The organism is Actinomadura luzonensis (genome assembly GCF_022664455.2).
GTDB classification, from domain to species: domain Bacteria; phylum Actinomycetota; class Actinomycetes; order Streptosporangiales; family Streptosporangiaceae; genus Nonomuraea; species Nonomuraea luzonensis.
Genome location: NZ_JAKRKC020000001.1, coordinates 3670017 through 3891669 on the forward strand (window position 1 = coordinate 3670017; position 221653 = coordinate 3891669).

205 protein-coding genes and 2 pseudogenes (2 of these 207 only partly in view) are annotated in these 221653 nt (G+C 75.4%); 107 read left to right on the forward strand and 100 right to left on the reverse strand.

Annotated elements, in window-relative coordinates; genetic code table 11:
• Positions 1-167, reverse strand: partial view of an alpha/beta fold hydrolase gene (locus MF672_RS18000; RefSeq protein WP_242382471.1) — the 5' portion only. 1372 nt of this gene lie to the left of the window's left edge; only the first 167 of its 1539 coding nucleotides appear in the window; it begins with the start codon at positions 165-167; its stop codon lies off the left edge, out of view.
• Between the two features lie 137 nt (positions 168-304).
• Between MF672_RS18000 and MF672_RS18005 the strand changes: the two genes are divergently transcribed.
• Positions 305-1027, forward strand: coding sequence for a class I SAM-dependent DNA methyltransferase (locus MF672_RS18005; RefSeq protein ID WP_242382470.1), 723 nt, complete (start codon positions 305-307; stop codon positions 1025-1027).
• Positions 1028-1142: 115 nt separating this feature from the next.
• On the opposite strand, the gene MF672_RS18010 is transcribed toward MF672_RS18005, so the two are convergent.
• Complete coding sequence (locus MF672_RS18010; protein WP_247815285.1) at positions 1143-2381, reverse strand: PucR family transcriptional regulator; 1239 nt, start codon at positions 2379-2381, stop codon at positions 1143-1145.
• 106 nt (positions 2382-2487) lie between these two features.
• Here MF672_RS18010 and MF672_RS18015 point away from each other — a divergent pair, with 106 nt between their 5' ends.
• The 8 genes from MF672_RS18015 (at position 2488) to MF672_RS18050 (ending at position 11727) form a co-directional block, all read left to right on the forward strand.
• Positions 2488-4023, forward strand: a complete 1536-nt coding sequence (locus MF672_RS18015) for a flavin-containing monooxygenase (protein ID WP_242383911.1) — start codon at positions 2488-2490, stop codon at positions 4021-4023.
• A gap of 33 nt (positions 4024-4056) precedes the next feature.
• Entirely contained in the window at positions 4057-4566 is a 510-nt protein-coding gene (locus MF672_RS18020; protein WP_242383910.1) for a PadR family transcriptional regulator, read from the forward strand.
• The gene (locus MF672_RS18025) at positions 4563-5255 is read left to right on the forward strand and encodes an ABC transporter ATP-binding protein (protein ID WP_242383909.1); all 693 of its coding nucleotides are present in this window, start codon (positions 4563-4565) and stop codon (positions 5253-5255) included. Before MF672_RS18020 ends, MF672_RS18025 begins: the two co-directional genes overlap by 4 nt.
• On the forward strand, positions 5252-7753 hold the full coding sequence (locus MF672_RS18030; RefSeq protein WP_247815286.1) for an FtsX-like permease family protein: 2502 nt from the start codon (positions 5252-5254) through the stop codon (positions 7751-7753). Before MF672_RS18025 ends, MF672_RS18030 begins: the two co-directional genes overlap by 4 nt.
• A gap of 186 nt (positions 7754-7939) precedes the next feature.
• Positions 7940-10303 (forward strand): sensor histidine kinase, encoded by a 2364-nt coding sequence (locus MF672_RS18035; protein WP_242383869.1) that lies wholly within the window; start codon positions 7940-7942, stop codon positions 10301-10303.
• Entirely contained in the window at positions 10300-10752 is a 453-nt protein-coding gene (locus MF672_RS18040) for a roadblock/LC7 domain-containing protein (protein WP_407654731.1), read from the forward strand. Before MF672_RS18035 ends, MF672_RS18040 begins: the two co-directional genes overlap by 4 nt.
• Positions 10749-11150: a DUF742 domain-containing protein gene (locus MF672_RS18045; RefSeq protein WP_242383868.1), complete on the forward strand. Its 402-nt coding sequence runs from the start codon at positions 10749-10751 to the stop codon at positions 11148-11150. The genes MF672_RS18040 and MF672_RS18045 overlap by 4 nt, the downstream gene beginning before the upstream one ends.
• Positions 11131-11727: a GTP-binding protein gene (locus MF672_RS18050; RefSeq protein ID WP_242383867.1), complete on the forward strand. Its 597-nt coding sequence runs from the start codon at positions 11131-11133 to the stop codon at positions 11725-11727. Before MF672_RS18045 ends, MF672_RS18050 begins: the two co-directional genes overlap by 20 nt.
• Before the next feature lie 27 nt (positions 11728-11754).
• Here MF672_RS18050 and MF672_RS18055 read toward each other — a convergent pair whose 3' ends face one another.
• The 5 genes from MF672_RS18055 to MF672_RS18075 form a co-directional block, all read right to left on the reverse strand.
• Positions 11755-12765, reverse strand: coding sequence for a DUF1838 family protein (locus MF672_RS18055; RefSeq protein ID WP_247815287.1), 1011 nt, complete (start codon positions 12763-12765; stop codon positions 11755-11757).
• 135 nt (positions 12766-12900) lie between these two features.
• The gene (katG, locus tag MF672_RS18060; protein ID WP_242381998.1) at positions 12901-15177 is read right to left on the reverse strand and encodes a catalase/peroxidase HPI; all 2277 of its coding nucleotides are present in this window, start codon (positions 15175-15177) and stop codon (positions 12901-12903) included.
• Positions 15178-15199: 22 nt separating this feature from the next.
• Positions 15200-15628, reverse strand: a complete 429-nt coding sequence (locus tag MF672_RS18065) for a Fur family transcriptional regulator (protein ID WP_302893229.1) — start codon at positions 15626-15628, stop codon at positions 15200-15202.
• 84 nt (positions 15629-15712) lie between these two features.
• Positions 15713-16714 (reverse strand): hypothetical protein, encoded by a 1002-nt coding sequence (locus MF672_RS18070; RefSeq protein WP_242381996.1) that lies wholly within the window; start codon positions 16712-16714, stop codon positions 15713-15715.
• Between the two features lie 82 nt (positions 16715-16796).
• Positions 16797-17171, reverse strand: a complete 375-nt coding sequence (locus tag MF672_RS18075) for a cupin (RefSeq protein WP_242381995.1) — start codon at positions 17169-17171, stop codon at positions 16797-16799.
• Between the two features lie 204 nt (positions 17172-17375).
• Between MF672_RS18075 and MF672_RS18080 the strand changes: the two genes are divergently transcribed.
• The 4 genes from MF672_RS18080 to MF672_RS18095 all read left to right on the forward strand — a co-directional run bounded on the left by MF672_RS18080 (position 17376) and on the right by MF672_RS18095 (position 20619).
• The gene (locus MF672_RS18080) at positions 17376-18170 is read left to right on the forward strand and encodes a hypothetical protein (protein ID WP_247815288.1); all 795 of its coding nucleotides are present in this window, start codon (positions 17376-17378) and stop codon (positions 18168-18170) included.
• Positions 18170-18562 carry a GntR family transcriptional regulator gene (locus MF672_RS18085; RefSeq protein WP_242381999.1) on the forward strand — a complete coding sequence of 131 codons (393 nt, stop codon included), beginning with the start codon at positions 18170-18172 and terminating at the stop codon, positions 18560-18562. The genes MF672_RS18080 and MF672_RS18085 overlap by 1 nt, the downstream gene beginning before the upstream one ends.
• A gap of 18 nt (positions 18563-18580) precedes the next feature.
• Positions 18581-19069, forward strand: a complete 489-nt coding sequence (locus MF672_RS18090; RefSeq protein WP_242381994.1) for a MarR family winged helix-turn-helix transcriptional regulator — start codon at positions 18581-18583, stop codon at positions 19067-19069.
• Positions 19070-19140: 71 nt separating this feature from the next.
• A complete protein-coding gene (locus tag MF672_RS18095) occupies positions 19141-20619 on the forward strand; it encodes an MFS transporter (protein ID WP_242381993.1) in 1479 nt (492 codons plus the stop codon).
• Here MF672_RS18095 and MF672_RS18100 read toward each other — a convergent pair.
• Positions 20589-21527 (reverse strand): alpha/beta hydrolase, encoded by a 939-nt coding sequence (locus tag MF672_RS18100; protein ID WP_242381992.1) that lies wholly within the window; start codon positions 21525-21527, stop codon positions 20589-20591. The two genes, MF672_RS18095 and MF672_RS18100, sit on opposite strands and share 31 nt — an antisense overlap.
• A 135-nt stretch (positions 21528-21662) precedes the next feature.
• Between MF672_RS18100 and MF672_RS18105 the strand changes: the two genes are divergently transcribed.
• Both MF672_RS18105 and MF672_RS18110 read left to right on the forward strand, forming a co-directional pair.
• Positions 21663-22100 carry a pyridoxamine 5'-phosphate oxidase family protein gene (locus MF672_RS18105; protein ID WP_242381991.1) on the forward strand — a complete coding sequence of 146 codons (438 nt, stop codon included), beginning with the start codon at positions 21663-21665 and terminating at the stop codon, positions 22098-22100.
• Between the two features lie 30 nt (positions 22101-22130).
• Complete coding sequence (locus tag MF672_RS18110) at positions 22131-22670, forward strand: LOG family protein (protein WP_242381990.1); 540 nt, start codon at positions 22131-22133, stop codon at positions 22668-22670.
• A gap of 10 nt (positions 22671-22680) precedes the next feature.
• Here the strand turns inward: MF672_RS18110 and MF672_RS18115 are convergent, their stop codons facing one another.
• Complete coding sequence (locus MF672_RS18115) at positions 22681-23589, reverse strand: aldo/keto reductase (protein ID WP_242381989.1); 909 nt, start codon at positions 23587-23589, stop codon at positions 22681-22683.
• 203 nt (positions 23590-23792) lie between these two features.
• On the opposite strand from MF672_RS18115, the gene MF672_RS18120 reads away from it, so the two are divergent.
• Positions 23793-24239, forward strand: a complete 447-nt coding sequence (locus MF672_RS18120) for a DUF4383 domain-containing protein (protein ID WP_242381988.1) — start codon at positions 23793-23795, stop codon at positions 24237-24239.
• Between the two features lie 36 nt (positions 24240-24275).
• Here MF672_RS18120 and MF672_RS18125 read toward each other — a convergent pair whose 3' ends face one another.
• Positions 24276-25031 (reverse strand): ZIP family metal transporter, encoded by a 756-nt coding sequence (locus tag MF672_RS18125; protein WP_242381987.1) that lies wholly within the window; start codon positions 25029-25031, stop codon positions 24276-24278.
• 143 nt (positions 25032-25174) lie between these two features.
• Between MF672_RS18125 and MF672_RS18130 the strand changes: the two genes are divergently transcribed.
• Positions 25175-25636 carry a four-helix bundle copper-binding protein gene (locus MF672_RS18130; RefSeq protein WP_242381986.1) on the forward strand — a complete coding sequence of 154 codons (462 nt, stop codon included), beginning with the start codon at positions 25175-25177 and terminating at the stop codon, positions 25634-25636.
• A gap of 90 nt (positions 25637-25726) precedes the next feature.
• Positions 25727-26425 carry a TetR/AcrR family transcriptional regulator gene (locus tag MF672_RS18135; RefSeq protein ID WP_247815289.1) on the forward strand — a complete coding sequence of 233 codons (699 nt, stop codon included), beginning with the start codon at positions 25727-25729 and terminating at the stop codon, positions 26423-26425.
• Positions 26426-26510: 85 nt separating this feature from the next.
• Here MF672_RS18135 and MF672_RS18140 read toward each other — a convergent pair whose 3' ends face one another.
• A complete protein-coding gene (locus MF672_RS18140) occupies positions 26511-26912 on the reverse strand; it encodes a hypothetical protein (RefSeq protein WP_242381984.1) in 402 nt (133 codons plus the stop codon).
• Between the two features lie 241 nt (positions 26913-27153).
• Between MF672_RS18140 and MF672_RS18145 the strand changes: the two genes are divergently transcribed.
• The 7 genes from MF672_RS18145 to MF672_RS18175 all read left to right on the forward strand — a co-directional run bounded on the left by MF672_RS18145 (position 27154) and on the right by MF672_RS18175 (position 45338).
• Positions 27154-28785 (forward strand): RecQ family ATP-dependent DNA helicase, encoded by a 1632-nt coding sequence (locus tag MF672_RS18145; protein WP_242381983.1) that lies wholly within the window; start codon positions 27154-27156, stop codon positions 28783-28785.
• Positions 28786-28962: 177 nt separating this feature from the next.
• The gene (locus tag MF672_RS18150) at positions 28963-30024 is read left to right on the forward strand and encodes an ATP-binding protein (RefSeq protein WP_242381982.1); all 1062 of its coding nucleotides are present in this window, start codon (positions 28963-28965) and stop codon (positions 30022-30024) included.
• A gap of 177 nt (positions 30025-30201) precedes the next feature.
• Positions 30202-31689 carry a class I adenylate-forming enzyme family protein gene (locus MF672_RS18155; protein WP_242381981.1) on the forward strand — a complete coding sequence of 496 codons (1488 nt, stop codon included), beginning with the start codon at positions 30202-30204 and terminating at the stop codon, positions 31687-31689.
• Positions 31686-38057, forward strand: coding sequence for a non-ribosomal peptide synthetase (locus tag MF672_RS18160; RefSeq protein ID WP_247815290.1), 6372 nt, complete (start codon positions 31686-31688; stop codon positions 38055-38057). Before MF672_RS18155 ends, MF672_RS18160 begins: the two co-directional genes overlap by 4 nt.
• On the forward strand, positions 38054-43696 hold the full coding sequence (locus tag MF672_RS18165) for a non-ribosomal peptide synthetase/MFS transporter (RefSeq protein ID WP_247815291.1): 5643 nt from the start codon (positions 38054-38056) through the stop codon (positions 43694-43696). Before MF672_RS18160 ends, MF672_RS18165 begins: the two co-directional genes overlap by 4 nt.
• A complete protein-coding gene (locus MF672_RS18170) occupies positions 43693-43956 on the forward strand; it encodes an acyl carrier protein (protein ID WP_242382348.1) in 264 nt (87 codons plus the stop codon). Before MF672_RS18165 ends, MF672_RS18170 begins: the two co-directional genes overlap by 4 nt.
• Positions 43953-45338 carry a condensation domain-containing protein gene (locus MF672_RS18175; RefSeq protein WP_242382349.1) on the forward strand — a complete coding sequence of 462 codons (1386 nt, stop codon included), beginning with the start codon at positions 43953-43955 and terminating at the stop codon, positions 45336-45338. Before MF672_RS18170 ends, MF672_RS18175 begins: the two co-directional genes overlap by 4 nt.
• Before the next feature lie 6 nt (positions 45339-45344).
• On the opposite strand, the gene MF672_RS18180 is transcribed toward MF672_RS18175, so the two are convergent.
• The 6 genes from MF672_RS18180 to MF672_RS18205 all read right to left on the reverse strand — a co-directional run bounded on the left by MF672_RS18180 (position 45345) and on the right by MF672_RS18205 (position 49654).
• Positions 45345-46349, reverse strand: coding sequence for a zinc-binding dehydrogenase (locus MF672_RS18180; RefSeq protein WP_242382353.1), 1005 nt, complete (start codon positions 46347-46349; stop codon positions 45345-45347).
• Between the two features lie 108 nt (positions 46350-46457).
• Positions 46458-47438, reverse strand: coding sequence for a DUF2804 domain-containing protein (locus tag MF672_RS18185; protein ID WP_242382350.1), 981 nt, complete (start codon positions 47436-47438; stop codon positions 46458-46460).
• A 12-nt stretch (positions 47439-47450) separates the two neighbouring features.
• On the reverse strand, positions 47451-48020 hold the full coding sequence (locus tag MF672_RS18190; RefSeq protein ID WP_242382351.1) for a hypothetical protein: 570 nt from the start codon (positions 48018-48020) through the stop codon (positions 47451-47453).
• Between the two features lie 119 nt (positions 48021-48139).
• On the reverse strand, positions 48140-48439 hold the full coding sequence (locus tag MF672_RS18195) for a prolyl oligopeptidase family serine peptidase (RefSeq protein WP_308210533.1): 300 nt from the start codon (positions 48437-48439) through the stop codon (positions 48140-48142).
• On the reverse strand, positions 48370-49032 hold the full coding sequence (locus MF672_RS18200) for an alpha/beta hydrolase fold domain-containing protein (protein ID WP_247815293.1): 663 nt from the start codon (positions 49030-49032) through the stop codon (positions 48370-48372). Before MF672_RS18200 ends, MF672_RS18195 begins: the two co-directional genes overlap by 70 nt.
• A 61-nt stretch (positions 49033-49093) precedes the next feature.
• A complete protein-coding gene (locus tag MF672_RS18205; protein WP_242382908.1) occupies positions 49094-49654 on the reverse strand; it encodes a quercetin 2,3-dioxygenase in 561 nt (186 codons plus the stop codon).
• 141 nt (positions 49655-49795) lie between these two features.
• Between MF672_RS18205 and MF672_RS18210 the strand changes: the two genes are divergently transcribed.
• Positions 49796-50755, forward strand: coding sequence for a helix-turn-helix transcriptional regulator (locus MF672_RS18210; RefSeq protein ID WP_242382910.1), 960 nt, complete (start codon positions 49796-49798; stop codon positions 50753-50755).
• Here MF672_RS18210 and MF672_RS18215 read toward each other — a convergent pair.
• A complete protein-coding gene (locus MF672_RS18215) occupies positions 50716-51291 on the reverse strand; it encodes a TetR/AcrR family transcriptional regulator (RefSeq protein ID WP_242382912.1) in 576 nt (191 codons plus the stop codon). The two genes, MF672_RS18210 and MF672_RS18215, sit on opposite strands and share 40 nt — an antisense overlap.
• 107 nt (positions 51292-51398) lie before the next feature.
• On the opposite strand from MF672_RS18215, the gene MF672_RS18220 reads away from it, so the two are divergent.
• The gene (locus MF672_RS18220) at positions 51399-51869 is read left to right on the forward strand and encodes a hypothetical protein (protein WP_242382914.1); all 471 of its coding nucleotides are present in this window, start codon (positions 51399-51401) and stop codon (positions 51867-51869) included.
• 43 nt (positions 51870-51912) lie between these two features.
• On the opposite strand, the gene MF672_RS18225 is transcribed toward MF672_RS18220, so the two are convergent.
• A complete protein-coding gene (locus MF672_RS18225) occupies positions 51913-52785 on the reverse strand; it encodes an alpha/beta fold hydrolase (protein WP_242382915.1) in 873 nt (290 codons plus the stop codon).
• Positions 52786-52863: 78 nt separating this feature from the next.
• Complete coding sequence (locus tag MF672_RS18230) at positions 52864-53658, reverse strand: aminotransferase class IV family protein (protein ID WP_242382917.1); 795 nt, start codon at positions 53656-53658, stop codon at positions 52864-52866.
• A gap of 167 nt (positions 53659-53825) precedes the next feature.
• Between MF672_RS18230 and MF672_RS18235 the strand changes: the two genes are divergently transcribed.
• A complete protein-coding gene (locus MF672_RS18235; RefSeq protein ID WP_242382919.1) occupies positions 53826-54536 on the forward strand; it encodes a DUF4097 family beta strand repeat-containing protein in 711 nt (236 codons plus the stop codon).
• A gap of 30 nt (positions 54537-54566) precedes the next feature.
• Here the strand turns inward: MF672_RS18235 and MF672_RS18240 are convergent, their stop codons facing one another.
• Positions 54567-55298 (reverse strand): family 43 glycosylhydrolase, encoded by a 732-nt coding sequence (locus MF672_RS18240; RefSeq protein WP_302893230.1) that lies wholly within the window; start codon positions 55296-55298, stop codon positions 54567-54569.
• Here MF672_RS18240 and MF672_RS18245 point away from each other — a divergent pair.
• Positions 55197-55505 (forward strand): hypothetical protein, encoded by a 309-nt coding sequence (locus MF672_RS18245; protein WP_242382923.1) that lies wholly within the window; start codon positions 55197-55199, stop codon positions 55503-55505. The two genes, MF672_RS18240 and MF672_RS18245, sit on opposite strands and share 102 nt — an antisense overlap.
• A 361-nt stretch (positions 55506-55866) precedes the next feature.
• Here MF672_RS18245 and MF672_RS18250 read toward each other — a convergent pair whose 3' ends face one another.
• A complete protein-coding gene (locus tag MF672_RS18250) occupies positions 55867-56364 on the reverse strand; it encodes a GNAT family N-acetyltransferase (RefSeq protein ID WP_242382925.1) in 498 nt (165 codons plus the stop codon).
• A gap of 82 nt (positions 56365-56446) precedes the next feature.
• Here MF672_RS18250 and MF672_RS18255 point away from each other — a divergent pair, with 82 nt between their 5' ends.
• Both MF672_RS18255 and MF672_RS18260 read left to right on the forward strand, forming a co-directional pair.
• Positions 56447-57187, forward strand: coding sequence for a class I SAM-dependent DNA methyltransferase (locus tag MF672_RS18255; RefSeq protein ID WP_242382927.1), 741 nt, complete (start codon positions 56447-56449; stop codon positions 57185-57187).
• Positions 57187-58239 carry a glycosyltransferase family 2 protein gene (locus MF672_RS18260; RefSeq protein WP_247815294.1) on the forward strand — a complete coding sequence of 351 codons (1053 nt, stop codon included), beginning with the start codon at positions 57187-57189 and terminating at the stop codon, positions 58237-58239. Before MF672_RS18255 ends, MF672_RS18260 begins: the two co-directional genes overlap by 1 nt.
• Here the strand turns inward: MF672_RS18260 and MF672_RS18265 are convergent.
• On the reverse strand, positions 58200-58424 hold the full coding sequence (locus MF672_RS18265) for a CDGSH iron-sulfur domain-containing protein (RefSeq protein ID WP_242382930.1): 225 nt from the start codon (positions 58422-58424) through the stop codon (positions 58200-58202). The genes MF672_RS18260 and MF672_RS18265 overlap by 40 nt on opposite strands.
• 169 nt (positions 58425-58593) lie before the next feature.
• On the opposite strand from MF672_RS18265, the gene MF672_RS18270 reads away from it, so the two are divergent.
• The gene (locus MF672_RS18270; protein ID WP_247815295.1) at positions 58594-60408 is read left to right on the forward strand and encodes a DJ-1/PfpI family protein; all 1815 of its coding nucleotides are present in this window, start codon (positions 58594-58596) and stop codon (positions 60406-60408) included.
• Positions 60409-60417: 9 nt separating this feature from the next.
• Here the strand turns inward: MF672_RS18270 and MF672_RS18275 are convergent, their stop codons facing one another.
• Positions 60418-60753 (reverse strand): GNAT family N-acetyltransferase, encoded by a 336-nt coding sequence (locus tag MF672_RS18275; protein WP_242384179.1) that lies wholly within the window; start codon positions 60751-60753, stop codon positions 60418-60420.
• 144 nt (positions 60754-60897) lie between these two features.
• On the opposite strand from MF672_RS18275, the gene MF672_RS18280 reads away from it, so the two are divergent.
• Positions 60898-61257: an STAS domain-containing protein gene (locus MF672_RS18280; RefSeq protein WP_242384180.1), complete on the forward strand. Its 360-nt coding sequence runs from the start codon at positions 60898-60900 to the stop codon at positions 61255-61257.
• Positions 61258-61367: 110 nt separating this feature from the next.
• Positions 61368-61766 (forward strand): STAS domain-containing protein, encoded by a 399-nt coding sequence (locus MF672_RS18285; protein ID WP_242384181.1) that lies wholly within the window; start codon positions 61368-61370, stop codon positions 61764-61766.
• An 89-nt stretch (positions 61767-61855) separates the two neighbouring features.
• Here the strand turns inward: MF672_RS18285 and MF672_RS18290 are convergent, their stop codons facing one another.
• Together MF672_RS18290 and ccsA are read right to left on the reverse strand one after the other, a co-directional pair.
• Positions 61856-62608 (reverse strand): cytochrome c-type biogenesis CcmF C-terminal domain-containing protein, encoded by a 753-nt coding sequence (locus tag MF672_RS18290; RefSeq protein ID WP_247815296.1) that lies wholly within the window; start codon positions 62606-62608, stop codon positions 61856-61858.
• Between the two features lie 328 nt (positions 62609-62936).
• Positions 62937-63881, reverse strand: a pseudogene (gene ccsA / locus MF672_RS52175) (cytochrome c biogenesis protein CcsA); the annotation flags it as partial.
• Positions 63882-63991: 110 nt separating this feature from the next.
• Here ccsA and MF672_RS18295 point away from each other — a divergent pair.
• Positions 63992-64171, forward strand: coding sequence for a hypothetical protein (locus MF672_RS18295; RefSeq protein WP_242384169.1), 180 nt, complete (start codon positions 63992-63994; stop codon positions 64169-64171).
• Between the two features lie 10 nt (positions 64172-64181).
• Here MF672_RS18295 and MF672_RS18300 read toward each other — a convergent pair whose 3' ends face one another.
• The 5 genes from MF672_RS18300 to MF672_RS18320 are packed head-to-tail and all read right to left on the reverse strand — an operon-like array spanning position 64182 to position 69873.
• Positions 64182-64325: a hypothetical protein gene (locus MF672_RS18300; protein ID WP_242384168.1), complete on the reverse strand. Its 144-nt coding sequence runs from the start codon at positions 64323-64325 to the stop codon at positions 64182-64184.
• Between the two features lie 30 nt (positions 64326-64355).
• Positions 64356-65342: an NrfD/PsrC family molybdoenzyme membrane anchor subunit gene (gene nrfD / locus MF672_RS18305; RefSeq protein WP_247815494.1), complete on the reverse strand. Its 987-nt coding sequence runs from the start codon at positions 65340-65342 to the stop codon at positions 64356-64358.
• A gap of 50 nt (positions 65343-65392) precedes the next feature.
• Entirely contained in the window at positions 65393-66223 is an 831-nt protein-coding gene (locus MF672_RS18310; protein ID WP_242383434.1) for a 4Fe-4S dicluster domain-containing protein, read from the reverse strand.
• 3 nt (positions 66224-66226) lie between these two features.
• Complete coding sequence (fdh, locus tag MF672_RS18315; protein WP_242383433.1) at positions 66227-69460, reverse strand: formate dehydrogenase; 3234 nt, start codon at positions 69458-69460, stop codon at positions 66227-66229.
• Complete coding sequence (locus MF672_RS18320) at positions 69457-69873, reverse strand: helix-turn-helix domain-containing protein (RefSeq protein WP_242383432.1); 417 nt, start codon at positions 69871-69873, stop codon at positions 69457-69459. The genes fdh and MF672_RS18320 overlap by 4 nt, the downstream gene beginning before the upstream one ends.
• Before the next feature lie 92 nt (positions 69874-69965).
• On the opposite strand from MF672_RS18320, the gene MF672_RS18325 reads away from it, so the two are divergent.
• Positions 69966-70910, forward strand: coding sequence for a TauD/TfdA dioxygenase family protein (locus tag MF672_RS18325; RefSeq protein ID WP_242383431.1), 945 nt, complete (start codon positions 69966-69968; stop codon positions 70908-70910).
• A gap of 30 nt (positions 70911-70940) precedes the next feature.
• On the opposite strand, the gene MF672_RS18330 is transcribed toward MF672_RS18325, so the two are convergent.
• Positions 70941-71504 carry a hemerythrin domain-containing protein gene (locus MF672_RS18330; protein WP_242383430.1) on the reverse strand — a complete coding sequence of 188 codons (564 nt, stop codon included), beginning with the start codon at positions 71502-71504 and terminating at the stop codon, positions 70941-70943.
• Positions 71505-71721: 217 nt separating this feature from the next.
• Between MF672_RS18330 and MF672_RS18335 the strand changes: the two genes are divergently transcribed.
• On the forward strand, positions 71722-72135 hold the full coding sequence (locus tag MF672_RS18335; RefSeq protein WP_242383429.1) for a hypothetical protein: 414 nt from the start codon (positions 71722-71724) through the stop codon (positions 72133-72135).
• Between the two features lie 67 nt (positions 72136-72202).
• Here the strand turns inward: MF672_RS18335 and MF672_RS18340 are convergent, their stop codons facing one another.
• On the reverse strand, positions 72203-73204 hold the full coding sequence (locus tag MF672_RS18340) for a hypothetical protein (RefSeq protein WP_242383428.1): 1002 nt from the start codon (positions 73202-73204) through the stop codon (positions 72203-72205).
• Positions 73205-73372: 168 nt separating this feature from the next.
• Between MF672_RS18340 and MF672_RS18345 the strand changes: the two genes are divergently transcribed.
• Together MF672_RS18345 and MF672_RS18350 are read left to right on the forward strand one after the other, a co-directional pair.
• The gene (locus MF672_RS18345) at positions 73373-74374 is read left to right on the forward strand and encodes an ArsR/SmtB family transcription factor (protein WP_247815297.1); all 1002 of its coding nucleotides are present in this window, start codon (positions 73373-73375) and stop codon (positions 74372-74374) included.
• 51 nt (positions 74375-74425) lie between these two features.
• Positions 74426-75595, forward strand: a complete 1170-nt coding sequence (locus MF672_RS18350) for an acyl-CoA dehydrogenase family protein (protein ID WP_242383160.1) — start codon at positions 74426-74428, stop codon at positions 75593-75595.
• A 29-nt stretch (positions 75596-75624) separates the two neighbouring features.
• On the opposite strand, the gene MF672_RS18355 is transcribed toward MF672_RS18350, so the two are convergent.
• Positions 75625-77574: a glycoside hydrolase family 71 protein gene (locus MF672_RS18355; RefSeq protein WP_242383158.1), complete on the reverse strand. Its 1950-nt coding sequence runs from the start codon at positions 77572-77574 to the stop codon at positions 75625-75627.
• A gap of 204 nt (positions 77575-77778) precedes the next feature.
• Here MF672_RS18355 and MF672_RS18360 point away from each other — a divergent pair, with 204 nt between their 5' ends.
• Entirely contained in the window at positions 77779-78894 is a 1116-nt protein-coding gene (locus MF672_RS18360) for a helix-turn-helix transcriptional regulator (protein WP_242383156.1), read from the forward strand.
• A 70-nt stretch (positions 78895-78964) separates the two neighbouring features.
• On the opposite strand, the gene lanL is transcribed toward MF672_RS18360, so the two are convergent.
• Both lanL and MF672_RS18370 read right to left on the reverse strand, forming a co-directional pair.
• On the reverse strand, positions 78965-81577 hold the full coding sequence (lanL, locus tag MF672_RS18365) for a class IV lanthionine synthetase LanL (RefSeq protein WP_242383154.1): 2613 nt from the start codon (positions 81575-81577) through the stop codon (positions 78965-78967).
• Between the two features lie 95 nt (positions 81578-81672).
• The gene (locus MF672_RS18370; protein WP_242383152.1) at positions 81673-81843 is read right to left on the reverse strand and encodes a hypothetical protein; all 171 of its coding nucleotides are present in this window, start codon (positions 81841-81843) and stop codon (positions 81673-81675) included.
• Positions 81844-82118: 275 nt separating this feature from the next.
• On the opposite strand from MF672_RS18370, the gene MF672_RS18375 reads away from it, so the two are divergent.
• Positions 82119-84077 (forward strand): ABC transporter ATP-binding protein, encoded by a 1959-nt coding sequence (locus MF672_RS18375; RefSeq protein WP_242383150.1) that lies wholly within the window; start codon positions 82119-82121, stop codon positions 84075-84077.
• Positions 84074-85084 (forward strand): peroxiredoxin family protein, encoded by a 1011-nt coding sequence (locus MF672_RS18380; protein ID WP_247815298.1) that lies wholly within the window; start codon positions 84074-84076, stop codon positions 85082-85084. The genes MF672_RS18375 and MF672_RS18380 overlap by 4 nt, the downstream gene beginning before the upstream one ends.
• 17 nt (positions 85085-85101) lie before the next feature.
• Here the strand turns inward: MF672_RS18380 and MF672_RS18385 are convergent, their stop codons facing one another.
• Positions 85102-85473, reverse strand: a complete 372-nt coding sequence (locus MF672_RS18385; RefSeq protein WP_242381715.1) for a barstar family protein — start codon at positions 85471-85473, stop codon at positions 85102-85104.
• 10 nt (positions 85474-85483) lie between these two features.
• The gene (locus MF672_RS18390; RefSeq protein ID WP_242381714.1) at positions 85484-85786 is read right to left on the reverse strand and encodes a ribonuclease domain-containing protein; all 303 of its coding nucleotides are present in this window, start codon (positions 85784-85786) and stop codon (positions 85484-85486) included.
• 198 nt (positions 85787-85984) lie between these two features.
• Between MF672_RS18390 and MF672_RS18395 the strand changes: the two genes are divergently transcribed.
• The 7 genes from MF672_RS18395 to dgoD are packed head-to-tail and all read left to right on the forward strand — an operon-like array spanning position 85985 to position 93592.
• On the forward strand, positions 85985-87325 hold the full coding sequence (locus MF672_RS18395; RefSeq protein WP_242381713.1) for an ABC transporter substrate-binding protein: 1341 nt from the start codon (positions 85985-85987) through the stop codon (positions 87323-87325).
• 2 nt (positions 87326-87327) lie between these two features.
• Complete coding sequence (locus tag MF672_RS18400; protein ID WP_242381712.1) at positions 87328-88287, forward strand: carbohydrate ABC transporter permease; 960 nt, start codon at positions 87328-87330, stop codon at positions 88285-88287.
• 5 nt (positions 88288-88292) lie between these two features.
• On the forward strand, positions 88293-89120 hold the full coding sequence (locus tag MF672_RS18405) for a carbohydrate ABC transporter permease (RefSeq protein WP_242381711.1): 828 nt from the start codon (positions 88293-88295) through the stop codon (positions 89118-89120).
• Complete coding sequence (locus MF672_RS18410) at positions 89117-91039, forward strand: beta-galactosidase (RefSeq protein ID WP_247815299.1); 1923 nt, start codon at positions 89117-89119, stop codon at positions 91037-91039. Before MF672_RS18405 ends, MF672_RS18410 begins: the two co-directional genes overlap by 4 nt.
• A complete protein-coding gene (locus tag MF672_RS18415; RefSeq protein ID WP_242381709.1) occupies positions 91036-91770 on the forward strand; it encodes an SDR family NAD(P)-dependent oxidoreductase in 735 nt (244 codons plus the stop codon). The genes MF672_RS18410 and MF672_RS18415 overlap by 4 nt, the downstream gene beginning before the upstream one ends.
• A complete protein-coding gene (locus MF672_RS18420; RefSeq protein WP_242381708.1) occupies positions 91767-92450 on the forward strand; it encodes a FadR/GntR family transcriptional regulator in 684 nt (227 codons plus the stop codon). Before MF672_RS18415 ends, MF672_RS18420 begins: the two co-directional genes overlap by 4 nt.
• The gene (dgoD, locus tag MF672_RS18425; protein ID WP_242381707.1) at positions 92447-93592 is read left to right on the forward strand and encodes a galactonate dehydratase; all 1146 of its coding nucleotides are present in this window, start codon (positions 92447-92449) and stop codon (positions 93590-93592) included. The genes MF672_RS18420 and dgoD overlap by 4 nt, the downstream gene beginning before the upstream one ends.
• 13 nt (positions 93593-93605) lie before the next feature.
• Here the strand turns inward: dgoD and malQ are convergent, their stop codons facing one another.
• The 3 genes from malQ to MF672_RS18440 all read right to left on the reverse strand — a co-directional run bounded on the left by malQ (position 93606) and on the right by MF672_RS18440 (position 97930).
• Positions 93606-95312, reverse strand: a complete 1707-nt coding sequence (gene malQ, locus MF672_RS18430) for a 4-alpha-glucanotransferase (RefSeq protein WP_247815495.1) — start codon at positions 95310-95312, stop codon at positions 93606-93608.
• 183 nt (positions 95313-95495) lie between these two features.
• Positions 95496-97298 carry a malto-oligosyltrehalose trehalohydrolase gene (treZ, locus tag MF672_RS18435; RefSeq protein ID WP_247815300.1) on the reverse strand — a complete coding sequence of 601 codons (1803 nt, stop codon included), beginning with the start codon at positions 97296-97298 and terminating at the stop codon, positions 95496-95498.
• Between the two features lie 116 nt (positions 97299-97414).
• Positions 97415-97930 (reverse strand): XdhC family protein, encoded by a 516-nt coding sequence (locus MF672_RS18440; protein ID WP_242381704.1) that lies wholly within the window; start codon positions 97928-97930, stop codon positions 97415-97417.
• A 145-nt stretch (positions 97931-98075) separates the two neighbouring features.
• Here MF672_RS18440 and MF672_RS18445 point away from each other — a divergent pair, with 145 nt between their 5' ends.
• Both MF672_RS18445 and MF672_RS18450 read left to right on the forward strand, forming a co-directional pair.
• Entirely contained in the window at positions 98076-99335 is a 1260-nt protein-coding gene (locus MF672_RS18445) for an AI-2E family transporter (RefSeq protein WP_242381703.1), read from the forward strand.
• A gap of 73 nt (positions 99336-99408) precedes the next feature.
• Positions 99409-99657 (forward strand): hypothetical protein, encoded by a 249-nt coding sequence (locus tag MF672_RS18450; RefSeq protein ID WP_242381702.1) that lies wholly within the window; start codon positions 99409-99411, stop codon positions 99655-99657.
• Positions 99658-100045: 388 nt separating this feature from the next.
• On the opposite strand, the gene MF672_RS18455 is transcribed toward MF672_RS18450, so the two are convergent.
• The 7 genes from MF672_RS18455 to MF672_RS18485 form a co-directional block, all read right to left on the reverse strand.
• Positions 100046-101323, reverse strand: coding sequence for a SagB/ThcOx family dehydrogenase (locus MF672_RS18455; RefSeq protein WP_242381701.1), 1278 nt, complete (start codon positions 101321-101323; stop codon positions 100046-100048).
• On the reverse strand, positions 101320-102402 hold the full coding sequence (locus MF672_RS18460) for a S8 family serine peptidase (RefSeq protein ID WP_242381700.1): 1083 nt from the start codon (positions 102400-102402) through the stop codon (positions 101320-101322). The genes MF672_RS18455 and MF672_RS18460 overlap by 4 nt, the downstream gene beginning before the upstream one ends.
• Positions 102403-102422: 20 nt before the next feature.
• Positions 102423-102620, reverse strand: coding sequence for a hypothetical protein (locus MF672_RS18465; RefSeq protein ID WP_242381699.1), 198 nt, complete (start codon positions 102618-102620; stop codon positions 102423-102425).
• 11 nt (positions 102621-102631) lie between these two features.
• Positions 102632-104518, reverse strand: coding sequence for a PatA/PatG family cyanobactin maturation protease (locus MF672_RS18470; protein ID WP_242381698.1), 1887 nt, complete (start codon positions 104516-104518; stop codon positions 102632-102634).
• 93 nt (positions 104519-104611) lie between these two features.
• Positions 104612-104752 carry a hypothetical protein gene (locus tag MF672_RS18475; RefSeq protein ID WP_242381697.1) on the reverse strand — a complete coding sequence of 47 codons (141 nt, stop codon included), beginning with the start codon at positions 104750-104752 and terminating at the stop codon, positions 104612-104614.
• 122 nt (positions 104753-104874) lie between these two features.
• Complete coding sequence (locus tag MF672_RS18480; RefSeq protein WP_242381696.1) at positions 104875-106278, reverse strand: MFS transporter; 1404 nt, start codon at positions 106276-106278, stop codon at positions 104875-104877.
• Entirely contained in the window at positions 106275-107672 is a 1398-nt protein-coding gene (locus tag MF672_RS18485; RefSeq protein ID WP_247815301.1) for an FAD-dependent oxidoreductase, read from the reverse strand. Before MF672_RS18485 ends, MF672_RS18480 begins: the two co-directional genes overlap by 4 nt.
• Before the next feature lie 180 nt (positions 107673-107852).
• On the opposite strand from MF672_RS18485, the gene MF672_RS18490 reads away from it, so the two are divergent.
• On the forward strand, positions 107853-108905 hold the full coding sequence (locus MF672_RS18490; RefSeq protein ID WP_242384117.1) for an alcohol dehydrogenase catalytic domain-containing protein: 1053 nt from the start codon (positions 107853-107855) through the stop codon (positions 108903-108905).
• Here the strand turns inward: MF672_RS18490 and MF672_RS18495 are convergent.
• The 5 genes from MF672_RS18495 to MF672_RS18515 all read right to left on the reverse strand — a co-directional run bounded on the left by MF672_RS18495 (position 108880) and on the right by MF672_RS18515 (position 113030).
• Positions 108880-109578, reverse strand: a complete 699-nt coding sequence (locus MF672_RS18495) for a DUF1275 family protein (protein WP_247815302.1) — start codon at positions 109576-109578, stop codon at positions 108880-108882. The genes MF672_RS18490 and MF672_RS18495 overlap by 26 nt on opposite strands.
• A gap of 94 nt (positions 109579-109672) precedes the next feature.
• Complete coding sequence (locus MF672_RS18500; RefSeq protein ID WP_242380992.1) at positions 109673-110161, reverse strand: GNAT family N-acetyltransferase; 489 nt, start codon at positions 110159-110161, stop codon at positions 109673-109675.
• Between the two features lie 24 nt (positions 110162-110185).
• Complete coding sequence (locus MF672_RS18505; protein ID WP_242380991.1) at positions 110186-111367, reverse strand: NAD(P)/FAD-dependent oxidoreductase; 1182 nt, start codon at positions 111365-111367, stop codon at positions 110186-110188.
• 81 nt (positions 111368-111448) lie between these two features.
• Positions 111449-112396 (reverse strand): RNA polymerase sigma-70 factor, encoded by a 948-nt coding sequence (locus MF672_RS18510; protein ID WP_242380990.1) that lies wholly within the window; start codon positions 112394-112396, stop codon positions 111449-111451.
• A 49-nt stretch (positions 112397-112445) separates the two neighbouring features.
• Positions 112446-113030 carry a TetR/AcrR family transcriptional regulator gene (locus MF672_RS18515; RefSeq protein ID WP_242380989.1) on the reverse strand — a complete coding sequence of 195 codons (585 nt, stop codon included), beginning with the start codon at positions 113028-113030 and terminating at the stop codon, positions 112446-112448.
• 121 nt (positions 113031-113151) lie between these two features.
• On the opposite strand from MF672_RS18515, the gene MF672_RS18520 reads away from it, so the two are divergent.
• The 3 genes from MF672_RS18520 (at position 113152) to MF672_RS18530 (ending at position 116867) form a co-directional block, all read left to right on the forward strand.
• A complete protein-coding gene (locus MF672_RS18520; RefSeq protein ID WP_507161372.1) occupies positions 113152-114735 on the forward strand; it encodes an MDR family MFS transporter in 1584 nt (527 codons plus the stop codon).
• A gap of 315 nt (positions 114736-115050) precedes the next feature.
• The gene (gene xynA / locus MF672_RS18525) at positions 115051-116055 is read left to right on the forward strand and encodes an endo-1,4-beta-xylanase XynA (protein WP_242380988.1); all 1005 of its coding nucleotides are present in this window, start codon (positions 115051-115053) and stop codon (positions 116053-116055) included.
• A 77-nt stretch (positions 116056-116132) separates the two neighbouring features.
• Positions 116133-116867 (forward strand): MBL fold metallo-hydrolase, encoded by a 735-nt coding sequence (locus MF672_RS18530; RefSeq protein ID WP_242380987.1) that lies wholly within the window; start codon positions 116133-116135, stop codon positions 116865-116867.
• A 38-nt stretch (positions 116868-116905) separates the two neighbouring features.
• Here MF672_RS18530 and MF672_RS18535 read toward each other — a convergent pair whose 3' ends face one another.
• Positions 116906-117718 carry a hotdog domain-containing protein gene (locus MF672_RS18535; protein ID WP_242380986.1) on the reverse strand — a complete coding sequence of 271 codons (813 nt, stop codon included), beginning with the start codon at positions 117716-117718 and terminating at the stop codon, positions 116906-116908.
• Positions 117719-117728: 10 nt separating this feature from the next.
• A complete protein-coding gene (locus MF672_RS18540) occupies positions 117729-118550 on the reverse strand; it encodes an MBL fold metallo-hydrolase (protein ID WP_242380985.1) in 822 nt (273 codons plus the stop codon).
• A 182-nt stretch (positions 118551-118732) separates the two neighbouring features.
• Here MF672_RS18540 and MF672_RS18545 point away from each other — a divergent pair, with 182 nt between their 5' ends.
• Positions 118733-118978 carry a hypothetical protein gene (locus tag MF672_RS18545; protein ID WP_242380984.1) on the forward strand — a complete coding sequence of 82 codons (246 nt, stop codon included), beginning with the start codon at positions 118733-118735 and terminating at the stop codon, positions 118976-118978.
• 65 nt (positions 118979-119043) lie between these two features.
• Here the strand turns inward: MF672_RS18545 and MF672_RS18550 are convergent, their stop codons facing one another.
• The 4 genes from MF672_RS18550 to MF672_RS51410 all read right to left on the reverse strand — a co-directional run bounded on the left by MF672_RS18550 (position 119044) and on the right by MF672_RS51410 (position 120701).
• Positions 119044-119199 carry a hypothetical protein gene (locus tag MF672_RS18550; protein ID WP_242380983.1) on the reverse strand — a complete coding sequence of 52 codons (156 nt, stop codon included), beginning with the start codon at positions 119197-119199 and terminating at the stop codon, positions 119044-119046.
• 160 nt (positions 119200-119359) lie between these two features.
• Positions 119360-119752 (reverse strand): DUF2267 domain-containing protein, encoded by a 393-nt coding sequence (locus MF672_RS18555; RefSeq protein ID WP_242380982.1) that lies wholly within the window; start codon positions 119750-119752, stop codon positions 119360-119362.
• Positions 119753-119818: 66 nt separating this feature from the next.
• Positions 119819-120223, reverse strand: a complete 405-nt coding sequence (locus tag MF672_RS18560) for an STAS domain-containing protein (protein ID WP_242380981.1) — start codon at positions 120221-120223, stop codon at positions 119819-119821.
• A 118-nt stretch (positions 120224-120341) separates the two neighbouring features.
• Positions 120342-120701: a MarR family transcriptional regulator gene (locus tag MF672_RS51410; RefSeq protein ID WP_302893231.1), complete on the reverse strand. Its 360-nt coding sequence runs from the start codon at positions 120699-120701 to the stop codon at positions 120342-120344.
• 262 nt (positions 120702-120963) lie between these two features.
• On the opposite strand from MF672_RS51410, the gene MF672_RS18570 reads away from it, so the two are divergent.
• Positions 120964-125433: a SpoIIE family protein phosphatase gene (locus MF672_RS18570; RefSeq protein WP_242380980.1), complete on the forward strand. Its 4470-nt coding sequence runs from the start codon at positions 120964-120966 to the stop codon at positions 125431-125433.
• The gene (locus tag MF672_RS18575; protein WP_242380979.1) at positions 125430-125846 is read left to right on the forward strand and encodes an STAS domain-containing protein; all 417 of its coding nucleotides are present in this window, start codon (positions 125430-125432) and stop codon (positions 125844-125846) included. The genes MF672_RS18570 and MF672_RS18575 overlap by 4 nt, the downstream gene beginning before the upstream one ends.
• Before the next feature lie 27 nt (positions 125847-125873).
• On the opposite strand, the gene MF672_RS18580 is transcribed toward MF672_RS18575, so the two are convergent.
• The 5 genes from MF672_RS18580 to MF672_RS18600 all read right to left on the reverse strand — a co-directional run bounded on the left by MF672_RS18580 (position 125874) and on the right by MF672_RS18600 (position 129174).
• Entirely contained in the window at positions 125874-126272 is a 399-nt protein-coding gene (locus MF672_RS18580; protein ID WP_242380978.1) for an ATP-binding protein, read from the reverse strand.
• A 110-nt stretch (positions 126273-126382) separates the two neighbouring features.
• Positions 126383-126742: an STAS domain-containing protein gene (locus MF672_RS18585; protein WP_242380977.1), complete on the reverse strand. Its 360-nt coding sequence runs from the start codon at positions 126740-126742 to the stop codon at positions 126383-126385.
• 109 nt (positions 126743-126851) lie between these two features.
• Positions 126852-127532, reverse strand: coding sequence for a TetR family transcriptional regulator (locus MF672_RS18590; protein WP_242380976.1), 681 nt, complete (start codon positions 127530-127532; stop codon positions 126852-126854).
• A gap of 63 nt (positions 127533-127595) precedes the next feature.
• The gene (locus tag MF672_RS18595; protein WP_242380975.1) at positions 127596-128816 is read right to left on the reverse strand and encodes a cytochrome P450; all 1221 of its coding nucleotides are present in this window, start codon (positions 128814-128816) and stop codon (positions 127596-127598) included.
• Positions 128817-128907: 91 nt separating this feature from the next.
• Complete coding sequence (locus MF672_RS18600; RefSeq protein WP_242380974.1) at positions 128908-129174, reverse strand: MoaD/ThiS family protein; 267 nt, start codon at positions 129172-129174, stop codon at positions 128908-128910.
• A gap of 112 nt (positions 129175-129286) precedes the next feature.
• Here MF672_RS18600 and MF672_RS18605 point away from each other — a divergent pair, with 112 nt between their 5' ends.
• Positions 129287-130597, forward strand: a complete 1311-nt coding sequence (locus MF672_RS18605) for a sensor histidine kinase (RefSeq protein WP_242380973.1) — start codon at positions 129287-129289, stop codon at positions 130595-130597.
• A 103-nt stretch (positions 130598-130700) separates the two neighbouring features.
• On the opposite strand, the gene MF672_RS18610 is transcribed toward MF672_RS18605, so the two are convergent.
• Positions 130701-131390, reverse strand: a complete 690-nt coding sequence (locus MF672_RS18610) for a response regulator transcription factor (protein ID WP_242380972.1) — start codon at positions 131388-131390, stop codon at positions 130701-130703.
• A 177-nt stretch (positions 131391-131567) separates the two neighbouring features.
• Between MF672_RS18610 and MF672_RS18615 the strand changes: the two genes are divergently transcribed.
• Positions 131568-133244 carry a glycosyltransferase family 4 protein gene (locus tag MF672_RS18615; protein WP_242380971.1) on the forward strand — a complete coding sequence of 559 codons (1677 nt, stop codon included), beginning with the start codon at positions 131568-131570 and terminating at the stop codon, positions 133242-133244.
• Here the strand turns inward: MF672_RS18615 and MF672_RS18620 are convergent.
• The 4 genes from MF672_RS18620 to MF672_RS18635 all read right to left on the reverse strand — a co-directional run bounded on the left by MF672_RS18620 (position 133219) and on the right by MF672_RS18635 (position 137618).
• Positions 133219-133824 carry a TetR/AcrR family transcriptional regulator gene (locus MF672_RS18620; protein ID WP_242380970.1) on the reverse strand — a complete coding sequence of 202 codons (606 nt, stop codon included), beginning with the start codon at positions 133822-133824 and terminating at the stop codon, positions 133219-133221. The two genes, MF672_RS18615 and MF672_RS18620, sit on opposite strands and share 26 nt — an antisense overlap.
• A gap of 39 nt (positions 133825-133863) precedes the next feature.
• Positions 133864-134832 carry an SLAC1 family transporter gene (locus MF672_RS18625; RefSeq protein ID WP_242380969.1) on the reverse strand — a complete coding sequence of 323 codons (969 nt, stop codon included), beginning with the start codon at positions 134830-134832 and terminating at the stop codon, positions 133864-133866.
• Between the two features lie 241 nt (positions 134833-135073).
• Positions 135074-136411, reverse strand: coding sequence for a glycosyltransferase family 9 protein (locus MF672_RS18630; protein ID WP_242380968.1), 1338 nt, complete (start codon positions 136409-136411; stop codon positions 135074-135076).
• Positions 136404-137618, reverse strand: a complete 1215-nt coding sequence (locus tag MF672_RS18635) for a glycosyltransferase (RefSeq protein WP_242380967.1) — start codon at positions 137616-137618, stop codon at positions 136404-136406. The genes MF672_RS18630 and MF672_RS18635 overlap by 8 nt, the downstream gene beginning before the upstream one ends.
• A 181-nt stretch (positions 137619-137799) precedes the next feature.
• Here MF672_RS18635 and MF672_RS18640 point away from each other — a divergent pair, with 181 nt between their 5' ends.
• Positions 137800-138783 carry a cation diffusion facilitator family transporter gene (locus MF672_RS18640; protein WP_242380966.1) on the forward strand — a complete coding sequence of 328 codons (984 nt, stop codon included), beginning with the start codon at positions 137800-137802 and terminating at the stop codon, positions 138781-138783.
• Here the strand turns inward: MF672_RS18640 and MF672_RS18645 are convergent.
• The 3 genes from MF672_RS18645 to MF672_RS18655 form a co-directional block, all read right to left on the reverse strand.
• Entirely contained in the window at positions 138776-139867 is a 1092-nt protein-coding gene (locus MF672_RS18645) for a bifunctional WXG100 family type VII secretion target/C40 family peptidase (RefSeq protein ID WP_242380965.1), read from the reverse strand. The two genes, MF672_RS18640 and MF672_RS18645, sit on opposite strands and share 8 nt — an antisense overlap.
• Positions 139867-140163 carry a hypothetical protein gene (locus MF672_RS18650; protein ID WP_242380964.1) on the reverse strand — a complete coding sequence of 99 codons (297 nt, stop codon included), beginning with the start codon at positions 140161-140163 and terminating at the stop codon, positions 139867-139869. Before MF672_RS18650 ends, MF672_RS18645 begins: the two co-directional genes overlap by 1 nt.
• Positions 140164-140275: 112 nt before the next feature.
• A complete protein-coding gene (locus MF672_RS18655) occupies positions 140276-141217 on the reverse strand; it encodes a GAF domain-containing protein (RefSeq protein WP_247815303.1) in 942 nt (313 codons plus the stop codon).
• A 121-nt stretch (positions 141218-141338) separates the two neighbouring features.
• On the opposite strand from MF672_RS18655, the gene MF672_RS18660 reads away from it, so the two are divergent.
• From MF672_RS18660 to MF672_RS18670, 3 genes are all read left to right on the forward strand, one after another.
• Complete coding sequence (locus MF672_RS18660; RefSeq protein WP_242383902.1) at positions 141339-141977, forward strand: HNH endonuclease family protein; 639 nt, start codon at positions 141339-141341, stop codon at positions 141975-141977.
• A gap of 80 nt (positions 141978-142057) precedes the next feature.
• Positions 142058-142816: a hypothetical protein gene (locus MF672_RS18665; RefSeq protein ID WP_242383903.1), complete on the forward strand. Its 759-nt coding sequence runs from the start codon at positions 142058-142060 to the stop codon at positions 142814-142816.
• Between the two features lie 40 nt (positions 142817-142856).
• The gene (locus MF672_RS18670; RefSeq protein ID WP_242383904.1) at positions 142857-143237 is read left to right on the forward strand and encodes a VOC family protein; all 381 of its coding nucleotides are present in this window, start codon (positions 142857-142859) and stop codon (positions 143235-143237) included.
• Between the two features lie 2 nt (positions 143238-143239).
• Here the strand turns inward: MF672_RS18670 and MF672_RS18675 are convergent, their stop codons facing one another.
• The 5 genes and pseudogenes from MF672_RS18675 to MF672_RS18690 form a co-directional block, all read right to left on the reverse strand.
• On the reverse strand, positions 143240-144088 hold the full coding sequence (locus MF672_RS18675) for a fluoride efflux transporter FluC (protein WP_247815304.1): 849 nt from the start codon (positions 144086-144088) through the stop codon (positions 143240-143242).
• Positions 144089-144201: 113 nt separating this feature from the next.
• The gene (locus MF672_RS18680) at positions 144202-145653 is read right to left on the reverse strand and encodes a cytochrome P450 (RefSeq protein ID WP_242383907.1); all 1452 of its coding nucleotides are present in this window, start codon (positions 145651-145653) and stop codon (positions 144202-144204) included.
• A 35-nt stretch (positions 145654-145688) separates the two neighbouring features.
• A complete protein-coding gene (locus MF672_RS18685; RefSeq protein ID WP_247815305.1) occupies positions 145689-146252 on the reverse strand; it encodes a GMC oxidoreductase in 564 nt (187 codons plus the stop codon).
• A 109-nt stretch (positions 146253-146361) separates the two neighbouring features.
• Positions 146362-146481: pseudogene (locus MF672_RS52180) on the reverse strand (GMC family oxidoreductase N-terminal domain-containing protein); the annotation flags it as partial.
• A complete protein-coding gene (locus MF672_RS18690) occupies positions 146442-147137 on the reverse strand; it encodes a GMC family oxidoreductase N-terminal domain-containing protein (RefSeq protein WP_247815306.1) in 696 nt (231 codons plus the stop codon). The pseudogene MF672_RS52180 and the gene MF672_RS18690, both read right to left, overlap by 40 nt.
• Before the next feature lie 108 nt (positions 147138-147245).
• Between MF672_RS18690 and argG the strand changes: the two genes are divergently transcribed.
• Complete coding sequence (argG, locus tag MF672_RS18695) at positions 147246-148694, forward strand: argininosuccinate synthase (protein ID WP_242382062.1); 1449 nt, start codon at positions 147246-147248, stop codon at positions 148692-148694.
• An 87-nt stretch (positions 148695-148781) separates the two neighbouring features.
• On the opposite strand, the gene MF672_RS18700 is transcribed toward argG, so the two are convergent.
• Positions 148782-149978, reverse strand: coding sequence for a PucR family transcriptional regulator (locus tag MF672_RS18700; RefSeq protein WP_242382061.1), 1197 nt, complete (start codon positions 149976-149978; stop codon positions 148782-148784).
• A gap of 200 nt (positions 149979-150178) precedes the next feature.
• Here MF672_RS18700 and MF672_RS18705 point away from each other — a divergent pair, with 200 nt between their 5' ends.
• From MF672_RS18705 to MF672_RS18750, 10 genes are read left to right on the forward strand one after another with little or no spacing between them, the layout of a single operon-like run.
• Positions 150179-150958, forward strand: a complete 780-nt coding sequence (locus MF672_RS18705; RefSeq protein ID WP_242382060.1) for an ABC transporter ATP-binding protein — start codon at positions 150179-150181, stop codon at positions 150956-150958.
• A gap of 53 nt (positions 150959-151011) precedes the next feature.
• The gene (locus tag MF672_RS18710) at positions 151012-151782 is read left to right on the forward strand and encodes an ABC transporter ATP-binding protein (protein WP_242382059.1); all 771 of its coding nucleotides are present in this window, start codon (positions 151012-151014) and stop codon (positions 151780-151782) included.
• Entirely contained in the window at positions 151779-152669 is an 891-nt protein-coding gene (locus MF672_RS18715; protein WP_242382058.1) for a branched-chain amino acid ABC transporter permease, read from the forward strand. Before MF672_RS18710 ends, MF672_RS18715 begins: the two co-directional genes overlap by 4 nt.
• Positions 152662-153777: a branched-chain amino acid ABC transporter permease gene (locus MF672_RS18720; RefSeq protein ID WP_242382057.1), complete on the forward strand. Its 1116-nt coding sequence runs from the start codon at positions 152662-152664 to the stop codon at positions 153775-153777. Before MF672_RS18715 ends, MF672_RS18720 begins: the two co-directional genes overlap by 8 nt.
• Positions 153767-155047 (forward strand): ABC transporter substrate-binding protein, encoded by a 1281-nt coding sequence (locus MF672_RS18725; protein WP_242382056.1) that lies wholly within the window; start codon positions 153767-153769, stop codon positions 155045-155047. The genes MF672_RS18720 and MF672_RS18725 overlap by 11 nt, the downstream gene beginning before the upstream one ends.
• An 18-nt stretch (positions 155048-155065) precedes the next feature.
• Positions 155066-155827: an ABC transporter ATP-binding protein gene (locus MF672_RS18730; RefSeq protein ID WP_242382055.1), complete on the forward strand. Its 762-nt coding sequence runs from the start codon at positions 155066-155068 to the stop codon at positions 155825-155827.
• A complete protein-coding gene (locus tag MF672_RS18735; protein ID WP_242382054.1) occupies positions 155824-156570 on the forward strand; it encodes an ABC transporter ATP-binding protein in 747 nt (248 codons plus the stop codon). Before MF672_RS18730 ends, MF672_RS18735 begins: the two co-directional genes overlap by 4 nt.
• A gap of 4 nt (positions 156571-156574) precedes the next feature.
• Entirely contained in the window at positions 156575-157432 is an 858-nt protein-coding gene (locus MF672_RS18740; RefSeq protein WP_242382053.1) for a branched-chain amino acid ABC transporter permease, read from the forward strand.
• The gene (locus tag MF672_RS18745) at positions 157429-158499 is read left to right on the forward strand and encodes a branched-chain amino acid ABC transporter permease (protein ID WP_242382052.1); all 1071 of its coding nucleotides are present in this window, start codon (positions 157429-157431) and stop codon (positions 158497-158499) included. Before MF672_RS18740 ends, MF672_RS18745 begins: the two co-directional genes overlap by 4 nt.
• Positions 158496-159743 (forward strand): ABC transporter substrate-binding protein, encoded by a 1248-nt coding sequence (locus tag MF672_RS18750; protein WP_242382051.1) that lies wholly within the window; start codon positions 158496-158498, stop codon positions 159741-159743. The genes MF672_RS18745 and MF672_RS18750 overlap by 4 nt, the downstream gene beginning before the upstream one ends.
• A gap of 7 nt (positions 159744-159750) precedes the next feature.
• Here MF672_RS18750 and MF672_RS18755 read toward each other — a convergent pair whose 3' ends face one another.
• Entirely contained in the window at positions 159751-161118 is a 1368-nt protein-coding gene (locus tag MF672_RS18755) for a S28 family serine protease (protein WP_242382050.1), read from the reverse strand.
• 206 nt (positions 161119-161324) lie between these two features.
• On the opposite strand from MF672_RS18755, the gene MF672_RS18760 reads away from it, so the two are divergent.
• Positions 161325-161585, forward strand: coding sequence for a hypothetical protein (locus MF672_RS18760; RefSeq protein WP_242382049.1), 261 nt, complete (start codon positions 161325-161327; stop codon positions 161583-161585).
• Positions 161586-161631: 46 nt separating this feature from the next.
• Here the strand turns inward: MF672_RS18760 and MF672_RS18765 are convergent, their stop codons facing one another.
• Both MF672_RS18765 and MF672_RS18770 read right to left on the reverse strand, forming a co-directional pair.
• Complete coding sequence (locus MF672_RS18765; RefSeq protein ID WP_242382048.1) at positions 161632-162801, reverse strand: zinc-dependent alcohol dehydrogenase; 1170 nt, start codon at positions 162799-162801, stop codon at positions 161632-161634.
• Positions 162798-163688 carry an SRPBCC family protein gene (locus tag MF672_RS18770; RefSeq protein ID WP_242382047.1) on the reverse strand — a complete coding sequence of 297 codons (891 nt, stop codon included), beginning with the start codon at positions 163686-163688 and terminating at the stop codon, positions 162798-162800. The genes MF672_RS18765 and MF672_RS18770 overlap by 4 nt, the downstream gene beginning before the upstream one ends.
• A gap of 263 nt (positions 163689-163951) precedes the next feature.
• On the opposite strand from MF672_RS18770, the gene MF672_RS18775 reads away from it, so the two are divergent.
• The 4 genes from MF672_RS18775 (at position 163952) to MF672_RS18790 (ending at position 167647) form a co-directional block, all read left to right on the forward strand.
• Entirely contained in the window at positions 163952-164749 is a 798-nt protein-coding gene (locus MF672_RS18775; protein ID WP_242382046.1) for a DUF1838 family protein, read from the forward strand.
• A gap of 71 nt (positions 164750-164820) precedes the next feature.
• Positions 164821-166200, forward strand: coding sequence for an aldehyde dehydrogenase family protein (locus tag MF672_RS18780; RefSeq protein ID WP_247815307.1), 1380 nt, complete (start codon positions 164821-164823; stop codon positions 166198-166200).
• Between the two features lie 3 nt (positions 166201-166203).
• Positions 166204-166641: a hypothetical protein gene (locus tag MF672_RS18785; RefSeq protein WP_242383396.1), complete on the forward strand. Its 438-nt coding sequence runs from the start codon at positions 166204-166206 to the stop codon at positions 166639-166641.
• Between the two features lies 1 nt (position 166642).
• Positions 166643-167647, forward strand: coding sequence for a nitrilase-related carbon-nitrogen hydrolase (locus MF672_RS18790; protein WP_242383395.1), 1005 nt, complete (start codon positions 166643-166645; stop codon positions 167645-167647).
• A gap of 11 nt (positions 167648-167658) precedes the next feature.
• Here the strand turns inward: MF672_RS18790 and MF672_RS18795 are convergent, their stop codons facing one another.
• From MF672_RS18795 to MF672_RS18810, 4 genes are read right to left on the reverse strand one after another with little or no spacing between them, the layout of a single operon-like run.
• The gene (locus MF672_RS18795; protein WP_247815308.1) at positions 167659-168513 is read right to left on the reverse strand and encodes an ABC transporter permease; all 855 of its coding nucleotides are present in this window, start codon (positions 168511-168513) and stop codon (positions 167659-167661) included.
• On the reverse strand, positions 168510-169328 hold the full coding sequence (locus MF672_RS18800; protein WP_242383393.1) for an ABC transporter permease: 819 nt from the start codon (positions 169326-169328) through the stop codon (positions 168510-168512). Before MF672_RS18800 ends, MF672_RS18795 begins: the two co-directional genes overlap by 4 nt.
• A complete protein-coding gene (locus MF672_RS18805) occupies positions 169325-170308 on the reverse strand; it encodes an ABC transporter substrate-binding protein (protein ID WP_242383392.1) in 984 nt (327 codons plus the stop codon). The genes MF672_RS18800 and MF672_RS18805 overlap by 4 nt, the downstream gene beginning before the upstream one ends.
• Positions 170309-170331: 23 nt before the next feature.
• A complete protein-coding gene (locus tag MF672_RS18810; RefSeq protein WP_242383391.1) occupies positions 170332-171318 on the reverse strand; it encodes an ABC transporter substrate-binding protein in 987 nt (328 codons plus the stop codon).
• Positions 171319-171625: 307 nt separating this feature from the next.
• Between MF672_RS18810 and MF672_RS18815 the strand changes: the two genes are divergently transcribed.
• The gene (locus MF672_RS18815) at positions 171626-174868 is read left to right on the forward strand and encodes a sensor histidine kinase (protein ID WP_247815309.1); all 3243 of its coding nucleotides are present in this window, start codon (positions 171626-171628) and stop codon (positions 174866-174868) included.
• Between the two features lie 82 nt (positions 174869-174950).
• Here MF672_RS18815 and MF672_RS18820 read toward each other — a convergent pair whose 3' ends face one another.
• The gene (locus MF672_RS18820) at positions 174951-175319 is read right to left on the reverse strand and encodes a hypothetical protein (RefSeq protein ID WP_242380673.1); all 369 of its coding nucleotides are present in this window, start codon (positions 175317-175319) and stop codon (positions 174951-174953) included.
• 111 nt (positions 175320-175430) lie between these two features.
• Here MF672_RS18820 and MF672_RS18825 point away from each other — a divergent pair, with 111 nt between their 5' ends.
• The 7 genes from MF672_RS18825 (at position 175431) to MF672_RS18855 (ending at position 186654) form a co-directional block, all read left to right on the forward strand.
• Positions 175431-176279, forward strand: coding sequence for an FRG domain-containing protein (locus MF672_RS18825; protein WP_247815310.1), 849 nt, complete (start codon positions 175431-175433; stop codon positions 176277-176279).
• A gap of 165 nt (positions 176280-176444) precedes the next feature.
• Entirely contained in the window at positions 176445-178007 is a 1563-nt protein-coding gene (locus MF672_RS18830) for an AMP-binding protein (RefSeq protein ID WP_242380676.1), read from the forward strand.
• Positions 178008-178181: 174 nt separating this feature from the next.
• A complete protein-coding gene (locus MF672_RS18835; RefSeq protein WP_242380678.1) occupies positions 178182-179069 on the forward strand; it encodes a sulfotransferase family protein in 888 nt (295 codons plus the stop codon).
• A complete protein-coding gene (locus tag MF672_RS18840; protein WP_242380679.1) occupies positions 179066-180244 on the forward strand; it encodes a glycosyltransferase family 4 protein in 1179 nt (392 codons plus the stop codon). Before MF672_RS18835 ends, MF672_RS18840 begins: the two co-directional genes overlap by 4 nt.
• 96 nt (positions 180245-180340) lie before the next feature.
• Entirely contained in the window at positions 180341-181735 is a 1395-nt protein-coding gene (locus MF672_RS18845; protein WP_242380680.1) for an amino acid permease, read from the forward strand.
• An 81-nt stretch (positions 181736-181816) separates the two neighbouring features.
• Positions 181817-184597, forward strand: a complete 2781-nt coding sequence (locus tag MF672_RS18850; RefSeq protein WP_242380681.1) for an ATP-binding protein — start codon at positions 181817-181819, stop codon at positions 184595-184597.
• Entirely contained in the window at positions 184594-186654 is a 2061-nt protein-coding gene (locus MF672_RS18855; RefSeq protein ID WP_242380682.1) for an ATP-binding protein, read from the forward strand. Before MF672_RS18850 ends, MF672_RS18855 begins: the two co-directional genes overlap by 4 nt.
• Here the strand turns inward: MF672_RS18855 and MF672_RS18860 are convergent.
• The 4 genes from MF672_RS18860 to MF672_RS18875 are packed head-to-tail and all read right to left on the reverse strand — an operon-like array spanning position 186633 to position 193088.
• On the reverse strand, positions 186633-190067 hold the full coding sequence (locus tag MF672_RS18860; RefSeq protein ID WP_242380683.1) for a hypothetical protein: 3435 nt from the start codon (positions 190065-190067) through the stop codon (positions 186633-186635). The two genes, MF672_RS18855 and MF672_RS18860, sit on opposite strands and share 22 nt — an antisense overlap.
• On the reverse strand, positions 190064-190876 hold the full coding sequence (locus tag MF672_RS18865; protein ID WP_242380684.1) for a carbohydrate ABC transporter permease: 813 nt from the start codon (positions 190874-190876) through the stop codon (positions 190064-190066). The genes MF672_RS18860 and MF672_RS18865 overlap by 4 nt, the downstream gene beginning before the upstream one ends.
• Positions 190876-191787 (reverse strand): carbohydrate ABC transporter permease, encoded by a 912-nt coding sequence (locus tag MF672_RS18870; protein WP_242380685.1) that lies wholly within the window; start codon positions 191785-191787, stop codon positions 190876-190878. The genes MF672_RS18865 and MF672_RS18870 overlap by 1 nt, the downstream gene beginning before the upstream one ends.
• Positions 191784-193088, reverse strand: a complete 1305-nt coding sequence (locus MF672_RS18875; RefSeq protein WP_242380686.1) for an extracellular solute-binding protein — start codon at positions 193086-193088, stop codon at positions 191784-191786. Before MF672_RS18875 ends, MF672_RS18870 begins: the two co-directional genes overlap by 4 nt.
• 190 nt (positions 193089-193278) lie before the next feature.
• On the opposite strand from MF672_RS18875, the gene MF672_RS18880 reads away from it, so the two are divergent.
• The 6 genes from MF672_RS18880 (at position 193279) to MF672_RS18905 (ending at position 200063) form a co-directional block, all read left to right on the forward strand.
• Entirely contained in the window at positions 193279-194016 is a 738-nt protein-coding gene (locus MF672_RS18880; RefSeq protein ID WP_242380687.1) for a DeoR/GlpR family DNA-binding transcription regulator, read from the forward strand.
• Between the two features lie 113 nt (positions 194017-194129).
• Entirely contained in the window at positions 194130-195710 is a 1581-nt protein-coding gene (locus MF672_RS18885) for an alkaline phosphatase D family protein (RefSeq protein WP_242380688.1), read from the forward strand.
• A gap of 15 nt (positions 195711-195725) precedes the next feature.
• Complete coding sequence (locus MF672_RS51415) at positions 195726-196673, forward strand: discoidin domain-containing protein (protein WP_302893232.1); 948 nt, start codon at positions 195726-195728, stop codon at positions 196671-196673.
• A 17-nt stretch (positions 196674-196690) separates the two neighbouring features.
• Positions 196691-198118 carry an L-fucose/L-arabinose isomerase family protein gene (locus MF672_RS18895; protein WP_242380689.1) on the forward strand — a complete coding sequence of 476 codons (1428 nt, stop codon included), beginning with the start codon at positions 196691-196693 and terminating at the stop codon, positions 198116-198118.
• Positions 198119-198207: 89 nt separating this feature from the next.
• The gene (locus MF672_RS18900) at positions 198208-199350 is read left to right on the forward strand and encodes a sensor histidine kinase (protein ID WP_242380690.1); all 1143 of its coding nucleotides are present in this window, start codon (positions 198208-198210) and stop codon (positions 199348-199350) included.
• A 68-nt stretch (positions 199351-199418) separates the two neighbouring features.
• Positions 199419-200063 (forward strand): response regulator, encoded by a 645-nt coding sequence (locus MF672_RS18905; RefSeq protein WP_302893299.1) that lies wholly within the window; start codon positions 199419-199421, stop codon positions 200061-200063.
• On the opposite strand, the gene MF672_RS18910 is transcribed toward MF672_RS18905, so the two are convergent.
• Positions 200053-200745, reverse strand: a complete 693-nt coding sequence (locus MF672_RS18910; RefSeq protein WP_242380691.1) for a DUF2306 domain-containing protein — start codon at positions 200743-200745, stop codon at positions 200053-200055. The two genes, MF672_RS18905 and MF672_RS18910, sit on opposite strands and share 11 nt — an antisense overlap.
• A gap of 163 nt (positions 200746-200908) precedes the next feature.
• On the opposite strand from MF672_RS18910, the gene MF672_RS18915 reads away from it, so the two are divergent.
• A complete protein-coding gene (locus MF672_RS18915) occupies positions 200909-201898 on the forward strand; it encodes an NAD(P)-dependent alcohol dehydrogenase (protein ID WP_242380692.1) in 990 nt (329 codons plus the stop codon).
• 72 nt (positions 201899-201970) lie between these two features.
• Positions 201971-202777 (forward strand): peptidoglycan recognition protein family protein, encoded by an 807-nt coding sequence (locus MF672_RS18920; RefSeq protein WP_242380693.1) that lies wholly within the window; start codon positions 201971-201973, stop codon positions 202775-202777.
• Between the two features lie 19 nt (positions 202778-202796).
• On the opposite strand, the gene MF672_RS18925 is transcribed toward MF672_RS18920, so the two are convergent.
• Together MF672_RS18925 and MF672_RS18930 are read right to left on the reverse strand one after the other, a co-directional pair.
• Complete coding sequence (locus tag MF672_RS18925) at positions 202797-204728, reverse strand: S41 family peptidase (RefSeq protein WP_242380694.1); 1932 nt, start codon at positions 204726-204728, stop codon at positions 202797-202799.
• A gap of 146 nt (positions 204729-204874) precedes the next feature.
• Complete coding sequence (locus MF672_RS18930) at positions 204875-205453, reverse strand: TetR/AcrR family transcriptional regulator (RefSeq protein WP_242380695.1); 579 nt, start codon at positions 205451-205453, stop codon at positions 204875-204877.
• A gap of 114 nt (positions 205454-205567) precedes the next feature.
• Between MF672_RS18930 and MF672_RS18935 the strand changes: the two genes are divergently transcribed.
• The gene (locus MF672_RS18935) at positions 205568-206218 is read left to right on the forward strand and encodes a class I SAM-dependent methyltransferase (RefSeq protein ID WP_242380696.1); all 651 of its coding nucleotides are present in this window, start codon (positions 205568-205570) and stop codon (positions 206216-206218) included.
• 6 nt (positions 206219-206224) lie between these two features.
• Here MF672_RS18935 and MF672_RS18940 read toward each other — a convergent pair whose 3' ends face one another.
• On the reverse strand, positions 206225-207895 hold the full coding sequence (locus tag MF672_RS18940) for an alpha/beta hydrolase (RefSeq protein ID WP_247815311.1): 1671 nt from the start codon (positions 207893-207895) through the stop codon (positions 206225-206227).
• Positions 207896-208200: 305 nt separating this feature from the next.
• Here MF672_RS18940 and MF672_RS18945 point away from each other — a divergent pair, with 305 nt between their 5' ends.
• Positions 208201-208653 (forward strand): hypothetical protein, encoded by a 453-nt coding sequence (locus MF672_RS18945; RefSeq protein WP_247815312.1) that lies wholly within the window; start codon positions 208201-208203, stop codon positions 208651-208653.
• 55 nt (positions 208654-208708) lie between these two features.
• Here MF672_RS18945 and MF672_RS18950 read toward each other — a convergent pair whose 3' ends face one another.
• A complete protein-coding gene (locus MF672_RS18950) occupies positions 208709-209269 on the reverse strand; it encodes a TetR family transcriptional regulator (RefSeq protein ID WP_242384052.1) in 561 nt (186 codons plus the stop codon).
• Between the two features lie 88 nt (positions 209270-209357).
• Between MF672_RS18950 and MF672_RS18955 the strand changes: the two genes are divergently transcribed.
• The 3 genes from MF672_RS18955 to MF672_RS18965 all read left to right on the forward strand — a co-directional run bounded on the left by MF672_RS18955 (position 209358) and on the right by MF672_RS18965 (position 211571).
• A complete protein-coding gene (locus tag MF672_RS18955; RefSeq protein ID WP_242384053.1) occupies positions 209358-210107 on the forward strand; it encodes an SDR family NAD(P)-dependent oxidoreductase in 750 nt (249 codons plus the stop codon).
• Positions 210108-210198: 91 nt separating this feature from the next.
• On the forward strand, positions 210199-210399 hold the full coding sequence (locus MF672_RS18960; RefSeq protein ID WP_242384054.1) for a ferredoxin: 201 nt from the start codon (positions 210199-210201) through the stop codon (positions 210397-210399).
• Positions 210396-211571, forward strand: a complete 1176-nt coding sequence (locus tag MF672_RS18965; protein WP_247815313.1) for an NAD(P)/FAD-dependent oxidoreductase — start codon at positions 210396-210398, stop codon at positions 211569-211571. The genes MF672_RS18960 and MF672_RS18965 overlap by 4 nt, the downstream gene beginning before the upstream one ends.
• 53 nt (positions 211572-211624) lie before the next feature.
• Here MF672_RS18965 and MF672_RS18970 read toward each other — a convergent pair whose 3' ends face one another.
• Positions 211625-213076 (reverse strand): MFS transporter, encoded by a 1452-nt coding sequence (locus tag MF672_RS18970; protein WP_242381597.1) that lies wholly within the window; start codon positions 213074-213076, stop codon positions 211625-211627.
• Positions 213077-213182: 106 nt separating this feature from the next.
• Between MF672_RS18970 and MF672_RS18975 the strand changes: the two genes are divergently transcribed.
• Positions 213183-213608 carry a MarR family winged helix-turn-helix transcriptional regulator gene (locus MF672_RS18975; protein ID WP_242381596.1) on the forward strand — a complete coding sequence of 142 codons (426 nt, stop codon included), beginning with the start codon at positions 213183-213185 and terminating at the stop codon, positions 213606-213608.
• 28 nt (positions 213609-213636) lie between these two features.
• Here MF672_RS18975 and MF672_RS18980 read toward each other — a convergent pair whose 3' ends face one another.
• On the reverse strand, positions 213637-214542 hold the full coding sequence (locus tag MF672_RS18980; RefSeq protein ID WP_242381595.1) for an aldo/keto reductase: 906 nt from the start codon (positions 214540-214542) through the stop codon (positions 213637-213639).
• A gap of 92 nt (positions 214543-214634) precedes the next feature.
• Here MF672_RS18980 and MF672_RS18985 point away from each other — a divergent pair, with 92 nt between their 5' ends.
• From MF672_RS18985 to MF672_RS18995, 3 genes are all read left to right on the forward strand, one after another.
• Positions 214635-215273 (forward strand): TetR/AcrR family transcriptional regulator, encoded by a 639-nt coding sequence (locus MF672_RS18985; protein WP_242381594.1) that lies wholly within the window; start codon positions 214635-214637, stop codon positions 215271-215273.
• A 178-nt stretch (positions 215274-215451) separates the two neighbouring features.
• Complete coding sequence (locus MF672_RS18990) at positions 215452-216441, forward strand: GlxA family transcriptional regulator (protein ID WP_242381593.1); 990 nt, start codon at positions 215452-215454, stop codon at positions 216439-216441.
• Positions 216442-216528: 87 nt separating this feature from the next.
• A complete protein-coding gene (locus MF672_RS18995) occupies positions 216529-217131 on the forward strand; it encodes an isochorismatase family protein (protein ID WP_242381592.1) in 603 nt (200 codons plus the stop codon).
• 58 nt (positions 217132-217189) lie between these two features.
• Here MF672_RS18995 and MF672_RS19000 read toward each other — a convergent pair whose 3' ends face one another.
• The gene (locus tag MF672_RS19000; protein ID WP_242381591.1) at positions 217190-219130 is read right to left on the reverse strand and encodes a serine/threonine-protein kinase; all 1941 of its coding nucleotides are present in this window, start codon (positions 219128-219130) and stop codon (positions 217190-217192) included.
• Between the two features lie 178 nt (positions 219131-219308).
• On the opposite strand from MF672_RS19000, the gene MF672_RS19005 reads away from it, so the two are divergent.
• Positions 219309-219536, forward strand: a complete 228-nt coding sequence (locus MF672_RS19005) for a hypothetical protein (RefSeq protein WP_242381590.1) — start codon at positions 219309-219311, stop codon at positions 219534-219536.
• Between the two features lie 36 nt (positions 219537-219572).
• Here the strand turns inward: MF672_RS19005 and MF672_RS19010 are convergent, their stop codons facing one another.
• Positions 219573-220007 (reverse strand): nuclear transport factor 2 family protein, encoded by a 435-nt coding sequence (locus MF672_RS19010; RefSeq protein WP_242381589.1) that lies wholly within the window; start codon positions 220005-220007, stop codon positions 219573-219575.
• 83 nt (positions 220008-220090) lie between these two features.
• On the opposite strand from MF672_RS19010, the gene MF672_RS19015 reads away from it, so the two are divergent.
• A complete protein-coding gene (locus MF672_RS19015) occupies positions 220091-220471 on the forward strand; it encodes a winged helix-turn-helix transcriptional regulator (RefSeq protein ID WP_242381588.1) in 381 nt (126 codons plus the stop codon).
• Between the two features lie 72 nt (positions 220472-220543).
• On the opposite strand, the gene MF672_RS19020 is transcribed toward MF672_RS19015, so the two are convergent.
• On the reverse strand, positions 220544-221653 hold the 3' portion of the coding sequence (locus tag MF672_RS19020; protein ID WP_242381587.1) for an SRPBCC family protein. The gene runs 84 nt beyond the window's last position; 1110 of the gene's 1194 nt are visible here — the last part of the coding sequence; the start codon falls outside the window, past its right edge — the gene reads right to left on this strand; it ends in the stop codon at positions 220544-220546.

The window sequence follows — 221653 nt, forward strand, 5'->3', positions numbered from 1 at the left end:
AGCGTGCCGCACTCGGCGCTGGGCTCCTCCTCGCAGGGCGCCCAGGTGATGCCGCCCTGCGGGGTGGCCGCCGCTGCGGACGCCGCTGCGGCGCCCGCCGGCGGGACGGGGAGTAAGGCCGCCAGCGCCAGGACGGCGGTGGCGAGCAGGGGTGTTCTCTTCCGCAAATCGCTCCGATCCTCGAATGACAGGTCCGGCCCGGACGCGGGGCGCACGGGCCAACGTCGATCATGGGGCATGCGGGCGCGCCTGTGGTCCGGAATGGGGAAGTTCGCCCGGTAACGCGGGGCGGTAGCCTGGGCGGATGTTCTCGCCCAGGGGGCCGTCGCTGCCCGAGCTGGTGACCCAGGCGCTCTCCTCGGTCGAGCGCGGCTACGACCTGCTCGCCCCGAAGTTCGAGCACACGCCCTTCCGCACCCCGGACGCCGTCCTCGACGCGACCGCCGCCGCCCTGCGCCCGCTCGGGCCGTTCGGGCGGGGGCTGGACGTGTGCTGCGGCACCGGCGCGGGCCTGCGCGTCCTCGGGCCGCTGTGCCGGGAGCGGGTGACCGGCGTCGACTTCAGCGGCGGCATGCTGGCGCGGGCGCGGGCGGCGCATCCGGAGGCCGACTGGGTGCGGGCCGACGTCCGCGCCCTGCCCGCCGGCGAGCGCTTCACCGGGGCCTTCGACCTGGCGGTCAGCTTCGGGGCGCTCGGCCACTTCCTGCCCGCCGAGCGGCCGGCGCTCTTCGCCGGGGTGCGCCGGGCGCTGCGGCCCGGCGGCCTGTTCGCCTTCCCGGTCGCCGCGCCCCCGCCGGTCGGATCGCTCCCCTACTGGGCGCTGCTCGGCTTCGACACGGCCATGCGGCTGCGCAACGCGGTGTGGCGGCCGCCCTTCGTCATGTACTACGGCACCTGCCCGCTGAGCGCGGTCCGCGCCGAGCTGGGGGCGGCGGGGTTCGGCGTGACGGTCGTCCCGCTGGCGGAGCTGGGGCGGCGCGAGGACGGCGCGGCGCGCTGCGGCCTCGTCCTGGCCCGCCGTCCCTAGGGCGGCCTCGTCCTGGCCCGCCGTCTCCGCGGCGGCCTCGTCCTGGCCCGCCGTCTCCGCGGCGGCCTCGTCCTGGCCCGCCGTCTCCACGGCGGCCGCACCCGGGGTGCGGGCGTCACGGCCGGCCGGCCGGGTCGCCGCGCCAGCGCAGCACCTCCAGGGCGGCCCCGACCTCGACCGTGTGCCGGGCGAGCGGGCGCGGCAGCAGGCGTTCGGCGCGGGCCAGCCGGCGCAGCAGCGTGTTGCGGTGGGCGAACAGCCGGGCGGCGGCCCGGGTGGCGTTGCACTGCTCGGCGATGAAGACGCGCAGCGCCTCGACGACCTCGGGCGGCGCGCCCTCCAGGTCGCCGAGGACCCGCCTGACGAAGCGGCCGGCGCTTCCCGGGTCGGCGGTGAGCAGCGCGACCAGCTCGACCTCGTCGTGGGTGGCGAGCCGGGACGGCGAGGTGAGCCGGGCGAGCAGCTGCTGGGTGGTGAGCGCGTCGAGGTGGCTGCGGCGGAAGCCGTCCACGCCGGGCGCGGTGGGGCCGAGCGCGACGCGGACGGCCAGCAGCTCGTCGAGGGCGGCCCGCACCTGCCCGAGGTCCGGCCGGCCGTGCACCCACACCCACCGGGTGGCGGCGCCGGCCAGCACGCTCAGCGGGCGGGCCTGGCCGGCGGCCTCGGCCAGCGCGTCGGCGGCGCGGTCGAGCCCGCGCAGGTCGGCGCCGGGGTCGTCGGTCCAGACGATCGCGGCGGTGTGCGGCGGGCGCAGCGCGTGGCCGAGCCGGCTCTCGGCGCGCTGCCGGGTGATCGGGGCCCCTTCGAGCAGCAGGGCGACGGTCTCGCGGCGTTCGGCGTGGCTGCCGCGGGTGAGCTCGTCGCGTTCGGCGCGCATCCGGGCGGAGATCGCGGTGACGGTGTCGTCGACGAAGGCGGCGATGGAGCGCAGGGACACGTCCAGCAGCTCGCGCAGCTCGCCGGGGTCGCTGGTGAGGGTGCAGGCGAGCTGCGTCCACAGCCGGATCGCGACGCTCTCGCCGGCCCGGTAGGCGTCCAGGGCGGACTCGTCCAGGCCGCGCCGGACGATGTCGCGGGCGGCGGCGAGCGCCGGCTCGGTGTCGTTGGCCGGGACGGGCGCGCCCGGCGCGCGGACGTTGGCGGCCGCCCACACCAGCAGGTTGGCGCGGTTGATGCGGCGGGTGCCGGCGGCGAGCACCGGGTCGGCGGCGATCTGCCGGCGGGCCGCGCCGGTCAGGGTGGCCGCGTCGAGCTCGGCCAGCCACGCGGCGGGCGGGGTGAGCGCCAGCTCGGCGCCCCGCCGGATCAGCTCACGCACCCGGGGGGACGGCGGCGGCCAGGGCTGGTGGTGCATATCGTCACCCTAGAGCCTCGAATGTGGTGCGGATCGTGCTTCCGGCCGGCGGCCGCCGCGCCGCAGGATGGAGCTGGTCCGCCGTCACAGCCTGGAGCCGCCGCCCATGTCCGCTGAGCCGCCCGCCGTCGAGCCGCCCGCCGCCGAGCCGCCCGCCGCCGAGCCGCCCGCCGCCGAGCACCTGGACGTCCTGGTCGTGGGGGCCGGGATCTCGGGGATCGGCGCCGCCCGCTACCTGAAGGTGATGGCGCCGGGCAAGAGCTTCGCGGTGCTGGAGGCGCGCGAGGCGTCCGGCGGGACGTGGGACCTGTTCCGCTACCCGGGCATCCGCTCCGACTCCGACCTGCACACCTTCGGGTACGCGTTCAAGCCGTGGCGCGACGAGCAGTCCATCGCCGACGCGCCGCGGATCCTCGCCTACCTGCGCGAGACGGTGGCGGAGAACGGCCTGGAGCCGCACATCCGCTACCGCCACAAGGTGCTCGGCGCGTCCTGGTCGGGCGAGCGGGCGTCGTGGACCGTCGAGGTGGAGCGCACCGGCACCGGCGAGCGGTTCACGCTCACCGCCGGGTGGATCTTCTGCGCCGGCGGCTACTACCGCTACGACGAGGGGTTCACCCCGGACTTCCGGGGCCGCGAACGGTTCGCCGGCCCGGTCGTGCACCCGCAGGACTGGCCCGCGGACCTGGAGTACGCGGGCAGGCGGGTGGCGGTGATCGGCAGCGGCGCCACCGCGGTCACGCTGGTGCCGGCGATGGCGGCCGAGGCCGCGCACGTGACGATGGTGCAGCGCACGCCGACGTACGTCATGCCGGTGCCGCGGAAGGACGCGCTCGCCAACGCGCTGAAGAGGTACCTCGGCGAGGAACGCGGCCACGCGCTCACCCGGCGCAAGAACATCGCCCAGCAGCGGCTGGTCTGGAGCCTGTGCCGGCGCTACCCGAAGGCGGCGCGGCGGCTGATCCGGCGGGCCAACGTCCGGCGGCTGCCGCCAGGCTACCCGGTGGACGAGCACTTCAACCCGCCGTACGACCCGTGGGACCAGCGGCTGTGCGCGGCGCCCGACGGCGACCTGTTCCGCGCCGTCCGGGAGGGCCGGGCGAGCGTGGTCACCGGCCGGATCGCCACCTTCACCGAGCGGGGGCTGCTGCTGGAGTCGGGCCGCGAGCTGGAGGCGGACCTGATCGTCACCGCCACCGGGCTGAACGTGCAGGCGCTCGGCGGCCTGCGCCTCACCGTGGACGGCGAGCCGGTGCGGCTGTCCGGCACGGTCGCCTACAAGGGCATGATGTTGTCCGGCGTGCCGAACCTCGCCTACGCGATCGGCTACACCAACTCCTCCTGGACGCTGAAGATCGACCTGCTGTGCGAGCATTTCTGCCGGCTGCTGGCGTACATGGACGCGCACGGCCACGACACCTGCCGGCCCGAGCCCGCCGACCCGGACATGCCGACGCGGCCGTTCCTCGACTTCGGCGCCGGCTACGTCCGGCGGGCCGTCGCCTCCCTGCCCCGCCAGGGGGACCGGGCGCCGTGGCTGACCTCGACGAGCTACCGCGACGACGTCAGGCTGCTGCGCGCCGCCGGCGTGGCCGGCCCCGAACTGCGCTTCACGACGAGCCGGAGCGGCCCGGCGACTTGAGTAACGCATACTGCGTATGCATACTTAGTACTCATGTCGGTCAGACACGGCCTGCTCGCCCTCCTCAGCGGCGGGCCCCGGCACGGCTACCAGCTCAAGGTCGAGTTCGAGGCGTCGACCGGGGCCATCTGGCCGCTCAACATCGGCCAGGTCTACACGACGCTGTCCCGGCTGGAGCGTGACGGCCTGGTCGCGCCGGGCGCGACGGACGAGCAGGGCCGGGTCGCCTACTCGATCACCGAGGCCGGCCAGGAGGAGCTGGCCCGCTGGTTCGGCACCCCCGTCGCCGACTCCGACCGGCCGCGCGACGAGCTGGTCATCAAGCTGGCCATGGCCGTCGCCGCCAGGAAGACCGACGTCGCCGAGGTGATCCAGCGGCAGCGCACGGCGACCATGCGCACCCTGCAGCAGCTCACCAGGGCCAAGCGGGCCGCCGCCGACGGCGCGGCGCAGCGGCTGGTGCTCGATTCGATGATCTTCCGGGCCGAGGCCGAACAGCGCTGGCTGGACCACTGCGAGGCCGTTCTCAGGGAGGAACCATGACAGTCGTACGGCTGACCGAGGTGACCAGGGTGCACGGCGAGGGGGCGGCGGCCGTGCACGCCCTGCGCGGGGTCAGCCTGGCGGTCGAGGCGGGCGAGCTGGTCGCCGTCATGGGCCCGTCCGGGTCCGGCAAGTCGACCCTGCTCAACCTCGCCGGCGGGCTGGACCGGCCCACGTCCGGCACGGTGCGGCTCGGCGAGCACGACCTCGCCGCCGTGCGCGACCTCGCGGCCTTACGCCGCCGCGAGGTCGGCTACGTCTTCCAGGACCTCAACCTGATCCCGTCGCTGACGGCCGCCGAGAACGTCATGCTGCCGCGCGAGCTGGACGGCGTGCGCTCGCGCACCGCCCGCGAGGAGGCGATGGCGGCCCTCGCCGAGATCGACGTGGCCGACCTGGCCGGCCGCTTCCCCGAGGAGCTGTCGGGCGGTCAGCGCCAGCGGGTCGCGATCGCCCGCGCCCTGGTGGGCGAGCGGCGCCTGCTGCTGGCCGACGAGCCGACCGGCGCCCTCGACACGCGCGCCGGCGACGAGATCCTGCAGGTGCTGCGCACGCGCTGCGACGCCGGGGCGGCGGTCCTGCTGGTCACCCACGAGCCGCGCTACGCCGCCTGGGCCGACCGGGTGGTCTTCCTGCGCGACGGGACGATCGCCGACGCCACGGACACGCCGCTGGCGAGCGCCCGATGAGCGCCGCCCGCGCCGCGCTCCGCCTGGCCCGCCGCGACGCCTGGCGGTCCCGGGGCCGCAGCGTCCTCGTCATGGTGCTGATCGGCCTGCCCGTCCTGGTGTTCACGGGGCTGCTCACCCTGGTCCAGACCATGGACGTGACGCGGGGCGAGGGCCTGGCGGCCGCGCTCGGCGCCGCCGGCGCCCGCCTCGTCCAGGCGCCCGCGGGCACCACGATCCAGCAGCGGCCGGACGGGACGAGCTGGAGCACCGGCGACGGCCGGCCCGCTGCCGAGGCCGCCCCCGAGCTGGGGGCGGCCGGCGTGGCGGCCCTGCTCGGGCCGGGCGCCCGGCTGATCCCGTACAGCACCGGCACGCTCCGGCTGAGCACCGGCCAGGCCGAGGCGGTGGAGACCGACCTGCGCGACCCCCTCACCCGCGGGATGCTGACGCTGCGCGAGGGCAGGCTCCCCGCGCCCGGCGAGGTCGCGGTGACGCCCGCGCTCGGCCTGCGCCCCGGCGACCTCGTGCGGCCGTCCGGCGCGGCGCCGCTGCGGGTGACGGGCGTCGTCGAGCACCCGAACCGGCCCGCGCTGCGCGCGGTCGCCGGCCCCGAGCTGCCGCAGCTCCAGGCGGAGGACTTCTGGTCCCCCGGACTGTCCGGCCGCGGCTGGCTCGCAGGCACCGCGACGCCGGTGACCTGGACCCAGGTGGCCGCGCTGAACCGGGCGGGCCTGCACGTCACCTCCCGCGCCATGTTCCTGTCCGCGCCGGGCCCCTCCCCCGGCGGCGTCCGGCAGGCGGTCGCGCTCGGGACGATGGCGGTCATGGCGGTGCTGGAGACCGCGCTGCTGGCCGGGCCCGCCTTCGCGGTGGGGCTCCGGCGGCGGCGTGAGGAGCTGGCGCTGATCGCGGCGCAGGGCGGCTCGGCCGGGCACCTGCGGACGATCGTCCTGGCCGGCGGGCTGCTGCTCGGCGGCGCCGCCACCCTCGTGGCGACGGCGCTCGGCGTCGCGGCCGGCCTGCTGGGCGCCCAGGTCGTGGCGCGCTGGGCCGGGCAGTCCGGGCAGGTCGGCCCGCCGGACGTGCCGTGGCCGCCGGTCCTGGGCGTCGCGGCGCTGGGCCTGCTCGCCGGGATCGCGGCGGCGCTGGTGCCCGCCGTGCAGGCGGCGGCAGGACCCGCGGCCGTGCTGGCCGGCCGCCCGCCCGCGACGCGCGAGCGGGCCGGGTGGCCGCTGGCCGGAGCCGCGCTGGTGCTGGCCGGGCTGGCGGCGACCGTGGCCGCGCGCCGCCAGCCGGACCCGGTGTGGGTGTGGGCCGCCGCGGCGCTGACCATGATCGGGCTGGTGGCGGTGATCCCGTGGCTGGTCGGCGTCACGGGCCGGCCGGCCGGGCGGCTGCGGCTCCCGCTGCGGGTGTCGGTCCGCGACGCGGTCCGCCACCGGTCCCGTACGGCGAGCGCCGTCGCGGCCGTCACGGCGGTCACCGCCGCGGTCGTCGCGGTGGGCATCGGCGCCTGGAGCGACCACGTGGACCGCCGCGACGCCTACACCTCGGCCCGCCCGGCCGGCCTGCTCGCGATCTGGGGCGGCACCATGGACGACGCGACCTGGAGCCGGCTGCGCGCCGAGGCGGCCCGCCGGCTGCCCGGCGTGCCGCTGGCCGCCGGGTACCAGCCGCGGGACGCCCAGGGCCACCGCTACGCGCTGCGGTACACCGTGCGCTGGAACGGCACCAGGACCCGCCGCACGGCGGCCGTCGGCGGCCAGGACCTGCTCGCGCTCCTGCAGGGCCGCCACGATGCGCGGGCGGCGGCGGCGCTGGCGAGCGGCAAGGCCGTGGTGTTCGACCCGGCGGCGGTGCGCGGCGGCATGCTCAGGCTGCGGGCCGGCTCCACGGGCGGCCCGCCGCGCACGCTCGACGTGCCCGCCGTGGTGGCCGCCCCCGCCGGCGAGCACCAGGGCGGCGCGCTGCTGCCGCGCGCCCTGGTCGAGCGGGCCGGCTTCGTCACGGCGGAGCGCCAGCTCTACGCCATGCACCGGCTGCCCGCCGGTTCGGCGCTGCCGCGCGACCTGGCCCGGGTGACCCCGCGCGTCACGGTCGCGCAGGAGGAGGGCTACCGCAACCTGCCCGACCCGGGCCTGTGGGCCTGGCTCGCCGGCTGCCTCGTCCTCGTCGTGGGCGGCACCCTCGCCGCCACCCGGCTCGCGGCCGCCGACATGGCGCCGGAGCGCGCGACGATGACGGCCGTCGGCGCCCCGGCCGGCGTGATGCGGCTCGTCGTGGCCGGTCAGGCGCTCTACATCTCGGGGCTCGGCGCGCTGGTGGGGCTGGCCGCCGGGGCGGTGACGGGCGTGGCGCTGAGCCGGCCGATGACGAGCCACGGCTCCGGGGACCCGGCCACCGTCGCCGTGCCGTGGCCGTTCCTGCTCGCCGTGGTCGTGGGGCTGCCCGTGCTGGCCGCCGCGGCGGCGCTGGTCACCCGGACCGGGCCGGCCCTCGCCCGCCGGACCCCGTGAGCCGCCGCTCCCGGCACTGAATCCGACTAGACGCCGCTTGAGTGGACAGAACGCCAGGACGGAACCGGACACCAGCAACAGGGGTCTACCGGCTCAACAGCCGTATGGCTACGATCGGGCACCGATCGTCCGTGCGGCGGTCTTTCGCGACAGCGTTCACCGACCGGCGAGGAGAGTGTCCTGCACGTGGCTGGATGGGGCAAGGGCCGGCGCCGGCGGACGGCCGAGGGAGCCGGTGACGGGTCGCGGCGGGCGGGCGGCGTCCGCCGGCTGCCGTTACGTACCGTGCTGCTCATCGTCGTGATCGTGCCGAGCGTGACCTTCACCCCGCTGCTGGCGTCCGGCATGCGCCAGCTCGCCGGCCAGTGGCAGGAGGAGAAGGCCCAGCTGGAGCTGGCCACCACCACGGTGGGCCGGCCCGCGGCCGGCCTGTTCTTCGCCCTCGACCAGGAGCGCAGGCTCACCGCCAAGGCGCAGGCGAGCCCCGGTGCCGCCGCCCGCGACAAGCTCGCCGGGCAGCGCGCCGCCACCGACCGGGCGGTGCAAGCCTTCCCCACTGCCGACGACCTGGACCTGACCGACGCGCAGCCGGGCCTGGCCGCCGCGCTGCGCCGCGCCGAACGCGACCTCGGCCTCCTCGACCAGCAGCGCCGCGCGGTGGACGCGGGCTGGTCCAGCCCCCAGCAGACGTTCGACTACTACAGCGGCGTCCTGGAGACGGACCTCGGCGTGCTGACCGCCCTCAGCCACACCGGCGAGAGCCAGGTCAACATCGGGGCGCAGCCCCTGGTGGACCTCCTGTGGATCATCGACCTGCTGGGCCGCGAGGACGCCCTGCTGACCCGCGGCTGGGACACCGGCCGGCTGACCAGGAACGAGTACGCCCTGGTCACCGAGGCCCTCGGCACCCGCAACCACCTCATGCACGCCCGGGTGCTGCCCGCGCTCACCGGCCAGGAGACGAGGTACGCGACGATCACCGGCGGCGAGGCGTGGCGCACGATGACCGCCGTGGAGGGACGGCTGGCCACGGCCGCGAGCGGCTCCGGGCGCGACCAGGTGCGGCTCGGCGACGACGGCGCGGCCTGGCGGTCGTCGGTGGCGTCCGTCACCGCGCAGCTGCGGCAGCTCGCCGGCCTGCGCTTCGCCTACGTCAGCCGGGTCGGCCACGACCACGCCGACATGATCTTCACGGTGTTCGTCAGCATCTCGACCGTGGGCCTGCTCGCCCTGGCCCTGGTGATCCTCACGAGCTGGCGCGTCACCGCCGTCCTCCGGCGGCGCATCCTGCGCCTGCGCCAGGAGGCGCAGGAGCTCCAGGAGCGGCTGCCCGACGTGGTGGCCCGGCTGGAGCGCGGCGAGGACGTCGACGCCGACGCGGAGGTGCGCGCGATCGAGCCGACCGGCGACGAGCTGGGCGAGCTCGGCCAGGCGCTCAACGTGGCCCGCCGCAGCGCCGTGCGCACCGCCGTGCGGCAGGCCGAGCAGCACCGCGGCTTCCAGCGCATGCTCCAGCGGATCGCCCGCCGCACCCAGATCCTCATCGGCCTGCAGCTGAAGAAGCTGGACGAGCTGGAGCGCAAGCACGAGGACCCGGCGGTGCTGGAGGGCCTGTTCGACCTCGACCATCTCACCGCGCGGCTGCGCCGCTACGAGGAGAACCTGGTCATCCTGGGCGGCGGGCAGCCGCAGCGCCGCTGGCGCAACCCGGTGCGGCTGCTCGACGTGCTGCGGGCCGCGCAGAGCGAGGTGCAGGACTACCGGCGCATCTCCATCGAGGTCGAGGGCGAGTACTGGATCGCCGAGCGCGCCGTGGGCCCGATGATCCACGTGCTGGCCGAGCTGATGGAGAACGCCACCACCTTCTCCAAGCCGCTCACCCCCGTCGAGGTGCGCAGCACGCCGGTCAGCAAGGGCGTCGCCGTGGAGATCGAGGACCGCGGCCTCGGCATGGAGCCCGAGCAGTACGCCGCCGTCAACGCCCTGCTGCAGGCGCCGCCGCAGCTCGACGTGATGACCCACGCCGACGACGTGCGGCTCGGCCTGTACGTGGTCGCCCGGCTCGCCGCCGGCCTGGGCCTGCAGGTCGAGCTGCGCCCGTCGGCCTTCGGCGGCACCCGCGTGATCGTGCTGCTGCCCGAGACGATGGTGGTGGACCGCCCGCGCACGGCCGAGCCGGACCCGCCCGAGGAGGACCGCCCGCGTGCGGGCGCGCTGCCCACCCGCACGAGAGGACACGCCCTGGCGACCGTCGCGGCGCCCGCGCCGGCCGCGCCGTCCCCGGCGGCCGCGCCGGAGCGGGAGAACGGCGGGCCCCGGCCGCTCCCCCAGCGGGTGCGCCAGGCCAGCCTGGCCGAGGAGCTGAAGGCCCCGGCCGAGACCCCCGGCGACCAGGAGGAGTGGGCCGCCGGCGACCGGCCCAGCCGTTCCAGCGCCGTCATCGGCGCCTTCCAGCGGCAGTCCCGCTTGCGCCGTACCGGCGAGGAGGCCTTCCCGGCCCCGCCGGGCGGCTCCCCCGACCCCATGCCCCCGACCACGGAAGACCGATGATGACGCAGCGCACCACCGCCACCAACAGAGACCTGGACTGGCTGCTGGACGGTCTGGTCGATCGCGTCCCCGGCACCCGGCACGCCGTCGTGCTGTCCGACGACGGCCTGGTGATCAGCCGGTCCCGCACCATCCCGCGCGCCGACGCCGAGCGCCTGGCCGCGATCGCCACCGGCCAGCAGAGCCTGGCGCGCGGCGCCGGGCACCTGTTCAGCGGCGGGCCGGTCCACCAGATCATCATCGAGATGGCCGACGTGTGGCTGTTCATCACCGCCGCCGGCCGGGGCACCCACCTGGCCGTGCTGGCCTCGCAGGAGGTGGACGCGGAGCTCATGAGCGTCGCGATGCACACCCTGATCCAGCAGGTCGGGCAGAAGCTCGGCACCGACGCCCGCGCTCCCGAGGACCGCGAGTTCGGCGGCCACCTCGATATAGGGGGCCACGGATGAGACATTGGACGGAGGGGTTCGCCGACGACGGCGCCGACGAGCCCCTTGTCCGTCCTTACACGATCACCGGCGGGCGCACCGCTCCCGAGCGGCACGACCTGGCGCTCATCACCGTGGTGACCACGGTCGCCGCGCCCGACGAGGAGGCCGGGCCCGCGCACCGGCGCAGCACCCAGCCCGAGCACCGCAGCATCCTCGCGCTGTGCCGGCGGCCCCTGGCGGTGGCCGAGATCGCCTCCGCGCTGAACCTCCCGGTCTCGGTGACCAAGATCCTCATCGGTGACCTGATCGACGCGGGCCGGCTGCGGACCCGGGCGCCGCTGGCCTTCGCCCAGCGCGGCGCTCTCCCCGACATAGCGATACTCAAGGCGGTGCGGGATGGCTTACGAGAGCTCTGACCACGACGAGGCTCCCTTGGCCGTGAAGATCCTGATCGCCGGCGGGTTCGGCGTCGGGAAGACGACCATGGTCGGCGCGGTGAGCGAGGTGGCCCCGCTGCGCACCGAGGAGTACCTGACCCACGCCAGCGTCGGCGTGGACGACCTGGAGGGCCTGAACGGCAAGTCGACCACCACCGTCGCGCTGGACTTCGGCCGCATCACGGTCAACGACCACCTGGTGCTCTACCTGTTCGGCACCCCCGGCCAGGAGCGGTTCTGGTTCATGTGGAACGACCTGGTCAACGGGGCGCTCGGCGCGGTCGTCCTGGTCGACACCCGGCGCCTGGAGGTGAGCTTCGCCTCGATCGACTTCTTCGAGAGCCGCGGCGTGCCGTTCATCGTCGGCGTCAACTGCTTCGACGGCGTACGCGACCGCACCCGCGAGGAGATCCGCCGGGCGCTCGACCTCGACCCGCAGGTGCCGCTGGTGTTGTGCGACGCCCGCGACCGCAGGGAGGGGCGCGATGTGCTGCTGGCGCTGATCGACCACCTGATGGCGGTGCGGACGGCCGCCGCACCGCGCCCCGCGGACTGAGCGCCCGGCGCCGGCCGGGCGGGGCCGCTAAGCGCGGCCGTTGGCGGCGCACCAGGCCGCCCAGGTGGTGGCGCCCTTGCCGAGCTGCTTGTTGTAGAACGACGTCCAGGAGTTCTCGCTCGGCCCGGGCGCGGCCGGGGCGGCCTTGTACAGCGGGTAGCGGGCCTCGACCTCGGCCCGCAGCCACGGCTCGACCTTGGCGTAGGAGTCCAGCGACCAGCTCCGGGCGTGGTAGGTGAGCTGGCCGCGCACGTCCGTCTCCGGCAGGCACATGAACGGCGCCCACGGGCTGGTCCGCGCCCAGCTGATCTTCGTCTTCATCGCGCCGGCCGGGACGCCGGGCCCGGTGCGGGCGGCCACCTCGCGCCGGTCGACGGAGAAGTCGAACATCTCCTGCGCGGCGTACACGCCGCCGACCAGGCCGAAACGCTCGCCGAGCGTGGCGCCCAGGTTGGTGCGGACCGGGATGTCGCTGGTCCACACCGTCTCGTCGTGGAGCTGCTGCAGCGGCGGCCCCACGTAGGAGGAGGTGATCGGGAACGGGCCGAAGTTCACCGTGTCGTTGTTGATCGGGACGACCGGGTACGTCCTGCCGTCGACCGGGTTCTTCCACTCGCGCAGCACCCGGTGCGGGTCCGCCGGGTCGGTGTAGAAGACGATCTCCCGGGAGAGCTGGTAGAGCTGGTTGGTGTCGGGCGCCCGGTACAGGCGCCGGATGTTGTAGCCCTCGAGGTTGAACAGCTTCTGGCCGTGCCGCAGCGCCGGGTCCAGGCTGTTGCCCTCGACGTTGGCGTACACCGCGCCGGAGATCCGGAACACCATGTCCTTGCCGTCCGGACGCCCGAACGTCTGCAGCGACAGCTTCGCGCTCTTGTCGGTGACGGTCGCGTAGACCGGGCCGGGCAAGGTGGCGGCCGCGGGCTCCTGGCGCGGCGCCGCCGCGGGCTCCTGGCGCGGCGCCGCCGCGGCGGGCACGTTGGTGGCGGCCAGGAGCAGGGCGATCGGAGCCAGCAGCCCGGTGAAACCTTTTCTGATCACGGTCGGCCTTTCCTGCCGGGAAGGGGGGCGAGCAGCGCCATATTGTGATCATGCCGCGCGACGGGTTGTCCAGCCCGCGCACGGGCGGGCCCGGCCGATCGCGGTGATCGGCCGGGCCCGGCAGGTGGGACAGGGTCAGACGAGGTCGAACCGGTCGAGCTCCATGACCTTGGTCCAGGCCGCGACGAAGTCGGCCACGAACTTCTCGCGGGCGTCGTCACTGGCGTACACCTCGGCGAGGGCGCGCAGCTGCGAGTTGGAGCCGAAGATGAGGTCGACCGCGGTGGCGGTCCACTTCACCTCGTCCGTGGCGACGTCGCGGATCTCGTACACGTGCTCCTCGGACTCCGACGCCTTCCACCGGGTGCCCGGCGAGAGCAGGTTGGCGAAGAAGTCGTTGGTGAGCACGCCCGGGCGGTCGGTCAGGACGCCGTGCCGCGCGCCGCCGACGTTGGCCCCGAGGGAGCGCAGGCCGCCGACGAGGACGGTCATCTCCGGCGCGGTCAGGTTGAGCATGTAGGCGCGGTCGATCAGCAGCACCTCCGGCTGCGTCTTCTCGCCCTGGCGCAGGTAGTTGCGGAACCCGTCGGCGCGCGGCTCGAGCACCCGGAAGGACTCGACGTCGGTCTGCTCCTGGGTGGCGTCGGTGCGTCCCGGGTGGAACGGCACCGTCACCTCGACGCCGGCCTCGCGGGCGGCCTGCTCGACGGCGGCCGAGCCGGCCAGCACGATCAGGTCGGCGAGCGAGATCTTCGCGCCGCCGGCCTCGTTGAACTCGTCCCGGATGCTCTCCAGGACCTTCAGGACCGACGCGAGCTGCTCGGGCTGGTTGACCTCCCAGTTGCGCTGCGGCTCCAGCCGGATGCGGGCGCCGTTGGCGCCGCCGCGCTTGTCGGTGGAGCGGAAGCTCGCGGCCGAGGCCCACGCGGTGGAGACGAGCTGGGCGGTCGTGAGGCCGGACTCCAGCACCTTCGCCTTGAGCGCGGCGACGTCGGCCTCGCCCACCAGCGGGTGGTCGACGGCCGGCACCGGGTCCTGCCAGAGCTGGGGCTCGGGCACCCACGGGCCGAGGAAGCGGCTGACCGGGCCCATGTCGCGGTGCAGCAGCTTGTACCAGGCCTTGGCGAAGGCCAGCGCGAACTCGTCCGGGTTCTCCAGGAAGCGGCGGGAGATCTTGTTGTACTCCGGGTCGACGCGCAGCGACAGGTCGGTCGTCAGCATCGTCGGCTTGTGCTTCTTGTTCGGGTCGTACGGGTCCGGGATGATCGCCTCGGCGTCCTTGGCGACCCACTGCTTGGCGCCGCCGGGGCTCGTGGTGAGCTCCCACTCGTAGCCGAAGAGGATCTCGAAGAAGCGGTTGCTCCACTGCGTCGGCCGGTCGGTCCAGGTCACCTCGAGGCCGCTGGTGATCGTGTCGGCGCCCTTGCCGGTGCCGTGCGTGCTCAGCCAGCCGAGGCCCTGCGCCTCCAGCGGCGCGCCCTCGGGCTCGGGGCCCACGTGGTCGTCGGCGACGCCGGCGCCGTGGGTCTTGCCGAAGGTGTGGCCGCCGGCGATGAGGGCGACGGTCTCCTCGTCGTTCATCGCCATCCGGGCGAAGGTCTCGCGGATGAAGTGCGCCGCCGCGGCCGGGTCCGCGTTGCCGCGGGGGCCCTCCGGGTTGACGTAGATGAGGCCCATCTCGGTCGCGCCGACTTCCGGCACCATCTCGTTGTCGGAGACGTAGCGCTCGTCGCCGAGCCAGGCGTCCTCGGGGCCCCAGAAGATCTCCTCGGGCTCCCAGACGTCCTGGCGGCCGAAGCCGAAGCCGAAGGTCTTGAAGCCCATCGACTCCAGGGCGACGTTGCCGGCGAGCACGAGCAGGTCGGCCCAGGAGATCTTCTGGCCGTACTTCTGCTTGACCGGCCACAGCAGGCGGCGGGCCTTGTCCAGGTTGGCGTTGTCGGGCCAGCTGTTGAGCGGGGCGAAGCGCTGGCCGCCGTCGCCCGCGCCGCCGCGGCCGTCGTGGATGCGGTAGGTGCCGGCGGCGTGCCAGCTCATCCGGATCATGAGGCCGCCGTAGTGCCCGAAGTCGGCCGGCCACCAGTCCTGGGACGTGGTGAGCACCTGGATGATGTCCTGCTTGAGCGCCTCGACGTCGAGCTTCTGGAACTCCTTGGCGTAGTCGAAGCCGGGGCCCAGCGGGTCGCTCTTGGAGGAGTGGGCGCGCAGCACCGACAGGTCGAGCTGGTTCGGCCACCAGTCGCGGTTCGTCCGGGGACGGCCGCCGGCCCTGGGGGACGGCGAGTCGATCGCCGGGTTCTCGCTCTCGCTGCCGTGCGCTGTCACGGAGTCATGCGCGACCGGGCAGCCGGCCGCGGCCTTCTGGTCCACGCCCTGCGCGCTGGCGGGGGCGTTGTCCTGGGTGTCGCTCATTATTTCCTTCCGAACTGCCGGATCACGGGGTAGGGCGTCTGCTCGCGCAGTCGGGGCAGGTGCCCCAGTAGGTCACCTCCGCCTCCTCCACCAGGAAGCCCTGGTCGTCGGAGGCGGTGAGGCAGGGGGCGTGGCCGACGGCGCAGTCGACGTCCGCGATCGCGCCGCACGAACGGCACACGACATGATGGTGGTTGTCGCCCACCCGCGTCTCGTAGCGGGCGGGGGCGCCGGCCGGCTCGATGCGACGCACCAGACCGGCGTTGGTCAGAGCACGCAGCACGTCGTACACCGCCTGGTGAGAGACCCTGGGGAGGTCGGCCCGGACCAGGGAGATCACCGTGTCGGTGTCGACGTGCGGGTGCTCGTGCAGTGCCGCGAGCACTGCCAACCGCGGACGGGTCACGCGCAGCGAGGCCCCTCGCAACTGTGCCTCGAAGTCGGACGCCATGCCGACCAACATATCTCCCTAATCTGGAACAGTTCAAGTTTTCCGCCCGGCGAGCCGCGCCGGCGGCGTCCGGTCCCGCTCGGATCAGAACGTGATGAACCCGTACAAGGCGAGGTGGTTCGACTTCGTGCCGCTCACCGTGTGGCCGATGCCGGACGGCTGCACCTCGCCCTTGACGAACAAGTAGTCGATCTTGCGGGTGCCCATGGTCGCCTCCGTGCCGTACCCGGTCATGCCGGAACCGGACAGGGTGGAGGCGGCGATGCCGGTGCGGTTGGCGTCCACGCCGATCACCCGGACGGCGGAGGCGTTCATCAGGGCCGTGGCGTCGGCGCCGACATGGATGCCGGAGCCCGCGACGCCCGTGTAGCCGTCGCCCGCGCAGGCGTTCGCGCCGTTCTGCTCCGGCAGGTGCAGGGTGGCGGCGAAGACCGCCGTGCCCGTCGCCCTGATCGTGAACCTGGCCGCGATGGCGCTGGTGCGCTTCCACTTGTAGGCGTAGGCGCTGCCGTCGTCGTTGCTGGGCGGCTTGTACAGGGTGCAGCCGGCGCCGCCGGCGTACGCGGTGCCGGGCTTGAGCCAGCCCGCGCTCCAGTACTTCGAGACGTCGCCGGCGGCGAGGGCCAGGGTCCTGGTGTTGTAGACGAGGGCGTTGGTCTGCTTCTTCTTCAGGTCGCCGAGCGCCTGGTCGCTGCAGTGGTGGCTGCCGCCCCAAGGCTCGGGGTCGGCCCAGGCCACGACCACCCCGTACGTGCCGGCGGGGTAGCCGAACCTGGCGGCGAGCTGGTCGGCGTAGGCGGTGGCCTGGCCGGCGCCGCGTACCTGCTGGAGGATCAGCAGGTCGGGCGGGCGCACGCCGGAGGTGCCGGTCCGGCCGTCGTCGTCCACGAGCATGGACGCCAGGTGGTCGGGGCCGGAGACCCGGGTGCAGGTGCCGTCGGCGTTGTTGCGCACCAGGTTCTCGATGTTGTTGCTGTAGACCCGCAGGACCCGGTCCGCGGCCGCCGCCGGGGGCTCGTGCGCGATCAGGGCGGTGGCGACGAGGACGGCGGCCATGGCGGCGCGTGCTGAAGACGTGAGCGACATGGCCGCAGCGTAACGATCTACGCGCCGCCGCCGCTCGCCTGACGCCGTTCTCGCCTGGCCCCGCCCCGGGCGGTCGTCGTGGTCAGCGCACCCGCTCCAGGCGGCCGTCGCCGGGCAGGGTGACCGCCAGGACGTCGCTGGGGATGTCCAGGGCGATGCGGTGCCAGCGGCCGCGCGGGACGATGGCGGCGGTCCCGGCCGTCAGCCTGATCTCCTCCTCCGGCTCCCCCGGCCGCTCCGGGCGCAGGTAGAGGCGGATCTTGCCGACCAGGCAGGAGACGATCTTCTCGGCGTCCGGATGCGCCTGCCAGTGGTCGGCGCGCACGTCGTCGCCGGTCTTGGCGTGGACGGCCTGCAGCCGCCAGCCGTCCTGGGCGGGCTCCCTCCCGGTGGAGATCTCGCCGCCGCGGCGCAGGTGGATGGAGGAGCCGAACAGCTCGAGCGGTTTGACGGTCATGCGGGCGGCCTTTCTCCGTGGGGCAGGGACGGTGTCGATGGTGCCGCTCCTGGGCCGCCGCGTCGTCGGCCGCGGGAAGACTCCTGCGATCACCGCCCCGGGCGTAGCGGACGGGCGACGTACGACGGCCGGAGTAGCCGGTTGACTTTGTCGCAGGCTCTGTCGCATTCTATTGAGACAATCCTTGCGACAAAAGGGAGCGTCATGGACGGATCGGGAAAGGACCCGCGGCCGGGCGAGCTGCGCGCCGCGCGGAGCTGGCTGGCCAGGCACGGCCTCGGCGACACGCCGCCCACGCCGCTGCTGGCCGCGCGGCTGGCCGCCAGGTGGCGGGCGCGCGTCGTCGAGCAGGTCCTGCTGGCCTTACTGATCATGACGGCGGCGGCGGTGTACGCGTTCGGCGTGTTGTCCGGGCCGGGCGGGTCAGGGCCGCTCGTCCTGCTGGGCGGGCTGGTCGTGGCGCTGCTGGCGGCGCGCTGGCAGGTGGAGGCGTGGGTGCGCCGGGTGGACCGGCGGGCCGGGGCGGCGCTGGCGCGGCGGGCCGCGCACCCGGTGCAGCTCGGCTGGCGGGCCCTGCTCGGCCGGCCGCACGCCGCCTGCGCGGCGGGGATCCACGCGGCGGCGCTGGCCCTCGCGGCGGGGGCGTTCGCGACCGGCGACACCGCGGTCCGGCGTGCGGCGGCCGTGCTGCTGGTCGCCCTGGCCGGGGCCGCGGCCGCCGCCGTCCTCCAGCTCCGCGACCTGCTGAGGCGGCCGGTGGTGGCCGAGGACGAGGTCTCGCTGACCGCCGACGTGATCATGCGGATCGAGGACGCGCGGGAGAGCATGTCGCCGGGCGTCGTGTGGTCGCTGCCGGTGATCCTGCTGCTGGGGCCGACCTTCGGCTGGTGGAGCGCCGTCTCGGTCGGCCTGGTGCCGCTCGGGCTGGCCGCCGTCGCCCTGGTCCAGCTGAGGGCGCCGAGCACGGCGGCGATGGCCCGGCGGATCGTGGCGCCATGATGATCGTCATCGACGCGGCCTCGCCGGTGCCCCCGTTCGAGCAGCTCCGGGCCCAGCTCGCGGGGCGGATCCAGGACCGCACGCTGGCCGTCGGCGCCCGGCTGCCGACCATCCGGCGGCTCGCCGCCGACCTGGGGCTGGCCGTCAACACCGTGGGGCGGGCCTACCGGGAGCTGGAGGAGGCCGGGCTGATCGAGACGCGGGGGCGGGCGGGGTCGTTCGTGACGGCGGCCGGTGAGCAGGCGCGGGAGCGGGCCCGGCAGGCCGCCGCCGCGTACGCCGCCACCGTCGCCGCCCTGGGGCTCGGCGCGGACGAGGCGCTGCGCATCGCCGAGGCCGCCCTGGCCGCGGCCACACATCGTCCGGTCGCGGATAATCCGCAGCGGGACTGAGTAGGTAGGCTGGAAGGCATGACCGCCATGGCACCCGCCCGCACCGAGACCGACCTGTCCTTCCTGCTCGACCACACCAGCCACGTGCTCCGCTCACGGATGGCGGCGGCGCTCGGCGAGATCGGCCTGACCGCGCGCATGCACTGCGTGCTCGTCCACGCGCTGGAGGAGGAGCGGACGCAGATCCAGCTCGCCGAGCTCGGCGACATGGACAAGACCACGATGGTGGTCACCGTGGACGCCCTGGAGAAGGCCGGGTACGCCGAGCGCCGCCCGTCCAGCACCGACCGGCGGGCGCGCATCATCGCGGTCACCGACGAGGGCGCGGCGGTGGCCCGGCGCAGCCAGGAGATCGTGGACGGCGTGCACCGCGCGGCCCTGGAGTCGCTGCCCGACGACGAGCGCGAGGTCCTGGTCCGCGCCCTGAACCGGCTGGTCAGCGGGCACCTGGCCACCCCCGCCGAGGGCCCGCAGCAGACCAGGCGAGCCCGGGAGCGCGCAAAGTAGGCCCGTAAGGGATCGTCTATTACGGAACTATCTGCTACGGTCTCTCTTGTCGACCTCAGACAGGAGAGACCATGTCGAACGTGCTCGGCTCGCGCTGGACGGCCTTGGGTGTGCTGTCCGCGACGGGACTGATGACCATTCTGGACGGCAGCATCGTGACGGTCGCGATGCCGGCCATCCAGCAGGACCTGGGCTTCTCGCCCGCCGCCCTGAGCTGGATCGTCAACGCCTACCTGATCCCCTTCGGCGGGCTGCTGCTGCTGGCCGGCCGGCTCGGCGACCTGATCGGGCGGCGGCGGCTGTTCCTGGCCGGCAACGTGATCTTCACCGCCGCGTCCCTGCTGGCCGGCGCGGCCGGCAGCCCCGGGACGCTCATCGCGGCCCGCTTCCTCCAGGGTGTGGGCAGCGCGCTGGCCAGCGCGGTGGTGCTGGGCATCCTGGTGACGCTGTTCGCCGAGCCGGCCGAGCGCGGCAAGGCCATCGCGATCTTCAGCTTCACCGGGGCCGCCGGTGCCTCGATCGGGCAGGTGCTCGGCGGCGTGCTCACCGACGCGCTGGACTGGCCGTGGATCTTCCTCATCAACGTGCCGATCGGCGTGCTCACCGTCGCGCTCGCGCTGCGCGTGCTGCCCGCCGACCGTGGCGCGGGACTGCGGGCCGGCGCGGACGTCCTCGGCGCGGCGCTGGTCACCTCCGGCCTCATGCTGGGCATCTACTCCGTGGTCAAGGTCGAGGAGCACGGCTGGCTGTCGGCCCACACGCTCGGGCTCGGCGCGCTGTCGCTGGCCCTGCTGGGCGCGTTCACGGCGCGGCAGGCCACGGCCAGGACCCCGCTCATGCCGCTGCGCGTCCTGCGCTCGCGCAACGTCGCCGGGGCCAACCTCGCGCAGATGCTGGCCCTGTCCGGGATGTTCGCCTTCCAGGTGCTGGTCGCGCTCTACATGCAGCGGGTCCTCGGCTACGGGGCGCTGGAGACCGGGCTCGCGATGTTGCCGGCCGCGGTCGGCATCGGCTCGGTCTCGCTGTTCGTCTCCGCCCGGCTCGCGGCGCGTCTCGGGGCCCGCGTCGTGCTGGTGGCCGGGCTCGCGATGCTGGTCGCGGCGATGGTGCTGCTGTCGCGGGTGCCGGTCGAGGCCTCGTACGCCGCCCACCTGCTGCCTCCCATGCTGCTGATCTCGGGCGGCGGGCTGGTGCTGCCCGCGCTGGCCACGCTCGGCATGTCCGGGGCGCGGGAGAGCGACGCGGGGCTGGCCTCCGGGCTGTTCAACACCACCCAGCAGGTGGGCATGGCGATCGGCGTCGCGGTGCTGTCCACGCTGGCGGCCGGGCGTACCGGGGAGCTGCTGACCGGCGGGGCGACGCAGGCGGCGGCGCTGACCGGCGGCTACCGGCTGGCGTTCGGCGTCGCGGCGGGGCTGCTGGTGGCGGCGCTGGCCGTCGCGGTCGTGGTGCCGCGCCGCCCCGCCGGGACGCCCCCCGAGACGCCCGCCGAGACGCCCGCCGAGACGCCCGCCGAGGCTCAGTCCGCCGCGAGCGCGGCGGCGAAGTAGGCGAGCGAGGCGTCGACCTCCTCGAAGGCCGGGGTCCGGTTGAGGTGCCCGTGCGGCATGCCGCGCGCGAGGTACGTGCTCACCGGCACCCCGGCCTCGCGCATCTGGCGCTCCAGCAGCTCGCCGGAGGCGCGCAGGTCGTCGTACTCGGACAGCACGATGTGCGTGGGGGGCAGGCCGTCGAGGCGGGCCGCGCCGGGCAGCGCGTCGGGCGGCAGGTCGCTGATCCGGCCGACGTAGGTGCGGACCATCCCCTCGATGTCGGCGGGATGGAAGCGCATGAACGGGGGCAGCTCGCGCATCTCGGCGGCCAGCTCGTCGCCGAGCGCCGGGTTCGGGTAGTGCGCGAACGGATAGGCGAGCAACAGCAGGTCGGCCGCCCGGCCGCCCTGGCCGGCGCGGTCGCGGGCGCGGAGGGCGGTGGCCAGGGCGAGGGCCGCTCCGGCGCTGGCCCCGCCCAGCCCGGCCCTGGCGCCGGGCGCGGCCCGCTCGGTCAGCCACCGCCAGGCGGCGTCCACGTCGTCGATGGGCACCGGGTGGCGCACCCCGTCCTGGGCGAGCCGGTAACCGGCCGACACGACGAACGCGCCGCTGCGCGCGGCCAGCTCGGCGGCCACGACGTGGGCCTCGGCCGTGTCGAGGTCGCCGTGGGCGAACCCGCCGCCGTGCGCCCACAGCAGCGCCGTCCCGGAGGTGGCTCCGGCGCGGTAGGTGCGGACGGGGACCGGGCCGTGCGGCCCCTCGACGGCGAGGTCCTCGACGGTGACGCCGGCCGGCACGGACCACGGGGCCGGCTCGCGGACGAACTCGGCGAACAGGCGCTGCGCCTCCGGGTCGGCGGCGAGCCCTTCGCGGGTCAGGCCGCGCAGCGGCTCCAGCTTCTTGGCGAGATCGGGATGGAACGGCATGGACCCTCTTCTATCGCGCCCGCCCCGGCCGCCCGCGGGCGGGGCCACGGCGGCCCGGCGGGCGAGGGCTGAACCCGGCGCAACAAGGGACTTTGGTCCCTACCGGCCCCGCCTCACCTGCAGCAAGGTGACCCTGTGCCGTACCCATCGACCCAGCCCCCGCCCGTCAGCCGCCGCCTGTCCCGGCCGGAGGGCCTGCGCCTGCTCGGCAACGTGACCTTCGGCAGGATCGTGTTCATCAGCCGCGCCCTGCCGGGCATCCAGCTGGTCAGCCACGTGATGGACGGCGAGGACCTGCTCGTCGGCCTGCCCGGTGACTGCGAGGTCGTCAAGCTGCTCACCCAGCTCTCGCCGGTCGTCTACGAGGCCGACGTGCTGGACACGGCGACGCGGCACGGCTGGAGCATCGTCCTGACCGGGCGGGCCGGGCTGGTGGAGGACGACGAGGAGATCGCCCGCGCCCTGCGGCGGCTGCGGCCGTGGCCGGGCGAGGAGATCAGCGTGGTCGTCCGGATCCACCCGGAGCTGGTCACCGGCACCCGCATCGAGGACGCCACCGCGGCCGCCCGCTGAGCCACGCCCGGCGGTCCTAGGGTGTTGCGCATGAACATCTGCGTCTTCCTCTCCGCCGCCGACCTCGCCGACACCTACACCCGCCCCGCCCGCGAGTTCGCCGAGCTGATCGGCAAGGGCGGCCACACGCTGGTGTGGGGCGGCTCGGACGTCGGCCTCATGAAGGTCATGGCGGACGGCGTGCACGCCGCCGGCGGCCGGCTGATGGGCGTGTCGGTGCGTTTCCTCGTGCACAAGGCGCGCCGCGGCGTGGACGACATGGTGGTCGCCGCCGACCTCGCCGAGCGCAAGCGGCTGCTGCTGGAGAAGGCCGACGCCGTGGTCATCATGGTGGGCGGCACCGGGACGCTGGACGAGGCCACCGAGATCCTGGAGCTGAAGAAGCACGGCCACACCGACAAGCCGGTCGTGCTGCTGAACACGGCCGGCTTCTACGACGGGCTGAAGCAGCAGTTCCAGCGCATGGAGGACGAGGGCTTCCTGCCGCGGCCGCTCGCCGAGCTGATGTTCTTCGCCGAGGAGCCGGTGGGCGCGATGGCGTACCTGGAGGAGTCGCTCGGCGTGCGGTGAGCGGCCGGGCTCAGCCGAGGGAGGCGATCTCCTCGGGGGTGAGGCGGAGCGCGCCGGCGGCGACGTTCTCGGCGAGGTGGGCGGGGTCGCCGGTGCCCGGGATGGCCAGGACGTGCGGCCCCAGGCTCAGCGTCCAGGCCAGCCGGACCTGCGCCGGGGTCGCCCCGCGGGCGCGGGCGACGGCGAGCACGGCCGCGTCCTCGGCGGCCGGCGCGCCCGCCTCCCGGCCGGCGCCGGCGATCGCGAAGAACGGCACGTACGCGATCCCCTGCTCGCCGCAGGCCCGCAGCAGCTCCCGCTCGGCGGCGGGGGCGCCGACGCCGAACGCGTTCTGCACGCACGCGACCGGCGCGATGGCGCGCGCCTCGGCCAGCTGCGCGGCGGTGACGTTGGAGAGCCCGAGGTGGCGGACGAGCCCGGCGTCGCGCAGGGCCGCCAGGGCGGCGAAGTGCTCGCCGACCGGCTCGGCCCCGCGGCTCGGCGGGACGCGGAGGTTGACCAGGTCGAGGTGGTCGCGGCCGAGCTGGCGCAGGTTCTCCTCGACCTGGCCGCGGAGCTGCGCGGGCTCGGCCCACCACCACGCGCCGGACGGGTCGCGGCCGGGCCAGACCTTGGTGGCGATCACCAGGTCGTCCGGGTAGGGGGTGAGCGCCCGGTTGATCAGCTCGTTGGCCGACAGGAGGGGCGAGAAGTAGAAAACGGCGGTGTCGATGTGGTTGACGCCGAGCTCGACGGCGCGCCGCAGCACGGCGACGGAGCGGTCGCGGTCGGCCCCGCCGCCCCGGCCGCCGCCCGCGCCGAAGGCGGCGCGGCCGGTGAGGCGCATCGCGCCGAAGCCGAGACGGTTGACGGGCAGGTCGCCGCCGAGCTTCCAGGTGCCCGCGGCGGCGGCCGGCGTGTTCTGATGGTGTGTGGACATGAAAAAAGCCTCCGCGGCGGCGGGCACGAAGCCCGGCGGGCCGAGAAGGCTCAACGTCTGATTCCAGTCTAGCAGGCGGCCGGACCGCGCGGCCCGGACATCACGATTCCCTTTCCGCTTCGGCGTTTCGTGACGGGAGAGGGACTGCCCGCGCGCGGGCGGGGTAGACGCGGGACCCTTACCGGACGTCGAAGGAGACTCCCATGGACAGTCCGCGCACCGCGGCGGGACGCACCCCCGTGCAACTCGCCGCCTTCGTCGTCGGAGCGGTGTTCCTGCTGGTCGGCATTCTCGGCTTCATCCCCGGCATCACCACCCACTACGACGACCTCGGCTTCGCCGGGCACGAGTCCGGCGCGCTGCTGCTCAACGTGTTCCAGGTCTCGATCCTGCACAACGTCGTGCACCTGCTGTTCGGCGTCGCCGGCCTCGTGCTGGCCAGGACGTGGTCCGGCGCCCGCAACTTCCTCATCGGCGGCGGCGTGATCTACCTGCTGCTGTGGATCTACGGCCTGCTGGTCGGGCACGACTCGCCGGCCAACTTCGTCCCGCTCAACAACGCCGACAACTGGCTGCACCTGCTGCTGGGCGTCGGGATGGTCGCGCTCGGGTTCCTGCTGGCCCGGCGGCGCACCACCGCGGTCCGCTGACCGCCGCCTGGCCGGGCGGCGCCCGTCCCCCGAGCCCTACCCGGCCAGGCGCTCCACCGCGAAGGCCACGAGGAAGCCGACGGTGGTGATGAGGCCGGTGAGGATGTGGGCGTCCTCGAACGCCTCGGGGATCATCGTGTCGGCGACCATCGCGAGGATCGCCCCGGCCGCGACGCCCATGATGGCGGCGGTGGCGGCCGGCGAGGCCGACTCCATGGTGAGATTGCCGAGCAACGCGGCCAGCCCGCTGGCCAGGGCGATGCCGCCCCAGATGCCGAAGACGTAGCCCGGGCCGCGGCCGGCCCGCTTCATGCCGGCGGCGCTGGACAGGCCCTCGGGGACGTTCGAGATGAAGACCGCGGCGACCACGGCGATCCCGACGTCGCCGCCGCCGAGCAGCGACAGGCCGAGCACCACCGACTCGGGCACGCCGTCGAGCAGCGCGCCGACGGCGATGGCCGCGCCACTGCCCTGGACGTCGGCCTCGCTCGGCTGCTGGCCGCCCGAGCGTTTGCGGTGCCGGGCGCCGCGCCGGGCCAGCAGCGCGTTGGCCGCCACGTACGCGCACGCCCCGCCGAGGAACCCGGCCGCCGTCGCGGCCAGCCCCCCGCTGCGCTCGGCCTCGTCCAGCAGCTCGAAGGACAGCGCCGCGATCAGGACGCCCGCGCCGAACGCCATGATCGCGGCGATCAGGCGGGGCGGCACCGGCCGGAACCAGGCGATCGCGGCCCCGATGAGCAGCGCGCCCCCGGCCAGCGCCCCCCAGAGCCCGGCCTGCACCCACACCGGCATCGCCCCACCTCCCCTACCGACGGATCCTCCGATCCTCGCACCTCGCCGGCGCGGACCGGACGATCGGGCCCGCCGCCGCATGCCGGCCGGTGTGCGGGTAGGCGCAGACGGGTGCGCAACCGACGGACGGCGAGGAGGCCGCCATGACCTACACGCAGCAGATGCTGGACGCCTACCCGGGCGAGATCAACCTGGACCGCAAGCACCTGGCGGCGGTCATCGACGCGCTGACGGCGTGCGCGCAGACCTGCACGGCCTGCGCGGACGCCTGCCTGTCCGAGCGGGCCGAGGACCTGCCGATGCTCACCCGCTGCATCCGCGACGACCTGGACTGCGCGGCGATCTGCGCGACCACGGCGGCGGTGCTGTCCCGGCACACCGGGTACGCCGCCGCGCTCACCCGCGCCCAGGTGCAGGCCGCGATCCAGGCCACGAAGACCTGCGGCGACTCCTGCGGCGAGCACGCCGACCGGCACGAGCACTGCCGGATCTGCGCGCGGGTCTGCCGCGAGACCCACGACGCGCTCAACGCCCTGCTGCCCGCCCTGCGGCCGGCTTCGGGCGAGGAGCCGCCGTCCCAGGCGGCGCCGCAGCAGCGCGGCTGACCAGGGGCGGCGCCGGCCGGGGACCGCGCCGGCCGGGGCGCGGCGCTGCACGAGGTGAAACGATGCGGTCGCTGTAGGATCGGTGCCGCCATGACGGAGGAGCCGGGGCGCAGGGAGCGCAAGAAGCAGCGGACGCGCGAGGCGCTGGTCGCCGCGGCGGTGCGGCTGTTCGAGGAGCGCGGGTACGAGGAGACGACGGTCGCCGAGATCGCCGAGGCGGCCGACGTCTCCGCCCGCACGTTCTTCCTGCACTTCCCGGCCAAGGAGGACGTGCTGCTCGCCGGCGTCCGGGTGCGGGTGGAGGCCGGGCTGCGCGTCCTCGCCCGGCCGCGGCCCGGGGAGACGGCGGGCGAGGTGCTGGCCCGGGCGGTCGAGGAGATGATCGCCGACGCCCTGACCGAGGCGACCGGGCCAGAGGTGAGCGAGCCGGGAGCGGGCTGGCCGGGAGCGGGCTGGCCGGGAGCGGGCGGGGCTGGGGGGATGGCGGGGTGGCGGGTGCGGCTGGTCGCGTCGTCGGCCGCCGTGCAGGCCCGGCTGCTCCAGCGGCTGCTCGGGGCGCACGCCGAGCTGGCGGGGGCGCTGCGCCGGGCCTTCCCCGGGGAGCTGGACGAGGTGGACGCCGCCGCGCTGGTGGGCGCGGCGATGGGGCCGTCGGCGCGGCCGCGGTCACGAGCCTGCGCCGGGGCGACGACCCCGGGCGGCTGCGCGAGGCGATGCGCCGCGCCGCCGCCCTCGCCGTCCACGACCCCCGCTGAGCCCCTTCTGAGTCCCCCTCCGAGCCCCCGCTGAGCCCCCGCTGAGCTCCCTCGGAGCCCCCGCTGAGCCCCTTCTGAGCCCCTTCTGAGCCTCGCGCCGCCGTTCGCGGGCGGGCGGGTCAGACGAGGCGGAGGTGCCGGCGGGGGGCGGGCGGCAGGGGCAGGTCCGGGAGCAGGAAGTCCTGGAGGGTGACGTCCGTGGCGAGCAGCGCCTCGTGGGCGCTGGCGCACACCTGGGACGGCGACATGCGGCTCTCGGCGACCAGCCGCCTGACGTCGTCCATCACCTCGCCGGCCGCGGCGATGAGCAGCCGGCCGCCGCGCGCGGCGAGCAGGTCGTCCATGGCGGCGAGCCCCCGGCGGGCGGCGGAGTCGCAGCAGCGCAGGTCGGCGGCGGCCAGCACGACGAAGCGCACGTGCAGCGGGCGCAGCAGCTCCCGCAGCAGCGGCCAGGTACGGGCGGTCAGCGTGCCGGACACGATGACCACGACGGTGGTGGCGGTGGCGGGAAGGAGACGCACGGAAAAGTTCATCGCCCACCCTCTCGGCGGCGCGCGGGGCGGTCCCTCCGCGGCGTGCGCGATGTCACGTCCTTCCCTTTTCCCCGCCAGGCCGATCGGCTAACCCGGACATGGAGGACGGCGCCCTGGGCAGGGTGAACGGTCCGCCGCGCGAGCCGCGCGGTCGCGGGCCGGGCGAGAGGGCCGGAAAGGGCCGAAAGGGCCGCAGGAACCGAGGGAGCCGAGAGGGCCGAGGGGGCACATGAGCGGGGCGAGGGCGGAGTGCGAGCGGGTCGCGCGGGAGGCGCTGGGCCTGGAGGAGCTGCGGCCGGGTCAGCTCGCCGCCATGACGGCGCTGGCCGAGGGCCGCGACACGCTGGCGGTGATGCCGACCGGCAGCGGCAAGTCGGCCATCTACCAGGTGCCCGCGCTGCTGCTGAAGGGCCCGACGCTGGTGGTGTCGCCGCTGATCGCCCTGCAGCGCGACCAGGTCGAGGCGCTGCGCGAGCACGACGAGGAGGCCGCCAGCCTGGACGCCCGCACCTCGGCCAGGCAGCGCACGGCCACGTTCGAGGCGTTGCGGGCCCGGGAGACGGAGTTCCTGTTCTGCGCGCCCGAGCAGCTCGCCCGGCCCGACGTGATCCGCGAGCTGAAGGCCGCCGCCCCGTCGCTGATGGTCGTGGACGAGGCCCACTGCGTCTCGTCGTGGGGGCACGACTTCCGCCCCGACTACCTGCGGCTCGGCTCGGTGGCCGAGGCGCTGGGCCGCCCGGTGATCGCCGCGCTCACCGCGACCGCCGCCCCGCCGGTGCGGGCGGAGATCGTCGAGCGGCTGGGCATGCGCGACCGGGTGGAGATCGTGCAGGGGTTCGACCGGCCGAACATCTCGCTGGAGGTCCGGCGCGTGCTGGACGACCCGGCCCAGGAGATCGTCGCCGCGGTGGCCGGTCAGGAGCGGCCCGGCATCGTGTACACCACCACGCGCCGCAGGACCGGGCAGCTCAGCGACCTGCTGAACGAGGCGGGCGTGCGGGCGGCGGCCTACCACGCCGGGATGCGCCGGGCGGAGCGGGACGAGGTGCACGACCGGTTCATGGACGGCGGCCTGGAGGTCGTCGTGGCGACGAACGCGTTCGGGATGGGGATCGACAAGCCGGACGTGCGGTTCGTCTGTCACGCGGAGGTGCCGGGGTCGCCGGACGCGTACTACCAGGAGATCGGCCGGGCCGGGCGCGACGGCGAGCCGGCCGCCGCGACGCTGTTCTACCGGCAGGAGGACCTGGGGTTGCAGCGCTACTTCGCCGGCGGCGTGCCGGACGCGGAGACGCTGGCCGGCGTCGCGGCCGCGGTGGCGGCGGCCGGGCCGGGCGCGGGACGCAAGGAGCTGCGGGAGCGCACGGGCCTGTCGCCGCGCCGCCTGACCGGCCTGCTCGACCTGCTGGAACGGGTCGGCGCGGTCCGGCTCGGCACCAGGCGCGCCGAGCCGGTCCCCGGCGGGCCCGCGCCGGAGGAGGCGGCGGAGCTGGCCCGCGAGCTGGCCGAGCGGCGGCGCGAGGTGGAGCGCACCCGCCTGGAGATGATGCGCCGCTACGCCGAGACGGAGGACTGCCGCCGCCGCTTCCTGCTCGGCTACTTCGGCGAGCACCTGCCGGAGCCGTGCGGCAACTGCGACACCTGCCGGGCGGGCACGGCGGCGGCGCCGGCCGGGCCGGCGGACGGCCCGTTCCCGCTGCACGCCCGCGTGGAGCACCGCGCGTGGGGCCCCGGCCAGGTGATCCAGCGCGGCGAGGACCGGCTGACGGTCCTGTTCGAGGAGGCGGGCTACCGCGAGCTCGCGCTCGACGCGGTGCTGGAGCAGGATCTCCTGACGCGGGCGGACGAGGACGAGCGGTAGCGCGGAAGGTCGCCGCCGGACGGAGGTGACAGCGGGGCCTGGCGGGGAATCGAAGCAGCAGAACGTGACATACCGGCTTCCCCGGCCGGGCGAGCTCGCGGAGACTGGTAAGGCGGGCACGTGTGGCGGCGGCGCCCGCCGGGCGGCTTTCCGCGGCCCCTTCACGGAGGTGAGAGCGTGCGGCCGGACGACGGTTTCCGGCACCTTCTGGTGCCGTACGACGCCGAGCGTGACCTGCTCGGCACCGTCGTGCCGTACCTGCGCGCCGGCCAGGCCGCCGGGCACGCCGTGGTGCTGCTGTGCCGCGACCGGCTCAACCGCTCGCTGGCGCGAAGGCTGGACGCGCCCGTGGAGTGGCTGGACCGGGAGTCGGTCTTCACCCGCCCGGCCGCCGCCGCGGCGGCCTACCGCCACCTGGCCATGCGCCGCCTCGGCGACGGCGCCCGCCGGGTGCTGGTGGCCGGGGAGGCGGGGTTCGACGGCGGCCAGGAGCGCGGGGCCGTGTTCGAGGCGATCGCGGACGTCGTCCTGTCGGCGCTGCCGGTGGACGCCCTCTGCCTGTACGACGGCGGCGTGCCGCCCGGCGCGGTCCGTACCCATCCGCTGGTGCTCACCGGGGACGGCGCCGCGCCCAACCCGCGTTACGCCGGCCCGGCGGAGGTGCTGCGCGAGGTGGCGGGGCTGCGCGGCGACCTGTCCGTGGCCGGGCCCCCGGCCCACGAGTCGGGGGCCCTGTACCGGATCGGCGACGTGGCGGACATGCGCCGCCGGCTGCGGGCCTGGCTGGCCACGTTGCCGGCCCCGGTCGCCGTGCGCAGCGACTTCGTGGCGGCGGTGGGCGAGGTGGCCGCCAACGCGCTGCGGCACGGCCGGCCTCCGGTGCTGCTGCGGGTGTGGGTGCGCCCCGACCGGCTGGTGTGCACGGTCGTCGACCAGGGCCACGGGTTCGACGACCCGCTGACGGGGCTGCCGCCGCACGGCGACCCGTGGCGGCCGGGCGGCGGCCTGTGGCTGGTGCGCCAGGTGTGCGACGAGTTCGACACCGGCCGTACCGAGGAGGGGTTCGTGGTCCGGCTGGCGGCCCGGTCGGGGCCACTGGACCATTCGCGGCTGATCCAGGGGGCGCGGGCCCGCGCGGAGAACGCGAGCGCCCGCGCGCACCGCGCGCAGTCGCGCGTGGACCGGCTGCAGCGGCATCTGGAGGCCGGCGGCGGCGCCGGGAAGCCCGGCGACCGCTGACACGCGGACACGTCACCCGGCCTCGAAACTTTCGGCTCACTTTCTTAAATTTTCTCTGGTGCACGGCTGCCCCGATTGCCTATCCTGCCGCTACGGAAGCGCCCCAACGGGGTCGCGACAGGGGTGACGTCCGGTGGTGAGGTTAGTCATGCCGTCGAAACATTTCGGTTACGCGCAGTGGTGAAGGGAGACGCCACGCTCACGCTGCCCGGCCTTCTCTCGCTCCGCGCGCGGCAGGAGGCCGGGCGCACCGCCGTCGAGGTGGCCGGGGTGGGGGCGCTGACATTCGGGGAGTGGGAGGCGCGCTCGGCCGCGCTCGCCCGGGCGCTGGCCCGGCGGGGGCTGCGGCCCGGGGGACGGGTCGGGCTGCTGTACGGCGAGCGGGACTGGATCGACTACGCCGTGGCCTGGGCAGGGGTGCTGCGGGCCGGCGGCGTGGCGGTGCCCCTGTCGGACCGGCTGGCGGCGGCCGAGGTGCGGCACGCCTTCACGGACTGCTCGGTGGAGGCCGTCCTGCACGGCGACGGGCTCCAACCGCCGGACGCCGGCGGCTGGCGGGCGACCCTCGCCGGCCTGCCCCTGGACGGCGGCGACGCTCCCCTGCCCGAGGCGCGCCCCGGCGACCTGGCGCAGATCATCTACACCTCCGGCACCACGGGCCGGGCCAAGGGGGTCGGCGCGACGCACGCCAACCTGGCCTACGGCGCCGACCCCGGCCCGCGCCGCCGCAAGCTGGCCCACTCGCGGCACTTCCTGCACGCCTTCCCGATCGGCAGCAACGCCGGGCAGACCATGCTCGTCAACGCCCTCGACGCCCGCCCGGCGGCGCTCACCCTCCCCCGCTTCACGCCGGGCCGCTTCGCCCGGGTCGCCGAGTCCTACCGGGCGGGGACGTTGTTCGTGGTGCCGGCCATGGCGATCGAGCTGCTCGGCGCGCGGGTGCACGAGCGCCACGACCTGAGCTGCGTGCGGCTGCTCGGCTCCACCGCGGCCGCGCTGCCGCCCGCCGTCGCGGCCGGCCTGGCCGAGGCGTTCCCGAAGGCGACGATCGTCAACTACTACACCTCGACCGAGGCGGCGCCCGCCCAGACCGTGATGATCGTCGACCCGGCCCGGCCCGACTCCGTCGGGCGGCCCGCGTCCGGCGGCGACCTGCGGATCCTGCGCCAGGACGGCTCGCCGGCCGGGCCCGGCGAGCAGGGCGAGGTGTGGCTCCGCTCCCCCGCGGGCCCGCGCGCCTACTACGGCGACCGGCGGCTGAGCGGCGAGGTGTTCCGCGACGGCTGGGTGCGCATGGGCGACATCGGCTACCTCGACCGGGACGGCTACCTCCACCTGGTGGACCGGGAGGGCGACGTCATCAAGTCCGGCGCGTTCAAGGTGTCCACGCTGCAGGTGGAGGCGGCCCTGCACGAGCACCCGGCGGTCGCCGAGGCCGCCGTGGTCGGGCTGCCGCACCCGGTGCTCGGCCGGGTGCCGGCGGCGGCCGTCGTCGTGCGGCAGCCGGTCACCGCCGCCGGCCTGCGGACGTTCCTGCTGGACCGGCTCGCCCGGCACGAGCTGCCCGCCCGGCTGCTGTTCGTGCCCGAGCTGCCGCGCAACCACCTCGGCAAAGTGGTCAAGCCCCGCCTTCTCGACCTGCTCGCACAGGAAGATCGCTCATGACGCAGCACCACCGGCAGGAAACCGCGCCGGCCCCGCACGCCCCGGTCCCGTACACCCAGGCCGTCCGCCTCACGGACGCGCCGGCCTCGTTCGCGCAGGAGGGGATGTGGGTCGCCGAGCAGTCGGCGGCGGGCCCGGCCTACCACCTGCCGCTGGCCCTGTGGTTCGACGGCCCGCTCGACGTGGACGCGCTGCTGTCCGCGTGCGCCGCCGTGGTCGCCCGGCACCCGGTGCTGGCGACGACCGTCCGCGACGGCGCGGGCGGGCTGCGGCAGGCCGCGGCCGAGGAGCCGTCCGTGACGCTCGCCGGCCCGCCCGGTGACGCGCCCGGCGCGCTGGAGCGGCTGGTGCGGGAGGAGGTGGCCCGGCCGTTCGACCTGGAGGAGGGGCCGCTGGCCCGCTTCACGCTGGCGCCCGTGGGGGCGGGGCGGCACCTGCTGCTGTTCGTCGCCCATCACCTGGTCTTCGACGGCCTGTCCAAGGACATCCTGGTACGGGACCTGGCCCGCTTCTACGCGACCGGCACGCGGGGCCCGGTCGCGCCGCTGCCGTTCGCCGAGGCGGCCGCCGCGGAGCGGGCGCGCGCCGAGGCCGCGTTGCCGGACGCGCGCGCGTTCTGGGCCGGGCGCTGGACGGAGCCGGCCGGGCCGGCGCTGCCCGGCCTGCGGCCCACCGCCCACCGGTACGGCCCCGGCGCGCAGCTCGGCGGCGACGTCGAGCAGGAGCTGGGCGCGTGCGCGGCGGCGGTGGCGCGGGAGACGGGCGCGACGACGTTCGAGGTGCTGCTGGCGGCCGTGCACGCGCTGCTGTTCCGCTACCGGGGCCCGGACGGCGCGGACGCGCCCACCGTGGTGGGGATCGACGTGACCACGCGCGACGCGGCCCGCGCCGGGCACGTCGGGCCGTTCGTCAACGAGCTGCCCGTCTTCGCCCGGCCGTCCGCCGGGCTGGCGTTCCGGGAGCTGGTGCGGCAGGTCAGGGCCGAGGCGCGGGAGGCGTACCGGTTCCGGGAGGTGCCGGTCGCGCGGGCGCTCGGCCTGCCGCGCGGCGCGGTCGTGCCGGTCACGGTCAGCTACCGCAGGGGGGCGCCGGAGCCGGAGTGGCCGGGCCTGGACGTCACGGTGGACCGGATGATGTTCGGCGGCGGCGTGCGCAACCCGCTGCACCTGCAGTTCGCCGACGGGCCCGGCGGGCTGGCCTGGTGCCTGCGCCACGACCCGGCGGCGGTGGACGGCGACCTCGCCGCCCGCTTCGCCGCCGGGCTGCGGACCCTGCTGAGGCACGCCGCCCGCGACCCCGGGACGCGGCTGGGCGCGCTGGAGGTGATGGGCGCTGCCGAGCGGCGGCGGCTGCTGACCGGGTGGAACGACACGGCGGCGCCGTACCCGGCGGAGACGACGCTGCCCGCGCTCTTCGCCGCCCAGGTGCGGGCGCGGCCGGACGCGGTCGCCGTCACCGACGGGGACCGCTCGCTCACCTACGCCGAGCTGGACGCCGCCGCGGGCCGGCTCGCCGGGCGGCTGCGCGCGGCCGGGGTGGGGCGCGGCGACCTGGTGGCCGTGCACGTGCGGCGCTCGGCGGCGCTGCCGGTCTGCCTGCTGGCGGTGCTGCGGGCGGGGGCCGCGTACCTGCCGCTCGACCCGGACCACCCGGCCGGGCGGCTGGCCATGATCGCCGAGGACGCCCGTCCCCGGCTGATCCTGTCGGAGGAGCCGCCGCCGGCCGGCCTCCCTGGGCCGGTGCTGCTGGTGGGAGCGGAGTCCGGGACGGCGCCGGCGGACGTCGGGGCGCGGCCCGGCGACCTGGCGTACGTGATCTACACCTCGGGTTCGACCGGGCGCCCGAAGGGCGTGGAGGTGGAGCACCGCAGCCTGGCGAACCTGCTGCTGGCGATGCGCGACCGCCTCGGGTCCGGGCCGGCGGACGTGTGGCTGGCGCTGACGTCGCCCGCCTTCGACATCTCCGCCCTGGAGCTGTACCTTCCGCTGGCCGTCGGGGGCCGGATGGTCGTCGCTCCGCCCGGGGCCGTGCGGGCGCCCGCCGCGGTGGCCGCGCTGGCCGCCGCGCAAGGGGTGACGCACGTGCAGGCGACGCCGTCGGTGTGGCGGCTGCTGCTGCCCGGCGGGCTCGGCGGGGTGACGGCGCTGGCCGGCGGCGAGGCGCTGCCGCCGGCGTTGGCGGCCGAGCTGCGGGCGCGCTGCCCCCGGGTGGTGAACGTGTACGGGCCGACGGAGACGACGATCTGGAGCACGTACGCGGAGGTGGGTACAGCGGCCGGCGGGGATGACGGCGGGGAGGACGGCGGGGAGGACGCCGCCGTGACCATCGGGCGGCCGCTCGCCAACACCCGGGTGTACCTGCTCGACGACGCACTCCGCCCGGTCCCGCAGGGCGTCGCGGGTGAGCTGTGCATCGCCGGGGACGGGGTGGCGCGGGGCTACCGGGGCCGTCCCGCGCTCACCGCCGACCGGTTCGTGCCGGACCCGTTCGGCCCGCCCGGGTCGCGCCTGTACCGCACCGGCGACCTGGCCCGGTGGCGGCCGGACGGGACGCTCGCGTTCCTGGGCCGCCGCGACGGGCAGCTCAAGCTGCTCGGTCACCGCGTCGAGCCGGGCGAGATCGAGGCCCGCCTGCGTGAGCACCCCGGCGTCGCGGAGGCCGCCGTGGCGCTGCGCGGCGAGCGGCTGGTCGCCTGGCTGGTGCCCGCGCCGGGGGCGGCGCCCGAGCCGGCCGCGCTGGCCGCCCACCTGGCCGGGACGCTGCCCGCGCCGCTGCTGCCGGCCGCGTACGTCGCCGTGGACGCCCTCCCGCTGAACCCGGTCGGCAAGCTGGACCGCGCCGCCCTGCCCGACCCGCCGCGCCGCTCCCCCGGCCCCGCCGCCGCTGCCCCGGCCGCCCCCGTCCCGGCGGCTCGTGACGCGGATCTGGCCGAGGAGGTGCGGCGGATCTGGCGCGAGGTGCTGGAACTGGCCGAGGACGACGAGATCGGGCCGGACGACGACCTGTTCGACCTCGGCGGCCACTCGCTCACCATCGCCCAGATCACCGCCAGGATCAGGGAGCGGATGGGCGTCGAGGTGTCCTTGGACGCCTTCTTCGACGACCCCACCGTCGAGGGCGTGGCGGCCGAGATCGCCCGGCTGCGCGACGCGCCCCGCGAGCAGCCCGGCGAGCAGCCCGGCGACGGCGTCCGGCCCCGCCCGGCCGGGACGGCCCCGCCGCTGTCGTACGCGCAGGAGCGCCTGTGGTTCCTGCATCGCCTCGACCCGGCCGACGCCTCCTACAACATGTACCTGGTGCTGCGGCTCGGCGGGCCGCTCGACGTCCCCGCCCTCCTCGGGGCGCTGGAGGCGGTGGTGGCGCGGCACGAGAGCCTGCGCACGTCGTTCGGGGACGTGGACGGCGAGCCGGTCGCGCTCGTGCACCCGCCGGGGCCCGTCGCCGTCGAGCGGATCGACCTGGGCGGCGCGCCCGACCCGGCCGAGCGGGCCAGGCGGCTGGTGGCCGAGCGCGTCAACGCGCCCTTCGACCTCGCCGCCGCGCCGCCGCTGCGGATGTCCCTGCTCACCCTGGGCGGCGACGACCACGTGCTGTGCTTCGTGCTGCACCACGTCATCGCCGACGGGGCCTCGCTCGGCGTGTTGTTCGACGACCTGTTCGCGCTCTACCTGGCCCGGGTGGAGGGGCGGGAGCCGGCGCTGCCGCCGCTGCCGGTCCAGTACGGCGACGTCGCGCTGTGGCAGCGCGAGCGCGACTCCGGCGCGGCGGCCGAGGAGTCCCTCGCCTACTGGCGGGACCGCCTGGCCGACCCGCCCGCGCTGGAGCTGCCCCCCGACCTGCCCGGCGGGGGCCGGCCGGAGGGCGCCTTCCATCCCTTCCGCGTCCCGGACCGGGTGGTGTCCCGGCTGGAGCGGCTGGCGCAGGAGCAGGGGGCGTCGCTGTTCATGGTGCTGGCGGCGGCGTACCAGGTGCTGCTGGCCCGGCACACCGGACGGACGGACGTGCTGGTCGGCACCCCGTGGGCGGCCCGCGACCGGGTCGAGCTGGAGCCGGTGATCGGCTACCTGACCGACACGCTCGTGCTGCGCGGCGACCTCGCGGGCGACCCGGCCTTCCGCGACCTGCTCACGGCCACCCGGCGCGCGGTGCTGGAGGCGCACGCGCACCGGACGGTGCCGTTCGAGCGGCTGGTCGGCGAGCTGGGCGTGCCGCGCGACCTGCGGCGCAACCCGCTGCTGTCCACCATGGTCATCCTGCACAGCCAGGCCGGCGACGGCACCCCGCCGGAGCGGATGGGCGAGCTGCGGGTGCGGCTGTTCGACGGCGGGTACCGGCAGGCCAAGTTCGACCTGGCGCTGGAGACCTGGCGCGACGAGCAGGGGCTGCGGGCCGTCCTCGGCTACGACGCCGCCCGGTACGCGGCGGCCACGGCCGAAGGGCTGGCGGCGCGGTTCGCGGTGCTGCTGGAGGGCGTCGCCGAGGACCCGGACCGGCCGCTGTCGCGGCTGCCGCTGCTGACCGGCGCCGACGAGGCCGCGCTGGCGTGGGGCGAGGCCGAGCCGGCCGGGCCCGCCGAGCCGGTCCCCGCGCTGTTCGAGCGGGCCGTGGCCGCCGACCCGGCGGCGACGGCGCTGGTGTGCGGCGCCGAACGGGTCAGCTACGGCGAGCTGGACCGGCGGGTGGCGCTGCTGGCGGCGGCGCTGCGGCGGCGCGGCGTGGCCGACGGGAGCGTGGTCGGCGTGTGCCTGGGCCGCTCGGCCGAGGCGATCGTGGCGCTGCTCGCCGTGTGGCGGGCCGGCGGCGCGTACCTGCCGCTGGACCCGGAGCACCCGGACGAGCGGCTGGCCTTCCTCCTCGCCGACAGCGGCGCCCGGCTGGTCGTGACCGACCCGGCGCTGGCCAGGCGGCTGCCGCCGGACGTGGCGGTGCTGGTGCCGTCGGAGCGGTCGGGCAGCGGCGACGACCGGTGGCTCGGCGGCTGGGCCTCTGCCGGGCCCGGCGACCCCGCGTACGTGATCTACACCTCCGGCTCCACCGGGCGGCCGAAGGGCGTGCTGGTCGAGCACGGGGCGCTGGCCGCGCGGGTGGCGTGGATGCGGCAGGCGTACGGGCTGCACCCCGGCGACCGGGTGGTCCAGTTCGCCTCGCTGAGCTTCGACGCGCACGCCGAGGAGCTGTACCCGGCGCTGGCGGCGGGGGCGTCGGTGCTGCTGCTGCCCGGCGGCGCGGCGACCCTGCCGGACGAGCTGCGCACCCCCGCCGGGCGGGAGGTCACCGTGCTGGACCTGCCCACCGCCTACTGGCACCGGCTGACCGAGGCGCTCGGCGACGTCACCTGGCCGGAGCCGCTGCGGCTGGTCGTCCTCGGCGGCGAGCAGGCGCGGGAGGCCGCCGTGGCGCGCTGGCGCGACCGGTTCGGCGACCGGGTGCGGCTGGTCAACACCTACGGGCCGACCGAGGCCACGGTCATCGCCACGGCGGCGACGCTCGGCGCGTCCGACGCCGTCCGCCGGCCGCCCATCGGCCGGCCCATCTCGGGGACGACGGCGCGCGTCCTCGGCCCGTACGGCGAGCCGGTGCCGCCCGGCTTCCCCGGCGAGCTGTGCCTCGGCGGGGCGGGGCTGGCCCGCGGCTACCTCAACCGGCCCGCCCTGACCGCCGACCGGTTCGGGCCGGACCCGTGGGGGCCGCCCGGCGCGCGCCTCTACCGGACGGGGGACCGGGTGCGGTGGCGGGCGGACGGGACGCTGGAGTTCCTGGGCCGGCTCGACGGCCAGGTGAAGGTGCGCGGCTTCCGCGTGGAGCCGGGCGAGGTGGAGACGGCGCTGCTGGCCCGGCCCGGGGTGCGGCAGGCAGCCGTCGCCGCGCACGGCGAGCGCCTGGTCGCCTACGTCGCCGGGGACGCCGCCCCGGACGAGCTGCGCCGCGCGCTGGCCGCGTCCCTGCCCGCGCACCTGGTGCCGTCAGCGTGGGTGCGGCTGGACACGCTGCCGCTGACGGTCGCCGGCAAGGTCGACACGGCGGCGCTGCCGCCGCCCGAGCCCGAACCGGCCGCCCGGCACGTGCCGCCCCGCACCGACGCCGAGGAGCTGGTGGCCGGGGTGTGGGCGCGGGTCCTCGGGCTGGACGGCGAGCGCGTCGGGGCGCTGGACGACTTCTTCGCGCTCGGCGGGCACTCGCTGCTGGCGACGCGGGTGGCGGCGCTCCTGGGGAACGCGGTCGAGGTGGAGGTGCCGATCCGTACCGTCTTCGACCGGCCCACCGTGGCGGGGCTGGCCGAGGCGGTGGAGGAGCTGCTGATCGAGCAGCTCGCGGGGCTGTCCGACGCGGAGGCGGCCCGGCTGCTCGACGCGGAGGCCCAACGATGACCACCACCGACCCCACCCCGTCGTCCCCCGAGCAGCCGTCCGAGGTGGCGGGGGTGCTGTCGGAGGCGAAGCGGGCGTTGCTCGCGCGGCGGCTGCGGCAGGGCGCGGCGGTGGCGGCCACCGCACCGGAGGGCACGCCGGAGGACGCGGCCGGCGGCCGGCACGGGGACGCGGCCGGGAGCGGGCAGGGGGCCGGAGGCACGCCCGGGGGCGGGCCGGGGGTGCGCCGGGTGGTGCCGGTGCGGGCGGCAGGGGAACTGCCGTTGTCGCACGCGCAGGAGCGGTTGTGGTTCCTGGAGCAGTTCGCGCCGGGCACCGCCCAGCTCACCATCCCGATCCGGGTACGCCTGCGCGGCCCCCTGGACGCCGACCGGCTGGCGGCGGCGCTCGCCGCCACGGCGGCCGGGCACGACGCCCTGCGCATGCGCTTCCCCGCCACCGGCGACGGCCGCCCCCGGGTGACGGTGGCGGAGGCGGCTACCGGGGAGGCGGCCGGGGAAGAGGTGCTGCCGCTGACGGTACGGGAGGCGGCCGGCGAGGACGCCGCCCGCGCCCTGGTGGAGGAGTTCCTGGCGGCCCCGTTCGACCTGGCGGCGGGCCCGGTGGCGCGGGCGCTGCTGGTGCGGCTCGGCCCCGCCGACCACGTCCTGACGATCGCGATCCACCACATAGCGGCTGACGGCTGGTCGGCGGACCTGCTGCTGCGCGAGCTGTACGCCCGCTACGACGGGACCGTCCCGCCCCCGCCCGAGGTCTCCTACGCCGACTACGCGGCCTGGCAGCGCGCCCGCCCCCTGGCGGCGCGGGACCTGGAGTTCTGGCGCGACCGGCTGGCCGGGCTGGAGCCCCTGGACCTGCCGACCGACCGGCCCCGCCCGCCGGAGCGCACCTACTCCGGCGCGGCCTGCGCCTTCGAGCTGCCCGAGGAGGCGGCGGCGGGCCTGGCGCGGCTGGCCCGCGAGCACCGGGCGACCCCGTACATGGTGCTGCTGGCCGCGTTCGCGGCGCTGCTGGGCCGTTACGCGGGCGCGTCCGACGTGGCCGTGGGCTCGCCCGTGGCCGGGCGGCCCGCGCCCGAGCTGGACCGGGTGGTCGGCTGCTTCGTCAACATGCTGACGATGCGGGTGGACCTGTCGGGCGACCCGTCGTTCGCGGAGCTGCTGGAGCGGGCGCGGGCGGTCACGCTGGACGCCCTGGCCCATCAGGACCTGCCGTTCGAGCAGCTCGTCGCGGAGCTGGACCTGCCGCGCGAGGTGTCCAGGCCGCCGCTGTTCGAGGTGCTGCTGGCGGTGCAGAACTACCGCGACGGCGACCTCGTCCCGCCCGCCGGGCTGAGCGCCGCCGACTTCCCGGTGAGCTCCTGGTCCACCCGCTACGACCTGGAGCTGTACGCCGGCGACGGTCGCGGCGGCCTGCTGGTGCACAACACGGACCTGTTCGACCGGGAGACCGCCGAGCGGCTGACCGGGCACCTGGGCACGCTGCTGGCGCGAGCCGCCGCCCGGCCGGACCTGCCGCTGTCCCGCCTCGACCTGATGACCGACGGCGAGCGCCGCCTGGTCCTGGAGACGTGGAACGACACGGCCACCGCCTACCCCGGCCCGGCCACGCTGCACGGCCGCTTCGAGGCCCAGGCCGCCCGCACCCCGGACGCGCTCGCCGTGCGCTGCGAGGGGCGCTCGCTGACGTACGCGGAGCTGGACGCGGCGGCGGACCGGATCGCCCGCACCCTGCGCCGCCACGGCGTGCGGCCCGGCTCGGTGGTCGCGGTGTGCGCGGAGCGCTCGCCCGAGCTGCTGCCCGGCCTGCTGGGCGTGCTGAAGGCGGGCGCCGCCTACCTGCCGGTGGACCCGGAGTACCCGGCGGAGCGGGTGGCGTTCATGCTGGCCGACGCCGCCCCGGCGGCGCTGCTCACGCAGCGCGGGCTCCGCGCCGAGCTGCCGCCGTCGGCCGCGCTCGTCCTCGACCTGGACGACCCGGACGCCTGGACCGGCGGCGACGACGCGCCGCTGCCGCAGGCCGGCCCCGGCGACGTGGCGTACGTCATCTACACCTCGGGCTCCACCGGCCGCCCGAAGGGCGTGCCGAACACCCACGGCGGCATCGCCAACCGCCTGGACTGGATGCAGGAGCGCTTCGGGCTGGACGCGGCCGACGTCGTGCTGCAGAAGACGCCGCTCAGCTTCGACGTGTCGGTGTGGGAGCTGTTCTGGCCGCTGCGCTGCGGCGCCCGGCTGACGCTGGCCGCGCCGGGCGGGCACCGGGACGCGGCCTACCTGCGGGAGCTGATCGCCGCGGAGGGCGTCACCACCGCGCACTTCGTGCCGTCGATGCTGGCCGTCTTCCTCGCCGAGGACGGCGCGGCCGGGTGCGGGTCGCTGCGGCGGGTGATCTGCTCCGGCGAGGAGCTGCCCGCCGACCTGGCCCGCCGCTGCCTGGCCGCGCTGCCCGCCGCCGAGCTGCACAACCTGTACGGGCCGACCGAGGCGGCGGTGGACGTCTCCGCCTGGCACTGCACCCCGGACGCGCTGGCCGGCCTGGCCCGGGTGCCGATCGGCGGCCCGATCGCCAACACCGCCCTGTACGTGCTGGACGCCGCGCTCCGGCCGGCCCCGGTCGGGGTGCCGGGCGAGCTGCACATCGGCGGCGCGGGGCTGGCCACCGGCTACCTGAACCGGCCCGCGCTGACCGCCGAGCGGTTCGTGCCCGACCCGTACGGGCCGCCGGGCGCGCGCCTGTACCGGACCGGCGACCTGGCCCGGTGGCGGCCGGACGGCACGCTGGAGTTCCTGGGCCGCCTGGACGACCAGGTCAAGCTGCGCGGCCTGCGGATCGAGCCGGGCGAGATCGAGGCGGCCCTGCGCGCGCTGCCCGCCGTCCGCGACGCCGCGGTGATCGTCCGCGAGGACCGGCTGGTCGCCTACGTCACGCCAGGGGAGGCGGAGCCGGACCGGTCCGCCGGGCCGGACCACGCCGCGCTGCGGGCCGCGTTGAAGCGCACCCTGCCCGACCACATGGTGCCGGCCGCCTTCGTCACGCTGGACGCGCTGCCGCTCGGCCCCAGCGGCAAGCTGGACCGCCGCCGCCTGCCCGCCCCGGTCGCCGCCCGCGACGCCGGGGTGGCGCTGGTCGCCCCCGCCACCCCCACCGAGTCGGCGCTGGCCGCGATCTGGCGCGACCTGCTGGGCCTGGACGCCGTGGGCGTGCACGACGACTTCTTCGACCTGGGCGGCCACTCGCTGCTGGCCACGCAGGTGGTGGCCCGGCTGCGCCGGGACAGCGGCCTCGCGGTCGCCGTCATGGACGTCTTCAAGCATCGCACGATCCGCGAGCTGGCCGCGCTCGCCGACACGCCCGCCGAGCGGCGCGGTCCGCGCGCCCTGCTGCACCGGCTCACCCCCGCCTCGCGGCGGGCGCCGGAGCTGACCTACGTCTGCGTGCCGTACGGCGGCGGCAGCGCGGTCGTCTACCAGCCGCTCGCCGACGCCCTGCCGGACTCCGCCGCCCTGTGGTCGGTGGCGATCCCGGGGCACGACGTGGGCGTGGAGGAGGAGCGGCTGCCGTTCGAGGAGCTGGCGGCGGCGTGTGTGGCCGAGATCCTGGAGAAGGTGGCCGGCCCGATCGTGCTGTACGGGCACTGCGGCGTCGGCTCGGCCCTGGCCGTCGAGCTGGCCCGCCGCCTGGAGGCCGCCGGGCGGGAGCCGGCCGCCGTCTACATCGGCGGGATCTTCCCCTTCGCCCGGCCGCGCGGCGCGCTGCTGTCGCGGCTGACGAAGCTGGCGGAGGGCGAGCGGCTGCGCGGCGACCAGCGTTACGTCAACTGGCTCATCTCGATGGGCCTGGACATGGGCGAGGTGGACCCGGGGCAGGCCCGCAGGATCGTGCGCAACATGCGGCGCGACTCGCGCGAGGCCGAGGAGTTCTACACGCGGCTGCTGGAGTCCGGCGCGGAGCGGCTGCGCGCGCCGGTGATCACCGTGGCCGGCACCGAGGACCCGGCCACGGACTACTACCAGGAGCGCTACCGGGAGTGGCACTTCCTCACGCCGGTGTCGGCCGTGGTCGTGCTGGCCGAGGCGGGGCACTTCTTCCTCAAGTACCGGGCGCGGGAGCTGGCCGGGATCGTCACCACCGTGCACCGGGAGCTGGAGGCGCCCGTGACGGGCCGCCGGGACGGCGCCACCTGGTGGCTGCACGGCGTGTCGCGCGCCGGCGAGGCGCCCCCGCCCGCCGGGCCCCGGCCGGGCCTGGCCCGCTTCCTGACCGTGGCGGCGAGCCAGCTCGTGTCGGCGACGGGGTCGGCGCTGACCGAGTTCGCGGTGCCGCTGTGGATCTACACCACGACGGGGTCGGTGGCGCAGTTCGCGCTCATGGCGGTCGCCGGGCTGGTGCCGGGGCTGCTGGCCGCGCCGGTCGCCGGGGCGGTGATCGACCGCGCGGACCGGCGGCGGGTGATGCTGGCGGGCGACGCGGCGGCGCTGGCGATCCAGCTCGCGTTCGGCACGCTGCTGTGGACCGGGAACCTGTCGCCGGGACTGATCTACCCGCTGCTCGGCTGCCTGTCGGTGGCGCTGACGTTCCAGCGGATCGCGTACTTCTCGGCCGTGCCGCAGCTCGTGCCCAAGCTGTACCTCGGGCACGCCAACGGGGTGCTGCAGCTCGGCAACGGCACCGCGCAGCTCCTGGTGCCGCTGTTCGCGGTCGGGCTGATGGCGGGCATCGGGCTCGGCGGCATCCTCGTGCTCGACGTCCTGAGCTACGCGGTCGCCGTCGCCGTGCTGCTGGTGGTGCGCTTCCCGCGCACGCTGCCGTGGCGGCGGCGCGAGTCGGTGAAGGACGAGATCCTGGGCGGGCTGCGCTACTCGCTCGGGCACCGCGGGTTCGTCGCGATGTTGCTGTTCTTCGTCGTCATGAACGTCTTCCTCGCGCCGCTGCTGCTGATGTTCTCGCCGCTGGTGCTGTCCTTCGCGGGGCTCGGGGACGTGGGCCGGGTGTCGTTCCTGGCGGGGGCGGGGACGCTGGCCGGCGCGCTGGTCATGACCGTGTGGGGCGGGCCGCGCCGGCTGCGGCTGCGCGGCGTGCTGCTGTGCGCGCTGGCGCTCGGCTTCTGCTGCGCGGTCACCGGCCTGCGGGCCGACCTGGCGGTGATCGCGGCCGGGGCGTGCGGGATGACGGCCTGGGTGACGGTGCTGAACGGCATCTACACCACGATCGTCCAGGTCAAGGTGCCGCAGCGCTTCCACGGGCGGGTGTTCGCGATGAACACCCTCATCGCCTGGTCCACGCTGCCGATCGGGTACGGCCTGGTCGCCCCGTACGCCGCCGCGCTGCTCGACCCGCTGCTGCTGGACGGCGGCCCGCTGGCCCCGACCGTGGGCGCGCTCATCGGCACCGGGCCGGGGCGCGGCATCGGCCTCATGTACGTGCTGTCCGGCCTGGTCATCATGGCGCTCGCGCTGGTCGCGACGCGGGTGCCGGCCCTGGCCCGCTTCGACAGGGAGGTGCCCGACACCGTCGCCGACGACCTGGTCGGCCTGCGCGCGCTGGGCGTCCCCGCCGCTGATCCCCTACCTCCGGGAGTAACCGCCATGGACGCAGCCCCCGCACGCCCCCTCGACCGGGCGGGAGAGCCCCGGTGAGCCTGGAGCGCAGGCTGGCCGAGCTGATCGCCGAGGTCTCCGAGGGCGCGGTCGGCGCCGAGGAGGCCCTGGCCGGCGAGCACAGCCTGTCCGCGCTCGGGCTCACGTCGCTGGCCCGCATCAGGCTCGTGGACGCCATCGAGGACGTCTTCGGCGTGGACGTGGACCTGGGCGCGGGGCCGAGCGCCGAGCTGTCCACCGCCGAGCGCGTCGGCGACCTCGCCGCCGCCGTGGCGGGCCTGCTGGAGCGCGGGTCGTGACCGGCCTGGAGCAGGCCGTGGTGGTGTTCGCGGCGGCCCCGCCGCGGGTGCCGGAGGGGCCGCTGACGTGGGGGCAGCGGCTCATGTGGCGGGCGACGCACCTGATGGGCGGCAGCCGGGCCTTCCTCAACTGCCCGTGGGTGCTGCCGGTCTACGGCCGCCGCGAGCCGGCCGACGTCCTCGGCGGGCTGCGCGCGCTGCTGGAGCGGCACGAGAGCCTGCGCACCACGTTCGTGGCCGGTCCTGAGGGCCCGGTGCAGCGGGTGGCGGCGACCGGCGAGCTGCCGGTGGCGCTGACCGTGCCGGAGCCGGGCGAGAGCGCGCTGCGGGCGGCCGCGCGGGTCGCCGCCGACCTCGGCCGCGTCCCGTTCGACCACGGCCGGGACCTGCCGCTGCGCTGTTCGCTCGTGCTGAAGGACGGCCGGCCGAAGGCGGTCGCGCTCGCCTTCTCCCACCTGGCCGTGGACTACCAGGCGTTGTCGCTGCTGGCCGCCGAGTGGAAGGCGCTGCTGCGCGGCGAGGAGCTGCCGCCGCCCTCCTGGCAGCCGGCCGACCAGGTGGAGCTGGAGCGGTCGCCGGTGTTCCTGGCGCGGTCGGCGCGGTCGCTGGCGTACTGGCGGCCGGTGCTGGAGGAGGTGCCGCTGGAGGTGTTCGACCACGCCCCCGGGGAGCCGGAGGACCCGCGCTTCATCGAGGTCGAGCTGGAGTCGGTGGCGCTGGCGGCCGCGGCGACCGCCCTGGCGGCCCGCTGGACGCTCAGCACCACGAGCGTGCTGCTGGCCGCCTGCGCCGCCGTCCTCGCCACGGCGAGCGGCCGGGAGCGGGCGGTCATGCAGCTCGTGCACGGCAACCGGCGCGACCCCCGCACCCGCGGCCTGGTCGCCACCGTCGGGCAGGACGCGCTGTTCGTCCTGGACCTGGCGGAGCAGGACTTCGCCGCGCTCTGCCGGGCCGCGCACCGCAACGCCCTGACCGCCTACCGCAACGCCTGCTACGACCCCTACGCGATGCAGGCCATGCGCGAGGAGGTCGGCCGCCGGCGCGGCCGGGAGCCGGACCTGGACGCCTTCTTCAACGACCGGCGCGGCACCGGCGAGTGGCCGAGCCTGCCCGCCGCGGCCCCGCCGTCGCGGACGTCGGTGCGCGACGCCTGGCCCGGCGTGCGGTTCAAGGCGTTCTTCACCGTCGGCACCGCCCCCGACACCGGGCAGCTCAGCCTCATCGCCGACACCGCCTACCTCGGGCGGGAGACGGCGCGGGCCATGCTGCTGGCCGTGGAGAGCCTGCTGGTGCGGGCCGTGCGCGAGGACGTGCCGATGGCCGGCGCCGCCCGGCTGTGCGGCATGCCGCGCCCGGGCGGCCTGCCCGCCGCGTCGCGGTGAGCGGGGTCAGGGCACGAGCACGAGCCGGATCGGGTCGCCCTCCTTGCGGGCCAGCCGGTCGAGCGCGGCCGGGGCCTCGGCCAGCGGCAGCACGCCGCTGACCGACGCGCTCAGGTCGAGCCGCCCGCGCCCGGCCAGCGTGACCAGGCGCTGGACGTCCTGCGGCAGGGAGCCGTAGTGGCCGTGCACGGACTGGCGGAAGTAGGCGAGCCCGATGTCGTCGGGGATCGTGACGGGCTGCCCGGCCAGCCCGACGACGACCAGCCGGCCGCCCGGGCCGAGCACCTTCAGCGCCTGCTCGCGCACCGGCGGCACGCCGGCGAAGTCGAGGGCGACGTCCAGCCCGAGGCCGCCGGTGCGGTCCAGCACGGCGTCGCGGAAGGCCGGGTCGGCCGGGTCGATCGCGACGTCGGCGCCGAGCGCGAGCGCCCGTTGCCTGGCGGCGGGCAGCGGGTCGACGGCGATCACCGGGGCCGCGCCGACCAGGCGCAGGAGCTGTACGGCGTGCGCGCCGAGCCCGCCGACGCCCCACACGGCGGCGGCGTCGCCCGCCCGGGTGGCGGCGGTGGAGGTGATGGCCGCCCACGGGGTGGAGACGGCGTCGGGGATGATGCACGCCTGCTCGAACGGCAGGTCGTCGGGGATCGGCACCACGGTCGTGGCGGTGGCCAGGGCGTACTCGGCGTAGCCGCCGTCGTAGTCGACGCCGCGGGTCAGCACCGTGCCGCGCAGGTCGCTCTCCCCCGCCTGGAGCACCACCCGCTGCCCCGGGCTCCAGGCCTCCGCGCCGGGGCCGGCCGCCTCGATCACGCCCGCCACCTCGTGGCCGAGCGTGACCTCGTCACCGGTGAGCCACGCGGGCCGCAGGGTGCCGTCGAGCAGGTGCACGTCGGACAGGCAGACGCCGGCGGCGCGCACCGCGATCCGCACCTGCCCGGGCCCGGGCTCCGGCACCGGCACGCGCTCCATGCGCAGCTCGCGGGTGGGCAGGTGCAGCCGGGCGGCCAGCATGTCGGTCACGGTGGGTCTCTCTTCCTCGGCCGGGCGGGGCCGGGCGCCCCGCCCACCAGGGAGCCTACGGCCGGGACCGGCCGCCGCCCCAGGCAGGCCCGGGGCGTGTCACCAGCGGTTGCGCGCCTCCTCGGCCCAGCCGGTGAGCCCGTCGAGCGCCACCCAGGCGCCGTCGCCGGCCCGGACCCGGCCGCCGAAGGAGCCGAAGCACTGGTGCGTCTCGGAGCCGACGACGCCCAGCTCGGTGCGCGAGACCCGCTCGTGGAACGGCGTGAACTCCACCTCGACGCCGTCGCCGGAGATCCGCCAGGGCTTGAGCCAGTCGGCGCGGTCGTAGGACCACTCCAGCTCCGCCCCGATCTTGTGCAGCCGGCCGTCGAGGAACAGCGCGTTCTCCGTCATGCCGGTGCCGTCGGTCCACTTGCCGCCGAGCTGCACGGCCCGCCCGGGGGCGCTGCCCGCGGCCCAGTTCCACGCGACGGAGTACGGCCACCTGCCGCGCCCGTGGTCGAGCACCGCGAAGGCGTCCTCGCCCACGTCGTGCGTGACGTCGCCGAGCACGAGCCGGCCGCGCACCGGCCGCCCGACGTCCTTGACCGTGTACTGGAAGCGGCGCGGCCCCCACGGGACCACGACGCCCAGCGACTCGTGCCCGTCCGGGAGCGGGATCTCCAGGTCCACGGCGACGCCGGGCGCGGCGGCCCGCAGCCGGGTGCCGCCGGGGTCCTGGTCGATCTCGACGCGGACGCCGCCGCCCGTGGCGCGGGCCCGGCCCGCGCCGCTGACCGGCGGGAACACCGCGCCGCGGGCCAGCGGCACCACGGCGTCGTGGCTGACCTCCGCGCGGGAGGCGCGGTCGAGCACGTAGACGCCGTGGACGCCGGCGTAGTCCAGCGACGACGCCACCACCCCGACGACGTGGGACGGCGTCACGACGCCCCAGTACTCCCAGCGCTTGGCCCGGCCCCAGCCGCGCAGGTTGGCCCGGTGCAGGGGGCGCCTGGTCCAGCCGACGGCCGCCGGGTTGAGGCGGCCGCCGGGCAGGCACAGGTCGACGGGCTCGGTGATCTCCCGCTCGTGCGTCGGCATGGGCCGAATGTACTAGCCCGGGAAGTTCTTCGGGTTGACCGAGCTGGTGCGGGCGTTGCCGCCCCGCACGGGGTTGAGGGTCAGGGTGTAGATCTTGTAGCGGATCTGCGTCGAGGTGCGGACGGTGGAGTAGCGCAGCCGGTCGTCGAAGCGCTGGTACGTGGCCGCGCGGGTGAAGCGGTGCGAGGAGGTGCTGTAGCGGTAGCCGGTGGTGAAGTAGATGCGGTACGTGCCGTCGCGCACGTCCTTGATGCTGGCCGAGGAGTGGGCGCGGACGTAGATGCTGATCGCCTTGGTGCCGCCGCGGACCAGGATGACGACGCCGTCCCTGGACAGGCCGTTCTTGATCTTCAGGACGCCGCGGCCGCCGCTGATGCGGTCGAAGAGGATCGCGCCGTTGCGCGGGCGCGCGGCGGCGGACGAGGCGGCGGCCTGCGGGGCCGCGGCCACAGCGCTGACGGCAGTGGTGCTGACGGTGGTGGTGCTCGCGGTGGCCCCGGCCGGGGTGGCCGCCACCAGGGCGCCGGCCAGCGTGACCGCGGCGATGAGGCCGGTTCGCGACGCCAGAAGCGTGTTCTTCACGCGAACGTCTCCTTTTGAGGGGGGAACATGGTCAAACCAGGCCCACGATAGAGAACCCAGGCGCTCCGGCCCACCTGTTATCGGGTACTCGCCCTCTTTTTCGCGTTTCCGCGGCCGGGTCAGGCTGATGTGGAGGTGACCTCGCGGGCGAAGGCCAGCGAGGCGGCGAAGCACTCCTCGACCACCTGCTCGCCGACGCCGGCCCACAGGTGGTCGGCGTCCGGCACCGGCCGCAGGTCCGCGCGCGCCCCGGCGGCGCGCAGGGCCTCGGCCAGGCGGGCGCTCTGCGCGGCGGGGACGCGGGTGTCGGCGGTGCCGTGCAGGAGCAGGAACGGCGGCGCGTCCGGCGTCACGTGCGCGACGGGGCTGGCCGCGCGGGCCGCCCCGGGGTCCTCGGCGGCGGGGCGGCCCAGCAGCAGGGCCTCGTACGTGCGCCGGGGTCGGCCGGGTCGAGCGGCCCGTCGTGGTCGGCGGCGAGCGCGGCCAGGTCGGTGGGCGGGTACCAGGCGACGCAGCCGCGCACGCCGGGCTCGGTGAGCGCGGCCAGCGCGGCGAGGTGGCCGCCGGCCGACTCGCCCCACACGACGGTGCGGGCGGCGTCCACGGCCAGCTCGCCGGCGCGGGCGCGCAGCCAGCCGAGCGCGGCGCGCACGTCGTCGAGCTGGGCGGGGTACGGGGCCTCGCCGGACAGCCGGTAGGCGGGGCAGGCCACGGCGAACCCGGCCCCGGCCAGCAGGGCGGGCGGCCCCGGACGCCAGTGCCGGAAGCGGGGGCCGAAGTCGCCGCGCAGGCCCCTGCGCCAGCCGCCGCCGTGCAGGAACACCACCAGCGGGGCGGGTCCCGCCGCGCCCGCGGGCAGCCACAGGTCGAGCTCCAGGGGGCGGGTGCCGTCGCGGAGGGCGTACACGGCGCCGCGCAGCAGCCGCGCGCCGGGGCCGTCCGGGTGGGCGGGGGCGGGCAGCGGCAGGGCGGCCGGGTCCGGGGGCGCGGTCAGCTCCGGCAGGGTCGTCATCGTGCTGGTCCTCACGGGTGCGGGGCGGGCGGGTCCGGGACGGCGGGTCCAGGACGGCGGGTCAGGGGCTCGTGTGCCACTGGTGGCCGGGCAGGAAGCGCACGTCGTACCGCTGCGGCACGGTGCCGAACGCGGCGGGCTCGGGCACGACCGGCTCCTTGGGCAGGCCGAGCGCGTCGGTGGGCGCGCCCAGCGACTCGAAGAAGCGCTCGAACGTGCCGCCGGGCCCGGCCGCGACGCCGACGATCAGGCTGTCGTGGCGCTCGATGCGGTAGGCGTGCGGGCAGCCCTTCGGGACGAAGCCGAAGTCGCCGGCCGTCAGCAGCCGCTCGCTCTGCTCGCCCCGCAGGTCCTCGACGAAGACCCGCACGGCGCCCTGGGTGACGTAGAAGACCTCGTAGGTGCCGGGGTGGGCGTGGGCGGGGATGGTCTCGCCCTTGGGGCCCTGGCAGGTGAAGAAGTTGAAGGTGTTCTCGGTCTGCTCGCCGCCCGCGTAGACGGTGAACAGGTCGCCGAACAGGTGGGCGCGGTCGCCCATGCCCTTCTCGACGAAGTACGGGACGCCGGGCTCGGCGGGCAGGTGCGAGCGGGCGCGGTACCGGGTGGCGTACTCGATCGTCACGTGGACCTCCGGACGTCCGGGGAAAGGGGCTGGTCAGGCGGCACGACGACGCTGTCTCACGGTTTTCGGTCACGCTGGCTCCGCCACGTCACACGGTAGCCCCAGGCGAAGCCGGGCAAGCCGTACACTTGGCGACACACCATGAAGAAAAACGGTCACCGGCGGGACGACGTGCCGGAGCTGCCCTACCGGCCCGCGCCGGGCGCGCCGCCCGGCGTCGAGGTGCTGGACCTGCCGCGGCTCGCCGCGCGCCGCCGCGCGCAGGGCGCCGACCCGTACGCGCCGCGGCGGCTCGGCTTCCACGAGCTGATCGCGGTGCACGCGGGCACGGTGCGGTGCGCGGCCGGCTGGAGCGTGCACGAGGTGGGGCCGGGGAGCTGGTTCTGGGTCCGGCCGGGGCAGGTCCACCAGTACCTCGGCGACCTGTCCGCGGCCGAGGCCACGGTGATCCTCTTCCCCACGGGCTTCCTCGACCGCGTGTCGGGCGCGGCGGCCGGCGTGGACCGGCGGGTCCGCCGCGCGCCGCTGACCCCGGCGGGCGCCCAGCGCACGGCCGTGGAGCAGGTGCTGGAGCTGCTGCGCGGCGAGTATGCCCGGCTCGCGGACCTGCCGCTGGAGGCGCACATCGAGGTGATGCGCCACCTGCTGTCGGTCCTGCTGCTGCGCCTGGCGCACCTGCGGGGCGGGACGGCCGGGGAGAGCGCGGGCAACGAGGCGTTCCTGCGGCTGCAGGAGGCGGTGGAGCGCGACTTCGCCCGCACCCACAAGGTGGCGGACTACGCGGCCCGGCTCGGCTACAGCGTGCGCACCCTGACCCGCGCGGCGCACGCGGTGGCCGGGCGCGGAGCCAAGCGCCTCATCGACGACCGGGTGCTGCTGGAGGCCAAGCGGCTGCTGGTGCACACCGACCTGCCGGCGTCGGCGGTGGGCGACCGGGTGGGGTTCGCGCACCCGACGGCGTTCGGGGCGTTCTTCCGGCGGCGCACGGGGATGACGCCGGCGACGTTCCGCGCCGTCACCCGCGGCGCCGCCCCCGACCCGGCCGCCGGCGGGTGGGCCGCTCAGGAGCCGCCGAGCACGGCCAGCGCCTCCTCGACGTAGGAGAGCAGCGGGCGCACCCGCCCGTCGAGGTGCCACTGCTCCAGCGAGCCGAAGTAGACCCCGAACCAGTACGCGCGGGCGGTGACCCGGGCGCGGACGGGCGGCACGCCGGCGGCGGTCAGCAGGTCGGTGAGGCGGCGGCTGCCCTCGTCCAGCCCGGCGTGGACGGCGGCCCGCACCGCGGGCTCCTCCAGCACGTACCGCATGCCGCGCCACGGCTCCGACCGGGGCACCCCGTCCTGGGGCGGCGGGCCGGCGATGGCGGCGACCAGGCGGCGCATCGTGCCGGGCAGGTCGGCGGGGTCGAGGTGCGGCTTCAGCCCGTCGCCGCCGACCGCCGTGTGCGGGTCGGTGGTGAACAGGCCCTCCTTGGTGCCGAAGTAGCGGTAGAAGGTGCGCGGCGAGACGCCGGCGGCCGCGGCGATCCGCTCGACCGTGACCTCGGCGTAGCCGTGCTCGTCGAAGAGGTCCATCGCGGTGGTGATGATGTGGTGCACCGCGGCGAGGCGGTTGCGCTCACGGAGGGTCAGCGCCATCACAGCAGGCTATCACGTCCTGCCATGATGGCAGTATCTGCCACATTGACAGAAGGTGACAGCGGCGGGACGATGGCAGGGAAGCTCACGAGAAGCAGGTGACGGACATGCCCGTCCACGTAATCGCCGCTCATCTGGTGGTCATCACCGCCCCGCTCACGGCCCTGCTGGCGCTCGGCTACGCCTGGCGTCCGGGGATCCGGCGCGCCCTGCGCCTCCCCCTCGTCGCGGCCGGCGTGCTCAACGTGGCGCTCGCGGTCTGGGCCGAGGAGGCGGGCTCCACCCTCTACGAGGCGCTGCGGGCGTCCGCCGCGCGGGCCGGGAAGGACCTGCCGGCGACGGTCCTCGCGCACGCCCACCAGGGCGACGCCCTGACGGCGGTCTCGTTCGCGCTGGCGGTGACCGTGCTCGCGGTGGTCTGGTGGGTGCTCGCGCCCGGCCGGGCGCGCGGCGCGGGGGCGGTCGCCGCCTCCTGCCTGCTGACCGCGGCCGTGGCCGCCGTCTGGTGGTACACCGGGACCACGCTGGTGGCGGGTCTGGAGTCGGTGTGGGCCCAGCACGTCATGTGGCCGTCCTGAGCCCGGCTCCCGGGGCCGGGAACGCCGGCCCCGGAGCGGGCGCTCAGCCCTCCAGCACCTCGCGCAGCCGCGCCGCGAAGCCGTCGGGGTCGCCCGGCATGCCGAACGTGTCGTCCAGGAACCCGCCGTGGTTGCTGGGGAAGGTGACGGGCTCGACGCCGAGCCGGCCCGCGACCGCCACGCCGCCGCGGTGCGCCATCTCGCCCGCCGACTCGGCGCCGACGCCGATCACGATCCGGGTGGACGCGGCGCGCAGCGCGTCGAAGTCGTGCTCGTGGTGGGTGCAGGAGATGAGGTTCTGCCCGAGCAGCGCGTCGTCGCGGGAGCCGTCGTCCTCGGCCGGCAGGCCGAACATGGCCGGGTCGGGGGCCGGGCGGTCGGCGAAGTCGGCCGGGATGTCGCCCTTCAGGCCGACGATCGTGATGAACTGCGCCATCGCCGGGCCGAGCCCGTCCTGCCGGTACGTCCTGCTGATGCCCTGGATCGCGGCCAGCGCCTGCTCGCGGTCCGGCAGCACCTGGGCGGCGGGCGGCTCGTGCGCGACGAGCGTGCGCACCTGCTCCGGGTGCCGGGCCACCAGCACCAGCGCGTTGACCGCGCCGCCGCTGCTGGCGAAGACGTCCACCGGCCCGCCGCCGGCCTCGGCGATCAGCCGGTGCAGGTCGTCGGCGTGCTGCTCGGGCGTGGACTCCTCACCCGGCTCGCCGGTCTTGCGGCTCTCGCCCACGCCGCGCGGGTCGTAGGTGACGATCGTGCGCTCCGGCAGGCGCTCGGCCAGCGCGACGAACCCGGCCGCCCCCATGGGCGAGCCGATCAGCAGCAGCACGGGCCGGCCCGAGGGCTCGGCGGCCTCGCGCACCTCGTAGTGGAGGACCGCGCCGGGCACCTCGAGGGTGTGGGTCTTGAACTCTCGCATTTTTCGCTCCTTCGTCGCTTCCCCTGTATGGACCGGCCGGGCCGCCGGAACTCATCGCCGGCCCGGCGGCCGGGCGGCTCAGGGGCTGACGGGCGGTTCGTCCTGGTAGGCCCGGTGCAACAGCTTCACGAACGACGGGGCCGGGGGCAAGTCGGCGGCCCCGATCCGGTGCACGGGGACTGCGGGCGTCCAGGAGTTCATGACCACGGCGCCGGCCAGGCCGGGCAGGTCGTCGAGGGTGACCTCGCGGTCGAGCTGCGGGACGCCGAGCGCGGCCAGCCGGCGGCGGACGACTCCCATGGTGACGCCGCCCAGCCGCGCGGCCACCGGCCACACGACAGCCGAGCCGTCCCAGAAGGCGAGGTTCCAGATGGTGGCCTCGCTGAGCCGGCCCCGCCGGTCGACGAACGCGGCGTCGTCGAGGCCCTCGGCCGCCGCGCGGCGCAGGTGGTAGGTCTTGGCCGCCTCGCCGGCCTGCTTGACGTGCGGGAGGAACCGCTCGTGCGCGGCGGCCGCGAGCGCCAGCGGGCCCTCGGGAGGAGTGGCGGCCGGTCCGGTGCGCACCAGGACATCCGGCTCGGCGCCGGCGGCGGCGAACCCGGGCGCGTACACGTGGGCCGTCAGCGACAGGTCGGGCGGGCCGGCCGCGACGGCGGCGCGCAGGAAGGACCGCACCCGCTCGTCGGACAGCGTGCGGCCGAACAGCTCGGCCGAGGCGGCGCGCAGCCGTTCCAGGTGCAGGTCGAGGCCGCGCACCCGGCCGTCGCGGACCTGCATGGCGGTGAAGTGGGCGTAGCCGGCGAAGGCGAGCGGCGCGAGGTCGCCGGCGGTCGCCGGGCGGCCGTTGAGGTGGGCGGCCCAGATGGTCGGCATGGCGGATCCCTTTCTTCGCTTGCACACGCATGCTATCGACCTATGCAACGATCTGGGGCGTGGTAGGGCTGGCCCTACCACGCATCGGGGTGACGGCGGCAGTGCCGCGCCGGCGATCCGACCCTAAGGTCGGGATCGTCCGGTCCGTTGAGCCAGAATCGAGCGTCATGACCATGAAGAGGATCACCGTCATCGCGGGCGTGCTGGCCCTGCCGTGCCTCGGGATGGCGACGGGGTGCGGCCTGACCGGCGAGACGAACCACTCCACCGGCGCCTACGAGGTGCCGGATGCCGTGACGGCGCTGCGGGTGACCGCCGACGAGGGCGAGGTCGAGGTGATCGGCTCCGACCGCCGGACCATCGCGGTGACCGAGCGGCTGAGCTGGCGCAAGAACAAGCCGGCGACCAGTCACGAGGTGCGGGACGGCACGCTGGAGCTGAAATTCGACTGCCCGACGACGTTCGGGTTCGGCACGGTCGGCGTCGAGTGCGAGGTGGGCTACCGCGTCGAGGTGCCCAAGGGGCTGCGCGTCGAGGTCAGCTCCGACTCCGGCGACCTCAAGCTGACGGGCCTGTCCGGGGAGCTGCGGGCCCGCACCGACTCGGGGGCGATCGGCGCGGACGGGCTGGCCGGCGGCCGGGTCACGGCCACGACCGACTCGGGGGACGTCACGCTCGCCTTCACCGGCCCTCCTGACGCCGTCACCACCGAATCCGACTCCGGCCGGACCGTCGTCCGCGTGCCCGGCGGCCCGTACGACGTGCGGGCCGAGACCGACTCCGGCGAGAAGAAGATCACGGCCGCCACCAGCGCGTCGGCGCAGCGCCGGATCCGGCTCCGCAGCGACTCCGGCGACCTGGAGGTCGCCACCCCCTGACCCCCGCCCCGCGCGGCCGGGCCGGGGTGGTCAGCCGTTGGGGCGGCGCTGGACGTACAGGCGGTCGCCTTCCGGGCCCGTCCACTCGACCTTGACGACGCCCGCCACCGCCGCGTCGGCGACGCGGGACGGGTCGGCCCAGTAGCCGACGTTGGGGTTGCGGAAGAACGTGGCCCAGAGCTGTCCGCCGCGGTCGCGGAAGAGGTTGTTGTGGCCCGCGCCGACCCCCATCGTCCAGCGCCGCGAGTAGGGGCCCTCGAAGCGGTCGGAGACGGCGACCACCGCGTCGTACTGGTACTGGGCGCGGCCGGCGCCCGCCGGGTCGTAGGCGTGGCGGGTGGCGCCGTCGGCCGCGACGGAGGTGCGGTCCCAGGCGGCGTGCATGAGGTAGTACCTGCCCTCGTGCTTGAAGACGTACGCGCCTTCGAGGTACGGCTCCGGCGTGTACGGCGTCTGCTGGAAGGCGGGCAGGCCGGTCGTGGGGACGATGTCCTCCATGTCGTCCCGGAACCGGGCGTACAGGTTGTTGTGCAGCACCAGCCAGGCGTCGTCGCCCTCGGTGTACATGCTGCCGTCGATGTGGTGGTAGGCGCCGGGCTCGATGAAGGCGGGCCCGCCGATGAACGCAGGAACGAGCCGACCTTGCGGGAGTGGTCGCCCATGCAGGCCACGATGTACCAGCGGCCCCGGAAGTGGTGCACCTCGGGCGCCCAGGCGTTGCCGCGCCTGCCGAAGCGGTCGTCGGTCCAGTGCTCCTGCCACGGCGCGACGACGGTGCGGCCGGGCCGGTTCTCGCCGGCGAACTCCGGCGACCACACCTTGCCCTTCTCGGCGCCGGGCCTGATGCGGGTGGTGTCCGCGAGCCGCCACGGGCCGCGCAGGGACGGCGCCACCCACACGAAGATGCCGTCGTTCCAGGGGGCGGCGGCGTTCAGGCCGGGCACGCGGGTGGTGCCGGTGGCGACGTAGACCGGGCGGCCCCCGACCACGAAGCAGTTGACGTAGGTGTCGCGCATCCAGACCCGGCCCAGCTCCTGGTCGCGGGGGCGCAGTTCGAGCGGGAGGACGAAGGAGTTGTCCTCGCGCGGCCACAGGTCCAGGCGGGTGTCGGCGAGGCCGTACGGCTCGGGCTCCGGCCAGTTCGCCGGGTAACGCCGCCGCGCGGCGTCCGTCGTGGCGGCCCGGGCGGGCGTGGCGGGCAGCGTGGCGGGCAGCGCACTCCCGCTCGCCCGGCACGACCGGAGAACGCGCAGGTCACAACGACCGCGGCCAGCGGCCCGGGACGCCGCACGTCAGTCCGTAACGTTCCGACAACAGAGACGGCGGGCAGTCAGCGCGGCCGGGGCAGCACCATGGTGACCGACGTCCAGCGCCGCTCCCCCACCTCGACGGAGTCGGCGTGGACGGCCTCCTCGCGGAAGCCGAGCCGTTCGTACAGCCGCCTGGCCCCGTGGTTGTGGGCGTACACGCCGAGCGTGACGCGGGCGGCGCCCGGGTCGGCGAAGGCGGCGCCGAGGGCGGCGCGCACCAGCGCCTCGCCGTGCCCGCGCCCCCTGGCCTCGGGCGCGACGAGCACGAGGCCGAGCCGGACCGCCCCGGGCGCGGCGTCGGGACGCAGCATGACGTGGCCGATCGGCCGCCCGCCGGGCCCGTCGGCGACGAGCAGGCGGCGCGCGGGGTCGGCGGCGCGGAAGGCGAGGAGCTGCCCGGCGTCGAACGGCCAGGTGAAGCCGGCTTTCCCGGACCACAGGACGAGCGCGTCGAGACCGTCGATCCAGGAGGCGACCACGGCGGCGTCGGCGGGCTCCAGGGGGCGCAGCGAGATCACCCACGAGATCATACCCGTTTGGGCGTTTTCTGCCTGGGCATTCCGTATCGCCAGGACGCCGCGGCGGAGACGGGGGTGGCCGATGGCGGAGTTCGACGCCTCTTCGTACGGCAGGCACATCGCCGACATCTACGACGAGACGGTACGCGGCCTGCCCACGGACACGGCCGTGGCCTGCCTCGCCCGGCTGGCCGAGGGCGGCCCGGTGCTGGAGTTCGGCATCGGCACGGGACGGCTGGCGCTGCCGCTGGCCGAGCGGGGCCTCGCCGTGGCGGGCGTGGACGGCTCGCCGGACATGGTGGCGGCGCTGCGCGCCAAACCGGGCGGCGACCGCGTCCCGGTGACGGTGGGCGACTTCGCCGAGGTCCGGGCCGGGGAGGCGTTCGCGCTGGTCGTGCTGGCCTTCAACACCGTCTTCGCGCTGCCGTCGCAGGACGCGCAGGTGCGCTGCTTCGCCAACGCCGCCGCGCATCTGCGGCCCGGTGGCCGGTTCGTGGTGGAGGCGTGGGTGCCGGACCCGGGCGCGTTCCGCGACCGGGCCGCGCTGCGGCTGCTGGCGCTCTCGGAGGACGTGGTCACCGCCGAGGCCGCTCTCCTCGCCCCCGCCGAGCAGATGATGTACACGACCAAGATCCGGCTGACCGGCGAGGGGCCGCGCCTGCTGCCCGCCAACCACCGCTACGCCTGGCCCGCCGAGCTCGACCTGATGGGCCGGCTGGCCGGCCTGGAGCGCGAGCACCGCTGGGCCGACTGGGCGGGCACGCCGTTCACCGACGACAGCCGCGCCCACGTGAGCGTGTACCGCCTGCCCGGGGGCGCCTGATGGACCGGCCCCCCGAGCTGGACTACGTCCTGCCGCTGCGCTGGTACGACGACACGGACGACCGCGCCCTGGACGAGCTGACCGGGTACCTGCGCCGCCTGTCCCGCCACGCCCGGATCGTCGTCGTGGACGGCAGCCCGCCCGCCCTGTTCGCCCGCCACGCCCGCCGCTGGCGCGGCCTGGCCGTGCACGTGCCGCCCGACCCGGACGCGGCCTGCGCCAACGGCAAGGTCGCCGGGGTGCTGACCGGGATGCGGCTGGCCCGCGCCGAGCACGTGGTGATCGCCGACGACGACGTCCGCTACGGGCCGGAGGAGCTGGCCGCCGTCCGCCGCCTGCTCGCCCGCGCCGACCTGGTACGGCCGCAGAACCACTTCTCCCCGCTGCCCTGGCACGCCCGCTGGGACACCGCCCGCAGCCTGCTCAACCGCGGCCTCGGCGCCGACTACCCCGGCACGTTCGGCGTGCGCCGCTCGTTCTTCGAGCGGATGGGCGGCTACGACGGCGACGTGCTGTTCGAGAACCTGGAGCTGATCCGCACCGTCCGCGCGCACGGCGGCACCGAGGTGGCCCCGCCCGGCCTGTACGTGCGCCGCCTGCCGCCGGAGGCGTCCCGCTTCTGGTCGCAGCGGGTCCGCCAGGCCTACGACGACCTGGCGCAGCCGGCCCGGCTGGCGCTGTTCCTGTCCGTGCTGCCCGCCGTCGCCGCGGCGCTGCTGCGGCGCAGGCCGGGGCTGGTGGTGGCCGGGGCGGCCGCGGTGACCGCGCTGGCCGAGGCCGGGCGGCGGCGGGCGGGCGGCCGCCGGGTGTTCCCGTGGGACACCTCTCTGTTCGCCCCGCTGTGGGTCCTGGAGCGGGCCACGTGCAGCTGGCTCGCGGTCGCCGCCGCGCTGCGCGGCGGGGTCCCGTACGCCGGGCGGCGGCTCAAGGTGGCCGCGCACTCGGCCCGGCGGCTCAAGGTGGCCGCGCACCAGGCATGGCGGCTCGGAGCGGCCGCCCGCGCGGCGGGCCGTCAGGTCCCGGGCGGCGGGTCGGGCTCGCTGGAGGCCTGAAAACCGATCGCCTTGTGCGAGCCGTCGCAGAACGGCTTGGCCGAGGAGCCCCCGCACCGGCACAGCGCCACGGTGGTCCGGCCGGGGTCGATCGGCTCCCCGTCCTGGGTCAGCAGTTCGAAGGTCCCCCTGATCAGCAGCGGGCCGTCCGCGCAGGGCGTCACCGTCACCACGTCTTCGTCCACCGATGCCCTCTGCCCCACCGGCCCCACGGGAAACGGGCCGCCCCAGCGGAAAGGACGGGCGTCCCACGGATCCGGACCTGCGCGGGACCGGCGGCTTCACTGATCCGCCGCCTGTTTCTAGGTTTTTGGCGTTGACGACAGCACGCCCCCTCGATGTCAGGAGCCAGCGGTGAACGAGTCCCTGCGGCAGATCGGCCGTTTCCTGTGGCATTACGCTGAGATGGCCGTCGCGATGCTCCTCGGCATGGCGCTGCTGGGCCCGCTGTGGTCGGCGGCCCTGCCGGACGCGGTGGCCAGGCTCGACGTGCGCACCCTGACCATGGCCGCCGACATGGCCGCCGGAATGGCGGTGTGGATGCGGGTGCGCCGCCACGGGTGGCCGGCGATCGCCGAGATGGCGGCGGCGATGGTGGCGCCGTTCCTGGTGCTGCTGGTGCCGTACTGGCTGGGCGTGCTGCCGGGGGCGGTGGTGTCCGGGGCGGGGCACGCGCTGATGTTCGTCCTCATGGCGGTGGTCATGCTGCGGCGGCGCGCGGAGTACACGGGGCACCCCGTCCGGGTCCGCGTCCCGGCCAGGGTGGTCAAGGTGGCGGCGCTGGTGCTGGCCACGCTGCTGGTGCCGGGCGCGGTGTCGGCGGTCAGCACGGTCGGCAGGTTCCGCGACCTCTACACCGTGCGCGCCGACGCGCCGGCCGTGCCGCCCTCCACGCGTTCCTCCTCCTACGACCCGGCCAGGCCGACCGTCGCCCTGCTGCTGGGCGGCCGGGGCACCAACGTGGCGGACCTGCTCGGCCCGTTCGAGGTGCTGGAGAGCACCGGCGCGGTCAACGCCTACCTCGTCGCGGCCGGCCCCGGGCTCGCGCCGCTGACCGGCGGCCTGGACGTCGTGCCCGACCTCACCTTCGACGAGCTGGACCGGCTGCTGGCCGGGCACGGCGACCGGCTGGACGCCGTCGTGATCCCCGCCGTGCAGCCGCCCGAGCCGGCCGAGTCGGCGCGGATCGTCTCCTGGCTGCGCCGCCAGTCCGCGGCCGGGGCGGTGACGGTCAGCGTGTGCAACGGCGCGCGCATGCTCGCCACGACCGGCCTGCTGGACGGCCGGCCGGCGACCTCGCACTGGTGGCGGCTCGGCGGCCTCCGCAAGGACTTCCCGCAGGTCGGCTGGACCGCCGGCCACCGCTACGTGGACGACGGGAACGTGCTCACCACGGCCGGCGTGCTGTCCGGCGTCGACGGCGCGCTGCGCCTGGTCGAGCGCCTGGCGGGCGAGGACGCCGCCCGCCTGGCCGCCACGCGGGCGCACTGGCGCCACTACTCCCCCGGCGTCCCCGCGCCGCTGCCGGAGCACGCCCTGGAGCCGCGGGACGTGGTCGTGGCGCTGAACTCCTCCTACCAGACCGGGCCCGCGCGGCTCGGCGTGCCGCTGGTCGACGGGGTCGGCGAGCTGGAGCTGGCCTCGGTGTTCGTCTCCTACACCGAGGAGTCGATGACGAGCAGGACGGTGGCGCTCGGCGACGGGCCGGTCCGGTCGCGGCACGGGCTGACCTTCGTGCCGCGCGCCACGCTCGCCGCCGCCGCGGGCGGCCTGGACCGGCTGCTGGTGCCCGGCGCGGACGCGGCCCGGCGGCACGTGCTGGGCACCGCGCCCTCGCCGGCCACCGGCGGGCTGCGGCCGGAGTACCTGCACGCCCGCGAGGGGTTCCCGTTCGACGCGGTGATGCTGGACGTCGCGGCCACCTACGACCTGCAGACGGCCCGGTGGACGGCGAAGACGCTGGAGTACCCGCTGTCGGACGTACGGGTGACCGGCAGCGCCTGGCCGTGGGGCCCGACGCTGCTCCTGGCGGGGCTGGCGGGGCTGGGCCTCGGGGCCGCACTGGCGGCCCGGGCGCCGGCCCGCCGCCTGCGGGCCGCCCGCCGCCGCGCCCCGGCCGCCGCCGGGACCGGCCGCGAGCAGCCGCCCGCGGAGCTGACCCAGCGCTGAGGCGCGGCCCTACTCCAGGAGCAGGCCCATGTAGTACTCGTCCACCCGCCGCCCGCCGACCTCCAGCGCGGACCTGCGCAGCCCCTCGACCTGGAAGCCGCACGCCAGGTAGAGCCCGAGCGCCGGGCGGTTGTGGCACATGACGGTGAGCTCCAGCCGGGCCAGGCCGGCCTGCCGCGCCTCGGTCACGGCCCGCTCCAGCAGCCGCCGGCCGAGGCCGCGCCCCGCCGACGGGTCGCGCTCGCCCGGCTCCAGCAGCATGAACGCCGACTCGCGGTCCAGCCGGAGCTGGAGGCCGAGCAGGGCCCCGGCGTCGCCGGGCGTGGCGCGGCGGACCTCGATCACGTCCTGGAGCCTGCTCCCGCCGCGCGGGGCTGTCAACGGGGCCGAGGACATCCTTGCACCAGGCAATGGTCTGCTACCGTAGCCCTGGGTGAGCCGGGAAGCCTGGTCGGCATCGCTTCGTCGCGCCCCGCAGAGGATCACGACATGACACCCGAACCCGCCAGGGAGACGCCCGCCCGGGTGCGGCCGTGGTTGTGCGGCACGATCGTCGTCCTCGACCTGGCCGGGACCATGGCGGGGCCGGGCGCGACGCTGCTGCGGCAGGGGCTCGCGACGGCGCTGGCCCGCCGCGACCCCCCGTTCGTCGTCCTGGACGCCACCAGGGCCGGCGCGTTCGACGCCGACGGCCTGGTCCTCATCGCGAGCGCCGGCCGGCACGCCCGCGAGGCGGGCGGGCGGCTGCTGGTCACCGGCTGGCCGGAGTCGGCCGGGCCGCTGGACGGGGCCGAGATCCGGCCCACGCTGGAGGCGGCGCTGACCGAGCTGGCGCGCACGAAGCTCTAGCGATCCACCGCGTTCGTCCCCGATGACCTTATTGCATCGTGCAATGATGAAGGGTACGGCTGCCGCGCACCCGCGCGGCGGCCGGCCACGGCGAGAGACGGAGGAGCGTCATGACGCACCCGGACGCGGGCGAATACGGTTTCTCCTGGATCGTCACCCAGCAGGACGGCGTCGCCGTGCTGAGCGCGACAGGCGACCTGGACCTGGCCTCGGCCGCCGAGTTCCGCCGCGGCCTGTCGGAGGCCACGAGCGGCGGCCGGCCGCCGCTCGTGGTGGCCGACCTCGGCGGAGTCGAGTTCTGCGACTCCTCCGGGCTCAACGCGCTGATCCAGGCCGCGAACGCGGTGGAGGCCGCGGGCGGGCGGCTGGTGCTCAGCGGGCTGCGGCCCCGGGTGGCCCGGCTGCTGCGCGTGACGGGGCTGGACCGGCGCTTCCACGCGGCCGACGACGTCGCGGCGGCCGCGTCCGTGGCGACCGGCTCGGGCGAGGCCAGGACGTCCTGCGCCTGACCCCGCCCCGACCGGCCCGACCGACCGGCCCGACCGGCCCGCCCTAACCGGCCCATCCGACCGGCCCGCGCGGGTCAGGCCCGCGCGGGTCAGGCGGCGGCCGCCCGCCGGGGCGGGGCACGGACGCCGCCCGGGCGGCGGGGTGCGCGGCCGGCCGCGCCCGGCGAGCAGGGCGAGGCCGCCCAGCCGATGATCGCGCCGCTCGCCCAAAGCAGGCTCATGAGCGGGTTCACCGCCACCCGCAGCAGCGCCGCCCGCCCGTCCGGGTCGGCCTCCGTCACGCTCACGTACACGTCGCGCAGCGGCTCGCCGCGCAGCGCGGGCCGGGCGACCGGCCGGCCGCCGCGCGCCGGGTAGGAGACCAGTGACGGGCGCAGGACGTCCACGACCGCGCCGTCGCGCGCGAGGCTGACCACGGCGGTCGCCGTCGCCGCCCCGTCCGCGGCCGCGCGCTCCACGGCTTCGAGCCGCAGCGTGTAACCGCCCGCCTGCAGCGACCCGCCGGTCCACACCCGCCCCTGGACCTCCTCCCCGTACGAGGAGGAGGCGGCGACCGCGACGGCGGCCAGGGCGATCCCGGCGTGGGCCACGAGCACGCCCGCGCGCCGCGCCCCCAGGGGCTCGCCGCCCCGGCCGAGCAGCCGCCCGGCGATCGCGGCCAGCGCGAACGCCGCCACCCCGAACGCGACCAGCGCCAGGACGGGATGCCGCCCGGTGAACCCGAGGCCGGCGACGGTGAGCGCCCCCACCCCGACCGGCCAGCGCGGCGCGCCGCCGGCCGTCCCGTGCCGGGAGCGGGCCGGCCGGAACGGGCGGCGCGGCGCGAGGGAGGCGGCGCCCATCAGCGCGAGCAGCGCCAGCAGCCCGGGACGACCGCGCGCTCCACGTACGGCGGCCCCACCGGCGCCCGCTCCTCCGCAGCAGCTCCGCCACCAGCGGGAACAGGGTGCCGAGCAGCAGCGTCCCGGCCGGCACGGCGACCAGCGCGCCGCACAGCGGCAGCAGCGGGCCGGGACGACCCGGCGGGCGGGGCCCGCGGGCGCGCCGGGCGAGCAGCGCGCCGGCCCCGGCGAGCGCCGCCGCCGGCAGCCCCAGCAGGGCGGTCCCGGCGGCCGGGCCGGCGAGGGGATGCGCCCCGGCCGCCGCCCCGCCGCCGGCCAGGAACGTCCCGACGAGCACCAGCGGGAACGCCGACAGCGCCAGCGGCACCGCCCATCCCCGCAGCGGCCGGGACGGCGCGGCGTGCGGCAGCGCGGTGGCCAGCAGCCACGGCAGCAGGGACGCGTTCCGCACCGGGTCCCACTCCCAGGAGCCGCCCCAGCCCAGCACCTCGTACGACCACCACGCGCCGAGCACGATCCCGGCGGTCAGCGGCACCCAGGCGGCCAGTGTCCACCGCCGGATGCGCCCGGTCTCGGCGCGGCCGGTGACGAGGCAGGCCACGGCGTACCCGAACGGCACGGCGAGCGCCGCGAAGCCGGTGTGGAGGAGCGGCGCGAGCACCCCCATCAGCGGGTTGCCGCGCAGCAGCGGGTCGGGCCCCGGCCCGTCGGCCGTGGCGCCCGGCGGGCCGCCGGCCGGGCCCCCGGTCAGGGCGAACGGGTCGGCGGCCAGCGCGGTGAGGGCGAAGAACGCGGCGCACGCCAGCATGACCGTCGTCAGGGCGGCCGGCTGGAGCCGGTCGGCGGGCCGGTGGCGGCGGCCCGCGACGGCGGCCACCCCGGTGAGGGCCAGCAGCCAGAGCAGCATCGCGCCTTCGGGCGCCGACCACAGGCTCGTCACCGTGGAGTACAGCGGCACGTCCCGCCCGCCGTGCCGGGCCACGTACGCGATCCCGAAGTGCCGCCCGAGCAGCGCCGCCTCCAGCAGCGCGAAGGCCAGCGCGGCGCAGCCGAGCGCGGCCCGGCCGGCCCGCACGGCGACGGCGGCCCGCGCGGGACGGGCCCGCGCCCAGGCGAGGGCGGAGATCAGCGAGGCCGCCAGCCCGGACCACAGGGCGGCGGTGCCGAGGACGCTCACGGCGGCGCTGCCGAGGGCGCCGGTCACGTCCGCTCGATTCGGCTCGCAGGCAACGGCTTCCTCCCGTGACGGATCGGCGGGGGGAGGCGGCTCCATGATCGCGTCTCGGGCAAGCGGGGACAAGTTTCCGCAGGTGGCTGGCGTGGCGGCCGAGCAGATCGGGACGATCGGCTTAACCTGCGGAAACAGGACGGAGGGAGCAGACGATGAGCAAGTCCCGGCACCCGGGCGGTCAGCCCGCCGCGAGGCCCCCCGACGTCCCGGACAGGGGGCCGTGGCGGCTGCTGGGCAAGCTGATGGAGCGCTTCCTGCTGGCCGTGATCGCGCTGCACCTCGCCCGCCGCGCGTTCGGCCGCCGCAGGCGCCGCCCCCGGCCGGACGCGTGACCGCGGGCGGTCAACGCACGATGAGGCCGGCGTCGGCCAGGACGGAGAAGAGCAGGCCGAGGCAGAGCAGCGCCACCGGCCACACCTTCTGGGTGAGCGCGACCAGGACCCCGGCGAGCAGGGCGACGACGGCGAGGAGGGTGAGGACGTCCATGGCGCTCGTACCTGCCCCCGCGCCGCGCTCTCAGGCTCGCCGCTCCGCGGACAGGCGCGCACGCTGCGGCTCCACCGTGTACCTCGGGTCGCCGGCCGAGGCCACGCCCGCGTGGAAGATCCCGAACCGGGTGCAGGCGGAGCCCGCCAGCAGGGCCGCCCCGGCGACGACGGCGGCGGCGCGGCTGCGGCGGCCCGCGGTCGCGCCGAGCAGCGCCCCCGCCACCGACAGGCCCTCGCCCAGCCGCGCCAGCCGGCCCTTGCCCTGCCTGAGCGGCTCGGCGACGACGGGGCCGAGCCGGCGTTCCATGGCCTTGGCGGCGGCGACCTCGACGGCGGTGCCGAGCAGGGCGGCGTTGCGGGCCGGGCCCGCCTCGGCGACCGGCGCGGCGAACATGCCGAGCCCCCCGGCCGCCGACATGGCCGACCCGGCGAACAGCAGCGGCATCTCGCGGTGCCCGCCGTGCCAGAGCGGGACGGCGGTGTCGGAGATCAGCGCCGCCGTGTAGGTGGCGACGGCCGCGCCGGTCAGGCCCGCCCCGGCGCTCGCGGCCCGGCCGAGCCGCGGGAACAGGCCCGTGACGGCGGTGGCGGCGGCCAGCCCGGCCTGCGGCCCGTACGCGCTGAGGATCCAGGTCCCGACGCTCATCGGCGAGGTCACCTTGAACACCCGCAACATGTTCACGAACCGGGACGGCCGGCCCAGGTCGTGGATGAGGGCGTACAACGAGCCGCCCACCGCGCACAGCGCCCCCGCCTTGCCCGCGCGCGCCAGCCGCGGCCGGCCGGTCAGGTCGGCCGCCGCGGCCAGGATCGAGGAGGCCCCCGCCAGGCCGCCGAGGAACAGGTAGCCGGCGATGTCGTGGTCGTGCCAGGTCGGCTCGTTCAGCACCGGCAGGCCGTAGTAGGAGCGGAACCCGGCGGGCGGCACCATCGGCTGCTCGCCGCGCCGCCTGCGCCCGCCGGCCGAGCCGACCGTCGCCTCCCGCTCGGGCCGCAGCGCGGGGTCGTCGTCCATGCGGACGTCGGTCTGGACGTCCGAGCGGGCCACGTCGGGCCGGTCCTCGTTCACGTGCGGCTCCCCCAGGTGGCCACGGCGATGCCGGCCAGCAGCACGGCCGCGGCGATGCCCGCCTGCCGCCACATCGACGGCAGGTCCCTCGTCGTCACCACCGGGTCCGGCGGCAGCCCGTACACCTCGGGCTCGTCCAGCAGCAGGAAGAACGCGCCCGTGCCGCCGACGCCGTCGTCCGGGTCGTGGCCGTACAGGCGGGCGGAGTCCACCCCCGCGGCCCGCACCTGCTCCAGCCGCCGCGCGGCGCGCTCGCGCAGCTCGTCCAGCTCGCCGAACTGGATGGAGTCGGTGGGGCAGCTCTTGGCGCAGGCCGGCTCCTGGCCGACGCCGAGCCGGTCGTAGCACAGGGTGCACTTGGCGGCGACGCCGGTGCTCTCCCGCTTGCCGATCACCCCGTACGGGCAGGCCGGCACGCAGTAGCCGCACCCGTTGCACACGTCGTCCTGCACGACGACGGTCCCGAACTCGGTGCGGAACAACGACCCGGTCGGGCACACGTCGAGGCAGGCCGCGTGGGTGCAGTGCTTGCACACGTCGGAGGCCATCAGCCAGCGGAAGTCCATGTCGCCGAAGCCGTGCTGCTGGTGGCCGAGCGGGCGCGGCTGCTCGACGAAGGCCACGTGCCGCCAGGTGTCGGCGCTGAGGCTCTGGGTGTTGTCGTAGGACATGCCGGTGAAGGCGAGCCCGTCCTCGGGGACGGCGTTCCACTCCTTGCAGGCCACCTCGCACGCCTTGCAGCCGATGCAGATGCTGGTGTCGGTGAAGAAGCCCATCCGCTTGGGGTGGTCGGCGTAGCCGCTCTCGGTCGCCGGGTCGGCGGTCATGGCTCAGACCTCCATGCCGGTGCGGTCGGTGACGCCCGCGCGGCGTTGCTGGTCGCGGACGAGGTCGTCGCGTCCCGCGCCCCGGGGGCGGCGGCCCGGCCGGATGTCGGCGGAGAACGCCTTGACCTCCTGGATGTGGGAGTTCGGGTCGAGGGTGATGGACGACAGCTCGTTGGCGGCGTCGCCGGTGGCCAGGCCGTTCGGGCCGTAGTGGAACGGCAGCCCGATCTGGTGCACCACCTGGCCGTCCAGGTGCAGCGCGGCGATCCGGCGGGTGACCAGCACCCGCGCCTCGATGACGTTGCGGGCGGTGACGATCGTGGCCCAGTCGCCGTGCACGAGGCCGCGCTCTGCGGCCAGCTCGGGCGAGACCTCGCAGAACATCTCCGGCTGCAGCTCGGCCAGGTACGGCACGGTGCGGCTCATCCCGCCGGCGGTGAAGTGCTCGGTCAGCCGGTAGGTGGTCACCACGTACGGGTAGAGGCCGGCGCCGGGCTCGCCGCCGCTGGGGTTGGCCCGGTTGTGCTCGTGCGGGTAGACCATGCGGGCCGGGTTGCGCTGCTGGTGCGGGTACAGCGGGTTGGGCACCGGCGAGTCCTGCGGCTCGTAGTGGGTGGGCAGCGGGCCGTCCAGCACCCCGGCCGGGGCGAACAGCCAGCCCTTGCCGTCGGCCTGCATGATGAACGGGTCGATGCCGGAGATCGCGTCGGTGCCGGTGGCGTCCGGGGCGGGCCGGTAGCCGGGCGGCTTGTCCGGCTCGAAGTCGGGCACGTCGTAGCCGGTCCAGCGGCCCTCGGCGGCGTCCCACCAGACGAGCTTCTTGCGCTCGCTCCACGGGGAGCCGTCGGGACGGGCCGAGGCCCGGTTGTAGAGCAGGCGCCGGTTGTCGGGCCAGGCCCACGCCCATTCGGCGGCGATCCAGTTCTGCTCGGTGGCGGGCTTGCGGCGGGCGGCCTGGTTGACGCCGTCCTGGTAGACGCCGCAGTAGATCCAGCAGCCGCACGAGGTGGAGCCGTCCGCCTTGAGCGCGCTGTAGCCCGGCAGCGGGCCGCCGTGCTCGTCCCAGCCGTTGATCTCGGCGAGGACGGCCTCGGCGACCGGCTCGGCCTGGGCGCCCTCGACCGGGTAGTCCCAGGTGAGGGCGAGCAGCGGCGCGTCCATGGGGTCGGTGGAGCCGGCCAGCTTCTCCCGGATGATCCGGCCCAGGTGGTACATGAACCACAGCTCGCTGCGGGCGTCGCCGGCCGGCTCGACCGCCTGGTGGTGCCATTGGAGCATGCGGTTGGTGTTGGTGAAGCTGCCGTTCTTCTCGGTGTGGGCGGCGGCGGGCAGGAAGAACACCTCGGTGCCGATGTCCTCGGTGCGCAGCTCCCCTGACTCGGTCTCGGGGCCGTCCTGCCACCAGGTGGCCGACTCGATGAGGTTGAAGTCGCGCACCACGAGCCAGTCGAGCTTCGCCATGCCGAGGCGCTGCATCCTGGCGTTCGCCGAGCCGACGGCCGGGTTCTCGCCGAGCAGGAAGTAGCCCTTGCAGGTGCCGTCGAGCTGGGCCAGCACGGTGTCGTACGTGCTGTGGCTGCCGGTCAGGCGGGGCAGCCAGTCGAAGCGGAAGTCGTTGTCCGCCCGCGCCTCGGCGCCCCACCACGCCTTGAGCAGGCTGATCAGGTAGGCGGGCATGTTGACCCAGTGGCCCTTGTGGGCGGCGTCGGCGACGAGGAAGTCGTTCAGCGTCTCGTGCCGGTGGGCGTGCGGCATCGGGATGTAGCCCGGCAGCAGGTTGAACAGCGTCGGGATGTCGCTGGAGCCCTGGATGCTGGCGTGGCCGCGCAGCGCCTGGATGCCGCCGCCGGGGCGGCCCATGTTGCCGAGCAGGAGCTGCAGGATGCAGGCGGCGCGGATGAACTGGGAGCCGTCGCTGTGCTGCGTCCAGCCGACCGCGTAGACGAACTCGGCGGTGCGCTCGGGCCCGGAGTTCTCCGTCAGGTGCCGGCAGACCTGCGCGAACAGCTCGGGCGGGACGCCGCAGGTGCGCTCCACCATTTCCGGGGTGTAGCGGGCGAAGTGCCGCTTGAGCACCTGGAGCACGCAGCGCGGGTGGCTCAGCGTCTCGTCGCGCTGCGGGACGCCCTCCATGGGGTGCCCGATCGCGCCGCGCGTCTCGGCGCCGCCGGCGCGCCGCTCGGCGTAGTCCTCGTCGCGATCGCCGGAGGCGGGCGCGGCCGTGGTGCCCTCGTACTGCCAGCTCTCGCCGCTGTAGTGCCGCCGCTCCGGGTCGAAGCCGGAGAACAGCCCGTCGAGGTCCTCGGTGTCGCGGTAGTCCTCGCGGAGGACGGTGGCCGCGTTGGTGTAGTTGACCACGAACTCGCGGAAGTACAGGTCGTTCTGCAGGACGTGGTTGATGATCCCGCCGAGGAAGGCCACGTCGGAGCCGGCCCGGATCGGCACGTGCAGGTCCGCCATCGCGCTGGTCCTGGTGAAGCGCGGGTCCACGTGGATGACGACCGCGCCGCGCGCCTTGGCCTCCATCACCCACTGGAAGCCCACCGGGTGGGCCTCGGCGAAGTTCGAGCCCTGGATGACGATGCAGTCGGAGTGCTGGAGGTCCTGGAGGAACGTGGTCGCGCCGCCCCGCCCGAACGACGTGCCGAGCCCGACCACGGTGGAGCTGTGGCACACCCGGGCCTGGTTCTCGATCTGCACCACGCCGAGCGCCGTCAGCAGCTTCTTGATGAGGTAGTTCTCCTCGTTGTCGAGCGTGGCGCCGCCGAGGCTGGCGATGCCCATCGTGCGGGCGGTGCGCCTGCCGTCCTTCTCCCACTCCCAGCTCGCCCGCCGGGTGGCGATGACCCGGTCGGCGATCATGTCCATGGCGGTGCCGAGGTCGAGCTCCTGCCAGCCGGCCGCGTGCGGCGGCCGGTAGAGGACCCGGTGCAGGCGGCTGCCGCCAGTGGTGAGCTGGAGCGTGGCCGCGCCCTTCGGGCACAGCCGGCCGCGGCTGACCGGCGAGTCGGGGTCGCCCTCGATGTGCACGACCCGCTCGTCCTTGACGTAGACGTTCTGCGCGCAGCCGACCGCGCAGTACGGGCACACCGACTTGACCACGCGGTCCGCCTCGGCGGTACGGGCCCGCAGGCCGTCGGTGCGGGCCGAGCGGACCGCCGCGCCCCGGCCGAGCCGGTCCCGGCCGGTGAGCTGGCGCAGCAGCGGCCAGGAGGACAGCCCGTCAGGGAGGTTCATGACCGGCCGCCCTTCGCCCGGCGCCTGCCGTTGCCCTTGCCGTTGCTCTTGCCGTTGTTCTCGCCGCTACTGGTGCTGGGGGCGGCCGGGGTGGCCGCCCGCTCGCTCCACGCGCGCCTGCGGATCCAGGCGTGCACGTCCTCGCGCACGGTCGGGTTCACCTCGCGCGGGTTGACCAGGCGCTGGGCGTGCGAGGGCAGCATGCCGGGCCGCTCCCGCTGCTTGCGGGTGACGGTGTCGCCGCCGTCGGCCGGGATGCCGGTCGCGATCAGATACGCCCGCCCGGCCGGGACGCCCAGCCGCCCGGCGATCTCGTCGTAGCCGTGTCCCTGCGCCAGCAGCCGCAGCACCTGCTCCTTGCTCGGCATGGTCCCGCCCCCGCCTTCGTGGCTCGCCTCGTCCGTGGGTCGCATGCCGTCCCGTTCCCGGCCCGTGATCGGCGGAAAACCAGCGCCTTGTCCTGAGGGGTGCATGTTCCGGCAAAGCGGCGGGGTATACCCCCCGGATGACGACGGAGACGGGCGTGCGGGTCAGGCCGGTGGCGGGGCACATCGGCGCGGAGATCGACGGCGTGGACCTCAAGGCCGGGCCGGACGAGGCGACGGTCGCCGCGATCCGCGAGGCCCTGTGGCGGTGGAAGGTGGTCTTCTTCCGCGGGCAGTGGCTCGACCACGCCGCGCACGTGGCGCTGGCCCGCCGCTTCGGCGAGCCGGTGGTGCTGCGGAGGCGCGGCTCGGCCTCGCCCGCCGGCTTCCCCGAGGTGGAGACCACGGCCGACCGGCTGGAGCTGGCCGGCCGGTTCGGCATGGAGCGCGAGGAGTGGCTGGAGCGGCGGCGGCACTCGTACCTGCGGGGGTGGCACTGCGACCACGGGGCGCGCGTCGACCCGCCGGCCGCGACGATCCTGCGGGCCGAGACCGTGCCGGCGTACGGGGGCGACACCACGTGGGCCAACCTCGCCGCCGCCTACGCCGGGCTGTCGGAGCCGGTGCGGCGCCTCGTCGACGGGCTGCGCGCCGAGCACCGGCTCGGCGTCGGCTACCAGCCGCGCCCGCAGGACGACGCCTACGTCCGGCACCTGCTCGGCCACCAGATCGCGACCCTGCACCCGCTGGTGCGGGTGCACCCGGAGACGGGCGAGCGGCTGCTGTACGTCAACGGCTACTACGTCGAGCGGATCGCGGAGGTCTCCAGGCTGGAGAGCGGGGCGCTGCTGGAGATGCTGCTCCAGCAGGCCGTCCGCCCCGAGTACACCGTGCGCTTCCGGTGGCAGCCGGGCGACGTCGCGTTCTGGGACAACCGCGCCACCATGCACCTGGCCCCGTCCGACACCCAGCACCTCGGCCAGGCGCGCGTCATGCACCGGGTCATGCTGCACGGCGAGGTGCCGGTCGGCGCGGACGGCCGCCGCTCCGAGCCGATCACCGGCCCGGAGCCCGGGAGCTGGTGAGCCCGGGCTCCCGGAGGCCGCCGGACCAGGTCAGGACCGGCCGCGGCCGGTGAGGGCGTCGCGCAGCCGGTCCACCAGGCCGGTCCCGGGGGCCAGCAGCTTGTTGCCGGGCGGGGTGTCGGGCGCGGAGGGGTGCGGGCGCGTCGGCGCGGTCTTCTTGGCCCGCTCGACCTTGGCGCCCAGCTCCTCGAGCTCCTCCTGGCTGCACGCCTCGCGCAGGCGCGGGAACAGGTCGTCCTCCTCCTCCCTGACGTGGTGCCGGATCTCGGTCATCAGCCGGTCCAGCGTGGGCCAGAACTCCTCGTCGCCGGGCTCCAGCCGCTCCAGGTCCTTCATCGTCCGCTCGGCCTCGGCGTGCTCGGCGATCTCGTGGTCGGCGATCTTGTCGCCGCCGGTCACGTGTTGCCGCACGGCCGGGTAGAGGTGCTCCTCCTCGGCCACGGAGTGGCGGACCAGCTCGATGACCACGTTCTCGGCCAGCAGCTTGGGGCGTTCGCCGATGGCGCCGCGCATGCCTTCGAGCTCGGTGAACATCTGCTCCACCTCGCGGTGGTCGGTCACCAGCACGGAGATCACGTCGCGTTGGTCGGCCATGGGGCTCCCCCTTCGTTTGTCGTGGACACGGGCTGTCCCCATTCCCCCTGACGGCAGAAGAAACGCCGTAGGCGCGGGCGGTTCGGGGCGGGTGGAGCAGCGTCGATAAAAAGTCCCGTTTATTACGGATTGTGCGAGGTAGTGGGCGCGGGACGCCCCGCCGACAAAGGGCGGGCCGTGACGCGACGCCCCCTGGGAGGTGAAGATCATCCTCGTCGTGGCATTGGCCATCCCGATCATGGCCCTGATCGGCCTGATGCTCATGCAGGTCCTGGAAGAGACGCTGCTGCCCTCTTCCCCCGCTCCGGCATCCGGCCCCCGCACCCTCGCATCCGTCACCCCGGAAGCCTCCACCCCGGAAGCCTCCACCCCGGAACCCGTCGTCCCGGAACCCGTCGTTCCGGAGGCCGGCTCCGCGAGCCTTCCCCATGCTCAGCGCCGGCGCCCGTCCCACCGGACGCGCCGGTCCCCCAGCCCCCGCCCGCGGCACGCCGGGCGGCGGACCCTCCGCCACGTGCTGCCGCAGCGCGTGCTGCCGCAGCACGGGCGGCACGAGAGCGACGCCGCGCAGGCACCCGTCGCCACGGAGAGCCCCGCCCCCGTCGCGGTGGCCGTCGAGAGCCAGGGGTGAGCGGAGCCCGGGACGCGCCTCACCGGGGCGCGGTCCCGGGCTCACCCCCGCTCAACGGGGTGGGCGGTCAGGGCTTGGTCAGGCGGACCAGGAAGCCGTCGTGGTCGGTGTAGGTCAGGCCGTACTTGCTGGTGCTGACGAACGCGAAGTCGTTGCTGAAGATCACGTGCTGCACGTCCCCGTCGCCCTTGCGGATGTGGCCGCTCGGCACGCAGTTCTGGGCGTTCTCCGGGTCCGAGGTGTCGTACTCCAGGTTGAGGTCGCCGCCGACCACTGTCCTGCCGGTGACGCCCTCGGCCGACCTGATGGCCGGCACCGCGCTGAACATCAGCGCCTGGCACTGCGCCAGCGCGACCGGCTCGCTGGAGGAGCTGAGGTGCGTCGCGCAGGACAGGTGGTCGCCGATCGCGTACGCGCAGGCGAACGTGCGCTTCTCGTTGGTGCCGTCCTGGGCCGTGTACTCCCCCGCCCAGCCGTTCACGCCCTGCCACAGCGCGGCCGGCACCCGGCCGAGCACGGCGTTGCCGAAGCTGTCGCCGTTGGTGCAGGTGATCGGGCCGCCGCTCTGCTTGTCGATCGCCGGGTAGAAGACGGAGTACGTCCAGTCGTCCGGCCACGCCTCGGCCAGCGACGGCTGCAGGTAGCCGGGCAGGTCGGCCGAGCAGATCTCGTTCAGCGTGACCAGGTCGGGCGCCAGGTAGTAGATCAGGTCGCCGCCCTCGTAGACGGCCTGTCCGCCGGCGTAGCAGCCCGCGTGACCGCTGTTGCACAGGTTGAGCTGCAACTCGTGGAAGCGGCGGGCGGCCAAGGTCCCGGCGCGGTCCTCCCGGCGCACGCCGAGGGGCGCGGCGGCGCGGGCCTTGCCGCCGCGGGCCTTCGCGGTGCGCGCCGCGGCGGCGGCGCCCATCGGCGCGACGGCGGTCACCGGCAGCGGCTTGACCGTGGCGGGCGGCGGTCCGGCCGCGACGCGCGGCGGCCCGGCGTTCGCCGGCGGCGTCAGGGTGAGGAGGAGCCCGCAGGCGGCGGCCACGGCGGCCGTCAGTCGGCGGGCGGTGCGGAGGGTTCTCACGGGTGTTTCCTCCTTTCGACGCGATCGATGGTGTCGAGGCGGAGGGGCGGCGGGAAGAGCCTTTACGTCTGACCGCAAACACGACAAAAGCCACATTTCGGGTTGACGGCCTGGTGCGCTCGTGGTGTCGTACGGATTGACAGGCGCAGTCAAGGCATAAGGGACTGAATGGGTACGTTAAGGATCCATTTCACCGCCGACGACCTGGCACGCGTCACCCTCGCCGACCGACCCGACCCCCTGTGGGAGGTCATCTTCACCCGTTTCCGGTTCCGGGACCGGGTGCGCCCGCTGGCCTTCCGGCCCTGGTTCGCGGCCCTGCACGCCGAGCCCGCGAGGACCGCCCGCATGCGCCGCGGCGCCCGCCTGCTGGACGAGCTGGCCCCGTCCGGGCCGTACTTCCCCGACTTCCTCACCCCCTACGAGGGCACGCACGGCCTCGACCACGGGCTGGAGGCGCTGCTCGCCACCCCCAAGCGGCGGCTCGCGGCCGAGCTGGGCCGCCTGGCCCGGCACCGGCGGCCGCCCGGCTGGGCCCGGCCGCTCGCCGAGGGCGACCCCGGCGTGCTCGCCGGCCTGGCCGCCGCGCTGCGCGACTACCACGCGGCCGCGCTCGCCCCGTTCCAGCAGGCCGTCGACGCCGCCGTCGCCGCCGACCGCGACCGCCGCGCCCGCGACGTGCTCGGCGGCGGCGTGGAGGCGCTGCTGGCCGGGCTCGGGCCGCCGATGCGCTGGCGGCCGCCCGTCCTGGAGGTCGGCTACGTCGTGGACCAGGACCTGGTGCTGGGCGGGCGCGGCCTGCGGCTCGTGCCGTCGTACTTCTGCCGGCGCACGCCGCTGTCGCTGGCCGACCCCGGGCTGCCGCCGGTGCTCATCTACCCCATCGAGCAGCGGCACCGGTGGCGGGCGGCGCCGGGCCGGCGGGCGGACCTCACCACGCTCCTGGGCGCCAACCGCTCCGCCGTGCTGCACGCCCTCGACCGCGGCACGACCACCACGCAGCTCGCCCGCCTGCTGCGGATCTCCCCCGCGACGGCCAGCCGGCACGCCACCGTCCTGCGCGAGGCCGGGCTGGTCGACACCCGCCGCGACGGGACCGCGGTCGTGCACACCCGCACCGCCCTGGGGACGGCGCTGCTGGCGGGCCACGCCGACGAACCCCTCCCCTGAGCCGCCGGGAACACCCGCGTCGCCGACGATCACGAACAGGAGCACCTGGACATGAGCGACACGCCGCGACTGCACCGCGCCGGTCCCGCCCTGCTGGAGCGGGCCCGCGAGCTGCGTCCCCTGATCGAGCGCGAGGCGGCCGCCGCCGAGGAGCGGGGCCGTCTCACCGAGCCCGTCGTGGACGCGCTGCACGACGCGGGCCTGTTCACCGTCTGGATCCCGGCCCCGCTGGGCGGCGCGGAGTCGGCCCCGACCGAGCTGCTCGCCGTCTTCGAGGAGCTCTCCTACGCCGACCCCTCGACCGGCTGGGTCGTCATGGCCACCACGCTGGAGAACGGCACCGCCGGCGCCTACCTGGGCGACGACGCCGTGGAGCGGATCTTCGCCGGCCCGCGCGCCCCGCTGATCGCCGGCCAGGGCACCCGCCCCGGCACCGCGGTCCCGGAGAACGGCGGCTTCCGCCTCAGCGGCCAGTGGAGCTTCGCCTCCGGCATGCCGCACGCCCAGTACGCCCACAGCCTCGGCGCGGTCGAGGGCAGCGACGAGGTCCACATCTGCGTCACCCCCATCGAGGACGTCAAGCCGCTCGGCAACTGGGACGTCCTCGGCCTGCGCGCCACCGGCAGCATCGACTACGCCATCGAGGGCGCGTTCGTGCCGGAGTCGTACACGCACGTCTTCACCCTGGACGAGCCGCTGCGCGGCGGCGCGCTCTACCGGCTCGGCCTGGTCGACCAGGCGCTCATCTGCCACTCGGGGTGGGCGCTCGGCGTCGGCCGCCGCCTGCTGGACGAGCTGGCCCGGCACGCCGCGGCCCGCAGCGGCCGGCCCGGCCAGATCGCCGCGAGCGACGCCTTCCACACCGGTTTCGCCCGCGCCGAGGCGGCCTTCCGCGCCGCCTCGGCGCTGGTCCGCCAGACCTGGGCGGACGCGGAGCGCATCCTGGAGGACGGCGGCCGGCCCGGCGTGCGCCAGGAGACGATGCTCCGGCTGGCGCTGAACCACATCACCTCGACGCTCACCGACACCGCCCGCTTCTGCTACGCGGCCGGCGGCACGTCGGCGCTGCGCGACGGGCTCACGCAGCGGCTGTTCCGCGACGCGCACGCGGGGGCCGCGCACATCACCTCGGGCCCGCAGGTGCTGGCCGCCTGCGGGCGCGAGCTGGCCGGGCTGGCGCCGGGCGAGTCGTGGGTGGTGTTCGGCCTGGAACCCGCCTGACGCCTTTACGTTGTAGATTCGTTCGCCCGTCAGCGGTCGCTGGAGGCCGCCCGGTAGTGCAGGTCCTGCACGTACGGCGTGGCCGTGACGGTGTACGGCGAGACCACCTTCGCCACCGTGGCCGAGCTCCGCGTCACCGTGGCCGAGGCGGTGCCCGGCTTGAGGGGGAAGGTCCTGGCCGACACCCCGGCGGGCGCGTCGTAGGTCTGCGTGGTGCCGCCGATCGTCACCGACACCTTGCCGGCCGCGGTGAGCATGCTCAGCACCTCGACCGTGTCACGGGCCGCGGTGCTGCCGCCGCGCAGCTTCATGAGCTTGGTCTGCGCGTACGACGGCGCGGCCGCGACCGGCTGGACCCGGTGGGTGAGATAGGCCACGTCGTTGGTGATCTTCGGGCAGCCGAGCTTGTAGCAGGTCAGGTAGTAGGCGTTGATGTCGAGGTAGGCCCAGCCGGCGTTCCTGGACGGCGCGAACTGGGTGTTCTCGGAGTAGTCGTTCCAGGTGGCGAGCTGCACCCAGTCGGCCTTGCCGTCGATCGCGCCCTTCCAGGTGGCCCGCAGGTTCTCGGTGTTGCCGGCCTCGTCGAAGATGCCCTGGTTGGGGCGCTCGTCCTGGACGGACACCGGCTGCATCCAGATCTTGCCCAGGGCGCGCGCGGCGGTGGCGTTGGCGGTGAGGTTGGCGTTGGCGGCCGGGTTGCGGCCGCCCCAGTTGGAGAAGCCGTAGCTGATCGGGGCGAAGGCGTCGCGGTTCCTGGCGAAGTCGAGGAAGGTGGGCACCAGGGCGACCTTGATGCCGTACGCCGTCTCCATGGTCCGCATCCACTCGCCCCACCAGGCCGCGGTGCGGCCCTCGGCCTTGAACGGGGCCACCACCAGGCGGCCGTCGGCGAGCCGGTAGGCCGACTTCGAGGCGGCGAGCTTGGCGATCGACGCGGCGAGGGTGGCGCTGTCCACCGAGGCCAGGCCGTTCGTGTCCGGCATGAGCACGATCTTGAAGCCGGGGTCGACGGCCTCGGCGGCCTTGATGAGGTTCTGCACCCGCGTCCAGTGCGCGCTGGTCACCGACAGGATGTCCACGGTGAAGCCGTCGACGCCGGCGGCGATGGCCTGCTTGACCTCGGTCTTGAGGTCGGCGAGCGCGTAGTCGCCGGTGATCGGGGCGCGGCCGGGCGGCCGGTCGCGCAGCAGCCCGCCGTACGCGGCGTGCTTGCCTCCCTCGCCGTCGGGCTTGAGGTAGTTGCGGGCGTAGTAATCGTTTTCCGGCGCGGCGTTGTCGAGCGACACCGGGTACGGCGTGAAGTAGTGCGCGAACACCATCCTGCCCGAGGCCCGCAGCGCGGCCGTGCCCGGCAGGGCGAAGGGCAGCGGGCCGCCGGTCTGCTCGCCGCCGGAGCCCGCGGTGTAGGTGACGCTGAGCCTCGGGCCCCGGTCGCCGCTCTCGCGGGAGGACATCAGCACCGTGGTGGTGTCGGAGGCGCCGGTCAGGGCGAAGGCGTAGGTGCCGTCGCCCTCGACGGCGGCCGAGACGTCCAGCTTGGCCGTCGCGCCGGCGGTGAAGCCGGTGTGCGAGGCGACGGCGCTCGCGCCGACCGCCGGGCGGGTGTTCCAGGTGGTGGCGGCCTCGGTCCAGGAGCCGGTCACCGGGTGGACGGAGACGGTCGTGCCGGTCGTCCTGGCGGAGACGACGTTCAGGGTGACCTTGACGTCCTGCGCGTCCTGCGGGATGCCGGCGACCTTGAAGCGGACCAGGGCCTGCCGCTGCCCGGCCGAGGCGCCCCCGCAGCCGGAGCCGCAGACGCTGAGCCAGGTGGCGGTGGCGAAGCTCTTGGCGGGCTCGGCCTGGCTGACGAACACGTCCTCGGTCGCGGCGAAGCTCACGGTGACCGGCGTGGCCGCGGACGCCCGCGCGGGGACGGCGGCGGTGACGGCCGCCAGCGTGGCCAGGGCCGTGAGCAGCGCCCGTGATCGGTGGGCCATGGGACTCCTTGGTCGTGAGGGGTGCACTCCAGGAGGAAAGAATGGGGCAAGATCGTCGGAGATTCTGCGGTTTGCCACAAAACCCGCTTTTGGCACGCGACGGAACGCGGTGGGTGCGCGCCCGCTCACGCCCGCGACGCGCACGCCGGCCGGTGCGGTGACAAACCGCTTGTGCCGCGTCACCGTGCGTGCTGATGTGGCGGGGTGAGCACGGCTGCCGCCCCCGACCGGGCGATCCACGAACTGCGGACGATGACGGGCCGGGGCGTCGCCGCCGGCGAGCTGGGGGCGGCGATCTCCGCGGCCATCGCCCCCTGGGTCGGTCACGACGCGCTGCGCCTGGTGGGCACCAGCCCGGCCACCGGGCTCGGGCAGGGGTCGTTCAGCTTCTGGCATCGGTACGAGGAGGAGCTGGTGCGCTCCCTGCTGGCCCACCGCTCCGCGCACGGCGACCCCTGCCGGCCGTCGTCCCTGGCGGGGCGGCGAGTGCCGGTGGGGGTGGCGGGCCCGGCGATCGCGGCCCGCGGCACGGCGTTCGCGGCCTGCGGGGCGGCCTTCGCGGCCTGCGGGGCGGCCGGGGAGCTGCGGCTGCTGCTGCGTGACGAGCGGGGTGTGTGGGGGCTGCTCGGGCTGGTGCGCGCCGGCGGCGCCCGCCCGTTCTCGCCGGACGACGTGCGCCGCGCGGTCCAGCTCGGCCCGGCGCTCATCGCGCTGCTGCGGCGGCACGTCACGGCGGGCCCGCTCGCGCCCGTCGTCCCGGCGCTGCCCGCCGGGCTGATCGTCGTGGACGCCGGGCGGACGATCCGCGCCGTCACGCCGCAGGCCCGCGTCTGGCTCGACCTGCTCAGCGGCCCGGACGGGCCCGGCGTGCCGCCGTGGCTGGTGCCGGCCCTGGTGACCGCCCTCGCCCTCGACGCCCGGGAGAACGCCCGGGCCGGCGCTTCAGAAGACGTAGCGGGTAGCGGTGCGGACGTGCTCGCGGGGGGCGGCGGGCGCGCGCTGATCTGCGCGCCCCCGGCGGGCTTCGGCCGCTGGCTGATGATGGAGGCCCAGACCATGGACGCCGACGGCGCGGGCGACGTGGCGGTCGTCATCCAGTCCCCCGCCGGCGCGCTGGTGCTGCCGTCGTTCTGCGACTGGTACGGGCTGACCCCGCGCGAGCGCCAGGTGCTGGAGCTGCTGTGCCGGGGGGCGGCGCCGAAGCAGGTGGCGCGGGCGCTCGGCCTGTCGGCGTACACGGTCAACGACCACCTCAAGGCGCTGTTCCGCAAGACCGGCGCAGGCGGCAGGGACGAGCTGATGGCCGCCTTCACCGCCTGACCCGCCCCGCCGGGCGCGGCGGGGCGGGTCAGGCGGGCGGGGTCAGGTGGGCGGGATCAGGCGGGCGGGGTCAGGTGAGCGGGGGGCCGGTGGGCGTCCAGAGGCGGGGGCCGGTGCGGCGGTCCAGGCGGCGCAGGAACGACAGCACGCCGGCCGCGCCCGTCCCCCAGGTGTAGCCGGGCTTGTCCAGGTCGTTGCCGGGGAAGACGGGGGCGGCCGGCTCGCCACCGCTGCGCAGCAGCATCAGCTCGGCGACCTCCTCGGCGCCGCGCCAGTACGCGGCGTCGCCGGTGGCGAGGGCGAGGTCCGCCAGGGCCTCGCCGATGCCGGCCAGGCCGCAGCACTGCGAGACCACCCACGCCTGCGGGGCGAGGGCCAGGCAGGCGCGCGCGCCGCGCTCGGCCAGGTCGAGGTAGCGGTGCTCGTCGTAGGCGCGGGCGGCGTGCGCGAGGGTGCTCGCGATGCCGGACATGCCCTGGCACCACGACGCGCCCATCGGCCGGGCGGCCGAACCGGCCAGCTCGGCCAGCAGCGCCTCGGCGGCGACGGCGAGGGCGGCGACGCGCTCGCGGGCCGCCTGCCCGGCGGCGGGATCGCCGGTGGCCTCGTGGTAGGCGAGCAGGAAGTCGGCGCAGCCCGCGTCGCCGTGGGCGTAGGCGGTGTCCACGGCGACGCCGGTGCCCGGCTGGGCGGGGGCCACGGCGTCCTCGGCGGCGGTGACCTCGCCGGCGATCAGCCGCCTGGCGCACTCGGCGGCGACGGCCAGGTGACCGGGGTCCTGGTCGATCGCGGCCAGCGCCAGGTGGCCGGCGCCGATGCCGGCGACGCCGTGCGCCTGGTCGGCGCGCTGGTCGCCGGCCAGGTCGGCGAGGGCCAGCGGGCGCGGCCGGTCCAGCTCGGGCACGGCGGCCAGGCGGGCGGCGGCCAGGAAGAGCGCGGTGCCGGTGCGGCCGAAGTACAGGCCCGGCGGGAGGGGCACGGGCGGCAGGACGCGGGCGGTCCAGCGGGCCAGGTCGGCGGCGGTGGCCTTGGTCTCGGGGTGTTGCAGCAGCTCCATGCCGAGGCCGGCGGAGCCCGCGTAGACGTTGGTGACGGGCGGGGCGGCGCGGCGGGCGTCCTCGCCGGCGTCCATCAGGGTCTCGGCGAAGCGGGCGCAGTCGCGGGCGGTGTGGTCGAGGGCGCGGGCCAGCAGGTCGCCGGTGCAGCGGACCGTCGGGGGACGCCGCGCGGGGACGGCCCCGGCGGCCCCGGCGGAAGCCGGGCCGGCGGCGGGGGCGGCGGGGGTCAGGGCGCGGAGGCGGGCGGCGGCGGAGGTCCGTTCGGCCGGGTCGGTGCTCATCAGGGCGGGCAGCAGCGCGACGACGCCCGCCGGGGCGGGGAAGACCCGGTCCAGGCACATGAGGGTGCGCTCGGCGTTGACGGCCGGGTCCGGGTCGATCATGACGGGGTTCATGCCGGTGCAGGCGAAGAAGAGGGTGGCGCCCAGGGAGAAGTAGTCGTCGGCGGGCTCGGAGTCGCGGCCCGTGTGCTGGTCGGGGACGCTGTAGCCGCGGGTCCAGCCGGGCAGTTGCAGGCCCTCGTGGCGGCTGGTGCCGAAGTCGATGAGGGTGAGCGCGCCGTCGTCGCCGAGCACGACGTTCTTCGGCGACAGGTCGCGGACGACGACGCCCCGGGCGTGGACGGCGTCCAGCACCGCGAGCAGCCGCGCCGCCAGCGTCCGCAGGTCCCGCTCGCCCCCTCCTTCGGTGAAGAGGCCGAGCTCGCCGACGTGCCGGTTGAGGTCGAGGCTGCCGGCGTCGGTCATGACCAGGAACTCGTCGTCGCCGTGCCGGAAGTGGTCGAGCGGCCTGGGCACGCCCGCCACCCCGCGCAGGGCGCGCAGCACGCGCAGCTCGTAGCGCAGGTACATGCGCAGGTCCCAGCCCTCGGGGTTCTCCCCGACGTAGGCGCGGGCCTCCTTGACGATGACGGGACGGCCGCCGGGGTCGGTGGCGCGGTAGACGTTGCCGCGCGGCCCGCGGACGACGCCGCTGGTGACCCGGTACCGGTTGCCGATCAGCCGGGCGGCGGCGTCCCCGGCCTTCGCGCCCGAGGCGCTTCCGGTACGGTCGGGGGCGGGGCGGAAGGGGTCGGCGGCCCACGGCGGGCAGGCGAACTCGGGCCCGGCCGCGCCCGGCAGCCGCTCCCCGTCCGGGCCGACCACGACGAGCTCGAAGTCGCCGTTGTCGTCCACCCGGTACTGGGGCAGGAAGGGCGCGTACCGGTAGTAGACCGGCGCGTCGGGGCGTACCCGGCGGTCGCTGACGATGCGCGGGGCGGACAGCCCGGCCAGCGCGCCGGCCAGCGCGTGCCCGAGCGCGACCACCCGCTCCTCGGCCGGGTAGGCGGTGAGGGCCTTGCCGACCGCGCCCGCGTCCAGGTCGCCGGAGTTGAGCTGCCGCAGCATCTCGGCCGAGCGCACGACCTTGAAGTCGCACCCGTGCTCCAGCAGCACCGGCAGCGCGCGGCCGAGTGTCTCGCCCAGCGTTCCCGGCCGGGCCGAGACGTGGATCTTCCAGCCCTGCGCCGGCAGGTGCCCGGCCGGATCGTGCACGCTTATCCAGGTTTCGTCCTGGTGAACGTCGCGGCCGTGCGCGGCGGCGAATTCCGTCAGGATTTGCGGCACGTCAACGACAGGCGACATTTCCCTCACCCTTCCCATTACCGCTCTTTTGTGCGCGCGGCGAAGCGTGCGATTCCGCCCCATCGGCGCGGAACCGCACGCTCCTCAGTGCCGGATCAGACGATGGAAGGGCAGCAGGGGAAGCTGCTGCACACCGTGCGCTTGCAGGTGTTGACGCAGGCCTGCGGGCCGTGCAGGAGCGCGGCCAGCTCGCCGTCGAAGTCGACGTCGAGGTCTTCGAACTCCAGGACGCCTGCGTCGCGGGGCTCCAGGGCGAGCACGGACATGAGGACTCCTTCCTCGGCCGCTGTGTACGGCCGTCTCGCGGGGTCTCGGGATCCGGTACGCGACACCGGGTGAGCGTCACCACCGTCACCCTGACCGCAACTCAAACGTAGAGTCACGGCCCAAACGGACGCATTATGCGCATATCTGCCAAAGGCTGTCCATAACCGATCCAGAACACGCTCCGCAGCCAGGGAAACACCTTTGCGGAGGACCTTTACAGCCCCGCGAGGGTGACCTAGATTGACGGGGTGATTTGCCGCCTATGGCATGCGACATGAGGTTTTGGGAAATCTGGCGTCGCATCCTTTCCCGCCCGCCGCTCCCCGACCGGTCGGGCCTCGCGGTCGCGTACTGGCAGAGCCACGACGAGGAGCTGCTGACGGCGAGCCTCGGCAGGATCGCCCGCCGGCTGCCGTTCCTGGTGGCCGCCGCGCTGCGGCTGGCCTGGCAGGCGAGCGCCCGCGACACCGTGCTCGCCCTGGCCGGGAACGTCCTGGCCGGCGGGTTCACCGTGTACGGGCTGCTGGCGACCTCCGACGTGCTCGGCTCGTTGTTCGCCGGCGGGCCCACGCCGGAGCGGGTGCGGGCGGCGCTGCCGTCCCTGGCCCTGGTCGCCGTGGCCACCGGCCTGCGCGGCGCGCTGCTGGCCGCCGCCGGATGGGCGCAGGCGCGCCTCAAGCCGCAGGTCGAGCGGCTGGCCGAGACGCGACTGTTCGAGCTGACCACCCGCGTGGACCTCGCGGCCTTCGACGACGAGGACTTCCACAACGCCATGCGCCGGGCCCGCGACAGCGGCGTGCCCGACTCGGCGACGGTGGTGGAGATGACGATCGCCGCGCTGACCGGCGCGGTCGGCGTGTTGTCGGCGACCGCCGCGCTGGGGCTGCTGCACCCGCTGCTCATGCCGTTGCTGCTGGTCACGGCCGCTCCCGCGGGCTGGGCCGCGATCCGTGCCGCGCGCCTCGGCTACCAGGCCTTCCACCGGCTGTCGGCGGCGCGGCGGCGCAAGTTCATGCTCTCCGACCTGATGGCGGAGCGGCTGCCCGCCGCCGAGGTGCGCGCGTTCGGGCTGCGCGACTTCCTGCTCGGCGAGTACGCCAAGGTCGCCGACCTGGAGCAGGACGTCCAGCTCGACGTGGCCCGCCGCCGCACCGCGGTCAAGGCCGGCGGCGACCTGCTGACCGGCGTGGCCACGCTCGCCGTCTACGGCGCGCTGGCCGCGATGCTGGCCGGCGGCGTCATCCCGCTCGCGATCGCCGGGACGGCGGTGCTGGCGATCAGGGCCGGGCAGTCCTCGCTCGCCGCGCTGGTCCAGACGCTCAACCGCCTGTACGAGGCCGGCCTCTACTTCGGCGACTACCTGGCCTTCCGCGACCTGGCCGCGACCCGCGCCCCGGCGCCGCCCGGCGCCGCCCCCCAGGGCCTGGCCCGCCTGGAGGCCGACCGCGTCACCTTCGCCTACCCGGGAGCCGGCCGGCCCGCGCTGCGCGAGGTCAGCGTCACGGTGCGGCGCGGCGAGGTGGTGGCGCTCGTCGGCGAGAACGGCTCGGGCAAGACCACGCTGGCCAAGCTGCTGGCGGGGCTGTACCGGCCGCAGTCGGGCGCCGTCCGCTGGGACGGCCACGACGTGACCGATCTCGACCTGCGCAAGCTGGTGTCGGTGATCGCCCAGGACCACACGCGCTGGCCGCTGACCGTCCGCGAGAACATCCTCATGGGCCGCCCCGAGGACCCGGACCGGCTGGCCGCCGCCGTGGCGGCGGCCGGGGCCGCCGAGGTGGTCGCCGCGCTGCCCGGCGGCTACGACGCGCTGCTGGACCGCCGCTTCCGGGGCGGGCACGACCTGTCGGGCGGGCAGTGGCAGCGCATCGCGGTGGCGCGGGGCTTCTACCGGGAGGCCGAGCTGGTCATCTTCGACGAGCCGACCTCGGCGCTGGACGCGCGGGCCGAGCACGCCCTGTTCGAACGCATCCGGCGGCACGCGGACGGACGCGCCATCGTGCTGATCACGCACCGGCTGGCCAGCGTCCGCTACGCCGACCGCATCTACGTCCTGCGGGAGGGGCGGGTGGTGGAGCAGGGCACGCACGCCGAGCTGATGGCTCGCGCCGGCCTGTACGCCGAGCTGTACGACCTCCAGGCGGCCGCCTACCGCCACGACCCCCCTCCCCCGGACGCCGCCGGCGGGCGGGCCTCCGGGGCGGAGCGCGGCGAAGGGGTGGTGGTGCCGTGAGCGCGGCGGCCGGGGCGGCGTCCCTCGCGGTGATCGTGGTGCTGGTGGTCGCGGCGGCCGGCAAGGCGCGGGACGTGCGGGGCTTCGCCGCCGACCTCGCCGGTTACCGGCTCCTGCCGTCCGGGCTCACGACGCCCGCGGCGTGGGCGGTGATCGCGGCCGAGCTGGTCGCGGCGGGGCTGCTCGCCGTCCCCGGGACCAGGACGCTCGGCGCGGTGCTCGCGGCGGCGCTGTTCGCGGCGTTCCTGGCCGCGATGGCGGCGGCGCTCGGGCGCGGCCTCGACGTGCCGTGCGGCTGCTTCGGCGGCCGGGCGGCCCGGGTGGGCCCGCGCTCGCTGGTGCGGACCGGGCTGCTGCTGGCGGCGGCGGTGACAGCGGCGGTGACGGCGGCGGCCGGCGGCGCGGCCCCGGTCACACCAGGACGAGCGCTCCAGGCCGTGCTGCTGCTGGCCGTGATCGTGGCGGTCCCCCTGCTCGTGCCGTCGCGCACCAGAGCCGGACGGGCGGCCGGACGAGCGGCCGGACGAGCGGCCGGACGAGCGGCCGCACGAGCGGCCGGACGGGCGGCCGGCGGCGGGGGCCGGGCTGCCGTGCCGCGCGGCCCGCGCCCCGGCGACCTCTTCGTCCTGGCCGCCCCACCGCCCCGCGCCGCCGAGCGGACCCTGTACGCGCTGATCTCCCCCGGCTGCGGCCTGTGCGCCCAGGTGCTGCCCGCCCTGGCCACCCTGCCCGAAGGGACCGGCCTGGACGTGGTGCTGGTGACCGCCGCCCCCGAGGCCGAGGCGCGCGCCTACCTGGACGCGCGCGGCGTGCGCCTGCCCCTGCTCGCCGACCCGGACGTCTACGACGCCAACGACATCCCCTGGCCCCCGTTCGCCGTCCTGACCGACCGGGCCGGGCGGGTCCTGGCGGCGGGCGGCGTCCCCACGCCCGATGCCCTGACCGCACTGCTGGACGGCCTGCCGGACGGGGCCGCCGCGCTCAAGGGCGACCACCCGACCGGCTGACCGGACAGCACGCCGCGTCAGCGCAGCGCGGCCGCGACGCGCCCGCGCAGGGCCGCCTCGCCGCCGGGCGCGGTGAGCAGCGTGACGGTGAGCCCGTCGCGGGCCGCGTCGGCGAGGACGTCCAGCAGCACCGCGAGCTGCCCGGGCGGCTCGTCGGCGAGCAGGTCCCCGGCGTCCGTCACGACCAGGGCGAGCGGGCCGGTCCCGCGCAGGCAGTCGGTCAGGGCGTCCCAGTTGCGCCCGAACCAGCCGGGCAGGCGCAACGCCCGCGCCGCCTCCTCGAAGAAGGCCGCCCGCGTACGGCAGGCCCGCCCGTCCAGCACGGCAGGGGCCGGCCCGGCGGACACCGCCAGCCAGGGCGGCAGCGGGCGGGCGGCGGCTGGGGTCATGCGCATCACCTCAGAGGCGGTGGAAGCCGGTGTAGTGGTCGGGCGAGAACCAGGCGGCGCCGCTGCCCCGGTCGACGACGATCCGGTAGGCGTCCCGCGCCGCGCCCCGCGCCCGCGGGTACACGTCGTACTCGTAGTAGGCGGCCCCGCCCGGCAGCCGGCCCTCCCGGTTGCGGAAGCGCCCGCCGGTGTAGTTGTCCCTGCCGTCGGGCCAGGAGTACCAGCCGCGGCTGGTCGGGTAGCCCTTGGCCGACCAGATGGAGGCGGCCGAGCGCGCGTCGGCGCACCGCGCCAGGGCGCAGGAGCCGTCCACAGTGGCGCCGGCCGAGGTGGCGGCGACCGGGCCGGGGACGTTGCGGAGCGGGCACCATGGGTGAACCCTCCCGCACCGCGCCCCGCCGGAGGCGGTCCGCAACGGTCATGTAACGCCCTTGAATTAATCATAAAATACCAATAATGTCTCCACCCAATCGGAACCCCCAGCTCAGGCGGTCCGTGGGAAGGAGTCAGCATGGGATCGAAGGTTCCCGGTCTCGCCCGGTTGACGGCGCTCGCCGTCGCGGCCGGTCTCGCCGTCGCGGCGTGCGGCGCTACTGAACCCGAGGGCGGCACCGCCGTCGGCGACCCGGCGCAGCCGGTCTCCTTGACGTTCTGGTCGTGGGTGCCGAACATCCAGAAGGCCGTCGACGCGTTCAACGCCTCCCATCCCGGCATCAAGGTCAAGCTGGAGACGATCACGCCCGGCCCGGACGGCGGCTACGCCAAGATGCTGGCCGGCGTGAAGGCGGGCAACGCGCCGGACGTGGCCCAGGTCGGCTACGACTCGCTGCCGTCGTTCCTCGTCAATGGAGCGCTCCAGGACATCACCGAGTACGCCGGGGACGACGCCGCGAAGTTCGTCGACTGGCAGTGGCAGACCGGCGTCTTCGGCGGCAAGGTCTACGCGATCCCGCAGGCCAGCGGCCCCATGGGCTTCTACTACCGCAAGGACCTGTTCGACAAGTGGGGCATCGAGGCCCCCAAGACGTGGGACGACTTCGCCGCCGCCGCGAAGACGATCCAGGCCAAGGACAAGAAGGCCTACATCTCCACCTTCGCCGCGAACCAGGCGCCGTGGATGATCGCCCTCGCGCAGCAGGCCGGCCAGCAGTGGTTCGGCACCGAGGGCGACTCCTGGAAGGTGACGATCGACAACCCCGACACCCGCCGCATGGCCGCCTTCTGGCAGAAGCTGCTGGACGACAAGCTGGTCAAGACCGAGGCGGACATGTCCAACGCCTGGTACAAGGACCTGCAGACCGGCGCGATCACCGGCTGGATCGGCGGCTCCTGGGGCGACGCGATCATCCGCGGCAACGCCCCTGACACCGCGGGCAAGTGGGCGGTCGCGCCGATGCCGCAGTGGCCGGGCGCGGCCAAGACGGTGTCGGCGAGCTGGGGCGGCGGGTCGGCCTCGGCCGTGCTGAAGGGCACGAAGAACGCGGCCGCGGCCACCGAGTTCGCCGTCTGGCTCAACAGCGCGCCGGAGAGCGTCAACATCCTGTTGTCGGCCGGCTACGGCTGGCCCTCGGTCAAGGACACCAGCCAGATCCCCAACCTGCGGAAGGACGACACGGTCTTCCCCTTCTACGGCGGCCAGAACATCTGGGACGTCTTCAAGGAGGCCGACGCCGCGGTCACGCTGGACTGGCGCTGGCCCCCGGTGAGCGACGCCCTCTACGCCTCGCTGACCGACAACGCCAAGGCGGCCGTCCAGGGCGAGGGCACGCTCACCGACGCCTTCGCCAGGACGCAGCAGGCGATGGTGGAGCAGATGAAGGCCAAGGGCCTCAGCGTGACGGCGGGCGGCTGAGCATGGCGGAGGTGCTCCGGCACCGGGGCATCGGCACGGAGGCGGCGGGCGCGGGTGAGCGCCCCCGCCGCCCGTCCCGCCGGCCCCGGGCGCACGTCGCGGTGTTCGTCGCGCCGTTCTTCGTGGCCTTCGCGCTGTTCTTCCTGGCGCCGATCGGCTACGCGATCCACCAGAGCTTCTTCAAGCTGACCAGCAGCGGCCTCGGCCTGACCGAGCCGACGCTGGAGTTCACCGGGCTCGGCAACTACGCCAGGGCGCTCGGCGACGCGGCGTTCACCGCGAGCATCGGGCGGGTGCTGCTGTTCAGCCTCATCGAGGTGCCCGCCATGGTGGTGTGCTCGCTGGCGCTCGCCCTGCTGCTGGACTCGGCGCGGGCCCGGTTCCGCGCCTTCTTCCGGGTGTCGTTCTTCCTGCCGTACGGCGTGCCGGGCGTGATCGCGAGCCTGCTGTGGGGCTTCCTGTACGTGCCGCAGACCAGCCCGCTCGTCGACGCGCTGGCCGCGGCCGGCCTGCCGCACGACTTCCTGTCGCCGGGCATGATCCTGCCCGCCATCGCCAACATCGCGACCTGGCAGTTCGCCGGCTACAACATGCTGGTGCTGGTCGCCGGGCTGCAGGCGGTGCCGCCCGAGCTGTACGAGGCGGCCCGCGTGGACGGCGCCGGGGAGCTGCGCATCGCCTGGCACATCAAGGTGCCGCTGCTGCGCGCGCCGCTGATCCTCATCACGGTGTTCACCCTCATCGGCACGCTGCAGCTCTTCGTCGAGCCGCTGATACTCAAGCCGATGACGACCGCGATCAACAGCGACTTCACGCCCAACCTGGCCGCCTACAACCAGGCGTTCGGCCAGTCGGACATCCATCTGGCCTCCGCCGAGGCCACGCTGATCGCGATCATGGCCTTCGTGATCTCGTTCGGCTTCCTGCGGCTGGTCAACAGGAAGGGGAACCGGGCATGGTGAGCCGGATGCGGCCCTCGACGGTGGTGGTGCTGGCGCTGCTGTTCGCGGCGGCGCTGTACTTCCTGCTGCCGGTCGTGTGGGTGCTGGTGGCCGCGACCAAGAGCACCGGCGACCTGTTCGGCACGTTCGGGCTGTGGTCGCCCCGGCCGCAGCTCGGCCAGAACCTGTCGCGGCTGTTCGGCACCGGCGTGTTCGGGCGGTGGATCGTCAACAGCTTCCTGTACGCGGGCCTCGGCGCGCTGGCCGCGACCGCGCTGTCGGCGGCGGCGGGCTACGCGATGGCCAAGTACCCGTTCCGGGGCCGCGAGGCGCTGTTCAACCTGGTGCTGGCGGGCGTGCTGGTGCCCTCGACGGTGCTGGCGCTGCCGACGTACCTGATCTTCAGCGAGGCGGGGCTGACCGGCACGTTCTGGTCGGTGCTGCTGCCCGGCGTGGTCAGCCCGTTCGGCGTCTACCTGGCCCGCATCCACGCGAACGCGGCCATCCCGGACGCGCTGCTGGAGTCGGCGCGGCTGGACGGCGCGGGCGAGTACCGGATCTTCGCCACCATCGGCCTGAAGATCATGAGCCCGGCATTGGTGACGATCTTCCTGTTCCAGTTCATCGGCATCTGGAACAACTACTTCCTGCCGCTGGTCATGCTGAGTGATCAGAACCTCTACCCTGTCACGCTGGGGCTGGCGCTGTGGAACTCCCAGACGTTCCGCGACCCGGCCTTCCTCGAGCTGACGGTCGCCGGCGCTGCGGTGTCCGCTCTGCTTCTCGTCCTGACCATGGCCTCGCTACAGCGCTTCTGGCGGGCCGGCCTCACCGCGGGGAGTGTCAAGGGATGAAGCTCGACCGGATCCACTTCGGCGCCGACTACAACCCGGAGCAGTGGCCGCCGGAGGTGTGGCGGGAGGACGTGCGGCTCATGCGCGAGGCCGGCGTCACGATCGTCACGCTCGGCATCTTCTCCTGGGCGAGCGTCGAGCCGGAGCCGGGCCGGCACGACTTCTCCTGGCTGGACGAGGTGATGGACCTGCTGGGCGACGCGGGGATCGCGGTCAGCCTGGCCACCGGCACCGCCTCGCCGCCCGCCTGGTTCTCCCGCCTGCACCCCGAGACAATGCCGGTCACCCGCGACGGGGTGCGGCTGTCGCCCGGCTCGCGGCAGCACTACTGCCCGAGCTCGCCGCTCTACCGGCGGGCCGCCGCGGGTCTCGCGGCCGAGCTCGGCAAACGGTACGGCGGGCATCCGGCGCTGGCGCTGTGGCACGTCGGCAACGAGTACGGCTGCCACGTCCGGGAGTGCTACTGCGAGGTGTCGGCGGAGGACTTCCGGGCCTGGCTGCGCGGCCGTTACGGCGACCTCGACGCGCTCAACGCCGCCTGGTCCACGACGTTCTGGAGCCAGCGGCTCGGCGACTGGGCCGAGGTGCTGCCGCCGCGCGCCGCGCCCACCCTGCGCAACCCGGCGCAGGAGCTCGACTACCGGCGCTTCTCCTCCGACGCGCTGCTGGCCTGCTACCGGGCCGAGCGCGAGGTGCTGCGGGAGCTGACGCCGGACGTGCCGGTCACCACCAACATCATGGGGATGTGGGAGCCGGTCGCCGACTACGCCTCCTGGGCGCCCGACTTCGACGTGGTGGCCCTCGACCTGTATCCCGAGCCGAAGGACCCGCGCGCGCACATCGACGCGGCCTTCTTCCACGACCAGATGCGCTCGCTCGGCGGCGGCCGGCCGTACCTGATGATGGAGACCGCGACCAGCGCGATCAGCTACCGCCCGCCCAACCGCCCGAAGCGGCCGGGGCTCAACCGGCTGTGGAGCCACCAGGCGGTGGCGCGCGGCGCGGACGCCGTCATGTACTTCCAGTGGCGGGCCTCGGCGGGCGGCGCGGAGAAGTTCCACTCCGCGGTCGTCTCGCACGGCGGCGCGGGCGACCGCGTCTTCCGCGAGGTCAAGGCGCTCGGCGCGGAGCTGGCGGGCCTGTCGCGGGTGGCGGGCACGCGGGTGCCCGCCGAGGTGGCGCTGGTGCACGACTACCCGAACTGGTGGTCGCTCGAACTGGACGCCCGGCCCGGGGAGCTGCGGATCGCCGAGCGGGTCCGCGCCCATTACGACCCGCTGTGGCACGAGAACGTCACGGTGGACGTGGTGCCGCCCGAGGCCGACCTGTCGGGCTACCGGCTCGTCGTCGTGCCCAACCTGTACCTGTGCGGCGACGCCGCCGCGGCGAACCTGCGCCGGTACGTCGAGGGCGGCGGCCACCTGCTGATGTCGTTCTTCAGCGGCATCGCCGACGCCTGCGACCGGATCCGGCTCGGCGGCCACCCGGGCGCCTTCCGCGACCTGCTGGGGCTGCGGGTGGAGGAGTTCTGGCCGCTCTCCGAGGACGAGCGGATCGCCCTCGACACGGGCGGCGAGGCCGGCCTGTGGGCCGACCACGTCGTGACCGAGGGCGCGGAGGTGCTGGCGCGCTACGCGGGCGGCCCGCTGCCCGGCGAGCCGGCGATCACCCGGCACGCCTTCGGCGCGGGCGTCGCCACCTACCTCGGCACCCGCCCGGACGCGGCCGCCATGCGGGCGCTGACCCGCGACGTGCTGCGGCTGGCGGGCGTCGAGCCGGTGCTGGCCGGGCTGCCCGACGGGGTGGAGGCGGTGCGCCGCGGCCCCCGGGTGTTCCTGCTGAACCACACCGACCGGCCGGTGCGGGCGGCCGGGATCGAACTGGGGCCTCTGGGGGCCGTCGTAGTGGAGGACGCGTGAGCGATCCGGGAATGCGCAGGTTCGCCGGGCGGCGGGCGGTGGTGACGGGCGGGGCGTCCGGCATCGGCGCCGCGACCGCGGCCCGGCTCGCCGCCGAGGGGGCAGCCGTGCTGGCCGTGGACGTGGCTCCGGAGGGCCGGGTGGCGGGCGTCGAGTACCTGCGCGGCGACGTCTCCAAGGAGGAGACCTGGGAGCGGGTGGCCGCGTGGGGGCCGGTGGACGTCGTGGTCAGCAACGCCGCGGCCGTGCAGGTCGCGCCCGCGCACGAGACGTCGCTGGCGTCCTGGGACCGGCAGCTCTCGGTCGGCCTGACCGCGACCTTCCTGGCCGCGCGCCGGCTGCTGCCCGGCATGTCGGGCATATCCGGCCTGCCGGGCGGCTCGATGGTCGTCACCTCGTCGGTGCACGCCCTGGTCGGGCTGCCCGGCCACCCCGCCTACGCCGCCGCCAAGGGCGGGCTGACGGCGCTGACACGGCAGCTCGCCGTGGAGTACGGTCCGTACGCGCGGGTCAACTGCGTGCTGCCCGGCCCCGTGATGACCCCGGCGTGGGACCGCGTGGACGAGCGGGGCCGGGCCGACAGCGTCCGGGCGACCGTGCTCGGCCGGTTCGGCGAGCCGGAGGAGGTGGCGGCGGTGATCGCGTTCCTCGCCTCGGCGGAGGCGTCGTTCATGACCGGCGCGTGCGTGGTCGTGGACGGCGGCTGGAGCGTCGTGAAGGACTCGGCGTGACGCGCCCGTACGAGGGCCGCGGGCTGCACGGCCAGACGGTCGAGGCCATCGCCGCGATGATCTTCGGCGGCGAGGTGAAGGAGGGCGACACCCTCGACGTGCTCGCCCTGCAGGAGCGGCTGGGCGTCAGCTCGACCGCGCTGCGCGAGGCGATGAAGGTGCTCACCGCCAAGGGCCTGATCGGCGCCCGGCCGAAGCTCGGCACCTACGTGCGCCCGCACGCCGACTGGCACCTGCTGGACGGCGACGTCATCCGCTGGAAGTTCGCCGGCCGGCCCGACCCGGCGTTCCTGCGCGACCTGCACGAGCTGCGCTCGATCGTCGAGCCGCCGGTCGCCCGGCTGGCCGCGCTGCGCCGCACCCCGGAGGAGCTGGCCACGCTGGAGCGGGCGCTGGAGCGGATGTCGGCCGAGCCCAACTCGGTCGAGGCCGACCTCGACTTCCACCGGGCGCTGCTGGTGGCCGGCAAGAACGAGCTGCTGGTCAGAATGGAGGTCGTCATGGGGGCGGGGCTGGCCGGCCGCGACCGGCTGGTGCACGGCCCGAGCCACACCGGCGACCCGGTGCCGAGCCACCTTGCGGTGCTGGAGGCGATCCGGCGCGGCGACGCGGAGGCGGCCGAGCGGGCCATGCGCGACCTGCTGGACAAGGCGTGGCGCGACGTGCAGGGGCTGCTGTGAAGATCACCAAGGTGGAGACGTTCCAGGTGCCGCCCCGCTGGCTGTTCTGCCGGGTGGAGACCGACGACGGCGTGACCGGCTGGGGCGAGCCGGTCGTCGAGGGCCGGGCGGAGGTCGTCAGGGCCGCGGTGCACGTGCTGGCCGACTACCTCGTGGGCCAGGACCCGCTGCGCATCGAGGACCACTGGCAGGTGCTCACCAAGGGCGGCTTCTACCGGGGCGGCCCGGTGCTGTCCAGCGCGGTCGCCGGCATCGACCAGGCGTTGTGGGACATCGCGGGCAAGCACTACGGCGCGCCGGTGCACGCGCTGCTCGGCGGGCCGGTGCGCGACCGGGTGCGGGTGTACGCGTGGGTGGGCGGCGACGACCCCGGCGAGCTGCGCGAGCAGATCACGGCGCAGGTCGAGGCCGGGTTCACCGCGGTCAAGATGAACGGCTCCGGCCTGATGCCGCGCGCCCTGACCCCGGCCGACCTGGCCGCCGTGGTCGGCCGGGCCGAGATCGCGAGAGAGGTGCTGGGCCCCGGCCGCGACTTCGCGGTCGACCTGCACGGCCGCACCGGCGTGGCGGGCGCCCGCCGCATCGTGACGGCCCTGGAGGGGCTGCACCCGATGTTCGTCGAGGAGCCGGTGCTGCCGGAGCACCTGCACCGGCTGGCCGAGGTGACCTCGGCCGCCGCTGTCCCGATCGCGCTCGGCGAGCGGCTCTACTCGCGGGCGGAGTTCCTGCCCGCGCTGAACGCCGGGCTCGCCGTGGCGCAGCCCGACCTGTCGCACGCGGGCGGCATCTCGGAGGTGCGGCGCATCGCCGCGCTGGCCGAGACGTTCGACGTGCAGCTCGCCCCGCACTGCCCGCTCGGGCCGCTGGCGCTGGCCGCGAGCCTCCAGGTGGCCTTCGCCACGCCCAACTTCCTCATCCAGGAGCAGAGCGCGGGCATCCACTACAACGCCGGCGCCGAGCTGCTCGACTACGTGCTCGACCCGGCCCCGTTCGCCTTCACCGGCGGGCACGCGCGCCGCACGGACCTGCCCGGCCTCGGCGTGGAGGTGGACGAGCGCGCCGTGCGGGAGGCCGACCGCCGCTCGCACGCCTGGCGCAACCCGGTGTGGCGGCACGACGACGGCTCCTTCGCCGAGTGGTGAGCCTCCTGCCCGGTCAGGGCCGCTGCCCGGCCGGGGAGGCGTCGGCGTCGACGGCGGCGCGCAGGATCTCGCCCAGCTCGCGGGGCAGCGGCAGGGTCTCCAGGTCCTCCAGCGGGACGGGCAGCGGCAGCCGCCAGTTGGGGCGCAGGGCGTCGGCGCCCGGGATGTTGGGCCGCTCCGGCACCGCGAGCGCGTCGTCCAGCGTGGCCGACAGCAGCAGCGAGGGTGCCTTGGCCAGCAGCCGGTAGGCGGACAGGACGGCGTGGGCGGCGTCGGCGTCCGGTTCGAGCCCGCCGTGGGCGGCCAGCGCGGCGCGCAGCGCGCGGGAGCCGTCCTCGTTGGGCCGCAGGCCGAGGCGGCGCTGCTCGGCCAGGTCGCTGCCGGTCCACAGGCCCGCGACGGTGGGCAGGTCGTGGGTGGTGACGGCGGCCATCGCGGACTCCGGCCAGGCGGCCGGGTCGTCCTGCTCGAACCAGAGCAGCCGGTAGGACAGCAGGCCGCGCTCGGCCAGCGTCTCGCGCACGCCCGGCTCGACCGTGCCGAGGTCCTCGCCGATGACGGGCGCGCCGGCCCGGTGGCTCTCCAGCGCGACGATGTCGAGCAGGTCGCCCGCCGGGTAGCGGACGTAGGCGCCCTGCGCGGCGCTCGCCCCCGACGGGATCCACCACAGCCGGAACAGGCCCATCACGTGGTCGATGCGCAGCCCGCCGGAGGCGGCGATGGTGGCGCGGACGCTGTCGATGAACGGCCGGTAGCCGGCCTGGCGCAGCTTCCACGGCACGAACGGCGGTAGCCCCCAGTCCTGGCCGGCGGCGTTGAACTCGTCTCCGGGGGCGCCGACGCTGACGCCCTGGGCCAGGAGGTCCTGCCAGGACCAGGCGTCGGCCCCGTCCGGGTCGACCCCGACGGGGAGGTCCTGGATGACCGGCAGGCCGGCGGCGGCCGTGGCGAGCTGCCGCTCGGTGAGCCACTGCAGCCAGGCGTGGAAGCGCACGCGGGGGGCGTGGTCGCGGGCGAAGCGGGCGACGGCGGGGCCGTCCGGGCGGCGGTAGCCGGCGGGCCAGGCCCGCCAGCTCGGGCCGTGCCGCTCGGCGAGGACGCACCAGGTGGCGAACTCCTCCAGGCCGGCGCCCTTGCCGGCCCGCCACAGCTCGAACTCCTCGCCGGGCGGGCCGCTCTCCCAGACGCGCTCCAGCGCGGCCAGCTTGAGCCGCCAGGTGGCGTCGCGGTCGAGCTCCGGCAGGTCGTTGAGGGCGCGGCCGCGGGCGATCGTCTCCTCGTCCAGGACCCCGGCGGCGCCCGGCACGTCCTCGACGCGGAGGTAGAGGGGGCTGTGGAAGCGGCGGCTGGCCGGATAGTAGGGGCTCGGCTGGACGGGGGTGACGGGGGCGGTGGCGTGCAGCGGGTTGACCAGCAGGAACCCGGCTCCGCGGCCGGCCGCCCAGCCGGCCAGGCGGCGCAGGTCGGCCAGGTCGCCGACGCCCCAGCTGGTGCGGGAGCGGGCGGCGTAGAGCTGGACGGCCCAGCCCCAGGCGCGGCGGTCCGGCGGGCGGCAGCGGCCAGGGCTGACGATCAGCAGGTGGGGGGTGTCGTCGCCGGGGCGGCGCAGGGTGTGGTAGCCGAACGGCAGGTCGGGCGGGAGGGCGTCGGTGACGCGCAGCTCGGCGCCGTCCTCCAGGACCAGGTCGGCGGGGCCGACACGGTCGCCGCGCCGCCGCACCAACGTGCGCGGCTGCGCCGGGCCGCCGCTCCCCCGCTCCCCGGGCCGTCCGCCCCGGCGCCGTCCGGGGGCGGGGCGCCCATGACGGCGCGCAGGGCGGCGACCGTCTCGGCGGGAACCTGGCGGCGCCGGCCGCCGGCGTCGTCGTACTCGTGGTCGATGCCCCAGGCGTCGGTCATCGTCTCAGTCCTCCAGGATGGCCACGGTGTCCGGTGGCAGGGTCAGGTCGGTCCCGGACAGCGTGATCCCGGGGTCGGAGGCGGCGAGCAGGCGGCGCCGGCCCGGCACCGTGCGGGCCCGGCCGCCGAGGTTGGCGGCCACCAGGACGGGCCCCCGCTCGACGGTCACCAGCCCGGCCTCCTCGTCGCAGCCGGCGCGGACGCGGTCCAGGCGGCCGTCGGTGAGGGCGGGCACCCGCCGCCGCAGCGCGATCAGCTCGCGGTGCCAGGCCAGCAGCCGGGCGTGGGACTCCTTGCCCGGCTCGCTCCAGTCCAGGCGGGACCGTTCGAACGTGGCCGGGTCCTGCGGGTCGGGCACCTGCTCCGGCTCCCACCCGAAGCCCGCGAACTCCCGGCGGCGGCCCTCGCTGACCGCGCGGCCCAGCTCGGGGTCCTCGTGGTCGGTGAAGTACTGGAACGGGGTGGTCGCGCCCCACTCCTCGCCCTGGAACAACATCGGCGTGAACGGGGCGGTGAGCAGCAGCGCGGCGGCGACCCGCAGCCGGCCCTCGCTCATCAGCGCCGGGGCGCGCTCGCCCTGCGCCCGGTTGCCCACCTGGTCGTGGTTCTGGGCGCACACCACGAACCGGTGGCCGGGCAGCCCGGCCGGCGACCTGCCGTGCACCCGGCCGCGGTGCGGCGACCACGTCCCGTCGTAGACCCACGCCTGGCGCAGCGCCTTGGCGAGCAGGGTGAGCGGGCCGAACTCGGAGTAGTAGCCGTCGCGCTCGCCGGTCAGCGCGGCGTGCAGGGCGTGGTGCCACTCGTCGGCCCAGGCGGCGTCGAGGCCGTAGCCGCCGGCCTCGCGCGGGCGGACGAACCGCGGGTCGTTGAGGTCGCTCTCGGCGATGAGGAACAGCGGGCGGCGCACGTGCGCGGACAGCTCCGCGACCTCCTCGGCGAGCTGCTCCAGCAGGTGCGCGGCCGAGTCGTCGGCGATGGCGTGCACGGCGTCCAGGCGGAGGCCGTCGCAGTGGTAGTCGCGCAGCCACATGAGGGCGTTGTCGATGACGAACGAGCGCACCTCGCCGCTGCCCGGCCCGTCGAAGTTGACGCCGTCGCCCCAGTTGGTGGTGTGGCGGCCGGTGAAGTAGGGGCCGAACTGCGGCAGGTAGTTGCCCGACGGGCCGAGGTGGTTGTAGACGACGTCCATGACGACGCCGAGGCCGTGCGCGTGGCAGGCGTCCACCAGGCGCTTCAGGCCGTCGGGGCCGCCGTAGGCGTGGTGGGGGGCGTACAGGGAGACCCCGTCGTAGCCCCAGCCGCGGCGGCCGGAGAACTCGGCGACCGGCATCAGCTCGATCGCGTCCACGCCCAGCTCGGCCAGGTGCGGCAGGCGCTCGATCACGCCGTCGAAGGTGCCGGCGGGCGAGAACGTGCCGACGTGCAGCTCGTACAGGACCGCGCCGGGCAGCGGCGTGCCGCGCCACCCGTCGTCGCTCCAGGGGAAGGCGGCGTGGTCGACCAGCCGGGAGGGGCCGTGCGGGCCGCGCGGCTGGTACGGCGAGCGCGGGTCGGGCCGCGGCGGGCCGCCGTCCAGCGCGTACGCGTAGTCGGTGCCCGGGCCGGCGTCGGCCACGGCGCGCTCCCACCAGCCGCCGGACGAGCGCCGCATGGGGAGCCTGCGCTCCCCCAGCACCAGCTCCACCCGTTCGCGCTCCGGCGCCCACACCCGGAACTCGTGCGCCACCCGCTCCCCTTCCCTGCGCCTGCCCGCGCGGAACCGCTCCACGACGCGGCGGTTCCTACCCGCTCGCACCTCCCGCATGCCCGGTGCTCACGCCCGCGATTATCCCCGCGGCGGGCCCGGAGCGGACGGCGCCGGCGTTCACTTCGTGCAATGGCGGCCCCGGCCACGGGCGGGTGGGCCCGCGCGCCGGGGCGTCAGAAGGCGAAGCCGCCCGGGCGGCCGTTGCGGTCGGCGATCAGCCCGGCGAGGGTGGCGACGGCGATCTCGGGCGGGGTGCGCGAGCCGATGTTGAGCCCGATCGGCCGGTGGACGCGGGCGACCTCCTCCGGCGGCACGCCGAGATCGGCCAGCGCCCGCACATGCGGCCCCACGTGGCGGGGGCTGCCCATGAGGCCGATCCAGCGGGCCGGGGACTTCAGCAGGTCGCGCAGCACCGGGCCGATCTCCGCCCGGTGGTGGTCGGTGAGCACGACGTCGGCCGTGGCGTCGACGTGCTCGCCGATGTCACGCACGGCCGGGAAGCCGTCCAGGCGGCGGGACGGGTCGGGCTCCAGCAGGACCGGCCGGAAGCCCAGCTCGGCCCCGAACCGCAGCAGACAGCCGGCCACCGGGGAGGCGAAGACGGCGACCAGGGTGCGGGCGGCCTCCCCGGCTGCGGTGTCGCCGTGGGCCACCTCGCACGCCGGGTCCTCGTCGTGGATGTGGGTCATGCCCGCAGTCTGACACGGCGGGGCCCGCGGGCCGAGGTGCTGCGGCGGCTGGCAACGATTCCATCACGCGGGATTAATCCGGCGCGGGCGGGACAGAAGCGATGCCGACCCTCACCCCTCCTGGCCGCCCGCAGAAGAGGCCGACATGACCCGCCCGCATCCTCCGGCCGGCTCCAGCGCCGGCCGTCCCACCTCCGGCGACCACACGCCCGCCGCGGCCGGCCCCGGCACCGAGGGCCGCGCGGAACCCGGCGCCGCCACCGGTTCCGGTGAGGTGCTCGCCGTCGCTCACCCCGCCTCGGACGACGGCCGCGGCGAGCCCGCCGCCTCCCGGGCGCGGCGCGGCGAGGCCGACGCCTTCTTCGGGCGGCCCGGCCGGGCGCTGACGGGGCACCCGTTCGCCTTCGGCTTCACCGCCGCGCTGGGCGTGCTGAGCGCGTGGCTGCTGGTGCAGGCGCTGGCCGCGTCGGCGTCGGTGCTGATCCTCATCGCGGTCTCGCTGTTCCTCGCCATCGGGCTCAACCCGGCCGTGCGGTGGCTGGAGGAGCGCGGGATGTCGCGCCGGTGGGCCATCACCGCGGTGTTCGCCGCCGTGATCGTCTTCTTCGTCGGGTTCGGCGTGGCGGTCGTGCCGCCGCTGGCCACGCAGAGCGCCGACTTCTTCAGCCAGCTCCCTGCCTACATCGGCCAGCTGCAGAACCATCCGCAGATCCGCGCCCTCGACCAGCAGTACCAGCTCCTCGACCGGCTCCAGCAGTACCTGCTGAGCGGCGACCTCGGCCGGCAGGTCTTCGGCGGCCTGCTGGGCGCGGCGGGGGTGCTGGTCAGCGCCGTGTTCTCGGCGCTGACGGTGCTCATCCTGACGCTGTACCTGCTGGCGTCGCTGCGCTCCATCACCGCGCTCGGCTACCGGCTGGTGCCCGCCACCCGCCGCGAGCGGGTGCGGCTGCTGGGCGACGAGGTCATCAAGCGCATCGGCGGCTACGTGGCGGGCAACCTGCTGATCTCGCTGATCGCGGGCGTCACCACGTTCGTCTTCCTGTGGATCGCCGACGTGCCGTACGCGCTGGCGCTGTCCCTCATGGTGGCCATCACCGACCTGATCCCCCTGGTCGGCGCGACGATCGGGGCGGCCGTCGTGACGCTCGTCGGGTTGTTCGTGTCGGTGCCGACGGGCATCGCCTGCCTGATCTTCTTCATCGTCTACCAGCAGATCGAGAACTACCTGATCGCGCCCCGGGTGATGATGTCCTCCGTGGAGGTGCCGGCGGCGGCCACGGTCATCGCGGCGCTCATCGGCGGGACGCTGCTCGGCGTCGTCGGGGCGCTGCTCGCGATCCCGATCGCGGCGGCCATCCAGCTCGTCCTGCATGAGGTGACGCTGCCCCGCCAGGACCGACATTGACCACTAAGAGTGATAAAACAGTCACTATGGGTATTCGTGGGATATCGACCGCTTACTACCCATAGGAGAAGTCATGCGTCGTTTCCTGCTCGCTCTCGTCGTGGCCGCCGTCGCCGCGCTGCTGGCCCTGCTCGTCCGGCCCGGCGGGGCCGGCGCCACCCCGATCACCGGCCCCGAGGCCCTGTCCGCCCGGCCCGCCGCCTCCGCCGCCGAGCCCGCCGGCCCCGCGCCGAAGGGGCCCGCCCCGCGCCGGCCGCCGCTCTGCATCCCGCTGCCCCTCGTACCGCAGCCGCTCTGCCTGCAGCTCCCGCGCACCCGCTGACCCGCGCGGCTTCCCGTCAGCGGCCGGCGTCAGCGGCCCGCTGACGCCGGCCGCGACCTCCACGTCGCCGGGCACGACGATCCGGGTGTATCGCGGTCGTGGTCGCGGCCGGAAGGACGCGCCTGCCCGGCGTCCGCGCGAGCCGGAGACGGGACTTCGCCTCGCGCGCCGGGTCGTCGGGATCGTGCCCCCAGGCCCGCCGGCCGCGACCGGCCGCCGTCGGCGAACCCGCAAGCCGCAGCCGGCCCGGCCGCATCGCACCCCGGTGGCCGGCGTGGGTCTCCGCCCGGGCGCGCTCGCGACCCCGCGCCTCGACGCGGGCGTTCCCGACCCGCGGCACCTCCCCTGACCAGGGCCGCGCAGGGGCCGCGTGATCGGGCGGTGCCGTTCAGGTGGTGAGGCGGGTGGCGCGGAAGGTGGTGAGGGTGGCGGGCGGCGAGGCGTCCGCCGGGGCGGGGCCGGGGTGGCCCGCGGCCAGGACGTACAGCGGGGTGCGGGCCGAGTTGTCCAGGCCGAGGCGCTCGGCGACGGCGGTGTCGTGGAAAGCGCCGGTCTGCCACGCGCCGAGGCCGAGGGCGGTGGCGGTGAGGGCGAAGGTCTGGCCGAGGTGGCCGGCGTTGAGCAGGCTGACGCGGTAGCAGCGGGGCGTGCGGTACTTGGCGCGCATGCGTTCGATCACGGCGACCAGGACGATCAGGAAGGCGGCCTGGCCGCCGGTGTCCTGGCCGGCGCACAGGTGGGCGGCCTCCTCCCGGGTGCAGCCTTCGGCCAGCAGCTCCAGGCTGTGCTCGCGCACGTTGTAGTGGTAGATGCCGGGGGTGACGCCCTCGACGTTGCGGACGGCCAGGTACGGGTCGAGCTCCTGGCGGGCGCCACCGGCGGGGCTGGTGCGCCGGTACAGGCCGGCGAGCTCCCCGGCGTCGATGTAGTCGACCGGGGCGAAGCAGGTGTGCAGCAGCGCGGCGAGCGTCGGCAGCGCGACCGGGTCGGCGGTGAAGCCGAAGCAGGTCCTGCGGCCGTGCAGGACCTGCCCGTACGGGGTGGCCAGGTCGGCCGGGCGGCGGGGCAGCAGGAGGCGGTCGGCGCCGGGGTGCTCGGTGAAGATGGCCGGCAGTCGCTCGATCCCGGGCATCGGGGCGTCCACATTGCCGGCGGTGATGGTGTCCTGGGTGGCGTAGTGGAAGAACGGGGCCTCGGGCTCCCAGGAGCGCCACTCATGGGCGACTCGGGCGTCGGCCTCGGCCTGCGGGCTGTGCTCGGCCAGCAGGAGGTGGTGCCGCCGCAGGACCTCGACGGCCGCGCGGACGGCGTCGCCGGTCAGCGGGCCTGAAGGCGGGCCGCCCGGAGGGTGCCCGGCGGCGGCCTGGTCGGGGGTGGTCCAGTCGTCGAAGGCGGCGAGCAGGGCGGCGGCGTCGGGCGGCAGGGTGACGGGCTCGCCGTCGGGATAGGGATGGGCGACGAAAGCGCCCTGGTGCCAGTAGCAGACCAGGCAGCGGCGGCGGCGCAGCCGGGGGCCGGCTTGCGGCGGGGCCGGCGAGGGGCGCTCGGGTGCCGGGGGCTCGGATGCCGGGGGCTCGGGTGCCTGGGGCTCGGCGGACGGTCGCGGTGGACGGTCGTGGCGGACGGTCTCGTCCCGGGGCGGGAAGGGCGTGGCGGAGGGGTTCATGGGGTGGCCTCGCCTCGGTCGGCGCGTCGCAGGGGTCGGACGGTGAAGGCCGAGGGCGGCGCGGCCAGGTGGCTCGCCGGAGGTTCGGTGGCGTGCTCGGTGGCGGGCTCGGCGGCGGGCTCGGTGGTGGGCAGGGCGAGGGTGGGGCAGAGGTGGCGGGCGGCGGCGAGCAGGTCGAGGCGGCCGTTCAGGCAGCGTCCCGGACGGCCGTGGGTCTGCTCGGCGGTGCAGGGGCGGGCGGTGGCCAGCAGCGCGTCGCGGACGGCGAGCGCGTCGGGGCGCAGCCCGTGGCGGTGCTGGAGGCTGAGGAGCAGCGCGGCGGCGCCGGTGACCAGGGCGACGGCGACGCAGGTGCCCTTCTGCGCCTTGACGCCGCCGCCCGGGTGGGCGCCGAGCACGGCCTCGCCGAGGGCGGCCAGGCCGTGGCCGGCGTAGGCGGGACCGTGGTTACTGAAGGCGAACATGCTCCCGTCGGCGCGGTGCGCCCCGACGGCCAGCACGCCCGGCAGGTTGGCCGGGGCGACGCTGTGGTGGCCGTAGTCGTTGCCGGCCGGGGCGATGATCGGCACACCGGCCGCGATGGTCCGGGCGACGGCCCGTTTGAGGAGGTCGTCGGCGTCGTCGGAGGCGGTGTGGTGGGCGATGGTGGTGCAGATGAGGTCGGCGCCGGCGTCCAGCAGCTCGTCGAGGGCGCGGGCGGTGTCGATCGGGTCGGGGGACGGCCCGTCGTCGGGATGGTGGTGGCCGACGGCGACGACCCGGCAGCCGGGCACCAGACCGGGCAGGACGCTGCCGGGCCGGCCCAGCAGCACGCCGGCGGTGAAGGTGCCGTGTTCCTGGGCGGCCGGCCCGTCCGGGCCGGGCGGCAGCCACCACGGCGAGCGGTGGTCCAGGGCGGCTCCGGCCAGGCTGGGGTGGGCCAGGTCGACGGGGCTGTCGTAGAGGCCGATGGTGACCGACGGCTCGCCGCGGGTGTGCTCCCACACCTGCGCCACGCCCGGCACCGCCTGCGCGGGCAGCCGGGGCGGGGCGGGGGCCGCCGTCGCGGGCGGGCTGGGGACGGACGATGGTGCTGTCATCTGCGGGCCTCCTGCGCGGGTCAGCCGGCCGAGACGATGAGCTGCTCGTAGCTCGGCAGGCGGTGGGCGGCGGGAGCGTTGACGTTGGCGTTGAACAGCAGCCAGGCCCGCACCCGGGCCAGATGCTCGGGGGTGCCCGGCCGGAGGGGGATGGTGCTGGCCGGGTCGATCAGCTGCGGGCGGCGCACCGGCGGCGACTGCGGCGGGAACGTGCTCATCGCCCCGTTCCTCAGGCTTCGGGCCAGGAGCGGACCTGGCCGACGGTGACGGGCAGCACGTCCTTGACGTCGATGGTGAAGCGGTAGACGCGTTTGGCCCGGCGGCTGTTGTCGGGGTCGAAGAAGCGCAGCTTGACGTCCCAGCAGTCGGAGTCGGGGCGGCCGTAGGGGCTCTTTTCGACGTCGATGTCCTGCAGCGCCATGCCCCTGCCGAGCGCCTCGGCGAGGGTCTCGCGAGCCTGTACGGCGTTCGTGGCGGCGTAGTTCAGTGCCCGGTCGCGGCTGGTGGCGCCGAAGTTGCGCAGGTCGTAGTAGATGCGCTGGAGGAAGTCCTTGATCGCGTCGGTCAGGTGGTCGCCGGGGGCGGCGCCGGGCTGCCCGGCGGCGGGCGTGCAGTGGCCGGCGACGGCGTGCGCCAGACCGGCCGCGGACCAGCCGTACAGGCCGCGGGTCAGGTTGACCTCGACCACCGGCACGTGCTGGCCGTTGAACAGCCGCACGGTGCGGCCGGACAGGACGCCGGGCACCGAGACGCGGTCCACGAACTCGACGTCGTCCTCGGCCTTGAGCTGGCGGTCCAGGAACTTGACCAGCCGCTTGAACACGCCGGGCGCGTACCCGCCGACCGGCTCGACGGCGTAGATCGGCGTCAGGTCCAGGTTCAGCGTCCAGATCAGGGCGCGCGCCTCGGACGGCTCGTCGCGCAGGTAGTCGACCATCTGGCGGGGGTCGTACGGGTTGGCCGGCAGCGGCACGCCGTCGGCCTCCACGGGCGGCATGAGCTGTTTGAAGGTGTCGCGGCGGGCCTCGGTGCCGAAGTCGTAGCCGAGCGCGCCCAGGGCGTAGGCCAGCCGGACGCCGGGCGCGGCGGACACGGTGACCTGCTGGGCGGGCCCCGGGGGCGCGGCGCCGGAGCAGGCGGGGCCGCCGGGGTCGCAGGAGGCCACGACGCCCGCGGAGGGCCCCGCGGAGGATTCGGCGGGAGGCTCCGCGGAGGCGGACGGGACGGTCGCAGGGGTGGGGTGGGTCAGCACGGCGTTCACCGCTTTCGTGATGTCGAGTGTTCCGTTCAGATGGCGCTCGCAGCCCTCGCCGCCGCCGGAGGAGGAGGAGGAGGGCACGCAGGGGTGGGCGGTGTCCAGCAGCGCCCGGCCGACGGCCGCAGGGTCGGGCCGGCCGCCGTCCGCCAGTTGCAGGCTGAGCAGGAGCGCGGCCACGCCGGCGACGACCGGCGTGGCGAAGCTGGTGCCGCTCATCCGTGTCGTGCCGCCGCCGGGGACGGCGACGAGCAGGTCGTGGCCGAGCGCCAGCAGCCCCTGCCGGCGGCTGCCGGTGCCGTGGTTGCTCATCGGCAGCGGCCGGCCGCTCTCGTCGCAGGCGCCGACCGCGAGGACGCCGTCCAGCGCGGCGGGCACGTGGTCGCACAGGCAGCCGTCGTTGCCGGCCGCGGCGACGACCAGCACGCCCTGCTCGCGGCACCGGCGGACGGCCCGGGCCAGCACGTCCTCGGCCTCCTCGGCGGCGGCGAGCTGCCCGCCACTGATGTTGATCACGTGCGCGCCGGCGTCCAGGGCGGTCTCGATGCCGCGGGCCAGCTCCAGCTGGGTGGTGCGGCGGCCGCGGGCGAACGCGGTGACGCCGAGGACCCGGCAGCCGGGGGCCACCCCCGGCACCGGGCCGTCGTGCCGCCCGGCCAGCACGCTCGCCACCGCCGTGCCGTGGTCCGCCGCCTCGATGCGCGCGCCCCGCTCACCGGCGGCGAGCCGGAGCAGGCCACGGGTGAAGGCGGGGTGGCCGGCGTCGATCGCGCCGTCCACGACGGCGACCGTGACGCGGGCGTCGCCGGTGGTGCGCCGCCACAGCTCCGGCAGCCCGGCCACCGCTCTCAGCTCGCCCACCGTTCACCCGCCTTCCGCCAGGGCGGGGGCTCCCGAAGGACGCCCCCGCGTGAGGTGAGCACCGAGCCGGCCGATGCTCACGCTGGTCATGGCCTACTCGTCGCCCTCGTCGGCGAAGGGGCGCCAGATCCGCCAGTGCTGGGACTGGTGGACGTCGGCGGGGTCGGCGCAGGCGGCTCCGACGACGGTGCGCTCGACCGGTGTGGCCAGCGGCGGGGTCAGCTTGTCAGACATGATGGGGTTCCTTCCTGGTTGCGGGGGTCTACGTGATCCGATCACTCTCACTCAAAGTAGTCGAATAATTACTGATTGTGATATGGCGACCGGGTGACAGCCCCCTGGCCGCGCCGTAGTGGTCAGTCGTCCGCGCGTGCGGAGGCGCGCCCGGCGGCCCGCACGACGCGGGCCGCGCACGCCGTCCCGATCGCGAGGAGGGCGGTGACGGCGGCGACCACCCGCAGCAGGCCGTCCGCCGAGGTGGGGGCGGCGAAGTAGACGCTGCCGAGCCCGGCGACGGCGGTCACCCCGGCGAGGACGGGGCCCGTCGCGTTGAGCGCGGAGACGGCCGAGGCCAGCCGCGGCTCGACCAGGGTGGTGATCCTGGCGATGAGCGGGCTGTAGCCGGCCGCGTGCCCGGCCCCGGCCAGGACCAGCAGCGGGACGGCGCCGGCCGGCCGCCACGCGGCGTGGAACAGCAGCACGAGTGTGCCCGCGCCGGCCGCGAACGCGATCGGCCCGGCGACCGGCAGGGTGGCCCGCACGCGTGCCGGGTAACGGTTCCAGGTGAGGCTGAGCGTGCCGAAGCCGAGCGCGTACGGGACGAACGCGAGGCCCGCGAGGAGCGGCGGGAACCCCAGCGCGGACTGCAGGTGCAGGGTCAGCGTGAGCAGGAACACGGTGTAGCAGCCCATGACGATCCAGCAGGCCGCCAGCCCCGGCTTCACGCCGGCCGGGCGCAGCGCCGCGAGGTCCAGCAGCGGGTGCCGGGCGCCGGCCTCGTGGCGGGCGAAGGCCGCCAGCAGCGCCGCCCCGCCCGCGAGCGAGAGCCACGTCCAGACGGGCCAGCCCTGCTCACGGCCGAAGATGAGCGGGACGGTCAGCGCCGTCATCGCGACGCTGAGCACCGCCACGCCCGCCGGGTCCAGCCGCACCCGCGCGTCGACGGGGGTGCGCGGCAGCAGTCGGCGGCCGGCCAGCAGCACGGCCACGCCGACGGGCACGTTGATCAGGAACACCGGCCGCCAGGACAGCCCGAACAGGTCCGCGCCCGCGACGAGCCCCCCGACGACCTGCCCGAGCGCGACCCCGAGCGCCAGCACCATGCTGTAGACGCCGATGGCCCGGCGGCGCGCCGCGCCCTGCCAGTGGAGCTGGATGAGCGAGAAGATCTGCGGCGTGAGCAGCGCCGCGCCCATGCCCTGCGCGACGCGGGCGGCGACCAGCGCGGCCGGGCCCGGGGCGAGCCCGCACAGCAGCGACGCGACGGTGAACCAGGCGAGCCCGAGCAGGAACGCGCGCCGGTGCCCGATCCGGTCCCCGATCCGGGCGCAGGTGACGAGCAGCACGCCGGTGGTGAGCAGGTAGCCCGAGACGACGAGCTGGACGGCGGCGCCGCCGGCGCGCAGCTCGGCGCGGATGGTCTCGGCGGCGACCGACACGATGGAGCCGTCCATGGACGCCATGACCTGCCCGGACAGGAGCACGGCCAGCATCCGCCCGGGACGGGCGGCCGTGACGGGCGAGGGAGCGAGAGAGGTCATGCCCGCAGCATCGGGCGTCCCGGGCGCCACGGTCTTGAAGATTCTTGCGGGCCGGACCGGGCCGGGGCGGGGCGGGCGAAGGCGGGGCGGGGAGCCGGGGCGGGCCGGGGCGGGGCGAGCCGGGGCGGGGCGAACCGGGGCGGGGGGCGGGGCGGGCCGGGGCGGGCCGGCCGGTCAGCGGGCGAGGTGGTTGCTGACCCCGCCGAGGAGGCGGCCGAACATCCAGGTCGCGGCGCCGCCGGGCAGGCGGCCGCGCCGCGCAGGGCGGCTCGCCCTGCAGCGCGGCGCGGCCCCGCGGTGGCGACGGCGCGGGTGGCCGCCGCCGAGGCGAGGGCGGCCCGCCGCCGCCGGCCCGCCCCGTACGCGGGCAGCGCCGCAGCCACGTCCCGGCCCGTGGTGCCGGCGAGGACGCGGGTCAGCGCCGCCACGTCCTCCAGCGCCTGCCCGGCGCCCAGGGCGAGGATGGGCGGCATGGCGTGGGCGGCGTCGCCGATCAGCACGCACCGGCCGCGTCCCCAGCGCAGCGGCGCGCGGTGCCGGTGGTGCGGGAAGAGCTGCAGGTCCTTGCCGGTCAGCGTCGCGAGCAGGGCGGGGACGGGCTCGCCCCACCTGGCGTACCTGGCGCGGAGGACGCTGAGCGCCCGCGCCGGGTCGGGGGTGTCCGCGCCGGGCCGCCAGCGCAGGTCGATGAGCCACTGGAGCAGGCCGTCCCCGGCGGGGTGCAGGCCGACGAGGCCCTGGGGGCCGAGGAACATCAGCGAGCGGGAGCCGAGCCCGAACGGGTCCTGGACGAGGCCCTGCCACGTCGCCGCGCCGGTCGGCCGCGCCGCGAGAGCGGCGGAGCCGGAGCCGGGGGCCGTGCTGTGGAGGGCGGTGCTGTGGAGGGCGGTGCCGTGGAGGGCGGTGCCTTGGAGGGCGGTGCGGACCACGGAGCCGATGCCGTCCGCGCCGACCAGCAGGTCCCCCTCGTACGCCGTGCCGTCCTCGGTCTCCGCGCGCACCGACCGCCCGTCGTCGCGCAGCCGGGTGACGCGCGCGCCGAACCGCACGACGTCCGGCGGCAGGCCCTCGGCGAGGCGGGCGATCAGCGAGCGGCGGGGCACCATCACCACGGGCGCGCCGAACCGGCGCGCGAGCCGGCCGGTGTCGACGGTCATGACCGGCCGTCCCCGCGCGCTGCGCAGGTCCAGGGCGTCGAGCCGCTGCCCGAGGCCGTCCAGGGGGACGCCGGCGTCGCGGAGGATCGCCGTGCCGTTGCTCCACAGGATGATCGCGCAGCCGCCGTCGCGGAGCGCGGGCGCGCGTTCGAGCACGGTCACCTCGTGCCCGGCCGCCCGTAACCCCCTGGCCGCCGCCAGCCCGGCGATCCCCGCCCCCACGATGAGAACCCGCATCCGCCCGCCCTCTCTACATCACGTAGTACTACGAAAAGTAGAGCACAACGGGCCGCCGGGCCGCGCCCCGGGGCGGCCCGTCCGCCGGGCGGACGCGGGCACGCAGGTCAGGACCTTGGTCCCTACCCGTCCCGCCCGGGCCGCGAGCAGCCTGGAGGCGAGAGCTGCGAAGGAGGGACGATGAAAGCACTCGTCTACCACGGCCCTGGGCGGCGTTCCTGGGAGGACGTGCCCGACCCGGGGATCGTCCAGCCCGCCGACGCGGTCGTCCGCGTGGACGCCGTCACCATCTGCGGCACCGACCTGCACATCCTCAAGGGTGACGTCCCGGCGGTCGAGCCGGGCCGGATCCTCGGCCACGAGGCCGTCGGCACCGTCGTGGCCGCGGGCGCGGCGGTGAGCGCCGTCAAGGAGGGCGACCGGGTGCTGGTCTCGTGCATCACGGCGTGCGGGCGCTGCCGCTACTGCCGGTCGGGCTCCTACGGCCAGTGCCTGGGCGGCGGCGGCTGGATCCTCGGCCACCGCGTCGACGGGACGCAGGCCGAGTACGTGCGGGTGCCGTACGCCGACACCTCCACCCACCTGCTGCCGGCCGGCGTGAGCGACGAGGCGGCGCTGATGCTCGCCGACATCCTGCCCACGTCGTACGAGGTCGGCGTGCTCAACGGCCGGGTGCGGCCGGGCGACACGGTCGTGGTGGTCGGGGCGGGCCCGATCGGGCTGGCCGCGATCACCACGGCGCGGCTGTTCACGCCGGGCCATGTCGTCGCCGTGGACCTGGCGGCGGCGCGGCTGGAGGCCGCCAAGCGGTTCGGCGCGGACCTGCTCGTCGGCCCCGGGGACGACGCCGCGGCGGCGGTCGCCGAGGTCACCCGCGGGCTGGGCGCCGACGTCGCGATCGAGGCGGTGGGCGTGCCGGAGACGTTCGAGCTGTGCGCCCGGCTGGTGCGGCCCGGCGGGCACGTCGCCAACGTCGGCGTGCACGGCGCGCCGGCCGTCCTGCACCTGGAGGACCTCTGGATCAGGAACGTGACGATCACCACGGGCCTGGTGGACACCTACTCCACCCCGGCCCTGCTGGACATGGTCGCCGCCGGGCGGCTGGACCCGGCCGCCTTCGTCACGCACCGCTTCGAGCTGCGGGAGATGGAGGCGGCCTACCGGACGTTCGCCGACGCGGGCTCGACGGGGGCGCTGAAGGTGGTGCTCAGCCGGCGCCCCGCAGCGCGGTGAGCGCGCCGGCGGCCAGCACGGCGGTGAGCGGGACGGCCGGCAGCGCGGCGGGAGCGTACGCGATCAGCAGCGCTCCCCCGCCCGCGCCGGCGACGACGGCGGCCAGCACGGCGAGGTCGCGCGCCCGGGCCCCGCGCGGCCGGCCGAGCGTGACCAGCGCGGCCACGACCCCGGTGAGCGTCCCGGTGAGGTACGTCGTCGAGACCGCCCCGTGCCCGGCGAGCGCGCGCACCGCCGCGCTCTGCACCCCCATCGCCCCGGACGCCAGGGCGAGCAGCACGTGCAGGGCGCCGCCGGCCGGACGCCCGCCCGCGGCCTCCCACCCGGCGGCGAACGCCGCGAGCACGACCAGCTCCGCCGCGAGCGCCACGAGCACCCCGCGCGCCCCCTTCGGTTTCAAGGGAACGCGGCCAGTGAGGAGGGTGCCGGTCAGGACGCCGGTGACGTACCCGGCGAGCGCCGTGGCCGCCGTCGCGAGCTGCCCCGGGGCGGCGGTGCCGGCGGCGAGGCCGGTGACGACCAGGTTCCCGGTCATGACGCTGCTGAACACGCCGCCCAGCCGGGCGAGTGCGGCCACGTCGAGCGCCCCGGTGCCGAGGGTGAGGACGACGGCCAGCGTGGTGAGCGGCAGGCCCGCCCGCCGGCGGCGCGGCCCGGCCACGGTGACCTTCATGCGCCCTCGCCTCCGTCCGCGGTCCTCAGGGCGCATACCCCGTCCGGGACGCCGGCCCGCCGGGGGCCGGGTGAGCGTTGCCGGGTCTTTGTCTCTAGCCCGGGGCCGGGCTGACGTAGTGGTGCAGGAGCGCGGGCTCGCCGGCCGCGTTCAGCCAGGTGGCGCGGCTGCTGCCGGTCCGGCGCCAGCCGGCGCGCTCGTAGAGGGAGATGGCGGCCTCGCCCTCGGAGGACACCTCCAGCTTGAGCGGGCGTCCTCCGGCGGCGGCCCGCGCGGCCTCCAGGAGCAGCCCGGCCACTCCCCGCCCCCGCGCGGACGGGACCACGAACAGGCGGGTGACCTGCAGGTCGCCGGTGAGCGCCACGTGCCCGAGCACGACCCCGCCCGCGTCCTGGTCCTCGGCGGGCCGGTGCTCGGCGGGCCGGTGCTCGGTGACCACCCACGCCCGGCGCAGGCCGCCCGGCGTGAGCCAGGCGGCGGGGTCGTCCGGCCAGTCCACGGGGTAGCGGTCGACGGGGTGCACCTCGGCGAGGGCCTGGACGCACGCCTCCAGGTCTTCGGGGGTTCTCGGGCGGATCAGCACCGGGCAAGTGTAGGGCGGTGGCGTTCAGGAGCGGGTGAGGTGCCGGGCCTTCGCCTGGCCGGTGGGCGCGAGGTGGCGGCGGCGGCTCGGCATCATCAGGGTGGGGTTGGCGACGCTCCAGAACGCGCCCTTGCAGACGAGCTCCTTCAGCCGGGCGGCGGTGCGACCCGTGATGACGCTGGAGGTGATCTCGTCGCCGGGGGTGACGCGCTGGATGATGCCGTCGCGGCGGCCGAGGCTGATGCACTGCATGCTGTAGCCGATCGTGGTCTCGGGGACCTTGCGGCCGGTCAGCCGCGCGGCGATGACGTCGGCCGCCAGCCAGGCCATGGGGCCCGCCGCCGCGCAGGACATCCGCAGCTCCTTGCCGCCGGCGCCCTGGGCGAGGGCGGCGTCGCCGACGGCGTACACGTCGGGGTGCGAGACCGAGCGCATGCTCGCGTCGACGACGATCCGGCCGTTCGCGGCCACCCGCAGCGTGGTGGCGGCCGCGATCGGGTGCACGGCGAACCCGGCGGTCCACACGGTCACCTGCGCCTCGATCCTCCCGCCCGCGGCGGTGCGCACGCCGTCCGCCTCGACGCTGGTGACGTCGCAGTGCTCGTGGAGGGTGATGCCGAGCCGGTCCAGGGCGCCGCGCAGGTGGCGCTGGGCCTTGTCGCTGAGCCAGCCGCCGACCTGCCCGCCCGCGGCGATGGCGACCCGCAGGTCGGGGCGGCTCTCGGCGATCTCGGTGGCCGCCTCGATGCCGGTCAGGCCGCCGCCGACGACCAGGACGGTCGCGCCGGGCCGCGTCTCGGCGAGGCGGGCCCGCAGCCGGCGCGCGGCCTGCTCGCCCGCCACGTCGAAGGCGTGCTCGGCGACCCCGGGGACGCCGAGGTCGGTGGCGGTGCTGCCGAGGGCGTACACGAGGGTGTCGTAGGGCAGGCGCTCGCCGCCGAGGTCGACGGTCTTGCCCTCGACGTCGACGGCGGTCACGCGCGCGGTCCTGACCTGGACGCCGGTGCCCGCGAAGAGCTCACGCAGCGGGCGGGGCCGCAGGTGCTGGCCGCTCGCGAGCTGGTGCATGCGCACCCGCTCGACGAAGTCCGGGCCGGCGCTGACCAGGGTGATCTCCACGTCGTCGCGGTGGAGCCGCTTGGCCAGGCGGCCCGCGGTGGTGGCTCCGGCGTATCCGGCTCCGAGGACGACGATGCGGTGCTTCATTGCTCGCTCCTGTCTTGGTTGCGGTCACCTCCTGAACCGGACAGGCGAGCGATCCCTGACACCCAGCGGGTGTGATCTGCGTCACCAGGCGGTGGGGATCGGGTCGGGGCGGGAGCCGGCGGCGGCCCACTGGCGCGCGACGCGCTGGAGCTTGTCGGGGTTGACCTGGATGTGCAGCGACGCCAGGCCGCCGGGGGCCGGCTCCAGGCAGAGCACGCCGACGACCTGCCCGGCGGCCTCGACCAGCACGGCGGGCTCGCCGTTGACGACGACGGCGTAGAAGGCGGGGTTGCCGCCGACGAGACCGCGCTTGGAGTCGCTCGGCCGGAACATGCCGCGCAGGTACTGGGCGATGCCCTCGGCCCCGACGACCGGCGTGCGCCGGGCGACGACCTTGCCGCCGCCGTCGGCCAGGCTGACCGCGTCGTCGGCGAGCAGCCGGATCAGCGGCCCGGTGTCGCCGCTGAGCGCGGCGGCCAGGAACTCCTCGACGATCTTCCGGGCGGCGGCCGCCTCGATCTCCGCGCGGGGCCGCGCGTCGGCGAGGTGCTGCTTGGCGCGGCGGTGGATCTGCTGGCAGTTCGCCTCGGTGACGTCGAGGATCTCGGCGATCTCGCGGTGCGCGTACCCGAACGCCTCGCGCAGCACGTACACCACGCGTTCCTTCGGGGACAGCCGCTCCATCAGGGTGAGCATCGCCATGGAGACCGACTCGCGCTGCTCGGCGGTGTCGGCGGGGCCGAGCATGCGGTCGCCGTCGAGCACCGGCTCGGGCAGCCACTGGCCGACGTAGGTCTCCCGCCTGGCGCGGGCCGAGGTGAGCCGGTTGAGGCAGATGTTCGTGAGCACCTTGGTGAGCCAGGCCTCGGGCGTCTCGATGCGCTGCCGGTCGGCCGCGTGCCAGCGCAGGTAGGTGTCCTGCACGGCGTCCTCAGCGTCGCCGGCCGAGCCGAGCAGGCGGTAGGCGATCGCCTCCAGGCGGCCTCTGAGGCTCTCGAACAGATCGGCCTCGTGCGTGCTGAGCAACATGACCCCATGATCGGCCATCGGCCCAGGTCACGTCCAATCGCCCCCCGGTTCAGCGGAAGGTGGCGGCGATCTGGTCGAGGGCGCCGAGGGTGAGCTCCAGCAGGCCGCGCGTCTCGTTCTCGGCGCACCACCACTGCGTGGCCACGCGCAGCGCGGCGAGGAACGCGGCGGTGATCACCTCGGGCCGGACGCCGTCCGGCAGGTCGCGGCCGGCCACCGCCTCGCTCAGCTCGCTCTCGGTGCGCACCCGCTGGGCGAGTTGCCGGGCCAGCAGGGACGGGTGCCGCATCGCGAGCCGGGTGCGCAGGTGCAGCTCGCGGTCGGTCTCGGCGACCTCGTCGTGCAGGCTCTCCAGACCGCCGCGCAGCGCCTGCCAGGCGGAGCGGCCCGGCGGCTGCTCGCGCACGCGCCGCACGAGCGTGCCGAGGCGCTGCTCGTCGCCGTACAGGAGGGCGTCCTCCTTGCCGGCGAAGTAGTTGGAGAACGTGCGGCGCGAGATGTTGGCGGCGTCGGCGATGGCCTCGACGGTGACGTTGTCGAGGCCGTGTTCGAGGGTGAGCCGGAGCGCGGCCTCGTGGACCGCCTGGCGGGTCTCGGCCTTCTTGCGCTCGCGCAGCCCTGGTGTGCTGCTCATGATGCCGTCGAGTCTACCCACGGGGAATACCTGCCCAGTGCGCAAAGTTGCCCATTGTGCATGTAAGGTGTCCGGGTCGCCCATCCGGGCACATCCCCGACGTTCCCACAGGAGGTTGCGCGTGAGCGCACAGCCGGCAGCGCCGTCCGCGGCGGAGCCGATGACCCACCGCCAGATCCTCGAAGCACTGAGCGGCCTGCTGCTCGTCCTGTTCGTCGCGATGATCAGCGGCACCGTCGTCTCGGTGGCGCTCCCGCAGATCATCGGCGCGCTGAACGGCAGCCAGTCGCAGTACACCTGGGTCGTCACCGCGTCCCTGCTGGCCTCGACCGCCTCGACCCCGATCTGGGGCAAGCTCGCGGACCTGTTCAACAAGAAGCTGCTGCTCCAGATCGCCATCGTGATCTTCATGGTCAGCTCGCTGGCCTGCGGCTTCGCCCAGAACACCGGGCAGCTCATCACCTTCCGCGCGATCCAGGGCCTCGGCATGGGCGCGCTGCAGATCCTCGCCCAGGTCGTCATCGCCGCGATGATCTCGCCCAAGGAGCGCGGCCGCTACAACGGCTACCTCGGCGCGGTCATGGCCGTCGCCACGGTCGGCGGCCCGCTGCTCGGCGGCTTCATCGCCGACGCCTCCTGGCTCGGCTGGCGCTGGTGCTTCTTCATCGCGGTGCCGTTCACGATCGCGGCGTTCGCGCTGCTGGCCAAGACGCTGCACCTGCCGACCGTGCGCCGCGCGGACGTGAGCATCGACTACTGGGGCGCCGGCCTCATCGCGGCGGGCGTCAGCGTGCTGCTCATTTGGGTGACCTTCGTCGGCAACTCCTTCGACTGGCTGTCCTGGCAGACCGGCGCCATGGTGGGCGGCGGCGTGCTGCTGCTCGGCGCCGCGACCTGGGTGGAGTCGAAGGTGCGCGAGCCGGTCGTGCCGCTGCACGTCGTACGGCGCCGCGACCCGGCCCTCGCCATCCTGGCCAGCCTCGCCGTCGGCATGGCGATGTTCGGCGGCGCGGTCTTCCTCGGCCAGTACTTCCAGATCGGCCGCGGGTACGGGCCGACGGCGGCGGGCCTGCTGACCATCCCCATGATGGTCGGCGTGCTGTTCTCCTCGACGATCAGCGGCCGGATGGTGTCCAGGAGCGGGCAGACCAAGCCGTACATCCTGGTCGGCCTGGTGGTGCTGCTGGCGGGCTTCGCCGGGCTGTCCACCATCGACCACGAGACGTCGCTGGTGCTGGTGTCGGCGTACATGCTGGCCGTCGGCGTGGGCGTCGGCATGTCGATGCAGAACCTGGTGCTGGTCATCCAGAACACCGTCCCGCTGCGCGAGATCGGCGCGGCGAGCGGCGCGATCACCTTCTTCCGCTCGCTCGGCGGCACGGTCGGCGTGTCGGTGCTCGGCGCGGTGCTGGCCAACCAGGTGGCCGCCAACATCACCGAGGGCCTGGCCAAGGCCGGCATCCCGGTCAAGGGCGGCGGCACGGCGGGCAGCAGCCTCAACCTCGCGGCGCTGCCCGAGCCGGTCAAGGCGATCGTGCGGGCCGCGTACGGCGACGCCACCGGGCACATCTTCCTCCTCTCGGCGGCCATCGCCGTGGTCGGCCTGGTCGCGGCGGCGTTCCTGCGGCCGGCCAGGCTGCGCGACAGCCTGGACCTGCCCGAGCAGGCCGCGCCGCAGCAGGAGCAGGCCGTCACCAAGGCCTGACCCGATGCCCGGAAGGCCGCGCCCCCGTCTCGCCCGCGGGGACGCGGCCTTCCGTCGCGTGCACGGCGCGCACACCGGCCGCTCGCCCTTCGTCTTCCTGTGACACTCTTCGGCGAACAGCCGAAACTTTCAGCAGCCTTCCTCGCAGCCGGCAGCTCGCGTGACCGTGTTGGCCAGGACTCCTGTTCCCTGAGCGACCATCTCCGGTTACCGCGCTGTTTCAAGGCCATTGACAAGCCTCCTGACCGGCCCGATACTTTCGCCGAATCACCGATACTTTCGACGTCGCCAGTGGCCGAGGTTGAAGGAGATGCGATGAACGACGTCCATACCCGTCCCAGGATCCGCCGAGGCGGCCGCCTCCGACTGCTCCTCAGCGGCGCCTCAGCCCTCGCGCTGATCGTGGCCGCGCTGGTCATGCCCGGCACCGCCAGCGCCGACACGACCGTGACCTCCAACCAGACCGGCACCAACAACGGCTACTTCTTCTCCTTCTGGACCGACAGCCAGGGCACGGTCTCCATGAACCTCGGCTCCGGCGGCAACTACAGCACGTCCTGGCGCAACACCGGCAACTTCGTCGCCGGCAAGGGCTGGAGCACCGGCGGCCGCAGGAGCGTCACCTACTCGGGCAGCTTCAACCCCTCCGGCAACGCCTACCTCGCCCTCTACGGCTGGACGCGCAACCCGCTGGTCGAGTACTACATCGTCGACAACTGGGGCACCTACCGGCCGACCGGCACGTACAAGGGCACCGTGACCAGCGACGGCGGCACGTACGACATCTACCAGACCACCCGCTACAACGCCCCCTCCATCGAGGGCAACAAGACCTTCAACCAGTACTGGAGCGTGCGGCAGTCGAAGAAGACCGGCGGCACCATCACCACCGGCAACCACTTCGACGCCTGGGCCCGCTACGGCATGAACCTCGGCTCGCACGACTACCAGATCCTCGCCACGGAGGGCTACCAGAGCAGCGGCAGCTCCAACATCACGCTGGGCAGCACGTCCGGCGGCGGTGACGGCGGCGGCGGCAACCCGGGCGGCGGCGGTGGCTGCACCGCGACGCTCTCGGCCGGCCAGCAGTGGAGCGACCGCTACAACCTCAACGTCGCGGTCAGCGGGTCGAGCAACTGGACGGTGACGATGAACGTGCCGTCCCCCGCGAAGGTCATCGCCACCTGGAACATCAGCGCCAGCTACCCCAGCGCCCAGACCCTGGTCGCCCGGCCCAACGGCAGCGGCAACAACTGGGGCGTGACCATCCAGCACAACGGCAACTACACCTGGCCCACGGTCTCCTGCAGCGCGAGCTGACCCCCTTTGCGCCGGGCGCCGCCTCCCGAGCACGATGACCGGGAGGCGGCACGGGCGCGAGAGGGGCGGGACGGGCGATGCGGGTGCGTTTCATCGGCAGCGGGGACGCCTTCGGCAGCGGCGGGCGCTGGCAGACGTGCATCGGCGTGGACGCGGGCGGCCTGCGGCTGCTGGTGGACTGCGGCGCGACCAGCCTCACCGCGATGAAGGCGCAGGGCCTCGACCCCGGCTCGGTGGACGCGGTCGTGCTCTCCCACCTGCACGGCGACCACTTCGGCGGGCTGCCGTTCCTGATCCTCGACGGGCAGTTCAGCAGGCGCACCCGGCCGCTGCGGGTGCTGGGGCCGCCCGGCGCCGGGGCGCGGCTGAGCGAGGCCATGGAGACGCTCTTCCCGGGCAGCAGCCGGGTGCGGCGGCGGTTCCCGGTGGAGGTGGAGGAGCTGGCCGTGGACGGCGCACCGGCCGCGCTCGGGCCGCTGTCGGTCCGCGGGTGGCAGGTGGTGCACGAGTGCGGCGCGCCGCCGCTCGCCGTCCGGGTGGACGACGGGCGCGCGGCCTTCGCCTACTCCGGCGACACCGAGTGGACGCCGGCGCTGGTCGCGGCGGCGCGCGGCGCGTCCCTGCTCGCCGCCGAGGCCTACACCTACGACCGGCCGATCCGCTACCACCTCGACTACCGCACGCTGCGCGCGCACGCCGCCGAGCTGGACGCCGAGCGGATCGTCCTGACCCACATGTCCGGCGCGATGCTGGCCCGCCTCGCCGACGCCGCCCACCCGGCCGCCCACGACGGCCTCACCCTCGACCTCTGACCGGACCGTCAGGTCAGGCCAGGTCACGTCAGGACAGGTCAGGGACGGTCCAGGGCGGCCGTGAGCGGGGCGGGCAGCGGGGTGGGGGCGCCGGCGGCGACGGCCACGTACGTAGTGCGGCCGGTGACGACGAGCGTCCCGCCGCGGTGGATCTCGTACGTCATCGTGAGCGAGGTGCGGCCCCGGCGGGCCGGGCGGGCGGTGATCGTCAGGCGGTCGTCCAGGCGGGCCGGGGAGGCGTGGTCGCAGCCGCTGGACACCACCACCAGGTCGGTCCCCGTCCCGGCGCGCAGCCGGGCGTAGCCGCCGGCGTGCTCGTCGAGCCAGCCGAGGAAGGCGTCCTCGAAGAACTCGTAGTAGCGGGCGGCGTGCACGATGCCCTGGGCGTCGCAGTGGCGCGGGCGGGGGCGCAGCCCGGCGACATGGGCCGGGCCCCCGGCCGGCGCGGGCCAGAGGGCGTCGAAGGCGACGGGGTCGCAGGGCAGCACGTGGCAGGCGGCGATCCGGCCGTCGCGCACCCGGTGGAGGGCGGCGGCGGACCAGGTGACGTCCCGGCCGCCGAGCGTGGCGCGGCCGTCGGTGAGCGCGGCGATCCGGCCGTCGTCCCCGGCGAGGACCGCCCGGCAGGTGAGGCGGACGGTCCCGGCGGCCAGGTCGCGGTGGCGGGCGAGGTGGCGCAGCGCCGCGTCCAGGCCGTGGTGCTCCCCCGCGACGGCGCTGCGGCCGGGGACACGCCACACGACGTCGCCGGTCAGCAGCTCGCGCAGCGGCCCGGGGCCGCCGCCCGCGTGGAAGCCGTCGAGCGCCGCGTACAGGCGGGCCAGCAGGTCCCGCGCCTCCGCCAGGGACATGGGCTCCTCCTCAGCGCTGGTGGGGGGCGTACTCGACCGGGTCGTGGGCGCTGAAGACCTCGACGTCGCCGCCGGCGGCGCGCAGCTCGGCGAGGCGGGCCAGGTTGGCCCGCCGGGCGGGGCCGTCGACCTGTACCAGGTTCCCGAACAGGCGCAGCCCCGGCGGGCAGTGCGGCCGGACCGGGTCGATCTCGCCGCGGTGGAAGTAGGTGTCGCCGGCGTGCAGCAGCCAGCCCTCGCCGGTGTCGACCGCCACGCCGGAGTGGCCGCGGCTGTGCCCGGCGAGCGGCACCAGCGCGAGCTGCGGCGGCAGCCCGGCGAGCGGGCGCACCGCGGCGAAGCCGTGCCAGTCCTCGCCGGCCTCCCCGTACGTCGCCCAGGCCGGCCCGTGCGCCCACTGCGTGGGCCGGTAGCGGGCGCGGTCGCCGCGCGTGGCGCGCCGCTCGGCGGCCTCCAGCTCGCGCGCGTGCAGGTGGACGGTGGCGCGGGGGAAGTCGGCGAGGCCGCCGGCGTGGTCGGGGTCGAGGTGGGTGAGCACGATGTGGCGGACGTCGTCCGGACGGTGGCCGAGCCGGGCGAGCTGCCGCAGCGCGGTCTCCTCCGGGTCGAGGACGGGCCGCGAGAAGCGGAGCAGCCGCCTGCCCAGCGAGGCGGCGGGGTCGGCGAGGTCGCGGGTGCCGAACCCGGTGTCGATGAGCACCAGGCCCTGGTCGGTCTCGGCGAGCAGGGTGTGGCAGACGAGGGTCGCGGCGGCGAGCAGGCCGCCCGTGCCGTTGGTGAGCCGCTGGGAAGCGGGGTGCATGGTGCCGCAGTTGAGGTGGTGAACCGTCATAGCTCCCATACCCGCATCATGAGGGCATCCGGCGGCCGATGGGCCGGTCGTCCCGCGTTTTCCGCCATGCTCCGTCAGGTGACGACGGGCTCCACGCTCTCGCCCGCCGCGCTCTGACCGTCTGCGGCAGGGCGTTTTGCCGGTTCCTGACCGTCGTTCTGGCACCGTGGAGTATGGCCATCATGGGGGAAGAACGCTGGCACACCGCCATCCGGGACCGCGCCGCGACGCTGGCTTTCCCGGAGTGGACACCGCGCGCCGAGGACCGGGCGCAGCTCCATACGGGGTTCATCGACGACGGGACGCCGTACACCGAGGTGTCGGTGTACCGGGAGCACGACGGCCGGCAGCGCATCCACTACCGCCGCTACATCGCCGAGGAACTGCACCACTTCTGGACGCGGCTGATGAACGAGACCGGCGGATAGGCCCGGGCACGCGAAGGCGCCCTGCGGCCGGAAAAGCCGCAGGGCGCCCGCTCACCGCGGCGGCGTCAGCTCTGCTCGCCCGGCACGTTCTTCCAGTCCTCGGCCTTGCCGGCGCCGGACTTGTTGTCCGGCGCGGCGGTCCGGCCCTGGGTCGTGCCCTTGGCCTTGCCCTTGTTCTTGTCCTTGCCGCCGCTCTTGCTCTTGCGCGCGTCCTGCGCCATCGTCGTTTCCTTTCCTCATGTCACGGGGAGCAGCGGTGATGCGACTCCCCGTACACGCGGATGCCCTGGCCCGGGACCGCTAGACGGCCCGCCCGCCAAGATGCGACAAGTCGCCTTAAATAACGGGCAGGTCCGGCGCGTCGCGGTCCCGGCGGCCGGCTCAGTCGCTCAGCGCGAACTCGCCGAACAGCGCGGCGTACCCGCTGGGCAGCTCGCTGATGAGGTGGTTGAGCTCGCCGCCCGAGACCGCCTCGGCCAGAGTGGTGAGGACGGCGCTCGCGTCCCACTCGGCGGTGCGGGGCCGCCCGCCGACGCGCTCGGCGACGCGGCGCAGGAACTCCTCGACGCCGAAGGTGCCTGCCACCCGCTCGGGGTCGGTGTCGACGGCCGGCTGCAGGGGCCGGGCGAGCTGGGCGGCGAGGCCCGCGGCCTCCTGCGGCGTGATGCGCGACGACAACACCTCCAGCACGGCGGCCGTCACGTGGGCGGCCTCCTCGGCGGAGGCGTACTCGCCGCGGTCGCGTACGCGGGCCAGGAACTGCTCGTACTGCATGGTCTCTCCCCCGGTCGATTCCTCCCCTCCGCCTACCGGCGGCGCGACCGGCTAAACCCGCGCCGCTCAGGCGGCGGGGCCGCCCGCGTGCCGGGACGTCCCGGCGGGCCCGGACTGCAGGACGCCGGCGGCGCCGGTGATGGCGAGCAGGCGGGCCAGCACGCCGTGCGCGCCGATCACGAGGAGGGAGCCGCCGCGCCGCCACGCCTCGCGTTGCCGGCCGAGCAGCGCGCTCAGGCCGGCGCAGTCGCAGAAGCGCAGGCCGGCGGCGTCGACCACGATCCGGGCGATCCCGCGCTCCAGCAGGGCGTCGCAGGCGGCGACCAGCCGCGGGCGGGTGAGGAGGTCGAGCTCGCCGGTCAGGCGTATCACGGCGTACCCGTCGCGTTCCTCGACCCGCACGGCCAGCCAGTCGGGCGCGGCGGCGGCGCCGGGCTGGTCCTGCTGGAACTCGTCGGTCGTCATCGCCATCGGGCGGCTCCTGTCACGGCGGATGGAGGAGGGGGCGGGCTGGGGGGCGGGCAGGAGGCGGGAAGTGCGGCGGGCCGCATGGTGGGCAGGGTCGTGGGCAGGATGGTGGGCAGGGTGGTCACGGCCCGTGCCCTTGCGGGGCGGGCCGGGCGTTCTGCTGGGCAGGGCCGGGCGGGTGGCCGTCGGCGAACAGGGAGAGCAGTCCTTCGATGCGGTGGTCGGCGTCGGCGGGATGCCGGAACGGGCGAGTGGGGTCGATGCTGTAGCGGGTGCGTCTGCCCACTCTGGTGCGGGTGATGTAGCCCGCTTGTTCCAGGTCGGTCACGATGTTCTGCGCGGCCCGCTCGGTGATGCCGATCGCCGCGGCGATGTCGCGCACCCGGGTGCCGGGGTCGCGGGCGATCTCCGTGAGAACTCGCGCGTGGTTGGTCAGGAACGTCCACGGTTTGTCCGCCGGGGAGGAACGCACCTGCGCCACGATCTTCCTCCTTGTGGTCACCGGTGAGGGTGCGAGCGTCCTGGCCGAAATACTATTACGGAAAAGTTTTTCGTGAAAGCAGGCACGCGGGCAGAATGCCGTCACGGCCGCGGCAGGGTGGCGACAGGGTGGCGCGGCGGACAGGGAGCCGTCGTCGCCGGTCCGCCCGGACCCGGGCGCCCCTATGCTACGAAGGAGACCGCGTCCCCTGCCCGACCGGCGGCGAGACCGGGCCCTACAGTGGTGGAAGGGGTGCCGGGCCATGGTGGACACCCCGCGCGCCGAGTGGTCCGAGGCGGTCTTCCCCGGCACGAGCGAGATGGCCGCCCGCATGCGGGCGCACCGGTGGGCCGATACGCCGATGGGCGATCCGTCCACCTGGCCGCAGAGCCTGCGCACGGCGCTGCGCATCTGCCTGACCTCCCGCTTCCCCATGATCGTCTGGTGGGGGCGCGAGCTGCGGTTCTTCTACAACGACGCCTACCTGCCGCTGCTCGGCAGCAACCATCCCGCGCTGGGCAAGCGCGGCGACCACGTGTGGGGCGAGATCTGGCACATCATCGGGCCGATGCTGGAGTCGGTGCTGGCGACGGGCCGGGCGACCTGGTCGGAGGACCTGCTGCTGCCGCTCCACCGGCACGGCTACCTGGAGGAGACGTACTGGACGCACTCCTACAGCCCGCTGCACGACGACGACGGCGAGGTGGGCGGCGTGTTCACCGCGGTCAGCGACACCACGCAGCGGGTCGTCGGCGAGCGGCGCCTGGCGTTGCTGCGCGACCTCGGCTCGCAGGCGGGCAAGGCGCGCAGCGTCGCCGAGGCCTGTGAGCTGGTGGCGCGGGCGCTCGGCCGCGCCGCGCGGGACGTGCCGTTCGCCGCGATCTACCTGCGCAGGCCGGGGCGGACGGAGCCGTACGCGGCCGAGCCGTACCTGGCCGCGGCCACGCCCGCCGACGCCGACCCGGCCGCGCTCGTCGCCGACGGGGCGCACGGCTGGCCGATCACGCAGGTGCTGCGCGGCGGCGGGGCGAGCACGGTGAGCGACCTGGCGCGCCGGTTCCCGCCGCTGCCGGCCGGCGACTGGCGCACGCCGCCCGCGCAGGCCGTCGTGCTGCCGCTCGGCGGCGAGGCGGGCACCGGGGCGATCGGGGCGATCGTGCTGGCGGTGGGGGCCGGGCGGGCGCTCGACGACGGGTACCTCTCGTTCCTGTCCCTGGTGGCCAGGCAGACCGCCGACCTGGTCAACGCCGCGGTCGCGTACGAGGGCGCGGAGCGGCGGGCGGCCGAGCTGGCCGAGCTCGACCAGGCGCGGACCACGTTCTTCGCCAACATCAGCCACGAGTTCCGCACGCCGCTCGCCCTCATCACGGGGCCGCTGGAGGAGCTGCGGGCCCGCCTCGGCGACGGCGACGAGCGGACGCGGGAGGAGCTGGAGGTCGTCCACCGCAACGCGCTGCGGCTCGGCAAGCTGGTCGACACGCTGCTCGACTTCTCCAGGATCGAGGCCGGGCGGATGCAGGCCCGCTTCGAGCCGGTCGACCTGGCCGCCGTCACCGCCGAGCTGGCGGGCGCGTTCCGCTCGGCGATGGCGCGGGCGGGCCTCGCCCTCGAGGTCGACTGCCGGCCGCTGGCCGAGCCTGTGCACGTCGATCGGGGCATGTGGGAGAAGGTGCTGCTCAACCTGCTGAGCAACGCGCTGAAGTTCACCTTCGAGGGCTCGGTGACGGTCACGGTGCGGCAGGAGGGGCGGCACGCGGCCGTCCGGATCGCCGACACCGGGGTGGGGGTGGCCGAGCACGAGCTGCCGCGGCTGTTCGAACGGTTCCACCGCATCCACAACGCGCGGGCCCGGTCCGACGAGGGCAGCGGCATCGGGCTGGCGCTGGTGCGCGAGCTGGTCGGCCTGCACGGCGGGACGATCACGGCGGAGAGCCGGCCGGGTGAGGGCACGGCGTTCACCGTCCGGCTGCCGCTGGGGCCGCCGAGGGCGGAGACCGGGCCCGCCGCCGGCGGGGAGCGTCCGGCGGCGGCGGACGGGGCCGGGCCGTACCTGGAGGAGGCCCTGCGCTGGCTGCCGGGCGAGACCGCCCCGGACGGGCGCGCCGGACCCGGCGGGCCCGGCGCGCTTGACATGCCCGAGGCGCTGCCCGTGCCGGACGCGCTGCGGGTGTCGGGGGCGCCGGCCAGGGTGCTGGTGGCCGACGACAACGCCGACATGCGCCGCTACCTCGCCCGCCTCCTGCGCGGCGCGGGCTACCGGGTGCGCACGGTCGCCGACGGGCAGGCCGCCCTGGAGTCGGTGCTGGCCGACCCGCCCGACCTGGTGATCAGCGACGTGATGATGCCCCGCCTCGACGGCCTGCGCCTGCTCGCGGCGCTGCGGGCCGACCCCCGGGTGGCCGGGGTGCCGGTGCTGCTGCTGTCGGCGCGGACCGGGCCGGAGGCCTCGGTCCAGGGGCTGGCGGCGGGCGCCGACGACTACCTGGTCAAGCCGTTCACGACGGCCGAGCTGCTGGCCCGGGCACGGGCGAACGTCGAGATGACGCGGCTGCGCGCCCATCACGCGCGCTGGCGCGAGGCGCTGCTGGACTCGTTGCGGGAGGCGTTCTTCGTCTGCGACCAGGACGGCACCGTCATCGAGACCAACCCCACCTTCGCCGGCCTGCTGGGCTACGGCGCGGACGGGCTCCCCTACCCGCGCCCGCACCCCTGGTGGCCGGACGCCGACACCGACGCCGAGGCGCACGAGGCGGCGGCGCAGGCGTTCGCCCGTACGCTGCGCGAGGAGCGGGGCTCGTTCACCGCGCCGCTGACCAGCCGCGCGGGGCGGCGGCTCTGGGCCGAGGCCACGTTCCGGCGGCTGGACGATCCGCAGACCGGCCGCCGGGTGATCGTCGGGTCCTTCCGCGACGTGACCGCCGAGCACCTCGCCGTCCAGCGGGAGACGGCCACGGCGGCGCTCAGCGTGCGGCTGGCCGAGGCCGCCACCACGTCGGAGGCGCTGCGGGCGGTGCTGACGCAGCTCCGCGACCTGTGGCAGGCCCGGCACGCGGTGGCCGCCCTCTTCACCGAGACGGCCGGCGAGCCGGAGGTCATGACGGACGGCGACGCCCCCTCGGCCGGCGACGGCGTCCCGGGACTGGGCGGTGACGGCGTCCTGAGCCTGAGCGGTGACGGCGTCCCGGGACTGGGTGGTGACGGCGTCCTGAGCCTGAGCGGTGACGGCGTCCTGCGGCTGGACGGCGATCCGGCTCTGACGTCCGACGGCGACAAGGCGGTCACGGGCGTGACCGACGCGGCGGTAGACGGCGCGGCCGACCTCCGCACGACGGGCCCCCGCCCGACCGGACCCCGCGCGGCTGCCTCTCGTACGGCAGGGGGCGGTGGGGGGCGGGTGCGGTGGCGGGAGTTGCCGGACGGTCTGCGGGAGCGGCTGCTCGCCCTGCGCCACCGCCCGCCGCTCTCCCCCGTGGTCGCCGACCGCGACGGCGCCGGCATCGCGCTGGAGCACCCCGGCGGGCGGCTCGTCCTGTGGCTGGACCTCGGCCCGCACCGCCCGTTCGCCCCTGCGGACGAGACCCTGCTGGCCCTGCTGGCCGGCCTGCTCGGCCAGGGGTTGCACCGCGCCCACCAGATCGACCAGCAGCGGGCGACCGCGCTGGCGTTGCAGCGGGCCATCCTCGGCCCCGCACTGCTGCCGAGGGGTTTCGCGGTCCGCTACGAGCCCGCCACGCGTCCCCTGGAGGTGGGCGGCGACTGGTACGACGTGGTCGCCCTGCCCGGCGGCAAGGTCGGCATCGTCGTGGGCGACTGCGTCGGCCGCGGCCTGCAGGCGGCGACCATCATGGGGCAGCTCCGCAGCGCCTGCCGCGCCCTGCTGCTGCAGGAGCCGGACCCGGCGGCGGCGCTGGCCGCGCTGGACCGGTTCGCGGCGCTGATCCCCGACGCCAAGTGCACCACCGTCTTCTGCGCGGTCCTCGACCCCGCCACCGGCCGGCTCGACTACTCCAGCGCCGGTCACCCGCCGGGCGTCCTCACCGTGCCGGGCGGCGACGGGGCAGGCCGGCTGCTGGACGAGGGCCGCTCGCTCCCCCTGGCCGTGCGGGTCGGCCGGCCCCGTCCCAGGGCGACGTGCGCGATGCCGCCGGGCTCGACGCTCCTGCTGTACACCGACGGCCTGGTGGAGCGCCGCCGCCGGCCGCTGGACGAGGGGGTCCGGCGGGCCGCGGAGACCCTGGCGGAGCACCGGCTCTCCCCCATCGAGGACCTGGCGGACCAGCTCATGACGAGCCTGTCCCCCGGCGACGGCTACGACGACGACGTGGCGCTGCTCATCTACCGGCACCCGGCCCCGCTGGAGCTGACCTTCCCGGCCCGGCCGGGGCAGCTCGGGCGGGTCCGGACGGTGCTGCGCCAGTGGCTGGTCCGGTGCGGCCTGGCCGAGGTCGACGCGCAGAACGTCCTGCTCGCGGCGGGTGAGGCGTGCGCGAACGCGGTGGAGCACGGCCACCGCGACACGCCTGGCGCGCCCATCCACCTGTCGGCCTCGGCGGACGCGCACCGCATCCGCGTCGTCGTCGCCGACACGGGCACCTGGCTGCCGCCGGCGCGCGGGGCGCGCAGCCGCCGCGGCCGCGGCATGAAGATCATCAGGGAGGTCATGCAGGAGGTCGTCGTCACGTCCGCCGCCTCCGGGACCACTGTCGAGATGCAGGCGAGGATCACACCATGAGCGACACGCCCCTGACCGTCTCCGTCGAGCGGCGCCCGCGCGGCGCGGTCGCGCTCGTCGCGGCCGGCGAGATCGACATGAGCAACGCGCGGGCCTTCGGCGAGGCCCTGGCGCGAGCGCTCGGGGAACACGGGGACAGCGGGGACAGCGGGGACAGCGGAAACAACGGGAGCGACGGGAGCGACGGCGACAACGGGGAGCGCGGTGCGGGCAGGGGGCGGGGCGGGGCGCGCCCGCTGGAGGTGGACCTCACCGGCGTCGCCTACATCGACAGCGCCGGCCTGACCTTCCTGTTCGACCACGCCGAGCGGATCGAGATCGTGGCCGGCCCGCTGCTCGGCAGCGCACTGACCGTGTCGGGGCTCACCGAGCTGACCACCGTGCGCGGCCTGGGACACGCCGACCGCCCCTGAGCCCGGCGCTCCTGGCCGGGGGCGGTGTCAGACGGTGACGGGACCGGCGAAGTCCATGTAGAGGCGCAGGCGGGAGTGGCCGCCCGGGTGGTCGAGGTCGACCCGGTCGCACACGGTGCGGATGACGAACAGGCCCATGCCGCTCGTCGGGTTGGCGGCGGGCTGCCGGCGGAGGTGCTCGGCGCGCAGGGTGCCGCCGTCGTCGACGACCTCCACGAGGATGCCCTGCCCTTCGGCGCGCGCGGTGAGCCGGCCGCCCGCGCCGCCGTGGTCCAGCACGTTGGTGACGGCCTCGTTCACCGCCAGGACCAGCAGCTCCACCCGTTTGGCGGCCATGCCGAACGCCGTGGCGTAGTCGCGCAGGATCGCGCGGACCGCGGCCAGGTCCGTGCTGATGGTGAGGCTTAACTCGAGCAGGTCGCTCAACGCTTCATGTCCCGTCTTGTCACGTGCCGCAGCTCACGGGCAGATCCGTCCAGTATGAGGCCCGTATGCCCGTTCGCGGGCCGGGCCTGGCCCCGTGAGCGGTCCGGCGGTCATTCCGGCCGGTGCGTAAGCCCGCTCGTGGCGTGGTCGAGATCGTCGTAGGCAGGCAGCTCCTCCGCCAGCCGGGTGATCTCCAGCAGGGACGCCAGGCTCGCGCGCACCTCGACCAGCCGCAGGCCGCCGCCCCGTTCCTGGGCGCGCTGGTGGGCGACGAGGAGGCTGCGCAGGCCGCTGGAGTCGCAGAAGGCCAGGCCGCCGACGTCGCAGACGATGTGCGGGCGTCCGGGGCCGTCGAGTAAGGCCCGCAGCGCCGCCGCAAGCTCGGGTTGCGTCTGCCGGTCGAGCTCGCCGCGCAGGGTCAGCAGCCAGTAGCCCGTCCGGCGCGCCGCCTCGATCTCGAGTGCCGTCACCGCTGTCCCTCCGGTAGGGGGGCCGTCGCGGTGCGCGGCGGCATGGCGGCAAGCCTACGCGTTCTCCGGCGTTGATCGAACGCCGCTCACCTGGGGCTCCAGGGCGTGGTCACTGGGACAGGAGGGCCGAGCTGAGGCCGAGGACGGCGGTGACGAGGTTGTCGCCGAGCCGCCGCCAGGCCCGCTCGGCCTCGTCCGGCGGGGCCTGCCCTGCGGCCAGCTCGGTCTCCAGGTCGGCGCTCATGTGCACGAGGAGCAGCCGGACCATGGCGGCGTGGCGCTCGGTCAGCTCGTCGTCGCCGCGTCCTGGCGCGGCCGGGCGGAGGCGGTCGAGGCGCTGGAAGGAGGGCGTGCTGGTGTACACCCGCCGCGCGTGCTCGCGCAGCCCCGGCTCCACGACCGCCTGGGCGAGGAAGCGCCCGTACCAGGAGGGGGTGCCGAGCTCGATGTGGTGCTCGATGCCGGGCGCGACGACGCAGGTGATCCACTCCCGCAGCGACACCTCGCCCCGCTCCTCCAGGACGGCCACCAGCCGGGCGCGGTGCCGCTCGATCGCCGCCGCGTGGTGCTCCAGGATCGCCTGGAGCAGGTCGTCGCGGCTGCTGAAGTGGTACTGGACGGCGGAGTTGTTGCGGTGGCCGGCCGCCTCGCGGATCATCCGCATGGACACGCCGGCGAAGCCGTGCTCGGCGTAGAGGCGCTCGGCGGTGCGCATGAGCGCGTGCCGGGCCCGGACGGAGCGGGGAGACGGCCGGGTGGACGGCGCGGGGTCCGCCGTGCTGACGTTCATGACCGTCCTTGTTGCTGTATTCGGTACCGTCTCCCCCTGATTATCACCATGCCGGGGCGCCGGTCACCAGGTGACCCAGACCTCCTGGAGGCCGCCGGACATGCCGCCGGTGCGCAGCCGCAGGTCGTCGGGGTGATCGCGGAGGTTCAGGCCGGGCAGGCGGGAGGTGAGCAGCTCGAGCACGACCTGGAGCTCCACGCGGGCCAGCGGCTGGCCGAGGCAGTAGTGCGGGCCGGCGCCGAAGGTGAGGTGCTGGGCGACGTTCGGCCGCCGCGGGTCGAAGCGGTCGGGGTCGGGGAACTTGCCGGGGTCGCGGTTGGCGGCCGGGATGTTGGGGATCACGGTGCTGCCGGCGGGCACCCGGGCGGCGCTCAGCTCGACGTCCTCGGTGATGAACCGGGGCACCCCGCCGATCACCGACAACGTGGTGTCCAGGCGCAGCACCTCCTCCACCGTGCCGGGGACGAGGTCGGGGTCGTCGACGACGGCCTCGTAGCGGGAGCGGTCGGCGAGGAGCATCGCCGTCATGATGGCGATCATGTTGGAGGTGGTCTCGTGGCCGGCCAGCAGCAGGCCGCGCACGGTCGAGACCAGCTCGTCCCTGCTGAGCCGGCCGTCCTCGGCGTCGGTGATCTGGGTCAGCTCGCTGAGCAGGTCGTCACCGGGGTCGGCGCGGTGGCGGTCGACGAGGTCCGACACGTACGCGTTGAACTCCCGGTAGGCCTGGTCGACCTCCTGCTGCGTGTAGCGGGTGAGCGTGAGCATGACGCGGGACCAGTGCGCGAACTTGTCCTGGTCCTCGGCCGGGGCGCCGACGAGGGCGCAGATGACGCGCACCGGGAGGGGCAGCGCGAGCCCGGAGGTCAGGTTGCCCGGGGAACCCTTGGCGAGCATGCCGTCCAGCAGGTCTTCAGCCATGGCCTGGACGCGCGGGCGCCACACCTCCATCTTGCGCTGGGTGAACCAGCGGCTCAGCAGCCGCCGCCACCGCATGTGGCCCTGCCCCTCGCGGATGGCCACCGGGCCGGACCTGGACCGGTTGAACAGGCCGCCGTCCTCCGTGGTGGCCAGCCGGGCCGCGCCCTGCCTGGCCAGGTCGCGGCTGAAGCGCGGGTCGGCCAGCACGGCGCGGGCGTCGTCGTAGCGGGTGACCAGGGTCGCCACGTCGCCGCTCGGCAGCCGTACGTGCGCGACCGGGCAGTGCTCGCGCAGCTCGGCGAGCTGCGGCGGCGGCTCCAGGGCGGTCGGGCGGTCGAACGGGAACTCGGGGATCGCGTCAGCCATCGCTTGTCCTCCAGCTGGGGAGTCCGACCCTCCGAATATAAGATGATCATCTTATCGAGGCAAATGTCCCCTCTCCGGGGTGGAGGGTGCCTCAACCGGCCGCGATGGCCGTCAGCAGCACCACCTCGTCGGAGTCCCGCAGCGGGAGGTGCGGGCTGGGCCGCGGGATGCGCTCGCCGTTGAGGAACACCTGGTGCGTGCGCCGCAGCTCGCCGGTCGCGTCCCGCAGCACCGGCCGCAGCTGCGGGTGCCGCTCCTCCAGCAGGGCGAGCGCGGTGCCGAGGTCGACCGCGTCGATCACGGCGGTGCGGTTGTAGTCGACGTAGCGCAGCAGGGCTCCGCTGAAGCGGAAGGTCATCGGCGGCTCTCCTTCGTCCCTCTCGCCCCGGGGGCGTTCCATCCTGTTCCACGGGGCGGTGCGCGCGGCCGGGTTAGCGGGACGCTTACCTGGGGGCTGCGAAGCTGTCGGCATGCGAGGCAGCCCGTCGCGCCCGCGCTCGCTGCGCTGGCGCGTGCTCACCGCGATCAGCGTGGTGGCGGCGGTCACCGTCACGATGTTCGCGGTGCCGCTCGCGATCGCCGTGCGCGACCTGTACCGGAACGAGACCGTGACGGCGCTCGGCCGCGACGCCACCTGGATCGCCGCCGCGCTGCCGGACGAGAACCTGGAGCGCCGCCGGACGGTCCGGCTGCCCGCCCAGGTGCCCGCCGGGCTGGTCGTCGGCGTCTACTCCCCCGCCGGGCGCCTGCTGTACGGGCAGGGGCCGGCCTACTCGGCGGTCGCGGCGCGGGCCGGCGACGGGCATCCGCACGACGGGCGCGAGGGCGGGTTCCTGCTGGCCAGCGCGCCCGTCCCGGCCGAGGGCGGCCAGGCCGGGGTGGTGCGGGTGGGCACGCCGTACGCGCAGGTCGGCGAGCGCGTGGACCGGGCGTGGCTGGCGATGGCGGGCCTCGCCCTGCTGGCGATCGCGCTGGCGGCGGCGTTCGCGCTGCGCCAGTCGGCCCGGCTGGCCGCGCCGCTGGAGCAGCTCACCCGGGCCGCGCAGGCGCTCGGCGAGGGCGACTTCTCGATCCGGCCGCCCCGCTCCGACATCACCGAGGCCGACGCCGCCGGCCGGGCGCTGGCCGCCACCGCGGGCCGCCTCGGCGAGGTGCTGGAACGCGAGCGCTCCTTCAGCGCCAACGTCTCCCACCAGCTGCGCACCCAGCTCACCGGCCTGCTGCTGGGCCTGGACGCGGCGCTGGCCCGGCCGGGGGCCGACCTGAGCGCGGCCATCGAGGTCGCGGTGCAGCGCGGCGAGCGGCTGCGCACCGTCATCGACGACCTGGTCGGGCTGGCCCGCGACACCCGCACCGGCTCCACGCCGCTGGACGTGCCGGCCCTGCTGGAGGAGGTGCGCCTCGACTGGCACGGCCCGCTGGCCGCCCGGGGCCGCGGCCTGCACGTCACGGTGCCGCCCGACCTGCCGACGGTGGCCGCCTCCGCGCCGGCGGTGCGGCAGATCCTGCGGGTGCTGGTGGACAACGCGCTCGCGCACGGCGAGGGCGAGGTGTCGGTCGACGCCTCCGCGGTCGGCGACGCGCTCGCCATCGACGTCACCGACCAGGGCAAGGGCATCGACGAGGACCGCGACCCGTTCGCCCGGCGGGCGGGCGGCGACGGGCACGGCATCGGGCTGGCGCTGGCCAGGTCGCTGGCCGAGGCTGAGGCGGGGCGGCTGGTGCTGCGCCGCAGGTCACCGCCGGTCTTCAGCCTCCTGCTGTCGCCGCCCGCCCAGTAGCCGCCGCGGCGGCCGGCGGCTCCTGGGCGTTGTCCCGGGCTGGGCGGCGTCCGGGCTGGGCGGCGTCCGGGCTGGGCGGCGTCCGGGCTGGGCGGCGTCCGATCTAGGCGTCGTTCTCGTAGCGGTAGCCGCGGCCGCGCAGGGTGGTGATGCGGGCCGGGTCCTCGCCGTGGTCGGCCAGCTTGCGCCGCAGCGCGAACACGTGCACGTCGAGCGTCTTGGTCGGCCCGAACCAGTTCTCGTCCCACACCTCGTCCATGAGCTGCTCGCGGGTGACCACCTCACCGGCGCGACCGGCGAGCGCCGCCAGCAGGTCGAACTCCTTCGGCCGCAGCGCCATCTCCTCCCCGCCGACGTAGGCGCGGCGGGCCGGCAGGTCGAGCCGGAGCCGCCCCACGCTGACCGACCGCCCCTCCGCCGCCGGGGCCTGCCTGCGCAGGTGGGCGCGCAGCCGGGCCAGCAGCTCGGTCAGCCGGAACGGCTTGGTGAGGTAGTCGTCGGCGCCCGCGTCCAGCGCCACCACCACCTCGAACTCCTCGGTGCGGGCGGTCAGCACCACGATCACCGCGCCCGGCAGGACGGCCCGCAGCCGCCGGCACACCGACACCCCGTCGGCGTCCGGCAGGCCCAGGTCCAGCAGGATCAGGTCGGGCGGCACGGCGACGGCGTCGTCCAGCGCCCCGCCCCCGGTACGGGCCCAGGCGGGCTCGTAGCCGCCGGCCCGCAGCGCCTCCACCAGCTCCGCGCCGATCACCTCGTCGTCCTCGACGACCAGCACCCGTGCCCCGCCCATGGCCTAGATGGTAGGCGCGGGCGGCCGGCCGGCCGAGGGGTTCGGCCACGACGGCCGCGAGCGGCCGGCCGGGCACCGGCAAGGTAAGCGTTCCGCTAACCATCGGCAGATCAGGCGCTGACCCGGCCCGGCCTAGCGTGATCGCATGAGGTGCCGGCCCCGGTCGGGGGGACACACGTGACCAGCGCCGTCAGGGCGGGCGGAGCACCGCCGCTCCTGGCGCTCGCGGGCCTGGGGACGGCTCTGCCGGCCGGGTTCGCCGCCCGCGCCCCGGGCTGGACCGGGGCGGACGCGGACCTGGGCGGGGTCGTCCTGGCGCACCGGGCCCCGTGGGCGACCGCGGTGGCGCGGGTGCTGGACGCCGGCTTCGGCGCGGCCACGGGGCTCGTCCTGGTGGCCGCGCTGGTCCTGGCCCTGGCCGCCACGCGGCGGATGCGGGCGGCCTGGCGCTCGCTGGCCGTCGTCGTGGCCGGCTGGGGCCCGGTCCCTCTGGTGCGGGCCGCGGTGGCCCGGCCCCGGCCGCCGGCGGCGCACGCCCTGGTGCTGGAGCAGGGCCCGCACGGCTATCCCAGCTCGCACGTGTGCCTGACGCTGTCGCTGGTGATCGCGTGCGCGCTGCTGGCCGGGTCGGCCGTGCCGCTGGTGCTGCGCGCGGACCGGCTGGGGGCGCTGGCCCTGCGGCTGGACAACCGGCGCCGGTCGTGGCGGGCCGGCCCGCCGGACGCGCGGCGGGTCACGATCCTGCTGCTGCACGCGTACGGGATGGGCGGCACGATCAGGACGGCGTTCAACCTGGCGGCGGTGCTGGCCGGCGACCACGACGTGGAGATCGTGAGCGTGACCAGGACCCGGGACCGGCCGTTCTTCCCGATCCCGCCGGGCGTGCGGGTCTCCTTCCTGACCGGGCGGCGCGCGCCGTGGCCGGCCCGGTGGCGCAGCCGGCTGATCCCGCGGCAGGAGACCGCCTACGACAAGTTCGACCTGCGTACCGACGTGGCGCTGGCGCGGTTCCTGCGCGGCCTGCGGGGCGGGGTCCTGATCACCACCCGGCCGGGGCTGAACCTGGCCGCCGCCCTGCTCGCCCCGCCGGGGGTGATCGTCATCGGGCAGGAGCACGTCGGCTTCGGCACGCACAAGCCCGCCGTGCGGCGGCTGATCGCCCGCCGTTACGGCCGGCTGGACGCCCTGGTCACGCTGACCCGCGCCGACCTGCACGCCTACCGCGCCGCGCTGGGGCCGGGCGCGCCCCGCCACCTGCTGCGCATCCCGAACGCGGTGCCGCCGGTGCGCGGCGGGCCGTCGCCGCTGACCGGGAAGGTGGTGCTGGCGATCGGCAGGCTGAGCAAGGTCAAGGGCTTCGACCTGCTGCTGGCGGCGTGGGAGCAGGTGGCCGCCGCGCACCCGGGCTGGACGCTGCGGATCGCCGGCTCAGGACCGGACCGCGGCCGGCTGCTCGACCTGGCGGAGGAGCGCCGCCTGACCGGGTCGGTGCGCTTCCTGGGCGCGGTGCGGGACGTGGGGGCGCAGCTCGACGAGGCCGCGGTGCTGGCGGTCAGCTCCCGGCACGAGGGGTTCCCCATGGTGATCCTGGAGGCGATGGCCAAGGGCGTGCCGGTGGTGTCCTTCGACTGCCCGTCCGGGCCGGGGGAGATCATCACGCACGGCTGGGACGGGCTGCTCGTCCCGCCCGGCGACGTGGACGCGCTGGCCACCCAGCTGTGCGTCCTGATCGCCGACGAGGCGCTGCGCCGCCGCATGGGCGACCGGGCGCTGCGCACCTCGGGCCGCTACGACGCCGCGCACGTCGGCGCGGAGTGGCGGCGGCTGCTCACGGAGCTGGGCGGCCCGCGGTAGCCGGGGCGGCGCGCAGGGCGGCGAGGGCGAGGTCGAGCTGGACGGGCACGGCCGACTGGTCGCCGGTCGCCTTGGCCCGCAGCGTCGCGCCCTCGAAGGAGTCGATGAGGAAGGCGGCCAGCTCGCCGGCCGGGCGGGAGGCGGTCAGCTCGCCGGACTCCTGTCCTTCGGCGACGGTGGCGGCCACGGCGGCGGTCCAGGAGTCGAGGATCTCCCGGACGGCGGCGCGGACCGGCTCGCCCGCGCTGGCGCACTCGCCGGCGAAGGTGGCCAGCAGGCAGCCGAACTCGACGCCGGTGGCGCGGGTGCGTTCGGCCTGGGCCAGGAAGTGGCGGCGCAGCCGTTCCGCGCAGGAGGAGCCGTCGCCCGCGGCCAGGGCGGAGAAGTCGGTGCCGCGGGCGTAGCGGCGGACGATCTCGACGGCGAGCGCCTGCTTGCTCGGGAAGTGGTTGTAGAAGGAGCCCTTGGGGACGCCCGCCGCCGTGGTGATGTCCTGGACGCTGGCGCCGCCGAAGCCCTGGCGGCGGAAGACGTCCTCGGCGCTGTCGACCAGTCTGCTCTTCACGCTGATCCGTGGCATGGCCTCAATATGACCGCTCATCTTGGGGAGGTCAACCGATCAGGCGGCCTTCAGCGGCGCGACCTCGCCGTGGGGACGGCGGGCCGGGAGGAGCAGGGCGAGCGAGCGCGCCCCGATGCCGCCGATGACCGCGGTGGCGACCGCCACCAGCGCCCAGGCGCCCGCCGTGGCCACCGGCGCGGCGGCGGACGTCAGCAGCCGCACGCCGTAGGTGGCGCTGGCCGCCGTGGTGAAGGTGAACGCCCAGAAGCCGAGGGCGAACGGCAGGCGCGCGTAGCGGCGCAGCAGGAACAGGTGCGGCAGCAGCAGCGCGACCATCAGCCCCGCCAGCACCTCGTGCGCGGCCCCGGGGCGGGCGCCCGCGATCGCCCACCAGGCGTTGCCCGCCACGGCGGGCGGCGCGGAGAAGATCGCCAGGGTCGGCAGCAGCGGCGCGGGCAGCTCGGGACCGGTGACGAACCTGGCCAGCAGGACGGCCCCGATCAGCAGCCAGAACAGCACGCCCGCGCCGAGCAGGGCGACGGCCGCGCCCCGCTGCCCGATCACCGCGAGGGACTGGGCGGCGATGAGGGAGGCGGCGACCGTCGGCAGGAGGTGCCCGCCGTGCAGCGTCGCGGCCTGGCGAGGGGCGGTGAGCAGGGCGGCGACGAACCACGCCCCGAACGCCGCCGCGACCGCCAGCATCACCCACACCAGGGCCGCGCCGGCGGCGGGGGCGTAGGCGGCCAGGTGCGCCGCGAGGAGCGAGCCGGTGGCGGGGGCGAGCGCGGCGAACGGCCCGAGGACGGGGTGGCGCAGGTCCGCGGCGAGGTCGCGCGGGCTCCTGACGCCGAGGCCGTAGCGGATGAGGGTGGCCGCCCAGGCGAGCGCCGCCACGGCCCAGAGGGCTTCGCCGGCGAGCGGCGGGGCGCCGAGCGCGGAGGCGGCCGCGGTCCAGGTGCCGGCGAGGCCGGACAGCCCGAAGCCGATGCCGAGGGTGTTGAGCGGGATCCGCGTCGACCTTGTCATGGCCCGGGACAATATGACCGGTCGTCTTGAAAGTCAATTCGGGCTCCGCCGGGTGGAGGCTGACCGGCGCCGCCGTTGACGGGGGCGGACCAGCGCATGGAACGTCTGGGGCGCTTCCGGGCGGACCGCCCCGCACCGGTCGCTTCTCACGGACCGTCCTGTGATGGGGCCGCTTCGGGCGTGCGACTCTCCGAGAGCCCGACTCGGGACGGGCGCCCCGGGGTCGCTCGGGCGAGGGGGATCAGACGTGGGCGGTCAGGCGGGTGACGGCTTCGGCCACTGACGCGACGGGGATGGCGGCCATGCAGGCCGGGCCGCCGGCCGACAGCGGGCAGGCGGCGGTCCACCAGCACGGCTGTTCGGTGATGGCCGTCGGGCGGCGGTGGCGGCATTCGGGCAGGCCCTGCAGGTCGAAGCCCGCCGGGCCGCCGGGGGTTGCCGGGCCGCCGGGCGTCAGCGGGACGTCGGGGGTCAGCGGGCCGTCGGAAGTCGGCGGGCCGTCGGCGGTCGGCGGGCCGTCGGCGGTCGGCGGGCCGTTGAGGCCGTACCTGCCCGTCCAGGTGGGGCCGAAGAGCCCGACGGTGGACGCGCCCGCGGCGGCGGCCAGGCGTAGCGGGCCGGTGTCGCCGCCGACCACCACGCCGCCGCGCGCGCCGACAGCCGCCAGGCAGGCGGCGAGGGTGCGCAGGTCACAGCGGGGCAGCACGGCAAGGGACGGCCAGGAGGGCGTCGCGGCCTGGAACGGCGAAACGGCCGTCCCCGGCGAAACGGCCGTCCCCGGCGAAACGGCGCACGTGCCCTTGGCGGGGGCGTCGAGCGCGAGCAACGGGTGACCGCCCCGGGCCAGCAGTTCGGCCAGCTCCCGCCAGCGTCCGGCGGGCCAGCGCTTCACCTCCATCCCGGCCTCGGTGATGAGCACGACGGGCGGCCTGGACGGCGAAGGCCCGAAGGCGGCGGACGAGGAAGAGGACGAGGGGGAGGCCGGGGCGAGGCAGGCGGTCACCAGGTGTTCGCCGCGCGCGCGTTCCGCCGGGGTCAAACGCACCCTGGGGCGGGCGGTGCGGTCGTCCGGGGCGAGCAGGCCCTCGTCGCACAGGATGCGCAGGTACCGCTCCCCCACCGGCTCGCCGGGCGGCGGATCGCGCCACAGGTCGGTGACGGCGCGGCCGGCGGCCGCGGTGAGCAGGGCGGGGATGCCGTCGGTCCGGGTGGTCGTGACGGCCAGGTCGGGGCGGTGGGCGGCCAGGGCGGCGGCGACGGCCTCCCGTTCCGCGCCCGGACGCGGGTGGCGGGGCGTACGGACCTCGGCCACGGCCGGGTCGCCGCGCAGCAGCTCCGCGCCGGGCTCGTGTGTGACCACGCGCAGCGCCGCCCCGGGATGGCGGCGGGCCAGGGCGTGGACGACCGGCAGGAGCATGACGAGGTCGCCGATCCCGCCGAGCAGGTCGACGACCAGGATCTCCCGGACCGGCCCTCGCCCCCGCGACCACGACTGCCCCTCGCCCTGGAGGCGCGGCTCTCCCGGATCACCCTTCGGTCGCGACGTCCGGTCCGCCCACCCGCGCGCTGGGTCAGTCATCGGCGGGTGGCGGGGTGAGCAGGGACTCGTACAGGGTGCGGTGGGCGGCGGCGACGCGCGGCCAGGAGTGGCGGGCGGCCAGGCGGAGGGCTTCGGCCGCCAGGCGCCGCCGCAGGGCGGGGTCGTCGAGGAGCCGGGCCACCGCGTCCGCGACGGCCTCCGGGTCGCGGCGGGCCGCGACGGCGGTGACGGCCTCTCCCAGGGGCAGCGCCGGGTCCGGTTCGTCCGGTACGGTGACCGCCGTCGGCAGCCCGTGCGCCAGCATGGTCAGCAGCGCCCCGCTCTTGGTGGTCACTCCGGCCGTGAACGGCAGCACCCCGGCGTCCGCCGCGTGCAGCGCCTCCGAGACCCGCGCGGCGGGCAGGTGCCCGGTGAACGTGACCGCCTCCGCCACCCCGTGCCGCGCGGCGAGCGCGTCCAGCTCGGCGTGAAAGGCCAGCGCCTCGCGCTCGGGCAGCGCCTGCGAGGTGAAGCCGCCGACGACCAGCAGCCGCAGCCCCGGACGGGCGGCGCGGAGCGCGGGCAGCGCCTCGATGAGCTGCCGGACCCCCTTGACCGGGTGCACGAACCCGAAGAAGGCGAGCAGCGGATCCCGCGGCCCCATCCCGAGCGCGGCCCGCACCCGGGCCCGGGCGCCGGCGGCGCGGCCGTGGTCGACGACGTTGGGGGCCAGCGGCACCTCCACCACGCCGTCCGCGCCGGTGCGGAGGCGCACCTGGCAGGCGTGCGCGCCGTTGGTGACGACGACGCGGGCGCTGGCGGGCACCAGGCGGCCGGTCTCCCGGTCCCAGAGGCGGCGGCGTTCGAGCGGACGCCAGAGCCGGTCCGGAACCCAGCCGGGCACCGCCCACCAGCCGTACTCGTGCAGCGTGGTCACCAGCGGGGCGCCCGCTTCGAGCAGCAGCGGCAGCAGGCCGGGGAAGCCGGAGAAGCGGTAGACGGACGGCGCGAACTGCACGTGCACCACGTCCGGGCGCAGCCGCCGCACCCGCCGGGCCGCGTCGAGCGTGGCGGGCAGCCAGCTCCACCCGGTCCCGGCCCGCTCGGGCCCGACGGGCACCCGGACCGCCTCCACCCCGTCGCGGCCGAGCGCGGCGACGAGACGTCCGACATAGTCGCCGACGCCGTCGTGCTCGGCCGGGGCCGGTCCGTGGACCATCGCCACCCGGATGCGCTCGCCCTCCGCCACGGCTCCCCCGTTCCCCATGACGCTGCTCGGGAGGTGCCCGGCAGCCGGTGCGGCAAACCTGCCGACGTGGGGCGTCTGTGCCTGTTCATCCCGTTCTTCGGGGAGGTTGCGTGAGGGCATGGACGTGGCTGACGGCGAGGGCCACGTCTGCTTCGCGCGCTCCTGGGTAAGGGCGAGGGTCATGTCGAGAGGAGGCGGCGTGAGCCGAGGCGGTTCTCAGCAGGCGACCCTGGCGGCCCTGGCGGCCAACATCGGGATCGCGGTGACGAAGTTCGTGGCGTTCCTGTTCACGGGCTCGTCGTCGATGCTCGCGGAGGGCATCCACTCGGTCGCCGACTCGGGCAACCAGGGGCTGCTGCTGTTCGGCAGGTCGCGGTCGAAGCGCGGCCCGACGCCCGCCCACCCGTTCGGGTACGGGCGCGAGCGGTACTTCTACGCGTTCCTGGTGTCGGTGGTGCTGTTCTTCGGCGGCGGCCTGTTCGCCCTGTACGAGGGGTACGAGAAGATCAGCCACCCGCATCCGCTGGAGAGCTGGCCGTGGGCGGTCGGGGTGCTGCTGGGCGCGATCGTCATGGAGGGCCTGTCGCTGCGCACCGCCGTCCGCAACGCCAACGAGCTGCGCAAGGACCGTTCCTGGACCCGCTACATCCGCGACGCCAAGGCGCCGGAGCTGCCGGTCGTCCTGCTGGAGGACGCGGCGGCCCTGATCGGCCTGGTCTTCGCGCTGGTCGGCGTCACGCTCGCGCTGCTGACCGGCAACACCATGTGGGACGGGCTCGGCTCGGTGGCCATCGGCGTGCTGCTGATCGTCGTCGCGGTGACGCTCGCCAGGGAGACCAAGAGCATGATCATCGGCGAGGCGGCGTCCCCGGAGACGCAGCGCTCCATCGAGGACGTGCTGCGCGGCGACGACGTCATCGCCGGCTACACCCAGCTCCGCACCCTGCACCTGGGCCCGGAGGACCTGCTGGTGGCCGCCCGCGTCACCATCGCCGACCACCGCGAGGCCGAGGCGGTGGCCGAGGCGCTCGGCAAGACCGAGCAGCGCATCCGCGACCGCGTCCCGATCGCCTCCGTCGTCTACCTGCAGCCCGCCCCGCACGACGCCGCCGCCACGAGCGCCCGGGACGACGGCAGGGACGACAGCGGGGACGACAGCGGGGACGACGGGTCGCTCAGGTGAAGCGCCGGTAGCTGACCGGGCGGCCGTCCGCGGCGACGGTGCCGACCGTGACCGAGGCTCCGGGGTGCGGCGCGTGGATCATCTTGCCGTCGCCGAGGTAGATGCCCACGTGGCTGGCCGGGTTGCCGAAGAAGACCAGGTCGCCCGGCTGCGGCGTGCTGACCGGCTTGCCGCTCGCCTGGTAGCCGGCCGCCGTGGTGTCGCCGATCTTGATGCCGGCCTGATTGAGGACGTAGTAGGCGAGGCCGCTGCAGTCGAAGGCCGACGGGCCGTTGGCGCCCCACACGTACGGCTTGCCGAGGTGCAGCTTGGCGGCGGCCACGATGCGGGCGCCGGTGCCGGTGCCGGGGTCGAACGGCAGCGGCGTCGGCGGCGGGCCGTCGCCCGCGTAGCCGGTGGGGGTGGCCCCGGAGCTGGTGCCCAGGGGCGAGCCGCCGCTCTGCAGGGTGGTGGTCTTCGGCGCGGGATCGGGGGCCGGCTGCCAGTCGACGGTGTGGCCGGGGCCGGGCACGAAGGTCTGGTCGCCCGGCGCCTTGATCCCGGCGAACGTGGCCGCCCGGTCGCCCAGGAACTTCTTGACGTCCTTCATGGCCTGGGTGACGGCCGTGGCGGCGTCCTCGCTGTGCGGCCTGGCGTCGGACAGCGCCCTGGCGACCTTGGGCGAGACGGCGTCGGTGTAGGCGGTCTGGTCGGCGTCGGGGTGGGCCTCCTTGTACGCGCGCACGTCGTCCAGGAGCGTGCCGCAGATGGAGGAGATCTTCGACTTGGCCGTCTCCAGCGCCTGGGCCGCGCTGTCGAGGGCGCCGGCGCTGCTGGTCAGGGCGTCGTGGAGGGCGCCGCCCGCGCGGTCGTAGCCGGCCATGTAGGTGACGAAGGCGTCGGCCGAGGCGCCGTTCCAGGCGGTGTCGACGTCCCGGACGGCCGAGCTGACCCGGCCGGCATAGTCGTCCACGTTGCCGGCCGCGGCGCGCCACCGCTTGGCGATGCCGCGGATGGCCGCCGGGTCGCCGCTGACCTTGCGTAGCAGCCCGGCCAGCTCCTCGCCGCCGCCCGGCAGCGCGGCGACCTGCTCGGCGACGCCCATTACGCGTCCGCCCCGCTGGCCCGGTTGGCGGTGCGGACGTTCTGCCGCACCTTGTCGAGGGCGCGCTCGACGCCTTCGAGCTTGGAGCCGGCCTGGCCCAGCTCGCCGTCCACCGCGTTCTCGACGGAGTCGACGGCGGCGGCCAGCCCGGAGGAGTCGGCCAGCTTGCCGAAGATCGTGGAGTCGGTGGCCGCGGCCGGATAGCCGCCGCCGAGCTCGGAAGCCTCCTTCGCCACCCGGCGCGCGGTGGACGCGCAGTCCTCCAGCGCCTGGAAGTGCAGGTCGAGCCCGCCCATCCGACAGCCACCCCCGCAAGTTCGCCCTGACGTCCGCTCCTGACGTGATCCATACTGCCTCAAGGACCCCGTCGGTCGCACCCGTCTACGGGGACAACCGTGACAGATGCGGTCAGATCTGCGGGATCGGCGCGAACGGCTGCCGGTAGGAGGCCGGGACGGCGTGCAGCAGCCGGCCGAGGCGGCTGGTCAGCGGCAGCAGCAGCCCGCGCTCGGCGTCGCTCAGCGTCCGCACGTCCCGGTAGTGCACCGACACCATGCCCAGCACCTCGCCGCCCGCGCCGAGCATGGGCGCGGAGTGCACCGTGCGGACCCCGGCGGCGAGCAGCGCCTGCGAGGCCGGGGTGCCGGCCATCCGCGGGTCCAGCCCGACGTCGCGCACCACGACCGCGCGGCGCTGGGCGAGCGCCTGCCCGCACACCGAGCCCGTGTCGGACACGAGCGCGAAGAAGTCCAGGAAATCCTGGTCGAACCCGTAGTGCGCGGCGATCGTGAGCCCGCCCGCCGTCCGGTCGAACACCTGCACGTTGCCCTTGTCCGCGCCGGTGACCTCCAGCGCGGCCCGCAGGGCGGCGGCCATCACCGTGCCGGGGTCGGCCCCGTGGAGGCAGGGGTGCAGGAAACGCCGCAGGGCGGCGCCGCCGTTCGCGAGCGCCTGGGCGGCCGGGTCGCCGGCCGTGCCGCCGGTCGTGCCGCCGGTCGTGCCGCCGGTCGTGCCGCCGGTCGTGCCGCCGGTCGTGCCGCCGGTCGTGCCGCCGGTCGTGCCGCCGGTCGTGCCGCCGGCCGTGCCGCCGGCCGTGCCGCCGGCCGTGCCGCCGGCCGTGCCGCCGGCCGGGCGCGGCCCGCCGGCCGCGCCGTCCGCGCCGTCCCTGCTCTCCGCGCCGTCCGCGCGCAGGCGCTCCAGCTCGCGCCGCGCCGCCTCCTCCAGCTCCTGGAGGCGGCGCCAGCGCATGTCGGTGTCCGCCCGTAACTGCTCCGTGCGGCGGCGGGCCGCCCGGGCCTGCTTGATCAGGCGCTCGGACCTCTCCCGGAAGTCCTCTATGCCCCGGTCCATGCCCGTAGTGTCACTCCGTCCTCGGGCGGCAGGCCAGAACTCTCCCGCCGGGATCACCGGGAGGCGATCATCCCGGCGGTATCCCTGCAGCATGGGGGCGTTTGCTGGTAAGGGTGGAATCATGATCCTTCTCAGGCGTGCGGCACGAGCCGCCGTGCTCGCACTCGTCGTCGTCCCGTTCACCGCCGTCGTCACCACGCAGCCGGCCGCGGCCGAGGCCGGGTCGGCGGCGCGGGCCCGGCGCCTGCTGGATCAGCTCAAGGTCGCGAGCCCGCTCCCCCTGCGCGGCTACAGCCACCGGCGGTTCATGCCGCGCTGGGCGCGCCACCGGGGCGCGTGCGACGCGCGCGAGGCGGTGCTGGCCCGCGACGGGCGGCGGGTGCGCAGGAACGCGGCCTGCCATCCCGTGCGGGGCGTCTGGTACAGCCCGTACGACGGCAGGTGGCTGAGGAGCGAGCGGCAGGTGGACGTGGACCACGTGGTGCCCCTGTCGTACGCGTGGCGTTCGGGGGCCAGCCGGTGGAGCCAGGCGCGGCGACGGGCGTTCGCCAACGACCTCACCCGTCCCGAGCTGATCACGGTCAGCCACTCCGCGAACCTGGCCAAGGGCGGCCAGGGCCCGCAGAGCTGGCGCCCGCAGCGCCGCGCCCACTGGTGCCGCTACGCCACGTCGTGGATCTCGGTGAAACACCACTACCGGCTCTTCGTCACCCGGAAGGAGAAGGTGGCGCTGCTCAACATGCTGCGCACCTGCCGGTGACGTCCCTTGACGACCACTTACAGCCCTTTTAGCCGCCTTGCCGCATTCTGGTCCCGTCACAGCAGTGTCGGGAGGACGAGATGACGACCCCTGGTCCGGACGGGTTCAGCGCCGCGGAGACCCTGGAGGGCGAGCCGCCGAGGCGCCGGTTCCCCCGTGGCCTGGTGCTGGCCGGCACCGTCGCGCTCGTCCTGGCCGCCGGGGCCGGGGTGTCGGCGGCGGCCGCGCTGTCGCCCCCGCCGTCGCCCCCGCCGTCCCCGTCGGTGTCGGGCGGCGGCACGCCGCCCGTGAGCCCGTCCGGCGCGCCCTCCGACGGCAGGGGCCGCGGCTGGGGCCACGGGATGGGCCTCGGCGGGCCCGCCCTGCACGGCGAGTACGTGGTGCGCGGCGACGACGGCGGGTACGTGACCGTCGCCACCCAGTACGGCGCGGTCACCGCCGTGGACGCGGACTCGATCACCGTCAGGAGCGAGGACGGCTACACCAGGGAGTACGCCGTCGGCTCCGGCACCCGCGTCAACCGCGGCGACGCCGGCATCGCCGCGATCAAGACCGGTGCGCAGGTCAGGGTCGTCGCCAAGGTGGCGGGCGGCACGGCCACCGCCGTGGCGGTCCTCACCGCCGACGTCCGGACGCCGGGGAACGGCGACGGGACCGCGCGTGACGGCGGGCAGGGCCGGCACGACATGGGCGGGCACGACATGAACGGGTACGGCATGGGCGGGCACGGCGGCGGCTGGCGTCACCGGCCGCCGACGTCCACCCCGGGCACCCCGGGCACCCCGGGCACCCCCGGCACCCCCGTGCCCGGCCCCACCGGGAGCGTCAGCACGTCCTGACCCGTGTCCCCCGCCCGCGGGCGGGGTAGAGGCGATCGGCATGACGAGCAGAATCGCCCAATGGACCCTCGACGTGCGTGACAGCCGCAGGATGGCGGCGTTCTGGTCGGCGGCGCTGGGCTACGAGGTCGAGCACGACGGCGAGGGCCCGCACCTGTGGCCGCCCGCGGACGCCCCGGCGGGCTCCCCTTCGGTGTGGCTCCAGCCCGCCGCCACGGCCAAGCCCGGCAAGAACCGCTGCCACCCCGACCTTTACGTCCCCGATGGCGGCGACATCGACGCCGAGGTGGAGCGCCTGATCGGCCTGGGCGCGCGCCGGGCGGACGTGGGCCAGCGGGGCGACGAGGGCTTCGTCGTCCTCGCCGACCCGGAGGGCAACGAGTTCTGCGTCCTGCACCGCAGGAGCCCCCGGCCCGCGTGACATCAGGCGGCGGCCCAGTAGCCGAGCGAGGCGGCGGCGCAGGTGACGGCGAGCATGAGGGCGAGGTTGGCGGCGGCCCGGCGTCCGGCGTGCGCGGCCAGGTGGCAGGTCTCCACCATGTGGGTGGAGAACGTGGTGAAGCCGCCGCACCAGCCCATGCCCACCACCGTCGCCCAGGCCGGCGCGGGCACTCCCGCCGCGCCCGCCCCCGAGCCCGCCCCTGAACTCACCGCCGCGCCCGCCACGGCTCCCATCGCCGCGCCGAGCACCAGCGAGCCGAGCGCGTTGACGGCCAGGGTGGCGGCGGGCAGGCGGGTCGGCAGGCGGCGGCGTACCGCGCCGTCGAGCACGAACCGGCAGGCCGCGCCGAGCCCGCCCGCCACGACCACGAGCCAGAAGGTCACGCCGGCGCCCGTCGTCGAGCCGGGCGCAGGTGGGGCGGCCGGTGCCCGGGGCGGCCGAGCGCCAGCCCGGCCGCGCCCAGCCGCGACGCCTCCGGCCAGACTGAGCACGGCGAAGGCGGCGGCGAGCCAGGGCCGTCCCGCCCGGGCCAGCAGGTCGAGCTGGGCGGCCAGGCTGCTGTAGGTGGTGTAGGCGCCGAGCGCCCCGGTGCCGGCGCCGAGGCGCACGTCGCGGCGCAGCCGGGTCTCGGGGCCGCGGCGGGCCAGCGCCTGGGTGAGCAGGCCGAGGGCGAACGCCCCCGTCACGTTCACCGCGATCAGCGCCCACGGCCACTGGCGGCCGTCCGGCAGGCCGAGCCCGACGAGCTGCCGCAGCGCCGTGCCGGCCGCGCCGCCGGCGGCCACCAGCGCGATCAGGCGCGGACGCAGGTAGGCGGGCGTGCTGCTCACCGGCCCAGCCTGCCACGCCCGCGCCCCCACGCCGGGGAGCCGCGCGGCACCCGGGCGACGGACACGGGCGACGGACACGGGCGACGGACACGGGTGACCATTCAGGCGACGGTTCAGGTGGCGGGCGGTGGCGGGGGCCAGGTGAGCGGGAGCCGGCGCACCCCCGTCATCGTCGGCGTCGGGATGAACAGGACAGGGTCCTCCGGATCGGTGCGGATCGGGTTGATCCGGTCGAGCAGGATGCCGGGCGCGACCCGCTCCTCCAGCCGGGCCAGCGGCGCGCCCAGGCAGAAGTGGATGCCGCGCCCGAAGGCCAGGTGCGGGTTGGGGTCGCGGCCGGGGTCGAACGTCTCCGGGCCGGGGAACGCCCGGGGGTCGCGGTTGGCCGCGGCCAGCCAGACCATGACGTAGCTGTCGGCCGGGATCGTCACCCCGCCCAGCTCGCTCTCGCGGGTGGTGGACCGGGCGACGGCGGCGAACGGCGTGAGCAGCCGCAACGACTCCTCGATGACGGCCGGCACCGTGGCGCGGTCCGCCCGCGCCCGCTCCTGCTGCCCGGGGAGGGCGTCGAGGCACAGGACGGTGTTGCCGAGCAGCATCGTGGTGGTGATGTGCCCGGCCAGCAGCAGCACCATCGCGAAGTTGACCACCTGCACGTCGGGCAGGCGCTCGCCGTCCACCTCGGCCTCGACCAGCCGGGTGAGCAGGTCGGCGCGCGGCCGGCGGCGGCGTTCGGCGGCGTGCCCGCCGAGGTAGGCGGCCATCTCCCGCCAGGCCCGCGTCGAGGACTCCACGAGCGCCTGCCGCTCCAGCCCGGTGTCGGTGACCGAGAGCTGGGCGTCGCGCTCGAACAGCGCGTCCGCCCACCGCTTGAACAGCTCGCGGTCGCCTACGGGCACGCCCAGCAGCTCGGCGATGACGATGACCGGCAGCGGGTGGGCGAGGTCGGCCACGAGTTCCAGCCGGCCGCGCTCGCGGGCCGCGTCCAGCAGCTCTTGGGTGAGGGCGGCGATGCGCGGTTCGAGGTCGGCGACGACCTTGCGGGTGAAGGCGCTGCTGACGAGCTTGCGCAGCTTGCCGTGCGCCGGCGGGTCGATCTGGGTGATGAAGCCCTCCATCGACAGCTCCTCGGGCAGGACGCCGGGCGGGAGCAGGCGCACGGTGTCCGAGGAGTAGGTGCCGGGGTCGGCGAGGACGCCGTCGTACTCGGTGAAGGCGAAGAGGTCGCGGGTCTCCCGCAGCCGCGCCCGCTGCTCGGCCCGGTCGCCGGGGAGCACGGACAGCCCGAAGTCGAGGGCCTCGACGCCGAGCCGCACCCCGGCGAGCTGCACCCGCAGGACGTGCTCCCACCCGCCGTGGACGACGCGGTAGCGGTGCTCGCGGCCGGGCGCGGGCACCCGCTCGACCATCCCGGCGCTCTCGAGCCGGCGGGCGACGGTGCTGGTGGCGGTCTTGCTGACGCCGAGGTCGGCGGCCAGCTCGGTGAGCGAGCGGTGCGGCGGGTCGCAGATCATCAGCCAGGCGTACATGCGGCCCATGGTGCGGGTGCCGCCCAGGCGCTCCATGACCAGGCCGTCGCGACCGAGGAGCGCGCAAGGGACTACCGGGCGAGGATCAGGGCGGCGACGTGCTCGCCGATCATCATGGCGTCCAGCGCCGTGGGCGAGCGCAGCGCCACCGGCACGATCGACAGGTCGGCGACCCGCAGCCCCTCGATGCCGTGCACCCGGCAGTCCTCGCCCACCACCGCCCCCGGCGCGCCCTCGGGCCCCATCGCGGCCCCGCCGGTCAGGGCCAGCCGGCTGAACGTCGTGGCGCGCAGCCGCTCCTCCAGCTCGCCGTCCTCGCCCGGCGCGGGGACGGCCTCGACGGTGGCGGCGAAGGCCGGGTGCCGGGCGAGCGTCCAGGCGTGCCGGTACGCCTCCCGCATCCGCCGCAGGTCCCCGGGCTCCCGGTAGAAGCCGAGGTCCACGCGGAGCGGGTCGGCGGCGGACGGCCCGGTGAGCGTGACCGAGCCGCGCGCGGCCGGGGCGAGGTCGCCGACCATGAGCGTGGCCATGACCGGCCCGCCCTGCGGCGGCGGCCCGCAGAACAGGCACAGGTAGAAGCCGTCGTCCGGCTCGTGGCCGGGGATCGCGGGCAGGCGGGCGATCACCTGCGTCACCGGCGCCCGCCGGCACGGCGCCGGGCCGCGGCGGCGCGGGCAGGACCGCGCCGGGCTGGTCGCGCAGGCCGCGCCCGACGCCGGGCAGGTCGGCGGCGACCGCCACCCCGGCGCGGCGCAGCCCGGCGGCGGGCCCGAGGCCGGAGCGCAGCAGCAGCGCGGGCGTGAGCGGGGCGCCCGCGGCGAGGATCACCTCGCGGGCGGTGACGGCCTCTCCCCCGGCCAGCACGCCGTAGCCCGCCCGCGCCGCACCAGCACGCGCTCGACCGGGCAGCCGGCGCGCACGGTCAGGTTCGGCCGCCCGCGGGCGGGCGCGAGGTGGGTCAGCGCGGTGGACATGCGCCGCCGGCCGCGCCGGTGGTGCGGGTACGGCCCGATGCCGCGCGCGCCGGGCGCGTTCAGGTCGGCGCAGTACGGGTGCCCGGCGTCCAGCGCGGCCTCGACCAGCCCGCGCACCGGCGGCGTCCACTGCTCCTCCGGCCAGCGGGTGATCGGGACGGGCCCGGCGTCGCCGTGGTACGGCAGCCCGCCGTACTCCAGGTCGTGCTCCACCCGCCGGTAGGACTCCAGCACCCGCTCCCAGTCCCAGGCGGGCAGCCCGAGCGCGGCCCAGGCGCGGAAGTCCCCGGCCGTGGCCCGCACCGCGCCCATGCCGTTGACCTGGGCCGAGCCGCCCACGACCCGGCCCCGGGCCAGCGGCTCGGCGCGTCCGCCGGTGACGGTGGCCCGCAGCCCCCAGTCGAGCCCGTCCGCGACGCCGGTCCCGTCCCCCGCGTCGGGCCCCGCCTCGAGGACCACGACCCGCCGGGCGGGGTCGGCGGACAGCCGTTCGGCCAGCACGCAGCCCGCCGTCCCCGCCCCGACGATCAGGTGATCGATCTCCATGCGGCCACCGTAGGCAGGGGCCGGCGGCGGGCTCTTGGACGAATGTGACCTGGGCCGCGCGGAGCGCCCATTGCATGGCCATGCATAGGTGTGTATATACTTCTGCTCGTGTCCAAGGTACTCACCTCCCTGCCTGTCGGTGAACGGGTCGGGATCGCCTTCTCCGGCGGTCTCGACACTTCGGTAGCGGTCGCGTGGATGCGCGAGAAGGGTGCAGTGCCGTGCACCTACACCGCTGAGATCGGCCAGTACGACGAGCCCGACATCGCCTCCGTCCCCGGCCGCGCCACCGCCTACGGCGCCGAGGTCGCCCGCCTGGTCGACTGCCGGGCGGCGCTCGTGGAGGAAGGGCTGGCCGCGCTGGCCTGCGGCGCGTTCCACATCCGCTCCGGCGGCCGCACCTACTTCAACACCACCCCGCTCGGCCGGGCCGTCACCGGCACCCTCCTCGTGCGCGCCATGCTGGAGGACGGCGTGCAGATCTGGGGCGACGGCTCGACGTTCAAGGGCAACGACATCGAGCGCTTCTACCGCTACGGCCTGCTGGCCAACCCGTCCCTGCGCATCTACAAGCCGTGGCTCGACGCCGACTTCGTGCACGAGCTCGGCGGGCGCAAGGAGATGTCGGAGTGGCTGCTCGCGCACGGCCTGCCCTACCGCGACAGCACCGAGAAGGCGTACTCCACCGACGCCAACATCTGGGGCGCCACCCACGAGGCCAAGTCGCTGGAGCACCTCGACACCGGCATCGAGATCGTCGAGCCGATCATGGGCGTGCGGGCCTGGGACCCGGAGGTCGAGATCGTCCCCGAGGACGTCACGATCGGCTTCGAGCAGGGCCGCCCGGTGACGATCAACGGCAAGGAGTTCGCCTCCGCCGTCGACCTGGTGCTGGAGGCCAACGCGATCGGCGGCCGGCACGGGCTCGGCATGTCCGACCAGATCGAGAACCGCATCATCGAGGCCAAGAGCCGCGGCATCTACGAGGCCCCCGGCATGGCGCTGCTGCACGCCGCCTACGAGCGGCTGGTCAACGCCATCCACAACGAGGACACGCTCGCCAGCTACCACGTCGAGGGCCGCAAGCTCGGCCGGCTGCTGTACGAGGGCCGCTGGCTCGACCCGCAGGCGCTGATGCTGCGCGAGTCGCTGCAGCGCTGGGTCGGCATGGCCATCACCGGCGAGGTGACGCTGCGGCTGCGCCGCGGCGAGGACTACTCGATCCTCGACACCTCCGGCCCGGCCTTCAGCTACCACCCCGACAAGCTGTCGATGGAGCGCACCGAGGACTCCGCGTTCGGCCCGGTCGACCGCATCGGCCAGCTCACCATGCGCAACCTCGACATCGCCGACTCCCGCTCCAAGCTGGAGCAGTACGCCCGGCTCGGCATCGTGGGCGGCGGCCGACCGAGCCTGGTCGGCGCGGCCCAGGCCGCCGCGACGGGCCTGATCGGCGCGATGGACGAGGGCGGCGCGGAGGCCATCGCCTCGCGCGGCGAGGCGGCCGAGGAAGAGGAGCTGCTGGACCAGGCCGCGATGGAGTTCGGCACCGACTGAGCCCGGCCCCTGTACGCCGGACCACTGCACGCCGGACCACTGCACGGACCACTGGGCGGATGAGCCGCGGGGAGACCTCCCCGCGGCTCACGCGTTCCTGGACGGCAGCAGCCGGGCGGCGTCCAGGGCGAGCGCCAGGTCCACCAGGTCGCGGGGGCGGGCCAGCGAGCGGCCGGTGAGCTGCTCGATCCTGCGCACCCGGTTGACGATCGTGTTGCGGTGGCAGAACAGCCGGGCCGCGGCGCGGGCGGCCGAGCCGTCGCAGGCGAGCCAGGTCTCCAGCGTCGTCAGCAGGGTGTCGCGGTCGGCCGAGTCGAGCGCGAGCAGCGGGCCGAGCGCGCTGTCCAGCAGGTGGAAGGCCAGGTCCGGCCGGGTGATCATGAGCGCGGCCGGGACGCGGGCGTCCAGCCGGGCGATCTCGGGGCCGCCGTCCACGCAGGTGCGCATGGCGAGCAGGGCCAGCTCGTGGGCGGCGCCCAGCTCGGCCAGGCCGGGCACGACCGGGCTGACCCCGGCCACGCCGCTGATGACGACGCTGAGCTCCTTGCACAGCTCGTCCAGGCCGGCCTCGCCGAGCGCGGCCACCGCGACCTCGTGGCCGGTGCGCATCCGCCAGAGCAGCCGCAGGCCGCCCACGCTGCCGGGCAGCCGGGCGTCGTCCTGCCGGCCGCCGCGGCGCACCGTGATCACCGCGTACCGGTCGTGCTCGGGCAGGTCGAGGGCCGCCCCGGCGGCGCGGATCACCCCGGCGTCGGCGCTGCCGTCGAGCAGGGCGTCGAGCAGCGCGTTGACGCGTTCCCTGCTGCGGCCGAGTATCTCCTGCTCGCGCCGGTTGTAGGTGTCGCAGGCGACCATGGACTGCCGGTCGATGGCGTGCCAGACGTGCCCGGCGGCGCGGACCAGCACGCTCAGCCGCTCGGGCCGCTCGCGTTCCATGTGCTCCACGAGCGCCGACCAGACGACCTGGCCGGCCAGGCGGTACATGCGCAGCAGCGAGTCCAGCGGCAGGCCCTGCTCGGCCCGGCGGCGGGCCATGCTGGCGGTGAAGACCAGGTCGCGCCGCTCCGAGGGCTCCTGGAGGATCGCGGTGAGCCCGAGCCGCACGCCTTCGAGCGTGCTCTTCCAGTGCTCGTCGTAGGGCACGCAGGCGCGGTACACCTCGTCGCCGTCGCGGGTGCGGGCGACCAGCTCGCCGGTCAGCTCGGGCAGGTGCTCCAGCAGGACCACGGCGGCGGTGCGCAACGTCTGGCGGACGTCCTCGTCCACGACCGTAGGGGGACGCATTCCACGAGGCTGCCACCGGACCCCGCTCTAGAACAAGGCTCTGTAGCGTTTTGTGATCTGCCGTTGTGCGGCTGCACAACCGGGGCCCGGCCGCGGTGGGCAGGCCGCCTGACTTCACGCCGGCATCTGGACGACGGTGCACGTCAGCGGTTTGGGTGAGCCGGCATGGGGTCTTGGGAGGAAGTCGCCTTGGATGTGGCATGGCGGAGCTGAGCGTCGGCGAGCTCGTGGTGGACTACGGCCCGGTGCGCGCCCTGGACGGCGTGTCGATGCGCGTGCCGTCCGGCGCGGTCGTCGCCGTGCTCGGCGCGAACGGCGCCGGCAAGACGACGCTGCTGCGCGCGGTCTCGGGAACGCTCCGGTTCCAGCGGGGCCGGGTGGCGCGCGGCGCGGTCGAGCTGGACGGCGCCCGCCTGACCGGCCTGCCCGCCGCGGCCGTGGTGCGGCGCGGCGTCACGCACGTGCCGGAGGGCCGGCGGGTGTTCGCCAGGATGACGGTGGAGGAGAACCTGCGCGCGGGCGGCCTCGGCACGCCCCGCCGGGAGGCGGCGCGGGCCAGGGAGCGCGTGCGCGAGCTGTTCCCGGTGCTGGCCGAGCGCTCCCGCCAGCCGGCCGGGCTGCTGTCGGGCGGCGAGCAGCAGATGCTCGCCATCGGCCGGGCGCTGATGGCCGGGCCGTCGGTGCTGCTGCTGGACGAGCCGACGCTGGGCCTCGCGCCGCAGATGGCGGCCAGGATCGCCGCGACGGTCCGGGCGATCAACGCGGCGGGCACGTCGGTGCTGCTGGTGGAGCAGAACGTGGCCACGGCGCTGGCGCTCGCCTCGCACGCGTACGTGCTGGAGGTCGGCCGGGTGGCGATGGAGGGACCGGCGGCCGAGCTGGCCGCCAGCGACGAGGTGCGGCGGCGCTACCTGGGCGTCAGCGACGACGCGCCCGGGGAGCTGCGCGCGCGGGCGGCGCTGGCGAGGTGGCCGGCATGACCCCGGCGGAGACGGCCCCCGGGGGCATGACCCCGACATACCAACCGGGCGGTATGCCCCGGCTGGAGGTCCGCGACGTGACGGTCCGCTTCGCCGGGCTGACGGCGCTCGACGGCGTCGGCTTCACCGTCGAGCCCGGCACCGTCCACGCCGTGATCGGCCCCAACGGGGCGGGCAAGTCCACCTGCTTCAACGTGTTGTCCGGCGTCTACAAGGCCACCTCGGGCAGCGTCCGGCTGGGCGGGGCCGAGCTGACCGCGCTGCGCCCGCACCAGGTGGCCGCGCTCGGCGTGGCCCGCACCTTCCAGAACATCGCGCTCTCCCCCCGCCTGCCGGTGCGCGACAACCTGCTGCTGGGCCGGCACCGGCTCACCCGGGCCGGGTTCGCGGCGGCGGGCCTGCGCCTGCCGCGCGCCCGCCGCGAGGAACGCGCCCACGCGGCCAGGGTCGCCGAGATCGCCGCCTTCGTCGGGCTCGGCGACCTGCTCGCGACCCCGGTGGGGCTGCTGCCGTACGGGGTGCAGAAGCGGGTGGAGCTGGCCAGGGCCCTGGCGATGGAGCCGCGGCTGCTGCTGCTGGACGAGCCGGTCGCCGGGATGAACAGCGGCGAGCGGGTGGAGATGGCCGAGCTGATCGTCTCGGTGCGGGAGAGCCTCGGCATCTCGATCCTGCTCGTCGAGCACGACATGGGCCTGGTCATGCGGCTGGCCGACCGGGTGACCGTGCTGGACTTCGGCCGCCGCATCGCCGACGGCCCGCCCGGCGAGGTGCAGAACGACCCCAGGGTCATCGCCGCGTACCTGGGCACCGAGGAGGGCTCGTGATCACATTCCTGGAGCTTCTGGTCAACGGGATCTCCATCGGGGCCGTGTACGCGCTCATCGCGCTCGGCTTCGTCGTCATCTTCAAGGCCACCGAGGTGGTGAACTTCGCGCACGCCTCGCTGCTGCTGGCCGGCGGCTACGTGGTGGCGCGGCTGCACGCCCAGCTCGGCTTCTGGCTCGCGCTGCTGGCCGGGATCGCGGCGGCGGCGGTGGTCGGCGCGCTGGTGGAGTTCCTCGTCATCCGCCGCAGCAAGGCCGCCTCGCACGGCGTGCTGGCGATCGTGACGATCGGCGTGGACATCGTGCTGACCACCGAGCTGACCCGCCGCATCGGCACCGAGGTGCTGGCCATGGGCGACCCGTGGGGGTCGCGGGTGGTGCGCCTGGGGCCGGTCACGGTCGCCGAGACCAGGATCGTCGCGCTGGTCACGGCGGGCCTGCTGATCGCCGCGTTCCTGCTGGCGTTCAAGTTCACCGGCTGGGGCGTGGCGATGCGGGCCACGGCCGAGGACCCGGAGACGGCCGCGCTCATGGGCGTGCGGCTCGGCCGGGTGTCGCTGAGCGCGTGGGCGGTGGCCGGGGCGCTCGCCGCGGTGGCCGCGCTGTTCCTGTGCGTGTTCCCGACGCCGGGGCTGGACCGCACCTCCTCCCTGGCGGCGCTCAAGGCGTTCCCCGCCGCCATCCTCGGCGGCCTCGACTCCACCACGGGCGCGCTGGTCGGCGGCCTGGCGGTCGGCGTCACCGAGGCCCTGATGACCGGCTACCAGAACGACCTCGCCTTCCTCGGCCGGGGCATCGGCGACGTGGCGCCGTTCCTCGTCATGATCGCGATCCTGCTGCTGCGGCCCGCGGGCCTGTTCGGCACGAAGGAGCTGGCCCGTGTCTAGGTACCTCCTCCGCGCGGCGGCGCTGGCGGCCTTCGTGGCGGTGCCCTTCTACCTGGAGGGGTTCTGGCTGCAGGCGGGCCTGTTCGCCATGTCGGCGGCGATCGGCGCGATCGGCCTCAACCTGCTGACCGGCGCGACCGGCCAGCTCTCCATGGGGCACGCGTTCTTCCTGGCCGTGGGCGCCTACGCGTACGTGTACTTCGCCGCCGAGCCCACGGGGGCACTGGGCGGCCTGGGCCTGCCCACGCCGCTGGCCGCCGTGCTCGCCGTGGCGCTGACCGGGGCGGCGGGCGGCCTGTTCAGCCCGATCGCCGGGCGGCTCAAGGGCGCCTACCTGGGCATCGCCACGCTGGCGCTGATCTTCCTGGGCCAGCACCTGCTGTTCAACGCCGAACCGGTGACCGGCGGCTTCAACGGCCGGGCGGTGCCGCCGATGGAGCTGTTCGGGTTCGCCTTCGCCGACGCGCCCGACCTGGTCGTGCTGAACGTGCCGTTCGGCGCGCTGGAGCGGCTGTGGTTCCTGGGCGGGCCGTTGCTGCTGGCGGCGGCGCTGTTCGCCCGCGGCGTGCTGCGCGGCCGGCCCGGGCGGGCCATGAACACCATCCGCGACCACGAGATCGCCGCCGGGGTGATGGGCGTGCCGGTCACCCGCTACCGGGCCGGGGTGTTCGTGCTGTCGTCCATGTACGGCGGCCTCGCGGGCGTGCTGCTCGCCCTGGTCTTCCAGCGCACCGTGCCCGACTACTTCGGCATGCTGCTCTCCCTCGACTACCTCGCGATGATCGTGATCGGCGGGCTCGGCTCGGTGGGCGGCGCGGTGGCCGGGGCGGTCTTCGTCTCCCTGCTGCCGCAGCTGCTCACCCGCTACAGCGACGCGCTGCCGCTGGTGGCCGCGCCGGGCTCCGGCGAGGGCGTCTCCCCCGCCGAGGCCGCCCGCCTCCTGTACGGCGCGGCCGTGGTCGCGGTCGTGCTCTTCCTGCCGGGCGGCCTGCTCGGCCTGTTCCGGCCGCTGCGCGGCCGGCTGTCCGGGCTGCGGCTGCCCCTGTCCAGCTCTCCCACCCTGTCCCCCGACACGTCCCCCGAGACCAGGAGCTCACATGTCCAGTAACCGCAAGGCCGTCGCCGCCGCGCTCGTGTCGCTGGCACTGGCCGCCACCGCCGCCGGCTGCGCCAGCGGCAAGGCCACCGGTGGCGGCGGCCAGGCGAGCGCCACCGGCGGCGACGGCGTCAAGACCGGCCCCGGCGTGACCGCCGACACCATCACCCTCAGCCTGCTGACCGACCTGACCGGACCGTACGCCTCGCTCGGCAAGAGCCTCACCCAGGCCCAGCAGCTCTACTTCGACCAGGCCAACCAGGCGGGCGGCATCTGCGGCAGGAAGATCGAGACCGTGGTGCGCGACCACGGCTACGACGCGCAGAAGGCGATGGCCGCCTACGCCGAGGTGGCGCCGAAGACGGCCGCGATCCCGCAGTTCATCGGCTCGCCGATGGTGACCGCGCTCAAGGACAAGATCACCACGGACAAGATCCTCACCATCCCGATGGCGTGGGCGACCGGGCTGCTCGGCAGCGAGGCCATCCAGGTCACCGGCACCACGTACGACGTGGACATGATCAACGGCCTGGACTTCCTGATGAAGGAGAAGGGCCTGAAGTCCGGCGACAAGATCGGTCACCTGTACTTCGAGGGCGACTACGGCGAGAGCGCCCTCGCCGGCTCCAAGTACGCGGCGGGCAAGCTCGGCCTGACCGTGGTCGAGCAGAAGATCAAGGCCACCGACCAGGACATGACGGCGCAGGTGGCGGCGTTCAAGAAGGCCGGGGTGAAGGCCGTGCTGGTCTCGGTCGGCCCGCGCCAGGCCGCCTCGCTGGTCGGCGTGGCCCTGGCCGGCGGCATGGACGTGCCGTTCATGGGCAGCAACTCCGCCTACAGCCCGCAGCTCCTGCAGACGCCGGCCGCGCCCGCGCTGCTGAAGGACTTCTACTACGTGACCGCGGGCGCCCCGATCAGCGCGCCGCTGCCCGCCTACCAGAAGCTCATCACCGACTACCAGGCCAAGTACGCGGGCCAGCCGCTGGACAGCGGCGTCGCGGCCGGCTGGACGGCGGCCGTCATCGTCGGCGACGCCCTGCGCAAGGCGTGCGAGAACAAGGACCTCAGCCGGGCCGGCATCATCGCCGCGCACCGCTCGCAGAAGGCGTGGGAGGCCGGGCTCGGCGGCACGCCGATGGACTTCAGCGTCTACGACCGGCCCGCCTCGCGCTCGTCCTACATCGTCAAGCCCGACAAGCAGGCGGTCGGCGGCGCGGTGATCGTCAAGGAGGCCGCCGTGTCCGAACTGGCCGAGGGGTACACCGTCCCCGCGGCGGGCTGAGGAAGGTCCGGTCGCGACATGGCCGCTTTACTGGAGGTCGGCCGGCTCACCATGCGCTTCGGCGGGGTCACCGCGCTGTCCGGCGTGGACCTCGCCGTGGGCGAGGGCGAGCTCGTCGGCCTCATCGGGCCCAACGGGGCGGGCAAGAGCACCCTGTTCGACTGCCTGACCCGGCGGTGCGCGCCGCAGGAGGGCCGCATGCTGCTGGCCGGGCAGGACCTGGCCGGGCTGCCCCCGCACCGGGTCGCCGGGCACGGCGTGGCCCGCACGTTCCAGAACACGGCGCTGTTCCCCGGCCTGTCGGTGCGCGAAAACGTCATGGCGGGCGCGCACCGGCACGGCCGGGCCGGGTTCTGGGCGGCGGCGCTCGGGCGGGCGGCGGGCGAGGAGCGGCGGCTGCGGGAGAGCGCCGACGCGCTGCTGGCGCGGTTCGGCCTCACCCGCTACGCCGACCACCCGCCCGAGGCGCTGCCGTACGGGACGACGAAGCTGATCGAGATCGCCCGGGCGCTGGCGTCCGGGCCGCGGCTGCTGCTGCTCGACGAGCCGGCGGGCGGGCTCGCGCCCGCCGAGGTGCCGGCGTTCGCCGAGCTGGTCCGGCGGCTGCACGCCGAGCGGGGGCTGACGATCATCGTCGTCGAGCACCACCTGGACTTCGTGCTGGCGCTGTGCCGGCGGATCGTCTGCCTGGAACGCGGCCACAAGATCGCCGACGGCCCCGCGGAGGTCGTGCGGCGCGACCCCGCCGTGGTGGCGGCCTGCCTGGGGGTCGCGCGGTGACCGGCCCGGCGGGAGCGGGCCCGGCGGGGGCGGGCCCGGCGGACGGGCGTACGGGGGCGGGCCCTCCGGGCGGCGGGCTGGAGGTGCGGGGGCTGCGGGCCGAGTACGGGGCGGCCCGCGTGCTGCACGGCGTCGACCTGACCGTGCCGGCCGGCGAGATCGCGGTGCTGCTCGGCCCGAACGGCGCGGGCAAGACGACGCTGCTGCGCGCCCTGTCCGGCCTGGTCAGGGCGCGCGGGACGGCCACGCTCGGCGGGGTCGCGCTGCTCGGCCGCGCGCCGGACGAGCTGGCCAGGCTCGGCGTCGCGCACGTCACCCAGGAGGGCGGCACGTTCGGCCCGCTCACCGTCGAGGAGAACCTGCGGGTGGGCGCGCAGGCCCGCCCCTGGCCGCGCCGCGGCACCGCCGAGGACCTGGAACGGCTGTTCACCCGCTTCCCGGTGCTTCAGGCGCGGCTCAGCCAGCCCGCCGGGACGCTGAGCGGCGGCGAGCAGCGGCTGCTCGCCATCGGCCGGGCGCTGATGGCCCGGCCGCGGCTGCTGCTCATGGACGAGCCGATGCGCGGCCTGGCCCCGCAGACGGCGTCGCTGCTCTTCCGCACCATCCACGCGATCAACAGGGACGAGGGGACCACGATGGTCATCGTCGAGCACAACGTGACGGCGGCGCTGGAGGTCGCGCACCGCTCCTATCTGGTGGAGTCGGGCCGGATCTCCGACATGCGCGCCCGCCGGAGGTGGTGAGCCGGTGTTCGTCCAGCAGCTCCTGGAGGGGCTCGGCGCGGGCGCGGGGTACGCGGCCCTCGCCCTCGCCCTGGTGCTCACCTACCGCTTCACCGGGATCGTCAACTTCGCGCAGGGCGAGCTGGCCATGCTCGCCACGTACGTGGCCTGGCAGCTCGTCACCTCCGGCCTGCCGTACTGGGCGGCGCTGCCGGTCACGGTCGTCGTCGCCTTCGCCGCGGGCGTGGTGACCGAGCGGCTGGTCATCCGCCGGCTGGCGGGCGAGGCCGCCGAGGTCACCCTCGTGGTGACCACGATCGGCCTGTACGTGCTGGTGAACGCGCTGGCCGCGCTGGTGTGGACCGCGGCGCTCCGCGCCTTCCCGAGCCCGTTCCCCGACGGGCCGCCGGGGGTGGCCGCGCTGGCGGCGGCCGGCCTCGCCGGGACGGTGCTGGGCGCGGTCGCCCTGCTCGTCAGGCGGACCGGTCTCGGGCTGGTGATGCGGGCCGTGGCCGCCGACGCGCGCTCGGCCCGGCTGGCGGGCGTGCGGGTCGGCTGGGTGCTGGCCCTCGGCTGGGGCGCGGCCTCGGCCGTCGGCGCGCTGTCGGGCGTGCTGCTCGCCCCGGCGCTGTTCCTAGAGCCCTCGATGATGACCGGCGTGCTGGTCTACTCCTTCGCCGCCGCCACGCTCGGCGGCTTCGACAGCGCGCTCGGCGCGGTGGCCGGCGGGCTGGTCGTCGGCGTGGCCGAGACGCTGGCCGGCACCTACCTCGGCTTCGTCGGGGCGGACCTGAAGATCGCGGTGCCGCTGGTGATCATCGTCGTGGTGCTGCTGGTGCGCCCGCAGGGCCTGTTCGGCTCGGCTCCCGTGGAGCGGGCGTGACCGCGGCCGGGCCCCTGGCCGGGCCGTTGGACGGGCCGGTGAACGGGCACGGCTGGGGCGCCGGGGGGCACCGCAGGACGGCGGTGGGGCTGGCGGCCGGCGACCGGCGGCGGACCTGGCCGTGGCGGCGGGCCGCGCTCGCCGCGCTGGCGGTGACGGCGGCCGGGCTGCCGTTCGCGCTGCCGCCGTACCGGCTGTTCCAGGTGACGCTGGTGCTGGTGTACGCCGTGGCGCTGCTCGGGCTGGACCTGGTGGCGGGCCACAGCGGGCAGATCTCGCTCGGGCACGGGGCCTTCTTCGGCGTGGGCGCGTACGTGGCGGCGGTCATGATCGGGCGGTTCGGGCTGCCGTACCCGCTGACCCTGCCGGCGGCCGCGCTGGTCACCTTCGGGCTGGGCTGGGCGGCCGGGCTGCCCGCGTTGCGGCTGCGCGGCCTGTACCTGGCGATGGTGACGTTCTCCGTGGCGGTGCTGCTGCCGCCGCTGCTCAAACGCTTCCCCGAGGTGACCGGCGGCGCGATGGGGATGGCGGTGCCCACGCCGCGCGGCCTCGGCCTGGACGACGACCAGTGGGTGTACTTCCTCGTCCTCGCCGTGACGGCGGCGGCCGTGGCGGGCGTGCGCAACCTGACGGCGTCGCGCGGCGGGCGGGCGCTGACCGCGATCCGGCAGCACCCGGCGGCGGCCGAGACGCTCGGCATGCACGCCGCCGCGCACATGACGCGCGCCTTCGCCTGGAGCGCCATGTACGCGGGCGCGGCCGGCGCCCTCTACACCTGGACGACGGGCTTCGTCGCGCCCGACACCTTCACGCTGAGCCTGTCGGTGACCCTGCTGGCCGGGGTGGTGATCGGCGGCCTGGCCACCCCGGCGGGGCCGCTGCTCGGCGCGCTGGTGGTGGCGGCCGTGCCGGCCGCGGCGCAGGAGCTGAACCCGGCCGCGCCCGGGGTGGTCTCCGGGCTGCTCATCATCGTGATGATCTACGTGGCGCCGACCGGCCTCGCCGGGCTGCTGCGCCGGGCGGCGTGGTCGGTGACGGGCCGGCTCGCGGCGAGGAGGCGCGGATGAGACGGGTGCTGCCGGCCCTGCTGCCGGTCCTGCTGCTGCTCCTGGTGGCCGGGTGCCGGCCGGGGTCCGGCGGGGCCGTCCTGACCGGCGAGTGCGCGGGCCAGGACGGCACCGGCGTAAGCCCCGGCACGATCAAGGTGGGCGGGATCTACCCGCTGTCCGGCCCCGCCTCCGCCTACGCCGCCGTCGCGCAGGGCGCGAGCGCCTACTTCGCGCACGTCAACCAGCACGGCGGCGTGGACGGCCGGCGCATCGACTTCGTGGTGCGCGACGACGCCTACGAGCCGGCCCGCGCCGTCGAGCAGGCCCGCAGGCTGGTGCTGGACGACCGGGTGTTCGCGCTGTTCCAGACGCTCGGCACGCCCTCGACGGCGGCGGTGCGCGAGTTCGCCCACCGGTGGCGGGTGCCGCAGGTGTTCGTCGCCAGCGGGGCGACCCAGTGGGGCGCCGACGCCGCCCGCCGGCCGTGGACGATCGGCTTCCAGCCCAGCTACCTCGCCGAGGCCCGGGTCTACGCCCGCTACCTGGCCGAGGAGCTGCCGCACGCCCGCGTCGCCGTGCTCTACCAGAACGACGACTTCGGCCACGACCTCCTCGGCGGCTTCCGCGAGGCGGTCGCCGGCACGTCGGTGCGGATCGTGGCCGAGCGCAGCTACGAGGTGACCGACCCCGGCGTGCAGGGCCAGCTCGCCAACCTCGCCGCGTCGGGCGCGGACGTGCTGCTCGACGTCAGCACGCCGAAGTTCGCCGCGCAGGCGCTGGCCGCCGACGCCGCCATGACCGGCTGGAACCCGCTGCACATCCTCAACGGCGTGGCCGCCTCGCCCGCCGTGCTCAAGCCGGTCGGCTACGACAAGGTGCAGGGCGTCGTCACGGCCGGCTTCACCAAGGACCCGGCCGCGCCGGAGTGGGCCGACGACCCGGCCGTGCACGCCTACCTGACGGCGCTGGAGCGCTACGCGCCCGACGCCGACCCCGGCAGCCAGCAGGTGGTCTTCGGGTGGACGGCGGCGGAGGCGTTCGTCAAGACGCTGCGGCGCATGCGCTGCCCCTCGCGGGAGGCGCTGCGCGCGGCCGCGCACAGCCTGCGCGAGGTGCAGCTCGGGCTGCTGCTGCCCGGGATCACGGTCTCGACCGGGCCGGGCGACGCGTTCCCGATCGAGGCCGAGCAGCTGTCGCGGTTCGAGGGCGACCGGTGGGTGCCGTTCGGGCGGGTGATCGACACCCGCGCGCCCGCGCGGTGAGGGGCCGTCAGGCGGGGCGGCGGTGCACGAGCATGTCGTCGTCCGGCAGCTCGGCGGTGCCCGGGGAGCGCAGCGCCGTCGTCGCGCCCGCCCAGCGGCGCAGCGTGGCCGTGGCCGCCGCCTGCTCGGCCTCGGGCAGGGAGGCGATGTTGGCGCCGTGGTTCGCGCCCGGCACGACGTACAGGTACGAGTCCGCGCCGGACGGGGCGAACCGTTCGGCGCTCCACGGGTCGTTCTGGCCGTAGACGAACATCATGCGCTCCGACCGGCTGCGCACCCAGCGGTCCACGTCCAGCATGGGCCAGGCCTGGTGCCGGGCGCGCAGCTCGGCCGGCAGCACCGAGTTCGGCTGGTAGAGGCCGCGGTAGCGGGTCAGGCCGCGCAGGTGGGCGAAGGCGAGGTCGGGCCAGCCGAGCTGGGTGGCCGCCTGGCGGTAGTACGGCCAGTAGTACTCCAGGCCCTGGTCGGTGTAGAAGCCGAAGGAGGCGACGGCGTCGATCCAGGCGTAGAGCTGCTCGTCGGTGGCGGTGGCGGGCGGCACCGAGGCGCAGTCGGCGGCGGTGGAGTACTGCCAGAACGCCCACACGGTGTCCAGGACGGTCATCTCGTAGGAGCGGTCGGCGGTGCCGAGGGTGCGGGTGAAGGTGTAGCCGTTGCGGGCGGCGTCGGCCTCCAGCAGGGGCACCATCCGGTCGCGGCGCAGCAGCGCCTCCCGCTGGACGGTGTCCAGCGCCCGACGGCACGGCTCGGTGCCGACCTCGGCGAAGAAGCGGTCGTAGTCCTGGTCGAGCGGGTTGATCCGGTCGTTCGGGGCGACGTAGGCGACCACGCCGTCCACGTCGCCGGGGTAGAAGCGGCGGTGGTAGACGGAGGTCATGCCGCCCTTGCTGGCGCCGGTCTGGATCCAGCGGCCGGGGTAGATCGTGCGCAGCGCCTGGACGATGCGGTGCTCGTCCGTGGCCTCCTGCCAGATGGTGAGGTCCTGCCAGTCGGCGGGGACGGGTCGCGAGGAGCGGAAGAAGCGGTGCTCGACCGAGACCTGGTTGGCGTCGAGGATGCGGGTCGGCTCGGTGCGCGACGGGGCCGGGCTGACGGCCAGGCCGTAGCCGCCGGTGTAGAGCACGACCGGCACGTCGGTGCCGCGGTGCAGCAGGGTGAGGCGCTGCTGGTAGGTGCCCTTGGCGGGGTCGCGGTGGTCGACCGGCTGGGTGTAGGTGAGGACGAAGAAGCGGTAGCCGGCGGGCTGCGTCTCCGACACCACGGTGAGGCCGGGGATGGCCTTGAGCTGGTCGAGGAGGTCCTGCTCCTCCGCCGCGGCGGCCGGCGCCGTGATGGCCGTCAGGGCCAGCAGGACGGTCAGCAACAGGGTTCGCACGTTCGCTCGCCTCTCAGCCGGACATGAGCACGGATCCGACCGCAGTGTCTCCGCGATCTTCCGAAAGGGCAAGAGTTGACATCGGCCGACTTGTGCCGATCACGCGGTGATCGCCTCTGTGGGCAGTACAGCGACGGCGCTCGCCGTGCCCGCCGGCGTGCTGCTCGGCGGCCCCCCGCCGGTCGAGCGGGCGTGGAGGGCGCCCGGTGACCCGGAGGCCGCTCGCCGCCCTGGCCCGGCTGCGGGTCGTGCCCGTGGTGCCGGCCGACCGCCAGGACGGGCCCGAGGTGGTGCCGCGGCTCGTGCGCGAGCGCGCCCCCGGCGGCTTCGCCGACGTCGAGGACGTGATGCCGCCGGCCGAGCGGGCGGAGATCGCGCTGCGCTACAAGCGGCCGGCCGGCTTCGAGCCCGCCACGCTCAACGCCGGCCGGAGCCGGTCGGTGCGGCGGCCGGGCGCCACCTCCTGAGCGGGCCCGGCCGTGCCCCGCGCGGGGGGCACGGCCGGGCGGGGCGTCACGGGGTGAGGACGACCTTGTTGCACTCGTCCTGCTTGTGCTTGAACAGCTCGAACCCGCGCGGCGCCTCGCTGAGCGGCATGCGGTGCGAGATGACGAAGCTCGGGTCGATCTCGCCCGCGCGGATCCGCTCCAGCAGCGGCCCGGTGTAGCGCTGCACGTGGCACTGGCCGCTGCGGATGGTGAGCGACCGGTTCATGACGGTGCCCATCGGGAACTTGTCGACGAATCCGCCGTAGACCCCGATGACGGACACCACGCCGCCGTTGCGGCAGGCCAGGATGGCCTCGCGCAGCACGTAGGGCCGCTCGGTCTCCATCCGGGCCGCCTGCTTGGTGCGGTCGTAGGCGTACATGGCCGGGGTCGGGTGGTGGGCCTCCATGCCGACGGCGTCGATGCAGGCGTCCGGGCCGCGCCCGCCGGTCATGTCGCGCAGCGCCTCCAGCACGTTCACCTCCTCGTAGTTGAGCACCTCGGCGCCGGTCCGCTGCGCCCGCTGCAGCCGGTACGGGAAGCGGTCGATGACGATGACCCGGTCCGCGCCGAGCAGGAACGCGCTGGCCGCGGCGAACTGCCCGACCGGTCCCGCGCCCCAGACGGCGATCGTCTGGCCCGGCTTGATGTCGCACATCTCGGCGCCCATGAAGCCCGTCGGGAAGATGTCCGACAGGAAGAGCACCTGCTCGTCGGTCAGGTCGTCCTCGACCTTGATCGGGCCGACGTCGGCGAACGGGACCCGGGCGTACTCGGCCTGCCCGCCCGGGAAGCCGCCGAGCATGTGGGAGTAGCCGAAGATGCCGGCGGGCGCGTGGCCCATCAGCTTCTCGGCCATGCCCGCGTTGGGGTTGGAGTTCTCGCACACCGAGTAGAGGCCGTCCTCGCAGGCGAAGCAGGCGCCGCAGGCGATCGGGAACGGCACCACGACGCGGTCGCCGGCGCGCAGGTTGCGCACGCCGGGGCCGACCTCGACGACCTCGCCCATGAACTCGTGGCCGAGGATGTCGCCCTTCTTGACGGTCGGGATGTAGCCGTCCACGAGGTGCAGGTCGGAGCCGCAGATCGCGGTCGAGGTGACGCGGACGATCGCGTCGCGCGCGTTGAGGATCTGCGGGTCGGGGACCTCCTGGACCTCCAGGCGGTTGCGGCCCATCCACACGTTGGCCTTCATGCCCGTCCTCCGATCGGCTGCGCGGGACGCTGGTGGAGCTGGCGACGGGCGCGGTGGCCTTCGGGGCTGCCCTCGGAGCGCACCACCTCACCGGTCTCCATGACCTGCTTGAAACGGCGCAGGTCGTCACGGACCGCCTGCTCGGGGTGCTCGCCGAACATCCGGGCGACGGCGGCGGCGAGCTTGCGCCCGCGCATGCCGTACTCCAGCGAGACGTCCACGACGGTGCCGCGCCCGCCGGGGCCGTCGGTGAAGCTGACCAGGCCGGCGGTCGTGATGCCGGTGCCGGGCACGGAGCGCCAGGCGAGCAGGTCACCGGCCCGCTCGTCGATGATCTCGGCCTCCCACTCCAGGTCGACCACCGGGCCCTTGGCCTTCCAGCGGGAGCGGCGCTCGTTGATGGCGCGCACCGACTCCAGGTGGATCATGAAGGAGGGCAGGTTCTCCAGCTCGCGCCAGAAGCGGTAGACCTCCTCGCGCGGCTTGTTGACGGTGATGGAGGCGCGCACCTGCAGCGGGCTCCTGGCCTGGGCGGTGCCGCGACGGGCGCAGACCGCGTCGAGGGCGGCGATCCCGGCGACCGCGCCGAGCGCGCACAACGCGCGGGTGCGCCGGGCGCCGGTGCGGTTGGCGGCGGCCCTGCCGAGGACGCCGAGGTCCATCGTGTCGCCGGCGACCCTGGTCCACGCCCATTGGGCGGGGTTCTTGGCGCCGAGCAGCAGGGCGGCGTGCAGCAGCTCGCGCCCGCCGACGAGTCTGGCGACGGTCGTGGCGCCTGGCGCGTCGTCGACGCCGCACAGGCGGGTGACGGCCCGTGGTGCCGCCAGTTGCGCCGTGCCCAGCGCGAGGCTGGTCCACCCGAGCGCACGGGCGAATTTGTCGGTCATCATGCGTCCTAACCGGTGGTGTGTTGTACGGCGCGGGCGGCCCTCGGTCTGCTAACGCCCCCCGCGTCCTCGGGCCCCTGCCCCCGACAAAACCGATGACACCAGCAGGACCAGGGACGAAATTCCACAATGCGTCGAGCGGGGTCCGAGCCTTTATGGTGATCTCCATGGATCCCACGAATCCCGGCCCCGTTTACGCCGCGGTCACCGACCCGAGCGGAATGCTCAGCCTCCAGACTTTCGGCCGTCCGGATGGCGAGGACATGGTTTTCCGGATTTCCGGTTCCGTCTATGCGAACGTCCCCGGCGACCGGCTCGGGCCCGGGCTCCGGCACGGCGGGAAACTGTTCGGGATCGAGGGCTACAACATCCGCCGCCTGTACCGGGTGCCCGGCACCGAACGGCTCCACCAGCTCTCCCGCGAGATCGTCTTCTACACCGACCCGGACGAGCCGCGGACGGTCCTGCGCGACTGGGTCAACCCGCTCGACGGGCGCACGTACCCGGTCGTGCCGATCAACAACGACACCGTCAACTTCGGCCCGTTCCCCATCACCCCCGCCTTCGCCGGGCCGCCGCTGCGGCGGCTGCACGACGAGACCGCCTGGAGCACCGACATCGGCGTGCGCGCCGACTACGGCGCCACCCTGGGCGAGACGTTCGGCCTGATCGGCGGCGTGTACACGGCGCAGGAGCTGTTCGACTTCAGCGTGGCCGACCAGGAGGCGGCGGCGCGGACCGTGCCGGGCGAGATCCCGTCCGGGGCGCTGCGGGCCAAGGTGAGCTGGGCGCGCACCGCGCCGTGGGCGCCGTTCATGGGGCTGGCCGAGAGCGAGGTGCGAGGGCAGCTCACCTACCGGGCCCGCGCCTGGTCGCTCGGCTCCTACGGCGAGGTGGAGCCGTGGCTGCGGGCCGAGGTGGAGGCCCGCCATCCCCTCTACACGGCGGCGCCGGAGGAGCCGGGGCCGAGCGAGAACTCGTGGACGTCCTTCTACAACAAGCAGCTCGGCAAGGGCGCCACCACGTGGGCGGAGTGGTGCGCCACCCACAGCCGCCCATGACCCCGCCGCCCTCCATGGCATCGCCGCCGTCCGGTTCGCCCGGCCCGGACGGCTCGTCCGGTCCGCCGGTCGTGGATCCGCTGACCGGGCGGGCCGAGCGGGCCCTCCGGCCCGTTCCCGCCGGCCGGCTCGCCGCGATCGCGGCCGGGCTGCGGGCGGCGGCCCCGGCCTGGGCGGCGGCGGGCCCGGACGGGCGGGCCCCGGTGCTGGCCCGGTTCGGCGCGGCGCTGGCCCGCGACGAGGACCTGCTGGCCGCGCTGGTGGCCGACACCGGCCGGGTCGCCGAGTCGGAGCTGGAGCGCCGGATCGTCGCCGGGCTGGCCGGGCGGTGGGCGCGGCAGGCGCCCGCGCTGCTCGCCCCGCCCGCCGAGTTCCCGTCCGAGCTGCCGGGCGTGCACGTGGCCGGGGACGCGGTGCCGTACGAGCTGGTCGGCGCGATCACGCCGTGGAACTTCCCGCTGCTGCTCGGCCTCATCGACGCCGTCCCGGCGCTGGCCGCCGGGTGCGCGGTGCTGGTCAAGCCGAGCGAGGTGACGCCGCGCTTCATCGAGCCGCTGACCCGGCTGGTGCCGGAGGAGCTGCCGCTGCGCGTCGTGGAGGGCGGCCCGGCGACCGGGGCGGCGCTGGTGGGGCTGGTGGACGCCGTGGTGTTCACCGGGAGCGTCCCCACCGGGCGGCTGGTGGCCGAGGCGGCGGCCCGCGCGTTCGTCCCGGCGCATCTGGAGCTGGGCGGCAAGGACCCGGCGATCGTGCTGGCCGGGGCGGACCTCGACCGGGCCTCCTCGGCGATCCTGTGGGGCGGCACCGCCAACGCCGGCCAGTCCTGCCAGTCGATCGAGCGCGTGTACGTCGAGCGCGAGGTCTGCGCGGAGTTTCTGGCCCTGCTGGCCGCCAAGGCGGCCCGGGTGGGGCTGACCTGCGAGGGCGGCCCCATCGGCCCGATCATCGACCCCGGCCGGCCGCCGGTGATCGCGGCGCACCTGGCCGACGCCGTGGCCAGGGGCGCGGTCGTGCACACCGGCGGGACGATCGAGCGGCACGGCGGCGGCCACTGGTGCCGCCCGACCGTGCTGTCCGGCGTGGACCACTCGATGCTGGTGATGACGGAGGAGACGTTCGGGCCGGTGCTGCCGGTCATGGCCGTGGACGGCCCGGACGAGGCGGTCGCGCTGGCCGCCGACTCGGCGTACGGGCTGTCGGCCGCGGTGTTCGCGGCCACCGAGGAGCAGGCGAGGGCGGTGGCCGCGCGGCTGCCCGTCGGCGCGGTCAGCGTCAACGACGCCGCGCTGACCGCGTTCGTGCACGAGGGCGAGAAGCACTCCTTCCGCCTGTCCGGGCTCGGCGGCTCACGGATGGGGCCGGCGTCGATCGCCCGGTTCCTGCGCCGCCGGGCGTTTCTCGTCAACCGATCCCCCGCCGCCGACCCCTGGTGGCACCCGACGAAGGAGTAGCAGATGGGACTGCGCGCGGAGATGCCGCTGCTGGCCCGGCACGAGGGCGAGTGGGAGGGCGAGTACCGCCACCTCGGCGCCGACGGCGCGCTGCTCGACCGGCACCGCGTCCACATGACGTGCCGCATCGTGGACGACGCCGCCTACCTCCAGACCAACCGCTACACCTGGGACGACGGCCGCACCGAGGTGCACGAGTTCCCTGGCGTCCACCTGGGCGGCGGCCGGTGCCGCTTCGACACCGACCGGCTGGAGGGCGAGTTCCGCGAGGTGGACGACAGCGCGATCTACCTCACCTGGCGCTTCAAGGGCCGGCCGCTGCGCCTGTTCGAGCTGATCGTGCTCAGCGACGACGGCCGGACGCGCAGCCGGGTCTGGCAGTGGCTGGAGGACGGCGTGTGCGTGCGGCGCACGCTCATCGACGAGCGGCGGGTCGGCTGACATGACCGCCTACATCGCGCTCGCCCTCCAGGTGGAGACGCGCGCCGTCAACGCCGCCGCCGACCCCCGCGCCGAGATCGCCGCCGCCGTCGCCCGGATCGGCGAGCGGGTCGGCGGCTCCAAGGCGTGGCTGGGGCCGGACCTGCGGCTGGTGGTCCTGCCCGAGTACGCCCTGACCGGCTTCCCCCTGCGCGAGAGCCTGCCCGAGTGGTGCGAGCGGGCGGCGCTCGACCCCGGCGGCCCCGAGTACCGCATGCTGGCCGGGATCGCCGTCCGCGACGAGGTGTTCCTGTGCGTCAACGCCTACGAGCGCGACGAGCACTTCCCCGGGCTGTACTTCCAGGCGTCGGTGATCCTCTCCCCCGCCGGGGAGGTCGTGCTGCGCTACCGGCGGCTGCACTCGTTGTTCACGCCGACGCCGTACGACGTGTGGGAGCGCTACCTGGAGCTGTACGGCCGCGACGCGGTGCTGCCGGTGGCCCGCACCGAGATCGGCAACCTGGCGGTGCTGGCCTCGGAGGAGGTGCAGATGCCGGAGCTGGCCCGCGCGCTGGCCCTGCGCGGGGCCGAGGTCTTCTGCAACCCCACGTCGGAGGCGTCCTCCCCCGACCTGACGCCGAAGGCCGTGGCCCGCCGGGCGCGGGCGGTGGAGAACCTGGCGTACGTGGTGGCGGCCAACACCGGCGGGCTCACCGGCGGCGCCGTCCCCGGCGACTCGGTGAACGGCGGGTCGGAGCTGATCGACCACCAGGGCCGGGCGCTGGCCAGGGCGGGCGCGGGCGAGACGCTGGTCGCGGCGGCCGAGCTGGACCTGGCGGCGCTGCGCCGGGCCCGCCGCCGGCCCGGCATGGCGAACCTGCCGAGCCGGGTCAAGACGGCGCTGTGGGCCGAGGAGTACGGCCTGCACGACGGGGAACGTCCGGGCGGGCTGGAGGAGGGGCCCCGCGAACGCTCCTGGTTCCGCGCCCGCCAGTCCGGCACCATCGCCCGCCTCCTCACCTCGTGACGGCCCCGCGCTCAGGGGGACGCGGCGTGGGCGGTGCGGTGCCACGACAGGACCAGGCGCTCGACCCCCAGGAAGGCCGCGTTGAGCACGATCCCGAGCAGCCCGAGCAGCACGATCCCGGCCCACATGGCGGGGATGTCGAACTGGCTCTGCGCCTCCAGCATGCGGTGCCCGATGCCCTCGCTGCTGCCGACCAGCTCGGAGATCACCATCATGATCAGCGCCAGTGACACGCTCAGCCGTAGCCCCGCGAAGATCTTCGGGGCGGCGGCGGGCAGGATGACGCGGGTCAGGCGCTGCCGCGCGGTCAGGCGGTAGACGGCGGCGGTCTCGATCCAGCGGGCGTCCACGTGGCGGGCGCCGTCCATCGCGTTGATCAGGACGGGCCAGATGACGCCGTACACGATCGCGGCCAGCTCCATCGGGGTGCCGATCCTGAACAGCACCAGGAACACCGGCAGCAGCGTCGAGGGCGGCACCGACCGGCCGAGGTGCAGCAGCGGCTCGGCCAGCGCCGACAGGCGGCGCGAGCGGCCGAGCGCGACCCCGGCCAGCACGCCCGCCGCGCACGCCATCGCCCATCCGGCGGCGAGCCGGGCCAGGCTGGGCAGCAGGTCCGCCACCGCCTCGTCGGTCAGGAAGGCGCGCGACGGCGGCCCGGCGAACCACATCTCGCGCAGCCGGGACAGGATCCGCGACGGCGGCGGGAAGTAGGCGGCCCCGGCCGAGCGGGTGGCCAGCTCCCAGGCGACGGCGGCCACCGGCAGCAGCCAGTACCAGGCCAGCCGCCGCACGCCCCCCGCGCCCCGCCCGTCCCGCCCGTCCCGCCCGTCCCGCCCGCTCCGGTCGGGCCGTGGCGTGCTCATGCGGCCTCCCCGGTGCGGGTGTGGTGCCAGCGGAAGGCCCGTCGTTCGGCCGCCGCGCAGAGCAGGTTCGCGGCCAGGCCGAGCGCGCCGGCCCAGAGGGTGGCGGCGAGCATGCGGTCCACCCGGTTGGCGCTGCCGGCCAGCGACAGGAACGCGCCGATCCCGCCGCCGCCGGGCGCCAGCAGCTCCACGCTGACGGCGACGATCAGGGTGACGGCGACCGCGATCCGCACGCCGGTCGCGATGAACGGCGCCGCGCTCGGCAGGCTGACCCGCAGCGCCACCGCGGCCGGGCCGAAGCCGAAGCCGCGCAGCGTCTCCTTGGCCAGCGGGTCCACGTCGCCGAGCCCGTACAGGGTGTTGATGAGCAGCGGCCAGGAGCAGGTGTAGACGATCAGCGCGGTCTTGGCGTCCTGGCCGGCGGGGAAGAGGAACATGGCCAGCGGGATCAGCGACACCGACGGGATCGGCCGCAGGAACTCCACCAGCGGCCGGGCCGACCGCTCCAGGAACGGCACCGTCCCGAGCAGCAGCCCGGCGGGCACGGCGACGCCGATCGCGATCGCGAGCCCGCTCGCGCAGGCGGCCAGCGTGGCGAGCACGTCCGCGCGGAAGCCGGCGTCCAGCGGCAGCCGGGCCGCCTCGATCAGCACGTCCGACATGTACGGCAGCGCGTCCGGCACCAGCCCGGCCGGCCCGGCGGCCTCGGCGACGGCCAGGAACGCGACCACCCCGGCGGCCCCCAGGAGCACCCGCTCCCCCCGCCGCGCCCCGGCTCCCCGGGCCGGCGGTGTCCGCTCGTGCTGTGCCGTCATTCGCCGATCGTCGCGAACAGGCGCGCCACGTCCACTTTCGCCTTCAGGTAGCCGTAGCCCCGCAGCAGGTCGGCGAGCTTCTGCACGCTCGCCGGGTCGGCCCGGGGCGAGAACCTGCCGAGCGTCATGGCCTTGGCGGCGTCGGCCGGGATCTGCGTGTACGTCGGCACGACCTCGTCGATCGCCGCGCGGTCGGCCCCGGCGATCTCCTGAGCCTTGGCCAGCGCCCGGTGCAGGGCGGCGGCGGTTCGCGGGTTCCTGGCGAGCCAGTCCTCGCTGACGCCCCAGCCGTCGATGGGCACGCCGGCGGTGACGCCGGAGGTGGTGTCGATGATCTGCCGCGCCCCGGCCTTCTTGGCCGCCGTCAGGAACGGCTCGACCAGCCAGGCGGCGTCCACCTGGCCGCCGGACAGCGCGGCGAGCTGGTCGGCGAACTGCACGGGCACGTACTTGACGTCCTCGGGCTTGAGCCCGGCCTGCTGCAGGTGGGCGTTGGTGAGGGTCTGGCCGAGGGCCTTGAGCACGTTGACGGCGATGGTGCGGCCCTTGAGGTCGGCGGCGGTCCTGACCGGGGAGTCCTTGGCGACGACGACGCCCGCGACGCCCGGCGCGGCCTCCTGGCTGTGCTGGAGGAGCTTGAGCCGGGCCGCGCCCGAGTCGTTGATCGCCATGAGGGAGACGTAGCTGGTGAGGAAGGCGTCCATGCTGCCGTTGAGGATCTTGGGCATGACGGCCTGCGGCGCCTGGATGATCTCGGTGGTGACGGTGAGGCCCTCCTGCTTGAACAGGCCGCGTCTCTCGGCGATGAACAGCGGCGCCGACGACGGCACCGGCACCACGCCGATGAGCAGCCGGGTCTTCTCCAGCCCGCCGCTCCCGGCCGGCGCGGCGGTGCCGCCGCCACCCCCGCCCCCGCCGCCTCCGCAGGCGGTCAGCGCGAGCGCGAGCGCCGCCGCCGCGGCGATCCTGGTCAGCTTCATGCCCTCTGCCTCTCCTGGTCGCGTCATCGGGCGGGCGGGGTCCCCACCATGGAGCTCACGTCGACCCTGCTCCTCAGGTAGCCGAACTCGTACATCAGGTCGGAGACCCGCTGGATGCGGGCGGCGCTGAGCGAGGTGGGGAAGGTGCCCATCGCCATCGTCATCGCCGCGTCCCTGGGGGTGCCGGTGAAGCCGGCGACGGTCTCGGCCAGCAGCGCGCGGTCGGTGGCGGCCAGCGCCTGCCCCCTGGTGAGCGCGCGCTGGAACGCGGCGGTGGTCCTCGGGTGCCGGCGCACCCACTCCTCGGTGGCGGCCCAGCCGTCGACGGGCAGCTTGTCGGTGGGGCCGGTGTTGGTGTCGAGCAGCAGCTTCGCGCCGGCCCGCTGGGCGTCGGACAGGAACGGCTCGACCATCCAGGCGGCGTCGACCCGGCCGTCGCGGAGCGCGGCGAGCTGGCTCTGGAAGTCGATGGCGACGAACCTCACCTGGCCGGGGGCGATGAGGTACGGCTTGAGGTGCGCGCTGACGGACATGGTGCCGAGGTTGGCCAGGGAGTTGACGGCGATGGTGCGGCCCTTGAGGTCCTGCGGCGTCTCCAGCGGGGAGTTCTCCGGCACCACGACGCCGGCGATGCCGGGGGCGGCCTGCAGCGCGTCGGCGACGATCTTGAGGCGGGCGGTGCCGGCGCTCTGGACGTTGATGAGGGAGACGTAGCTGCCCTTGAAGACGTCCATGCCGCCGGCCAGGACGCGCGGCATGACGGCCTGCGGCGCCTGGATGATCTCGGTCTCGACGGTCAGGCCCTCGGCCGCGAAGAAGCCCTTGGCCTTCGCGATGTACAGCCCGGCGGAGGAGGGCGTGGGGCTGACGCCGACGTGCAGGGTGGTCTTCTCCGGCCCGGCGGCCGTGGGACCAGAGGCGGGGGCGGGGCCCAGGACGCCGCAGGCGGCGGTCGCCACCAGGGCGGCGAGCGCCGCGAGACGCACGCGCGGTGCGTGCCCGCTCTCCATGACCTCTCCCTCGGCGCCCTCGGCGGATCGGATCGTTCGGCGGAACGGACGGCCAGGCGGTGATCTTACAACAGGGTTCGCTTTTGTGCCCGCCGAATTGAACGTCACTCCCGCCACCCCATGTCCCATTTCGCGGCTTTTTTGGAGATATGGCGGAAATAGTAGTCAATGGCCATTTCAGGGGAAGTCAGTTGTGTAGTCAGCATACCCATTTAGCCCTTCCGCACAGGTATGCTCAAATTGCGCTCTCTGCACAAGGGTGCCTGCTGTCTCATAGGTGCTGACCGGGTGAGAGGGAGCCAGCGAGGTGAATCAGTCGAACGCGGACATTCACCGCCCGTCCTCGCCGCCCGCCGGCGCCCCGCGCCGCCGCCGCCTCAGGCTGCGGGACCTGCGCGTGCGGGCCCGGCTCATCGCGCTCATCCTCATCCCGACCGGGGTCGGGGTGCTGGTCGGCGGGCAGCAGGTCGTCGACCACTGGAGCGCCGCCGAGCGCTATCGCCGCGTGCTGGACAAGGCCGAGCTCAGCGCCTCGGTCACCGCCGCGGCCCACGAGCTGGCCCTCGAACGCGACCTCGCCGTGCACTACGTCGGCGCCGGCCGCGCCGCGCCTCGGGAGCGGCCGCTGCGCGCCCAGTTCGGCCACGTGGACCGGGCCGTCGCCGAGCTGCGCGCGAGGGCCGGCCGCATCACCGCCGACCACGGCGACGGCGCCTGGCTGCTCACCCGGCAGCTCCTCGCCCGGCTGCCGGAGCTCGCCGCCGTGCGCGCCACCGTCCTCGGCACCCGGCTCCTCGCCCTGCCCACGCTCACCAAGTACGCCCAGCTCATCGCCGCTCTCCAGCAGCTGCACGACGAGGTCGGCCAGGGCGGCGAGAACGAGCCGCTGAACGCCTCCGTGCGCGCCCTGTCCGCGCTGGCCAAGGCGCACGAGGCCGCCTCCCAGCAGCGCGGGCTGCTCGCGGCGGTGGCGGCGGCCGGCCGCTTCCGCACCGGCGAGCTGGAGCGCCTCACCGCCGCCCGCGCCCAGCAGGACAGCGAGCTGGAGGTGTTCCGGTCGGTGGCCACGCTGGAGCAGCGCCAGGCATACGACGACATCGTCACCGGCACGCTGGTGGACCGGGCCGAGGTGATCCGGCTGCGCGCCCTGGCCGAGGCGGCCCGCCGCGGGGACGTCGACATCGTGCCCGGCAGCGGCCAGGACGCCGAGCGCTGGTTCGAGGCGATGAGCGGCACCGTGGACGGCATGTGGACGGTCCAGCGGCGGCTCGGCGACTCGATCATCGTGCAGAGCCGCACCCTCGGCGACGCCGCGCGGCGGGACGCCGTGGTGGCCGCCACCGTCATCCTGCTGCTGCTGATGGCCGTCCTGCTGCTCACGGCCATCGTGGCGCACTCGCTGGTCACCCCGCTGCGGCGGCTGCGGCGCGAGGCCCTCGCCGTGGCCGAGGTCCGGCTGCCGCACACCGTGCGGCTGCTGCGCGAGCGCGAGGACGGCCGGCCGCCCGCCGTCGCCCCCATCGACGTCGACTCCTGGGACGAGGTCGGCGAGGTGGCGCGCGCCTTCGACGAGGTGCACCGCGAGGCCGTCCGGCTGGCGGGCGAGGAGGCGCGGCTGCGGGCCGACGTCAACGCCATGTTCGTCGACCTGTCGCGGCGCAGCCAGACGCTGGTGCAGCGGCTCATCCAGCACCTCGCCGAGCTGGAGCGGGACGAGAGCGGCGGCGGGGACGGCGGCAGGGTCGGCGGCGGGGACGGCAGCGGGGACGGCCGGGACGGGCGAGCGGCCAGCCTCGCCACGGCCGGCCACCTGGCGACGCGGATGCGGCGGACCAACGAGAGCCTGCTGGTGCTGGCCGGCCAGGAGCCGCCGGGGCGGCGGGGCGCGCCGCTGCCGCTGACGGACGTGGTGCGGGCCGCGCTGGCGGAGGTGGAGCAGCACGAGCGCGTGGACAGCCGGGTCGGGCCGGTGCAGGCGGTGGCCGGGCGGGCGGTCGCGGACGTCGTGCACCTGCTGGCGGAGCTGGTGGAGAACGCGCTGTCCTTCTCGCCCCGGGAGACCCGCGTCCGCGTCACCGCCGAGGCGGCCGACGCGCCCGGAGGCCCGGGTCCGGTGGCCGACGGCGGTCGCGGTGATTGGGGCGGTCGCGGGGCCGGCGGGGGTCGCGGGGCCGGCGGCGGTCGCGGGGGCGAAGGCGGTCGCGGTCGCGAAGGCGGTCGCGGTCGCGAGGGCGGGGGCGGGGTCGTGCTGTGCGTGGCCGATCGCGGGATCGGGATGACGCCCGAGGAGATCGCGCAGGCCAACGAGCGGCTGGCGCGGGGCGGGGAGCTGGACGCGTCGGTGTCGCGGCGGATGGGGCTGTTCGTGGTGGCGCGGCTGGCGCGGCGGCACGGGATCGGGGTGCGGGTGCGGGCGCGTGACGGGGGCGGGCTGCTCGCCCTGGTGCTGCTCCCGGCCTCGCTCCTGCGCCCGCCCCCACCGCCCGCCGCGGCCGTCAGGACCGGGCCGTTCCCCTCCGCCACGGCCGTGACCGGGCCGTTCCCCTCCCCTCGGGCCGTCAGGACCGGGCCGTTCCCCTCCGCCACGGTCCCGGCCGGGCCGCCGTCCGCCGACGTCCCGATCGCGCCCGTTCCCTTGACCGCCGGTCCGGACGGCCCCGTCCGCGCCACCGCCGTCCCGGACGGACCCGCCCGCTCGACCACCGGTCCGGACGGACCCGTCCCGTTCGCCGGCCGTTCGCGCGGGCCGGGCGGGGGCGGGCGGCTCAGGGCCGTCGGAGGGGTGGGCGCCCGTGGCGGGCCGCCGGCGCGGGACCGGGCGCGGGACCGGGCGCCGGACCGGGCGCCGGATCGGGCGCTCGGGCCGGGGGTGTGCCCGGAGGAGGCCGCCGGAGGGGCGGAAGGCGTCTGGAGGAGGCCGCTGCGGCGGGCCGGCGGGGGCGAGCCCGGCGACTGGCCGTCGTTCGCCACCGATCCGGGCGATCCCGACGATCCCGGCGAGCTCGGGCCGCCCGGGGGCGAGCGGCCGTACGACGTCCTGGACGGAGCCGCGCCCGCCGCCACCGGCGCGGACGACGACTACCTGCCGATCTTCGCCGAGGTGGAGTCCGCCTGGTTCAACGGCGCGCCCACCGCCCGCTGGAGCTCCCCGCAGGCGGACGCCGGCTGGAGCGCCGCCGAGGCCGCCGCCACGCCGTCCGATCACGTCCCCACCACGGCGGGCCTGCCGAAACGGGTCCCGAAGGCGAACCTGGTGCCGGGCACCGCCGACAGCCTGTCCGCGCCCAGGGGTGTCGCGCCGATCGCGCGCCTGTCGCCGGACCGGGCGCGCCGCCGCATCGCCGGGTACCAGGAGGGGTTCCGGCGGGCCAGGGAACGCCTGCGCGCCGGCGACGTCCCGCCCGCCGACGTCCCGTTCGGGGACGTCCCGTTCCAGGACGTCCCGTTCCAGGACGTCCCGTTCCAGGACGTCCCGTTCCAGGACGTCCCGTTCGGGGACGTCCCGTTCCAGGACGGCCCGCTCAGCAACGGCCGGCCCGGCGACGGGTGAACGCGAACGGGCCGTCCTCCCCGCGAGGACGGCCCGCCCGTGTCGTCGGCCCTCCCGGAAGGCCCCTCCGGAAGGGCGCCGCTCAGCTCTCCTTGGCCAGGGAGGCGCCGTCGGCCGACAGGTGCACCACGTTCTCCTCTATGCGCGCGACCTGCTCGGGCGCGACGTACAGGTCGCGTGCGAACAGCCCGCGGGCGTCCACCTTCACGAAGCCGGTCCGCATCAGCCGCGCCGCGAGCGCGGGCGGCAGGTCGGGCTCGGCGTCCCTGAAGACGTCCGACAACACGGGCACGAAACCGCGCCCGCGCTCGGGCTCCTGTCCCTCGGTGGTGGCCGCCTGCGGGTCGCCCATTTTCACGAGCTCCACCGTCCCGACCTCCTTGCCGTCGCGGTCGACGACCTTCATGCCGGTGTGCACCTGGCTGATGCCCGGCCTCTGAGGGGTATGCACGGCAACGCTCCTTTCTCGGTCCGGCCGTCACGACTACCCACCGCGCACCAGGAGAGTCCTCGATCATGTGTGAGCCCCCTCGTCAGGGGAACGCGGTGCAGGATGGACGTGGTGAAAGTGGCGTCGTGGCGGGAGCTGGACGACGCGATCGGGGAGGCCAGCCGCGGCGACGGCGCGACGCACGCGCATTCCACGCTGGTCTTCCGCGGCCTGTCGCGCAGCTCGTACTCGCACGTGTCGGGGCTGGCCCGGCTGGACGGCGACTACGCGGAGCTGGAGTCGCACCTGCTGCGCAACTTCTGCAAGTACGCCCACCGGCAGGAGCCCGGCCCGACGGTCTGGGACTGGCTGGCGCTGGGGCAGCACCACGGCCTGCCGACGCGGCTGCTGGACTGGACGTTCTCGCCGCTGGTGGCGCTGCACTTCGCGACCGCGTCGTGGCCGGAGGAGGACGGCCTGCTGCTGGCCCTGGACTGCGCGGGCGCGCACCGGCTGCTGCCGGAGCCGTTGCGCGAGGAGCTGGAGGAGGAGGGCGCGCTGGTCTTCACGACGGAGATGCTCGCCGAGCACGCGCCGGACCTGCGGTGCTTCGACCGGCTGGGCGGCGAGGAGCCGTTCCTGGCGTTCTTCGAGCCGCCGTCGCTGGACGAGCGGGTGGTCAACCAGTCGTCGGTGTTGTCGGCGCTGTCGGACCCGACGTACCAGCTCGAGGACTGGATGGCCGGGCATCCGGGGCTGTGGCGGGCCTGGCGGATCCCGTCGGAGGTGAAGGTGGAGATCAGGCAGCGGCTGGACCAGGCGAACATCACCGAGCGGGTGCTGCTGCCCGGCCTGGACGGGCTGGCGGAGTGGCTGCGCCGCTACTACACCCCCGGCGGCGTCGGGCGCGGCCGGGGCGACGGCGGCGCGTCGATGGCCGAGGACGAGCGGCGCCACCGGCACGGCGACATGGACGGCTGACGCCGCACCCGGACGGCGGGAGCCGCGACGCCGGGCCTGGACGGCAGGGGCGCCGGGTCCGGGTGGCGGAGCGCCTGATGGGACGGGGCGGGGCCCCTTGCCGGGACGGGCGGCGCGACCGAGGATGGCGGGGACGAGCCCGCCTCTCGCCCGGAGGAGCGCTGGATGCCCGATCTGGACGCCTTGTCGTTCGAGCCGCTGACCCCCGTCTCCTTCCTCGACCGCGCCGCCGACGCGCACGGCGACCGCCTGGCCGTGATCGACGGCGAGCGCCGCCTCACCTACCACGAGCTGCGCGACCGGTGCCGCCGCCTGGCGGGCGCGCTGGCGCCGCTGGCGGCGGGCCGCCCGGTGGCGGTGCTCGCGCCGAACACGTCCGTGCTGCTGGAGGCGAACTTCGGCGTGCCGTGGGCGGGCGTGCCGCTGGTGGCGGTCAACACCCGGCTGGCGGCGGGCGAGGTCGGCTACATCCTGGAGCACTCGGGGGCGGGCGTGCTGGTGCACGACCCGGTCTTCGACGACCTGGTGGAGACCGCGCTGGCCGGGCTGGCCGAGCCGCCCCGCCTGGTCCGGGCCGGCGCCGGGTACGAGAGCCTGCTGGCGGAGGCCACCCCGATGGCGCTCACCCCGGCCGACGAGCGGGCGCTGCTGTCGATCAACTACACCTCGGGCACCACGGGCCGCCCGAAGGGCGTGATGTACCACCACCGGGGCGCGTACCTGCAGGCCCTGGCCATGGTGGGGCACGCCGGGCTGTCGCCGGCGACCGTGCACCTGTGGACGCTGCCGATGTTCCACTGCAACGGCTGGTGCTTCCCGTGGGCGGTGACGGCCGCGGCCGGGACGCACGTGTGCCTGCCGCGGCCGGACCCGGCCGAGGTGTGGCGGCTGCTGCGCGCCGAGGGCGTGACGCACCTGGAGGGCGCGCCGACGGTGCTGTCCATGATCGCCTATGCGCCGGACGCCGCCCCGCTGGAGCGCACGGTGCGGGTCTCGACGGGCGGCGCGCCGCCGTCCCCCGCGATCCTGCGGCGCATGTCGGGCCTCGGCTTCGACGTCATCCACCTGTACGGGCTGACCGAGACGTTCGGCCCGGCGATGATCTGCGACTGGCGGCCGGAGTGGGACGCGCTGACCGGCGAGCAGCAGGCCCGGCTGAAGGCCCGCCAGGGCGTCGGCAACCTGATCTCCTGCACCGCCCGCGTCGTGGCGAAGGACGGCACGGAGGTCCCCGCCGACGGCGTCACGGTCGGGGAGATCGCGCTGCGCGGCAACAACGTCATGCTGGGCTACTTCCGCGACCCGGAGGCGACGGCGGCGGCCGCGCCGGACGGCTGGTTCCGCACCGGCGACCTCGGCGTCCGCCATCCCGACGGGTACGTGGAGCTGCGCGACCGCAGCAAGGACGTGATCATCTCGGGCGGCGAGAACATCGCCTCGGTGGAGGTGGAGCAGGCCATCGCCGACCATCCGGCGGTGCTGGAGGTGGCGGTCGTCGCGGTGCCGGACGAGCACTGGGGCGAGGTGCCGGCCGCGTACGTGACGCTGCGCGAGGGCGCGACGGCCACCGCCGACGAGATCATGGAGCACGTGCGGTCGCGGCTGGCGCGGTTCAAGGTGCCGAAGGTGGTGGAGTTCGGCGAGCTGCCGAAGACCTCGACCGGCAAGATCCAGAAGTACGTCCTGCGGGACAAGGCGTGGGCGGGGCACGAGCGCCGCATCAACTGACCGCCTCCCCGAAGGCCACCGGCGCCCAGGCTGCCTCGCCGACGTGGCCCGGGGAGGGGCCGGCATAGGGCAGACTGCAAGGTGAAGGGCGACATGCGAGCCCGGCTCCGTTCCCGGGGCCGCGTCCGCCCACTCTCAGTCAACTTGCAGAAAAGGTCAGTACCCTCCCCCACCATGAAGTGGCAGCGTAAGATCACCACCGCGCTGGAAAGGCACGCGGGCCTGCGTATCGAGCGGGTGGCCAAGGACGCCGCGCCGGCCGGGAGACCGGCCGCGAAAGCGGCCGGGCAGGTCAGGAAGGCCGCCGACGCCTCGTTCCGCCCGCCCGCCGATCCCGGGACCGACCGCCTGCTCAGGGCGCCCGTCTTCGTCATCTCGCCCGTCCGGTCCGGCTCGACGCTGCTGCGCTCGATGCTGAACGCGCACCCCGACCTGCACGCCCCGCACGAGCTGCACGTCCGCCGCCTCAGCGTCGACTTCGGCACGAGCCTGGCGGAGAAGGCGATGGCCGCGCTCGGCCACAACAAGGCCGACCTGGAGCACCTGCTGTGGGACCGGGTGCTGCACCGCGAGCTGGTCCGCAGCGGCAAGCGGTACATCGTGGACAAGACCCCGGCCAACGCCTTCGCCTACGAACGGCTCGCCGCCTGCTGGCCGGACGCGCGCTTCGTGTTCCTGCTGCGCCACCCGGCCTCCATCGCGACCTCCTGGCACGAGGCCAGCCCGGACAAGCGCACCCCGGAGGAGGCGGCGGCCGACGCGCTGCGCTACATGAAGGCGGTGGAGCGTGCCAGAAAGGCGCTGCCCGGCCTGACCGTGCGCTACGAGGACCTGACCGCCGACCCGGAGAAGACGCTGCGCGAGCTGTGCGGCTTCCTCGCCGTCGACTGGGCGCCCGGCATGCTCAGCTACGGCACCCCCGACGTGGTCACCAAGGGCCTCGGCGACTGGAAGGACAAGATCCGCTCCGGCCAGGTGCAGCCCGGCCGCGAGCTGCCCGGCCCCGACGAGGTGCCCGACGTGCTGAAAGGCATGGCCAGGACGTGGGGGTACCTCCCGTGAGGATCCGCTACATGCTGCTGCACGCGTACGGCATGGGCGGCACCATCCGCACCGTGGTCAACCAGGCCAACGCGATGGCCGAGGCGGGCCACGAGGTCGAGATCGTCAGCGTGGTGCGGCGGCGCGGCAAGCCGCAGTTCGCCATCGACCCGCGGGTGCGCGTGTCGGCGCTGGTCGACCAGCGTGAGGGGGTGCCCGCCGACTCGCTGGCGCGCAAGGTGTGGCGGCGGGCCCGCGGCAAGATCGTCCCGTACGGCGAGTTCGCCGCCGAGTGGTTCACCGAGCGCGTCGAGGCGGCCGTGATGGACTACGTGTCGTCCCTGGACGACGGCATCCTCGTCACCACCCGCCCGGCGCTCAACCTGATCTCCGCCCGCCGCGCCTCGCGCAAGGTGATCAGGGTCGCGCAGGAGCACATGAACCTCGGCGCCTACCACGAGGCCGTCCGCGAGCAGATCGCCCGCCACTACGACCGTTTCGACGCGGTGGCCGTGCTCACCGAGACCAGCCGCGCCGAGTACCACGAGATCCTGGACGGCACGCCGATCGTGCGCATCCCGAACGCCGTCCACATGGAGCACCGCAAGCACTCCGACCAGAGCAACCCCGTGGTGATCGCGGCCGGGCGGCTGGTGCCGCAGAAGGGCTACGACATGCTCATCCCGGCCTTCGCCTCGGTCGCGGCGGAGCACCCGGAGTGGCGGCTGCGCATCTTCGGCACCGGCCCGTCGCAGGAGCGGCTCCAGCAGCGCATCGACGAGCGCGGCATGGGCGAGCGCATCACGCTCATGGGCCGCAGCGACCGCATCCACGAGGAGCTGGCCAAGGCGTCGATCTACGCGCTCAGCTCGCGCATCGAGGGCCTGCCGATGGCGATGATCGAGGCGATGGGCCACGCGCTGCCGGTCGTCGCCTTCGACTGCCCCACCGGCCCCGCCGACGTGCTGACGCCCGGCCGCGACGGCGTGCTGGTGCCGCCGCGCAACGTGGAGAAGCTGGGCGAGGAGCTGGGACGGCTGATGGGCGACCGCGAGCTGCGGCTGCGGCTCGGCGCGGCGGCGGCCGAGACCGCCCACGACTACACGCCCGAGGTCGTGATGCCGCTGTGGGAGGAGCTGTTCATGCTGCTCAGCCGCGGCCGGCCGGTGCCCGCCGACTTCGGCAGGCCCCGCTGAACCCCTCGAAGTCGTCAAATCGCGGCCTCGGCCGTATGGCCGGGGCCCGGCAGGAAAGACCTACCTGAGAACCGACAGGGTGATCAGGAGGCTGCCATGGCCGCGTCACACAGCATGTTCCGCCGCAAACCGGTCGAGCAGATCGCGGAGGAGCACGAGGGCGAGCTGTCCCGGTCGCTGGGGCTGTGGCAGCTCACCGCGATCGGGATCGGCGGCATCATCGGCGCGGGCATCTTCGCGCTGGCGGGCGCGGTGGCCAACCAGACGGCCGGGCCGGCGGTGCTGGTGTCGTTCCTGCTGGCCGGGGTGGCCAGCGCGGCGGCGGCCTTCTCCTACGCCGAGTTCGCCGGCATGATCCCGAAGGCCGGCTCCGCCTACACCTACGGCTACGCGGTGCTCGGCGAGATCGTCGGCTGGTTCATCGGCTGGGACCTGCTGCTGGAGTACACCGCGATCGTGGCGGTGGTCGCCATCGGCATCTCCGGCTACTTCGGCTTCCTGGTGCAGGAGCTGGGCCTGAAGCTGCCCGCGTGGATGCTGGGGGCGCCGGGCACCGGCGACGGGCACGTGGTGGACCTGTTCGCGGTGGTGCTGTGCCTGCTCATCGCCTTCCTGCTGAACCGCGGGATCAAGACGGCCGCCCGGTTCGAGACCACCGTCGTCGCGATCAAGGTCGCGGTGGTGCTGGTGGTGATCGTGGTCGGGTTCTTCTTCGTCAACCCGGCCAACTACTCGCCGTTCTTCCCGTTCGGGGTCGGCGGGGCGATCACCGGCGCGGCGACGGTGTTCTTCGCGGTGTTCGGCTACGACGCGATGAGCACCGCGGCCGAGGAGTCGCGCGACGCGCGCCGGCACATGCCGAAGGCCATCATCTACTCGCTGGCCATCTCGATGGTGCTGTACGTGCTGGCCACGCTGGTGCTCACCGGCATGCAGAACTACCGCGACATCGACCCCGAGAGCGGCTTCTCCTCGGCGTTCGCCGCCGTCGGGCTGCGGGGGCTGGCGGCGCTGATCGCGGTGGGGGCCATCATCGGCATCCTCACCGTGATGTTCACGTTCATGCTGGGCGTCACCCGCGTGTGGTTCTCGATGAGCCGGGACGGGCTGCTGCCGGGCTGGTTCGCCCGGCTGCACCCCGTACGGCGGGTGCCGTCGCGGGTCACCTGGATCGTGGGCGTGGCCTCGGCGCTGATCGCCGGGTTCCTGCCGATCAGGGAGGCCGCCGAGCTGACCAACATCGGCATCCTGCTGGCGTTCGTGGTGGTGTGCGCGGCGGTCATCGTGCTGCGTTACCGGCGGCCGGACCTGCACCGGGAGTTCCGCACGCCGGGCATGCCGGTGGTGCCGGCGATCGGGGTGGTGTTCTCGATCTGGCTGATCACGTTCCTGGCGCCGCTGACCTGGCTGCGCTTCGCGGTCTGGTTCGTGCTGGGGCTCGTCGTGTACTTCGCCTACAGCCGGCGGCACTCGGCGCTGAACCGGGACTGAGCGGGTTTTACTCCCCCCATACCATTGCGAAAGCGGACGAAAAGGGTCGAGGCATAGCCTGGTCGTGGGGGCTGATCCAACATGACCATGACCGCGGCCAACGTGTCGCCGAACGTGTCGCTGCCGGCCGAGCTCAACAGCTTCGTGGGCCGCCGACGGGAGATCGCCGAGGTGAAGCGGCTGCTGGCCGAGGCCAGGCTGGTGACGCTGGCCGGCGTCGGCGGCGTCGGCAAGTCACGGCTCGCCCTGCGGGCCGCGGTCGACCTGCGGCGGGCTTACCACGACGGCGTGTGGCTGGTGGAGCTGGCCGCGCTGGAGAGCCCGGAGCTGCTGGTGCCGACCGTGATGGAGGCGCTGCGCGTCCAGGACCGGCCGCCCCGCCCGCCCATCGAGGTGCTGGCCGAGCACCTGCGCGAACGCGAGGCGCTGGTGGTGCTGGACAACTGCGAGCACCTGCTGGACGGCTGCGCCGCCCTGGTGGAACGGCTCGTGCGGGGCGCGCCCGGCCTGCGGGTCCTCGCCACCAGCCGGCAGGCGCTCGGGGTGGCGGGCGAGCAGGTGCTGGCGGTGCCGCCGATGCCGGTGCCGGCGGTCGCCGCCGCGCCCGGCCGTACGGACCCGGGGGCGCGGCACCGGACGGCGCCGGAGGACGACCCACGGCGCCGGACAGGACCGGACCGGGCGGGGCCGGACCCGACAGGACCGGACCCGACAGGACCGGACAGGGCGGAACACGACGGGACCGGGGACGACGCGACGGGCCCGCCGCCGGACGGGCGGACCGACGCGGTGCGGCTGTTCGCCGAGCGGGCGCGGGCCGTGCTGCCCGGCTTCGAGCTGACCGACGCCAACCGGGACGACGTGGCCCGCGTCTGCCGGCGGCTCGACGGCATCCCGCTCGCCATCGAGCTGGCCGCCGTACGACTGCGGGCGCTGTCGGTGGAGCAGCTCCTGGAGCGGCTGGACGACCGCTTCCGGCTGCTCACCACCGGCGCCAGGACCGCGCTGCCGCGCCAGCAGACGTTGCGCTCGCTCATCGACTGGAGCTACGGGCTGTGCACCGAGCAGGAGCGGCTGCTGTGGAGCCGGCTGTCGGTGTTCTCCGGCGGGCTGGACCTGGAGGCGGCCGAGCACGTCTGCGCCGGGGCCGGCATCGCCGCCGAGGACGTGGTGGACCTGGTGGGCGGGCTGGTCGACAAGTCGGTGCTGGCCCGTGAGGAGCACCGGCAGGCCGTGCGGTACCGGCTGCTGGAGACCATCCGCCAGTACGGGCGCGAGCGGCTGCGCGAGTCGGGCGAGGAGGCCTGGATGCGGGCCCGGCACCGCGCCTACTTCCGCGACCTGGCGGTGCGGGCGGGGCGCGAATGGTACGGACCGGGCCAGGTCACCTGGTTCGCCCGGCTCCGCGCCGACCACGGCAACCTCCGCACCGCCCTCGACTCCAGCCTCCCCACCGCTCCCTCTGACACCGGCCCCACCGGCGGCGCGCCAACCGCCCTCAGCCCCTCCCCTTCCAACCAGAAGAACCCCAACCCGAGCGATGGCGCGCCAACCGCCCTCGGCCCCTCCCCTTCCAACCAGAAGAACCCCATCCCGGGCGATGGCGGGCCAGCCGGCCTCGGCCCCTCCCCTTGCAGTCAGAAGGACCTCAGCCCGGGCGGTGGCGGGCGAGCGCCGGAAGGAGCCGGGCCGGGCGGGCCGGTGGACGACGGGTTGGTGCTGGCGACGGCGTTGCGCTTCTACTGGATCGCGGCCGGCGCGCACCGTGAGGGCCGGACCTGGCTGGGCCGCCTGCTGGCCGCCGCCCCCGCCCCCACGGCGGCCCGGGCCGAGGCGTTGTGCGTCAACGCCCGCCTGGCAGTGCTGCAGAGCGACTTCGAGATGGGCGAAGCCCTGCTGGAGGAGTGCCGGGAGCTGGCCCGCACCCTGCCGGCCCCGCTGCCGCCGGCCCCGGCCGCGTACGTGGCGGGCCTGGCCGCGCTGATGCAGGGCGACCCGCAGCGCGCCGTGGAGGAGCTGGGCGCGGCCGTCGAGGGCCATCGGGCGGACGGCGAGGAGAGCGGCGTGGTCAACGCCCTGATGTACCTGGCCACGGCGCACGCCCTGCTGGGCCACGACGACCAGGCGATCGCCCTGTTCAAGGAGTGCCTGGCGATCTGCGAGGCGCGCCACGAGCACTGGTTCCGCTCGTACGCGCTGTGGTTGTTCGGCATCGAGACCTGGCGGCAGGGCGACCCGGCGCGCGCGGTGGAGATGGAGCGCGAGGCGATCCGGCTGAAGGAGCCGTTCGACGACCGGCTCGGCACGGCGTTGTGCGTCGAGGCGCTGGCCTGGATGGCGGCCGGGGGCGCCGGGCAGCAGCCGGCCGAGCGGGCGGCGACGTTGCTCGGGGCGTCGCAGGAGAGCTGGCGGGCGTTCGGCGGGCCGCTGTTCGGCTACCTGTCGGGCTACCACGACGCGGCGGAGGCGGTGGCGCGGGAACGTCTCGGCGCCCGCGGGTTCGAGGCCGCCTTCCGCAAGGGCGTGGAGCTGGCTCCGGCGGACGCGCTGGCGTACGCCATGGGCCGCGGGGCCCGGCCGGCCCGCACCCGCGCCGAGGAGGCCTCGCCGCTGACCCCGCGCGAGCGGGAGATCGCCGGGCTGGTGGCCAGGGGCCTGGCCAACAAGGAGATCGCGGCCACCCTGGTGATCGCGCAGCGCACGGCCGAGGCGCATGTGGAGCACATCCTGCGCAAGCTCGGCTTCACCTCGCGGGCGCAGATCGCGGCCTGGGTCGCCGAGCAGGGCCCGCCGGAGGGCGGTGCCGGGCGGAGCCCGGAGGGGAGCGCCGGGCAGGGCCCGCCGGAGCGGAGCCTTCCGTGACCTCCCGCCTGTTCGCGGACGGCTTCGTGGGACGGCGGCACGAGCTGTCCGTGGCCAGGCGGATGTTGCACACGAGCAGGCTGCTCACCCTCACCGGCGCGGGCGGCGTCGGCAAGACGCGCCTGGCGCTCAAGATCGCCGAGACGCTGCGGCCGGCGTTCCAGGACGTGGAGGTCGTCGAGCTGGGCGGGCTGGCCGCGGGCGAGCCGCTGGAGGCGGCGGTCGCGAGGGCGCTCGGGGTGGACCCGGGCGGCGGGGAGCCCGCGAGGGCGCTGGCCGACCACCTGTCGGGCCGGCGCACGCTGCTCGTGCTGGACGACTGCGAGCACGTGCGCGACGCGTGCGCCCGGCTGGTGGACCTGCTGCTGCGGGCCGCGCCCCGGCTGCGGGTGCTGGCGACCAGCAGGCAGACGCTCGGCGTGTACGGCGAGCAGGTGCTGACCGTGCCCGCGCTGCCGGTGCCGGAGCCGGGTCAAACGCTGCGCGAGACGGCCCGCCTGGACGCGGTGCGGCTGTTCGTGGAGCGGGCGGCGACCGTGCGCCCCGGGTTCACCCTCAACCCGGACAACGTGGCCTGCGTGACGCGGCTGGTGCGCCGCCTGGAGGGCGTCCCGCTGGCCATCGAGCTGGCCGCGGCGCGGCTGCGGACCGCGCCGCTGGAGGAGCTGGCGCGCCGGCTGGAGGAGCGGCCGGGCGCCCCGGCCGACGTGCTGGCCGCCGACGTGCCCGCCGCGCTGCCCCGCCACCGCACGCTGCGGGCGACGCTGGACTGGAGCTTCGGGCTGTGCTCGGAGCCGGAGCGGCGGCTGTGGGCGCGGTTGTCGGCCTTCCCCGGCGACATCGGCCTGGAGGCGGCCGAGGCGGTGGGCGCGGGCGGCGGCATCGAGGAGCCTGAGGTGGTGGACCTGCTGGCCGGGCTGGTGGACAAGTCGGTGCTGGCCGGCGAGCCCCGCGACGACGGGATGCGCTACCACATGCTGGAGAGCCTGCGCGCGTACGGGGCCGAGCGGCTGGAGCCCGCCGACCGCGGCCGGGTGCTGGCCCGGTACGTCCACCACCACCGCGACCTGGTGGAGCGGCACCGCATCGACCGGGCGGTGCCCGACCAGCTCGAACGCTTCCGGCTGCTGCGCGCCGAGCTGCCCAACGTGCGGGCCGCGCTGGAGGCGGGCCTGGCCCGGGGCCCGCTGCACGAGGTGGAGCTGGGCACCGCCTCGGCCCTGTGGTGCTTCTGGCTGCTGTCCGGCGAGCCGGCCGAGGGCCGCCGCTGGCTGGAGCGGGGGCTGGCGCTGGCGCCGGAGGACGGCGTCGCGCGGGCCACGGCCCTGTGGGCGGACGGCATGCTGGCGCTGCGCCAGGGCGACCTGGCGGGGGCCGGGCCGCGCCTCGCGGAGTGCCTGGAGCTGGCCCGGCGGGCCGGGAACGAGAGCGTGCTGCCGCACGCGATCCGGGCCGCCGGGGTGGAGGCGTGCACGGCCGGGGACCCGCCGCGCGGGATGGAGCTGCTGCGCGAGGCGCTGGGCCGGTTCCGGGCGGCGGACGACGTGGACGGCGTGCTGTGCACGCTCCAGTTCGCCGCCGTGTACGGCTCGGTGGCCGACCCGGAGCAGGCGGCCGGGTTCGGGGAGGAGCTGCTGGAGCTGTGCGAGCGCCACCACGCGGTGGTCTCGCGGGCGTACGCGCAGCTCGCGCTCGGCGTGGCGCGGTGGTGTCTCGGCGACTGCCCGGGCGCGGAGGGGCTGGTGCGGGCGGCGGCCGAGTTCACCGGCGGGATCGGCGACCGGTGGGGGCTGACGCAGTGCCTGGAGGTGCTGGCCTGGGCGCAGGGGGCGCGCGGCCGGCACGAGGTGGCGGCGGGGCTGCTGGGCGCGGCCAGCAGCCTGTGGCGGGGGGCGGGCGTGGCCCCGGAGCGGTTGTGCTACCACGCGGCGGCGCACGAGCGCTGCGCCGAGGAGGCGCGGCGGGCGCTCGGGCCGCGGGCGTTCTCCGGGGCCTTCCACTCCGGGGCGCGGCTCGGCCCGGAGCGGGCGATGGGCTACGCGGCCTCCGTGGGGTGAGGCGTGCGCAGCGTCACCGGCCCGAGCAGGCCGGTGACGCGCTGGCCGGGGAAGACGAAGTGGGTCGGGCTCACCTCGTCCAGGTACGGCGCCAGCGTGCCGAGCACCAGCACCTCCACCGTGTTCTCGCCCACGTCCAGCTCGACGGGGAAGACATAGGGCGAGCAGACCCGCACGCCGCAGGGCCGGCCGTTGACGGTGACCTCGGCGGTGCCGCGCACCCGGCCGAGGTCGAGCAGGCCGGGCCCGGCGCCGGCCGGGGCGGTGACGGTGGTGCGGTAGCGCACGCCGCCGCTCCAGCCGGGCAGGCCGCGTTCCTCCCAGTCGCCGAGGCGCATCCGGCCGGGCCCGCAGGTGACGCGGACCGGCCCGGTGAGGGCCGCGCCCGCCTGCGCGCCGGGCTCGGTGGTGAGCAGCAGCTCGATCGGGTCGCCGTCCCGCACCTCGACCGGGACGTCCGCCCGCACCTCGACGCCGGTCGCCCCCGGCGGCCGGTCGAGGAGGAGACGTTCCTGGCGGGGCCGGGCGCCGGGCACCGCGAACCCGGCGGGCGGCGCGGCCGGCCGGCCGTCCAGCCAGCCCGCCTCCGGCAGCGGGTGCGGGCGGGGGCGCAGCCAGAGCGCGGCCGGGTCGCCGTGCTGGCGGCGGCGCACCCGGGGGCGCGGCGACCAGCCGGGCCCCGAGACGGCGACGCCGTCGGTCAGCACCCAGCCCGCGGACTCGACGGTGATCGTGTTGGGGCCGGGCCGCAGCAGGGGCGCCAGGTCGTAGCGGCGCACGCGCGGGATGTCGGCCTCGGCGTACGGGTCGAACCCGCCCTGCCGCCCCGCCTCGACGCCGTTGACCAGCACCCGGCAGAACGCGGTGGACGCCACCTGGAGCAGGTGCTCCTCCCCCGCCTCGACCACGGTCTCCAGGCGCGGCCCGGCGATCCACTCGGGCCGGGCGGCGTCGGCGGGGTCGCCGGCCAGGCAGGCGTAGGCGCGCAGGTCCAGCTCCTCGTCCGGGACGAGCAGCAGCTCCAGCAGGTGCTCGCCGGGCTCGACGGGCGCGCGGGTGACGGCGGCGTACCCGGTGTCGGCCAGCTCGCGTTCCTCGCCGCCGAGCCACAGCCGTTTGGCCGCGCCCGCGCCGAGCGCCAGCCACCGGGGCGGGCCCGGCGGGACGGTGAGCACGCTGCGGAAGCGGGCCTCGGCCCCGGCCGCGACCCGGCCGAAGGCCAGGAACTCGACGGGCACGTGGCCCTTGGGGCCGAGCACGTCGCGGTGCACGGGGTCCTTGCGCAGGCCGCGCGAGGCCGACCAGACGGACGGTGTCCAGGGGCCGTCGCCGACGCGCTGCTCGCCGCGCGGGCCGAACGTGACGTGCACCGGCTCCCCGGCGGGCGTGCGCAGCGTCCAGAGCTCGACGCCCGCGCCCCCGCCGAAGTCGGACCAGGTGTCGTCGAGCGTCGGCACCAGCTCGACGTCCCATTCGTCCCCGAGGCCGGTCTGCACCGGGTACGCGGGCGGCGGCGGCGCGGGGTCGGCGGCGGTGCCGTCGAACACCAGCAGCGCGGCGGGCCCGTCGTCGAACGGCACCACCACCTCGACGGCGTCGCCGCGCCGGGTGTGCGGCAGCGGGACCGGGTCGCCGCCCGCGAAGGGCCGCAGCAGCTTGGGGGCGCCCGCCACGTCGCGGACGGTGATCCGCGTCTCGCGGGCGTAGCGGGCGGGGTCGAAGTCGATGCGGGCGTCCAGCCAGCCCAGCTCCACGCCCCGCTCCTCGGGCCGGCCGACGCCGATCCTGCTGGCCATGGGGTGCGTGGCGGTCAGGAACACGAGGGTGGCGTCGCCGCTCTCGCGCACCAGCGCGGGCACCGGCGCCTCCACCCGGCGGGGCAGCCCTTCCAGTGCCTCCCCCAGGTCGCCGGGGGCGGCGGCGAGGCGGGCCCGGCCGCGCAGCGCCGGGGGCACCGCGCCGACGGCCACCAGCAGGCCGCCCGCGTCGGCGAAGGCGGCCAGCCGCGCCGCCACGTCGTCGTCGAGGACGGTGACGGCGGGCAGCACGACCGCCCGGTACGCCTCGGCGGACACGGCCAGCCGCCCGCCGGAGACCTCCGCGCGCCGCACCGAGTCCTCGTCGAGTACGTCGGCGTCCAGCCCGAGCCGGTCGAGCACGCCCGGCTTCGTGGCGAACCACGCCATGTCGCCGACCAGCTCCCGGTAGACCTCCTCCGCCCGGGCCGCCGCGGCGGCGGGCGGGCGGGCGCCGGCGAGCGCCGTCCCCGCCTGGGCGGTGGCGGTGGGCAGCAGGACCGCGACGTCGCAGGCGTGCCGGCCCGGCGACAGCGCGGCGCACAGCCGGGTCACGGCGTCGGCGAAGACCCGGTGGTGCCGCCAGTACGGCTGCCGCCAGTCGGTGGACGGCGGCGCCCACTCCCACCAGCCGCGCCGCGTCGTGTAGTAGACGGCGTGCGGGTTGTAGAGGGTGGCGCCGGCCCGCAGCCAGGGCAGCAGCCAGTCGAAGGTCTCCTCCAGGGTGCCGCCCCAGCCGCTGGAGTGGAACGCCTCGATCCAGGTGCGCGGGCGGCCGTACAGGTGGGCGAGGGAGGAGTGCAGGCGGGCGTCGCCGTGGTGGTCGGAGCCGGGCGCGGAGAACCAGCGGTGGGTGCGGGCGTAGTCGGCGTACAGCTCGACGCCCGCCACCGGGTGCCCGGCGCGGGCCGGGTCCTGCTGGTCGCAGCCGTTGAGCAGCCCGTGCCGCCGGTGCCAGTCGGCCAGCGGCCGGAAGAACGCCTCCTCGGCCAGCTCGGCGCGGGTGCGCTGGTAGGCGGCCCAGTCGGGGTCGGCGAGCGAGAACGGCTCGCCGCGCCGCGCCAGGTGCTCCTCGGCGAAGCGGGCCGACCAGGTGGGCAGCGCGGGCAGCTCATCCTGGAACGACCCCGCGATGACCCGCCCGAACCAGTGCCCGACGCGCCGCTCGAACTCGCCGTGCACCCGGTCCAGCAGCACCGCGCACGCCTCGGCCGACAGGTAGTCGAAGCCGCGCGTGGTGACCTCGCCGCCGGGCCCGAGCCACTGCCCGGCGAACTCGGGCCGCTCCTGCACCAGCCGGGCCTGCAGGTCGGCGCCGGAGAAGCCGAGCTGGTCGTAGAACCACAGGTACGCGCCCAGCCCGGCGGCGTCGGCGCACACCCCGTCCAGCAGCTCCCACCACGCCTCGGACAGGAACGGCGGGTCGTCGGCGTCGGCGCCGAACAGCGGCCCCGAGGGGGCCAGGTTGAGGATGACGAGGTTGTGCACGCCCCCCGCCACCAGCCGCTCCATCTGCCAGCGCAGCCGGTCGCGGCGCAGCGGCTCGCCGCTCCACCACCAGATGGCGGCCGGGGAGAACTCCCGGGGCGGCTCCCGGAAGGCGTCGAGGGCGTTCATCCCTTGAGCCCGCTGGAGAAGCCCTTGATGACGTAACGCTGCAGGGCGAGGAAGACCGCGACGATCGGCAGCGCGCCGAGCACCAGGCCGGCGAAGACCAGGCCGTGCTGGGAGACGTACTGGCCGACGAAGGCGAAGACGCTGACCGGCACCGTCTCGAAGCCGGAGCCGCCGAGGTAGACCAGCGGGGTGAAGAAGTCGTTCCAGATGAAGACCGCGTTGAGGATGAGCACGGTGCCGGTGATGGGCCGCAGCAGCGGGAAGACGACGCGGGTGAAGGCCGTCAGGTGGCCGGCGCCGTCGATCTGGGCGGCGCTGGCGTACTCGCGGGGCAGCGCCCGGATGAAGCCGGTGTAGAGGAAGACGGTGAACGGGAGCTGGATGCCGGTGTAGAAGAGGATCATCCCGGCGTGCGTGCCGATCAGCCCGAGGTCGGTGACCAGCCGGTAGAGCGGGATCATGCCGAGCTGGAAGGGCAGCACGATGCCGAGCAGGAACAGGATGTACAGGCCGTAGCCGAGCCGGGTCTGCACGCGGGCCAGGAAGTAGGCGGCGAACGAGCCGAGCGCGATGAGCGCGATGAGGCTGACCACGGTGATGACGGTGCTGTTGACCAGCGACGGGCCGAGCGCGGCGGCCGACCAGGCGGCGGTGAAGTTGTCGAAGGTGGGCGGGTCGGGCAGCGCCAGCGGCGTCTGCGAGATCTGCGCCGGGTCCTTCAGCGACAGCGACACCAGCGTGTAGACGGGGAACAGGAACGCCACCGCCACCGCGATCATGACGATCTCCAGCAGGAACGTCCGGCGCATCACGCGCTCACCTCCCGGCCGCGCAGGTAGTAGACCTGGACGAGCGAGACCGCGGCCACGAACAGCGCCAGCACCAGCGCGACGGCGGTGCTGTAGCCGAACTTGCCGAACACGAACGCCTGCTTGTACAGCACGGTGGACAGGGTCTCGGTGGCGTAGCCGGGGCCGCCGTTGGTGGCGGCGAAGACCTGGTCGAACAGCTTCAGCCCGCCGATCGTGGACAGCATCAGGTTGATCGTGACGGCGGGCGCGAGCAGCGGCCAGGTGACGTAGCGGAAGCGCTGGAACGTGCCCGCCCCGTCGATCATGGCGGCCTCGTGCAGCTCCTTCGGCACGCCCTCCAGCCCGGCCAGGAAGATGACCATGGAGTAGCCGGCGTACTGCCACACCACCATCCCGGCGATCGACCACAGCGCCACGGACGGGTCGCCGAGCCAGTCGACGTGCAGGCCGAGCAGCCCGTTGAGGCCGGCCTCCGGGTCGGGGTTGTAGATGTACTTCCACAGGAAGGCCACCATGACGGGGCTGACGACGACGGGCGCGAAGAAGATCACGCGCAGCAGGGCGCGGCTCTTCAGCCTGGCGTTGACGCCGAGCGCGAGCAGCAGGCCGACGCCGTTCTGCACGGCGACGACGGCCAGGGTGAGCAGCAGGGTGTTGCCGATCGAGCCCATGGCCTGCTCGTCGCCGAGCAGGGTGCGGAAGTTGGCCAGGCCCACGAAGGACATGTCCTGCCCGATGCCGCTCCAGTCGGTGAAGGCGTACACGACGCCGCTGATCGCCGGGTAGAGCACGACCAGCGCGTACACCGCGAGCGCGGGGGCGGCGAACAGCCAGGGCGGGGTGGTGGCGCTGCGGCGCGGCCGGGCGGTGCGGGCCGGGCGCGCGCGCCAGGCGGTCAGCGGGGTCACTTGCGGTACGCCTCGTCCATCTTCTTCAGGGCCTCCGCGATCGTCGAGTCGCCGGCCAGCAGCTCCTGGACGACGGCGAAGTGCACCGGCTGCACCTCGGCGTTGGGCCAGCGCTGGTCCATGAACGGCACCGCGCGGTCCTTGGTGAACGGCAGGAACGACTGCACCGCCGGGTCGATGGTGGAGGAGGCGTCCTGCGTGAGCGGGATGGCGGCGATCTCCTTGGCCCAGGCGTTGATGTTCTCCTGCTTGCCGAGGAAGTCGACGAACGCCTTGGCGGCCTCGGCGTTCCTGCCCTTGGCGCTGACGCCGAGCCCGACCACGACGCCGGCCGGGATCCACACCGAGGCGGCGTCGTCGGCGCCCGGCACGGGGAACATCGACAGGTCGTCGGGCGAGGAGGCGGCCTTGCGGAAGTCCGGCAGCACGGCCGAGACCTGCACGGCCATGGCGGCCTTGCCGGTGGCCACCATCGAGGTCTGCTGCTCGAAGGTGGTGCCGTTGGGCTTGTCGTTGAAGAAGCCGCGCTTCTGCAGCTCCAGGTACATCTCGAAGGCCTGCTGCCAGCCGGAGCCGGTGAAGCTCGCCTGCCCGGCGAGCTGCTTGTCGTCGAAGGCGGGGTCCTTGGCGTAGACGGTGGAGGGAACCAGCGCGTACGTGATGAGCTGGGTGACCCACGGCGTCTGCGCGCCGAGCGCGATCGGCACGACGCCGGCCTTCTTCAGCTTGTCGCAGACGGACAGGAACTCGCTCCACGTGGTGGGCGGCGCGTCGACGCCGGCCTGCTGGAAGACCTTCTTGTTGTAGACGGCGCCGATGACGGAGGAGCCGGCCGAGTAGATGTAGGTCTTGCCGTCGAGCTGGAAGGCGGGCTTGAAGCCCGCCGGGATGGTCTGCGTCCACGGCTGGGCCGACAGGTCGGCCAGCAGGCCCGCCTTGGCGATCTGGCTCATGGACATCGCGCTGCCGTTGCCGGGGTAGACCACGTGCAGGTCGGGCGCGTTGCCGGCGCCGAGCTGGGTGCGGAGCGAGGTCTGCACCTGGTCGGTCGGCGCGTACGAGGGCGTGACGCGCACCCCGGGCTTGGCCTGGGCGTAGGCGGCGGCCAGCTTGTCCATGGGCGCCTTCTGGTCGGACACCCCGATGAACTTCAGGTCGGTCGTGGTGCCGCCGCCGCCGGTCGTCGCGGTGGTCTCGGGCCTGGTGGAGCAGGCGGTGGCGGCCGTCGCCAGGGCGAGGCCGCCCATCAGGCGGAAGAACTGTGCGCGGCTCACCCGGGCGTCGTGCAGAAGGTCGGTCATGGCCCGCCTACCTCCATGAATTGATTGTTAATTTAACAGCCAATTCTGTTACAAGTGATGGATGCAGGGAGGTTACGAGTCGCCTCAGTGGGGTGTCAAGAGTAGGATGCGCAGCCGTCTCACCAGTGTGGAGAGGGCTTCGGTGGATTCGCGTCAGCACACCTCGAGCAGGTCTGCCCGGTGGCGGGGCATGGCCGAGCACATCGTGCGCCAGGGCTCGGCCTCGGTCGCGGAGCTCGCCGAGAGCTTCGGGGTGAGCGTGATGACCGTCCACCGCGACCTCGACGAGCTGGAGCGGCAGGGCATGGTCCGCAAGGTCCGCGGCGGCGCGACGGCCCAGGCCAGCAACGTGTGGGAGAGCAACATCGCCTACCGGCTGCAGGCCCACACCGCGGAGAAGGACGCGATCGCGCGGGTGGTCGCGGCGCAGATCGAGCCGGGCAGCTCGGTCATGCTCGACGACTCGACCACCGCCCTCGCCGTGGCGCGCCACCTGGCCGAGCTGGCCCCGCTGACCGTGGTGACGAACTTCCTGGAGGCGATCCGGCTGCTGGCCGGCACCCCCGACATCCGGCTCATCGCGCTCGGCGGCGAGTACCACCCGAGCCACGACTCCTTCCTCGGGCTCGGCTGCGTCGACGCGGCCGAGGCGGTGAGCACCGACGTGGTCGTGGTGTCCACCTCGGCGATCTCCGACCAGTACGCCTTCCACCAGGAGCAGGAGATCGTGCTGGTCAAGCGGGCGATGCTGCGCTCGGGCGCGCGGCGGGTGCTGGCCGTGGACGGCTCGAAGCTGGCCCGGGTGGCGCTGCACCGGGTGGCGCCGCTGGAGGACTTCGACGTCGTCGTGGTCGACTCGGGCGCGCCGGCCGAGCTGCTGCAGCGGCTGCGCGACCGGCACGGCAACGTCCTGGTCGCCCAGGTGTGATCGCGAGGCGAATGTAACGTCTGAGGGCGTTATTTGTAACTCGACTCTTGTTAAGAGCACAGCCTGCTTGCTAGAAAGTGAGGGCTTTCGCCCCCCAACGCTTAGGAAGCAGCATGGGTCATCCCTCGCGCCGGTCCTTCCTCGGCCTCGGCGGCGCCGCGTTCGCCCTGGCCTTCACCACCGACCTGGCCGACCCCTGGACCGCGCCGGCGTCCGCGCGGGCCGCGGCCGGCGGCGACTATCCCTTCCAGCTCGGCGTGGCCTCCGGCGACCCGCTGCCCGACCGGGTCGTGCTCTGGACGCGGCTGGCGCCCAGGCCGCTGGAGCCGCTCGGCGGCCTGCCGTTCAACAAGATCAAGGTGGAGTGGGAGATCGCCGAGGACGAGGCGTTCACCCGGCGGGTGCGCCACGGCTCCACCTGGGCCCGGCCCGAGTACGGCCACTCCGTGCACGTGGACGCCACCGGCCTGCGCCCCGCCCGCGACTACTACTACCGCTTCCGCGCCGGCGGCGAGCTGAGCCCGGCCGGCCGCACCAGGACCGCGCCCGCCAGGGACGCCAGCCCCGAGGCGCTGCGGCTGGCCTTCGCCTCGTGCGCGTCCTGGCAGGACGGCTACTACAGCGCCTACCGCCACCTCGCCGACGAGCGCCCCGACGTGGTCTTCCACCTCGGCGACTACATCTACGAGTACGGCATCGTCCCGATGGGCGGCAACCGCAACACGCCGGTCCCCGAGCAGTTCCGGGTGCAGTGCGACACCCTCGACCGCTACCGCGTCCAGTACGGCCTCTACAAGAGCGACCCCGACCTGCAGGCCGCCCACCACAGCGCGCCCTGGATCGTCACCTGGGACGACCACGAGGTGCTCGACAACTGGGCCGGCCGCTACGGCCCCGGCGGCGAGGTCACCGAACAGGACTACCTGGTCATCCGCGCCAACGCCTTCCGCGCCTTCTGGGAGAACCAGCCCGTCCGGTTACCCTCCGTCGAGGGCCCGGACGCGCGCATCTACCGCCGCTTCACCTTCGGCGACCTGGCCGAGTTCAACGTGCTCGACACCCGCCAGTACCGCGACGACCAGGCCTGCGGCGACGGCCAGCAGGTGGACTGCGCCGACCGGCTCGACCCGGCCCGCCAGATGATCGGCGCCGAGCAGGAGAAGTGGCTGCTGGACGGCCTCGGCGCCTCCCGCGCCCGCTGGAACGTGCTCGCCCAGCAGGTCGCCATGATGCAGCTCGACTACGACGCCGGCCCCGCCCAGAAGCTCAGCATGGACCTGTGGGACGGCTACAAGGCCGCCAAGGACCGGCTGCTGACCGGCCTGACCGAGCGGCGGGTCGGCAACCCCGTCGTGCTGACCGGCGACATCCACTACAACCTGGCCGGCGAGCTGCGCACGAACTTCGACGACCCGGCCACGCCCGCCGTCGGCGTCGAGTTCGTCTGCACGTCCGTCACCAGCGGCGGCAACGGCAACCCGGGCACCGGCGTGCCGCCCGGCGGCAGCGACCCGGTCAACCCTCACCTGAAGTTCTCCAACTACCAGCGCGGCTACGTCTCCTGCGAGGTGACGCGCGGCCAGTGGCGCTCCGACTACCGGGTCGTCCCGTACGTGGACCGGCCCGGCGCGCCGGTCTCCACCCGCGCCAGCCTGGTCACCCTCGACGGCGCCCCCGGCCTGCACGCGCTCTAGGAGGAAGTCACCGTCATGCGTCACCGCACCGCCGCGCTCGCCGCCACCGCCCTGGCCGCCGCCGCGCTCACCGCGCCCGCGTTCACCGCACCCGCTCTCGCCGCACCCACGCCCTCCCCCGGGCTGCCGTCGGCCGTCGCGTCGGAACCGCCGTCGTCGGCCCAGGTCAAGGTGCGGCCGGGCACGTCGAAGGGCACCGGCGCGCTGACCCCGGTCGCCGGGGCCGACCGCCTGGTGGCCCCGCTCGGCGTCGACCCCGCCTGCCCCGCCAAGATCGAGATCGGCCTGCGCAGCGACGCGAAGAAGGCCGCCTACGCGAGCGCGCGGATCGAGATCGACCCGCCGCTGACCGCCTCCCGCACCATGCTGACCAGCTACCTGCCGCCCGGCTACGAGCTCGGCGCGAAACTGCTGGTGGCCGTGCCGCCCGGCACCGCCGAAGGCACCTACGGCCTGCGCCTCCGCACCCCCTCCCGCACCCTGGAGGTGCCGGTCGAGGTCCTGCCCGTGGACCGGCTCGACAACGGCGGCAACCTCGCCCTGCGCCGCCCCGTCACCGCCTCCTCCCAGCACGTCAACGCCAACTACCCGCCGTGCAGCGTCGTGGACGGCGACCGCTCCTCCAACGGCTGGGCCGGCGGCAACGGCTGGAACGACGCCACCGCCCGCGCCTGGCCGGACACCGTGGACATCGCGCTCGGCGGCGCGCGCCAGATCTCCCGGGCCGACCTCTACACGCTCGACACCGAGCGCTACCCGGCCTCCCGCTACGGCGTGCGCGACTGGGACGTCCAGGCCCGGGTGGGCGGCCAGTGGCAGACGGTCGCGCAGGTGCGCGGCAACACCGCGGGGAACGCGCGCTCGGACTTCGCGCCGGTCACCGCGGACGCGGTCCGCATCGTGGCGCTCGCCTCCAACGGCGCCAACGACTACACCCGCATCATCGAGGTCGAAGTCCGCTGAGCGAAGGGAGAACGCCGGTGAGCGGCACGTTCACTCGGATCACGCCGCCCCGCACCAAGGTGGGGCTGGTCGCCGGAGGGCTGGGGGCGTACTGGCCGCAGTTCCCCGATCTGCTGCCGCAGCTGCGGCGCTCCTCCGCCCGCGTCGCCGAGCGGATGCGGGACCTCGACTGCGAGGTCGTGGACGTCGGCTTCATCTCCGACGCCCAGGAAGGCGCGGCGGCCGCCGAACGGCTGCGCGCCGAAGGGTGCGACCTCATCGTCGGGTTCCTCACGACGTACATGACGGCCACCATGCTCGTGCCGATCGCGCAGCGCAGCGGCGCCCCCGTGCTGCTGATCAACCTGCAGCCGACCGAGTCGATGGACCACGCCACCTTCGACACCGGCCAGTGGCTGGCCTACTGCGGCGCCTGCCCGCTGCCGGAGATGGCCAACGCCTTCACCCGCTGCGGCATCCCGTTCCGCTCGGTCTCGGGCTACCTGGAGGACGAGCGGGCCTGGCAGCGCATCGGCCGCTGGGTGAAGGCCGCCGGCGTGCGGGCCGCGCTGCGCCGCGGCCGGCACGGCCTGATGGGCCACCTCTACCCCGGCATGCTGGACGTGGCCACCGACCTGACGCTGGTCAGCGCCAACCTCGGCGGGCACGTCGAGGTGCTGGAGTTCGACGACCTGCGGGTGCGGGTGGAGAAGGTCTCCGACGACGAGGCCGGCGCCCGCGTCGCGCTGGCCCGCGAGGTCTTCGAGCTGGACGCGTCGGTGAACGAGGAGGACCTCCAGTGGGCCGCCCGCGTCTCGGCCGGCCTGGACCGCCTGGTCGAGGACTTCGCGCTGGACAGCCTCGCCTACTACCACCGCGGCCTGGACGGCGAGATCCACGAGCGGCTCGGCGCGGGCATGATCCTCGGCGCGTCCCTGCTCACGGCGCGCGGCGTCCCGGCGGCCGGCGAGTACGAGCTGCGCACCTCCCTCGCCATGCTGATCATGGACCGGCTGGGCGGCGGCGGCTCCTTCACCGAGCTGCAGGCGCTCGACTTCGCCCGCGGCCACGTCGAGATGGGCCACGACGGCCCCGCCCACCTGGCGATCAGCTCGCGCCGCCCGCTGCTGCGCGGCCTCGGCGTCTACCACGGCAAGCGCGGCTGGGGCGTGTCGGTCGAGTTCGACGTGACGCGCGGCCCGGTCACCGCGTTCGGGCTGCGCCAGGACCGCGACGGCCGCTACGGCTTCGTCGTCTCCGAGGGCGAGGTCGCCGAGGGGCCGCTGCTGCAGATCGGCAACACCACCTCGCGCGTCGACTTCGGCTGCGACCCGGGCGAGTGGACCGACGCCTGGAGCGCTAGCGGCATCTCCCACCACTGGGCGCTCGGCACCGGCCACCGCCTGGCCGAGCTGCGCGCGGTCGCCGACCTGCTGGGAGCCGAGGTCACCGCCGTCCAGCCGTAGCGATCAGCGGGCGATCAGCGGGCGATCAGCGGGCGATCAGCGGGCGGCCGGCGGGTGATCAGCGGGCCGGGTGCCCGTACGATGAGGGCGTGCGCGGACTTATCGGCTCGTTGTGGAACGAGCCGCGGGCGCCGGGCGCGCCGCGGCGGGGGTGGCGGGACTGGGCGCTCGTCGCCGGGGTGGTGGCGGCCGCGCTCCTGGAAGGGGCGCTGCGGCCGGACCTGCCGTCGCGGCCGCTGTCGGTGGCCGTCACGGCGGGGCTGGCGCCGCTGCTGCTGTGGCGGCGCGGCAAGCCGCTGCTCATGCTGGCGCTCGCCTTCGCGGTGACGTCGGCGGCGTCGCTGGCCACGGGCGGGCGGGACGTCGAGACGTACACGCTGGCGTTCGTGCTGATCCTCGTCTACGCGGTGTTCCGCTGGGGGTCGGGCCGGGAGGCGCTGACCGGGCTCGCGCTCGGGCTGGCCGCGGTGGGCCTGTCGGCGGCGCAGGGCCGCCTGGAGCCGGCCGACCTGGTCGGCGCGCTGGCGGTCATGTCGGCCGCGCTCGGGCTTGGCGGGGCGACCCGGTTCCGGGCCGGCGCGCGGCTGCGCGAGCTGGACCGGGTGAAGCTGCTGGAGCGCGAGCAGCTGGCCCGCGAGCTGCACGACCTCGTGGCCCACCACGTCTCGGCGATGGCGATCAGGGCGCAGGCGGGCCTCGCCGCCGCGGCGGCCGCGCAGCCGGACGCCGCGGCCGACGCGCTGCGCGTCATCGAGGCCGAGGCGTCGCGCACGCTGGCCGAGATGCGCACGATGGTGCACGTGCTGCGCCGCAACGAGCCGGCCGAGCTGACGCCCGGCAAGCAGCTCGCCGACCTGGCCGAGCTGGCGGGCCGGGCCCGGGTCGGGCCGGCGGTGGACGTCGAGATCGACGGCGACGTCGCGGGCGTGCCGCCGCCGGTCGGGGCGGCGATCTACCGCATCGCCCAGGAGTCGGTCACCAACGCGCGGCGGCACGCGCGGCACGCCACCCGCATCGAGGTGCGGGTGACGGCCGACGACGCGGCGGTGCGGCTGCGGGTCAGCGACGACGGCGACGGCGTCGTGGCGCGGCAGATCTCCGCGGCCGGGTACGGGCTGATCGGGATGATCGAGCGCGCCGGGCTGCTGGGCGGCACCTGCGAGGCCGGCCCGAACCCCGGCCGCGGCTGGACGGTCACGGCCGTGCTGCCGAGGACGGGGGCGGCGACGTGAACCACGAGGAGACGGCCAGGCCGGACGCGAGCGGGCCGGCCCGCGAGCAGGGGGACGCGCCGATCCGGGTGATCGTCGCCGACGACCAGGAGATCGCCAGGACCGGCCTGCGCATGATCCTCGACCTCCAGCCCGGCATCGAGGTGATCGCCGAGGCCGGCGACGGCCGCCGCGCGGTGGAGCTGGCCCGGCGGCTGCGCCCCGACGTCTGCCTGTTCGACATCCGCATGCCCGCCCTGGACGGCATCGAGGCCACCCGCCTGCTGGCCGGTCCGGAGGTCGCCGACCCGATCGCGGTGGTCGTCATCACCACCTTCGACCTCGACGAGTACGTCTACGCCGCGCTGCGGGCCGGCGCCCGCGGCTTCCTGCTCAAGGACGCCGGCCCTGCCCTGCTGTCGCAGGCGGTGCGGGCGGCGGCGGCCGGCGACGCGCTCATCGCGCCCAGCATCACGGCCCGGCTGCTGGGCGCGTTCGCCGGGGCGGCGCCGTCCGGGCCGCTCGCGCAGCCGATCGAGGCGCTGACCGACCGGGAGGAGCAGATCCTGGCGACCGTGGCGCGCGGCCGGACCAACAGCGAGATCGCCGCCGAGCTGCACATCTCGCTCAGCACGGTCAAGAGCCACGTGGCGAGCCTGATGACCAAGCTCGGCGTGCGCAACCGGGTGGAGATCGCGATGTGGGCGTACGAGACGAACCGGATCAGGCGCTGACCGCCCGGCGGGCCCGCCGCCGGCGGATCAGCCATTCGGCCACGGCCAGGTTGACCGCCCAGCCGGCGCCGAGGAGCAGCGCCCGGGTGTTCCCGGCGGGCTGGCCGGCGACCGCGGCCCACAGGCTCACGATCACCGCCTGGCTGCCCGCGCCGAGGCCGAGGGCGTAGCCGCGGGTCATCCAGGCGCGGTGCGCGCGGTGGTCGCGGCGCAGCACGGCGGCCAGGCCGAGCAGGAGCGCGGCGGCCATCGCCGAGCCGAACCCGATCCTGAGGACCGTCAGCAGCTCGACGTCCACCGGCCGGCGCGGGTAGAACACGGTCAGCCACAGCCCGGACAGCGCCGCGGCGAGCCCGCACGGCAGCAGGATCCGCCCCATGAGCCGGTGCCGGGCGGGCGGCCGGCGCCCGCCGAACTGGAAGGCGCCGAGCACGGTGTACACGCTCGCCCCGACGATGTGCACCACCAGGGGCGCGGCGGCGAGGTGGGTGTCGTCGGGCAGCACGTCCGGCCCGACGAGCGCCAGGCCGGACAGCTCCGACAGCCGGAGCGTGCCGGCCACCACGGGGACGAGGGAGAGTGCCACCAGCCCGGCGGGCACGAGCCGCGACCTGCGGGCGGGCCGGGGGCCGGGCGGGGTGGTGGGCGGGGTGCTGGGCGGGGTGGCAGGTGCCTGGGTCATGTCCCGATCGTGGCGGCCGGCGGCGGCCGGTTCATCGGCGCTTCGGCTCTGGCCGGGCCGTCCCTAAGGCCGGGCGGAAGGTCGTACTTTCGGCCGTTACCGGGCGGCGGGGCCGCGCTCACACTGGCGTCCAACCGTCCCCGCCGACCCTAGGGAGCGCCCGATGAAGGCCTTCGTCCTCGACTCGTACGGACCGCCCGACGCCCTGAAGCTGACCGAGGTCCCCCGCCCCGTGCCCGGCCCCGGCGAGGTGCTGGTGCGGGTGCGCGCCACGTCCGTCCAGCCCTTCGACTGGCACCTGATGCGCGGCGAGCCGCGCCTGGCCCGGCTGATGCCCGGCGGTCCGGGGATCCTGCGGCCCAGCCTGCCGATCCTCGGCGCGGACGTCGCCGGCGTGGTGGAGGAGCTGGGGCCGGGCGTGCGCGAGGTGGCGCCGGGCGACGAGGTGTACGCCATGTCCGGGCAGGGCGGGTTCGGCGAGTACGCCGCCGTCCGGGTCACCGACCTGGCGCCCAAACCGGCGACGTTGTCGTTCGAGGAGGCGGCGGCCGTCCCGATGGCGGCCCAGACCGCCCTGCTGGCGCTGCGCGACGACGGCGGCCTGCGGGAGGGGCAGCGGGTCCTGGTGAACGGCGCCTCCGGCGGGGTGGGCACGTTCGCCGTGCAGCTCGCGAAGGCGTTCGGCGGGGTCGTCACCGGCGTGTGCAGCCCGGCCAACGTGGACCTGGTGGGCTCGCTCGGCGCCGGGGAGGTCGTCGACTACACCAAGGAGGACCTGCTGCGCCTCGGCCGCCGCTTCGACCTGGTCGTCGACGTCGCGGGCAGCCTTCCGGGCCGCGCCTGGCGGCGGCTGGTCCGGCCGGGGGGCGCGCACGTGCAGGTGGGCGGGCGGGGCACCCGGTGGCTGCAGCCGATGGGGCGGATGTTCGCCACGATGGCGCTGGCGCCGTTCCTGCCGCACCGGGTGGCCATCACCACCGGCCCGTGGCGCGAGACCCGGGCCAACCTGATGACGCTGACGGGGTTCATCGACGGCGGCGACGTGCGGCCGGTCATCGACCGGCGGTACGGCTTCGCGGAGATCCCGGCGGCCGTCCGCTACCAGGAGGAAGGGCACGCGCGGGGCAAGGTCGTCGTCACCGTGGCCCCGTGATTCTCATAACCCCGGCGTTTCAGGGCATTCTAGGGAACCGCGCAGGACGCACGACAGCGATGGGAGTCCTTGATGCCGTTCCTGACCCAGCTCGCCGACGTCGCGCGCCGCACCGGCAGCCCGGTGACCGAGGTGGCCGGCTGGCGGACCCGCGGCCACGGGCCGCAGCCCGAGGTGCAGGGCGTCGTCTGCCACCACACGGCCGGTCCCGCCGGCGGCGGGGACTACCCGTCGCTGGCCGTGGTGCGTGACGGCCGCCCCGGGCTCGACGGCCCGCTGTCGCACTTCGGGCTCGGCAGGTCCGGGCGCATCTACGTCATCGCCGCCGGCCGGTGCTGGCACAACGCGCCCTCGACCTCGCCCTGGCACGACAACTCCAGCGCCCTCGGCATCGAGGCCGAGAACAACGGCACGCAGCCCTGGCCCGCCGCGCAGCAGGAGTCCTACGTCCGGCTGTGCGCGGAGCTGTGCCGCGAGTTCGGGCTGCCGGCCTCGCGGGTCAAGGCGCACCGCGAGGTCAACACCGCCAAGCCCGACCCCCACTCCATCGACATGGACGACTTCCGGGCGTCCGTGGCCGCCATCATCAAGAGCGGCCCGGACGCCTTCTGGACGGAGGAGCTCGTGAAGAACCTGCCGGTGATCCGGCTCGGCGACGACGGTTACGACGTCAAGACCGTGCGGGCCTGCCTGTTCGCGCGCGGCCACGTGCCGCCCGCCGCGTACGCCGGCCTGCCGGACGGGCTGCGCGGCTGGCTGGAGTCCACGGTGGCCGACGACGGGCTGATCGCGCTGGTGCGGGCGTTCCAGCAGGCCAGGGGGATCGGCGAGGACGGCGTCGTCGGCCCGGAGACGTGGCCGCCGCTGCTGCGCGTCTGACCCCCCGCCTGCCGCCGGCTCAGCGGACGATGGTGCGGGCGGCGGCCAGCACACCGTCCTGGAAGCCCTCGACCCGGATCACGTGGGCCTCCCCGGCCCCCGGCACGGACACGGTGACGATCTCCTGCGTCAGGTCCGCCGAGGCCCGCGGCCGGCCGTCCAGGTAGACGTCGGCCCGGTCCAGCAGGTGGGTGCGCAGGGTCAGCTCGCCGGCCCCGGCCTCCACCTCCAGGCGGCGGGCCGGCAGCGCGGCGAGCAGCCGTCCGGCGTGCTCCAGCAGGTCGGCGTTGTCCTCCAGGACGTCGCGCCGGGTCATGCGGTGGCGCTCGTCCGGGGCCACGCCGAGGTCCTCGACCGGGGTGCCGGCCAGGTCGTGCACCCGCACCGAGCGGCGGATCGCCACCCGCATGTTCGCCCCGCCGGGCAGCTCCTGGTACGGCGTGCCGGGCGCCGGCTCGGGCACCTCCAGCAGGAGCTTCAGCAGGGCGTGGGTCCACACGTTCGCGCCGCCCGCGCCGGTGTTGTCGGCCACGCCGAGCACCGGGCCGATCTTGTGGTCCTGGAAGCCGGCGGCGAAGATGTCGGTCGCCGAGTAGCAGCGGGCGTCGGTGACCAGCACCACGGGGCCGTGGTACTGCTGGCCGAGCGCGTTCGCGCCGCCGGCGGGCGTGATGGGGAAGCCGCCGGAGTAGACCGAGCCGGTCTCCAGCGCCTGGTTCATCGACGCGCACCAGGGCCCGAGGTCGATCTGGCCGGTGGGGTCCTGCCCGTGCTGGGCGCAGATGCGGGTGTTCAGCGGGGTCGTGATGAACTGCGTCGGCTCCGGCGTGATCGGGCGGGGCGTGAGCGTCTGGAGGGTGAACTCGCTGGCGTAGATGTGGCCGCCGCCGTTGCCGCGCACGTCCACGACGAGCCCGTCCTGCGGGAGCAGGCCGATGAGGCGGACGAACTCGCGGACGAACCCGTCGGGGTCCTGCACGTTGAAGGTGAACACGCGCAGGTGGCCGAACGTGCCGGAGGCGGTGGTGACGCTCCTCGCGCGGAAGACCGCCGGCATGGACGTGGCGACGGCCCCGGCCGGCCCGTCCGGCTCCGCGCTCTGACCGGCGGTGAGGTCGGCGGTGAGGTCGGCGGCGTCCGTCGACTCGGCCGCGGTGATCGCCTCGGGCACGTAGAGCAGCTTGACGGCCCGGCCGATCTCGTCGGTGGCGAGGTCGAGGCCCTGGGCGACGGCCGCGGCGGTGAGCTCGTCGGCGTTGACGAACGGCGGCAGGTTCTCCACCACCCGCCACCGCTCGCGCAGCTCCCTGGCGATGCCGTCGGCGCCGACGTGGCCGAGCACCACCCAGTCCTCGTCCGGCGGCACGTGGATGCGCAGCGGCCGGATCGTCAGCGACTCCAGGCCGCGGGCGTGCGCGGCCGCCGGGTTGCTGCCGGCGAAGCGCAGGGCGCTGAGGTCGACCGCCCGGTCGATCGGCACGCCGTTCCAGTGGGTGACCTCGACGCCCGGCCCGAACCCCGGCGCGGCGAACCCGGCGACGACCCGGGCGACCACGTAGTGCCGCTCGTCGCCCTCGTAGTACTCCTCGATCTGGTACGGCAGGTAGGCGATGCGGCCGGCGAACGGCTCCGGCAGCAGGTAGTTCGTGTGCAGGTCGCGCAGCGAGAGGAAGATCTGCGACAGCTCGGCGTGGAAGCGCCACTCGGGGTCCATGGTCTGGTCGCTCTGCCTGGCCAGCCGCAGCGCCAGCAGCCGCAGCCGCTGGACCGGGTTGACCGCGTGCATCGCGACCTTGAGCGGCAGGTGCACGTAGTTCTGCTCGATGAGCACCTGCGCCTGCCCGACCAGCGTGCGCCGGTCGGCGAGGGTCAGCGTGCCGGCCCTGCGCAGGAAGTCCCGCAGCTCCACCGCGTCGGCGAGCCGCTTGCCCGCGCCTGAGTCCTCGGTCATCTCGCACACCCGTCCCGTCGTCGGGCACGGTGGCGGAGCGGGGGCTCCCCGACCACGCCGTCGGACTGCTCGGAGCCTGTTCGGACGCTCCGCAGCCTGGCACCGGCGGGCGGCGGGCCGCCTCGGGAGGCGGCCTAGGACTTTCCCTAGTCGGCGGCCCGCTCCGGGCCGGCCGCCGCCAGGAAGGCGCGGGCGCCCGGCTCGACGGCGGCGCGGAAGGCGGCGTCCAGCTCGGCGGGCGTCGCCGTCGTGGCGCCGTCCACCCAGGAGCGCAGCAGCGCCAGGAACGCCCCGGCCAGGCAGGTCGCCAGCAGGTCGAGCGCGGCCGAGGGGCGGGCGCCGGCGGCGCGCAGCTCGTCGTGGACGAGGGCGTGCAGCAGCTCCTCGCCGCGCGCCAGCACCTGGTTGCCGCCGCCGCGGCGGCCCAGCAGGGCGCGCAGCAGCCGCCGCCGCTCGTGCGCGTGCTCGAACAGGGGCAGGCTGAACGCGAACAGCCGGCCCCCCTCCCCCACCGGGCCCGGCCGCAGGAAGTCGAGCTCGTCGAGGTTGCTGAACAGCACGTCCCGCTTGTCGGCGAAGTGCGCGTAGAAGGTGGAGCGGCCCACGTCCGCGCGGTGGATGACGTCGGTGACCGTCACCGCGTCGTAGCCCTTCTCCAGGATGAGCGCCACCAGGGCCTCCTGCACCAGCCGCCGCGTGCGCCGCACCCTCCGGTCTCCGGACACCTGCCGCCCTCCTGTCCGATACGGCACATCCGGGGCCATCCGGTCGTTGACCCCCCGCCATTATGAACACAGGATTCAACAGTGAACACATCGTCCGGGAACGGGAGGCGCGTCATGGGTCTGGGGAAGCTGCTGCACCAGCACGAGGAGCACGCCGACGAGGGCGGCACCATCGACCGGCCGCGGGCGTACGAGGCCGCCGCCGCGATCGGGTTCGGCGGGGCCCGGCGCGCGGCGTTCCTGCGGGTGGCCGCCGCCGCCCGGCCCCGGCCCGGGGACCGGGTGCTGGACGTCGGCTGCGGCACCGGCTACCTCACCCGCCTGCTCGCGCCGGTCGCCGGGCCGGACGGGCACGTCACCGGGCTCGACCCGGCGCCCGCGATGGTGGAGTACGCCCGGCGCCGCGCCCCGGCCAACTGCGACTACGTCCACGGCGCCGGGCAGGACCTGCCCTTCCCCGACGGCTCGTTCGACCTGGTGGTCTCCAGCCTCGCCGTGCACCACATGCCGGCCGCGGCGCGGCCCGAGGCGGTGCGGCAGATGCACCGGGTGCTGCGGCCGGGCGGGCGGCTGCTGATCGCCGAGTTCCGGCCGCCGGCCGGGCGGCTGGCCCGGCGGCTGGTCGGCCTGCTGTCGGGGCCCGCCATGCGGCACGACCCGCGCGACCTGCTCGGCTCGATGATCCCGGACGCCGGGTTCACCGTGGAGGCCGAGGGGGAGCTGCCGCAGCTGCTCTACTACGTCCGGGCCAGGAAGGCCGGCTGAGGAGGGTCAGGAGCAGGTGGTGCGGTCGGCGGGGACGGCGCCGTCCAGCAGGAAGCGGTTCACCGCGTCGTCCACGCACGCGCTGCCCGCGCCGTACGCGCCGTGGCCCTCGCCCCGGTGGATCAGCTCGACGCCGACGCCGAGCCGTTCGGCCATGCGGGCGGCGCCCTCGTACGGGGTCGCCGGGTCGCCGGTGGTGCCGATCACCAGGATGGGCGGGGCGCCGGGCGCGCTGACGTCGAAGGCGGGCGCGGCCCCGGCCACCGGCCAGCCGGTGCACTGCAGCAGCGACCAGGCCATCAGCTCGCCGAAGACCGGCGAGGCCGCGCGGAAGCCGGGCAGCCGGTCGCGCACGTCGGCGACGCTGTAGCGGTCGCTGGAGTCGGCGCAGTTGACGGCGGCGTTGGCGGACTGCAGGTTGTTGTAGCGGCCGCCGGCGCGCCGGCCGTACAGGGCGTCGGAGAAGGCCAGCAGCAGGTCGCCCCGCCCGTCGGCGAGGGCCTGGCGCAGCGCGGTGCGCAGGTACGGCCAGAAGTCGCGGGAGTACAGGGCGGCGGCGATGCCGTACAGGGCGTGGGTCTGGGTGAGGGACCGCCCCGCGGCGGCCGGCAGGGGCGCGGTGTCGAGCCGGCCGAGCAGCCGGGCGATCCGCTTGCCGCCGCGCCTCGCGCCGCGGAAGGGGCAGTCGCGGCGAGCGGCGCAGTCGCGCAGGAAGTTGCCGAGCGCCCGCTGGAAGCCCCGCGCCTGGTGCAGCGCGACCTGCGCGGCGTCCTCGGTGGGGTCCACGACGCCGTCGAGCACCATGCGGCCGACCCGGTGCGGGAAGAGGTGGGCGTAGACGGCGCCGAGCCGGGTGCCGTAGGAGATGCCGAAGTAGTGGAGCCGGTCCTCGCCGAGCGCCTGGCGGAGCAGGTCGAGGTCGCGGGCGGCGTCCTCGGTGCCGACGTGCGGCAGGGTGGCGCGGGCGTGGCGGACGCAGGCGGCGGTGAAGGCGCGGAAGCCGCCGGTCAGGGCGCGTTCCTCGGCCGGGCCGTCGGGGGTGCCGTCCAGGTCGCGCCAGGTGTCGAAGGCCCGGCCGTCGAGGCAGCGCACGCCGTCGCTGCGGCCGACGCCGCGCGGGTCGAGGCTGACCAGGTCGTAGCGGCGGTGCAGCTTCAGGTACGACGCGCGGGCCAGGGACGGCAGCGTGACCACGCCGGAGTCGCCGGGGCCGCCGAAGTTGAACACCAGCGAGCCGAGGCGCCGCTCCCCCGGGCCCGGCCTGGCCTGCGCGCGGACCAGCGCGAGCCGCAGCCGGGGGCCGCCCGGGCGGGCGTGGTCGAGCGGCGCCTTCAGCGTGGCGCACTGCCAGGGGGTGCCGTCGGGCAGCGGCTTCGGCGGGTCGCCGCCGCCCTGCGTGGAGGCCGGCGCGAGGCACGGCTTCCACCGCAGCTCCTGCGCGCCCAGGGCCGCCCCGAACGCGGGCCCGAAGGCGGGCCCGGACGCCGGCCCGGACGCCGGCCCGGACGACGGCCCGGACGACGGCCCGGACGACGTGCCCGAGGACGTGCCCGACGACGCGCCCGACGACGCGCCGGGCGGGGAGCCGGGCGATCGGTCGTCCTCGGCCGGCGCGGGCGGGGCCGCGACGACGGCGATCACCAGGGCCAGGGCGGCCGTGACCGCGAATCTCCTCATGCGCGCTCCTCGGGGCAGGCGGGCGGCCGGTCGCCGCGGGACGACAGCCTGGCCGCCCGCCCGTCCCGGCGTCCGGCGGTTTCCCCGCACTTGGCGCGGCGTGGACCACGTCATGAAACTTTCACCCGGCGACGGCCGGGTCCGCGCCGGTCGCGGGGCTGGTGGACGGCGCGGGCGGCGGAAAGGGACCGGCCGGCGGCCCGGTTCCAGCGGGGCCGGATGACCCGGGGGGACGGCCCCGGGCACGTCCGGCGCATAAGGTCCCCGCCGTGGGACCCGCCCTTCCCCCCTCCAGGAGGACGTGCATGCGAAGTCGCATCGCGCTGCTGCTCGCCGCCATCGCCACGGCGCTGCTGCCGCTCACCCCGGCGCAGGCCGCGTACGGACCCCCGAACCCGATCATTTTGCAGGTGAACGCCGGCGACGGCACCCTGCTCGCCCGCGTCGAGGGCACGGTCGCCTTCGACGACGGCAACACGCGGTACACGTACTCGCTGGTGTTGTGCCGCCGTTCGAGCTTCCAGGCGCCGTACGTGCGGATCTACGTCAACGGCGCCTACCGCGACTCCCTCTACTGGAACCCGTCCACCACCGTCCCCTGGTGCCAGTACGCCGGCTTCGCCTCACCGCACTCCGCCGAGGTGGACTACGGGGCGCTCGTGCAGAACGTGCGCTTCGAGCTGATCGGCTCGAGCTTCCCGAACAACGTCTACAAGGAGCACCACAGCTCGACGACGTACGACAACCCGTACAACTGACCTGCGGGCGCCTCCCTCCGGCCTGCCACCGGAGGGAGGTTGGTCATGCCCGGCATCACTTCTCGACGCCGCGGCGCAGCAGCGACCAGGCGCGCTCGGCGGTGGCGCGCCGCTCGGCGGCCGGGATGTGCGCGAGCGCGCCCGCGATCATGCCGAAGACCAGCATGAGGTCGTCGGCCGTGACGCCGGGGCGCAGGCGCGGCGCGCGCCGCGGGTCGGCCAGCACCCCGGCGAGCAGGCCGGTGACGCGCTCGCGCAGGCCGAGGACGCGCTGGTCGGGCTCGCGCGTGGCGCGGGAGACCAGCTCGATGAGCCCGGTCGAGGAGACGGCCTGGTCGGTCATCAGCGCCAGCAGGTCGTCGAGGGTGCTGCCGGGCTCGGCGGCGAGCGCCTCCAGGGCGGTGACGCCCTCCTCGAACACGGCCATGGCCAGCGCGACGCGGTCGGGGAAGTGCCGGTAGAGGCTGCCCTGGCCGACGCCCGCGGCGCGGGCGACGGAGCTGAGCGGGGCGCCGTACCCCTCGGTGGCGAAGACCTCGCGGGCGGCGGCGATGAGCGCCGCCCGGTTCGCCGCGGCGGCGCTGGGTCCTCGGTTCGGTCGACGCGAGCCCGGCACGGAGGCTATGGTAACAACCGGACAGCACTGTCCGGTTGGCGGGCGATCCCTCCGCGAGGCCCGCCGTCCAGAGCGGAAGGACGGGCTCATGAACGCATTCGACGACCGCGTCGCCCTGATCACGGGCGCGGGCTCGGGCATCGGCAGGGCGATGGCGCTGGCCTTCGCCAAGGCCGGCGCCCGGGTCGTGGTCTCCGACATCGACCGGGCGCGGGCCGAGGAGAGCGCCGCGCTCATCGGCGCCGAAGCGCTCGCCGTGACCGCCGACGTCGGCGACCAGGCGTCGGTGGCGGCCCTCGTGGAGGCCGCGATCGGCGCGTACGGCCGCGTCGACGTGCTCTGCAACAACGCCGGCATCCTCGACTCGATGGCCCTGCCCGCCGACATCACGCCCGAGATCTGGGAGCGGGTCATCCGGGTGAACCTGACCGGCGCCTTCCTCGTCACGCACGCGGTGCTGCCGCACATGCTGCGCCAGGGCCGCGGCGCGATCGTCAACACCGCCTCCGAGGCCGGCATCCGCGGCGGCGCGGCGGGCGCCGCCTACACCGCCTCCAAGCACGGCGTGGTCGGCCTGACCAAGAGCGTCGCCTGGGCCTACGCCAAGGACGGCATCCGCTGCAACGCCATCCTGCCCGGCCCGACCATGACCAACATCGCCGCCGGGGCCGCCTTCGACCCCGCGGGCGCCGCCCGCCTGTCGCCGGTGCTGGCCCTCGGCGAGCTGATGGCCCAGCCGGAACAGATGGCCGACGCCGCGCTCTACCTGGCCTCGGACGCCGCCTCGTTCGTCAACGGCGCGATCGTCCCCGTGGACGGCGGCTGGTCCGCCGGCTGACCGCCACCGCCGCCGCGCCTGCCGGCCGGCCCCCTGCAAGAGATGCCGATCCCCTGGTAGTGGCCCGGCCGGTCGTGGGGAGGAACCCGTCATGAACATCACCGTCGACACCGACAAGTGCTGCGGGGCCGGGCAGTGCGTGCTGCTCGCCCCCGCCGTCTTCGACCAGGGCGAGGACGACGGCATCGTCGTACTGCTGGATCCGTCGCCGGCCGGGGAGCAGCACGCCGCCGTCCGCGAGGCCGCGAGCGTCTGCCCCGCCGGGGCCATCACGGCGGACGAGGGGCCTTGACGGCCGTCCCGGACAGCGTGCTGGTCGTGGGCGCCTCGGCGGGCGGCCTGGCCGTCGCCGAGGCGCTGCGCCGCCAGGGCTACCGCGGCTCGCTGACCCTGCTCGGGGCCGAGCCGCATCCGCCCTACGACCGGCCGCCGCTGTCGAAGCAGATCCTCGCGGGGACGTGGGAGGGCGAGCGCGCGCACCTGCGCCCGCCCGCCGAGCTGGCGGGGCTGGAGGCGGAGCTCGTGCTCGGCGACCCCGCCGTCCGGCTGGACGCCGCCGCGCGCGAGGTCGTCACCGCCTCCGGCCGGGTGCTGCGCGCGCAGGCCGTGGTGCTGGCCACCGGCCTGACGCCGGCCCGGCTGCCCGGCCAGGACGGCCTCGCCGGGGTGCACGTGCTGCGCACGCTCGACGACGCCCTCGCCTTGCGCGCCCGCCTGCTCACCGGGCCCCGCCTGGTGGTCGTCGGCGAGGGCGTGCTGGGGGCCGAGGTCGCCGCCACGGCGCGCGGCATGGGCCTCGACGTGACGCTCGCCGGGATGGGCGCGGCCGTCCTCGGCGACCAGCTCGCCGGGCCCGTCGCCGCGCTGCTCACCCGGCTGCACGCCGAACGGGGCGTGCGGCTGCGGCTCGGATCCGCGGTGGCGGGGCTGGCGGGCGGCGAGGGCGGGGTGACCGGCGTCCGGCTGGCCACCGGCGAGCTGCTGCCCGCCGACGCCGTCGTGGTCGCCGTCGGCTCGCGTCCGGCCACCGGCTGGCTGGCCGGCAGCGGGCTGCGGCTGGGCGACGGCGTGGAGTGCGACTCCCGCTGCCGCGCCGCCGACGACGTCTACGCCGTCGGCGACCTCGCCTCCTTCCACCACGAGCGGCTGGGACGGCGGATGCGCCTGGAGAACCGCGCCAACGCCGCCGAGCAGGCCCAGGTCGTGGCGGCCAACCTGCTCGGCGAGGACCGGCCCTACGTCCCGGTGCCGTACTTCTGGAGCGACCAGTACGACGTCAAGCTCCAGGCCCACGGCTTCCCGCACCCGCGGGCGGACGTCGAGGTCGTCGAGGGCGACCCGGACGCCAACCGGTTCGCCGCCCTCCTCCGCCTCGACGGCGTGGTCACCGGCGTGCTCGGCTGGAACATGGCCAAGGCCGCCCGCCTGCACCGCCGGCACGTCGTGGACGCACTCGGCGGCTGAGGCCGCACACCGAGGCCGAGGAGGCGCCGGCGGGAGCCGTCCCAGGGCGGGTGTCAGTGGGCGGGCAGTTCCTCGTCCAGCCCCGCGGGGGCGTCCGTCAGGGGCCGGCGGGCGGCGGCGCGGCGGCCAGGGATGGTGGCGACGATGAGGGCCGCCAGCACCGCGACGCCCGCGCCGATGACGAACCCGGCCCGGAAGCCCGCCTCCGACGGCAGCGTGACGGGCCCGACCTTGATCGTCAGGTTGGCCAGGACCGCGCCGAGCACCGCGCTGGCCGAGGAGGTGCCGATCGCCCGCATGAGGCTGTTGAGGCCGTTGGCGGCGGCGGTCTCGGTACGCGGCACCGCCGCCATGATGATCGACGGCATGGCCGCGTAGGCGAAGCCGATGCCGGCCGCCACCACGGCCGAGAAGATCAGGATGCCCCAGGCGTACCCCATGAGGGCCAGCGCGAGCAGATAGCCGCAGGCGATGACGAGCGTGCCGAGCAGCAGCGACGTCTTCGGCCCCCGCGCCGCCGACAGCCGGGCCGCGACCGGCGAGATCGCCATCATGACCAGCCCCGCCGGCGCCATCCACAGGCCCGCCTCGACCATCGAGCGGCCCAGGCCGTAGCCGGTGGCGGTGGGGAGCTGGAGGAGCTGCGGGGTGATGAGCGACATCGCGTACATGGCGAAGCCGATCACGATGGAGGCCAGGTTCGTCAGCAGCACCTGGCGGCGGGCGGTGGTGCGCAGGTCGATCAGCGGCGCCGGCACGCGCAGCTCCCACCAGCCCCACAGCAGCAGGACCACCGCCGAGGCGGCGAACATGCCGAGCGTGGCGCCGCTGGTCCAGCCCCACTCGCTGCCCTTGGAGATCGGCAGCAGGAGCAGCACGAGCCCGGCCGACAGCCCGGCCGCGCCCACCGCGTCGAACCGGCCCGGCGACTTGACCGGCGACTCGGGCACGACGAGCAGGATCAGCACGCTCATCACCAGCCCGAGCCCGGCGGCCGCCCAGAACAGCGCGTGCCAGCTCACGTACTGGGCGACGAGCGCGGCGGCGGGCAGGCCGAGCGCGCCGCCGACGCCGAGCGAGGAGCTCATCAGGCCGATGGCCGAGCCGAGGCGCTGCGGCGGGAGCACGTCCCGCATGATGGCGATGCCGAGCGGGATCACGCCCATGCCGAGGCCCTGGAGGGCGCGGCCGGCGACCATGGGCGTCAGCGACTCGGCCGGCGCGCACACGAACGAGCCGGCGGCCAGCAGCAGGGCGCTGACGACCATGACGCGGCGCTTGCCGTACAGGTCGCCCAACCGGCCGGAGACGGGCATCGCCACCGCGCCGGCGACGAGGGTGGCGGTGATCGCCCAGAAGGCGTTGGCGGTGGTGGTGCGCAGGAGCTCGGGCAGGGTGGCGATCAGCGGGACGATGAGGGTCTGCATGAGCGAGACCGTGATGCCGGCCGCCGCCAGCACCCCGACGACGAGCCCGCTGCGCGCCGTGCTCCCTGAAGCGTCCATGCGTCTCTCTCCCGCTCTCCGACGGCCCGCCCGGCAAGGCGCAAATGCTGTGCATGATACATATTCCCGGCCACCGGATATTCTTGACCTCCCGACGGGAGGCAGTGTGCGCAGGGAGATCGCCGACATCGAGCGGGAGCTCATGCTGATCGGCCGCTACAAGGAGCTGGCGACGGCCGTCCGGCCCGACGAGCGGCGGCTGGAGCGCAGCAGCTACATCCTGCTGAGCCGGCTCCAGGCCGAGGGGCCGATGTCGATCGGGCAGCTCGCGCAGGCGTTCGGCCTCGACACCTCGACCGTCAACCGGCAGACCGCCGTCCTGCTGCGTTCGGGGCTGGCCGAGCGCATCCCCGACCCGGAGGGCGGCATGGCGCGCAAGCTCCGCGTCACCGACGAGGGGCTGCGGCGGGTGGCGGCCGAGCGGGCGTGCCGGCTGGAGGGGCTGGCCAAGGTGCTGGACGGCTGGACGCCGGAGGAGCTGCGCTCCTTCGCCGCCGGCCTGGCGCACTTCAACGCCAGCATCGAACGCTGACCGGGCGGCGGGCCGGGCGGCGGGCCGGCTAGCCGAGCGGGACGTCCGCCGGGCGGGAGGGCACGGCGTCCAGCGCGGCGAGCGTGGCCTCGTCGAAGGTGACCGCGCCGGCGGCCACGTTCTCCTCCAGGTGCGCCACGCTGGAGGTGCCGGGGATGAGCAGCACGTGGGGCGCGTGGTGCAGCAGCCAGGCGAGGCCGATCTGGGACGGCGTGCGGCCTAGGGAGGCCGCCGCGGCGACGACGGCCGCCTCGCCGGTGACCTTCGGCATCTGGGGGAAGGCGCCGCCGAGCGGGAAGAACGGCACCCAGGCGACGCCCTCGTCCCGGCACAGGCGGAGCAGGGGCTCGTCGTCGCGGCAGACGAGGCTGTAGGCGTTCTGGACGCAGGCGATGCCGGCGGGGAGCGCGCGGCGCAGGCCGTCGAGGGTGACGCTGCCCAGCCCGATCGCGCCGATCTTGCCCTCGTCGCGCATCGCCGTCATCACCGCGAGCTGGTCGTCGAGGTCGACGCGCTGGTCGCCCTCGGCGCGGAGGCCGGGGCCGGCGTCCAGGCGGCGCAGGTTCACCACCGGGATCCGGTCCAGGCCGAGGCTCTTGAGGTTGTCCTCGACGCTGGCGCGCAGCTCTTCGGGGCGTTGCGCGGGCCGGAGCGGGAGGCGGCCGCCGGGGTCGGGGGTGGCGCCGACCTTGCTGACGATCGTCACGCCGTCGTCCGGGCGGATCGCCTCGCCCAGCAGCCCGTTGACGAAGCCGTCGCCGTAGAAGTAGGCGGTGTCGATGTGGTCGACGCCGAGCTCGACGGCGCGGCGCAGGAGGGCGAGGGCGGCGGCGCGGTCGCCGCGCAGGCGTTCGAGCTGCATCGCGCCGTAGCCGACGCGGGAGACGGCGCGTCCGGCGAGGCCGGCGGTGCCGCCGGGCCTGGGAATCTGCATGATGGTCCTGTCGACGTAGGATGGGCGGAGATAGCGGAGGTGCCTCCGGTATCTTCCGCCGACTATAGAGCAATACCGGAGGTTCCTCCACTTTGTCCGCGCCCGATCCGTCCTCCGCCGCGCCCGCCGCTCCGGCCGTTCCTGGAGCGGAGCGGGACGGCGGGCAGGAACGCCCGCTCCGCGCCCACGCCCGGCGCAACCGCGACAAACTCGTCGCCGCCGCCCGCGCCGCCTTCGCCGCCGCCGACGACACCGTGCCGCTGGAGAGCGTCGCCCGCGAGGCGGGCGTCGGCATCGGCACCCTCTACCGCCACTTCCCCACCCGCGAGGCGCTGGTGGAGGCGGTCTACGCGGCCGAGCTCGACGACATCGCCACCAGCGCCCCCGCCCTGCTCGAACGGCTCCCGCCGCGGGCCGCGCTGCGCGCCTGGATGGACCGGTACGCGGAGTTCGCGGCGGTCAAGCGCGGCATGGCCGACGCGCTGCGCGCCGGGCAGGCGTCGGGCCGCATCCCGACGTCCACGACCAGGGAGCGCATCACCGCCGCGATCGCGACGATCCTCGCCGCCGGCGCCGCCACGGGCGACCTCCGCCCGGACGCCGACGCCGACCACGTCACCACGATGCTCCTCGGCGTCTTCCTCGCCACGGCGGCCCGCGACACCCCGGAGCAGATCGGCCGGCTGCTCGACCTGATCGTGGACGCGCTGCGGCCCGCCGGGCCCGCATGACGGAGGCATGATCGTACGGACATGGCGCGGCTGGACGAGGCCGGGCGGCCGGGAGTCGTGGGAGGCGATCCGGGCGTTCGCCGGCACGTGACGTCACTGGCGCGCCGTGACGTGCGTGGCCGGATGTGACAGAACCGCGTCGTGGCGGTCATGCCGGCGCGGCGGCCACAATGGGGGCATGCCCGCTCCGCACCGTGTCGTCATCGCCGTGTTCCCCGACGTCGACCTGCTCGACGTCACCGGGCCCGCGGAGGTGTTCGCGGTCGCCAACCGGGAGATGCGCCGCGCCCGCCCCGCCACCGGGACGCCGTACGAGGTGGTGCTGGCCGGGCCGGACGGCGGGCAGGTCCGCACCGGGGCCGGCGTCCGGCTCGCCACCGACCTGGCCTTCGGCGAGGTCGGCGAACGGGTGGACACCCTCGTGGTGCCCGGCGCCGTCGACCCGGACGGCGCCCCCGTGATCGACCCGTACCTGGTGGGCTGGATCGGCGAGACCGCCCGGCACGCCCGCCGGGTCGCCTCGGTGTGCGTCGGCGCGCACCTGCTGGCCGCCGCGGGCCTGCTGAAGGGCCGGACCGCGACCACCCACTGGGCCACGGCCGGCCGGCTCGCCGCCGACCACCCGGACGTCGTCGTGGACCCGGACCCCATCTACGTCCGCTCGGGGAAGGTCTGGACGGGCGCGGGGATCAGCGCGTGCATGGACCTCGCGCTCGCCCTCGTCGCCGAGGACCACGGCGAGCGGCTGGCACTGGACGTCGCCCGGCAGCTCGTCATGTACCTGAAGCGGCAGGGCGGGCAGAGCCAGTTCAGCGTCCCGCTGTGGCAGGCCCCGGCCGAGCGGCGCGACCTGGACGAACTGCGGGCCTGGATCACCGAGCACCCGGCCGCCGACCTGTCCGCGGCGGCGCTCGCCGCGCGCATGTGCCTCAGCGAGCGGCACTTCGCCCGGGTCTTCCGCAAGGAGACCGGCGCGACCCCGGCCGCGTACGTCGAGGCGGCGCGGACGGAGGTGGCGCGGCGGCTGCTGGAGAGCACCGACGAGCCACTGGAGCGGGTGGCCGCCGCGGCCGGGCTGGGGTCGGTGGAGACGCTGCACCGCGTGTTCCGCCGGTGGCTGTCCACCACCCCGGCGGCCTACCGCCGCCGCTTCCGCACCGCCGCCTGACCGCCGAGGCGCCATCCCCCTTCCCCCCTTCGTCCCGGCCGTGGCACAGCCGGGTGTCCTGTCATGCCCTGCAACGAGGAGAATTCGATGTCCGTTTCGACCACCTTGCGCGACGTGATCGGCCTGGACGGCACGCTGCCCGCCCTGCCGGACGCCACCCTGATCATGATCGACTTCCAGAACACCTACCGCACCGGCGTCATGGCGCTGCCGGAGGCCGACCGCGCCCTCGACGCCGCCGCCCGCCTCCTGGAACGCGCCCGCGCCGCCGGCGCGCGGGTGGTGCACGTGATCAACGACGGCGGCGAGGGCAGCCCGTACGACATCCGCGCCGAGATCGGGCAGATCGACCCGCGGGTGGCGCCCCGGGACGGTGAGCCGGTCGTGGTGAAGACGTTCCCCGACTCCTTCCAGGGCACGGACCTGGCGGACGTGCTGCGCGGTCTCGGCGCGGGGCCGGACCTGGTGCTGGCGGGCTTCATGACCCACATGTGCGTGCAGTTCACCGCGCAGGGCGCGTTCACCCACGGGTACCGGCCGACGGTGGTGGCGGAGGCGTGCGCCACCCGGCCGCTGGCGGGCCCGGACGGGACGCCGGTCCCCGCGTCGGCCCTGCACGAGGCCGCGCTGACCACCATCGGCGACCTCTTCGGCCCGATCGCCGCCCAGGTCACCGACCTGCCCTCCTGACCGCTCCCCGGGTCACCGGGCCGCGGCCGGGATGGCCCGCCGTTCCCGGTCGACGCGGTCAGTCCGGCGGGTACGGCGGGCCCAGGCTCCACACCCGGATGCTGCCGTCGTCACCGCCGGAGACCGCCACCGCGCGGTCGTCCAGCGCCCCGACGGCCACCGTCTCGATCAGCCCCCGATGCCCGAGGAGGGGCCCGCCGAGCGGGCGGCCGGCGGCCAGGTCCCAGACGCGCACGGCCCCGTCCCGGTAGCCGCCGGACACCGCGACGGCGCGGCCGTCGTCCAGCTCGCCCACCGCCAGGCCCAGGGCCCAGCTCCGGTGCCCGGCGAGGGGCCGGCCGATCGGCGCGGCGCTCGCCAGGTCCCACACCCGGACCGTGTGGTCGCCGTCGCCGCCGCCCGACACGATCACCGGCCGGTCGCCGAGCCGTCCCACCGCGATCGACTCGACCGGCCCGCGATGGCCTCTGGCGGGCCCCGCCACCCGGACGCCGGTGGCCAGGTCGGAGACGAGGATCGTCCCGGCGTGGTCGCCGGACGCCACGACGGGCCGCCCGCCGAGCCGCCCCACCGCGACCGCGAGGACCCAGTCCGCGTGCCCGGTGAAGGGCCGGCCGAGCGGGGCGCCGCTCGCCAGGTCCCAGGCGCGTACCTCGGTGTCGAGCCCGCCGGACACCGCCACGGGCCGGCCGCCGAGGTCGCCGGCGGCCACCGACTCGACCGAGCCCCGGTGCCCGGTGAGCGGTTCGCGCACGGGCGCCCCGGTGGCGAGGTCCCATACCCGGACCGTGCCGTCGAGGCCGCCCGACACGGCGACGCGGCGGCCGTCGAGCTCGCTCGCCGTCACCGACCAGACCGGTCCGCGATGCCCCTTCAGGGGTGCGCCCACCGGAGCGCCGGTGGCCAGGTCCGCCACGGCGACGGTGCCGTCGTACCCGCCGCTGACCACGACCGGGCGGCCGTCCAGCCGGGCCGTCACGACCGAGAGGACCCACTGCTGGCCTCCCGCGACGGGCGCGCGGACCGGGCTGCCGAACGGGATCCCGGCGGGGGCCGAGAAGAGGTCCGTCAGGCCGTACCCGGCCGGGATCGCGGCGGCCGCCACCGCCGCCGCGACCGCCCGGGCCAGCCGGCGCCGGCCCACCGCCTTCGGGGGCGCGGGCAGGGGCCGCTCATGGGTGAGGGCGGTCAGCAGGTCGGCGACGCCGGGCCGGGCGGCGGGGTCCTTGGCCAGGCAGGCGGCCAGGAGCGGGCGCAGCCGGCCGGGCACGCCGCCCAGGTCGGGCTCGCGCGTCATGATCGCGTTCAGCACCACCGCCGCGAGCGTGCCGGGGAAGGCGCGGTGCCCGGTGGCGGCGTACACCAGGGTGGCGGCCCAGGCGAAGACGTCCGAGGCCGGGCCGGCGGGGGCGCCGCCGAGCAGCTCCGGCGCCATGTACGGCGGGGTGCCGACCAGGCCGGAGGAGGCCGTGGTGGAGTGTTCCAGCATCCGGGCGATGCCGAAGTCGATGACGACGGGCCCCTCAGGGCCCATGAGCACGTTGCTGGGCTTGAGGTCGCGGTGCACGACGCCCGCGCGGTGGATCGCCTGCAACGCCGTCAGGGTCGTGATCGCCAGCCGGTCCAGGCCGCCGCCGGTGCGCGGCCCGTCCGTGGCCACGAGCGCGTCGAGGGACGGGCCGCGGACGTACTCGCTCACCAGGTACGGCCGCCCGTCCTCGACGCCCGCGTCCAGCACCCGGGCGGTGCAGAAGGCCGCGACCCGCCGGGTGATCTCGCTCTCACGCAGGAACCGCTCCCGGGCCTCGGCGTCGTCGGCCAGGCGGGCGTGCAGGGTCTTGACGGCCACCGGACGGTCCAGGGAGATGCGGCTCAGATAGACGACGCCCTGACCGCCCTCCCCCAGGACGCCGGTCAGCCGGTAACCCCCGATCCGCCGGGGGTCGCCGTCGCGCAGGGGGCGCGGCTCGCCTGTGACGTTTCCCGCTCCGGGGCTCACAGGCGAACGGTACAAGCCCGGCCATGACGTACGGAAGGCATGGACGAGCGAGCAGGAGGCGCCGGAAGGCTCGCGACGACGCCCGCTCCCCGAGCGGCGCGACCCGCCTCCCTCACCTTTAGCTCCTCATTACGCCCTTGCTCCTATCGTGACGGCCGAGGATCTCTCGGGAGTGTTCATGTCACAGCGGAAGGTCAAGCGCAGGCGCGCCGAGCTGCGGCGCGAAGAGGCCAAGCGGCAGGCGCAGCACAAGCGGGCGGTACGCCGGTTCGTCTACGTGAGCGTCGCCCTCGTGGCGCTGGTGGCGGTGGGAACGGGGGTGCTGGTGGTCACCTCGCTCGGCAAGGCGCCGCAGACGGCCGCGCCGGCCGCCACCGCGTCGCCGCCGGCGTCCCCCTCCCGGTAGGGCCGCACCACGCGGCCGGAGCGCCCGCGCCTGCCGTCAGGACGTGATCACGGCGGGGTTTCCCTCGCTCCAGACGCTGGTGATCCTCCGGTGGGTGAACCGCCAGCCGTCCGGGGTGCGGCGCAGCCGGTCGTCGTAGCGGCCCCCGCCGAGGAACTTCTCGCCATCGGGCAGACCAAGGCGGACATGCTGGGCTTGGTAGTAGCAGGTGTGCTCGGCCTCGTCGCCGTGCACCGTGACGACATGGTTGCCGTTCAGGTGATGGGTGGCGTCGAACCGCGCCAAGCTGGTGCTGATCCTGGCGATGATCGCGTCAGGCCCGCGGAGCCGTTCACCCGAACCGCTGTACTCCCAGCAGGCGTCGTCAGTGAACAGCACGCCCAGGGTCTGCCAGTCCCTGGTGTCCAGGGCCGTCGCATACGCGATGACGGCGTCCACGATCGCGGTGCGGTCTGCGAGTTCCTGAAGCATGGGGCCGCCTTCCGGTTCGGTGCACGATTTGATACGGAGTACATGATCAGTGACCGACGAACCCAGCGGAAGAAGGCACTCTCATGTCCCAGAGTCACATCGATGTGTCAGCCCTGGCCAGCGAGGCGTGCCCGGTCTCGGAGGTCCTCGACCACGTCTCCGGGAAGTGGAGCATCGGCATCCTGGTGGCCGCCGCGCAGAGTCCGGTTCGGTTCACGGAGCTGGAACGCTCGATCAGAGGAATCAGCAGGCGCATGCTCACGCTCAAGCTGCGCAAGCTGGAGCGGGACGGCTTGCTCGTGCGCACCGTCCATCCGGTCGTTCCGCCCAAGGTCGAGTACACGCTGACGGAGATGGCCCAGGAGCTCCACAAGTCGCTGCTGGAGCTCACCGGCTGGGCCAGGAGACACGGCGCCGCCGTCGCCGCCGCCCAGGCCGCCTACGATCACGAGCACAAGGGCTGACGGCAGCGCCCGCCCAGCTCGCCGGCCCCGTTCTCCGCACGCGGCCGGCAAGGCGACGAAGCCTTCCGGGGCTTACGCGCGCGAGCCCCGGCTCGCGGGCACGGGGGCGTGCTCGGCGTACGTCTTGAGCATGGCCAGGTCCTGCCGCAGCCGGCGCTCCGGGTCGGCGCCCAGGAGGCGGGCCACGGCGTGCCCCGCCGCCCCGGCCACCGGGTTGTAGGTGAGGTGCACCTGGACCTGGGTCCGCCCGCCGGGCAGCTCGGTCAGCCGCAGCGTCCCCGCGTGGGCGATCAGCTCGCCCTCGGCCGACTTCCAGGCGATCTCGCGGCCCTCCACGCGGCGGGTCTCGGTCGCCTCGAACCGGACGGGCGTCCCGGCGGGCCCGCTGACCGACCAGTGCGAGGTGCGGCCGTCGGCGGACAGGCGTACCTCCTGCACGTGCGGCATGAAACGCGGGAACGCCGTGTAGTCGCCGACCAGCTCCCACACGGCGGCGGCGGGCGCGGACACGGAGACGGCGGCGGTGACGTCGATCGCGCGCCGCCCGGCGTTGATCCCCGTGAGGCGGCGCAGCGGCAGGTTCGTCGCGGCCCGTACGGCCAGCACCGTCGCCGCGCCGCGCACCGCGAGCGCCAGCGGACGCGGCAGCCGCAGCGTCCAGAGCCCGGCGGCGGCCGTGCCCGCCAGGAAGCGGGCGGTCGGCGACCACTGCACCTGCAGCAGCTCCGGCACCGGCCGCCGGTGCCGGCCCGGCCCGCGCAGCCGGGGCGAGTCGCCGGCCTCGCGGTGGGCGGTCCAGCGGGCCTCGACCCGCCGGACGCCCGGCACGCGGCGGACAGCTCTGCGGGCCCGCTCGTCCTCGTCGGCCAGCACGTCGCCGCCGAGCGTGACGACCTGGTCGTGCACGCTGACCTCCACGGCGTGCGGGTGCCCGACGTACCGGCCCAGCTCGGCGCGGACCCGCTCGTGCAGCACCCGGTCGTCGACCGGGTGGCCGTTGTACCGGTAGCGGACGGCCGCCGCCCATCCCCGGCCGCGGTTGCCCAGGTCGCGGCTCAGCACGCCGAGCCCGTCGCGCAGCTCGTGGGTGGCGTGCGCGGCCTTGTCCCGTCCTCTGGCGCGGCGGGTGCGCCCGCGCACGGGGTCGCACAGGTACGCCACCGCGGCCCCGGCGCAGAACCC

What these genes read in the sequence shown, in the direction of transcription:
- MF672_RS18955 (WP_242384053.1), top strand. Translation starts at nt 209,358, where the DNA reads ATGAACGCATTCGACGACCGCGTCGCCCTGATCACGGGCGCGGGCTCG.
- MF672_RS18445 (WP_242381703.1), top strand. Translation starts at nt 98,076, where the DNA reads ATGACCCGCCCGCATCCTCCGGCCGGCTCCAGCGCCGGCCGTCCCACC.
- MF672_RS19015 (WP_242381588.1), top strand. Translation starts at nt 220,091, where the DNA reads ATGTCCCAGAGTCACATCGATGTGTCAGCCCTGGCCAGCGAGGCGTGC.
- MF672_RS18310 (WP_242383434.1), bottom strand. Translation starts at nt 66,223, where the DNA reads ATGACCGCCGACCCGGCGACCGAGAGCGGCTACGCCGACCACCCCAAG.
- MF672_RS18330 (WP_242383430.1), bottom strand. Translation starts at nt 71,504, where the DNA reads ATGGCCGACCAACGCGACGTGATCTCCGTGCTGGTGACCGACCACCGC.
- MF672_RS18290 (WP_247815296.1), bottom strand. Translation starts at nt 62,608, where the DNA reads ATGGGCGCCGCCTCCCTCGCGCCGCGCCGCCCGTTCCGGCCGGCCCGC.
- MF672_RS18960 (WP_242384054.1), top strand. Translation starts at nt 210,199, where the DNA reads ATGAACATCACCGTCGACACCGACAAGTGCTGCGGGGCCGGGCAGTGC.
- MF672_RS18130 (WP_242381986.1), top strand. Translation starts at nt 25,175, where the DNA reads ATGACCTACACGCAGCAGATGCTGGACGCCTACCCGGGCGAGATCAAC.
- MF672_RS18115 (WP_242381989.1), bottom strand. Translation starts at nt 23,589, where the DNA reads ATGTCCACACACCATCAGAACACGCCGGCCGCCGCCGCGGGCACCTGG.
- MF672_RS18405 (WP_242381711.1), top strand. Translation starts at nt 88,293, where the DNA reads ATGCGGCCCTCGACGGTGGTGGTGCTGGCGCTGCTGTTCGCGGCGGCG.
- MF672_RS18100 (WP_242381992.1), bottom strand. Translation starts at nt 21,527, where the DNA reads ATGCCGTTCCATCCCGATCTCGCCAAGAAGCTGGAGCCGCTGCGCGGC.
- MF672_RS18135 (WP_247815289.1), top strand. Translation starts at nt 25,727, where the DNA reads ATGACGGAGGAGCCGGGGCGCAGGGAGCGCAAGAAGCAGCGGACGCGC.
- MF672_RS18260 (WP_247815294.1), top strand. Translation starts at nt 57,187, where the DNA reads ATGGACCGGCCCCCCGAGCTGGACTACGTCCTGCCGCTGCGCTGGTAC.
- MF672_RS18830 (WP_242380676.1), top strand. Translation starts at nt 176,445, where the DNA reads ATGCCCGATCTGGACGCCTTGTCGTTCGAGCCGCTGACCCCCGTCTCC.
- MF672_RS18805 (WP_242383392.1), bottom strand. Translation starts at nt 170,308, where the DNA reads ATGAAGCTGACCAGGATCGCCGCGGCGGCGGCGCTCGCGCTCGCGCTG.
- MF672_RS18635 (WP_242380967.1), bottom strand. Translation starts at nt 137,618, where the DNA reads ATGGGGAACGGGGGAGCCGTGGCGGAGGGCGAGCGCATCCGGGTGGCG.
- MF672_RS18230 (WP_242382917.1), bottom strand. Translation starts at nt 53,658, where the DNA reads ATGCCGACCATCTGGGCCGCCCACCTCAACGGCCGCCCGGCGACCGCC.
- MF672_RS18025 (WP_242383909.1), top strand. Translation starts at nt 4,563, where the DNA reads ATGACAGTCGTACGGCTGACCGAGGTGACCAGGGTGCACGGCGAGGGG.
- MF672_RS18575 (WP_242380979.1), top strand. Translation starts at nt 125,430, where the DNA reads ATGAGCGACACGCCCCTGACCGTCTCCGTCGAGCGGCGCCCGCGCGGC.
- MF672_RS18320 (WP_242383432.1), bottom strand. Translation starts at nt 69,873, where the DNA reads ATGCGACCCACGGACGAGGCGAGCCACGAAGGCGGGGGCGGGACCATG.
- MF672_RS18835 (WP_242380678.1), top strand. Translation starts at nt 178,182, where the DNA reads ATGAAGTGGCAGCGTAAGATCACCACCGCGCTGGAAAGGCACGCGGGC.
- MF672_RS18110 (WP_242381990.1), top strand. Translation starts at nt 22,131, where the DNA reads ATGAACATCTGCGTCTTCCTCTCCGCCGCCGACCTCGCCGACACCTAC.
- MF672_RS18645 (WP_242380965.1), bottom strand. Translation starts at nt 139,867, where the DNA reads ATGGGCGTCGCCGAGCAGGTCGCCGCGCTGCCGGGCGGCGGCGAGGAG.
- MF672_RS18145 (WP_242381983.1), top strand. Translation starts at nt 27,154, where the DNA reads ATGAGCGGGGCGAGGGCGGAGTGCGAGCGGGTCGCGCGGGAGGCGCTG.
- MF672_RS18550 (WP_242380983.1), bottom strand. Translation starts at nt 119,199, where the DNA reads ATGGCGCAGGACGCGCGCAAGAGCAAGAGCGGCGGCAAGGACAAGAAC.
- MF672_RS18080 (WP_247815288.1), top strand. Translation starts at nt 17,376, where the DNA reads ATGGACGGATCGGGAAAGGACCCGCGGCCGGGCGAGCTGCGCGCCGCG.
- xynA (WP_242380988.1), top strand. Translation starts at nt 115,051, where the DNA reads ATGAACGACGTCCATACCCGTCCCAGGATCCGCCGAGGCGGCCGCCTC.
- MF672_RS18665 (WP_242383903.1), top strand. Translation starts at nt 142,058, where the DNA reads ATGACGACCCCTGGTCCGGACGGGTTCAGCGCCGCGGAGACCCTGGAG.
- MF672_RS18350 (WP_242383160.1), top strand. Translation starts at nt 74,426, where the DNA reads ATGAGCGACACGCCGCGACTGCACCGCGCCGGTCCCGCCCTGCTGGAG.
- MF672_RS19005 (WP_242381590.1), top strand. Translation starts at nt 219,309, where the DNA reads ATGTCACAGCGGAAGGTCAAGCGCAGGCGCGCCGAGCTGCGGCGCGAA.
- MF672_RS18940 (WP_247815311.1), bottom strand. Translation starts at nt 207,895, where the DNA reads ATGAGGAGATTCGCGGTCACGGCCGCCCTGGCCCTGGTGATCGCCGTC.
- MF672_RS18050 (WP_242383867.1), top strand. Translation starts at nt 11,131, where the DNA reads ATGGCTTACGAGAGCTCTGACCACGACGAGGCTCCCTTGGCCGTGAAG.
- MF672_RS18875 (WP_242380686.1), bottom strand. Translation starts at nt 193,088, where the DNA reads ATGACCGACCTTCTGCACGACGCCCGGGTGAGCCGCGCACAGTTCTTC.
- fdh (WP_242383433.1), bottom strand. Translation starts at nt 69,460, where the DNA reads ATGAACCTCCCTGACGGGCTGTCCTCCTGGCCGCTGCTGCGCCAGCTC.
- MF672_RS18070 (WP_242381996.1), bottom strand. Translation starts at nt 16,714, where the DNA reads ATGTCGCTCACGTCTTCAGCACGCGCCGCCATGGCCGCCGTCCTCGTC.
- MF672_RS18485 (WP_247815301.1), bottom strand. Translation starts at nt 107,672, where the DNA reads ATGCGGGTTCTCATCGTGGGGGCGGGGATCGCCGGGCTGGCGGCGGCC.
- MF672_RS18005 (WP_242382470.1), top strand. Translation starts at nt 305, where the DNA reads ATGTTCTCGCCCAGGGGGCCGTCGCTGCCCGAGCTGGTGACCCAGGCG.
- MF672_RS18225 (WP_242382915.1), bottom strand. Translation starts at nt 52,785, where the DNA reads ATGCGAGAGTTCAAGACCCACACCCTCGAGGTGCCCGGCGCGGTCCTC.
- MF672_RS18355 (WP_242383158.1), bottom strand. Translation starts at nt 77,574, where the DNA reads ATGGCCCACCGATCACGGGCGCTGCTCACGGCCCTGGCCACGCTGGCG.
- MF672_RS18510 (WP_242380990.1), bottom strand. Translation starts at nt 112,396, where the DNA reads ATGTTGCTCAGCACGCACGAGGCCGATCTGTTCGAGAGCCTCAGAGGC.
- MF672_RS18465 (WP_242381699.1), bottom strand. Translation starts at nt 102,620, where the DNA reads ATGAGCACGTTCCCGCCGCAGTCGCCGCCGGTGCGCCGCCCGCAGCTG.
- MF672_RS18680 (WP_242383907.1), bottom strand. Translation starts at nt 145,653, where the DNA reads ATGGAGCGCCTGGGCGGCACCCGCACCATGGGCCGCATGTACGCCTGG.
- MF672_RS18850 (WP_242380681.1), top strand. Translation starts at nt 181,817, where the DNA reads ATGACCATGACCGCGGCCAACGTGTCGCCGAACGTGTCGCTGCCGGCC.
- MF672_RS18795 (WP_247815308.1), bottom strand. Translation starts at nt 168,513, where the DNA reads ATGAGCACGCCACGGCCCGACCGGAGCGGGCGGGACGGGCGGGACGGG.
- MF672_RS18040 (WP_407654731.1), top strand. Translation starts at nt 10,300, where the DNA reads ATGATGACGCAGCGCACCACCGCCACCAACAGAGACCTGGACTGGCTG.
- MF672_RS18995 (WP_242381592.1), top strand. Translation starts at nt 216,529, where the DNA reads ATGTCCGTTTCGACCACCTTGCGCGACGTGATCGGCCTGGACGGCACG.
- MF672_RS18015 (WP_242383911.1), top strand. Translation starts at nt 2,488, where the DNA reads ATGTCCGCTGAGCCGCCCGCCGTCGAGCCGCCCGCCGCCGAGCCGCCC.
- MF672_RS18990 (WP_242381593.1), top strand. Translation starts at nt 215,452, where the DNA reads ATGCCCGCTCCGCACCGTGTCGTCATCGCCGTGTTCCCCGACGTCGAC.
- MF672_RS18570 (WP_242380980.1), top strand. Translation starts at nt 120,964, where the DNA reads ATGGTGGACACCCCGCGCGCCGAGTGGTCCGAGGCGGTCTTCCCCGGC.
- MF672_RS18045 (WP_242383868.1), top strand. Translation starts at nt 10,749, where the DNA reads ATGAGACATTGGACGGAGGGGTTCGCCGACGACGGCGCCGACGAGCCC.
- MF672_RS18595 (WP_242380975.1), bottom strand. Translation starts at nt 128,816, where the DNA reads ATGGCTGACGCGATCCCCGAGTTCCCGTTCGACCGCCCGACCGCCCTG.
- MF672_RS18515 (WP_242380989.1), bottom strand. Translation starts at nt 113,030, where the DNA reads ATGAGCAGCACACCAGGGCTGCGCGAGCGCAAGAAGGCCGAGACCCGC.
- MF672_RS18440 (WP_242381704.1), bottom strand. Translation starts at nt 97,930, where the DNA reads ATGACCCACATCCACGACGAGGACCCGGCGTGCGAGGTGGCCCACGGC.
- MF672_RS18385 (WP_242381715.1), bottom strand. Translation starts at nt 85,473, where the DNA reads ATGACCCCAGCCGCCGCCCGCCCGCTGCCGCCCTGGCTGGCGGTGTCC.
- MF672_RS18705 (WP_242382060.1), top strand. Translation starts at nt 150,179, where the DNA reads ATGGCGGAGCTGAGCGTCGGCGAGCTCGTGGTGGACTACGGCCCGGTG.
- MF672_RS18800 (WP_242383393.1), bottom strand. Translation starts at nt 169,328, where the DNA reads ATGACGGCACAGCACGAGCGGACACCGCCGGCCCGGGGAGCCGGGGCG.
- MF672_RS18490 (WP_242384117.1), top strand. Translation starts at nt 107,853, where the DNA reads ATGAAAGCACTCGTCTACCACGGCCCTGGGCGGCGTTCCTGGGAGGAC.
- MF672_RS18125 (WP_242381987.1), bottom strand. Translation starts at nt 25,031, where the DNA reads ATGCCGGTGTGGGTGCAGGCCGGGCTCTGGGGGGCGCTGGCCGGGGGC.
- MF672_RS18075 (WP_242381995.1), bottom strand. Translation starts at nt 17,171, where the DNA reads ATGACCGTCAAACCGCTCGAGCTGTTCGGCTCCTCCATCCACCTGCGC.
- MF672_RS18295 (WP_242384169.1), top strand. Translation starts at nt 63,992, where the DNA reads ATGAGCAAGTCCCGGCACCCGGGCGGTCAGCCCGCCGCGAGGCCCCCC.
- MF672_RS18085 (WP_242381999.1), top strand. Translation starts at nt 18,170, where the DNA reads ATGATCGTCATCGACGCGGCCTCGCCGGTGCCCCCGTTCGAGCAGCTC.
- katG (WP_242381998.1), bottom strand. Translation starts at nt 15,177, where the DNA reads ATGAGCGACACCCAGGACAACGCCCCCGCCAGCGCGCAGGGCGTGGAC.
- MF672_RS51415 (WP_302893232.1), top strand. Translation starts at nt 195,726, where the DNA reads ATGCGTCACCGCACCGCCGCGCTCGCCGCCACCGCCCTGGCCGCCGCC.
- MF672_RS18540 (WP_242380985.1), bottom strand. Translation starts at nt 118,550, where the DNA reads ATGACGGTTCACCACCTCAACTGCGGCACCATGCACCCCGCTTCCCAG.
- MF672_RS18725 (WP_242382056.1), top strand. Translation starts at nt 153,767, where the DNA reads ATGTCCAGTAACCGCAAGGCCGTCGCCGCCGCGCTCGTGTCGCTGGCA.
- MF672_RS18775 (WP_242382046.1), top strand. Translation starts at nt 163,952, where the DNA reads ATGGTTTTCCGGATTTCCGGTTCCGTCTATGCGAACGTCCCCGGCGAC.
- MF672_RS18285 (WP_242384181.1), top strand. Translation starts at nt 61,368, where the DNA reads ATGACGCACCCGGACGCGGGCGAATACGGTTTCTCCTGGATCGTCACC.
- MF672_RS18845 (WP_242380680.1), top strand. Translation starts at nt 180,341, where the DNA reads ATGGCCGCGTCACACAGCATGTTCCGCCGCAAACCGGTCGAGCAGATC.
- MF672_RS18670 (WP_242383904.1), top strand. Translation starts at nt 142,857, where the DNA reads ATGACGAGCAGAATCGCCCAATGGACCCTCGACGTGCGTGACAGCCGC.
- MF672_RS18480 (WP_242381696.1), bottom strand. Translation starts at nt 106,278, where the DNA reads ATGACCTCTCTCGCTCCCTCGCCCGTCACGGCCGCCCGTCCCGGGCGG.
- MF672_RS18590 (WP_242380976.1), bottom strand. Translation starts at nt 127,532, where the DNA reads ATGAACGTCAGCACGGCGGACCCCGCGCCGTCCACCCGGCCGTCTCCC.
- MF672_RS18180 (WP_242382353.1), bottom strand. Translation starts at nt 46,349, where the DNA reads ATGCTGGCCGCCCGGCTGCACCTGCCCACCCGCGAGCTGCGCATGGAG.
- MF672_RS18620 (WP_242380970.1), bottom strand. Translation starts at nt 133,824, where the DNA reads ATGCCACGGATCAGCGTGAAGAGCAGACTGGTCGACAGCGCCGAGGAC.
- MF672_RS19010 (WP_242381589.1), bottom strand. Translation starts at nt 220,007, where the DNA reads ATGCTTCAGGAACTCGCAGACCGCACCGCGATCGTGGACGCCGTCATC.
- MF672_RS18885 (WP_242380688.1), top strand. Translation starts at nt 194,130, where the DNA reads ATGGGTCATCCCTCGCGCCGGTCCTTCCTCGGCCTCGGCGGCGCCGCG.
- MF672_RS18010 (WP_247815285.1), bottom strand. Translation starts at nt 2,381, where the DNA reads ATGCACCACCAGCCCTGGCCGCCGCCGTCCCCCCGGGTGCGTGAGCTG.
- MF672_RS18020 (WP_242383910.1), top strand. Translation starts at nt 4,057, where the DNA reads ATGTCGGTCAGACACGGCCTGCTCGCCCTCCTCAGCGGCGGGCCCCGG.
- MF672_RS18920 (WP_242380693.1), top strand. Translation starts at nt 201,971, where the DNA reads ATGCCGTTCCTGACCCAGCTCGCCGACGTCGCGCGCCGCACCGGCAGC.
- MF672_RS18935 (WP_242380696.1), top strand. Translation starts at nt 205,568, where the DNA reads ATGGGTCTGGGGAAGCTGCTGCACCAGCACGAGGAGCACGCCGACGAG.
- MF672_RS18455 (WP_242381701.1), bottom strand. Translation starts at nt 101,323, where the DNA reads ATGAACCCCTCCGCCACGCCCTTCCCGCCCCGGGACGAGACCGTCCGC.
- MF672_RS18235 (WP_242382919.1), top strand. Translation starts at nt 53,826, where the DNA reads ATGACCATGAAGAGGATCACCGTCATCGCGGGCGTGCTGGCCCTGCCG.
- MF672_RS18460 (WP_242381700.1), bottom strand. Translation starts at nt 102,402, where the DNA reads ATGACAGCACCATCGTCCGTCCCCAGCCCGCCCGCGACGGCGGCCCCC.
- MF672_RS18560 (WP_242380981.1), bottom strand. Translation starts at nt 120,223, where the DNA reads ATGGCGATGACGACCGACGAGTTCCAGCAGGACCAGCCCGGCGCCGCC.
- MF672_RS18220 (WP_242382914.1), top strand. Translation starts at nt 51,399, where the DNA reads ATGCCCGTCCACGTAATCGCCGCTCATCTGGTGGTCATCACCGCCCCG.
- MF672_RS18200 (WP_247815293.1), bottom strand. Translation starts at nt 49,032, where the DNA reads ATGACGACCCTGCCGGAGCTGACCGCGCCCCCGGACCCGGCCGCCCTG.
- lanL (WP_242383154.1), bottom strand. Translation starts at nt 81,577, where the DNA reads ATGTCGCCTGTCGTTGACGTGCCGCAAATCCTGACGGAATTCGCCGCC.
- MF672_RS18400 (WP_242381712.1), top strand. Translation starts at nt 87,328, where the DNA reads ATGGCGGAGGTGCTCCGGCACCGGGGCATCGGCACGGAGGCGGCGGGC.
- MF672_RS18505 (WP_242380991.1), bottom strand. Translation starts at nt 111,367, where the DNA reads ATGAAGCACCGCATCGTCGTCCTCGGAGCCGGATACGCCGGAGCCACC.
- MF672_RS18630 (WP_242380968.1), bottom strand. Translation starts at nt 136,411, where the DNA reads ATGACTGACCCAGCGCGCGGGTGGGCGGACCGGACGTCGCGACCGAAG.
- MF672_RS18660 (WP_242383902.1), top strand. Translation starts at nt 141,339, where the DNA reads ATGATCCTTCTCAGGCGTGCGGCACGAGCCGCCGTGCTCGCACTCGTC.
- MF672_RS18495 (WP_247815302.1), bottom strand. Translation starts at nt 109,578, where the DNA reads ATGAAGGTCACCGTGGCCGGGCCGCGCCGCCGGCGGGCGGGCCTGCCG.
- MF672_RS18530 (WP_242380987.1), top strand. Translation starts at nt 116,133, where the DNA reads ATGCGGGTGCGTTTCATCGGCAGCGGGGACGCCTTCGGCAGCGGCGGG.
- MF672_RS18790 (WP_242383395.1), top strand. Translation starts at nt 166,643, where the DNA reads ATGACCGCCTACATCGCGCTCGCCCTCCAGGTGGAGACGCGCGCCGTC.
- MF672_RS18545 (WP_242380984.1), top strand. Translation starts at nt 118,733, where the DNA reads ATGGGGGAAGAACGCTGGCACACCGCCATCCGGGACCGCGCCGCGACG.
- nrfD (WP_247815494.1), bottom strand. Translation starts at nt 65,342, where the DNA reads ATGGACGACGACCCCGCGCTGCGGCCCGAGCGGGAGGCGACGGTCGGC.
- MF672_RS18980 (WP_242381595.1), bottom strand. Translation starts at nt 214,542, where the DNA reads ATGCAGATTCCCAGGCCCGGCGGCACCGCCGGCCTCGCCGGACGCGCC.
- MF672_RS18860 (WP_242380683.1), bottom strand. Translation starts at nt 190,067, where the DNA reads ATGAACGCCCTCGACGCCTTCCGGGAGCCGCCCCGGGAGTTCTCCCCG.
- MF672_RS18255 (WP_242382927.1), top strand. Translation starts at nt 56,447, where the DNA reads ATGGCGGAGTTCGACGCCTCTTCGTACGGCAGGCACATCGCCGACATC.
- MF672_RS18345 (WP_247815297.1), top strand. Translation starts at nt 73,373, where the DNA reads ATGGGTACGTTAAGGATCCATTTCACCGCCGACGACCTGGCACGCGTC.
- MF672_RS18065 (WP_302893229.1), bottom strand. Translation starts at nt 15,628, where the DNA reads ATGGCGTCCGACTTCGAGGCACAGTTGCGAGGGGCCTCGCTGCGCGTG.
- MF672_RS18375 (WP_242383150.1), top strand. Translation starts at nt 82,119, where the DNA reads ATGAGGTTTTGGGAAATCTGGCGTCGCATCCTTTCCCGCCCGCCGCTC.
- MF672_RS18325 (WP_242383431.1), top strand. Translation starts at nt 69,966, where the DNA reads ATGACGACGGAGACGGGCGTGCGGGTCAGGCCGGTGGCGGGGCACATC.
- MF672_RS18555 (WP_242380982.1), bottom strand. Translation starts at nt 119,752, where the DNA reads ATGCAGTACGAGCAGTTCCTGGCCCGCGTACGCGACCGCGGCGAGTAC.
- MF672_RS18605 (WP_242380973.1), top strand. Translation starts at nt 129,287, where the DNA reads ATGCGAGGCAGCCCGTCGCGCCCGCGCTCGCTGCGCTGGCGCGTGCTC.
- MF672_RS18910 (WP_242380691.1), bottom strand. Translation starts at nt 200,745, where the DNA reads ATGACCCAGGCACCTGCCACCCCGCCCAGCACCCCGCCCACCACCCCG.
- MF672_RS18090 (WP_242381994.1), top strand. Translation starts at nt 18,581, where the DNA reads ATGACCGCCATGGCACCCGCCCGCACCGAGACCGACCTGTCCTTCCTG.
- MF672_RS18970 (WP_242381597.1), bottom strand. Translation starts at nt 213,076, where the DNA reads ATGGACGCTTCAGGGAGCACGGCGCGCAGCGGGCTCGTCGTCGGGGTG.
- MF672_RS18160 (WP_247815290.1), top strand. Translation starts at nt 31,686, where the DNA reads ATGACGCAGCACCACCGGCAGGAAACCGCGCCGGCCCCGCACGCCCCG.
- MF672_RS18700 (WP_242382061.1), bottom strand. Translation starts at nt 149,978, where the DNA reads ATGCGTCCCCCTACGGTCGTGGACGAGGACGTCCGCCAGACGTTGCGC.
- MF672_RS18410 (WP_247815299.1), top strand. Translation starts at nt 89,117, where the DNA reads ATGAAGCTCGACCGGATCCACTTCGGCGCCGACTACAACCCGGAGCAG.
- MF672_RS18600 (WP_242380974.1), bottom strand. Translation starts at nt 129,174, where the DNA reads ATGACCTTCCGCTTCAGCGGAGCCCTGCTGCGCTACGTCGACTACAAC.
- MF672_RS18750 (WP_242382051.1), top strand. Translation starts at nt 158,496, where the DNA reads ATGAGACGGGTGCTGCCGGCCCTGCTGCCGGTCCTGCTGCTGCTCCTG.
- MF672_RS18300 (WP_242384168.1), bottom strand. Translation starts at nt 64,325, where the DNA reads ATGGACGTCCTCACCCTCCTCGCCGTCGTCGCCCTGCTCGCCGGGGTC.
- MF672_RS18215 (WP_242382912.1), bottom strand. Translation starts at nt 51,291, where the DNA reads ATGGCGCTGACCCTCCGTGAGCGCAACCGCCTCGCCGCGGTGCACCAC.
- treZ (WP_247815300.1), bottom strand. Translation starts at nt 97,298, where the DNA reads ATGCGGGAGGTGCGAGCGGGTAGGAACCGCCGCGTCGTGGAGCGGTTC.
- MF672_RS18095 (WP_242381993.1), top strand. Translation starts at nt 19,141, where the DNA reads ATGTCGAACGTGCTCGGCTCGCGCTGGACGGCCTTGGGTGTGCTGTCC.
- MF672_RS18370 (WP_242383152.1), bottom strand. Translation starts at nt 81,843, where the DNA reads ATGTCCGTGCTCGCCCTGGAGCCCCGCGACGCAGGCGTCCTGGAGTTC.
- MF672_RS18925 (WP_242380694.1), bottom strand. Translation starts at nt 204,728, where the DNA reads ATGACCGAGGACTCAGGCGCGGGCAAGCGGCTCGCCGACGCGGTGGAG.
- MF672_RS18650 (WP_242380964.1), bottom strand. Translation starts at nt 140,163, where the DNA reads ATGGGCGGGCTCGACCTGCACTTCCAGGCGCTGGAGGACTGCGCGTCC.
- MF672_RS18610 (WP_242380972.1), bottom strand. Translation starts at nt 131,390, where the DNA reads ATGGGCGGGGCACGGGTGCTGGTCGTCGAGGACGACGAGGTGATCGGC.
- MF672_RS18625 (WP_242380969.1), bottom strand. Translation starts at nt 134,832, where the DNA reads ATGACAAGGTCGACGCGGATCCCGCTCAACACCCTCGGCATCGGCTTC.
- MF672_RS18210 (WP_242382910.1), top strand. Translation starts at nt 49,796, where the DNA reads ATGAAGAAAAACGGTCACCGGCGGGACGACGTGCCGGAGCTGCCCTAC.
- MF672_RS18810 (WP_242383391.1), bottom strand. Translation starts at nt 171,318, where the DNA reads ATGGAGAGCGGGCACGCACCGCGCGTGCGTCTCGCGGCGCTCGCCGCC.
- MF672_RS18865 (WP_242380684.1), bottom strand. Translation starts at nt 190,876, where the DNA reads ATGCGCCGGACGTTCCTGCTGGAGATCGTCATGATCGCGGTGGCGGTG.
- MF672_RS18475 (WP_242381697.1), bottom strand. Translation starts at nt 104,752, where the DNA reads ATGTCTGACAAGCTGACCCCGCCGCTGGCCACACCGGTCGAGCGCACC.
- MF672_RS18880 (WP_242380687.1), top strand. Translation starts at nt 193,279, where the DNA reads ATGGCCGAGCACATCGTGCGCCAGGGCTCGGCCTCGGTCGCGGAGCTC.
- MF672_RS18535 (WP_242380986.1), bottom strand. Translation starts at nt 117,718, where the DNA reads ATGTCCCTGGCGGAGGCGCGGGACCTGCTGGCCCGCCTGTACGCGGCG.
- MF672_RS18945 (WP_247815312.1), top strand. Translation starts at nt 208,201, where the DNA reads ATGCGAAGTCGCATCGCGCTGCTGCTCGCCGCCATCGCCACGGCGCTG.
- MF672_RS18030 (WP_247815286.1), top strand. Translation starts at nt 5,252, where the DNA reads ATGAGCGCCGCCCGCGCCGCGCTCCGCCTGGCCCGCCGCGACGCCTGG.
- MF672_RS18185 (WP_242382350.1), bottom strand. Translation starts at nt 47,438, where the DNA reads ATGCCGACGCACGAGCGGGAGATCACCGAGCCCGTCGACCTGTGCCTG.
- MF672_RS18770 (WP_242382047.1), bottom strand. Translation starts at nt 163,688, where the DNA reads ATGACCGACAAATTCGCCCGTGCGCTCGGGTGGACCAGCCTCGCGCTG.
- MF672_RS18915 (WP_242380692.1), top strand. Translation starts at nt 200,909, where the DNA reads ATGAAGGCCTTCGTCCTCGACTCGTACGGACCGCCCGACGCCCTGAAG.
- MF672_RS18395 (WP_242381713.1), top strand. Translation starts at nt 85,985, where the DNA reads ATGGGATCGAAGGTTCCCGGTCTCGCCCGGTTGACGGCGCTCGCCGTC.
- MF672_RS18450 (WP_242381702.1), top strand. Translation starts at nt 99,409, where the DNA reads ATGCGTCGTTTCCTGCTCGCTCTCGTCGTGGCCGCCGTCGCCGCGCTG.
- MF672_RS18765 (WP_242382048.1), bottom strand. Translation starts at nt 162,801, where the DNA reads ATGAAGGCCAACGTGTGGATGGGCCGCAACCGCCTGGAGGTCCAGGAG.
- MF672_RS18245 (WP_242382923.1), top strand. Translation starts at nt 55,197, where the DNA reads ATGCAGGCCACGATGTACCAGCGGCCCCGGAAGTGGTGCACCTCGGGC.
- MF672_RS18690 (WP_247815306.1), bottom strand. Translation starts at nt 147,137, where the DNA reads ATGGAGATCGATCACCTGATCGTCGGGGCGGGGACGGCGGGCTGCGTG.
- MF672_RS18165 (WP_247815291.1), top strand. Translation starts at nt 38,054, where the DNA reads ATGACCACCACCGACCCCACCCCGTCGTCCCCCGAGCAGCCGTCCGAG.
- MF672_RS18730 (WP_242382055.1), top strand. Translation starts at nt 155,066, where the DNA reads ATGGCCGCTTTACTGGAGGTCGGCCGGCTCACCATGCGCTTCGGCGGG.
- MF672_RS18655 (WP_247815303.1), bottom strand. Translation starts at nt 141,217, where the DNA reads ATGGACCGGGGCATAGAGGACTTCCGGGAGAGGTCCGAGCGCCTGATC.
- MF672_RS18710 (WP_242382059.1), top strand. Translation starts at nt 151,012, where the DNA reads ATGCCCCGGCTGGAGGTCCGCGACGTGACGGTCCGCTTCGCCGGGCTG.
- MF672_RS18120 (WP_242381988.1), top strand. Translation starts at nt 23,793, where the DNA reads ATGGACAGTCCGCGCACCGCGGCGGGACGCACCCCCGTGCAACTCGCC.
- MF672_RS18280 (WP_242384180.1), top strand. Translation starts at nt 60,898, where the DNA reads ATGACACCCGAACCCGCCAGGGAGACGCCCGCCCGGGTGCGGCCGTGG.
- MF672_RS18785 (WP_242383396.1), top strand. Translation starts at nt 166,204, where the DNA reads ATGGGACTGCGCGCGGAGATGCCGCTGCTGGCCCGGCACGAGGGCGAG.